Origin of the sequence: Kitasatospora sp. CM 4170, from assembly GCF_032110285.1 — a bacterium.
GTDB lineage: Bacteria > Actinomycetota > Actinomycetes > Streptomycetales > Streptomycetaceae > Kitasatospora > Kitasatospora aburaviensis.
In genome coordinates this window covers 2,738,166-2,968,267 of the sequence record NZ_CP134877.1, presented here as the reverse complement: position 1 = coordinate 2,968,267, position 230,102 = coordinate 2,738,166, and the positions used below count along the sequence as shown (strand labels likewise).

The window sequence follows — 230,102 nt, the reverse complement described above, 5'->3', positions numbered from 1 at the left end:
CGGACCGGAAGTTCGGGGCACACGTCTTCGATCCGGCCAACGGCGGGGCGCTGCTCTGGCAGCACCTCTTCTGGTTCTTCGGCCACCCCGAGGTCTACATCATCGCGCTGCCGTTCTTCGGCATCGTGTCGGAGATCATCCCGGTCTTCAGCCGCAAGCCGATGTTCGGCTACTCCGGCCTGATCGCGGCCACCATCGCGATCGCCGGTCTGTCCGTGACGGTGTGGGCGCACCACATGTACGTCACCGGCCAGGTGCTGCTGCCGTTCTTCTCCTTCATGACCTTCCTGATCGCGGTCCCGACCGGTGTGAAGTTCTTCAACTGGGTCGGCACCATGTGGAAGGGCTCGCTGAGCTTCGAGACCCCGATGCTCTGGACGGTCGGCTTCCTGGTGACCTTCCTCTTCGGTGGTCTGACGGGTGTTCTGCTCGCCTCCCCGCCGATCGACTTCCACGTCTCGGACTCGTACTTCGTCGTCGCCCACTTCCACTACGTGGTCTTCGGCACCGTCGTCTTCGCGATGTTCGCCGGCTTCCACTTCTGGTGGCCGAAGATGACCGGCAAGATGCTCGACGAGCGCCTCGGCCGGATCACCTTCTGGACGCTGTTCATCGGCTTCCACGCCACCTTCCTGGTGCAGCACTGGCTCGGCGCGGAGGGCATGCCCCGCCGCTACGCCGACTACCTGGCCTCGGACGGTTTCACCACGCTGAACACCGTCTCGACCATCGGCTCGTTCCTGCTCGGCCTGTCGATCCTGCCGTTCCTCTACAACGTCTGGAAGACCGCCAAGTACGGCGAGAAGGTCGAGGTCGACGACCCGTGGGGCTACGGCCGCTCGCTGGAGTGGGCGACCTCCTGCCCGCCGCCGCGGCACAACTTCCTCACCCTCCCGCGGATCCGCTCCGAATCCCCGGCCTTCGACCTCCACTACCCGGAGATCGCGGCGCTGGACTACCTGGAGAACCACGGTGAGCCGGCCAAGCACCTCGCCGGCGTGACCCCGGCGAAGTACGACAACCCGCAGCTGGGCAAGGGCAAGAAGGAGGGCGACGCCTGATGAAGGAACAGGGAAAGATCTTCCTCGGCCTGGCGGTCTTCGTCCTCGCGATGGCGATCACCTACGGCCTGTGGACCAACCACTCGGACCTCGGCATCGAGGCGGCCGGCACCACGGCGCTCTTCCTGGCGTTCGCCCTCTGTGCCTTCATCGGGTACTACCTCGCCTTCACCGCCCGCCGGGTGGACAGCGGCGCGGGTGACAACCCCGAGGCCGAGGTCGCGGACGACGCCGGCGAGCTGGGCTTCTTCGCCCCGCACAGCTGGCAGCCGCTCTCGCTCGCGATCGGTGGCGCGCTCGCCTTCATGGGCGTGATCTTCGGTTGGTGGCTGCTGTACTGGTCGATCCCGATCATCCTGGTCGGCCTGTTCGGCTGGGTCTTCGAGTTCTACCGGGGCGAGAACCAGAACCAGTAGGTTCCGTCCCTCGCACAGGGCCGGGCATCCCGCACGGGGTGCCCGGCCCTGTTGCGTCCCCGGAGTGAGGGCCTCACTCCGCCGGCCCAACGGCGCTTCCCCCGGATGTCGCTCCGCCGCCCACCGTTCCTACGATCTGATCAATCGTGCGAACCCTCGGAGGCGGTCATGGCCGACAGGCGCGGAATCGCAGGTATAGGCAGCATCTCGCTGGCCCTCGCAGTGCTGGTCCCGCTGGCCGCCTGCACGTCCGGAGACAACGACGACTCCGCCGGAGCCGTCCACAAGGTCGACGCGGCCCCGCTCGTCCACGTCTCGGCCGAGGGCAAGGTGGACCCGTCCCAGCCCGTCACGGTGACCGCCGTGCCCGGCAGCCGGCTCACCGACGTCACCGTGGTCGGCCCGGACGGCCGGGTGGTGGCCGGGACGCTCTCGGAGGACCAGCGCAGCTGGCAGACCACCGGGCGGCTGAAGGCGGCCACCGACTACACCGTCCGGATCGCCGCGGACGACGGCAGAGGCGGCCGCGGTGAGACCACCTCGGCCTTCTCCACCCAGGCGGCGCAGCGCCTGCTGACGGCCAAGCTCGGCCCGGACTCCTCCGGCACCGGCCTCTACGGCGTCGGCCAGCCGCTCACCGTCCAGCTCTCCGAGGCGGTCAAGGACCCGCAGGCCCGCCAGGAGGTCGAGCGCGCCCTGACCGTCACCTCGCAGCCGGCCGTCACCGGCGGCTGGTACTGGGTGGACGACAAGAACCTGCACTTCCGCCCGGCGGAGTACTGGCCCGTCGGCACCACCGTGAGCCTGGTCTTCGAGGGCACCGGCAGCCGGATCGCGGACGGCCTCTACGGCGGCGACCGCGCCGCCCTGGCGCTGCGGATCGGGGAGCGGGTGGAGTCGGTGGTGGACGCCGCCACCCACGAGCTCACCCTGAAGCGCAACGGCGAGGTGGTCCGGACGATCCCGGTGACCACCGGCAAGCCCGGCTTCGACACCCGCAACGGCGTCAAGGTGGTGCTCGGCCAGGAGCGCCAGGTGCGGATGAGCGGCGAGACGATCGGCATAGCCGCCGGCAGTTCGGAGTCCTACGACCTGAACGTCGAGTGGGCCACCCGGGTGACCTGGAGCGGCGAGTACGTGCACGCGGCGCCTTGGTCGGTGGGCTCGCAGGGCGTGGCGAACGTCAGCCACGGCTGTACCGGCATGAGCACCGAGAACGCCAAGTGGTTCTACGACAACACCCGGATCGGTGACCTGGTCACGGTGGTCAACAGCCACGGCGCGAGCATGGAGCCGTTCGGCAACGGCTTCGGCGACTGGAACGTGTCCTGGACCGACTGGGTGAAGCACAGCGCCCTCGGACAGGCCGTCAACACCACCCCGCCGGCCTCCCGGGCCCCCGCCGCCGGGATGATCCGTCCGGAGGTGTGAGCGCCCCGGACCGGGCGGGCCCGGCCCTCCCGGTCCGCCGGCTCTCCCGACCCGGCAGCCCCCCGGCGTCCGGCAGCCCCGGCGTCCGTCAGCCCTCCCGGCCCGGCTCCCCGTAGGCCAGCCGCAGAGCGGTCTCCACGGCGGCCAGGGCGTCGGCCTGCGGCACCCCGAGGCGCCGGACCCGCTCGGCGTACTCGGCGGCGGCCGCGGCGGCCAGCCGGTGGCCGGTGTCCCCGGTCGCGGCGATCAGCGTCCCGCGCCGGCCGTGCGTCTCCACCACCCCGTCCGCCTCCAGCTCCCGGTAGGCCCGGGCGACCGTCCCGGCCGCCACCCCGAGCTGCTCGGCCAGCGCCCGCACGGTGGGCAGCCGCAGCCCGGTCGGCAGCTCGCCGCTGCGGGCCCGGTCGGCGATCTGCGACCGGATCTGCTCGAACGGGGGAGTGGCGGCGGCGGGGTCGACGGACAGCTCCACGATGGCTCCTGACGAATGGGTGGCGGACGGAAAAGCCCGAGGGCCGCCGACCAGAAGAGTTCTGGTCAGCGGCCCTCGGGGTGGCGCGGGGTGCGACGGGATCAGTGGTGGCCGTGGCCGCTGGTGATCTCGTGGTGCTCCTCGGAGGTGGGCTTGGGGATCTGGCTGCCCTCGCCGTAGAAGCCGCGGGAGAGCTTGGCCCGGGTGCGGGTGAGGACGCCGGCCTTGCGGGCCACGCCGTTCTCGTCCGTCTGGGCCGGCAGCTCGACCGGCTTGATCTGCTCGTGCGCGGTGAGCTTGTACAGGTCGGTCTGCGGCAGCTGCGCGTGGACCTCGACGAACTCGCCGTGCGGCAGGCGCTTGATGACACCGGTCTCGCGGCCGTGCAGCACCTTCTCCTTGTCCCGGCGCTGGAGGCCGAGGCACCAGCGCTTGGTGACGATGAAGGTGAGGACCGGCACCACGAAGAAGCCCACACGGACGAAGTACGTCACGTCGTTGAGCGACAGGTGCAGGTGGGTCGCGAAGAGGTCGTTGCCACCGGCGACCAGCAGGACCAGGTACAGGCTGATCCAGGCGGCGCCGAGCGCGGTGCGGACCGGGGCGTTGCGCGGGCGGTCCAGGATGTGGTGCTCGCGCTTGTCACCGGTGATCCAGCCCTCGATGAAGGGGTAGACCGCGATCGAGACCAGCACCAGCGGGAAGACCACCATCAGCGGGATGAAGACGCCCAGGTTGAGGGTGTGGCCCCACAGGCCGATCTCCCAGCCCGGCATGACGCGGATCAGACCCTCGGAGAAGCCCATGTACCAGTCGGGCTGGGCGTCGGTGGACACCTGGTCCGGGCGGTACGGGCCGTACGCCCAGATCGGGTTGATCGAGGCGATCGCCGAGACGGCCGCGATCAGACCGAACACCAGGAAGAAGAAGCCACCGGCCTTGGCCATGTAGACCGGCATCAGCGGCATGCCGACGACGTTCTTCTCGGTCTTGCCCGGGCCCGCCCACTGGGTGTGCTTGTGGTAGAAGACCAGGATCAGGTGGGCCACCAGCAGGCCCAGCATGATGCCCGGGATCAGCAGCACGTGGATGGTGAAGAACCGCGGCACGATGTCGTGGCCGGGGAACTCGCCCCCGAACAGGAACATCTGGATGTAGGTGCCGATCAGCGGGGTCGCCAGGACGGCGCCCTCCATGAACCGGATACCGGTGCCGGAGAGCAGGTCGTCGGGCAGCGAGTAGCCGAAGAAGCCGTCGAACATGCCCAGGACCAGCAGCAGGAAGCCGAAGACCCAGTTGATCTCACGCGGCTTGCGGAACGCGCCGGTGAAGAACACGCGCATCATGTGCACGAGCATCGCGGCCACGAAGACCAGGGCGGCCCAGTGGTGGATCTGGCGGATCAGCAGACCGCCGCGGACCTCGAAGCTGATGTCGACGGTCGACGCGTACGCCTCGGACATCTGGATGCCCTTGAGCGGGACGTACGACCCGTCGTAGATCACCTCGCCCATGGAGGGCTTGAAGAACAGCGTCAGGTAGACGCCGGTCATGATGATGATGATGAAGGTGTAGAGGCAGATCTCGCCCAGCATGAAGGACCAGTGGTCCGGGAAGATCTTGCGCAGGTTGGCCTTGGCGAGGGAGTAGATCCCCAGCCGGCCGTCCGTCCAGTCAGCAGCGGCTTCCCACTTGTTGGCGGGCTTGGCACGCGTGCTGGCGGGCTTGGCGGCACCGGAGGTGGTGCTGCTCGCGCTACTCATCGAGCACGCTCCCAGTAGCTCGGGCCGACGGGCTCATCGAAGTCGCCGGTGGCGACCAGGAAGCCCTTCTCGTCAGTGGTGATCTTCAGCTGCGGCAGCGGGTGGCCGGCCGGGCCGAAGATGACGCGCGCGCCGTCCGACAGGTCGAAGGTCGACTGGTGGCAGGGGCAGAGCGCGTGGTGGGTCTGCTGCTCGTAGAGGCTGATCGGGCAGCCGACGTGGGTGCAGATCTTCGAGTAGGCGAGGATGCCCTCGAAGCCCATCTCCCGGGACTTGTCGTCCTTGATGTCCTCCGGCGCGATGCGCACCAGCATCAGGGCGTCCTTGGCGATCTGCTGCTGGAAGTCCTCGTCGTGGACGTGCAGGCCCTCGGGCATCGCGAAGGTCAGCGACCCCGTGATGATGTCCTCGGCCTTCATCGGCAGGTTGGTGTTCATGTTGATGAGCTGCAGCGGCTTGGCCTCGGTGGCCTCGCGCCAGCCGGTGTGCGCGAGCTTGTCCTCGGGCAGCGGGCCCAGGTCGCGCAGGAGCACCACACCGGACAGCGGCACCAGGGCCATCGAACCGATGAGGGTGTTGCGGATCATCTTGCGGCGGCCGAAGCCGGACTCCGCGGCACCCGTCCTGAACTGCTCGATGACGTCGGCGCGGAGCTCGTCGTCGGCCTCGATCGGGTGACGCTCGGCCGGCAGCTCGTGGTCCGACATCAGGGTGCGGGCCCAGTGGACCGCGCCCGCGCCGATCATGAACAGGGCCAGGCCGAGGGTCATGCCCAGGGCGAAGTTCATCTCGCTGATGTGGCCCAGCGGCCAGACGTAGATGATGTTGTCCGGGTCGATGGCCACGAAGGACGCGATGAAGCCGATGGTGGCGAGCATCGACACCACGAACATCAGCGAGACCTGGCGCTCCGCGCGCTTGGCGGCCCGCTCGTCGATGTCGGTGCGGCGCGGTTCGTGGGCCGGCAGGCCCGGGTCGGCGAACGGGTCGCCGTGGGCGGCCACCTCGTGGTGCCCGGCGGAGCCGTGCGACTCCGGGAGCTTCTCTTCTGACATGTCGTGGCTCATGACTTCTTGGCCTTGGTGGTGTGGGCGGCGACCCAGATCGCGACCGCGATGAGCGTTCCGAGACCGAAGATCCAGCCGAACAGGCCCTCGGTCACCGGACCGAGGCTGCCGAGCGTGAGACCACCGGGGTTCGGCTCATCGTTGGTGGTGTGGCGGACGAAGGCCACGATCTGCTTCTTCTGCTCCTCGGGCATGGTGGTGTCCGGGAACGACGGCATGTTCTGCGGGCCGGTCTGCATGGCCTCGTAGATGTGCTTGGCGTCCACGCCCTCCAGCGACGGGGCGTACTTGCCCTTGGTCAGGGCACCGCCCTGGCCGGCGAAGTTGTGGCACTGGGCGCAGTTGGTGCGGAACAGCTCGCCACCCTTGGAGATGTCCTCGGGGTTGGTCGAGGTGAACTGCTCCTCGGTCGGCGTCACCGGGCCGGGGCCGAGCGAGGACACGAAGGCGGCGAGCTGGTCGATCTGCGCCTGCGAGTAGATGGTCTTCTTGCGCGGCACCTGGGCGCCGGGCTGCTGGGCCGGCATGCGACCGGTGCCGACCTGGAAGTCGACCGCGGCGGAGCCGACGCCAACCAGGCTCGGACCGTCGCTGCTGCCCTGGCCGTTCAGGCCGTGGCAGGAGGAGCAGCCCACGGCGAAGAGCTTCTTGCCCTCATCGATCGCGAGCGACTGCGCGGCGACGTCGGCCTGCGCCTTGTCGGCGGGCGCGAACGCGGCGTACAGCCCCCCGGTTGCCGCCAGGGCGAGAAGTAGGACGACCAGCGCCGCCAATGGGTGGCGCCGTCGTGCGGAGAGCTTTTTCACGGAATAACCCCGGTGTCAGGATCTGGTCGACTGGTGGGTGCACCCGGCGGCCGGTCTGGCCGGCACGAGGCTGCCTCTCTAGGGCTGCGCGCGCGGTCGGTCGGTGGGAGCGTCGGCACCGGACGAAGCGGCCCGTCGCCGGTGAGGGCGGGGCCGTGCGCCGGTGGCCAGCGACCTGATCAGCTGGTTACTTGATCAGGTAGATGGTCGCGAACAGGCCGATCCACACGACGTCGACGAAGTGCCAGTAGTACGACACCACGATCGCGGCGGTGGCCTGCTCGTGCGTGAAGCGCTTGGCTGCGTAAGTCCGTCCCAGGACCAGCAGGAAGGCGATCAGACCACCCGTCACGTGCAGACCGTGGAAGCCGGTGGTCAGGTAGAACACCGTGCCGTACGGGTCGGAGGACAGCGAGAGGCCGTCCTTCTTGACCAGCTCGGTGTACTCGAAGACCTGGCCGCCGATGAAGATCGCGCCCATCACGAAGGTGATGACGAACCACGAGCGGAGCTTCTTCACGTCCCCGCGCTCGGCGGCGAAGACGCCGAGCTGGCAGGTCAGCGAGGAGAGCACCAGGATCGTGGTGTTGACCGAGGAGAAGGGCACGTTGAGGGCGTGCGCCTTCTCGGTCCAGAACTCGGCTCCCTTGACGGAGCGGAGCGTGAAGTACATCGCGAAGAGGGCCGCGAAGAACATCAACTCGGAACTGAGCCAGACGATCGTTCCGACGCTGACCATGTTCGGCCGGTTGACCGATCCGTGCGCGTGCCCGGTTTCTACTGCTGTTGCTGTCGCCACGACGGACATTATGTCGGTCCCTTATTCCGTCTTCACGCCGGGGGGTCTCCCTCGGAGTGTCCGGTGCGTGCGGTATGCCCCGGTGGCGGCGGACGTGGCGTCCGGACGGGGACTGAGCAGCGGCGTGTCCCTTTTCTGACGGTTCTTCGCGGACCCCTTCGACCCCCTTGCCCAGCGTGTCGCTGCACCGCTGCGGGGGGCCCGGGAAGTAAGGGGAGCGGCCCCGCAGTCGGCCGTACGGGTGGACTGCGTGCGCGGGGGTGACGGGCCGTCCTCCGGGAGGGTGAGCCGGGGGCGCGGCGGCTTGAGGGGGATCGCGCGGGAGGGCCTCGGCGGGGGGTGATCGGGAGTAGCATCCGGAGTGAGGTGAACGTGGTCCGGATCACACGTGAGGGAGCAGGGCCCATGGCGTACAAGTCCGACGAGACGCTGACCGTCCTCGTCTACAGCCACGACCGCAACACCCGCGAGCAGGTGCTGACGGCGCTCGGCCGCCGGCCCGCCGAGGACCTTCCGGAGCTGGACTACCTGGAGTGCGCGACGCACCCCGCGGTGCTGAAGGCATTGGAGAAGGGGGGCGTCGACCTCTGCGTGCTGGACGGCGAGGCGGTGCCGGCCGGCGGGCTGGGGCTCGGGCGGCAGCTGAAGGACGAGATCTACGGCTGCCCGCCGGTGCTGGTGCTGATCGGCCGGCCGCAGGACACCTGGCTGGCCGCCTGGAGCCGCGCCGACGCCGCGATCTCCCGGCCGGTCGACCCGGTCGCGCTCGCGGAGGCCGCCGCCACGCTGCTCCGGGCCCGGGTGGCGAAGCGGACGCCCGCCGTCCACTAGATCCCACCCCCGGGGGCGCGCGCCGCGGGCGCCGTCTCAGTACGAGAGAAGAAGTCCGGCGGCGGGACCTCGGCGTCCCGCCGCTCGATAGGCTGGCTCCATCCGTACGGACATCCCTTCCGGGAACCGACAAGAGCTGGAGTCAGCCATGGTGAACGTGAACCCTGCGAACGGCGGCAACGACCCCGTGCAGGTGGTCCGCACCTGGCCCGACGTCCTGTCGGCGCTGCTGAGGGGTGAGGACCTCGACCGCTCCGCCACCTCCTGGGCGATGGACCGGATCATGAGCGGCGAGGCCTCCCCGGCCCAGGTGGCCGGGTTCATGGTGGCGCTCCGCTCCAAGGGCGAGACGGTCGAAGAGGTCACCGGCCTGGTGGACGCGATGTACGCGCACGCCGAGCCCCTCTCCATCCCCGGCCCGGCCGTGGACATCGTGGGCACCGGCGGCGACCGGGCCAAGACGGTGAACATCTCCACCATGTCCGCGATCGTCGCCGCCGCGGCCGGCGCCAAGGTGGTCAAGCACGGCAACCGGGCGGCGAGCTCCGCCAGCGGCTCCTCGGACGTCCTGGAGAAGCTCGGCATCGGCCTCGACCTGTCCGCCCGGCGGGTGGCCGAGGTGGCCGAGGAGGTCGGCCTCACCTTCTGCTCCGCGGCGCGCTTCCACCCCTCGATGCGGCACGCCGCGACCGCCCGGCGCGACCTCGGCGTCCCGACCGCGTTCAACATCCTCGGCCCGCTGACCAACCCGGCGCGGGTGACCGCGCACGCGGTCGGCTGCTTCGACACCCGGCTGGCCGGGCTGATCGCCGGCGTGCTGGCCGGGCGCGGCGCCCGCGCGCTGGTCTTCCGCGGCGACGACGGCCTGGACGAGCTGACCATCACCACCACCTCGCGGGTCTGGGTCGTCCGCGACGGCGAGGTCACCGAGACCACCTTCGACCCGCGGACGGTCGGCATCGAGCCGGTCGGCATCGAGGCGCTGCGCGGCGGCGACCCGGCGTACAACGCGGACGTGGCCCGCCGGCTGCTGGCGGGCGAGCACGGGCCGGTGCGGGACGCCGTCCTGCTGAACACGGCCTCGGCCCTGGTGGCGCTGGACCTCACCGGTGCGCCGCTCGCCGAGCAGCTCGCGGAGGGCATGGCGCGGGCCGCCCGGGCCATCGACTCCGGTGCCGCGCAGGATCTGCTGAAGCGCTGGGCGGAGGCCACCAGCAAGGCGTGAGAAGGCAGTTGGGGCCCGCGGGGAGGCGTTCCCGCGGGCCCCTCGTGCTGTCCGGATGGCGGACCGCTGTTTGACCACCCGGCGGGCGCGACCTAGAGTCTTGGCCAGGTCATGAGTGACAGCGCGAAGCCCCAGCTTGCTGTCCGGCAACCCTCCGTCCGTGGCGGGGTGCCCTGGGTGAGGACCGGGCTCCGTGGCGATCCGCCCGCGGGGCAAGCGCGGACGCCGGGCGACATGCACCCCGGGGTCCTCACCCCGTGAAGGAGTGCACCCGTGTCCCTGCTCCCCACCGCAGTCCGTGCCCCGCTCGCCGTCCTCGGCCGCGACGTGCAGGTCCCGCTCGCCGACGGTGAGAAGGTCGAGTACGCCGCGCTCGACTACGCCGCCAGCTCCCCGGCGCTGCAGCGGGTCTGGGACGACGTCGCCGCCTACGCCCCCTACTACGGCAGCGTGCACCGCGGCGCCGGCTACCTCTCCCAGCTCTCCACCGACCTGTTCGAGCAGAGCCGCCGCACCGTCGCGGAGTTCCTGGACCTGCGCGAGGGCGACCAGGTGGTCTTCACCCGGGCCACCACCGACTCGCTCAACCTGCTGGCCGGCGCCGTTCCGGCGGGCACCCGGGTCTTCGCCTTCGAGACCGAGCACCACGCCTCGCTGCTGCCCTGGGCCCACGCCGGTCTGGCCGTCACCTACCTGCGCGCCCCGCGCTCGCGGGCCGAGGCGGTCGCCGCCCTGGACACCGCGCTGGCCGCGGCGCCCGAGGGCCCCAAGCTGCTCTGCGTCACCGGTGCCTCCAACGTCACCGGCGAGCTCTGGCCGGTCGCCGAGCTGACCCGGACCGCCCACCGGCACGGCGCCCGGGTGGTGCTGGACGCCGCCCAGCTCGCCCCGCACCACCGGGTCTCGGTCCGGGAGCTGGGCGTCGACTGGATCGCCTTCTCCGGCCACAAGATCTACGCGCCGTTCGGTGCCGGGGTGCTGGCCGGGCGTGCCGACTGGCTGGACGCGGCCGAGCCCTACCTGGCCGGCGGCGGCGCGACCCGGACGGTCGCCCGGGAGGCCGACGGCTCGGTCGCCGTGGAGTGGAACACCGGCCCGGCCCGGCACGAGGCCGGCTCGCCGAACGTGATCGGCGCCTACGCCATCGCCTCGGCCTGCCGGGCGCTCACCGAGGCCGGCTGGGACGCGCTGGAGGCCCGCGAGCAACAGCTGGCCGCCCGGCTCACGGCGGGCCTGGCGGAGATCCCGCAGGTGAAGGTGCTGAACCTGTTCGGCGCCGACTCCGCGCGGGTGGGCGTCCTCTCCTTCGTCGTCGAGGGCTGGAACAGCTCGCACTTCTCGGCCGCGCTCTCCGCCGAGTACGGCATCGGGGTGCGCGACGGCCTCTTCTGTGCGCACCCGCTGGTGCGCACGCTGCTCGGCGACGAGGACGTGGCGCCGTCCGAGTGCGGGGCCCCCGAGCCGTCGCTGCCGGGTGAGCGGAGCCTGAACGCGATCCGGGTCAGCTTCGGTGCCGGCACCCCGGACGAGCACGTCGAGCGGTTCCTGACCGCCGTCCGCGAGCTGGTCACGGACGGCGCGGCGTGGACCTACCGCAACGAGGGCGGCCGCTGCGTCGCGGCGGTGCAGGTCGACCGGGGCCGGCGCGCGGGCTGAGCCGGCTCCTGCGGGCGGGCGCTACTCGTCCAGGCCGAGCGCGAAGGCGGCCTCCAGGTCGTGCTGGGAGTAGGTGCGGAAGGCGATCTGGGTCTCGGTGTGGGCCACGCCCGGGACCTTGTTCAGCCGGCCGGGGATGACCTCGGCCAGGTCGTCGTGGCGGCGTACCCGCACCATCGCCACCAGGTCGTAGCCGCCCGTGACCGAGTAGACCTCGCTGACGCCCTCGATGGCCGCGATCGCCTCGGCGATCTCCGGGATGCGGTCGACGCTGGTCTTGATCAGGACGATGGCGGTGATCACTGTTCCGGCTCCTTTGTGAGGTGCCGCCAGGGTATCGGGCGTCAGCCGGGGCGTCGCGGGGGACGGGTGGCGAGCGTGCAGGCGAAGAGGAAGCCGGCCGCGAAGCCGATGACGTGCACCAGGTAGGCCACCCCGGGCCCGGCCGAGTGCACCGACCACCACTGGAGGGCGAACCAGAGCCCGAGCACCAGCCAGGCCGGGAACCGCAGCGGCAGGAAGAGCAGCAGCGGGACGAGCGTGGTGACCCGGGCCCGCGGGTGCAGCCGCAGGTAGGCGCCGAGCACGGCCGAGATCGCCCCCGAGGCACCGATCAGGACCCGGGTGGAGTCCGGTGCGTGCGCCTCGGCCAGCGCGAACCCGTACGTCGCCAGCGAACCGGCCGCCAGGTAGAAGAGGACGAACCGGGCCCGGCCGAACCGCTCCTCGACGGTGGGGCCGAAGACGTGCAGGAAGAGCAGGTTGCCCAGCAGGTGCAGCCAGCCGGCGTGCAGGAAGAGCGCGCTGAGCACCGAGAGCGCCGGGTGCTTGCCCGGCGTCGGGGCGGCCGGGCAGCCGGGCACCGGGTCGGGGGCCTGCGCCAGCTGTTCGGCGGTCAGCGGCCGGCCGGCCAGCAGTTCGGCGGGGACGGCCCCCCAGCGCTGCTCGTACCGCTGCTCGGCGCAGACCCGCGCCTGCCCGCGGCCGTACAGGGGGTTGATGCCGGCGGCCGGGCCGAGCAGGAAGACGAGGGTGTTGAGTGCGATCAGGGCGTAACTGACGGCCGGGACGGTCGCGACCGGGCGACCGCCCCGCGCGCCGGTGTGGTCGAGGACCGGGATCGCCATGCGGCCAAGCATCCCTCCGCCGGGCACCGGTGACACCGGGCGTGCGGCAGGTGGGCTAACTGCGGAACGCCCTGACCGGTGGCCGCGGTGGTTGCCCCAGGCAATAGGCTTGGGGCGGGCATTCCCGCCTCCCGCCGCCGATGCCGGGGCTCCGGGGGGAGCGCCTGAGCCCACCCAGGGACCACCGAGAGGATCCCCGATGACCGTCCCCGCTCTGACGCCCGAGACCCGCTGGCGCTGCACGCTCTGCGGCAACCTCACCCGCTTCGACGTGACCCGGTCCCTGCGGGTGACCGAGTTCCTCCACTTCGACCTGGCCGGCGAGTCCAAGGTGGAGGAGACCGAGGTGCACAGCGAGACCGTCGAGTCGGTGCGCTGCCGCTGGTGCAACGCGGTGGACCAGGTCGAGCTGGTGGCCCGCCCGGGCGCCGAGGACGCGGCGCCGGCCGAGGACGCCGAGCAGGGCTGATGCCGGGCCGTGCGGTGGGCGGCGGGCGGCAGGGCCGCCCACCGCACGGGAGAATGACAGGCGGAGCGCACGGAGCGTGACGACAGGGACGGCCGCGGTCGGCCGTACCCGCTGGACCAGGATCGGAGCCGAGGACGTGGTGGACGCAGCGAACGAGCCCGCGGGGCCGCAGGGGCGGCAGCCCGCTGTGGACGCGCAGGCGCCGGACGCGGCCGAGACCGAGGCCGCCCCGTCCGCAACCGCGGCCCCGGCCGAGCCGGCCGCCGGTGAGGAGCCCGGCGAGGAGCCGGCGGCAGGCCGCGCCGCCGAGCAGCTCGACCGGCCGCTGCCCGAGGGCGTGCGTCGCCGGGTGGTCGGCCTGGCCGCCGACGCGCTCGGCGGGCTGCCCCCCGGCGAGCTGCCGCAGTCGCTGCGCCAGTACGCCAAGTTCACCCCGGCCCGGCGGGCCAAGTACGCGGCCACCGCGCTGGCCGCGGCGCTGGAGTCCGAGCCGGCCTTCCGGGTGCGGATAGCGGAGCGGCTGCGGCTGGGCCAGCCCGACCTCGTCCGGGCCCTGGAGTCGGGCAGCGTTCCCGCGGCCGCCGACCCGATGGACGTCGCCGCCGCCGCCTACCTGGTCCGGTCGGCGGGCTGGAGCCGGCTGGTGGCCGAGGCCGGCGAGGAGGCCGAACGGGCCGGCGCCGAGGGCGCGGCGGCGGAGGCCGCCCAGCTGGTCGAGAAGCTGCAGGCGGAGCTGGCCGAGCTGCGGGCCGCCGCCCGGGCCGACCTGGACCGGCACCGGGCCGAGTCGGAGGACGTCCGCAAGGAGGGAGACTCGCTGCGCCGGAAGGTGCGGTCGCTGGAGTCCGACACCCGCCGGGCGCAGGCCGAGACCCGCCGGGTCTCCGCCGAACTGGAGGCGCTGAAGGCGCAGGCCGCCGCCGAGCGCAGTGCGGCCGAGAGCGAGGCGCGGCGGCTGCGGCACCGGATCTCCGAGCTGGAGACCACCGTGGAGCAGGGCCGCCGTTCGGCCCGCGAGGGGCGCAGCGTCGAGGACATGCGGCTGCGCCTGCTGCTGGACACCGTGCTGCAGTCGGCACAGGGGCTGCAGCGCGAGCTGGCGCTGCCGGTCTCCCAGATCCGCCCGGCCGACCTGGTGGAGGCGGTGGTGCCGGGGTCGGCCTCGCCGCACGACGTGGCCCGGCGCGCCCTGGCCGAGGACGATCCGGCGCTGCTGGACCAGCTGCTGGCGATCCCGCAGGTCCACCTGGTGGTGGACGGTTACAACGTGACCAAGACCGGCTATCCGACGCTGCCGCTGGAGCAGCAGCGGATCCGGCTGCTGGGCGGCCTGGCGATGCTGGCGCAGCGCACGCAGGCGGAGGTCACCTGTGTGTTCGACGGGCAGGACCTGGACGTACCGGTGATCATGGCGCCCCCGCGCGGGGTCCGGGTGCGCTTCAGCCGGACCGGGGAGACCGCGGACGAGCTGATCCGCCGCCTGGTGCGGGCCGAGCCACAGGGCCGTCCGGTGGTGGTGGTCTCCACCGACCGGGAGGTCGCGGAGGGCGTGCGGAAGGCGGGCGCGCGCCCCGTCGCGTCGGTGCTGCTGCTGAACCGGCTCGCCCGGCCGTAGGCTTCCGGTGTGGCCGGCGGATCTGAGTGACACCTGGTCAGCGCCAGGATTGCGCGGGTGTGGCGATCTCGTGAAGTCATGGCGGGCGGCTGGAGTTCACGCCATCGGGGGAGTGGCGGAAAGCCTGGATCTTCACTAGGGTCTGGCGTCAAACCTATTTTCCGGATTCTCACTCGATCGGGTGAGTCCATTGGAAGAAGGAGCCGGTCCCTTGGCCTCCCACCGCCGTCCCAAGCAGCCGAGCCGCGCGCGGGTCTCCGTGCTCACCGCTGCCGCTGCGACCGCGGTCGCTCTCTCCGCCCAGGTCGCCGCCCACGCCGCGCCCAGCCCGTCGCCCAAGAAGGACGACGTGAAGGCGCAGATCGACCAGCTGCAGGAGGAGGCCGAGCAGGCCACCGAGAAGTACAACGGCGCCAAGGAGCGGGCCGACCAGCTCCGCAAGCAGGCCGACCAGCTGCAGGACCAGGTGGCTCGCGGCCAGGACCAGATGACCCAGCTTCAGGGCGGGCTGGCCGCGGTGGCCGGCGAGCAGTACCGCACCGGCGGCATCGACCCGTCGGTCCAGCTGATGCTCTCCTCGGACCCGTCCGGTTACCTGGACAAGGCCTCCAGCGTGCAGCAGGCCTCCTCCAGCCAGACCGAGGCGCTCAAGGGCCTGCAGGACCAGCAGCGCCGGCTGGACCAGCAGAAGGCCGAGGCGGCCGCCGTCCTCGCCTCGCTGGACAGCACCACCAAGGACCTCAACCAGTCCAAGACCGAGGTCAACAAGAAGCTGAAGGAGGCCCAGGACCTCCTGAACTCGCTCAGCGCCGCCGACCGGGCCGCCCTGCGGGCCGCGCAGCAGGCGGAGGACCGCGCCTCGCGCGGCTCCGATCGCGCGGACCTCGTCAGCCTTCCGCAGGCGAGCGGCTACGCCGGGACGGCCGTCTCCATCGCGATGAGCAAGCAGGGCTCGCCGTACGTCTGGGGCGCCACCGGGCCGAGCACCTTCGACTGCTCGGGCCTGATGGTCTTCGCGTACTCCAAGGCCGGCGTCTCGCTGCCGCGCACCTCGCAGGCGCAGGGCAACGTCGGCACCCGCGTGCCCTCGCTCGCCGAGGCCCAGCCCGGCGACCTGATCATCTACCGCAGCGACCGCAGCCACGTCGGGATGTACATCGGCAACGGCATGGTGGTGCACGCGCCGCACACCGGTGACGTGGTGAAGGTGATGAAGGCCGACGCGATGCCGATCAACACCATCCGCCGGGTCTGACGGACCGGCACGCCCGGCGAGCCCGCCGCGGACGGCGGTCGAGCCCCCGGAACGGACCTGTGATCCGCGCCACCCCCGAACCCGGGGCTGGCGCGGTTTCCGTCTGTTCCGGTGACAAGCGATCAGCTCCGCGTACGGCGCCGATCACGCCCGGTCATATTCACAAATGAACATGGATGATGTTCCGGCTTTTTTCTGACAAGGATTTGAACGGATCACGGTTCTGTTACTAGGGTCGAGCCTTGAACCACCGCACAGTCGATCACCCAGCCTGGGTGGCGGCGGAGGTTTACCGCCGAGTTCGCGAAGCAGCGGGGCGGGCCGCAGGCCCGTCCGAGTGGGAGCCCAGTAGTTCGGGGCGCTGTGGAACGGAGCCGGGGAACCATGTTCCTCCGGGGTGAATCGGCGCCAGGTCGGCCGGTGGAACGGCCGGTGAGGCGTCGTAGGGCCTTCTTCCGGCCCGAACCCGTCAGCTCACCCGGTAGGCGGACGTTGGAAGAAGGAGCCCGCCTTCGTGGCGTCCCATCGTCGTCCCAAGCCCGCCGGCCGCGCCCGTGTCTCGATCCTGACCGGTGTAGCCGCCGCCGCCGTCGCCCTCTCCGCGCAGTCCGGTGCCCACGCCGACCCGACGCCGACCAAGGACCAGGTCAAGGAGCAGGTCGACCAGCTCAACGAGCAGGCCGAGGTCGCGACCGAGAAGTACAACGGCGCCCAGGCCAAGCAGCAGGAGCTGCAGAAGCAGGTCGGCGAGTTGCAGGACAAGGTGGCCCGTCAGCAGGCCGCGGTCACCGAGGCCCAGGGCGGCCTCGCCGAGATCGCCGGCGAGCAGTACCGCACCGGCGGCATATCGTCGACCGTCCAGCTGATGCTCTCGTCCAGCCCCGACAACTTCCTCAACCAGGCCGGGGCGCTGACCCAGGCGAGCAGCACCCAGTCCGGCGCGCTGAAGGACCTCCAGGAGCAGCAGCGCAGGCTCGACCAGGACCGCAACGAGGCCCAGGCCAAGCTCGGCGAGCTGGAGACCACCACCCAGCAGCTGAAGGCCTCCAAGGAGGAGGTCCAGGCCAAGCTGGCGAAGGCCCAGGACCTGCTCAACACGCTGACCGAGCAGGAGCGCCGCGCGATCCGCGAGGCCGAGGAGAAGGCCGCCGCCGAGGCGAAGGCCCAGGCGGACGCCGCCGCGAAGGCCGCGAAGGCGAAGGCGGACTCCGAGCGCGCCTCCCGCGACACCAACCGCACCGACCTCTCCGGTTCCGGCTCCGGTTCCGGGTCCGGCTCGGGTGCCGCGACCGCGGACCCCGCCCCGGCCCCCAAGCCGGTCGCCGCGGGCAGCTCGCGCGGTGCCGCCGCGCTCTCCATCGCCGCCGGCAAGGTCGGCAGCCCGTACGTCTACGGCGCCGCGGGCCCGAGCTCCTTCGACTGCTCGGGCCTGATGGTCTGGGCGTTCAACCAGGCCGGCGTGTCGCTGCCGCGCACCTCGCAGGAGCAGGCCCACGCCGGCACCCGGATCGGCTCGGACCTCTCCCAGGCCCAGCCCGGCGACCTGCTGATCTTCTACAGCGACGCCCACCACGTGGGGATCTACGCGGGCAACGGCCAGGTGCTCCACGCGCCCAAGCCGGGTGCCTCGGTGCGCTACGAGGCGGTCTCCAACATGCCGCTGGCCTCCATCGTGCGCGTCTGATCCGCAGTCGGTTCCGACAGGCCCGGTCTCCCCAGGTGGGGAGGCCGGGCCTGCGGCTTTCCCGGCGGATGGGGCTGGTGTCCGATTCCGGGTCAAATATTCGGGTTGGGAGGGGTTTGGACTCGCTTGCCCGGACTCGCTAACGTCTGCCACCGGACTCCCGTCGAGAGCCGCCCACCCCGGCGCGGCCGCGGGGCCGGGCCGCAGGATCGGAGCCGCCGTCGCATGTCCGTGCACCGCCGTTCCCCGCTGTCGGGGGCGCACGCCCTCGCCCGTGCGCTGGTGCTGACCGCCGCGGCCACCACCGTGCTCGGCATGGCGACGGGCGGCCCCGCCCAGGCCGCCCCGGGCGGACCGGACGGGCCGGCCGACCGCAAGGACGTCAAGGCCCAGGTGGAGCAGCTGTACGACGAGGCCGAGCAGGCCTCCGAGCGGTTCAACGCGGCCCAGGAGGCGCAGCAGCAGCTGCAGCACGAGACCGGGACCCTCCAGCAGCAGGTCGCCGTCGCCCAGGACGAGCTCAACCAGCTGCGCGGCGACCTCGCCACCGTGGCCGGTGCCGAGTACCGCGGCGGCGGCATGGCGCAGACCGTCCAGCTGATGCTCGCCACCGACCCCGAGGGGTACCTGGCCACGGCCCGCACCCTCGACCAGGCCGCCGAGCGGCAGAGCGAGACGCTGCGCGAGGTGGTGGCCCGTCAGCGGCGACTCGACCAGCGCCGCACCGAAGCCACCGCCAAGCTCGCCGAGCTGGAACAGACCCGCCGCGCCCTCGCCGAGAGCAAGCAGCAGATCCAGCAGCGGCTGGCCAAGGCGCAGCGGCTGCTGAACAGCCTGGGCGAGGCGGAGCGGGCCCGGATGGCCGCCCAGGACGCCCGCGAGGCCGAGCAGCGCGCCACCCGCGGCACCGACCGGCTCGACCTGGGGACCGCCCCGCCCGCCTCCGAGCGCGGTGCGGCCGCGCTGGCCGCCGCCGTGAAGATGATCGGCTCGCCCTACGTGTACGGATCCACCGGGCCCCGCGCGTTCGACTGCTCCGGTCTGATGTACTGGAGCTGGCGGCAGGCGGGAGTGACCCTGCCGCGCACTTCGCAGGCCCAGGCGTCCGCCGGCCGGCGGGTCAGCCTCTCCGACGCGCGACCGGGAGACCTGGTGATCTTCTACCGGGACATGCACCACGTCGGCATGTACGCCGGCGGCGGGGTGATCGTGCACGCCCCCTACCCGGGCGCGAAGGTGCGGTACGAGAGCGTCAACGCCATGCCCGTCGCGGGGGTGATCCGGCTCTGAGCCGGTCCGGCCGCCCGCCCGCCCCCGCCGACGCCCCCGCCGACCCCGCGGCCCGCCGCTGCGCCCTGTCCCGGCGTGGCGCCCTGCTGCTCGCGGCCGGCGGGCTGGCCCAGCTGTCGCTGCCCTGGGCCGCCCCCGCCGCCCCGGCGGGCGCGGTGGCGGCGGACCGGCGGTCCGAGGTCGCGGCGGTGCTGGCCGCGCGCGCCCGCGCGCTGGCCGCCGGGGCGGCCGGGGTGCCGCTGGCCGAGGCGGCCTACCGCAACCTCGTGCCGGGCCCGGCCGGTGCGCCGGACCGGGCGGCGGTCACCGCCGAACTGGTCGTCCGGGTGGCCGGCTACGACGCGTACCCGGTGGTGCACCAGCGCCGGCTGGAGCTGCTGCGTACCGCGGCCGGCTGGCGGGTGGAACGCGAGGAGGGTGCGGGCGGCCCGCCCCCGCTCTGGGACCTCGGCGCGGTCACGGCCGCGAACGGCGGGCACTGCCTGGTGCTCGGCCTGGCCGGCGGGCCGGACCCGGCCGAGCTCGCCGCGGTGGCCGACCGGGCCGTCCCGGCGGTGAGCGAGGTCTGGGGGAGCGGCTGGCCCGGCCGGCTACTGCTGCACCTGCCCGCCACCGAGGAGCAGTTCGCCCGGCTGCTGGAGGCCGACCCGGACGGCTGGACCGGCATGGCGGCCGTCACCACCGCGGCGTCCGGTGCGCCCTGGCACACCCCGGCCGACCGGGTGCTGGTCAATCCGGAGGCGTACGGGGGGCTGAGCGGCTTCGGCCGTCAGGTGGTCGTCACCCACGAGGCGGTGCACGTGGCGACCAGGGCCGACACCCGGGCCTGGACGCCGCTCTGGCTCTCCGAGGGCGTCGCCGACTGGACGGGCTACCGCGGCTCCGGCCGTACGCCGAAGCAGATCGCCCCCGAGCTCGCCCGCGACGTCGCGGCCGGGCGGCTGCCCACGGCGCTGCCGGCCGACGGGGACTTCACCGCCGGGGCCGCCGGCATCGCCCAGGCGTACGAGCAGTCCTGGCTGGCCTGCGAGGTGATCGCGCGCCGGTACGGCCCGGAGCGGCTGGTCGCGCTCTACCGGGCGGTCGGGGCGTCCGGCCCGGGGGGCGAGGACCGGGAGCCGTGGCTGGACCGCCTGCTCCGGTCGGAACTGGGGCTCGGGCTGGCCGAGTTCACCGCCCTCTGGCTGACCGAGGTCCGGCGGCTCGCCGCCTGAGCGGCCGGCTGCGTGCGGGCCCGGTGGCCGGGCGTCCGGCGGCTAGCGCCGTTCGCCGGTGGTGGCCGGCCGGTCGATGCCGTCCAGCAGGTCCTGCTCGTAGGCGATGCCGGGCCGCACCGGGTAGGCGCCCACCGGCTCCGGCCGCTCCAGCACCACGGTGGCCGGGAGCTGGAGCGTACCGCGGGTCGAGCGCCAGAGCCGGACGCAGGAGAGCACGGCGGCGGCCAGCAGCAGCAGGTTGCGCAGGGCCAGCACGGTGATCGCGCCCGGCTCGCTGCCGACCACCTTGCTGAACATCAGGGGGAACTCCACCAGGGTCAGCGGCGTCGCGGCCAGGATCAGCAGCGCCACCGGCCGCTGGCTGCTGCCGCGCACGGTCAGGCAGACCGCCGCCACGCCGACCAGCCAGACCAGGTACTGCGGGCTGATCACCCGGCTGGTCACGGTGAAGACCAGCAGCGCGGCCAGTGCCGCGTCGTACATGGTCGCCGCGTTGCGGCGGCGGGCGGTGAAGCGCCAGAGCAGCAGCCAGCCGAAGCCCAGCAGGGTGCCGGCCATCATCACCTTGCCGACCACTTCCACCCACGGCCCGAGCATCTCCACCGAGCCGTAGTTCATCATCACCTTGCCGTCCCAGGCCCCGGCGATCCGGGCGAAGTGCAGCGGCAGCGCGCCCACCGACTCCACCTCGACGCCGCGGTCCTTCTGGAACGTCAGGAACTCGAACGCGCCGTTCATCCCCGCCGCGAGCAGGAAGCCCACCGAGACGGCGGCGGCCACCGCGGACGTCCAGGCGCGGCGGGTGCGCCGGCCGGACGGGGTGCCGATCAGGCCGAGCAGCGGCCAGATCTTGACGATCCCGCCCAGGCCCAGCAGCAGGCCGCCGAGCGCCGGGCGGCGGATCAGCGCCAGCAGACCGGCCACCGCGACCGCGGTGACGATCACGTCGTACCGGTTGTAGATCATCGGGCCGAGCAGCGGCACGCCGGCCACCCAGACCCAGGCGCCGGTCAGCGCCCGGCCCTTGCGCACGCCGGTCCGGACCAGCACGGCCATCGTCACCGCGTCCGCGACACCGCAGATCACCCAGAACGAGACCAGGTAGGACCAGGGGAGCAGCCCGGGCAGCATGATCACCAGCGCGGCGCCGGGCGGGTACTGCCAGGTGACGTCGTCCAGCGGGAAGGTGCCGGTCTGCAGCACGCCGTACCAGCCGTGGTAGATCAGCCAGACGTCGGTGGTGATGTCCCCGCCGGGCATCCGCAGCACACCGGTCGCCAGCAGCACGAGCAGCGCCCGGGTGGCCAGCCAGGTCCCTCCCAGGGCGAGGAGCGCCCCGGTGCGCCCGCCGGGGCCGCCGGGGGCACCGGAGGCCGGTGCGGGCTCCCGGCGGACGGCCAGGGCCGTGCCGGGGCCGTCGGCGCCGCTGGATGTACCGGACTCGGTGGCCGGGGCCAACTCCACTGCGCTCCCTCGTTCGTCTCGGACGTCCCACCGGAGGCGCCGCGCGACGGACGCCCGGGCGGTCGGTGGAGGGCGCTGCGCCGTCGTCCGGGCGGGCCCCACCGGCTGCCTAGGTACTAGGACAGACCCGGGGGTGGAACGGTTGCCGTGCACGGATGCGTTCCCGGCGGGTCGTGGTGTTGACCTATCGTACGGATCACCCAGCGGTACACCGAGCACCCCCCGACCGAGCGAGCCGTGGCCCGATGCACAAGACCTTGATCGTCACCAACGACTTCCCGCCCAGGCCCGGCGGTATCCAGGCCTTCGTCCACAACATGGCTGTCCGTCAGCCCGCCGGGAGCATCGTGGTGTACGCCTCGACCTGGCGCGACGGCAGCGAGGTGGCGCGCTTCGACGCCGAACAGCCCTTCCCGGTGATCCGGGACCGCACGAAGGTGATGGTTCCCACACCGCGGGTCACCCGCCGGGCCGCCGAGATCCTCCGCGCGGAGGGCTGCGACGCCGTCTGGTTCGGCGCGGCCGCCCCGCTCGGGCTGATGGCGCCCGCGCTGCGCCGGGCCGGGGCCGGCCGGCTGCTCGGCATGACGCACGGGCACGAGGCGGCCTGGGCCCAGCTCCCGGCCGCGCGGCAGCTGCTGCGCCGGATCGGCGCGGGCACCGACACCCTGACCTACCTCGGCGAGTACACCCGCTCCCGGATCGCCGGCGCGGTCGGCCCGGAGGCGGCCGCTCGGATGGTGCAGCTGCCGCCGGGCGTGGACGAGGCGACCTTCCACCCGGAGTCCGGCGGGGCCGAGGTGCGCCGCCGGCTCGGCCTGGCGGACCGCCCGGTGGTGGTCTGCGTCTCCCGGCTGGTGCCGCGCAAGGGTCAGGACACCCTGATCGAGGCGATGCCGCAGATCCTCGCCGACGTGCCGGACGCCGTGCTGCTGATCGTCGGCGGCGGCCCGTACCGGGCGGACCTGGAGAAGCTCGTCGACGCCCGGGGCGTGCGCGCCTCGGTGATGTTCACCGGCTCGGTGCCGTGGGAGGAGCTGCCGGCGCACTACGGCGCCGGGGACGTTTTCGCGATGCCCTGCCGCACCCGGCGGGGCGGGCTGGACGTCGAGGGCCTGGGCATCGTCTACCTGGAGGCCTCGGCGACCGGGCTGCCGGTCGTGGCCGGGGACTCCGGGGGTGCGCCGGACGCGGTGCTGGAGGGCGAGACCGGCTACGTGGTCCCGGGCGGTTCGCCGGCCGCGTCGGCCGAGCGGATCGTCCGGCTGCTGAAGGACGAGGAGCTGCGGCGCCGGATGGGCGCGGCCGGCCGCCGCTGGGTGGAGCGCTCCTGGCGCTGGGACCTGCTGGCCGGGCGGCTCACCTCGCTGCTGGCCGGCTCCGACCGCCCGTAGACGGCCGGTGCGGCCCGCCCCACCGTTCAGGGGGCGGGCCGCACCGGGGTTCGGGGGTCAGCGCTGGTAGATGGCCTCGACGTCGGCCGCGAAGTCCTTCAGCACGACGTTGCGCTTGAGCTTGAGCGAGGGCGTGAGGTGCCCGCTCTCCTCCGAGAAGACGGTGTCCAGCAGGCGGAACTTCTTGACCGCCTCGGCATGCGAGACGGCCGCGTTGCCGTCGTCGACCGCGGACTGGATGGCGGCCAGCAGGTCCGGGTCCTCGCGCAGCTCGGCGAGCGTGGCCGTGGCCGGCTTGCCGTTCAGCTCCTTCCACTTCGGGAAGAAGTCCTCGTCCACGGTGACCAGGCAGCCGATGAACGGCCTGCGGTCGCCGACCACCATCACCTCGCCGATCAGGGCGTGCGCCCGGATCCGGTCCTCGATCACCGCCGGGGCGACGTTCTTGCCGCCCGCGGTGACGATGATCTCCTTCTTCCGGCCGGTGATGGTGAGGTAGCCCTCGGAGTCCAGCGAGCCGATGTCGCCGGTGGCGATCCAGCCGTCGTTGAGGGTGGCGGCGGTGGCCTCGGGGTTGTTCCAGTAGCCGGTGAACACCTGCGGGCCCTTGAACAGGACCTCGCCGTCCTCGGCGACCCGGACGGCCGAGCCGGGCAGCGGCTGGCCGACCGTACCGATCTTCGGCTTGTCCCACGGGTTGAAGGCGGTGGCCGCACAGGTCTCGGTGAGGCCGTAGCCCTCCAGGACGGTGAAGCCGATGCCCCGGTAGAAGTGGCCGAGCCGCTCGCCGAGCGGGGCGCCGCCGGAGATCGCGTGGGTGGCCCGACCGCCGAGCGCGGCGCGCAGCTTGCTGTAGACCAGCTTGTCGAAGACCGCGTGCTTGATCCGCAGGACCAGGCCGGCGCCGCCGGCGTCCAGCGCGCGGCTGTACGCGATCGCGGTGTCGGCCGCCTTGTCGAAGATCTTGCCCTTGCCGTCGGCCTGGGCCTTGGCACGGGCGGTGTTGAAGACCTTCTCGAAGACTCTGGGCACGCCCAGGATCAGGGTCGGGCGGAAGGCGGCGAGCTCGGCGGTGACGTCCTTGATGTCCGAGACGTGGCCGAGCTTGATCGGCGCCATCGCCGGGGCGATCTCGGCGATCCGGGCCAGCACGTGGGCCAGCGGCAGGAAGAGCAGCACCGAGCTCTCGCCGGTGCGGAACAGCGGCGCCAGGCGCTCGACCACGTTGCCGCACTCGGCCATGAAGTTGGCGTGGGTGAGCTGACAGCCCTTCGGCCGGCCCGTGGTGCCCGAGGTGTAGACGATGGTGGCGATCGCGTCGGCGTTCGCCACCGAGCGGCGCTCGTCGACGGTGGCCTCGGTGACGTCCTGCCCGGCCGCGGCCAGCGCGCCCAGCGCGCCGTTCTCGATCTGCCAGGTGTGCTTCAGCTCCGGCAGGCGCTCGCGGACCTCCGCGACCACCGCGGCGTGCTGGTCGGTCTCGGTGAGGACGGCGACCGCCCCGGAGTCGCCGAGGATCCACTCGACCTGCTCGGCTGAGGAGGTCTCGTACACCGGCACGGTGATCGCGCCGGCGGTCCAGATCGCGAAGTCCAGCAGGGTCCACTCGTAGCGGGTGCGGGACATCAGCCCCACCCGGTCGCCGGGCGCGATGCCCGCGGCGATCAGGCCCTTCGCGGCGGCGCGCACCTCGACCAGGAACTGGGCGGCCGTCAACTCCTGCCACTGGCCGTCCACCTTGCGGCTGAGCACCGCGACGTCGGGGTGCCGCTCGGCGTTCTGGTGCACGAGGTCGGAGAGGTTACCGCCGCTCGGTACCTGGTAGAGGGCCGGAAGGCTGAAGTCGAGCAAGACTGCTCCTCGTTCGCGACGCTGCGGGACGGCAGGACGTTACTGCCCGGTAGGCAGCTTCGACCAGGGGGGTCGGCTCCGGTGTTCGAAGTGTCACACCTTTACCCGTCCGACCAGGCCGTGACCGGGTCGTTCGACTGGCACCCTACGGCAGCGCCCCGGTGACCGGTCGGTAGCCCGCCCTCCCCGCCCCGGCCGCCCCGCCCGGAGCGCCCCGGGCGGGCCGAGCCCCGGGCCGGACGGCGGTGCCGGGCGCGATAGCCTGCTCCGGGCGCACCCGACCGAGCAGGCTCGGCCGGGCCGGCAGCAAGGGACGACGCGGAGGGCCATTCCATGGCGGAGCACACCAGGTCGAGCATCACCATCGACGCGACCCCGGCGGCAGTGATGGCCGTGATCGCCGACTTCGCCGCCTACCCGGCGTGGACCGGCGAGGTCACCGAGGTCGAGGTGCTGGAGCGCGACGAGAACGGCCGCGCAGCCCAGGTGCGCCTGGTGCTCGACGCCGGCGCGATCCGTGACGAGCACGTCCTCGCCTACACCTGGGACGACGACCGCGAGGTCGGCTGGACCCTGGTGCGCAGCCAGATGCTCCGCTCGCTGGACGGCTCCTACGCGCTCGCCCCGCTCGGCGGCGGCCGCACCGAGGTGACCTACCAGCTCGCCGTCGACGTCAAGATCCCGATGCTCGGCATGATCAAGCGCAAGGCGGAGAAGGTCATCATCGACCGGGCCCTGGCCGGCCTGAAGAAGCGTGTCGAGGACACCGGCGCCGGGAAGCGCGCCGAGGGCTGACACCGAGGAACGGGGGCAGGACCGCATGACGGCGACACGCACCATCCTGGTCAGCGGTGACGCGGCGGCACCCACGGTGGCGGCCGCCACCGCGCTGCACGCCGCCCGGCAGGGGCACCGCACCCTGCTGCTGGCCGCCGACGACCCGCACCGCACCCTGGACACCGTCCTCGGCACCCGGCTGGAGCCGGAACCCACCGCCTGGGCCCCCGGGCTGGACGCCCTCCGGATCGACGAGCAGGCCGCCTTCCGGCACACCCTCGGCGAGATCGGCGGCCGGCTCAAGCCCGCCCTCGACCTGCTCGGCGCCGACCCGCTCGACCCCGAGGAGCTCACCGCCCTCCCCGGCACGGCCCGGCTCGCCCTGCTGCGCGCCCTGCCCGCCGCCGAGGCCGACGTCCTGGTGGTGCTCGCCCCGCCGCCCGCCGAGCTGATCGCCACCCTCGCCCTGCCCGAGCAGCTGGAGCGCTACCTCGCCCGGCTCGTCCCCGAGCAGCGCCAGGCGGCCCGGGCGCTGCGCCCGCTGCTGGCCGGTCTCGCCGGGGTGCCGATGCCCGCCGACTGGCTGTACGAGACCCGGACCAAGGCGGCCGACGCGCTCGCCGCCGCCCGGGCCGCGATCACCGCCCCCGGCACCAGCGTGCGGCTGGTCGCCGGCGCCGACGGCCACCCGTTCGACGAGCTGCGCCGGATCCGCGCCGGCCTGGCCCTGCACGGCCACCGGCCGGACGCCGTCGTCCTCCACGGCGTGCTCCCGGACGCCGCCGCCGACTCGCCGGACCCGTGGCTGGCCGGGCTGGCCCGCCGCCGCCGCGAGGAACTGGCCGAGCTCGCCGCGGCGAGCGACGTCCCGGTGCTGGCCACCGGCCCCGCCGAGGCCACCCTGGAGGCCGTCGCCGACCGCCTCTACGGCACCGGGCCCGGCCCGGCCCCGCTGGCCCCCGGGCCGTGGACCGTCGAGGACCGGCTGGCCGAGGAGGGCCTGCTGGTCTGGCACCTCGCGCTGCCCGGCGCCGAGCGCGCCGACCTCGACCTCGTCCGCCGCGGCGACGAACTGGTGGTCGGGCTCGGCGCCCACCGCCGGATCCTCCCGCTGCCCTCGGCGCTGCGTCGTTGCACAGTCGCCGGCGCGGGGCTCCAGGACGGGGCGCTCGCCGTCCGCTTCGCGCCCGACCCGGCGCTCTGGCCCCGCGGCTGAGCCCGGCCCTGCCTGCCCGGCCGGGGCTGCCTTCCTGCCCTGCCTGTCCTGCCCTGCCTGCCCGGCCCAGGCTGCCTGTCCGGCCCGGTCTGCCTGCTCTGCCCGGTCCTGCCGGGCGTGCGACGAGATCGGCCGGACGGGCTCCGTCGGGCCGTCCGGTAGCGTCGGAGGCAGTGGCCGCAGGCGCGGCCGGAGCCGAGGAGACGCGCGATGACCACCGCCGACGACCGCACCGAGCAGGCCGCCGAGCACCCCTTCGGCCCGGAGCTGGGCCCGCTGGTGGACGAGGTGCGCCGGCTGGCCGCCGCCGTCGGCCAGAAGGCGCAGGAGGCGAGCGCCGACACCCTGATCTCGCTGGCCGGCTTCGCCGACCGCCTGCGCGAGCAGCAGCCCGACGTGTACGGGCACCTGGCCGCCGCGGGGAGCGGCCTGGCCGCGGTCGGCGGTGAGCTGGTGGCCGCCTACCGGGCCGCCGTGGCCGGCCACGAGCACCGCTGGACCGCCGGCGACCCCGCCCGCAGCGAGCGCATCGACCTCGACACCCCTGACGGGCCGTCCGACAAGCAGTGAAGCCCTGACATCCGACCGGTGATCGGCCGGATCCCGACCGTGACAAACCGGGTGGGAATGTACGACTTTTGAAGGAGTCCGGCGCGGTTGCCGCCAAATTGTCTTCGGTTAATGTATGCGACGGTGTGTACGGGGGCTGGGTTGGGCGGTAGCGTTCCGTCCAGCGGGAACGAGTGAATAGCTGAGGGACACATGGCTCTGACCATCGGCGTCGACGTCGGCGGGACCAAGATCGCGGCAGGCGTGGTCAACGAGGCGGGCGAGATCCTGGCCCGGACCAGGGTGCCCACCCCGGCCGACCCCCAGTGGGCCGTCGACGCCATCGCGCAGGCCGTACGCGAGCTCAAGGAGCAGTACCCCGACGTGGTCGCGGCCGGCATCGGCGCCCCCGGCTTCGTCGACCGCGGCCGCTCGACGGTGATCTTCGCCCCCAACATCGACTGGGAGGACGAACCGCTGCGCACCCGGATCGAGGAGCTCACCGGCCTCGACACCGTGGTCGAGAACGACGCCAACTGCGCCGCCTGGGCGGAGTTCCGCTTCGGCGCCGCCGCCGACCACGAGGACATGGTGCTGATCACCGTCGGCACCGGCATCGGCGGCGGGATCGTGCTGGACGGCCGGCTGCACCGTGGCCGGTTCGGCGTGGCCGGCGAGATCGGCCACCTCAACATGATCCCGGACGGCCTGCCCTGCGGCTGCGGTGGCCGGGGCTGCTGGGAGCAGTACGGCTCCGGCCGGGCGCTGCGCCGCTACGGCCGCGAGAACGCCGCCGCCGACCCGATCCGCGGCTCGCGCATGCTGGAGCTCAACGACGGCGTGGCCGAGACGATCCGCGGCATCCACATCACCCAGGCCGCCGAGGAGGGCGACCCGCTCGCCCTGGAGTGCTACGCCGAGCTGGCCGACTGGCTGGGCCGGGGCATGGCCGACCTGGCCGCGCTCTTCGACCCCGGGGTGTTCGTGCTGGGCGGCGGCGTCTCGGACTCCGGCCGACTGCTGCTCGACCCGGTCGCCAAGGCCTTCGAGCACTACCTGACCGGGGGGGTGCACCGCCCGCGCGCCGAGGTGGTGCTCGCCTCGATGGGCTCGGCCGCCGGCATCGCCGGTGCGGCCGACCTGGCCCGCACCGTCTGACCGCGGGCCCGCACCCCCGACGGCGGCGCGACCGGAGCTCCGGTCGCGCCGTCGCCGTGTTCCGCCCCGCCCGGCGGCCCGCTGCCGTACGGTCGTCACCGGAGCGCCACCGGACGCACGGGGAGGACCGCGCATGACCACCGGACCGACCGAGCTGCCGTCGCCCGGACCGGGACGGCTGCGGCTGCTCAGCTACAACGTCCGCTCGCTGCGCGACGACCGGCAGGCCCTGGCCCGGGTGATCCGGGCCTGCGAGCCGGACATCGTCTGCATCCAGGAGTCGCCGCGCTACTGGCGCCCGCAGGGCCAGGCGGCCTGGCTCGCCCGGCAGACCGGCACCGTGGTGCTGGCCGGCGGCGGCCGGCTCGCGGCCGGCCCGCTGCTGCTCGGCCGGCTCGCGGTGGACGTGCTCGGCGTGCACGACCGGCTGCTGCCCAAGACCCGCGGCCTGCACGCGCGCGGCTTCGCCGGCGCCGTGGTCCGGGTGGCCGGCTCGGTGCCGTTCTCCGTGACCAGCTGTCACCTGAGCCTGGACCCGGACGAGCGGTACGGCCAGTTCGGGATGCTGCTCGACCAGCTGCGGATCGCCGGCCCCGGGGTGGTGGCGGGCGACTTCAACGAGCACCCGGACGGGCCCGGTTGGCGCCTGCTGGCCGAGCGGCTGCAGGACGGCCACCCGGCCGCGCCCTGGGGCGGGGAGTTCACGTCCGTCCCGGACAACCCCTACCAGCGGATCGACGCCGTCTTCGCCACCCCCGACGTCCGGGTCCTCGCCTGCGGTGTCCCGCACGGGCTGCCCGGGGTCACCGAGGCCGACCTGCGGGCCGCCACCGACCACCTGCCGGTGCTCGCCGTCCTGGAGCTGCCGACCGGCTGAGCCGGCCGGGCCGCGGCGGCGCCGGGTCGGCGCGGCCGGGCGGGCTGTGTCGGCCGAGGCGCCGCCCCGGCCGAGGGGGCGTCAGACGACGGCGCCGCCGTGCGGGTCCTCGGGCTCGTCCTCGTCGCGCTCCTTCATCCGGACCACCAGCGTGACGAAGCCGCCGAGGAAGGCGGTCACGCCCACCCAGGCCGGCCAGCCGGAGACCTCGCGCCAGACCACCGCGTCGAAGAGCAGCAGCGCCGGGCCGCCGAGCACGGCCAGCCAGGCGAACTTGGCGGTGGTGTCGGCCGGGGGCAGCGGCGGCGGCTCCGGCGGGACGAAGTGCTCCTCGTCCGTCTCCGCGGCCAGCTCGAAATCGCGCGGGCCCGAGCCGGCGGCGGGCATCACCGGCCGGCCCGACCGGGGGCGGGGCTGCGGCGCGAGGTCGGAGAGGTCGTCCGGATCGGTGCGCGGCCGGGAGCCGTCCTTGAAGCCGCCCTTCAGCTCGCCGCGGGCGCGCAGGTCCTCGATCTCCGGCCAGTCCGGATTGTTGAGGTCGACGGGGTCGTCGAACTGGGCGACCAGCGCGGCGAAGATCTCGTCCTGCTCGGCCTGGCTGCGCTCGGGCGCGCGCCGCACCCGCGGCGGCTCGGCGGCCCCCTGCGCCCGGCCCGCGGCGGCGGGCGCACCGCCGTCGGCCTTGCCCGCTCCGGGGGCCCCGGTCCCGGACCCGCCAGGCTCGGCCCCGTCCAGGTCGGCCCTGCCGCGGTCCGCCTTGTCGAGGTCGGCCCGGCCCGCGTCGGCCCCGGCCGGTCCGGCTCCCGCGGCCCCGGCCGCCCTGGTGTCCTGGGCCTTCGTGTCCTGGGCCTTCGTGTCCTGCGCGTCCTCGCGGGGCGCCTCGTCCTCGCCGCCCGCCGTGCTGCTCTCGTGCACTTCCGGCCCTTCAGCCCTGGTGATCGTCGGATTCGACCCGGGTGGCGCCCGCCGTGTGCGCGGAAGCCAGCCGTCGGATGAAGTCCACACTGGCCGCGAATATTTCCGGCGCGTCGTGGTCCAGCGTCGCGACGTGGTAGCTGCGCTGGCACAGCCGCTCCGTCACGTCGGTCGAGGATATCCGGGCCAGCACCAGTTCGGAGTTGGCCGCGGAGACGACGTGGTCCTGCGAGCTGTGGAAGAGCAGCACCGGCTGGGTCACCTGCGGCAGCCGGCCCTGGACCTCCTTCCAGAGCCGGGCGAGCGACCACGCGGCGTGCAGGGGCGTCCGGTCGTAGCCGACCTCGACCGCGTCCGGCCGGGCGATGTCGTTGGCCACCCCGGCCAGGCTCGGCACCAGGTGCCGCAGCACCGGCAGGAGCACACTCGCGGGGTTGTCCGAGCGCACCGACGGGTTGACCAGCACCAGCCCGGAGACGGCCGGACCGTGCAGCGCGGCCAGCCGCAGCGCCAGCGCGGAGCCCATCGACAGCGCGCAGACGAAGACCTGCTCGCACTCGGCCGACAGCGCCAGCAGCTCGCGCTCGACCTCGGCGTACCAGTCCTCCCAGCGGGTGACCTGCATGTCCTGCCAGCGGGTGCCGTGCCCGGGCAGCAGCGGCACCGAGACCGTGAAGCCGGCCTCCGCCAGCTCCTCGGCCCACGGGCGCAGCGACTGCGGCGAGCCGGTGAACCCGTGGCAGAGCAGGACGCCCACCGGCCCGCCCCGGTGACGGTACGGTTCGGCACCGGGCAGCAGCGGCATGGCGGACTCCTTCGCGGGCGGGGACGCTGGAGGACGGTCGGGGACGCTGGAGAACGAGGGGGCGGGGGAGGCGCCGGCAGGGGCGCGCGGGAGCGGGAGCTGCGGGAACCGCATCGTCCCACGGGTGCGCCCGCGCCGTACACCCCGCGGGACGGGGGGCCGGACGCCCGGTGGCGGACTCCGCCGGGCGGCCCGCCGGGGCGGGGCGGGGCGCGGACGGCGGTCGCGGGGCATTAGGATCGACCGGTCCGCATAACAGGAGGCCCGGGTTGTTCTACCGACTGATGAAGATGATCGTCGCGCCACTGCTTCGGATCTTCTTCCGGCCGTGGATCGAGGGCGAGGAGAACATCCCCGCCGAGGGTGCCGCGATCATCGCGAGCAATCACCTCTCCTTCTCGGACTCCTTCTTCTTCCCCGCGCTGATCAAGCGCCGGGTGACCTTCATCGCCAAGGCCGAGTACTTCAACACCCCCGGTGTGAAGGGCAAGCTGACGGCCGCCTTCTTCAAGGGCGTCGGCCAGCTCCCGGTCGACCGCTCGGGTGTGCGCGGCGCCGGCGAGGCGGCGATCCGCAGCGCGATCGCGGTGCTGGAGCGCGGCGAGCTGTTCGGCGTCTACCCGGAGGGCACCCGGTCGCCCGACGGCAAGCTCTACCGCGGCAAGGTCGGCGGGCTGGCCCGCGTCGCGCTGGCCACCGGCGCGCCGGTGATCCCGGTCGCGATGATCGACACCGAGAAGGTGCAGCCGCCCGGCCAGGTCGTCCCCAACTTCGGCATCCGTCCGGGCATCCGGATCGGCCGCCCGCTGGACTTCTCCCGCTACCACGGCATGGAGAACGACCGCTTCATCCTCCGTTCCGTGACGGACGAGGTGATGTACGAGATCATGCGCCTCTCCGGCCAGGAGTACGTGGACATCTACGCGACCGCCGCCAAGCGGCAGATCGCCGACGACAAGAAGCGTGCGGACGCCGAGCGCAAGGCCGTCCAGAAGGCCGAGCAGGCCGCCGCCAAGGCGGAGAAGGCCGAGGCGGAGAAGGCCGAGAAGGCCCAGAAGGCGGCCGAGCAGGAGCAGCAGGAGAACGGGTCGGCGTAGGGCCGTCCGGGGGGAGGGGCGATGACGGACGGCAGCAGAACCGGAGCGGTCGGCGGGGCGGTCGCGGCGGGCGGCATGTCCGTCGAGCTTCCGCTCTGGCAGGCCATGTCGTCCTTCCGGATCCTGGCGCTCGCCTACGCGGTGCTGCGCTACTTCGACTCCTTCATGGACTTCCGCCACCCCGTCGCGGGCTGGATCTACCTCGGCGCGCTGACGCTCTGGACGCTGGCCAGCACCCGCGCCTTCGCCGGGCCGCAGCGCTGCACCTGGTACGTGCTCGGCACCGACCTCACCTTCGCCGTCACCGGGATCGTGATGAGCGGGCTGACCGACCACCCCGACCGGATCAGCCACGGCGCGCCCACCCTGCCCACCATCTGGGCGGCCGGCACCGTGCTCGGCTTCGCCGGCAAGGGCGGCTGGCGCTGGGCGGCCGCGGCCGGCTCCGTGATCGGGGTGGCCAACATCCTCGGCCACGGCGGCCCGACCGGCGACAACATCCACAACATCGTGCTGCTGCTGGTCGCCGGCTGCGCGATCGGCTACGTGATCGAACTGGCCCGGGCCAGCGAGGCGACGCTCACCCGGGCGCTCCAGGTGGAGGCCGCCACCCGCGAGCGCGAGCGGCTCTCCCGGGACATCCACGACGGCGTGCTCCAGGTGCTCGCGCTGGTCCAGCGGCGCGGCGGCGAGCCCGGCGCGGACTTCGCCGAGCTCGGCCGGCTGGCCGGTGAACAGGAACGCGCACTTCGGGCGCTGATGAGCGGCGGCCCGCTGCCCGCCCAGCGCACCCCGCTGGAGCCGCAGGACCTGCGCACCCTGCTGGGCCCGTACGCGGACGAGCGGATCACGCTCTCCGCCCCGGGCACCCCGGTGCTGCTGCCCGCCCGGGCCGCAGGCGAGCTGGCGGCCGCGGTCGGCGCCGCGGTGGACAACGTCCGCCGGCACGCCGGGTCCGGGGCCCGTGCCTGGATCCTGGTCGAGGACGAGCCGGACACCGTCACGGTCAGCATCCGCGACGACGGCCCGGGCTTCGCCCCCGGCCGGCTGGGCGAGGCGGAACGGGCCGGCCGGCTGGGCGTCTCCCAGTCGATCCGCGGCCGCCTGCAGGACCTCGGCGGCACGGCCGAGCTGTACTCGGCGCCCGGGGAGGGCGTCGAGGTCGAACTCCGCGTCCCGAGGAAGGGCTCCGATGACCGACCAGCCGACCACTGACGGGCCGACCGCCGACGGGCCGGCGACCGCCGGGCCGAAGGCCGAGCGGCCGGTGCGGGTGATGGTCGTGGACGACCACCCGATGTGGCGCGACGCCGTCTCGCGCGACCTCGCCGAGGCCGGGCTGGACGTGGTGGCCACCGCCGGCGACGGCGAGGAGGCGGTCCGCCGGGCCCGGGCCTGCTCGCCGCAGGTGGTGGTGCTGGACCTCAACCTCCCCGGACTGCCCGGTGCCGAGGTCTGCCGCCAGGTGGTCGCCCAGGACCCGTCGGTGCGCGTCCTGGTGCTCTCGGCGAGCGGCGAGCACGCGGACGTGCTGGAGGCGGTGAAGTCCGGCGCGACCGGCTACCTGGTGAAGTCGGCCGGCCGGGACGAGCTGCTGGACGCGGTGCGCCGCACGGCCGTGGGCGACGCGGTGTTCACCCCCGGCCTGGCCGGGCTGGTGCTCGGCGAGTTCCGCCGGCTGGCCGCCGAGCCCGCCGCGCCGACCGCGCCCGCGGTGCCGAAGCTGACCGCCCGGGAGACCGAGGTGCTGCGGCTGGTGGCCAAGGGCCTGTCCTACCGTCAGATCGCCGACCGGCTGGTGCTGTCGCACCGCACGGTGCAGAACCACGTCCAGAACACCCTGGGCAAGCTCCAGCTGCACAACCGGGTCGAACTGGTCCGGTACGCGATCGAGCAGGGCCTGGACGACGAGGTCTGAGCGGGGCGCGCCGACCGGCGCGCCCCGCCCGTCTCCTCAGCCGCGGACGGCGGCGGCCCCCCGCAGGAGGCCGGCGACGATGTCCACGCCGTTGCGGGTGAGCACGGACTCCGGGTGGAACTGCAGCCCGGCGAAGCCGGGGCCGCGCAGTGCGTGGACGTCGCCGGTCAGCGGGTCGCGGGAGAGCTCGATGCCCTCGGCGGCGAGCCGGGCGGCGTCCTCGTCCGAGGCGCGCGCGGTGAAGGTGTTGTAGAAGCCGACCGTGCGCCGGGTGCCGAAGAGGTCGATCACCTCCTGCGCGCCCTGGAACGGGACGGCCTTGCGTGCCAGCGTCAGCCCGAGCGCGTCCGCGAGCAGTTGGTGGCTGAGGCAGACGGCGAGCAGCGGCGCGGTCCGGGTGCCGGCCCGGGCGGCCGCCAGCGCGTCGGCGACGACCGGGCGGAGCACGGCCATCTTGGCGTCGTCGGCGGCCGCCGGGTCGCCCGGGCCGGGGCCGAGCACCAGCGGGCCGCGGTGGGCGGCGACCTTCGCGCGCAGGCCCGGTTCGTCGTAGCGGACCACGCCGACCCGGTGGCCGAGCGAGGTCAGCAGGTGGGAGAGCATCGCGGTGAAGGTGTCCTCGCCGTCCACCACCAGGGTCGGCTCGGCCTCGGTGGGCACGGCCGGCTCCTGCATCCGCAGCCAGAACGGGGCCAGGTCGGCGCGCCGGGCGTCCAGGGCCGCCTGGACGCGGTGGTCGTCGGCGAGCCGGGGGCCGACCGGGCCGGGCACCCGGGCGGGCGCCGGGCGGGCGCCGATCGCGGTGAGCACACCGGCGGCCTTGGCGTGGGTCTCGGCCACCTCGGAGGCCGGGTCGGAGTGCCGCACCAGGGTCGCGCCGACCCGGACCACCAGCCGGCCGGTGGCCGGGTCGATGTCGGCGGCCCGGATGCAGATCGGGGAGTCGAGCAGCTGGCCGCCGCTGGCGGAGCGGCCGATCAGGGCCAGCGCGCCGGCGTAGTAGCCGCGCCCGCCGCGCTCGTACCGGCTGATCACCCGGGCCGCGTTCTGTACCGGGCTGCCGGTGACGGTGGCGGCGAACATGGTCTCCTTCAGCACCTCGCGGACGTCCAGCGAGGTGCGGCCGCGCAGCTCGTACTCGGTGTGCGCGAGGTGGGACATCTCCTTCAGGCGCGGGCCGAGCACCTGGCCGCCGAGGTCGCCGACGGTGCACATCATCTTGAGCTCCTCGTCGACCACCATGGTGAGCTCCTCCAGCTCCTTGGGGTCGTGCAGGAAGGTCAGCAGCGAGTCGATGTCCGCGCCGCCCGCCGGATAGCGGTAGGTGCCCGAGATCGGGTTCATCACGACCGTCCCGCCGCTCTGCCGCACATGGACCTCGGGGGAGGCGCCGACCAGGACGCGGTCGCCGGTGTGCACCAGGAAGGTCCAGTAGGCGCCGCGCTCCTGCTCCAGCAGCCGGCGGAAGAGCGAGAGCGCGAGCTCCGGCGAGCAGTGTCCGCCGGCGGCCCCGCCACCGGCCCCCAGGGTGGCGGTGAAGTCGCGCCGGATCACGAAGTTGGCGCCCTCGCCGCGGCCGATCTCGTCCTCGATCACCCGCCGGACGACCGCGGCGTACTCCTCGTCGTCGATGTCGAACGAGCCGCCGGACAGCGGGACCGGCACCCGCGGGAGCAGCGGGGCGAGCTCGGCCAGCGGGACGGCGTACTGCTCGGCCACCGCGAGGGCCCGCAGCGGGGTGGCGTCGTCGTGCACCTCGAAGCCGCGCTCGCGGAGCTGGCGGAACGGGACGAGGGCGAGCAGGTCGTGCACCGGTCCGCCGGCGGGGACGCCCTCGCGGACCGGCAGGTCGGCCAGGTGCTCGTAGTCGCCGACGGTGCCCAGCAGCACCTCGACGGTGTCCGGCGCGAGCCGGGGGGTGCGGCGGTGCAGCAAGGCGAAGGCGGGTGCGTCCGGGCCGGTGAGGCGGGCGAGCAGGTCGGCGGCGGTGGTCACGTGCGGCTTCCTTCCGGGTGGAGGGCGGGGTGCGGTGCTGGGTTCCGCTCCCGGGAGGGCCGCCTGGTGAAACGCCGACGGCCGCCCCGGGGGGCGGCCGTCGTGTTCGTCTAGGAACGCGCGAGGAGGGGGCCGCCCAAGGGGTCGGCCCACCAGCAGAAGCAGGTGTGCGGCGCGTTCATGCGTCGAGACTAGCGGATGCGGCGGACCGGGTGAGGCCGGTCACGCGATTGTCCGCGACGTGTCTCATCCCTCGGGCAACGGTCACAAATCGGTTGTCGCACCCCGTAGCCTTGCCGTGTGACCGTGACGAATCCCCACCCCTGGCAGTCCCTGCCCGCGGCGCAGCAGCCTGAATGGCCGGACCAAGAGGCTCTGCGCAAGACCCTTGCCGAGCTCGCCTCGTATCCGCCGCTCGTCTTCGCCGGCGAGTGTGACCAGCTGCGCGCCCGGCTCGGTGCCGTGGCGCGTGGTGAGGCGTTCCTGCTGCAGGGCGGCGACTGCGCCGAGGCCTTCGACGGCGTCTCGGCCGAACACATCCGGAACAAGCTGAAGACCCTGCTGCAGATGGCGGCCGTGCTGACGTACGCCGCCTCCGTGCCCGTGGTGAAGGTCGGCCGGATCGCCGGGCAGTACTCCAAGCCCCGCTCCAAGTCGACCGAGACCCGTGACGGCGTGACGCTTCCGGTCTACCGGGGCGACTCGGTGAACGGCTTCGAGTTCACCCCGGAGTCGCGCATCCCGGACCCGGAGCGCCTGAAGCGGATGTACAACGCGTCCGCCGCGACGCTCAACCTGGTGCGCGCCTTCACCACCGGTGGCTACGCGGACCTGCGCCAGGTGCACGCCTGGAACCAGGACTTCGTGCGCAACTCGCCGGCCGGCCAGCGCTACGAGCAGCTCGCCCGCGAGATCGACAACGCGCTCGCGTTCATGAACGCCTGCGGTGTCGCGCCGGAGGAGTTCAAGACCGTCGAGTTCTTCTCCTCGCACGAGGCGCTGGTCCTGGACTACGAGACCGCGCTGACCCGCGTGGACTCGCGCACCGGCGAGCTGTACGACGTCTCCGGCCACATGGTCTGGATCGGTGAGCGCACCCGGCAGCTGGACCACGCGCACATCGAGTTCGCCTCCCGGATCCGCAACCCGATCGGTGTGAAGCTCGGCCCGACCACCACGGTCGACGAGGCGCTCACCCTGATCGAGAAGCTGGACCCGGAGCGCGAGCCCGGCCGGCTCACCTTCATCACCCGGATGGGTGCGGGCAAGATCCGCGACCACCTGCCGACCCTGGTGGAGAAGGTCACCGCCTCGGGCGCGCAGCCGGTCTGGATCTGCGACCCGATGCACGGCAACACCTTCGAGGCCTCCAGCGGCCACAAGACCCGCCGCTTCGACGACGTGCTCGACGAGGTCAAGGGCTTCTTCGAGGTGCACCGCGCCCTCGGCACCCACCCGGGCGGCATCCACGTGGAGCTGACCGGCGACGACGTCACCGAGTGCGTCGGCGGTGGCGACGAGGTGCTGGTCGACGACCTGCACCAGCGCTACGAGACGGCCTGCGACCCGCGGCTCAACCGCAGCCAGTCGCTGGACCTGGCGTTCCTGGTGGCCGAGATGTACCGCGGCGGCCAGTGATCGACGGCGCCCGCTCGGACGAGCGGATGTGAGCGAAGCCTCTCCGGTCTCGGGACATCCGAGGCCGGAGAGGCTTTTTCACGCCCGGTCCATTGGGTAAGGTGAGGCTTAGTGAGCTAAGGCAAGCCTTAGTCAAGATCGTTTCAGGCCGAAGAGGCCCGCACCACCCCGGGAGAGACCGCGATGTACGTGTGCATGTGTCATGCGGTCACCGAGGACCAGGTGAAGAAGGCGATCGACGCGGGGGCCAACACCCCGCGCCAGATAGCCAAGGGCTGCCGGGCCGGCACCGACTGCGGCTCCTGCGTCCGCCGGATACAGGCCCTGCTGGGCGAGCACGGCGCGCGGCCGTGCCCGACCGCCCGCCTCGCCGCCAGGCTGGGGCTCGCCGACCCGGAGGCCGCGCCGTCGGAAGCAGCCCCGCCGGCCCCGCCCGCCCCGCTGCGCGCGGCCTGAGCCGGGCGGCTCAGGACTCCGGCTGCTCGATCAGCTGGGCGAGGTAGAGCGCCTCCCCGAGCTTGTCCAGCAGCTCCAGCTGGGTGTCGAGGTAGTCGATGTGGTGCTCCTCGTCCGCCAGGATGTCCTCGAAGATGTTGGCCGAGGTGACGTCGTTCTTGGCCCGCATCACCACGATCCCGCGCTTCAGCCGGTCGATCGCCTCGACCTCGACCTGGCGGTCCGCCTCGAACATCTCCTTGACGGTCTGGCCGATCCGGACGTGGAAGAGCCGCTGGTAGTTGGGCAGCCCGTCCAGGAAGAGGATCCGGTCGGTGAGCGTCTCGGCGTGCTTCATCTCGTCGAACGACTCGTGCCGGGTGTACTTGGCGAGCTTCGTCCAGCCGAAGTTCTCCTGCATCTTCGCGTGCAGGAAGTACTGGTTGATGGCGGTCAGCTCGGCGGTGAGCTGCTCGTTGAGGAATTCGATGACCTCTGCGTCGCCCTTCATGGCGGCTGCCTTCCTGCTGTGCGTCCAGATCCTCGGCCGTACCCCCCGGCTGCACGCATCCTGGCACCGTGATGGGAAGAAATTCCAGTAAGTTCACACTCACTAGGACATGTGTCGGAATATCCGATTTGGACGGTTCCTTGGCCCGTACGGGCGGGCGCACGGCCCCGGAAAGGGGCGCGCGCAGGGCGTTGCCCGCCGTCTGTCACCATGGAGCCATGGGTCAGTCCGAACGAGAACCGCTACCGTCGTCTGACCCGAGGCTCCCGCCGGGCCAGCGCCGACAGCGAGGCTGGCCGGCCCTGCACTACGGCCCGGTGCCCCGCTTCAAGCCGCTGACCTGGGACTTCCAGGTGTTCGGCGCGACCGCCTCGGCGGAGAAGCACAGCTGGGACTTCGCCGGCTTCACCGCCCTGCCGCGCACCACCGTCCGCGCCGACCTGCACTGCGTCACCCGGTTCTCGCTGCTCGGCAACGAGTGGACGGGTGTGCCGGCGTCCGAGGTGCTGGAGCGGGTGCCGCCGGCGCCGGGCGTCACCCATGTGATGGTCTGGGCCGAGTACGGCTACAGCGCCAACCTGCGGCTGGCCGACTTCGCCGACGCGTCGGCCGTCTTCGCCACCCACCGCAACGGCGAACCGCTGAGCGCCGAGCACGGCTTCCCGGTCCGCCTGGTCGTGCCGCACCTCTACGCCTGGAAGGGCCCCAAGTGGGTCCGGGCGGTCGAGTACATGCGGGCCGACCGGCGCGGCTTCTGGGAGGAGCGCGGCTACCACAACCTCGCCGACCCGTGGCGCGAGCAGCGCTACTCCTACCAGGAGGAGCCCGGGGACGGCCCGCTGCGCTAGCAGTCGTCCGGCCGATCCGTGCCCCTACAGGAACGGGAAGGTGACCGTCACCACGGTGCGCTGCGCGCGGCGCTCGCCGGCGGCGGGGGACTGGCTGGACACCTTGCCGGTGCCGAACAGGTTGACCCCGCTGCTCTGCATCACGAACCCGGCGGCCTGCAGCGTCCGCGCGGCGTCGTCCTTGGACATCCCGGTCACGTCCGGGACCGGCACCATGCCCTTGCTGACCACCAGCGAGACCGGCGTGTTCTCCGGCACCTGCTGCCCCGCCGCCGGAGAGCTGCTGATCACCGCGCCCTCGGCCACCGCGTCGTTGTACGTCTCGGTCACCCCGCCGCGCGCCAGCTGGGCGCCGGTCAGCGCGGCGGCGGCCTGGTCGGCCGGCTTGCCGGCCAGCTCGGGCACGGCGATCCGCTTCGGGCCGCGGGAGACGGTGACGCCGACCGCGTCGCTCTTGCGGGCCCGGGCGCCGACCCCCGGGTCGGTGGAGATGACCTGCCCGGTCGGGACGGTCTCGCTGTAGACCTCGGTGAACCGCCCGTGCATGCCGGCGCCGTCCAGGATCCGCTGCGCCTCGGCCCGGTCCTTGCCGAGCACGCTCGGCACCGTCGTGTACAGCGCCGAAGAGAGCGCGTACGTGGCGCCGCCGACCAGCAGCACCAGGGCGGTCAGCGCGGAGGCCCAGATCAGCGGTTTGCGGGGGAGGCGGCGCAGCCGGCCCGGTCGCGGGGTGCGGGCCGGCGGGGGCGGCTCGTCGTAGGGGCGCGGCTCGGCGAGCAGCTGCTCCATCACCTCCGGGGGGACGTCCAGCACGCTGGTCCGCTCGACCGGCGGCGCGGGTACGGCGGGCTGGATCACCGAGGTCGGCTCGCTGGTCGGGTACTGCGGGCTGGGCCGGGTGGAGGCCGGCGGCTCGGCGTCCAGCTCGGCAGGGGTGAGCGTGCGGCGCACCCGCTGGAGGGCGGCCAGCAGCTCGACCGCGTCGTAAGGGCGGGCCTGCGGGTCGCGCGAGCAGGCGGCGGCCACTATCGCGTCCAGCCCGGGGACGACGTTCGGCACGGCGAGCGACGGTGCGGGGACGTCCTCGTGCAGGTGGCGGTACATCACCTGGACCGGGTTCTCGCCGGTGTGCGGGCGGTGGCCGGTGAGCATCTCGTAGAGCAGGATGCCGGCCGCGTAGACGTCGACCCGCTGGTCGGTCCCGGCGCCGGGGCGGATCTGCTCGGGGGCCAGGTAGGACACGGTGCCGAGCACGGTGCCGGTGGTGGCGGTGCCGGACGTCGCCGCGCCGTCGCCCGCGTCGAGCACCCGGACCAGGCCGAAGTCGGCGACCTTCACCAGGCCGCCGTCGGTGATCAGCACGTTCTCCGGCTTGACGTCGCGGTGGACCAGCCCGGCCCGGTGGGCGGCGCCGAGCGCGGCCAGCACCGGCTCCAGGACGTCCAGCGTGGCCCGGATGGACAGCGCGCCGCGGTCGCGCAGCAGGTCGCGCAGGGTGCGGCCGGGCACGTACTCCATGGCGAGGAAGACGGTGCCGCCGTCGGCGCCCTGGTCGAAGACGTTGACCACGTTGGGGTGCGCGAGCCGGGCGACCGCCTTGGCCTCGCGGATGAACCGGCCGGTGAAGCCCTCGTCGCCAGCCAGCGAGGGCTGCATCACCTTGAGGGCGACGACCCGGTCGAGCCGGGTGTCGGTGCCCTTGTAGACGGTGGACATCCCGCCGGACGCGATGCGCTGCTCGACCCGGTAGCGGCCGTCGAGGAGGGATCCGATCAGGGGGTCGTGCAGTGCCATGTCCGCCTTGTCCACCCGGCGAGTCTAGTGGCGGGGCCCGGGCCCGGCGCCGCCCCGGGGGGCGCGTGCCGGGCTTCGTGGCCGGGCTGTGACAGTGCGCCGTTGCCGGGCGTGTCCGGCAACGGAGGGCCGGTGGCCGGGGCCCGTGGCCGGGGGCGTTCCCCGCCGCGGGCCCCGGGCCCCGTCAGAACGCCGGGCGCTCGCGGGTGTCCAGGTCGGCCCGGCCGGCCATCGCCGAGGAGGCCTCGGCGTGGAAGCGGCGCGGGATGCGGCCGGCCCGGTGGGCGAGCCGGCCGGCCTCGGCGGCGTGCCGCATCGCCTCGGCCATCAGCACCGGGTCCTGGGCGCGGGTCACCGCCGAGGCGAGCATCACGGCGGCGCAGCCCAGCTCCATCGCCAGCGCGACGTCCGAGGCGGTGCCGGCGCCGGCGTCCAGGATGACCGGGACGTTGGCGCTCTCCACGATCAGCTGGAAGTTGTGCGGGTTGCGGATGCCCAGGCCGGAGCCGATCGGCGAGCCCAGGGGCATGATCGCCGCGCAGCCGACGTCCTCCAGCTTCCGGGCCAGCACCGGGTCGTCGTTGGTGTACGGCAGGACGGTGAAGCCGTCGTCGACCAGCGTCTCGGCGGCGTCGAGCAGCTCGATCGGGTCCGGCAGCAGGGTCCGCTCGTCGGCGATGACCTCCAGCTTCACCCAGTCGGTGCCGAGCGCCTCGCGGGCCAGCCGGGCCGTCAGCACGGCCTCGCCGGCGGTGAAGCAGCCGGCCGTGTTGGGCAGCACCCGGATACCGTTGCGGGTCAGCACGTCCAGGACGGAGCCCTGGGTGCCGGGGTCGACCCGGCGCATCGCCACGGTGGTCAGCTCGGTGCCGGAGATCCGCAGCGCCTGCTCCAGGATCTCCAGGCTGGGGGCGCCGCCGGTGCCCATGATCAGGCGGGAGCCGAAGGCCGTCCCGGCGATGGTGAGGACGTCCTTGTCGTCGAGGGTGGTGTCGGCCATCGGTCAGCCCCCCTGGACGGCGGTGAGGATCTCGATCCGGTCGCCCGCCGAGAGCCGGGTGTCCGGCCACGAACTGCGCGGCACCACGGCCTCGTTGAGCGCGGCGGCGACGCCGGAGTGGGCCTGGCTCAGGGTGGCCACCACCTCGGCGAGCGTGGTCGCTGCGGGCACCTCGCGGGGCCGGCCGTTGACGGTGAGGGGGATGTCGCTCATGCGGGGACCTTCGTGGTGAAGCGAGTGGGGGAGAAGGGCTCGGCGAGGGCCGGGACGGTGCCGGTGACCAGGTACTCGGCGAGCAGGTCGGCGGTGACCGGGGTGAGCAGCACGCCGTTGCGGTAGTGGCCGGTCGCGGCGACCAGGCCGGGCAGGGCGGTCGGCCCGAGCAGCGGCGCGTTGTCCGGTGAGCCCGGGCGGAGTCCGGCGGAGGTCTCCACCAGCGGCAGCTCGGTGATCCCGGGGACCAGGTTGTGGGCGTCGCGCAGCAGCTCGTAGACGCCGCCGGCGGTGACGGTGGTGTCGTAGCCCTGCTCCTCGCTGGTCGCGCCGATCACCAGCTCGCCGTTCTCGCGCGGGACCAGGTAGAGGTGTTGCCCGCGCACCACCGCGCGGACGTTGCGGGACAGGAACGGACGGTACGGCTCGGGGATGTGCAGCCGCAGGATCTGGCCCTTGACCGGGCGGATCGCGGGCAGCACGCCCGGCGGCAGGCCGGGCAGCCGGTGGCTGTACGGGCCCGCGGCGAGTACGGTCCGCCCCGCGGTCACCACCTCCCCGGTGGTCAGCCGGGCGCCGACCGCCCGGTCGTGCTCGACCAGCAGCTCCGCCGCCCCGGTGCGGTGCACGAGGACGCCCGCGGCCTCGCAGGCCCGCTCCAGCGCGGCCAGCAGCCGGCGGCCGTCCACCTGGTGGTCCTCGGCGACGTGCAGGCCGCCGCGGACGCCGGGCGCCAGCATGGGCTCCAGCTTGCGGGCCTCCCGCCCGGTCAGCCACTGCGAGTCCAGGCCGAGCCGCCGGTGGAAGGCGTGCAGCTCGCGCAGCTCCTCGCGGTCGTCGGAGTCGAGCGCGACGGCCAGCGTGCCGCAGCGCCGGTAGCCGGTGTCCGCGCCGCCGCTCGCCTCCGCGAGGTCGGCCGCGAAGTCGGCGTACCGCTCGTTCGAGGCCATCCCGAGGCGCAGCAACGGCTCCTCGCCGTACTGGAGTTCGGTGACCGGGGCGAGCATGCCGGCCGCGACCCGGGCGGCGCCGCCCCCGGGGTCCGGGTCGACCACGAGTACGCGCCCGACCCCGCGCTGGGCCGCCCGCCAGGCGACGGCGAGGCCGATGATGCCGCCGCCGATCACCAGGACGTCGACGCGGGTGCCCGCTGCCAAGCGTGTCAAAGTCGCTTCTCCCTTCGCCGGTATGACCCGGATCAGGTTCGGACGGTCGCGGGCCGTGCCAGCCCGCCTCTCAGCCCGGTACGCCGGGCTCCCGCGATGGTGCCCCCACCTTAACTCCGGGCCTGGTCACGGCTGAAGGTGCGTACGAAGGGTGGGACGGGCTCCGGCGCCGGCACCGAACGCCAGTAGGGTGACGGGCGTGGCAGATCTGAGCGGTACGGATCAGGTGGTCGTGGTCGGCGCCGGGCTGGCCGGGGCGCATTGCGCTTCCGGGCTGCGGCGGGGCGGCTGGCGGGGGCGGATCGTCCTGGTGGGCGAGGAGCCGCACGCGCCGTACGACCGGCCGCCGCTCTCGAAGCAGGTCCTGCTGGGCAAGGCCGACGACACCCCGCTGGACATCGACTTCGCGCACCTCGGCATCGAGCTGCTCACCGGCCGCCGCGCCACCGGGCTGACCCCGGGCGTGCTGCACACCGACGGCGGCGACCTGCCGTACGGCGCACTGGTGATCGCCACCGGCGCCGCCCCGCGGGTGCTGCCGGGCGCCGAGCGCGCGCACCTGCTGCACACCCTGGACGATGCGCTGGCGCTGCGGGCCCTGCTCCGCCCGGGCCTGCGGCTGGTGCTGGTCGGAGCCGGCTGGATCGGCGCCGAGGTGGCCACCGCGGCCCGCGCGGCCGGCTGCCGGGTCACCGTGGTGGAGGCCGGCCCGGCGCCGGTGCCCGGCGCGCTGCCGACCGGGATCGGCCGGGCGATGGCCGCCTGGTACGCCGAGGCCGGGGTGGAGCTGCGCTGCGACGCCGCCGTGGCGGCCGTCGAGCCGGGCGCGGTGCTGCTGGCGGACGGCTCGCACCTGCCGGCCGACGAGGTGGTGGTCGGCATCGGCGTCCGCCCGGCGACCGGCTGGCTGGCCGGCTCCGGCGTCGAGCTGGACGCGGCCGGCGCCGTCGTGGTGGACGACCGGCTGCGCACCGGCCTGCCCGGCGTCTTCGCGGTCGGCGACTGCGCGAACTACCCGTCCGCCCGCACCGGCGCCCGGTTGACCGTCCAGCACTGGGACCACGCGCTGCAGTCCGGCCAGGCCGCGGCCGCCTCGGTGCTCGGCGCGGACGCGCCCTACGACCCGGTGCCGTACTTCTGGTCGGAGCAGTTCGGCCGGATGGTCCAGTACGTCGGCCGGCACGACGCGGGGGACGAGCTGGTCTGGCGCGGTTCGCCGCAGGACCCGACCTGGGCCGTGCTCTGGCTGCGCGAGGGCGCGCTGCGGGCCGTGCTCACGGTGGACCGCCCGCGCGACCTCACCCAGGCCCGCCGACTGGTCGAGCGCGGCGCGGTGCTGGATCCGGCCCGGGCGGCGGACCCGTCGGTGCCGCTGAAGGCGGCCGTCGCGGGGTAGCGCGGGCGGCCGTCGCGGGGTGGCGCGGGCGGCCGGTTGGTGCGCCGCGGGCCGCGGAGGTGGCAGTCTGGTGCCGTGAGTGAGATCGAAGCCAAGATTGAGTCCCTGGTCCCCGAGTGGCTGTACCTGCCCGACATCTCCGAGCGGTGGGGCGTCGTGGTCACCGAGGTCCGCAACATGGTCAAGAAGGGTGACCTGATCGCGGTCCGCCGCGGCCCCAACCGGTCGCTGCAGGTCCCGGCCGCCTTCATCGACGACGCCGGCCCCGTCAAGCACCTGATCGGCACGGTGACCGTGCTGCGCGACAGCGGGTTCAGCGACGAGGAGATCCTCGAGTGGATGTTCACCGAGGACCCGTCGCTGCCCGGCACCCCGGTCCAGGCGCTCTGGGAGAACCGCGCGACCGAGGTGAAGCGCCGCGCCCAGGCGATGGCGCTGTGACCACCGCGACGCCCGGCGCGGAGGCCCGCCGGCGGCTCGCCGACGCCCGGCTCTACCTCTGCACCGACGCCCGACGCGAGCAGGGCGACCTCGCGGAGTTCCTGGACGCCGCGCTGGCCGGCGGGGTGGACATCGTCCAGCTCCGCGACAAGGGCCTGGAGGCCAAGCAGGAGCTGGCCGCGCTGGAGGTGTTCGCCGACGCCTGCCGCCGCCACGGCAAGCTGCTCGCCGTCAACGACCGGGCCGACGTCGCGCACGCCGCCCGCCCGGACGTGCTGCACCTGGGGCAGGACGACCTGCCGGTGCCGGCCGCCCGCGCGATCCTCGGCGAGGACGTGATCATCGGGCGCTCGTGCCACGCCGAGTCCGAGGTGGACGCGGCGATCGCCGAGCCCGGCGTGGACTACTTCTGCACCGGCCCGGTCTGGCCCACCCCGACCAAGCCGGGCCGCCACGCACCGGGCCTCGGCCTGGTCGGGTACGCGGCGAAGCAGCCCACCGACCGGCCGTGGTTCGCCATCGGCGGCATCGACCTGGGCAACCTGGACGAGGTGCTGGCCGCCGGCGCCCGCCGCGTCGTGGTGGTGCGCGCGATCACCGCCGCGGACGACCCTCGGGCGGCCGCCGCCGAGCTCGCCCGGCGCCTGCGCGCCTGACCTACGGTGGGGCCGCCGCCGTCCCGGCCGGTACGTCTCAGTACTTGCGGACGGTGGCGGCCTCGGCCAGCGCCAGCAGCACCTCGCGGGCCCGCTCGTCGGCGAGCGGCGCGGCCTCCAGCGCGGCGAGCGACTGGCGCATCAGCTGGGTGATCCGCTGCTCCACCCGCTCGGGGGCGCCGCTGCGCTCGATCAGCCCGCGCAGCCGGGCCACCTCCTCGGGCGCGAGGTCCGGCGCGCCGAGCCGCTCGTCCAGGTGCCGGGCGTCGGCGGCCGGCAGGGCGCGCATCGCGTGGGCGACCAGCAGGGTCCGCTTGCCCTCGCGCAGGTCGTCCCCGGCCGGCTTGCCGGTGACCGCCGGGTCGCCGAAGACGCCCAGCAGGTCGTCCCGGAGCTGGAACGCCTCGCCCAGCGGCAGACCGAACGCCCCGTACGCCTCGACCAGCCCGGTCGGGGCGCCCGCGAGCAGCGCGCCGACCTGCAGCGGCCGCTCGATGGTGTACTTGGCCGACTTGTAGTGCAGCACCGTCTGGGCCCGCTCCAGCGCGCCCCCGTCGGTGGAGTCGCCGGCGACCGGCTCCAGCACGTCCAGGTACTGGCCGACCATGACCTCGGTGCGCATCAGGTCGAACATCGGCTTGGCGGCCAGCACCGCGGCCGGGTCCAGGCCGGAGCGCAGGAACAGCTCGTCGCACCAGATCAGCAGCAGGTCGCCGAGCAGCACCGCGGCCGAGGCGCCGTACTGCTCGCGGTCGCCGCGCCAGCCGTGCTCGCGGTGCAGCGCCTCGAAGCGGCGGTGCACCGAGGGCAGGCCGCGCCGGGTGTCGCTGCGGTCCATCAGGTCGTCGTGGACCAGCGCGCTGGCCTGCAGCAGCTCCAGGGCCGCCGCCGCGTTGGCGATGCCCTCGCCGGCGGCCGGGCCGCCCGCCCCGCGCCAGCCCCAGTAGCAGAACGCCGGGCGCAGCCGCTTGCCGCCGTCGAGCAGGAAGTCGCGCAGGGCCTCGGTCGCGGGGGCCAGCTGGGGCGAGATCTTGCCGAGCAGGGCCGACTGGCCGTCCATGAAGCCGGCCAGGGCTGCGTTGACGCGCTCGCGCACGTCCTCCACGTCAATCGGGTTGGCCGGCCGGTTGCTGGACGAGGTCACGATGAGGCTCCGGAGGTTTCGCTGGGGTGCAGCAAGCCTAGCCGGGCGGCCGGGAACACCCGTACGGACCAGGGGCCGCCGGGTGGATCCGCCCGGGCCGGATCAGGTCCGCAGGGCGGGGCCGCCCGGTCCCGGGGCCGGTTCCGCGGGCCTCCGGGCGTATCCGGAACGGTGTCCACCGCTTGTCTCAATTACTGGGATCGAGTTGTCCGGGCCCTGCGACCGGTGGTTAACCTGCCAGCATGGCACTCGGCATCGCTTCCACCAGAACCGACCGCGCGTTGACGGTCCGCGAGCTTCTGGCGGCCGGCAAGCGGTCCTTCTCCTTCGAGTTCATGCCCCCGCGCACCGAGGTCGGCGAACAGCGCCTCTGGGACGCCATCCGCAGGCTCGAACCGCTCGACCCCAACTTCGTCTGCATGACGTACGGGGCCGGCGGCTCCTCGCGCGAGCGCACCGTCAACATGGTCGGCCGGATCGCCACCGAGACCACGCTGACGCCCGTCGCGCACCTGACCGCGGTCGACCACTCCGTCGCCGAGCTGCGCAACATCATCGGCCAGTACGCCGACCAGGGCGTGCGCAACGTCCTCGCGGTGCGGGGCGACCCGCCCGGCGACCCGATGGGCGAGTGGGTCAAGCACCCGGAGGGCGTCACCTACGCGTACGAGCTGGTGGAGCTGATCAAGGGGATCGGCGACTTCTGCGTGGGCGTCGCGGCCTCGCCGAACATGCACCCGCGTTCGACCGACTGGGACGAGGACATCCGGCACTTCGTGGCCAAGATCCGTTCCGGCGCCGACTACGCGATCACCCAGATGTTCTTCGAGGTCGACGACTACCTGCGGCTGCGGGACAGGGTCACCGCGGCGGGCTGCCACGCGCCGATCATCCCGGAGATCATGCCGGTCACCAACGCCAAGCAGCTGGAGCGCTTCCCGCAGCTGAGCGGCTCGGCCTTCCCGGCCGAGCTGGAGGCCCGGCTGCGGGCCGCGGTCGACGACCCGGCGGCGCTGCGCGAGATCGGTATGGAGCACGCCACCGCGATGTCCGAGCGGCTGCTCGCGGAGGGTGCCCCCGGCCTGCACTTCATCACCCTGAACCACTCGACCGCGACGCTGGAGATCTACCAGAACCTGGGCCTGCACCGGCGTTGACCTGCCCCGCGTTCCCGGTCGCCGCGGCCCCGTGGCCGCCCGGGGCGGCCGGGAACGCGATGCGGTACCCCGGCCGTTGAACGGGTACAGTCGCCGCACACGCGCGGCGCGCGCGGGCACGCGACTGGAGGTAGCGGGCGGATGGGCATCGGGTACCTGCTGCTGTACGCCGCGTTGGCGGTGGTGGCGCTCTGGCTGGTGGCCGAGCTGCTGCTGCAGAACCGGGCTCCGCTGCACTGGCGCGGGCTGGCCCTGGCCGGCTTCCTCGGCGTGGTCGGCGGCATGGCGACGGGCTCCGTCGTGGTGATCGGCGCCGGCGCCGCACTGTTCGCGGTCGGCCAGACCTTCGTCACCCTCTCCGTGAAGCGCGGCTACGCGACCGGCTGGTCGCTGCGCGCGCCGGACGGCAGCCTGCCCGGGCCGCTCGCCAAGGTGCCGCTGCTCGGCGCGCTGACCGGCGGCGGCGCGGCGGTCGCGGCCACCGCGGTGGCGGTGGAGCGGATCGGCACCGTCAGCGAGGTGGAGTCGACCCCGGAGCCGGAACCGTTCGACGAGGACCTCCCGGCCGTCGAGCAGACCGCCGCCTTCGAGATGCAGGAACTCGCGGCGGACGGCGTCTACGCCTCCTCCTACTACGAGCAGCAGGCGCAGGCCGAGACCCAGCTCCAGGCCCAGGTCCAGCCGGACCCGTACGCGGACGCCTACCAGTCCGGCTACGACCCGGCCGCCCAGCAGCAGGTCCAGCAGCAGGTCTGGGACCAGCAGGGCCAGCAGCAGTGGCAGGCCCAGCAGCAGCCGGCCTTCGCCTACGACCAGGGCTACGGCGGCTACCAGCAGCAGCCCGTCCAGCCGGACCCGTACGGCAACTACCAGCAGGTGGACCCGTACGGCGGCTACCAGCAGCAGCCCGCCCAGCAGTACGGCTACGACCAGCAGCAGTGGCAGCCCCAGCAGCCCGACCTGCAGCACCCGCACCCCGACCTGCAGCACCCGCACCCCGATCTGCAGCACCCGCAGCAGGGCATCCCGCACCAGCCGCAGTACGACTACGGCTACCAGCAACCGAACACCTGGCAGCAGCAGGGCTGATCCGCGGGTGCGGGTGCGGGTGCGGGTCCGGCCCGTGGGCCCGCTCGGGCCGGGAGCGGGCCGGACTCAGGCCGGGCCGACCAGGCCGGCCGCGATGCACGCCGACATGCCGACCCGGGCCAGCCCGCCGCCGGGGTGGGCGCCGCCGCCGATCAGGTGGAGGCCGGGCACGGGCGACTCGGTGGCGACCTGCAGCCAGTCCCCGCCGCGCCCGGCGAGGGCGGGCCGGGGCACGGCGCCACCGAACGCCGCCGTCTCCCGGCGGGTGTCCTCGGGCGTCCGGACGACCCGCCACAGCACCCGTTCGCGCAGGCCGAGCCCGGCCGCGTCGACGTGCTCCAGCAAGCGGTCCGCGTAGCGCTCGGCGACGCCCGGCGCCGTCCAGTCGACGTCGCCCTGCATCGGGACGGTGGCGGTGAGCACGGCGGTCTCGTGGTCGTCGTCGGGACGCAGCGCCGGGTCGTCCGGGCGCAGCACCTGCACGGTCGGGCGCTCGCAGGGGTCGGCCGAGAGGGTCAGCGCGTCGATCTCCCGCGCCGGGACCGCGGCGTGGACCACGGTGCGGTGCGCGGTGCCCGGGGGCCGGGCCCCGCGCAGGGCGAGCAGGACGACGAACCGCCCGGTGAGCACCTCGGGGTGCCCCCACTCCTGCGGGTCGCCGCCGCCGGGCCACTTGGCGATCCGGTCCTGGAACAGCGTCCCGGCGTCCATCGAGGAGATCACCAGGTCGGCCTCGACCGGGCCGTCCGGGGTCTCCACGCCGCAGGCGCGGCCGTCCTTCTCCAGCACCTTCGTGACCCGGGTGCCGAAGCGGAACTCCACCCCGCGCTGCTCGCACCGCCGGTGGACCGCGTCGGCCAGCGCGCGGATGCCGCCCTTGACGTACCAGACGCCGAAGGAGAGCTCCATGTACGGCAGCACGGTCGCGCCGGCGGGCGCGGTGTCCGGGACGAAACCGAACCGCAGGGCGTGTTCGTGCAGCAGGGCGGTCAGGCCCGGGTGGCCGCCCAGCTGGCGCTGCGCCACGTCGACGAGGGTCCACTCGCGCGGGCCGCGCAGCCGGGAGAGCAGGCCGCGCTGCGGCGGAACGGGGTACGGGTCGGTGTGCAGCGCCGTGCGGTCGGCCGGGAGCGGCTCCTCCAGCAGCGGGCGGCGGGTGGCCTCCCAGACCGTGCGGCCGTGGTTCATCACCTCGGCCCAGCGGGCGCCCGCGCCGGGGCCGAACGCGTCGTCCAGGGCTTGGACGACACCGCCCCGGGAGGCGTTGGGCAGCAGCAGGTCGGTGCCGTCGGGCAGCAGGTGGCGGCTCTCCGGGTCGACCGGGGCCAGCTCGACCAGCTGCTCCAGCGGCTCCCTGCCGGTCTTCAGCGCGAGGTCGCGGTAGACGGCCGGCAGGGTGAGCAGACCGGGGCCGGTGTCGAAGGCGAAGCCGTCCCGCTCGTAGCGGCCGACCATGCCGCCGTGCGTGGCGCCCGCCTCGCAGACCGTCACCCGGTGTCCGAGGGTCGCCAGCCGGGAGGCCGCCGCGAGCCCGCTCATTCCTGCGCCGATGATGACGATCCGTGCCATGGCCCGAATCCTATGGCCGGGCCGCGGGCACCCCCGCCGCCGGTGCCGCCCGGCCGGCGGCCCGGGCGGCCTTCCGCTCGCGTCGGCGGGCCCGGAAGGCGCGGATCCGGTTGACCGCGAACCAGACCAGCAGCAGGCCGGCGGCCAGCAGGACGGCGGCGAGCGAGGCGGCCAGCCACGGGTGGAAGATCGCCAGGGTGACCAGGCCGGCCACCGCGAGGTCCTCGGCCAGGCTGACCGCGATGTTGCTCGCGGGTTCGGGCGAGGTGTTCACCGCCATCCGCAGCGAGGCCTTCACCAGGTGGCTGACCAGCGCGGTGGTGCCGCCCATCGCCCCCGCCGCGACCTCGCCCAGCGAGCCCGGGTCGGCGCTCGCGATCAGCGCCCCGACCGTCGCGCCGGCGATCGGGCGGATCACGGTGTGGACGGCGTCCCAGAGGCTGTCCACGTACGGGATCTTGTCGGCCACCGCCTCCAGCAGGAACAGGACGGCCGCGGCGGCCAGCACGTCGGTGCGCTCCAGCGCGGGCGGCACCGAGTCCGCCCCGGCGAACCGGCCCAGCAGGCCGAGCAGCAGGACCACCGCGTAGGCGTTGATCCCGCTGGCCAGTCCGCTGGTGAAGATCAGCGGGACGATCGTCATCCGGTCCTCCTCGACGGGGCGGGTGCCGGATCCGCCCGGCCCGCCGTACCGTACCGGGACGCCGGAGCCCCGCTCGTCGGTTCCCGGGCCCACCCGGGTGAGTACGGATACTCAGAACCGCACTTGAGTACCTGAGCGGATGGTCCCCGACCTGCGAAGACGGGAGAGTGGTGGGCACCGGGAGGGCGGCGCGTCGGGCGCCGTGCCCCGGGGCTGCGGACACGTGGCGGCGCCGGGTTCATGGGACGGCGCCCGCCACCGGCGGGTCCGCACGGGAGCCGGCCGCAGGCCCGCACCGCCGGTACGGGGCGGCGGAGCGGGTCAGGGGGGACCGGCGACCCGGGGGATCCGAAGCGCCGCCCACGGGGGGACGGCGCTTCGGCGGGTGCGGGGCGGCGGGACGCGGACCGGCGGAGGGAGACGGTCGGCGACTGCCGCCCGCACGCATGCCCGGGGACGGCCGGAGGGCCGCCCCCGGCCGCACCGGACGCGGACGCACTGTCGGCGGACGCATTGTCAGTGGTGCCGTTCACGATGGAGGGGCACGGGCCGTCCGGCCCGCGCGCTGCCTCGGAACGGGGGAGACCATGACCATCAGCCACCCTGAGAACGTCACCGCCCGCCTCCACTCCGCCGCCCACCACCCGCCCGCCCACGCCCCGGCCGGTGCCGACGTCCACCCGGTGCTGCGCCGGGTCGCCGCCCCGCCGGCCGCACTCGACCTGCTCGCCGACGCGCACCGCACCCTCGCCCGGTCCCGCTCCCTGGAGGACCCGCTGGAGCGGTACGCCGCCGCCCACCTGGCCGCGCTGCGCACGGTCGCGGCCGTGCTCGCCGTCCGCGGCCGGCCGGAGAAGAGCGCCCGGCGGCGCCAGGCCATCCGCAGCGCCTGGGAGGTCCTGCCCGAGGTCGCGCCCGAGCTCGCCGAGTGGGCGCCCTACTTCGCCGCCGGCGCCCGCCGCCGGGCCGCCGCGGAGGCCGGGATCAAGGGGGCGGCCTCGGCCCGCGACGCCGACGACCTGATCCGCAACTCCGCGCTCTTCCTCCGCCTGGTCGAGCGGCTGCTGGGGCTGCACCCGGTGCCGCCCGCCCCGCGGCTGCCACTGGACGGCGAGGCCGTCGGCGACCCGGATCCCCGGGGGTGACCGGCGGCGCCGACGCGCACCCCGGCCGGTCCCGGACAGGGCCTACAGTGGAGGCCATCCGATCGATCTGCCGAGGAGCCCCGCCTTGTACCCGACGCGTCCCCGCAGCGCCCTGCGTACCGCCGTGGTCTGGGAGGTGGTGCGCGCAGCCCTGGAGAAGCGGGCGGCCGAGCTGGACCAGCCGGTGCTCGACGTGGTCGACACCGGCGGCGGCACCGGCAACTTCGCCGTGCCGGTCGCCCGGCTGGGCCACCGCGTCACCGTGGTCGACCCGAGCCCCGACGCGCTGTTCGCCCTGGAGCGCCGGGCCGCCGAGGCCGGCGTGACCGACCTGGTGCGCGCCGTCCAGGGCGACACCCAGACACTGCCCGAGCTGGTCGCGCCCGGCAGCGTGGACGCGGTGCTCTGCCACGGCGTGCTGGAGGTCGTGGACGACCCGGCCGAGGCGCTCGGCAGCCTGGCCGCCACCCTGCGCCGCGGCGGTTTCGTCAGCCTGCTGGCCGCCAACCGCAACGGCGCGGTGCTCGCCCGCGCGCTCGGGGGCCACTTCAACGACGCCCGGACGGTGCTGGACGCCCCCGACGGCCGCTGGGGCGGGAACGACCCGATGCCGCGCCGCTTCACCGGTGACGAGCTCGACCGGCTGGCCGTCGGCGCCGGTCTGCGGGTGGACTCGGTGCACGGCGTCCGGGTCTTCGCCGACCTGGTGCCCGGCGTCCTGGTGGACACCGAGCCCGGTGCGCTGGAGGCGCTGCTCAGGCTGGAGGAGGCCGCGGCCGGACAGCCCGCGTTCCACGCGGTGGCGACCCAGCTCCACCTGCTGGCCACCCTGGCGTGACCCGGCGATGAGCAGGGGGCGGCCATGCGCCGCCCCGGTCCGACCGGCTGCGAGGAGCGCCCTGCTCCACCCCGGATCCACGCCCTCCCCGCCGGAGCTGCCCAGCTCCCGACCCATTCCAGCGGATCGGGCACTTGTCCGGGCCGGGCGGCGTTGAGTCCAGTGCGGCGCGGACCGCCCGATGCGGCCCGTCCCGCGCGTGGTCGACCACCCCGGAACGGGCCCGTGGACCGTATGATCTGGGTAAAGCCGGAAAGCATGACAGCCGGACGCTCGGGGCATATGGACGACACGGGCCCGGGCCCCCGTACAGGCGTCCGACCGCGCGTTTTCATGGCTGATTGGACTTGCCTCCCCGACCGGGGCGGCGGACCGGTCGCACCCGCGACCGACGAGTAGGAGGACTCCGTGCCGCTCTCGGAGCACGAGCAGCGACTGCTCGACCAGATGGAGCGAGCGCTGTATGCCGAAGATCCCAAATTCGCGTCGGCGCTTGAGGGAACCGGGCTGCGCACCTACACCCGTCGGCGGGTCTACCTGGCCGTCGGAGGCTTCGTGCTGGGTGTCGGCCTGCTGATGGGCGGCATGGTCGTCCCCGACCAGATCTGGGTCAGCGTCGTCGGGTTCCTGGTGATGCTGGGGTGCGCGGTCTTCGCCGTGACGGGTTGGCGCCGCGGTTCCGCGGGTCAGGCCTCCGGCCCCCGGCCGGCCGCCGCTCCGCGCCGCAAGGCGGGGATGATGGACCGGGTGGAGCAGCGCTGGCAGCGGCGCCGGGACGAGCAGACCGGCGGGTTCTGAGCGGCCCCGCAGGCCTCAGCCGTACGAACGCCGAGAGGGCGGGCAGTCGATCCGACTGCCCGCCCTCGGCGTTTCCGTTCGGCGGCCCGCGCTCCGGCGACCCGTGTGACGCGTGTGACGCGTGACCCGGGTCCGGGACCGGAGCCGCGGCGGCTCCGGTCCCGGCGGCCGGTCTCAGGACCTGCCGTCGTCCTCGCCGCCCCGGCGCCGCAGCCGGCCCCAGGCCCGGCGCACCGGCCCGGTGACCGCCCCGGTCACCCGGGCGAACCGGCGGCGCACGGCGAGCCGGGCGCCCAGCACCACATCGGAGATCCGCCACCAGAGCTGGGCCGAGGACGGCGGCAGCAGCACGGCCCTGGTCCGGACGGCCCGGCCGGCGCCGGCGCGCAGGCCCTCCCGGGCGGTCCGGACGTCCGCCGCCACCGGCTCGGAGAGCTGGGCGGAGCGCGCGTAGAGCACCCGCTCGGTGGCCAGCGCCAGTCGCCCGGCGGCGGCGGCCGCCTCGGTGTCGAGCTCGGCGGTCTCCGCGATCCGGCGGGCGGCGGCGCGCGGGGTGCGCGACTCGTCCGGCGGGATGCCGGCGTCCCAGGCGGAGTCGATCAGCTCGTCCCAGGCGGCCAGCACCTGGGCGTCGGTGAGCTCCGCCGGCCCGTCCCCGCCGGGCCGGCGCCGCCCGCCCGCGCCGAGCCGGCGGCGGCGCAGCCGCGTCCGCCAGACCATCGGCGTGAGCAGCAGCGCGACGACCAGCAGTGCCACGGCGACGGCGACCAGCACCTGCCAGGACGGCACCCAGGACTCCTGCCGCTGCGCGCCGGCGGCCTTCTGCTCGTCGCCGCACTCGCCCATCCGGCGCAGCTTGGGGTCGCAGCTGCTGCTCGTCGTGGGCAGCGTGACCGGGCCGGTGGCCTGCGCGGTGAGGGTCGGCTGCGGGGCCGGGGCGGTGGTGGGCTCGACGACCTGCGAGGTGTAGCGGGGCTGCACGCCGAGGCCCTTGGTCGGCTCGAAGCGCATCCAGCCGTAGCCCTCGAAGTACAGCTCCGGCCAGGCGTGGTACATCCGGCCGGTCACCGAGTACGAGTTGCCGGCCTTCGCGTTGCCGGGCATGAAGCCGACCGCGACCCGGGCCGGGATCTGCAGGGTGCGCGCCATCGCCGCCATGGAGGAGGCGAAGTGGACGCAGAACCCGCGCTTGTCGCGCAGGAAGGCCTCGATCGCGGTGCTGCCGGTGCCGCTGTCCTTGATGGCGGTGGTGTACTCGAACTCCGGGCCGGTGAACCAGTTCTGCAGGGCGATCGCCTTGTCGTACGGCGTCTTCGCGTTCCTGGTCAGGGCCGCGGCCTGCTGGGCGACGCTCACCGGCAGGTTCGCGGGCACCGAGGTGTACTGGTCCCTGATCCTGGACGGGGCGGGCGGGGCGTTGCGCAGCTCGTCCGCCGTGGGCTTCACGTCCAGCGCGACGACCTTGTAGTTCAGGCCCTTGAGCGCCCTGTCCCGGTTCGGCACGACGGTGCCGGTGAGGCTGTCCATCCGCCAGTCGGAGCGGTTGGGGAGGCTGACCGAGGACGCCGGGTAGGGCATCGGCAGCCAGCCCTCCTCCAGCCGGTTGCCGATCCTGAACTCGCCGGTCACCGTGGGCGCCTTGAAGTCCCGCAGGCCCTCCGGCTGCGGGAAGGTGCTCGGGAGCTCGGAGACCGCCGGCTTGCTGAGCGTCCACGCGGTGCCGTCGAACTTGTCGAGCGAGCCGGTGCGCAGGTAGGCGGTGTCCGCGAAGACGCTGTCCATCGCGTACGTGAACAGCTCTTCGTTGCTGGGGTTGGTCAGGTGCGAGGCCATGCTGACCAGCGGGTCCAGGCTGCTGACGCCGCCGGTGCCCGAACCCGGGCCGCCGGAGCCGCCCGAGCCGCCGGCGTGGATCAGGCCGCCGTCCCACTGCGGGAGGAACGGGGGCACCAGCAGGGCCAGCGCCAGGGCGAGCACGCCGACCCGCTGGCCGCTCAGGCTGAGCGAACCGGAGCCCTCGGTGCCGCGCGGCGTCCCGCGGAAGACCCGGCCCCAGCGGGAGACCCGGTCCTGGCCCTCGGCGAAGAGCAGCACCAGGTAGCCGGCGGCCGCGAGGCCGAACCAGACCCAGCTGCCGTGGTCGCCGGCCAGGCCGTTGCCGACCGAGTAGAGCGCCAGCAGCGGCAGCCCGGCCAGGGCCGAGCGCCGGTAGGTCACCGCGACGGTGTCCACCAGGACGGCGATCAGCCCGATGGAGCCGACCAGGATGAGCCGCAGGCCCGCGCTGGGCGGGGCCGGGATGGCGTACTGCTCGATGTCGTCCAGGCCGTGGGCGAAGACCCGGCCGAGGGCCGACACCGAGTCGGTGCCGGGCACCAGGCCGCCCCACGTCGCGGCGGAGCCCGCGAAGCCGATCAGCAGCATCAGGAACAGGGCGACCAGCTGCCCGAGCGGCACCGTCCAGCGGTAGAACGGTGTCCGGCGCAGGCCCGCGCCGGACACCGCGACCACGGCGATCACCAGGTAGGCGTGGGTGATCCAGCCCTTGGTGGTGAGCAGCGGGGTCAGGCAGAGCGCGGCCAGGGCGGTGGCCAGCGCCGAGTACGCGGTCAGTTTGGCCCGGGTGGTCACGCGCCGGCCTCTTCTCGGTAGGGGGAGGGCGACTCGGCCCGGTCGACGGCCTGCCACAGCTCGGGGAGGGAGTCCCCGGCGCGCACCGGCAGGACGGTCCAGCCGGCCTCGCGCAGCTGCCGGACCCGGTCCTGGAACTCCTCCCCGCCGGTGTCGGGGGCGATCATCCGCAGGCCGGCCCAGGTGCCGGTGTCGAGCAGGAAGGCCACGGCGCCGCCGGTGCGGGTGCGCAGCCGGGCCAGGCGGGCGGTCTGCTCCTCGTCCAGATCGCCGAGGACGGCGACCAGCAGGCCCTCGCCGGAGGCCCGCAGCGGGTCCTCCGCCCGGGAGAGCCCGCTGCCGTCGGAGAGGTCGACCACGGCGAGCGCGTCCAGGATCAGGCCGGAGGCGTCGGCGGCGGTGTTGCCGCCGCCTCCGGCCTCGGGGCCGGGGACGCAGTGGCCGAGGTCGGTGAGCAGCCGGGTCTGGTAGCCGCGCTGCAGCAGGTGGACGGCGACCGACGCGGCGCAGCCGACCGCCCACTCGAAGGAGGAGGCGGGGCCGCTGCCCCGGTGGCCGATCTCGCGGGTGTCCAGCAGGACGGCGGCCCGCGCCTTCTGCGGCTGCTCCTCGCGGCGGACCATCAGCTCGCCGTAGCGCGCGGTGGACTTCCAGTGCACCCGGCGCAGGTCGTCGCCGGGCCGGTACTCGCGCAGGATGACGTCGTCGTCGCCGGCCAGCGCCAGGGTGCGGGCCCGGCTCTCGCCCTGGCCGATCCACTCGCCGCTGAGCCGGACGTGCGGCAGCTGCTGGACCTGCGGCACCACGGTGAGCACGTCCGAGGCGGAGAAGGAGCGGCTGAGCTCGCACATCCCGAACGGGTCGGCGAGGCGCAGCTGCAGCGGGCCGAGCGGGTAGCGGCCGCGCAGGTCGGAGCGGACCCGGTAGGACACCTCGTGGTGCCCGCGCGGCTCGACCCGGTCCAGCACGAAGCGCGGGCGCGGCCCGAGCACGTACGGGACCTTGTCCTCCAGCAGGAGCAGACCGGTGGGCACCCGGGAGACGTTGTCGATCCGCAGGTGGACCCGGGCCTCCTGGCCGGCGACGGCCCGGTGCGGGCTGAGCCGCCGGCCGCTGGCCACCCGGTACCGGGTGCCGGCCAGCAGCAGGGCGGCGGTCAGCGGGAGGGCGGCGAGCAGGACGCCGACGTGCAGCAGCGCGCTCTGGTCGAGCAGGTAGGAGCAGGCCACCGCGGTGAGCCCGGCGGCGAGGAAGGACCGGCCCCGGGTGGTGAGGCCGCGCAGGCCGGCGCGCAGGCCCGACGATCCGTCGGACGGTGACACCTCAGCCCCTCCGGACGGCCGGGCCGCCCTGCGGGCGCGGCAGCGGCAGCCGGGCGACCAGCTCGGTCACGATCTGCTCGGCTGTGCGGCGGCTGAGGTGGCTCTCCGCGGTCGGCATCAGGCGGTGGGCGAGCACCGGGACGGCCAGGCGCTGGATGTCGTCCGGGGTGACGTAGTCGCGGCCGTCCAGGGCTGCGGCGGCGCGGGCGGCGCGCACCAGGTGCAGGGTGGCGCGCGGCGAGGCGCCCAGGCGCAGCTCGTGGCTGGTGCGGGTGGCGCCGACCAGGTCGACGGCGTAGCGGCGGACCGGGTCGGCGATGTGCACGGTGCGCACCAGGTCGATCAGCTTGAGGATGTCCGCGGCGTGCGCGACCGGCTGCAGGTCGTCCAGCGGGCTGGCGCCGCCGTGCACGTCGAGCATGGCCAGCTCGGCCTCGGGGCTCGGGTAGCCCATCGAGATCCGGGCCATGAAGCGGTCCCGCTGGGCCTCGGGGAGTGCGTAGGTGCCCTCCATCTCGACCGGGTTCTGGGTGGCCACGACCATGAACGGCGAGGGCAGCTCGTAGCTGGTGCCGTCGATGGTGACCTGGCGCTCCTCCATCGACTCCAGCAGCGCGGACTGGGTCTTCGGCGAGGCGCGGTTGATCTCGTCGCCGACCACGATCTGGGCGAAGATCGCGCCCGGGCGGAACTCGAAGTCGCGCTGGTGCTGGTCGTAGATGTTGGTGCCGGTGACGTCCGAGGGCAGCAGGTCCGGGGTGAACTGGATGCGCCGCACGGTGCAGTCGACGGACCGGGCGAGCGCCTTGGCCAGCATGGTCTTGCCGACGCCGGGCACGTCCTCCAGCAGCAGGTGGCCCTCGGCGAGCAGGACGGTGAGCGCGATCCGGACGGCCTCCGGCTTGCCCTCGATCACGCTCTCGATGTTCTGCCGCACCCGGTCCACGACGGCGGCGAGCTCGGGCAGACCGACCGGGTGGTACCCGGGTCCCCGCTGGTCGGCCCCCGCGCGACCTTCGAGACCGGCCTGATCGTTGTAGCTCGTCACCCGTACGCTCCCTGGCACCTTCGCCCGCCTCACCCCGAGGCCGGGCCCCCACCCCATGCTTGACGCGGGCCTTCGAGGAGCGGTTCCGCGCGGGACACCGGCGCCGGGGAGGGCCTGCGGCCTGGCCGCCCCAGGTGGTTCGGGGTCAGACCGGCAGGCGCATTCTCCCCCGCGCGGTGGCCAGAAGTCACCCTCTTGCCGGGAAGCACCGGGATGCGGTCCGGGCGGTCGCGGGGCGGTGCGCGGTGGCGCCGCGGCGGCGCAGCGCAGGTCGGCCGCGATCGGGCGGGGGAGCCCCGGCGGGCCCGGACGGCGCTGGCCGGGCGGCCGGGGGCGGTGGCGCCGGGAGGATCAGGAGATCTCGCGCAGCAGCCCGGTGTGGACGTCGAAGACGAAGCCGCGCACGTCGTCGGTGTGCAGCAGGAACGGCGAGGTGCGCACCCGCTGCATGGACTGCCGGACGTCGCCGTCGAGGTCGACGAAGGACTCCACCGCCCACTGCGGGCGCTGGCCGACCTCCAGCTCCAGCTCGCGCCGGAAGTCCTCGGTGAGGCCGAGCAGGCCGCAGCCGGTGTGGTGGATCAGCGCGATCGAGCGGGTGCCGAGCGCGCGCTGGCTGATGGTGAGGGACCGGATGGTGTCGTCGGTGACGACGCCGCCGGCGTTGCGGATGACGTGCGCGTCGCCCAGCTCCAGGCCGAGGGCGGCGAACAGGTCGAGTCGGGCGTCCATGCAGGCGACCACGGCGATCTGCTGGACGGGGCGGGCGTCCATGCCACCGTCGCGGAAGGTCACCGCGTACTCGCGGTTGGACGCCACGAAGCGGTCGATGATGGCGGGTGCGGTGTCGGCAGCGGCGGTCGGCGTGGGCCGGTCGGGGGTCACTGTCATGGTGGAGACGTTAGTGCGATTCACCGCCGCGTGGTGGGGCCGGGGGCTACAGACCGGGCGGCTGTGACCGAGTGCATATCCACAAAGCGGCACCGTCGCGGGCGTTCCGTCCCGATCCGCCCACCGGGGCGCAGGCGGCTCCGGCGGGCGGGGGCGCGCACCCCCGCGCCCTGCCGCCGGGCCGGCCGCGGGGTGTCCGGTGGGGCCCCTGCGACCTGCGGTGATCCGTACCGCCGCCCGGGTGGTGCGCCGGAGCGGGCCATTGACTGGCGGGGGCCGCGCGATAGAGTTGCGGCGCAGTGGAGCACACCCGCCGGGGCCCGTCAACCGGGTCTTTCCGGCCGGTGCGGCGGCCGACGCGGCCCGTGGCCTCCACCCGCTCCGTGCCACCTGGCGCACCTTCCCCGGTGCCGGGCGGTCACGACCTTCCCCCTGAGCGGGCGGGGACCACGGGCCGCGTCCCGGCCCCGCGGGCTCCCCCCGTGCGCCGGTCGCGGCCCGCGGTGGGCCAAAATGGTCGGAGCTCCCGGACGTCGGGCTGCTCCGCACCGAGGAAGGGCGCCACCGCGCATGACCACCAACGATCCGGCTCCCAAGCACGTCCCGGTGATGCTGCAGCGGTGCATGGACGCGCTGGCACCCGCGATCTCCCGGCCCGGCGCCGTGGTGGTGGACGCCACCCTCGGTCTCGGCGGGCACAGCGAGGCCCTGCTGACCCAGTTCCCGGACGTCCGGCTGATCGCGGTGGACCGCGACCCGGCGGCGCTGAAGCTCTCCGGCGAGCGGCTGGCCCGTTTCGGTGACCGGGCCACCCTGGTGCACGCCGTCTACGACGAGATCCCCGAGGTGCTGGAGCGCCTGGGCGTCGACCGGATCGACGGCGTCCTGTTCGACCTCGGCGTCTCCTCGATGCAGCTGGACGAGGCCGAGCGCGGCTTCGCGTACGCGCAGGACGCCCCGCTGGACATGCGGATGGACCAGACCCGCGGCATCAGCGCGGCCGAGGTGCTGAACACCTACAGCCACGGCGAGCTGGCCCGGATCCTCAAGTTCTACGGCGAGGAGCGGTTCGCCGGGAAGATCGCCTCGGTGATCGTGCGCGAGCGGGAGAAGGAACCGTTCACCAACAGCGCGCGTCTGGTCGATTTGGTCCGCAACGCCATTCCGGCCGCCACCCGCCGCACCGGCGGCAACCCGGCCAAGCGCACCTTCCAGGCGCTGCGGATCGAGGTCAACGGCGAGCTGGAGGTGCTGGACCGGGCGATCCCGGGCGCACTGGACGCGCTGGCGCTGGGCGGGCGGATCGTCGTGATGTCCTACCAGTCGCTGGAGGACCGCCTGGTCAAGCAGTACTTCGCGGCCGGCGCGACCAGCACCGCCCCGCCCGGGCTGCCGTTCGTCCCGGAGGAGCACCAGCCCTGGCTGAAGCTGATCACCCGCGGTGCCGAGCAGGCCACCGAGGCGGAGATCGAGGAGAACCGGCGTGCCGCGCCCGTGCGGCTGCGGGTGGCGGAGAGGATCAGGGACCGAAGCACCCGGGGCTGACCAGGCCGGGGCGGTCCGAAGGGCGGAGGAGACAGCGTGGTGGCCGGAGGCGGGGCGGGGAGTGCGGCACTCCCCGGGCAGGGCGGCAGGGCGCGGATCACGGTCCGCCCCGGGCGGCGGCCGGTACGGGGGCGGACGCCGTTCGCGGTGCTGGTGGTGATCCTGCTGGCGGCCGGGCTGCTCGGCCTGCTCGCGCTGAACACCGCGCTCAACGAGGGCTCCTTCGAGCTCTCCCGGCTGCAGCGGCAGACCACCGTGCTCACCGACGAGCAGCAGGGCCTGCAGCACCAGATCGACCAGAACTCCGCGCCGGACGCGCTCGCCCGCCGGGCCGCCGAGCTGGGCATGGTCCCGGCCGGCGGGATGGCCTTCCTGGACGTCCCGAACGGCGGCAAGGTGCTGGGCTCGCCCGGCCCGGCGCAGGACGGCCAGCCGGTGAAGCGCTCCACCGCCGAGCCGTGGCCCGGCAAGCCGCAGCCCTCGCCGAGCGCCCAGCCGAGCGGGGCGGCGCCGAGTGCGCCGGCGTCCGGCGGCGACACCACCGTGCGGGTCAACCCGGCGCAGCCGGCCGCGCCCACCGCGGGCGGGGGTGCGGGCCGATGAGCGACTGGAAGCCCTCCGGCGGAGCGGGCGGCACCGGTCGGCCCCGGCCGACGGCCAAGGGCGCCGCGCCGCGCCAGACCCCCCGTGGCCAGACCCCGCGCGGCCAGGTGCCGCGGGCCCAGGGCGGTCGCCCCCAGCCCGCGAAGGCGCAGCCGGCCAAGCCACAGCCCGCCGCCCGGTCGACGCAGCCGCCGAAGGCCCAGCCCGCCAAGGCTCAGCCCGCGAAGGCCCAGCCGGCCAAGCCGCAGCCCGCCAAGCCGCAGCCGGCCAAGGCCCAGCCGGCGAGGTCGCAGCAGCCGCCGCCGCCCGTGCGGTCGCAGTCGCCCAGGCCCGCGCCCGCCAAGGGCGGGACGCCCCGCAGCCGGGACCCGAAGGCCGGGGCCCCGCGGACCCCGCAGCAGCGCCGCCCCGACGCCCGCCCGGCTGCCCGCGGCCAGGGAACGGGCCGGCCGCGCCCGAAGTCCCGCCCGCCGCAGCCCCGCTCGATCAAGCTGGCCGACCCGCGCCGCCGGCTCCGGGTGGTCACGGTGGCGCTCTCCCTGGTGTTCTCGGTCTTCGCCGGCCGCCTGGTCCAGCTCCAGCTGGTGGACTCCGACGCGCTGGCCGCCGACGCCAACACCAACCGCTACCTGGACATCCCGATCACCGCCGAGCGCGGCTCGATAACGTCCGCCGACGGCGTGGCCCTGGCCACCACCGTCGACGCGTACGACATCACGGCGGACCCCGCCATGTTCACCCCGCAGGCCGCCGGCATCCCGGACGCCCCCGAGCAGGCGGCCGCGCTGCTGGCGCCGATCCTCGGCCTCCCCAAGGAGAAGATCGCCGCCGACCTGCACACGCCCAAGACCCGCTACAAGCGCCTGGCCGCCCAGCAGACCCCGGACGTCAAGAACCAGATCAGCGACCTCAAGTCGACCCTGGAGAAGCAGGCCGGCTCGCGGTCCTGCGCGGCCCAGAAGCGGCTGCTGAACAAGCCCACCGAGGACGGCGGGCGGACCAGGCTGGACAACGAGTGCGTCAACCCGCTGGCCGGGGTCTTCAACCGCGACACCCAGAAGCGCGTCTACCCCTCGGACGGCCTGGCCGCCAACCTGGTCGGCTTCGTCAACGCCGAGGGCGAGGGCGCCGGCGGCCTGGAGCAGCAGTACCAGAAGCAGCTGGCCGGCAAGGAGGGCCACAGCAGCTACGCCCAGTCCGGCGGCAGGCTGGTGCCCACCGCCGGGGGCTCGCTCGACCCCTCCGTGCCCGGCACCGACCTGCGGCTGACCATCAACCGGGACGTCCAGTGGGCCGCCCAGCGCGCCATCACCGACCAGGTCGCCAACGCCGGGGCGGAGAAGGGCTACGTCATCGTCCAGGACGTGAAGACCGGTCAGGTGCTCGCGATGGCCACCTCGCCCGGCTTCAACCCCAACAGCCTGGGCAGCGCCAAGGCCAACCAGCTGGGCAACGCGGCGCTCCAGGACGTCTACGAGCCCGGCAGCACCGCCAAGCTGATGACCATGGCCGCGGTGCTGGACACCGGCAAGGCGAGCTGGGACACCAAGGTCACCGTCCCCTACCCGCTGGTCCGCGGTGACACGGCGTTCAAGGACGACGAGGTGCACGACACCTGGTACCTGACCCTGGCCGGGGTGCTCGCCAAGTCCTCCAACATCGGTACCATCGAGGCCGCCCAGACCCTGGGCGCCACCCAGCCCGAGGCCAACAAGGTGCTCTACGACTACCTGCGGAAGTTCGGCATCGGCCAGCAGACCGGCCTGGGCTTCCCCGGGGAGACGGCCGGCATCCTGGACAAGCCGGAGGACTGGAAGGCGTCGAAGCAGTACACCATCCCGTTCGGCCAGGGCCTGTCGGTCAACGCCCTGCAGGCGACCTCGGTGTACTCCACCATCGCCAACGGCGGGGTGCGGGTCGCCCCCAGTGTCGTCCAGGGCACCACCGCGCCGGACGGTCGGTACACGCCGGCCCCGCCGGGGGCGGAGTCCCGGGTGGTCTCCGAGCAGACCGCCAGGACGCTCACCGAGATGCTGGAGTCCGTCGTCACCGACGAGCAGGGCACCGGCGGCAGGGCGGCCATCCCCGGCTACCGGGTGGCGGGCAAGACCGGTACTGCCAACCGGGTGGACCCGAAGACCGGCGGCTACCGCGGGTACACCGCCTCGTTCATCGGCTTCGCCCCGGCCGACCAGCCCCGGGTCACCGTCTCCTGCGTGATCCAGGACCCGGTCAACGGCCACTTCGGCGGCCAGCTCTGCGGGCCGGTGTTCAAGCAGGTGATGGAGTTCACCCTCAAGACCCTGCAGGTGCCGCCGAGCGGGAGCGAGGCGCCCAACCTGCCCGTCGAGTGGAAGCCGTGATCGACCATGGACAACGAGCGGGCCGGGCGGGACGACGGCACGGCGGCGGCCCGGTTTGGCAAGGGACGCCCTTCGGCGGATAGCCTTCCCGCCGTGCCGAAACCCGATCAAATCACCGTGAGCCCGCCCCGCCCCGCCGGGGCCGCGGCCCAGCCGCTCGCCGAGCTGGCCCGACTGCTCGGCCTCGCGCCGGTCGAGGGGGGCCCGGTCACCGGCGTCACCCACGACTCCCGCGCCGTCCGCCCGGGCGACGTGTACGTGGCCTTCCCCGGCGCCAACCACCACGGCGCGGCCTTCGCGGCCCAGGCCGCGGCGGCGGGCGCGGTCGCGCTGCTCACCGACCCGGCCGGCGCCGAGCTGGCGGCCGGCACCGGCCTGCCGATGCTGGTCGTCGACCGGCCCCGGGCCCGGATGGGCGAGCTGGCCGCCGCCGTCTACGGCCGGCCCTCCGAGCGGCTGCTGATGATCGGGCTGACCGGCACCAACGGCAAGACCACCACCTCCTACCTGGTCGAGGGCGGCCTGCGCGGCGCCGGGCGCAGCCCCGGCGTGATCGGCACCGTCGAGATGCGGGTCGGCGAGGAGCGGATCAAGAGCGAGCGGACCACCCCCGAGGCCACCGACCTGCACGCGATCCTCGCCGTGATGGGCGAGCGCGGCGCGGACGCGGTGACCATGGAGGTCTCCAGCCACGCGCTGGTGTTCGGCCGCACCGACGGCGTGGTCTACGACGTCGCGCTGTTCAACAACCTCACCCCCGAGCACCTCGACTTCCACCCGGACATGGAGGACTACTTCCAGGCGAAGGCCCGGCTCTTCCAGCCCGGCAAGTCCCGCCTCGGGGTGGCCAACCTGGACGACGCCTACGGGCGCCGGCTGGTCGCCGAGGCGAAGATCCCGGTCACCTCCTTCTCCGCCACCGGCGCCCCCGGGGCCGACTGGCGGGCGCTGGACGTCCAGCTCGGTCCGGTCGGCTCGACCTTCCGGGTGCTCGGCCCGGACGGCGCCGAGGCCGACGCCGCGGTCCCGCTGCCCGGCCCGTTCAACGTCGCCAACGCGCTGGCCGCGATCACCGTCCTGGTCACCGCCGGGCTGCCGCTGGAGCAGGCCGTGGCCGGGGTCGCCGCGGTGCCCGGGGTGCCCGGCCGCCTGGAGCGGGTGGACGCCGGACAGCCCTACGTCGCGGTGGTCGACTACGCCCACAAGCCGGACGCCCTGCAGGCCGTCCTCGGCTCGCTGCGCGAGGTCACCAAGGGCCGGCTGCACGTGGTGGTCGGCTGCGGCGGCGACCGCGACCCGCACAAGCGCGCCCCGATGGGCGCCATCGCCGCCCGCCTCGCCGACACGGCCCTGCTGACCAGCGACAACCCGCGCAGCGAGGACCCGCTGGCGATCCTCGCCACCATGCTGACCGGCGCCGCCTCGGTGCCCGAGGCCGAGCGCGGCGCCGTCCTGGTCGTGCCCGACCGGGCCGAGGCGATCCACCTCGCGGTGGCCCGCGCCCAGGCCGGGGACACCGTGCTGGTGGCCGGCAAGGGCCATGAACTTGGCCAGTACGTCCGAGACGAGATCCGCCCCTTCGACGACCGGGAGGTGCTGCGCGAGGCGATCGCGCGGACCACGGCCGCCCGGGGCACCGGAGTAGTGGAGCAGCCGTGATCGCACTGACCCTGGCCGAGGTGGCCGCAGCAGTCGGGGGCACCCTGGACGGCGCCGACCCCGCCACCCCGGTCACCGGCCCGGTCGAGGTCGACTCCCGCAAGGTGCGCCCCGGGGGCCTCTTCGCGGCGTTCGTCGGCGAGCACGTCGACGGCCACGACTACGCCGAGCGGGCCGTCGCGGCCGGCGCCGTCGCGGTGCTGGCCTCCCGCCCCGTCGGCGTCCCCGCCGTCCTGGTGGACAGCGTCGTGGACGCGCTCGGCAAGCTGGCCCGGGCCGTGGTCGCCCGCGCCGAGGGCACCGCCGTGGTCGCGCTGACCGGCTCGGCCGGCAAGACCAGCACCAAGGACCTGATCGCCCAGCTGCTCCAGCGCCACGGCGAGACCGTCTACCCGCCGGGCTCGCTCAACAACGAGATCGGCCACCCGATGACCGCGCTGCGGGTCGAGGAGGGCACCCGGCACCTGGTGATGGAGATGGGCGCCCGGCACAAGGGCGACATCGAGTACCTCACCACGATCACCCCGCCCCGGATCGGCCTGGTGCTGAACGTCGGCACCGCGCACGTCGGCGAGTTCGGCTCCCAGGAGGCGATCGCCGAGGCCAAGGGCGAGCTGGTGGAGGCGCTGCCCGCGGAGGGCACGGCGATCCTCAACGCCGACGACCCGCTGGTCCGGGCGATGGCCGCCCGGACCAAGGCCAAGGTGGTGTACTTCGGCGAGTCCCGGGAGGCGGACGTCCGGGCACAGGATGTTCGCCTGGACTCCACCGGACGGCCATCGTTCACGTTGACCACCCCCACCGGTTCCGCAGCCGTGCAGCTGCGCCTGTACGGTGAGCACCACGTCTCGAACGCCCTCGCCGCCGCCGCGGTGGCGGTGGAGCTCGGGATGTCCGTCGACGACACCGCCGAAGCGCTGAGCGAGGCGGGTGCGCTGTCCCGCTGGCGCATGGAGGTCGTCGACCGGGCCGATGGTGTCACCGTCGTCAACGACGCCTACAACGCGAACCCCGACTCGATGCGGGCCGCGCTGCGGGCGCTGGTCTCGATGGGGGGACGCGGCCCGGAGCGCCGTCGCACCTGGGCGGTGCTCGGCGAGATGCGGGAGCTCGGCGAGGAGAGCCTGGCCGAGCACGACGCCATCGGGCGGCTCGCGGTACGGCTGGACGTCACCAAGCTGGTGGCGGTCGGCGGGCGCGAGGCGGCCTGCATGGAACTGGGCGCGAGGAACGAAGGTTCGTGGGGTGAGGAGTCGGTGCTGGTGTCCGACGCGGACGCGGCGGTCGAGCTGCTGCGCAGTCAGCTGCGGCCGGGGGATGTGGTCCTGGTGAAGGCGTCCCGTTCGGTGGGGCTGGAGAAGGTGGCCGAGGCGCTGCTCGCGGACGGTGCTGCCTAAATGAAGCAGATCCTCTTCTCCGGCATGATCGGTCTGGTCCTGTCGCTGCTGGGCACCCCCGCCCTGATCAAGCTGCTCGCCAAGCACGGCTACGGCCAGTACATCCGCGACGACGGCCCGAAGGCGCACCACAGCAAGAAGGGCACGCCCACCATGGGCGGCATCGCCTTCATCCTGGCGACGCTGATCGCCTACTTCGCCACCAAGGCGATAACGGGCGAGTCCCCGACCGTCTCGGGGCTGCTGGTGCTCTTCCTGACGGCCGGTCTGGGCCTGGTCGGCTTCCTGGACGACTACATCAAGGTGGTCAAGCGCCGCTCGCTGGGCCTGCGGGCCAAGGCGAAGCTGCTCGGCCAGTCCTTCGTCGGCCTCGCCTTCGCCGGCCTGGCGCTGCAGTTCAGCGACGACCGGGGGCTCACCCCGGCCTCCCAGCACCTCTCCTTCGTCCGGGACTTCGGCTGGTCGATCGGCCCGGTGCTGTTCGTCATCTTCGCGTACTTCATGATCGCCGCGATGTCGAACGGCGTGAACCTGACGGACGGTCTGGACGGTCTGGCCACCGGCGCCTCGGTGATGGTCTTCGGCGCCTACACCTTCATCGGCCTCTGGGAGTACACCCAGAGCTGCGCGTACGCCATCACCGCCACCGCCAACTGCTACGACGTCCGCGACCCGCTGGACCTCGCGGTCGTCGCCTCGGCCCTGATGGGCTCCTGCTTCGGCTTCCTGTGGTGGAACACCTCGCCCGCCAAGATCTTCATGGGTGACACCGGCTCGCTCGCCCTCGGCGGCGCCCTGGCCGGTCTGGCGATCTGCTCCCGCACCGAGCTGCTGGTCGCCGTGCTCGGCGGCCTCTTCGTGATCATCACCCTCTCGGTGATCATCCAGGTCGGCTCCTTCCGGATGACCGGGAAGCGCGTCTTCAAGATGGCGCCGCTGCAGCACCACTTCGAACTCAAGGGCTGGACCGAGGTCCTGATCGTGGTCCGGTTCTGGATCATCCAGGGCCTCTGCGTCGCCGTCGGTCTCGGCCTCTTCTACGCGGGATGGGTGACCGGATGACCAACCTCCAGCCGGCCGGACCGGAGTGGACCGGACTGCCGGTCACCGTCGCCGGCCTCGGCGTCTCGGGCATCAGTGCGGCCCGCGTGCTGCACGGCCTCGGCGCCCGGGTCACCGTCGTGGACGGCGGCTCCGGCGAGGGCCTGAAGGCCCGCGCGGCCGAGCTGGAGGCCCAGGGCGTCACCGTCCGCCTGGGCGACGGGGCGACCCTGCCCGACGGCACCCGACTGGTCGTCACCTCGCCCGGGTGGCCGCCGAGCAGCCCGCTGTTCGCCGCGGCCGACCGGGCCGGCGTCGAGGTCTGGGGCGACGTCGAGCTCGCCTGGCGGCTGCGCAGGCCGCTGCCGTCCACCGGCGAGCCCGCCCCCTGGCTGGCCGTCACCGGCACCAACGGCAAGACCACCACCGTCCAGATGCTCGCCTCGATCCTCACCGCCGCCGGCAGGCGCACCGCCGCCGTCGGCAACGTCGGGGTCTCGGTGCTGGACGCCGTGCTCGCCGAGGAGCCGTACGACGTGCTCGCGGTCGAGCTCTCCAGCTACCAGCTGCACTGGGCGCCCTCGCTGCGCCCGTACTCGGCGGCCGTGCTCAACCTGGCGCCCGACCACCTGGACTGGCACGGCTCGATGGAGGCGTACGCCGCCGACAAGGGCCGGATCTACGAGGGCAACGTCGTCGCCTGCGTGTACAACCTGGCCGACCCGGCCACCGAGGCGCTGGTCCGCGAGGCCGACGTCGAGGAGGGCTGCCGGGCGATCGGTTTCGGCCTCGGCGCGCCCGCCCCGTCGAACTTCGGCGTGGTCGACGGCCTGCTGGTGGACCGGGCCTTCGTCCCGGACCGGACCAAGAGCGCCGCCGAGCTGGGCTCGGTGTCGGACGTCAACCCGCCGGCGCCGCACAACATCGCCAACGCGCTCGCCGCGGCGGCGCTGGCCCGGTCCTACGGCGTCGACGTCAAGGCCGTCCGCGAGGGCCTGCGGGCCTTCCGCCCGGACGCGCACCGGATCGCCGAGGTCGGCGTGGTCGGCGGGGTGACCTACGTCGACGACTCCAAGGCCACCAACACCCACGCGGCGGCCGCCTCGCTGGCCGCCTACCGGCCGATCGTCTGGATCGCCGGCGGCCTGGCCAAGGGCGCCGCCTTCGACGACCTGGTCCAGGGCGCGGCGGAGCGGCTGCGCGCCGCCGTGCTGATCGGCGAGGACCGCGCGCTGATCCGCGAGGCCCTGGCGCGACACGCGCCGGATGTCCCGGTCATCGAGGCGGCCGAGGGCCAGACTGGCGCGGTGGCGATGGCCGAGGTGGTCCGGACGGCCGCATCGCTGGCCCGGTCGGGTGACACCGTGCTGCTGGCCCCGGCCTGCGCCTCGATGGACATGTTCACCAACTACGGCGAGCGCGGCGACCTCTTCGCGGCGGCGGTCCGGGAGCTGGCGGACACGCCATAGCGGGAACGGCGAGCGGGCCGCGGAGACGAGGGAGCGCAGGAGTGGTGGCGGGGCAGGGCGGGGTGGGCGGTTCCGGTGCGCCGGAAAAGGGCGCTGCCGATCCCTGGCGGGTGATCTCGGCCACCACGACCGCCTACAAGTCGGCCGGCCCGGTGGCCCGCCTGCAGGCCTTCCGGGCCCGCCTGCGGTACACCCTGGACCGGCCGCTGACGCCCTACCTGCTGATCATCGGCTCGACCCTGCTGCTGGTCGTCCTGGGCCTGATGATGGTCTTCTCGGCCTCGCAGATCCTGGCCCTGGGCCAGCACCGCTCGGCGCAGTACTACTTCCTGAAACAGCTGGTCGCGGTGGTGCTCGGCCTGGTGCTGCTGATCGGCTTCGCGGCCGTGCCGGTGGCGGTGCTGCGGGTGATCGTCTACCCGGTGATGTTCGGGGTGATCGGCGCGCTCGCGCTGGTCGCGATCCCCGGCGTCGGGGTCGAGGTCAACGGGAACCGGAACTGGCTGGATCTCGGCCTGATGCAGTTCCAGCCGTCCGAGTTCGCCAAACTCGCCCTGGTGCTCTGGGGCGCCGACCTGCTCGCCCGCAAACAGCGCAACGGCACCCTCGACCAGTGGAAGCACCTGCTGGTCCCGCTGGTGCCGGGCGCGCTGCTGCTGCTGGCGATGATCATGCTCGGTGGTGACATGGGCACCTCGATGATCCTGGTGGCCATGCTCTTCGGCCTGCTCTGGATGGTCGGCGCGCCACTGCGGCTGTTCGTCGCCACCCTCGGCGTGGCCGTCGTGGTCTGCACCGCCCTGGTGGTCACCGTCCCGCACCGGGCCGAGCGGCTCTCCTGCATCGGCGTCACCAAGCTCGACCCGGCCGGCGCCTGCTTCCAGGCGCTGCACGGGGTCTACTCGTTCGGCCTCGGCGGCCTCTTCGGCTCCGGCCTCGGCGCCGGGGTGGAGAAGTGGGGCCAGCTCCCGGAGGCGCACACCGACTTCATCTTCGCCGCGACCGGCGAGGAACTCGGCCTGGTGGGGACGCTGTCGGTGATCGGTCTCTTCGCGGCACTAGGCTACGCGGGTATCCGTGTGGCCATCGGTACGAAGGACCCCTTCGTCAGGTACGCCGCGGGAGCCGCCACCACCTGGATCATGGCGCAGGCCGTGATCAACCTGGGGTCGGCGCTGGGACTGCTGCCCATCGCGGGCGTCCCGCTCCCGCTGTTCTCCTACGGCGGTTCCGCCATGCTGTCGGCCATGTCCGCGATCGGGGTGCTGCTCTGCCTGGCACGCAGCAGCTCGGGCGCGAAGGCGGCCCTGGCCGCCCGGAGCAAGAACTCCCGGATCAGGAGACGACTGGCCCGGGTGCTGCCACGACGACGAACCACAGCGCGCCCGGCCCCCGGGCCGGCACGCAGGGAGCGGTGAATTTCGGTGCATGTCGTACTCGCCGGCGGGGGGACCGCCGGTCACATCGAGCCGGCCATGGCCCTCGCGGACGCACTCCGCAGGCACGACCCGTCCGTCGGGATCACCGCCCTCGGCACCGAGCGCGGCCTGGAGACCCGACTGGTGCCCGAGCGCGGCTACCAGCTGGAGCTCATCCCGGCCGTCCCGCTGCCCCGCAAGCCCACCCCCGAGCTGATCACCGTCCCGGGCCGGCTGCGCGGCACCGTCCGGGCCGCCCAGGAGATCATCGAGCGGGTCAACGCGGACGTCGTGGTCGGCTTCGGCGGCTACGTCGCGATGCCGGCCTACCTGGCCGCCAAGCGGGCCGGTGTGCCGATCGTGGTGCACGAGGCCAACGCCCGGCCCGGCCTGGCCAACAAGATCGGCGCCCGGTACAGCGACTTCGTCGCCGTCTCCACGCCGGACAGCAAGCTGCGCGACTCCCGGTACATCGGCATCCCGCTGCGCCGCACCATCGCCACGCTGGACCGCAACGCGGCCCGCCCGGAGGCCCGCCACTACTTCGGCCTCGACCAGCGGCTGCCCACCCTGCTGGTCTCCGGCGGCTCGCAGGGCGCCCGCCGGCTGAACGAGACCGTCACCGCGATCGCGCCGCGGCTGCAGCAGTACGGCGTGCAGATCCTGCACGCGGTCGGCCCGAAGAACGAGCTGCCGCAGGTGGACGACATCCCCGGGATGCCGCCGTACCGCCCGGTGCCGTACGTGGACCGGATGGACCTCGCCTACGCCGCGGCCGACCTGATGCTCTGCCGGGCCGGCGCCATGACGGTGGCCGAGCTGGCGGCGGTCGGCCTGCCCGCCGCGTTCGTCCCGCTGCCGATCGGCAACGGCGAGCAGCGGCTGAACGCCCAGCCGATGGTCAAGGCCGGCGGCGGCCTGCTGGTCGACGACGCCGAGCTCACCCCGGACTGGGTGCTGCAGAACGTGCTGCCGGTGCTGACCGACCCGCAGCGGCTCTGGGACATGAGCCGGGCCGCGGCCGAGTTCGGCCGTCGGGACGCCGACGAACTGCTGGTCGGCATGGTGTACGAGGCGATCGACGCCGCCCGGGGTGGCCGCCGCCGTGGCTGACGGCCGGCTCGCCGACCCGCCCCCGGCCGCCGGCCGGGGGTACCCGCGGGACGAGGTGGAGTTCGGGGACGAGGAGTACGCTCCCCGGCTCCGGCTCTCCCGGCGGGGCATCGCGGTGCTGGGCGCGCTCGGCGCCGCGGTGGTCGGCGTGCTGGCCTGGCTGGTGTTCTTCTCCCCGGCCCTGGACGTGCGCAGCGTCGCGGTCCAGGGCGCGGCGGACGACAAGCTGACGGCCGACCAGGTCCGCGCGGCCATCGGCGAGCTCGGCGGCGGCCCGCTGGCCCGGGTGGACCTCGACGACGTGAAGAAGCGGGTGGAGGCGATCCCGCGGGTGGCCGGCGCCGAGGTCTGGCGGGGGTGGCCGCACACGCTGCGGGTGAAGCTCACCCAGCGGACCGCGGTCGCCGCCGTGAAGGGCGAGGACGGCCGCTTCACCCAGGTGGACGCCGCAGGCGTGAGCTTCGCCACCGAGGCGGCGGCGCCCGCGGGCGTCCCGGTGGTCGAGCTCCGCTTGAGCCAGCAGGCCGCCGACGCGGAGCCGGTGCTCGGCCGGCCCCAACTGGTCCAGGCCGCGGTGGCGGTCGCCGCCGGACTTCCGGCCGAGATCCGGCAACGGGCCGGGGCGGTGCTGGTGCACTCCTACGACGACATCCAGTTGCAGCTCAGCGGGGGTACCACAGTTCGCTGGGGGAGTGCGGAGCAAATCGATCGAAAAGCCCGGGTCCTGGTGGCACTGATGCATCAGAAGGGTACGAACTTCGACGTGAGTGCGCCCGAGGCGCCGGCGGTGTCCGGATGATCCGGTAGGTTCTGTGATTGAGGGAGGGGTTGACGGCTTTCGACGTCGGCCCGAACCTTGGTGGTCACCCCGGTTTCATCGGCCGGCCGATGATCACATAGGCTCAAAAGAAAAAGGGAAGCTCGGCGTGTTCGTTGAAACACGTGCCAGCGGCCACCTAGTGTCCTGTGTCACCAGACTGTGTCCCCTGGTGATGTGACGGGGGCACAGGACTAACCCTAAACGTCAAGTTTAGGGTTGGGGTCGGTGGTCGGCATTTCGGACATTCAGTCAGAAACCAGGCTCCCTACCCATCGACATCCGTCGGTACGGCACCCCACCGGGCGTCGGCCGACCCGGAAATTCGAGGCGAGAGGCCTTCGACGTGGCAGCACCGCAGAACTACCTCGCAGTCATCAAGGTCGTCGGTATCGGCGGCGGTGGTGTCAACGCCATCAACCGGATGATCGAGGTCGGTCTCAAGGGCGTCGAGTTCATCGCGATCAACACCGATGCGCAGGCCCTCCTGATGAGCGACGCCGACGTCAAGCTCGATGTGGGCCGTGAACTCACCCGGGGCCTCGGCGCCGGCGCCAATCCCGAGGTCGGCCGGAAGGCCGCCGAGGACCACCGCGAGGAGATCGAGGAGGTCCTCAAGGGGGCCGACATGGTCTTCGTCACCGCCGGCGAGGGCGGCGGCACCGGCACGGGCGGCGCGCCGGTGGTGGCCAACATCGCCCGCTCGCTCGGCGCGCTGACCATCGGCGTGGTCACCCGCCCCTTCACCTTCGAGGGCCGGCGTCGCGCCAACCAGGCCGAGGACGGCATCGCCAGCCTGCGCGAAGAGGTCGACACCCTCATCGTGATCCCCAACGACCGGCTGCTGTCCATCTCGGACCGCCAGGTCAGCGTGCTGGACGCGTTCCGCTCCGCCGACCAGGTGCTGCTCTCCGGTGTCCAGGGCATCACCGACCTGATCACCACCCCGGGTCTGATCAACCTCGACTTCGCCGACGTCAAGTCCGTCATGTCGGACGCCGGTTCGGCGCTCATGGGCATCGGCTCGGCCCGCGGCGAGGACCGCGCCAAGGCGGCCGCCGTGATGGCGATCTCCTCGCCGCTGCTGGAGGCCTCGATCGACGGCGCCCGCGGTGTGCTGCTCTCCATCTCCGGCGGCTCCGACCTCGGCCTGTTCGAGATCAACGAGTCCGCCCAGCTGGTCAGCGAGGCCGCGCACCCCGAGGCCAACATCATCTTCGGTGCGGTCATCGACGACGCGCTCGGCGACGAGGTTCGGGTCACCGTGATCGCGGCCGGGTTCGACGGCGGCCAGCCGCCCGCCATCGTCCGCGACCCGGTGGTCAAGGCCGGTCAGCAGGCCCCGGCCGCCTCCGCCCCGGCCGCCGCGCCGGAGCGCCCGGCGAGCCGCCCCTCGTACGGGAGCATCGGCTCGGTGACCGCCCGCCAGGAGGCGGAGGCCCCGGCGCCGACGCGCTCGGCGGAGGCCCCGGCCACCGCGACCGCCGCCCCGGTGCCGCCGCAGGTGCAGCCGGCCCGCCAGCCGTTCGTGGAGAGCCCCGCCGAGGAGCTCGACGTCCCGGACTTCCTTAAGTGATCGAACGCACGGACCGCAACGGTGCTCACTTCGCCTTCACCACCCGGTGGGGCGGGGTGAGCACTTCGCCGTACGGGGAGCTGAACCTCGGCGGTGCGGTGGGGGACGATCCGGCCGCCGTCCGGGAGAACCGGGCGATCGCGGCCCGCTCGCTGGGGCTGGACCCGGCGGACGTGGTCTGGATGAACCAGGTGCACGGCGCGGACGTCGCCGTGGTGACGGAGCGCCAGCCGGCGGGGGAGGCCCCCGTGGTGGACGCCGTGGTCACCGACCGGCCGCTCGCGCTGGCGGTGCTGACCGCCGACTGCACGCCGGTGCTGCTGGCCGACCCGGTGGCGGGCGTGGTGGGCGCGGCCCACGCGGGCCGGCCCGGGCTGGCGGCCGGCGTGGTCCCGGCGGTGGTCCGGGCGATGCTGGAGCTGGGTGCCGAGCCCGGGCGGATCACCGCCGCGGTCGGCCCCGCGGTCTGCGGCCGCTGCTACGAGGTCCCGGAGGCGCTGCGCGCCGAGGTGGCCGCAGTGGTCCCGGCGGCGTACGCGGAGACCTCCTGGGGCACCCCCGCGCTGGACGTGCCGGCGGGAGTGGCGGCCCAGCTCGCCGCCGCGGGAGTCACCGAGCCGGTGCGATCACCGGTCTGCACCCTCGAATCCGCCGATCACTACTCCTACCGCCGTGAGCAGCGCACGGGCCGGCTCGCGAGCTACGTCTGGTTGGGCTCTGAACTCTGATGACGAACGACATCTACGGACCGTTCCCGGGCAGCCGGGAATTCCTCGCCGGCCTGACGGAGGGGCAGCGGGCCCGGTACGAGGAGCTCGGCACCAATCTGGAGGTCGTCGAGCGGCGGATCGCCGACGCCTGCGCCGCCGCGGGGCGGGCGCGCGACGAGGTGAAGCTGGTCGTGGTCACCAAGACCTACCCGGCCGAGGACACCGCGCTGCTGGCCGCACTGGGCGTCAGCGACGTCGCGGAGAACCGCGACCAGGACGCCGCGCCCAAGGCGGAGCAGTGCAGAAACCTTCCGCTGGACTGGCACTTCGTCGGCCAGCTGCAGACCAACAAGGTCCGCTCGGTGGTCCGGTACGCCAACCACGTGCACTCGGTCGACCGGCTGCGGCTGGTGGAGTCGCTCTCCGCGGCGGTGCTCAAGTCGGACCGCCCGGAGCTGGGCTGCCTGGTGCAGGTCGCGCTGGACAAGGACGTGCCGCCCGCCGGCGCGGCCGTGCCGGGCGGGGTCGAGCACCGTGCCGGGGTCGCCCCGGCCGACGTCGCGGCGCTGGCGGACGCGATCGCCGAGGCGCCCGGGCTGCGGCTGGACGGGGTGATGACGGTCGCTCCGCTGGCCGGCCCGCTCGCCGGTGACCCGGTCCGCGCGTTCGCGGCGCTGGCGGAAATCGCAACCGCCGTACGGACAGCCCATCCGGCTGCCACCATGGTTTCCGCGGGAATGAGCGGGGACCTGGAGCAGGCCGTTGCCGCCGGGGCGACACACGTGCGCGTCGGAACGGCGGTACTCGGAGTGCGGTCACCCCTCAGGTAACGTCACCGGGTAGTAGATCAGACTGCAGGACAAAATAGGACAGAAACTAGCAGCTTTCCAGAGCGCTAGCCAACCGTGGATCGCAGCTCCGCGGCCCCCTCCCCACGACTTCTGACCGGCCGTCGGCCCGGCGGGTCGTCGCGGGCGGAACCGCGGACTCCGCAGCGGGGCCGTGGGCCCGGCCGCCGGGACGGTCCACCACAGCGGAGGAGACAGGAGCATGGCCGGCGCAATGCGCAAGATGGCGGTCTACCTCGGCCTCGTGGAGGACGAGACGTACGACGGCCAGGGGTACGACCCCGACGACGACTACGACGCGGACCCCGAGCCGATCCGCGCCGGACGGACCGAGGACATCCCCCGGCCGGCCGCTCCGGCACCCGCCCCGGTCTCCTCGATCACGCCGCAGCCGGTGCCGGCCGCGGTCCCGATCCGGCAGGAGGCCCCGAGGATGGCCCCAGTGTCGTCCATCACACCCGAACGCCGCCACAACCTGGAGAAGAGCGCCCCGGTGATCATGCCCAAGGTAGTGAACGAACGAGAGCCCTACCGCATCACCACGCTGCACCCCCGGACCTACAACGAGGCCCGTACCATCGGGGAACAGTTCCGCGGCGGGACTCCGGTGATCATGAATCTGACCGAGATGGACGACACCGACGCCAAGCGCCTCGTAGACTTCGCCGCTGGACTCGTCTTCGGTCTGCACGGCAGTATCGAGCGCGTGACACAGAAGGTGTTCCTGCTGTCGCCTGCTAACGTCGATGTCACGGCGGAGGACAAGGCTCGGATCGCCGAGGGTGGGTTCTTCAACCAGAGCTGACCCGGCCACGACTTTACGTGTGGATCTGATCGACAGCGAGTTAGCGACAGGCGGCACGGCCCGAGGGCCGAGAACCGGGGAGAGGGAAGCGCGATGGGGATCGTGTGGGCGGTGCTCTATTACGCGCTGACCGTCTTCCTGGTGTTCCTGCTTGTGCGGCTGGTGATGGACTGGGTGTTCCAGTTCGCACGTTCGTGGCGGCCCGGCAAGGCCATGGTCCTGGTCCTGGAGGCCACGTACACTGTCACGGATCCGCCGCTCAAGCTTCTTCGGCGGTTCATCCCGCCGTTGCGTCTCGGGGGCGTGGCGCTCGACCTGTCCTTCTTCGTACTGATGATCATTGTGTATGTCCTGATCTCGCTTGTGCGGCCCTAGTCGTAGGTGAGCGATGCGACAGGATGCCGGTGTGCCGACGATCACGTTGAGGTGAAGAGATGCCATTGACCCCCGAGGACGTTCGGAACAAGCAGTTCACGACCGTCCGCCTGCGCGAAGGCTATGACGAGGACGAGGTCGATGCCTTCCTCGACGAGGTCGAGGCGGAGCTGACCCGCCTTCTCCGCGAGAACGAGGACCTGCGTGCCAAGCTGGCCGCTGCGACCCGTGCCGCCGCGCAGAACCAGGCCAACATGCGCAAGGAGCCGCCGCAGGACTCGCGGCCCGGCGCTCCCGTGCCGGCTGCCATATCCGGCCCGCCGGTCCCCGGCCAGCAGGGCGGCCCCGGCGGCCCGCAGCCGATGGGTGGCCCGGGTGGTCCCCAGCAGATGGGCGGCCCGCAGCAGCAGATGGGCAACCAGCCCCTCGGCCTGCCGTCCGGTGCCCCGCAGCTCCCGGCCGGTCCGGGTGGTCCCCAGCAGATGGGCGGCCCGCAGCAGCAGATGAACCAGACCATGGGCGGCCAGCAGCAGCTGGTCCAGCCGATGGGCGGTCAGATGCTCCAGCCGATGGGCGGCCCCGGCGGCCCGCAGGGCATGGGCAACCCGATGGGCCAGGGCATGGGCCAGCAGCAGATGCAGCAGATGGGTGGCCCCATGGGCGCCCCGCAGCAGATGGGCGGCCCGCTCGGCGGCCCGATGCAGCAGCAGGGCCCCGGCGGCGACAGCGCTGCCCGCGTGCTCGCGCTCGCCCAGCAGACCGCCGACCAGGCGATCTCCGAGGCCCGTTCCGAGGCCAACAAGATCGTCGGCGAGGCCCGCAGCCGCGCCGAGGGCCTGGAGCGGGACGCCCGCGCCAAGGCCGACGCGCTGGAGCGGGACGCGCAGGAGAAGCACCGCGTCGCGATGGGCTCGCTGGAGTCCGCGCGGGCCACGCTGGAGCGCAAGGTCGAGGACCTGCGGGCGTTCGAGCGTGAGTACCGCACGCGTCTGAAGTCGTACCTGGAGACCCAGCTGCGCCAGCTGGAGTCGCAGGCGGACGACTCGCTCGCCCCGCCGCGCATCCCGGCCACCGCTTCGCTGCCGCCGGCCGCGTCGTCGATGGCTCCGGCCGGTGCGTCCGCGATGAGCGGCGGTGCCCCGAGCTTCGGTGGCAACCAGCCGTCCTTCGGCGGGAACCAGCCCTCGTTCGGCGGGCAGAGCTCGTTCGGCGGGAGCTCGGGAGCCCCGAGCTTCGGCGGGCAGACCTCCGGCGGCAACACCGGTGCCCCGCAGATGCAGCCGGCCGGGATGACCCAGCCGATGGCGGCGGTCCGGCCCCAGCCGCCGCAGCCGATGCAGCAGGCGCCGGCGCCGATGCGCGGGTTCCTGATCGACGAGGACGGCGACAACTAGTCGCGGTCGGCACTCCGAAGCGCCCCCGCTTCGACCTTCGGGTCGGGGCGGGGGCGCTTCGCCGTTCCCGGGCGCGCCTGGCGGTTCGGGCGGCCGCCGGCTCGGGCGGCCCGCTGGTTCCGGGGGTCGTTGGTTCGGGCGGGTCTGCGCGGGAAAGCCGAAGCGGCCGGCACCTCGGGAGGTGCCGGCCGCTTCGGGCGGGGTCAGGCCTTGCGGAGCTGGAAGGCGAGGCCCAGGCCCTCGTCGGTGAAGGTCTCGGACTCCCAGTCGGCGGCGCCGGCCGCGAAGTCGGTGGCCAGCACCTCCTCGGCGACCAGCGGGCCGTGCTCGGCGACGGCCTCGGCGGTCTCCTCGCTCGTCGCCCGCCAGCGCAGGACGATCCGGTCGGCGACGTCCAGACCGGAGTTCTTGCGGGCCTCCTGGATCTGGCGGATCGCGTCGCGGGCGATGCCGAGGCGCTTGAGCTCCGGGGTGATCGTCAGGTCGAGGGCGACGGTGGCACCGGACTCGTTGGCGACGGCCCAGCCCTCGCGCGGCGTCTCGGTGATGACCACCTCGTCCGGGGCCAGGGTGACCGTCTCGCCGTTCAGCTCGACCGAGGTCCGGCCGTCGGCGCGCAGCTCGGCGGCCAGGCGGGCGGCGTCGGTGGCGGCGACCGCCTTGGCGACGTCCTGGACGCCCTTGCCGAAGCGCTTGCCCAGCGCACGGAAGTTGGCCTTGGCCGTGGTGTCGACCAGCGAGCCGCCGACCTCGGCCAGCGACTCCAGGGTGGAGACGTTGAGCTCCTCGGCGATCTGCGCGCGCAGGTCGGCCGGCAGCTCCTCCCAGCCCTGGGCGGCGATCAGCGCCCGGGAGAGCGGCTGACGGGTCTTCACGCCGGACTCGGCGCGGGTGGCCCGGCCGAGCTCGACCAGGCGGCGCACCAGCGACATGTGCCGGGAGAGGTCGGCGTCGATCAGCGACTCGTCCGCCTCCGGCCAGGTAGCCAGGTGGACCGAGGCCGGGGCGTCCGGGACCACCGGGACGACCAGGTCCTGCCAGACCCGCTCGGTGATGAACGGGGTGAGCGGGGCCATCAGCCGGGTGACCGTCTCCAGCGCCTCGTGCAGGGTGGCGAGCGCGGCGGCGTCGCCCTGCCAGAAGCGGCGGCGGCCGCGGCGGACGTACCAGTTGGAGAGGTCGTCGACGAAGCCGGAGAGCAGCTTGCCGGCGCGCTGGGTGTCGTACGCCTCGAAGGCCGCGTCGACCTCGCGGACCAGGGTGTTGAGCTCGGAGAGCACCCAGCGGTCCAGCTGCGGACGGTCGGCCGGGGCCGGGTCGGCGGCCGAGGGGGCCCAGCCGGTGGTGCGGGCGTACAGCGCCTGGAAGGCGACGGTGTTCCAGTAGGTGAGGAGGGTCTTGCGGACCACCTCCTGGATCGTCCCGTGGCCGACCCGGCGGGCCGACCAGGGCGAGCCGCCGGCCGCCATGAACCAGCGGACGGCGTCGGCGCCGTGCTGGTCCATCAGCGGGATCGGCTGCAGGATGTTGCCCAGGTGCTTGGACATCTTCCGGCCGTCCTCGGCCAGGATGTGGCCCAGGCAGACGACGTTCTCGTAGCTGTTCCTGTCGAACACCAGGGTGCCGACGGCCATCAGCGTGTAGAACCAGCCGCGGGTCTGGTCGATCGCCTCGGAGATGAACTGCGCCGGGTAGCGCTTCTCGAACAGCTCCTTGTTCTGGTACGGGTAGCCGTACTGGGCGAACGGCATCGAGCCCGAGTCGTACCAGGCGTCGATGACCTCGGGCACGCGGGTCGAGGTGCCGCCGCACTCGCGGCAGGCGAAGGTGACGTCGTCGATGAACGGGCGGTGCGGGTCGAGGCCGCTCTGGTCGGAGCCGGTCAGCTCGGTCAGCTCGGCCAGCGAGCCGACGCAGGTGAGGTGGCCCTCCTCGCAGCGCCAGATCGGCAGCGGGGTGCCCCAGTACCGGTTCCGGCTGAGCGCCCAGTCGATGTTGTTGTTCAGCCAGTCGCCGAAGCGGCCGTGCTTGACCGTCTCCGGGAACCAGTTGGTGGCCTCGTTCTCGCGGATCAGCGCGTCCTTGACGGCGGTGGTCCGGATGTACCAGGACGGCTGCGCGTAGTAGAGCAGGGCGGTGTGGCAGCGCCAGCAGTGCGGGTAGCTGTGCTCGTACGGCAGGTGGCGGAAGAGCAGGCCGCGCTCCTTGAGGTCCGCGACCAGGGCCTCGTCGGCCTTCTTGAAGAACTGGCCGCCGACCAGCGGGACCTCGGGGGCGAAGGTGCCGTCGGCGAGCACCGGGTTGACCACCGGCAGGCCGTACCTGCGGCAGGTCGCGAGGTCGTCCGCACCGAAGGCGGGGGACTGGTGGACGATGCCGGTGCCGTCCTCGGTGGTGACGTAGTCGGCGTTGAGGACGTAGTGCGCGTCCTCGATCTCGACCAGGTCGAAGGGGCGGCGGTAGGCCCAGCGCTCCATCTCGGCGCCGGTGAAGCGCTGCCCGGTGGCCTCCCAGCCCTCGCCGAGGGCCTTGGCCAGCAGCGGCTCGGCGACGACCAGCTTCTCGTTGCCGTCGGTGGCCACCACGTAGACCACCTCGGGGTGGACGGCGGCGGCGGTGTTGGAGACCAGGGTCCAGGGGGTGGTCGTCCAGACCAGCAGGGCGGCCTCGCCGGCCAGCGGGCCGCCGGTGAGCGGGAAGCGGACGAACACCGAGGGGTCGACGACGGTCTCGTAGCCCTGCGCGAGCTCGTGGTCGGACAGGCCGGTGCCGCAGCGCGGGCACCAGGGGGCGACGCGGTGGTCCTGGACCAGCAGGCCCTTGTCGAAGATCTGCTTGAGCGACCACCAGACGGACTGGACGTACGACGGGTCCATCGTCCGGTAGGCCTCGTCGAGGTCGACCCAGTACCCCATGCGGGTGGTCAGCTCGGCGAAGGCGTCGGTGTGCCGGGTCACCGAGTCGCGGCACTTGGCGTTGAACTCGGCGATGCCGTAGGCCTCGATGTCCTGCTTGCCGGAGAAGCCGAGCTCCTTCTCGACGGCGAGCTCCACCGGGAGGCCGTGGCAGTCCCAGCCGGCCTTGCGGGCGACGTGGTAGCCCTTCATCGTCCGGTAGCGGGGGAAGACGTCCTTGAAGACGCGGGCCTCGATGTGGTGGGCGCCGGGCATGCCGTTGGCGGTGGGCGGGCCCTCGTAGAAGACCCACTCCGGGCGGCCCTCGGACTGCTCCAGGCTGCGCCGGAACACCTTGTTGTCCTGCCAGAAGGAGAGGATCTGGTGTTCCAGGGCGGGCAGGTCGACCTGCGCGGGGACGGGGTTGTAGGAACTCATCGCGGCGTCTACCTCCGGCGGATGTGGACTGGATCCGACGGAGGGACGAGACGGCATGCCGTCCCGCGGTACCACCCTCCTTGGCCGCGGTGCTGCGTGCGGCCCTCTTGTTTGGGCTTGCTGCCGGGTCTAGTAGGCCGGTGGCCGTTCTTCCGGCGGCTCCGGGGTGATCTTCCCGCCGCGCACACCCCCGGGCTCGCACCGTCCCCGGGTCGCTGGTGGCTGCGTACGTCGGTACTCGTCCCATCTGCGCCTTGCAGGCCCAGTGTATCGGCCGCCGCAAGTCGGTTTGCCGGGTCGCCGCGGCGCCGCGGCGACCCGTTCCCGGTGCGCTGCGCGGGGGTGGTTAGGCGGGGGTGATCTGGGCACAACTCTGGTCAGCGCGCAGGTGGGGCGGCTGTGGCGGCTGCCCGGGTGGGATCATGGTGAGGCGTCGGTATGTCATGTTGTGACCGGTTTTGATGGGGATTATCGTTCCGGCACTGGAAGCCGCCGGGAACCGGCGGCTCGATTCGTTCGTAGATGGGGTCGAAGCCATGGCTGATAAGGCAACCGGCGCGGGTACCGCCACCAAGCGGGCACGCAAGGCCGTGGCAGGAGAACCAGGGGAGGGGACCGTGACTACTACCGCACGGCACAAGACCAGCAACGACGCCACGCTCGTGGCCCCCGGCCGCGCCCGCACCGCGGCCGCCACCGCGCCCCGCGGCGCCGAGTCGGTGGACCCGGCCGAGCTGCCGGTCCGCCCGGGCGAGGACCCGTGGACCTCGGAGGAGGTGCACGAGCTGCACGCCGAGCTGATCAGCGAGCTCGACCGGCTGCGCGGGGAGATCGACGCCGCCGAGGCGGCCATCACGGGCCTGATGCGCGACTCCAACGACGGAGCCGGCGACGACCAGGTGGACGCCGGTACGAAGAACATCTCGCGGGAGAGCGAGCTGGCCCTCGCCAACAACGCCCGGGACAGCCTCGCCCAGACCGAGCACGCGCTGGCCCGGCTGGAGGGCGTCGGGTTCGGCATCTGCGAGTCCTGCGGCCAGGCCATCGGCAAGGCCCGGATGCAGGCCTTCCCCCGGGCGACGCTCTGCGTCCAGTGCAAGGCCAAGCAGGAACGCCGCTGACCGGGGCGACGCGGGGGGTCGGGCTTGCCGTACGCTCGACCCCGTAACGTCGCCCGACCGGCTTGGGCAGGCGACCGGAGGCCCCCGCCCCCCGACGACGAGCGGGGGGACCCCCATCGGCAGCGGAGCGGATCATCAGTACGCAAGGTTCCCCCCAGACGCGGGACGAAGCCGTCCCCACCCCCGCCGAAGCCGTGGAGGAGGCCGTGGCCGAGCCCGGCGAGGTGACCGCCGCCCCGGCGGAGCAGGAGGCGCCGAAGGGCCGCCGGCGGATCGGCGTCCTGCTCGTCGTCGCGCTGCTCGCCTTCCTGATCGACCTGGGCAGCAAGCTGCTCGTGGTGGCCCGGCTGGAGAACCACGCGGCCATCAAGGTGATCGGCGACGTCGTCACCTTCCAGGTCATCCGCAACTCCGGTGCCGCCTTCGGCATGGGCCAGGCGCTGACCGTGGTCTTCACGATGATCGCCGCGGCCGTCATCGTGGTGATCTGGCGGATCGCCCGCAGGCTGTACAGCCTGCCGTGGGCGATCGCGCTCGGACTGCTGCTCGGCGGCGCGCTGGGCAACCTCACCGACCGGCTGTTCCGCTCGCCGGGCGTCTTCCGCGGGCACGTGGTCGACTTCATCTCCGTCCAGCACTTCGCCGTCTTCAACCTCGCCGACTCGGCGATCGTCTGCGGCGGCATCCTGGTCGTCCTGCTCTCCTTCCGGGGCAGCAACCCGGACGGCACCGTGCACCAGCCGGCCGCGAAGGACGAGGCCGGCCGGGGCGGCCCGGGCTCCGAGGACAAGTAGCGCGCGAGGAGCGGGGCCGCGCGTCCGGCATACTCGTACGGGTGAGTACCGCAGCGCAGATCCGCAGCCTCCCCGTTCCCGACGGCTTGGAGGGCGAGCGTCTCGACGCCGCCCTCGCCCGGATGTTCGGCTTCTCCCGGACCAAGGCCGCCGAGCTGGCCGCCGACGGCAAGGTGACGCTCGACGGCACCGTGGCCGGCAAGTCGGACCGGGTGACCGCCGGCTCCTGGCTGGAGGTCGAGATCCCCGCCCCCGCCGCGCCCGTGCGGATCGTCGCCGAGCACGTCGAGGGCATGCGCATCGTCCACGACGACGAGGACATCGTGCTCGTCGACAAGCCGGTCGGCGTCGCCGCCCACCCCAGCCCGGGCTGGACCGGCCCGACCGTGATCGGCGGGCTCGCCGCGGCGGGCTACCGGATCTCCACCTCGGGCGCCGCCGAGCGCCAGGGCATCGTGCACCGGCTCGACGTCGGCACCTCGGGTCTGATGGTGGTCGCCAAGTCCGAGCGCGCCTACACCGACCTCAAGCGGCAGTTCCACGACCGGGTGACCGAGAAGAAGTACCACACGCTGGTCCAGGGCCACCCGGACCCGCTCAGCGGCACCGTGGACGCGCCGATCGGCCGCCACCCCAGCTCGGACTGGAAGTGGGCGGTCACCCGCGAAGGCAAGCCGTCCGTCACCCACTACGACCTGATCGAGGCCTACCGGGCCGCCTCGCTGTTGGACATCAAGCTGGAGACCGGCCGCACCCACCAGATCCGGGTGCACATGTCGGCGCTGCGCCACCCCTGCGTGGGCGACCTCACCTACGGCGCCGACCCGACGCTGGCCAAGCGGCTCGGGCTGACCCGGCAGTGGCTGCACGCGGTCTCGCTCGGCTTCGAGCACCCCGCCGACGGCGAGTGGGTGCAGTTCTCCAGCGAGTACCCGGCGGACCTGCGCAAGGCGCTGGACACCATCGCGGCGGAGAGCTGACCGCGGCCGCGGGCCGACGGGACCGGGAGAAGGGGAGGCCGGAATGAGCACCACCATCAGGGTGGCCGAGGGGGAGGCGGACCTCGCGCTGGTGCACGGGGTGCGGCGCGAGGTGTTCATCGTCGAGCAGGGGATCCCCGAGGACGAGGAGTGGGACGACCTCGACGGCACGTCGGAGCACCTGCTGGCGATCGGCCCGGACGGTGCGGCGCTGGGGACGGCCCGGCTGATCCACGGCGAGCAGGCGCTCAAGCTGACCGGCGGGATCGAGGGGCGGGTGCTGCTCGGCCGGCTCGCGGTGGTGCGGGCCGCACGCGGCACCGGCCTCGGCGCCGAGCTGGTGCGGGCCGTCGAGGCGGCCGGGATCCGGCGCGGGGCGCACGAGGTCGAGCTGCACGCGCAGGTCCGGGCGCTGGGCTTCTACGCGCGGCTCGGGTACGCGGCCGAGGGGCCGGAGTACCTGGACGCCGGTATCCCGCACCGGACGATGACCCGGGTGTTGTAGACCCGGTCCGGCCGGACCCGGGCCCGGTCCGCGCGCGGACCGTTGGACGGTGATCCACACGCGGGTTCCTGAGCGGACTCCCGGCTTCGGTCGGGAGCCGGGGGCCACCGACGGCGGCCCGCCTCGATCCGAGGCGGGCCGCCGTTCGCGTGTCCGCAGGGCGGGGAGTGACGGCCGGGGCCGGCTCGCGGTGGTCCGTGGTCCGGGATCCGGGGGCTGTGGAGCCGCCCGGCTCGGTTCGTCGGCGAACCGCTTATTGCTCGGTTACGCGCGTGCGGAAAGGTCGGCCACGAGTGTCAGTGGTCCAGCCGAGATGGTGAGCGTGAGTCGGATGAGCAGCGGGTCGTTCCGGATCGACCTCGTGGAGGTGGAGGCGGCCGCCAGGAGGATCCAGGCCCTGGTCCGGGAACTGGAGCCGCATGCCGCCAGGGTCGAGGCCGCTGTCCGGCAGGTCTCCCCGGCCTCGTACGGCACCGATCAGGTGGGTGCGGCGCTCCTGGGCGGCGCACAGGCGGCCGGCGGGCCGTGGACCGGCGGGCTGATCGGGCACCAGGGGCGGGCGCTCCAGGGCATGCGCCGCTACCTGTGGAACTCCGGCCGGATGGCCGAGAACCTGCTGCTGATGTGCCGGCACTACCGCGAGGCCGATGGCAGTCACGCCGCAGCTCTGCAGGCGGTGATCGGGGGTTCCGGGGAGCCGCCCCGCCCCGCCGGCTTCCCGGCGGGGAGCACCGCCGGTACGGCGGCCGCCGGCAACGCGGACTTCTGATCGTCCGCGGTTCCACGCGCCAGTTCCCCCACCCGACCGCCCGGGTCGTTCGCCGGCCGACCGTCGAGCCCGCGCACACGCCCGCTCCGGCCTGTTCGGCCTGTCCGGCCTGTCCGGCCGGCTCCCCGGGCGTCCCGGTTCGCCCGAGAAAGTGACCAGTTCCATGATCGAGTTGCCCGCCGACCTGGCTGCGGTGCTCACGACCCTCAGGAGCCACGAGAACGGGGCGGGGATCGCCTTCCCCGACGCCGACGAGGACCGGCTCGCGGAGCTCGCCCGGGCGTGGGACGCCTGGAACACCGCGGCCGAGCCCCGGGTGCGGGCCATCGTGGCGAGCGCGCAGCAGGCCGCGGCGCACATGTCGGGGGAGGCCGCAGACGGCTTCCGGCAGTACCTGGAGAAGTACGCCGGCCGCGACGACACCCACGCCGTCACCGTGCTGGAGAGCGGGCTCGCGATGGCGCGCTGCCTCCACGAGGCCTCCGGCACCGTCGGCCGCACCAAGGCGGCCATGGTGCAGCAGCTCAGGTCGACCAAGGAGTTCCTCGACGGCAGCATGCCCGGAGCCGCACCCGCGGCCGCCGCACGGTCCGAGGGCGTCGGACTGGCGGTGGACTCGTGCAGGCACCACGTCGGGCAGGCGAGCGCGGACGTCGACTCGATGCTCCGGCAGAACGCCGGCTCGGTCGACCGCATGGACAGCGCCGGACAGGCCTGCGCGCTCGGGCGCGCAGGAGGTCCGGGCGCCGGCGCCGGGGGGACCGATGCCGGTGGTCCCGGGGCGGGCACCGGAGGAGGAGCGGGCGGTGACGCGCGGCCGGTGCTCGCCGGTCTCGGTGGACCGGAGGCGTCGCGGGCCGGGTCCGCCCGGGCCGAGGTGCCCGACCGGGAGAGCGGAGCGGTGTGCCGGCCGGGCGGTGCGGCCGTGCCGGGGCTGAACCTGGCCGGGTTCACCGGCGCGGTCGCGGGCGCCGGTGCGCAGGGCGGGTCGCCCTCCGGCGGGGCCGCCGATCCGGCGGGTGCGGGGGGCGTCTCCTCGGGCGTGCTCGGCCCGGGCGGGGCCGCGGGTGCCGGTGGCGCCGCGGGTGCCGGTGGCGTCGGCGGGCGCAGGGCCGGCGCCGGCGGATCGGCGGGCCGGGCACGGGCGGGTGCCCTGCCCTCCTTCGCGGGCGCGGGCTTCGGGTTCCCCTCCGGTACGGCCGCCGCCGCCGCGGCGGGCAGCCGGGCAGGAACGGTCGGACGCGGCCCGAGCGGTACGACGCGGCAGCCGTCGGGCTCGGGCGCGGCCGGGACCGGCGCGCGGTCCGGCGCGGGCGCTTCCGCCGTTGGAGCGGCTGCCGCCGGGCGTGGCCCCGGCCCGGGGGGCGTGCACGGTCCGGGCCGTGGCGGGGGCAAGAAGGGGACACGCGGCAGGCGCAGGCCCGACCTGGTCGTCGGGCAGGCGCCGGAGGAGGACGAGGCGGTCTCCGACGCCGCCGTGCACGGCCCGGCTGCCGAGGCCCAACTCGGCGACCGGCAGGAGCAGCGGGCGCACCGGCGGTGGCTGGACGACGCCCGTACCGAGGCCGTCGAACAGCGCCGGGCGGAGGCTCCGCAGGCCGCAGCCGCCGGAGCGGAGCCACCGCCGGCGCCCGCAGCCGATCTCCTCACCCAGCTGACCAGCGTGGTGCTGGGACCCGACGCGGGGAGCGGGGGCCGCCCGGAGGAGCGGACGACCGGTACGACCGGCGGTGCTCCGGGCGCGGGAGGTGCCGAGTCCGGCGCGGGGCGGACGGAGGGACGGCCGGCGGCCCCGGCCGCTCGCCCGCGGGGCGGGGTCGGACCCGGCCCCGCGGGCCCCGCGGGCACCGCGGGAGGCGCGGTGCAGGCCGGGCCGGACGCCGGCGGCAGGCCCGCACCGCTCCGGGAGGAGGGGGGCTATCAGGTGCCGAGCCCTCAGCTCCGGGCCGCCTTGGCGAAGCTGGCGGCCGCCGGGGAGTTCGACAAGCCCGCTCCCGGTGGAGCGGCACGGCAGTCGGCGGCCCGGGGGGAGAGCCCCGGCGGTGGCCGGCCCGGGAACGACGAGTAGTCACGGGTGCCGTCGGCCGTCGGCCGCCGCCCGCAGCAACACCGCTGACAGGTCGCCAGACCGCCAGTGGCACATCGGGGAGAGAGCGTCATGGAAGATCAGTTCGGTACGAAGGTGCACGGACCCGGCGAGGCGGGGGCGCCGGAGCCGGCCCCCGTGATGGGGCTGGTGACGGCGGCGAGGGCGGCCGGTGCGCCCGGCGCCGGTCCGGCGGCCGCAGCCGCCGCCGCACCGGCGGTGCCCGCGAAGAACGCGGGGACGGGCTTCGAGGCCCACCCCGCGCAGTACCGGGCGGCGGTCTCCCCGATGCTCGTCGCCTCGGACCGGGTCTCCACCGCGTACCTCGCCCTGGACAGCTTCCTGACCAGCATGAACGCCACCAACCCCTGGGGCAACGACCACGCGGGGCACCAGTTCGCCGAGGGCGAGAAGGGCTACCTCGCGTACAGCGCCGGCACCCTCAAGGGCCTCAAGGGCCTCCCGGCCGCGCTGCGCCGGGTCGCGGAGGGCTTGCAGCGGATGGCGGACAACTACGAGAACACCGAGCGGCGCGTCGTGGACGCCTTCAAGGGCCGCACGGAGGGCCCCGGCACGTACGGCCCCGCGAACCCGATCCCGGCGTCGGCCGACCTGCCACAGGCGCCTGCACCCGTGGCACCGACCCTGCCCGGACCCCACGTCGGTCCGATGGTGCACACCGGCGGGAGGCGCTGACCATGGCCACCGAGCTTCCCGAACCCCTCCAGTGGGTCCTGCTGCTGCTGTCCGGTACGCGTTGGCCGGAGGCCGACGAGGACAACCTGCGGAACATGGCCGGGCACTGGCGCGACATGGCCCAGATGCTCAAGGACGTCGAGGAGTCCGCCGACGCCGCCGTCAAACGCGCGCTGGTCGGTCAGGTCGGCGTGGCGGCCACCGGACTGTCCCAGTACTGGGACAAGTTCACCGTCGGCTCGGGCGAGGCCCAGCCCGGGGTTCTCCCCGGCCTGGCCCAGGCCTGCGAGGGCATGGGCGACATGCTGGAGTCGATGGCCAACTCCGCCGAGACCGCGAAGATCCAGATCATCGCCCAGCTGGGGATCCTCGCGGTCGAGATCGCCACGGCCGAGGTGGAGGCACCGTTCACCGCGGGCCTGTCGCTGGCCCAGATCCCGGTCATGGTCGGCATCAGCCGGACGGCCGTCCAGCAGATCCTGAAGAAGCTGGCCATGGAGGCGATGAAGTTCGCCGCCAAGCAGGCCGTCCAGATGGCGGCCATCAACCTGCTCGCCCAGAGCATCCAGGTCCTGGAGGGGCACCGCAAGGGCCTCGACCTGAAGGAGCTGGGCGACAACGCCGTGGGCGGCGCGGTGGCGGGCGCCTCGGGCAACCTGCTGGGCAAGGGGATCGGCGCGGCCGGCTCGAAGCTGGGGCTCGGCAAGGTCATGGGGACGGTCCCCGGCAGGATGGTGACGGCGGGCGCGGCCGGCGTCGGGGCGGACGTCATCACCCAGGCCGCGACCACCGGGACGGTGGACAGCCACAGCCTGCTCGGCTCCGGTCTGAGCGGAGCGAGCGCCGCCGGTCTGCATGCCGCGGGCGCGGCGGTCAACGAGCACTTCAAGGCACCGGCGGTGGACGTGCCGCACGGCGGGCTCCCGGGTGCCGGGGGGGCGGAGATCCCGGCCGGGGCGCACGTTCCGGAGCACGCGCCGACGGAGGCCCCGGGCGGATCGGCCGGGGCGGAGCGACCGGCGGGCACCGACGGCAGCCGCAGCCTGCCCGCCGCGTCCGAGCACGGGGCCGGGGCCGGGGCCGGGGCCGCGTCCGAGCACGGGGCCGGGGCCGGCGCCGGGACGGAGTCTCCTGCGGCGGCCGCCCACAACGCACCGGCGGGTGGTACGCACGAGGGCGTGCCGGCGGGCGGCCAGCACCCGGCGGCAGAGCCGGCCGGCGGGGCGCATCCGGCGCAGCACCCGGCGGCGGACGGTGGGGGCACCGTGCAGTCCCAGTCCCATCCGGCTGCTCCGCAGCCGGAGCACGGCACCGCGGGCGGCGGTTCGCCGGTGCAGGCTGCGGGCCACGGCGGCGAGGGCGGCACGCCCGGGCACGGTCCGGCGGCTCCGGCGGAGGGCGGAGCTCCGGGCCACGCCGAGGCTTCGCCCGCCCACGGCGGCGGCACGCACACCCCGGTCACGGAGACGGCGGCGCCGACGGGTGCCGGCTCGCACCCATCGGTGTCCGAGGGGACGCCGGCTCAGCACGGCGGCTCCGCCCCGGTGCACGAGCCGGCGCCTGCGGTGAGCCACCCGTCCTCGCCGTCGCTGCACGAGGGGGGCGCGGCCGGCGGGCCGACCCCGGCGGCGCACGAGCCCCTGCTGCCGGCAGGCGGCGGCCACCACGGGCCGGAGGTGCCGCAGTTGCACCTGCCGCCGGAGGGGGCGGCCGGTCCGGTGCGTCCGGTGGGGGAGGGTTCGCTGTCGATGCGGCATGTGCCGGAGGTGCCGCAGTTGCACCTGCCGCCGGAGGGGGCGACCGGGCCGGTGCGTCCGGTGGGGGAGGGTCCCCTGTCGATGCGGCACGCGCCGGAGGTGCCCGAGCTGCACTTGACGCACACCGAGGTCGCAGCCCACACCGCACCGGAGGCGCTGGTCCGTCCGCTCGGGTCCGGGGACGAGATCCCGCTCGCGGCGGGCCCGGCCGACGGGGCGTCGCCCGGCGCGGGTCGCCCGGTGGGTGGCCTGCCGGACTTCCACGGGGCGCCGGTCCTGCACGGCAGCGCCACCGCGCCCGTCGCCGGTACGTCGGCCTCGGCGGCCGCGCATTCCACCGCGCAGCCGGGCCGTCCCGGTGCCCATGTCCCGTCGCTTCCGGCGGAGTTCCGAACCGGCCCGGTCCGTCCGGCGGGGGAGCCGCACCTCCCCGGGGTCCGTACCGAGCCGGTGCCCGGTCGTGGAGAGGCGGTAAGGCCGGGACGCTCACTGCACGAGCATCCGGTGGGGATGACTGCGCTGGCTTTCCCGCTTCAGTCGTCGCCGGTGCAGAAGGCGCTTCACAAGGTGCAGACGCTGTTCAGGCCGACCGCCGTGCCGGAGGGCCTCAAGAACATGGTGACGTACTCCCTGCCGCACTCGAGCCCCGGGGGCAAGTACGTGCACCCGGAGACCACCACTCAGGTACCCGTCGAGGCGATCCACTTCAACAAGCGGACGAACACGCTGAAGACCCGTCTCGACCCGGCGACACTCAACGACCTCTCACCGTCGGCGTTCGGTTCGATCAGGGAGCTGGCCGCGGAGCCCGTCAGGCGCTGGGCCCCCGAGAAGATGCTCGCGAAGACTCACGAGCGGGTCGAGGCGATGGCCCGCATGGACTACCGGACCGCCGACTACTGGGCGGCCCAGGACGCCCGTCGCGACCGGCTCGACGACATGGTGGTGGCCAACACCCTGCGCAGGCCCCCCGGGCTGCCCGCGGAGGCCGTGGCCCGCGTGGACTCGGTGCTGCGGGACGCTCCGGACGCCATCACCGCCGCCGGCCGGATCCTCAAGGAGCACCCGGGAATCGTCCTGGGTGAGAAGCACGGGGAGCCGCAGAGCTTCGACTTCCTGAAGAACAACATGGCTGCCCTCCGGGAGGCGGGGGTCCGGACCGTCTACCTGGAAGCGCTGCGCGGCGACTCGTTCCAGTCCCACGTGGACGCTCATCTGCGTGCTCCGGCGAACGCGGAGATGCCGCCGCTGCTGGATGCGATGGTCTCGCGCTACGAAGGCAGCCACGGCCAGGGCCTGCGGGCGACGATCGAAAGCGCCAAGGCCGAAGGAGTCGGAATCCGGGCGGTCGACGGGCACCCCGCCCGCCGCGAGGGCGAGGGAGACTGGACGCTCTACGACCGTGCCGCGCGGTTCAACACATACGTGGCCGACGCCGTCGAACTGGGTCAGGCCGGATCCGACGGGAAGTTCGTCCTGCTGGTCGGCAAGGCGCACGTCGGCCTGCACGACGCTCCGACCATGCCCGACCCGGACAACCCGGGCCAGGTCATGACCCGGCCCCTCGAACACAGGATCCACTCGGAGCTGCCGGCACCCGGACTCTCCCAGCTGCTGGACGCTCCCGGGCTGGAGGTGAGGAACACGGACGAGGGCCGGCACTCTCTGCACCGGCTCTAGGTCCTCGCTTTCGGATCTCGCCGAGCGGTCGGAGCCCGCCCGGTCCCCGCCGGTGCGCAGGCAGGGGAGGGTGCCCGTCGTGCCAGGTGCCTTATCAGGCCCCTACCCGAGGGGCGGATACGATCACTGCCCATGAGGCTCGCAGGAGCAGGGCGCCGCTGGCGCGAGAGGCTGACGACCCGGAGACTGCCGGCGGCCGTCCTCGCTCTGGCGGTGCTCGCCGGAGCCGGCACCTGGACGGTGGCTGCCGCAGGCGACGAACAGCCGGTCCGTGAGGAGAGCCGGTTCCTCCCGATGCCCGAGACACCGGGCAGCGAGCAGCGGATCGACCTCGACACCTCCTTCTTCACGACCGGGACGAGCCCGCGCCCGGCGATCCTGCTCGGCCACGGCTTCGGGGGTTCCAAGGAGGGCGAGCGCGAGCGGGCCGAGCAGCTCGCCCGGCAGGGCTACGCCGTGCTGACCTGGTCGGCCCGCGGCTTCGGGGAGTCCGGCGGGAAGATCGGCCTCAACGCGCCGGACCGCGAGGTCGAGGACGTCCGGCACCTGGTCGACTGGCTGGCGCAGCGGTCCGAGGTGCAGCTGGACGGGCCCGGCGACCCACGGGTCGGCATCACCGGTGCCTCCTACGGCGGCGCGGTGGCGCTGCTCGGCTCCGCGTACGACCGCAGGATCGATGCGGTGGCGAGCCAGATCACCTGGTGGAACCTGGCGGACGCGCTGTTCCCGCAGGGCGTCCGGGGCTCGGGCGCGGTGGACGGCGTGTTCAAGAAGCTCTGGGCCGGGATCTTCTTCACCACGGGCTCGGCGGGCGACCTCGGTCCGTCCGGCGGCGCGCCGCGCGGCGGCGGCGGCTCGGCGCCGGGCAGGGGCGGTGGGGCCGGCGGCGGGAGCAGGGCCGGCGAGGTCGGCTGCGGACGGTTCACGGACGAGCTCTGCCGGATGTACGACCGGGTGGCGACCGCCGGACACGCCGACCCGGAGGCCGTCGCGCTCCTGGAGCGCTCCAGCCCGTCCTCGGTCGCCGACCGGCTCAAGGCGCCCACCCTGGTCGTCCAGGGCCAGCAGGACTCGCTGTTCCCGCTCGACCAGGGCGACGCGATCGCCCGGGCCGTCGCGGCCAACGGCGCGCCGGTGGCGGTGGACTGGTTCGCCGGCGGGCACGACGGCGGCACCGACACCAGCGAGCGGGTGGACGCCCGGGTGAGCGGCTGGTTCGACCGCTTCCTGAGGAATCCCGGCTCGAAGGGCGCGGGGGGCGACACCGGCCCGGCGTTCCGGGTCACCCGCACCGGCGGCGTCGACTCCACCGGCTTCCAGGCCGTGCTGCGCGGCGCCACCGCCGACGCCTACCCGGGCCTCGGCGGCACCGGCTCGCGGCAGCTGGAGCTGACCGGCGCCGAACAGGCCTTCGCCAACCCGCCCGGCGGCGCGCCGCCCAACATCTCCGCGCTGCCCGGGGTCGGCGCGCTCAGCCAGGCCGCCTCGCTGGGCGCCGGGCTCTCCCTGGACTTCCCCGGCCAGTCGGCCGGCTTCGACACCGCGCCGCTGGACGGTCCGCTGCACCTGACCGGGCAGCCGACCGTCGCGCTGCGGGTCCGGGCCGACCGGCCGGACGCGGTGCTCTTCGCCAAGCTCTACGACGTCGGGCCGGACGGCAAGCAGACCCTGCCGCAACAGCTGTCCGCGCCGCTGCGGGTGACCGGGGCGGACGCGGCCGACGGCCGGACCGTCACCGTGGCGCTGCCTGCCGTGGACCACACCTTCGCCGCCGGGCACCGGCTGCGGCTGGTGCTGGCCGCCACCGACCTGGCGTACGCCTCGCCCGCCGAGCCGGCCACCTACCGGGTGGCCGCGGCCGGGGCGCTCACCCTGCCGACCGTCGACGGCCTGGTGACCGAGGCCGCGCCGCTGCCCGCGCGGACCTGGCTGCTGCCGGTGGCCGCCGTCGCGCTGGCGGCCGTCCTGCTGCTGGTGCCCCGGCTGCGCCGGCGGCGGGGCGTCCGCGGCCCGGCGTTCGACCCGGCGCTGGCCGGCGTGCCGCTGCAGATCACCGGTCTGAGCAAGCGGTACAAGGGCTCCGCGGACCGGTACGCGGTGCGGGACCTGGGCTTCCGGGTGGAGCAGGGCCAGGTGCTCGGACTGCTCGGGCCCAACGGGGCCGGCAAGACCACCACGCTGCGGATGCTGATGGGCCTGATCCGGCCCGACGCGGGCGAGATCCGGATCTTCGGGCACCTGGTGCGCCCGGGCGCACCGGTGCTCTCCCGGGTCGGCGCCTTCGTCGAGGGCGCCGGCTTCCTGCCGCACCTCAGCGGGCGGGCCAACCTGCGGCTCTACTGGGAGGCCACCGGGCGCCCCGAGGCCGATGCGCACCTGGAGGAGGCGCTGGCCATCGCCGGGCTCGGCGAGGCGCTGGACCGCGCGGTGCGCACCTACTCCCAGGGCATGCGCCAGCGCCTGGCCATCGCCCAGGCCATGCTCGGCCTGCCGGACCTGCTGATCCTGGACGAGCCGACCAACGGGCTGGACCCGCCGCAGATCCGCGAGATGCGCGAGGTGATGATCCGCTACGCGGCCGCCGGCCGGACGGTGATCGTCTCCAGCCACCTGCTCTCCGAGGTCGAGCAGTCCTGCACCGCCCTGGTGGTGATGGACCGCGGCCGGCTGGTGACCACCGGCGACGTCGCCGAGATCGTCGGCGCGGGCGAGCTGCTGCTGGTCGGCACGCCCGCCTCGTTCGGGCCGGAGGAGCTGGCGGCGGCCGCCGACAAGACGGCCGCGCTGGCCGGGGTCGACTCGGCGGAGGCGGTCGAGGGCGGACTGCTGGTCCGGCTGGACGGCATGGCGGCCAGTCAGCTGGTGGCCGAGCTGGTCCGGCTGGGGGTGCCGGTGGAGCGGGCCGGACCGCACCGCCGGCTGGAGGACGCGTTCCTGTCGCTGATCGGAGGTGCCGCATGACGGCCGTTGTTCCGCCGGAGGCCGTCTCGCCGGACCACGCCGCCGGCTACCGGGCGGGCCGGACGCTGCCGCTGCGGGTCGAGGCGGTGCGCCAGCTGCGGCGCCGCCGCACGCTGGTGATCGGCGGGGTGCTGGCGGCGATGCCGTTCGTCATCCTGGCCGCGTTCCAGATCGGTGGCACGCCGGGCCGGACCGACCGGACCACCTTCATCGAGCTGGCCACCGCCTCGGGGCTCAACTTCGCGACCACGATGCTCTTCATGGGCACCGGCTTCCTGCTGGTGATCCCGGTCGCGCTGTTCTGCGGGGACACCGTGGCCTCGGAGGCGAGCTGGTCCTCGCTGCGCTACCTGCTGGCCGCGCCGGTGCCCCGGGCCCGGCTGCTGGCCCGCAAGCTGGTGGTGGGGCTGGCCTTCTCGGCGGCGGCCGTGGTGCTGCTGCCGGCGATCGGGCTGGCGGTCGGCACGGCCGCGTACGGCTGGGGGGACCTCCGGCTGCCGGCCGGGGTGAGCCTGCCGGCGGGCGAGGCCCTGCCGCGGCTGGCGATCGCGGTGGCGTTCGTCTTCCTGAGCGAGGTGGTGATCGCGGCCCTGGCGTTCTGGCTCTCCACCGCCACCGACGCGCCGCTGGGCGCGGTCGGCGGGGCGGTCTTCGCCTCGATCGTCACCGGGGTGCTGGACGCCGTCACCGCCCTCGGCGACCTGCGGGAGTGGCTGCCGGCGCACTGGCAGTACGCCTGGGCGGACGCGCTGCAGCCGCAGTTGGAGTGGGGTGGCATGCTGCAGGGCGTCTCGCTGTCGCTCTCCTACGCGGTGGTGCTGCTCGCGCTGGCCTTCCGCGGCTTCGCCCGCAAGGACGTGGTGTCCTGAGGGGCGCCCGTCCGCCGACGGGCACCCCTCAGGGCCCGGTCACTTGACGGGCGAGTAGACCCGCTCGACCTGCTGGCTGCCGGAGAGGGTGCGGTAGGAGCGCGTCCACTTGGTGGTGGCGTCCTTGCGGGTGCGGTCGGAGAGGATGTAGTAGTCCATCTGCGTCTGCTCCGGCGTGACCTCCAGGACGCCGTAACCGTGCGAGTCCAGGTCCACCCACTTGATGTGGCGGTTGGCGGCCTTGATCGCGGCGACGGCGGCCAGCGAGACGGTCTGCGGCAGGACCTTGAGGGCGTCGTCGATGTTGTCCGAGGTCACCGAGGTGACCACGAACTCGGTCGCGGCGCTGCCGGAGAGCGGGTAGGTGGCGGCCTCGTACGGGACGTCCGACGCCCAGGCGGAGTGGATGTCGCCGGTGAGGAAGACGGTGTTGTCGATGCCGTTCGACTTGAGGTGCCCGAGCAGCTCGCGGCGGTCGTGGGTGTAGCCGTCCCACTGGTCGGTGTTGACCGCCAGGCCCTCGCCGGGCAGGCCGAGCAGCTTGGCCAGCGGGCGCAGGATGTAGTCGGGCAGTGAGAAGAAGGCGACCGGGGAGATCATCACCTCGTTGCCGATCAGGCGCCAGGTGGTGTCGGAGGCGCTGAGGCCGGACTTGAGCCAGTCCATCTGGGCGCGGCCGGTGATGGTGCGGTCGGGCGAGTCGATCTCGCCGTTGCCGACCTTGACCTGCTGGGAGCGGAACGATCGCTGGTCCATCAGGTGCAGGTCGGCGAGCTTGCCGTAGCGCAGGCGGCGGTAGGTGGTGCCGGCGATGGACGGGCGGACCGGCATCCACTCGAAGTAGGCCTGCTTGGCGGCGGCGACCCGGTCCGCCCAGTTGCCCTCGGCGCCGGGGGTGTGGTTCTCGGCGCCGCCGGACCAGGCGTCGTTCGCGAACTCGTGGTCGTCCCAGATCGCGATGGTCGGGACCTGCGCGTGCAGCGCCTGGAGGTCCTCGTCGGTCTTGTAACGGCCGTGCCGGGTGCGGTAGTCGGCGAGGGTGAGGATCTCGTGGGCCGGTGCGTGCGGGCGGACCACGGTGCCGCGGGCGCAGAACTCGCCGGTCTTGTACTCGTAGATGTAGTCGCCGAGGAAGAGGAAGGCGTCGATGTCGCCGCGGGCCGCGAGGTGGCGGTAGGCGGAGAAGTAGCCGGCCTCCCAGTTGGCGCAGGACGCGACGCCGAAGCGGAGGCGGTCGAGCGCGGTGTCGGCGGCCGGGGTGGTGTGGGTGCGGCCGACGGGGGAGACGGTGCCGCCGGCGGTGAAGCGGTACCAGTAGGCGGTGCCCGGGGTCAGACCGCGGACGTCCACCTTGACGGTGTGGTCGACGGCGCTGGTGGCGGTCACCGTGCCGCTCGCGGCGACGCGGGTGAAGGCCTTGTCGGCGGCGAGCTCCCAGCGGACCTCGGTGTCGGGGCCGACGGCGGAGCCGGGGACGGCCTCGGGGATCGGGGTCACCCGGGTCCAGAGCAGGACGCCGTCGGGCAGCGGGTCGCCGGAGGCGACGCCGTGCAGGAACTGCGGGGCGGTCGCGGCGTGGGCCGCGGTGCCGAGGGTGAGCGGCAGGGCGGCGGCGCCGGCCGCGATGGCGGTGGCCTTCAGCACCTGGCGGCGGTGCGGGCGGGCGGCAGTCATGTCATCGACAAGGTCAGTCACGGCGCACAGGCTACCCGGCGGTAATGACGCGTTCCATACGTTGAACTGACTGTTTGTCGTCGATTCACCGCCGCGTGGCGTTCGGCCACCGGTGGTCGGGAGCACCGCCACCCGGCGGCCATGAGCGATGATGGGGGGCGGTTCGTCCGCTGCCCGTCCCCGAAGCTCCGAGGAAGTCCCGCCCGTGGCCCAGATCCTGCTCCTGCACTCCGCGTACGGCCTGCGCCCCGCCGTCCACGCCGCCGCCGACCGGCTGCGCGCCGCCGGGCACACCGTCCACACCCCCGACCTCTTCGAGGGGCGGACCTTCGAGGACATCGAGGAGGCCATGGCGTACAAGGAGGAGGTCGGCAACGACGAGCTGCTGCGCCGGGCGGTGGGCGCCGCCGCCCCGCTGCTGGGCCCGGACACCGCGATGGTCTACGCCGGCTTCTCGCTCGGGGGTTCGCTCGCCCAGAACCTCGCGCTCGCCGACGAGAACGCGCGCGGGCTGCTGCTCCTGCACGGCACCTCGGACATCCGCGAGGACGCGGCCACGTCCGTCCCCGTCCAGCTGCACGTGGCCGAGCCGGACCCGTTCGAGTCGGAGGACTGGCTGAACGCCTGGTACCTGAACATGCGCAAGGCCGGCGCCGACGTCGAGGTGCACCGCTACCACGGCGCCGGGCACGTCTTCACCGACCCGGACCTGCCGGACTACGACGCGGAGGCGGCCGAGCAGACCTGGGCGGTGGCGCTGGACTTCCTGGCGGAGCTGGACGAGCAGGCCGAGCAGGCGGGCTGACGGGCGCTGCGAGGAGCGGACGTCCGTGCGCTACGGCGCGGGCGCAAGCACGGGCACCGTAGCGCGCAGCAGGTCGCGTGCGCGCTCGGCTCCGCGCCGGGTGCGCTCGACTGCCGCCCTGTCCGGCCCGGCCGCACGGGGGGCGACTCCCGCGCACCGGCGGCAGACCGACCCGCCACCGGCCACCGGATCCGCGCAGTGGGCGCACTCCCCGATCGCAGCTGGTGGAGCAGCGTCAGCTGTATGTGCCGCCGGCATCTTCCGCTCCAGGCGTGACCGCACGAAGCCCGCCGGCGCGAGCACGTGCGAGGGCAGGCCACCCAGCAGCGCCTCCCGCAGCCGTCCGATGTCGGGGTCCCGGGCGAGCCAGTCCGCCACGAGCGGTGCCAGACCGAGGACTTCGGCCACGCCGAGCTGCAAGCGCCGGTCGCGGGCGGTCAGCCTGCCCAGCAGTCCGGCCGCAGTGGCCCGGGCCTCGCCGCTGGCGTCCTCGGAGGCGTCCTGGGCGGGGAGGGAGGTGTTCCCCTCGTTCTTCTCCCCTTGGGGGAAAGTACCGACTCCCCGGCCCTCCCCCTCGCCGAGTGCCGGGTTTCGGACCGTGCTGAGCCAGGCCGCGTCGATCTGCTCAGGCTCCGTGAGTGGCACGCTGCTGACGAGGACCCTGGTCGTCCACGTGCCCTTCGTCGGGTGCTGGGAGCGCCGGACGTGGAGGAACCCCTCCTCGATCAGCTGCGCCCGCGCGCGGGCAACGGCCGTACGCCCCTCGGGCATCCGCTTGCCGATGGTGAGGACGGTGTCCCGGCTGCCGGGCGGCAGGGACAGCGCCCAGAGCAGCAGCGTCTTCGCGGTGGCCCGCAGACGCGGGTGGCGGACGATCTCGTGGGACGCCCGTACGTAGCGTTCGGGCGCGATAAAGTGAACGTGCATGAGGAGGTGGACTCCCTGTGCCGGACCCCGGGGTGTTGGTAGCACCGCCGGGGTCAACTATTGGTCTGTAGCCGGACGGTAGCACGCGGTGACCGCGCCTCGTGGCCGGTTCCGGAATCCGCCTACGTGATTGCGACGGTTTGATCTCGCTGTCGGTAGTGTCGCCCCCGGGTGTGCCGGAGGGAGACGAACGTGTACCGAATGCGTGAGGCGACGGCTGCCGATGCCGAGGCGGTCGCGGAGCTGGTGCGGGCCCGGTCGGCGTGGTTGTCCGTGCAGGGCCTGGGCGAGTGCGCGGACGACGCGGAGGAGTACGGGGCACAGGCCGGCAACCCGGACCTCGCGGTGTGGGTGCTGGAGCACGAGGTGGACGGGGTAGTCGGCTGCACCACGCACTTCGGCAACGAGGCCCTGCCGCACTGGGCGTTCACCGAGCAGGAGCGGGCGGAGCCGACGCTGTTCCTGGCGACGACCTTCACCCGGCCGAACCCGCACCGGCTCGGCCGGCTGATCGCCTGGTGGTCGCTGGGCCGGGCCGCGGAGCAGGGCCTCACGTGGGTGCGGCGAGGCACCGGACAGGAACAGCTGGCCCGCTACTACCGGGAGGCCCAGGGGTGGGACCTGCTGCGGGGCGTCGAGCGGCATGGTTCGAACGTGTTCTTCCTGCAGCGCAGGGCCGATCGAGTGCCCGAGCTGGCTGATCTGATGGCCGGCCGGGGCTTGTAACCGGCGGGCGTCGGCTCCGGCAGCGGCTTCTCGCTGCCGGGGCCGACGGAGCTCTCAGCGGATGGTGAGAGCCGAGTCCGCGAGCAGGGCGAAGACGGCCTCGTGGTCGTCGCCTGCCGGACTTCCGGCCTCCAGCCGACCTGCGACCCTGGCGAGCCCGTCCGGATCGAGAAGACCGGCCTCGATCAGCGGCGAGCCCTCGTTGAGGATCCGCCGGATCCGTGGGGCGCCGTGATGGCGCATCGCCGTGTCGATGACGTGGTGGAAGTTCTCCACGATCGGCGGTCGGGCGACCTGGCCGGGCATGCCTGTGCGGTCGACGAGCACGCGCAGGAGGTGCTTGCGTCGACGCCACTCCATCGGCAGCCACTCGCAGAAACGAACGAGCAAGGGATCGGTGAGCGGGTGGATCGGCCACATGCCCCTGCGCATCAGTGCAGGACCGCACACGGTCTTGGCCATCAGGGCGGTCTCCGGGACGATGGCGGCCGGGGTGATCGCGGAGTCGACGTCGGCGAGTGCGGCCCGCGCGGCGGGCCCGAGCCACGGCGGGGCGTCGGGCTCGAACGCGCCAGGCCCGGAGGTGTCCTCGGCGGCTGTGACGGCCATGAGCTCGTCCCCGCCGATACCGGTGAACACCGCACGGACGCCCGAGTCGGCGAAGCGGGCGGACAGGGTTTCGAGTGCATCGAGATAGATGTCGCTGGTCGGCGACACCCACCCGGCCCGCGAGAACCGGGACGGACCCGCGTACGGGAGGTGGTCCATCGCGTTTACGGTGATGCCTGTCCAACCGGAGGCGACGTGCTCCAGGATCATTCGGCGGCGTTCGTTCTGCTGGATGCCTCGCACGCCGTCGAGGAGGACCGTCCCGGCGGTGAGGGCGGTGCCTTGAGGGGCCGCGCGGAGGGCGAGAGCGACGGTGGTCGAGTCCATGCCCGCTGACAGCTGAACCGCTGTCCGGGAGCCGCTCCACGGGAGCCGGGCGACCGCGCGGTCCAGCAGGTCTTGGAACAGCGGGACCGGATCCGCGTCTTCCTGGAGCGCCCGGGCGCGGCTGTGCTCGGCGGGTTCCGGAAACTGGAGGAGGAGTTGCCCGTCAGTCGGGAAGTGAGCGGTGGCCCGCTCGGTGAGCAGCTTGATGTCCTGCCAGAGTGTTGAAGCGGAGTACCGGTTGCGCAGGCTGATCATCCGTGTGACGGCAACGGGGTCGAGCCTGTCCGTGGCCTGGTGGTCACGCAGGTTCAGCAGGTCCCACGAGCCGTACAGCACTCTGTCGGCGACGGCGAGGTACTGCGGGGCGGTGCACGCGGTGCCGGTTCGGACCCGGACGGACTGGCCTGGTCCGAGTTCGACCGTGGTCCAGTCGTCACGGCTCCCGCGCAGCTCTCGGAGCCTCCTGTCGTAGGTACCGGGTGAGACTGCGACGGGATCGGGGCGAGTTGGGCTGGTGTGGGCTTTCCTGGCGGCCGCGATGAACGCTGTACGGATTCCGTCGGTCAGCGAGGCCTGCTCGGTCAGCTGGTGTCGGTACGGGGAGATCCAGGAGGATCCGCATCGCCAGCGGCTACCAGCCCACTGCCAGGTGCTGGTAGGCGAGATGTCGTCGTGGGTGAGCCGGAGGTCGAGCATCAGCGGTAAGTCCTTCGTGGGGCGGCGAGGGTGGGAGCGAGCCGGCCCGGCAGCCGGGCTGCCGGGCCGGGGGAACGGTGGGTCAGACCGCCGTCGTGTCGTACGTGTGGTTGGTGTCGGAGGAGCCCTCCTTCTTCTTGTACGAGTACCGATCGGTGGTGCTCATGACCTCGTATGCGGGCTCGTCGCTGAAGACCCGGCCGGACGCGTCCAGCAGCATCCGCTCATCGGTGATGTTCACGGGTGTTCCCTTCGCCTGGGACGTCTCGGGCCTCCCCCGATTGCGGGGGAGGCTCGGTACCGGCGGGCTTGCCGGTACCGGCGCCGGGCCCGGGGGTGTGCCAGTCAGACCGAGGCCCTGCGCACAACCAGTGAACATTCATCAACTGTGTGTGAGTGAGGAAGGGTTCACGGTGAACGGGTGCGCGGCGAACCGGAAAACTTGACGAATCCATTACGCGAAACCCTGCACGGCATGTGACAGTGCGGTTACGTTGACCGCATGGTGGCCAATGCCCCTCTCCGTCGCAGGATGGCCGAGCGCCGCATGACCAAGGCCGAGTTGGCCCGTGAGGTCAACAGCGAGATCGAGATCCTCACCGGGAGACCGGGCACTGTGTCGGAGCGCACGGTTCACAACTGGCTTACCGGCGCGACCCGGTGGCCGCCCGCCAAGATCCGCCTCGCGATCGAGGTGGTGCTCGGCCGTAGTCCCGAGGAACTCGGCTTCGTGCCGACGAACCGGACCCGCACTACACCGGAGGAAGAAGTGAGGCGCCGCGACTTCATCACCGCTGCCGGGGGTACTGCGCTTGCGGCCGCGACGACGAACACGGCGTCCAGGCCGCGCCGGATCGGGACCGCAGACATCGAGCGGTTGCAGTTCCGCTTCGCCGAGGTCATCGCAAGCGATCACCGGCTTGGCGGCCGGCCGAGTATCGAGTCCCACGCGGCTTCCCTCGTTGAAGAGGTCGTCGCTCTTGAGGAGCACAGCACCGCTACCCAGCGGATTCGGTCGGCCTTGTACGCCTGCGCGGCCTCTTTCGCTTCCAGCGCGATGTGGGCCGCCATCGATGGCCGCCGCTTCGACGCGGCTCTCCAGCACCATCAGAAGGCCGCCCACCTCGCGGCCATGTCCGGCGATTCCGGCATCCAGTTTCGGATCTGGTCCCACGCGGGGAGCCTCTATCGGCATCTTGGGAGGCCTGGCGATGCGCTTGCCGCCAATGACGTCGCCCGGACCCTTCCGATCGCCCGTCGCGATCCGCTGTTCGCCTCGCTCGGGCATGCCAGGCACGCGGCGATCCACGGATTGACCGGCGACACCAACGCCGTCCGCCGCTCTCTCGGCCATGCCCAGGACGCACTCGATCGGGCCACCGCGGGAGCGCCGCGGCCGGTGTGGATAACAGCCTTCTACGATCAGGCCGAACTCGACTCCCTCGCGCTCGCGGCCCATCTGTCGGCCGGAAACTGGGAAGATGCCGAGGCCCACGCTCACCGCAGCCTGGCCGGTCGACGCGAAAGCATGCAGCGGTCCCGCGCGATCACCACCGTGCGCCTCGCCCACGCGCAGCTCGGCCAGGGGGACTTCGAGCATGCGGTCTCCACCGCCATGGCGATCCCGACCGAAGTCTCCGGCCACCCTCGGGTCACCGGAATGCTGACCGCCTTCGGTACCAGGCTGGACGATCTGGCTCCCCGCAGTAGCTCGGCCATGGCCTGGACCGAGCACGCCCGCACCACCTGGAGGATCGTGTGACCATCGAGCTCCGCCGCTACTCGCACTTGACCCCGGACGCCCGACAGGGTCTGCTGGACGTCTACACCGACGTCCGAGCGCCGCTGCTGCACCTGCCGAACTACCACGTCGTCGCCTTCGCCGAACGCCTCGACCGACACGCGGCCGAGCCCGGCTTCGAGGTCGTCCTTGCTTACGCGGGCCAGGAACCAGTCGGGTATGCCTATGCCAACACCCTCGCGGCGGACGACCGTTGGTGGAAGCGCATGGTTGATCCTCTGCCTGCGGGGTTCACCGATGTTCCGACGGTAGCGCTCAAGGAAATCGGCGTTCGCTCGCCCTGGCGTGGAACGGGGGTCGCCCTGCGCATCCATGACGAGCTCATGGCCGGCCGTACCGAGGAGCGTGTCACGCTGCTGGTCAACCCACTTGCCGGGGAGGGAAAGGTACGAGCCTTGTACGAATCCTGGGGCTACGAGGCGATCAACAGCCAGCAGCCTTCGGCTGACTCGCCTCGTCTGACGGCAATGATCCGTTCCCTGGCCGTCTAGAGCGCGTACGTCTGCTGCCCGGGCTGCGCTGGTTCGGCGGGTGCCCGCCCCACCGGAGTGGGGCGGGCACCCGGAAGCTGTCCTCGATCACTGGCCTGGAGGAGGATGGCGGCGTGACACAGTGGAGATACGAGTACGCGCCGGCCGGGACGTTGATCGGGCTGGTGCAGCGGGGGCGGGGGCTGGGAGCGCGGATGGCCGCCGAGGTTCCGGAGGCGGCCGCCGAGCTGGTGTACGGGTGTATCCGCTGGGACTGGCGGTGGGACGGGCAGGTGGACGACCGGCACCTGTACCTGGCCCGGCTGGTGCGGGACCTGGCGTTGCCGGTCGGGCCGGTGGTCGACGTGCTGGCGGGTGGCGAGGACGCGTGCGAGCGGGCCACCCGGGTGCTGGAGCTGTTGGCGCTCGGAGGCTCGGCCGAGGCCCGGGAGGCGCTGCAGGCGTACGTCCGGAAAGGCGAGCACTGGCGGGACGTCCTGGAGTCGGTGGCCGACGCGTGGCCGGTCGAGTGGTGGGACGACCTGGCGGACGTGGCGCGGGAGCGGTCGACGGGGGACACGGAGGACCTGTGGGGGGAGCCGTGGGATCGCTGGGGACTGGCCGTACCTCGACCGGAGCCGGAGCGTGGGCGCCCCGCGCCGGCCGAGGGGGAGACGAGCGCACGGTTGTTGGAGCTGCTGGCCGACCCGGCGGAGTTGGGGAGGTGGCCGGAGGCCGTACGGGTGTTGGCCGGGCGCGAGCCGGAGCCGGAGCTGCTGCCCCTGGTGCCGTCGCTGAGCCCGGCGGAGGGCGAGTACCCGCTCCCGCTGTTGCCGAGGGCGGTGCTGAAACTGGGTGTCGCGGCGGTGCCCGCCGCCCGGGAGTGGGCGGCCGCCGGGGAGCCGTGGCTGGCCGGGCTCGGACACCAGGTGCTGGCCGAGTACGGTGAGGCGGAGGACATCCCGGTGTTGATCGCCGAGCTGGAGCGGGACTGGGTGGCGCGCGCATGGTGCGGGCCGATGTACACGGCCCGCGGGCTGGCGCGGTTCGGGGGTGCGGCCTGGGGCGCGGTGTCGCTCTTGCGACGGTTCTGGCTGTGGACGCCGCACTCGTACGAGCGGGCCGCGTACCTGGAGGCGCTGGGGGCGATCGAGCCGGCGGGGCTGGACCAGGTGTACGTGGAGTGCCTCTGGGGCTGTGAGGAGAAGGAGAGGCTGCTGGCGGCGGCGCACGCGCCGGACCGGCCGGAGGTGCGGGAGCGGCTGGCGTACCTGCGGGACGACCCGATGGAGGCGGCGGAGGTCAGGGCCGCCGCCGGGGAGCGGCTGGCGGCCCTGACCTGACCTGACCCCTGATCCGGCCTACAGGCCGGGGATGCGGCCGTTGCGGTAGAGGTCCACGAACAGCTGGTGGTCGGCGCGCGCCCGGGCGCCGTACGCGTGGGCGAAGTCGACCAGCATCCGGGTGAAGCCGGCCTCGTCGCGGGCGATCGCCGCGTCGATGGCGTGCTCGGTGGAGAACGGCACCAGGCTGTGGCCGCTGGAGGACTCGTCGGCCGCGGCGTGCATGGTGGCGGTGGCCCGGCCGAGGTACTCGGTGACGGCGAGCAGGTCGGACAGCTCGTTGAGGTCGGTCCAGTCGAGGTCGGTCGCGTACGGCGAGACCTCGGCGACCAGCTGGCCGCGCCCGTACAGCGTGGTGTGGCCGAGCCACGGGTCGCTGTGGGCCTGCAGGGCGCGCTGGGAGATCACCGTGCGGTGGCCCTCGTGCTCGAAGTACCCGGCGATCGCCGGGTCGGTGACGTGCCGGGACACGGCCGGCGTCTGGCCCTGCTTCATGTAGATGATGACGTCGTTCTCCAGGGCGTCGGTGTGCCCCTCCAGCAGCAGGTTGTAGGACGGCAGGCCGGCCGAGCCGATGCCGATGCCCCGGCGGCCGACGACGTCCTTGACCCGCAGCGACTCCGGCCGGGTCCGCGAGGCGGGCGGCAGGGTGGCCAGGTACGCCTCGAAGGCGGCCAGCACCTCGGCCTTGGTGGGCTCGTCCAGCTCGATCGCGCCGCCGCCGAGCCGGAAGCGGCGGTCGTAGCCCTCGACGACGGTCTCGGCGTCGAGCAGGGCCACCCGGGTCTGCAGGCGGGCCTCCCGGAGCGTCTCCAGGACCGGGCCGGTGGCGGTGTCCAGGGTGAACGGCGCCGCGTCGCGGGCCGAGACGTGGGCGCCGATCCGCTCCCGGTAGGCGGCGGCGAAGGCGGTGACCAGCTCGGTGATCGTCTCGTCGGAGAGCGCCTTGGCGTAGCCGATCAGCGCCAGCGAGGCGGCCAGGCGCTGGACGTCCCAGGTGAAGGCGCCGACGTAGGCCTCGTCGAAGTCGTTGACGTTGAAGACCAGGCGGCCCTCGGCGTTCAGGTAGGTCCCGAAGTTCTCCGCGTGCAGGTCGCCGTGGATCCAGACCCGGCTGGTCCGCTCGTCCAGGAAGCCGGCGCCGTGGCCCTGGAAGGGGTCGGAGGTGAGGTCGGCGTAGTAGAGCGCCGCGGTGCCCCGGTAGAAGGCGAAGGCGGAGGCGGCCATCTTCCGGAACTTCACCCGGAAGGCCGCCGGGTCCTTGGCGAGCAGTTCTCCGAAGGCCGAGTCGAAGACGCCGAGTATCGCCTCGGCGCGGTCGGTGTCGGCGTGCAGCGGGTGAGACATGGGCCATCCTTCGGGGCGCGGCACGTGGCCGGAGACGGGTGCGTCTGGGGGCTAGAGTAGGTGCGTGAACGTGTGAGTGCTGGTCCGGGCCCCGGGAGTGGCTCGGGCCGTATCTGTTTCCAGGCACCCTCTGTGACCTGCACGTTCGCCGGCCAACCAGACAAGCACGAGCCTCCGGAGGCCCCGCCTTGAGCGATCAGCCGTTCGCGCACCTGCACGTCCACACCGAGTACTCGATGCTGGACGGCGCCGCCCGGCTGAAGCAGATGTTCAAGGAGGTCGAGCGGCTGGGCCAGACCCACGTCGCGATGACCGACCACGGCAACATGTACGGCGCGGCCGAGTTCCACAAGCAGGCCACCGGTGCGGGCCTCACCCCGGTGATCGGCATCGAGGCGTACGTCGCGCCGGAGTCCCGCTCGAACACCAAGCGCGTCCTCTGGGGCCAGCCGCACCAGAAGAAGGACGACGTCTCGGCGTCCGGCGCCTACACCCACAAGACCATCTGGGCCCGGAACAAGGAGGGCCTGCACAACCTCTTCAAGCTGACCTCGCGCTCGTACTCCGAGGGCTGGCTGGTGAAGTGGCCCCGGATGGACAAGGAGCTGATCGCCGAGCTGTCCGGCGGCCTGATGGCCACCACCGGCTGCCCCTCCGGCGAGCTGCAGACCAGGCTGCGCCTCGGACAGTTCGACGAGGCGCTCAGGTCCGCCGGCGAGTACCAGGAGATCTTCGGCAAGGAGAACTACTTCCTGGAGCTGATGGACCACGGTCTCGACATCGAGAAGCGGGTCCGCGACGGCCTGATCGAGATCGGCAAGAAGCTCGGCATCCCGCCGGTGGTCACCAACGACTCGCACTACACCACCGAGTCCGACGCCGGCGCCCACGACCTGCTGCTCTGCGTGCAGACCGGCAAGAACCTCTCGGACCCGGACCGCTTCCGCTTCGACGGCACCGGCTACTACATCAAGTCGGCCGCCGAGATGTACGCGCTGGACTCCTCGGACGCCTGGCAGGAGGGCTGCCGCAACAGCCAGCTGCTGGTGGCCGAGCGGGTCGACACCGCCGGCATGTTCGAGTTCCGCAACCTCATGCCGCGCTTCCCGATCCCGGAGGGCTTCGAGTCCGAGGCGGACTTCTTCAAGTCCAAGGTCTGGGAGGGCATGGACTGGCGCTTCCCGAACGGGTACGACGAGGAGCACAAGAAGCTCGCCGAGTACGAGATGGACACCATCATCCAGATGGGGTTCCCGGCGTACTTCCTCGTGGTCGCCGACTTCATCATGTGGGCGAAGGGCCAGGGCATCGCGGTGGGCCCCGGCCGTGGTTCGGCGGCCGGCTCGCTGGTCGCCTACGCCATGGGCATCACCGACCTCGACCCGATCCCGCACGGCCTGATCTTCGAGCGCTTCCTCAACCCCGAGCGCATCTCCATGCCCGACGTCGACATCGACTTCGACGAGCGCCGGCGCGGTGACGTGATCCGGTACGTGACGGAGAAGTGGGGCTCCGACAAGGTCGCCATGATCGTCACGTACGGCACCATCAAGGCGAAGGCCGCCATCAAGGACTCCTCGCGGGTCCTCGGCTACCCCTACGCGATGGGCGACCGGATCACCAAGGCGATGCCGCCGGACGTCATGGGCAAGGGCATCCCGCTCTCCGGCATCACCGACTCCTCGCACCCGCGCTACAGCGAGGCCGGCGAGATCCGCGGGCTGTACGAGACCGACCCGGACGTCCGCAAGGTGATCGACACCGCACGCGGCATCGAGGGCCTGATCCGCCAGCCCGGCGTCCACGCGGCCGGCGTCATCATGTCCGCCGAGCCGCTGACCGACCACATCCCGGTCTGGACCCGGCACACCGACGGCGTCACCATCACGCAGTTCGACTACCCCACCTGTGAGGGCCTCGGCCTTCTCAAGATGGACTTCCTCGGCCTGCGCAACCTGACGATCATGGACGACGCCGTCAAGGCGATCGAGAAGAACAAGGGCATCACGATCAACCTGCTTGATCTGCCCCTGGACGACAAGCCCACGTACGAGCTGCTGGCCCGCGGCGACACGCTCGGCGTCTTCCAGCTCGACGGCGGGCCGATGCGCTCGCTGCTGCGCCTGATGAAGCCCGACAACTTCGAGGACATCTCCGCCGTCCTCGCGCTGTACCGGCCCGGCCCGATGGGCGTCAACTCGCACACCAACTACGCGCTGCGCAAGAACGGCCAGCAGGAGATCACCCCGATCCACCCGGAGCTGGAGAAGCCCCTGGAGGAGGTGCTCCGGCCCACCTACGGCCTGATCGTCTACCAGGAGCAGGTCCAGAAGGCCGCGCAGATCCTGGCCGGCTACTCGCTCGGCCAGGCCGACCTGCTGCGCCGCGCGATGGGCAAGAAGAAGAAGGAGATCCTGGAGGCGGAGTTCGTCCCGTTCCAGAAGGGCTGCCGGGAGCGCGGCTACTCGGACGCGGCGATCCAGGCGGTCTGGGACGTCCTGGTCCCCTTCTCCGGCTACGCGTTCAACAAGGCCCACACCGCCGGGTACGGGCTGGTCTCCTACTGGACCGCGTACCTCAAGGCCAACTACCCGGCCGAGTACATGTCCGGCCTGCTCACCTCGGTGAAGGACGACAAGGACAAGTCCGCGGTCTACCTCAACGAGTGCCGCAAGATGGGCATCAACGTGCTCCCGCCGGACGTCAACGAGTCGGACGCGGACTTCACCCCGCACGGGAACGACACCGTCCGGTTCGGTCTCACGGCCATCCGCAACGTCGGCGGGCCGGTCGTCGAGTCGATGATCCGGACCAGGAAGGCGAAGGGGAAGTTCGCCTCCTTCCCGGACTTCCTGGACAAGGTGGAGTCGGTGGTCTGCAACAAGCGGACCGTCGAATCGCTGATCAAGGCCGGCTCCTTCGACTCGCTCGGGCACACCCGCAAGGGCCTGACCGCGCAGTTCGAGCCGATGATCGACAACGTCGTCGGGGTCAAGCGCAAGGAGGCCGAGGGCCAGTTCGACCTGTTCGGCGGCGACGCGACCAGCGACGAGCCGAGCTTCGGGCTGGACGTGGTCTTCTCCGAGGAGGAGTGGGAGAAGTCCTTCCTGCTCGCCCAGGAGCGGGAGATGCTCGGCCTGTACGTCTCCTCGCACCCGCTGCACGGCATCGAGCACGTGCTCGCCGACAAGGCGGACTGCGCGGTGGCGGACCTCGCGGAGCGGCCGGACGGCACCATCGTCACCATCGGCGGCATCATCTCGGGCCTGCAGCGGAAGATGACCAAGCAGGGCAACGCCTGGGCGATCGCCACCGTCGAGGACCTCGCCGGCTCGATCGACTGCATGTTCTTCCCGGCCAGCTACCAGCTGGTCTCCTCGCAGCTGGTCGAGGACGCCGTGGTGTTCGTCCGCGGCAAGCTGGACAAGCGGGAGGACGTGCCCCGGCTGATGGGCATGGAGCTGTCCGTCCCCGACCTGTCGAACGCGCACGCCGAGGCGCCGATCGTCATCAACATCCCGAGCGGGAAGGTGACGCCCCCGCTGGTGGCCCGGCTCGGCGAGGTGCTGAGCAGCCACCGGGGGACGACGGAGGTGCGGGTCCGGCTGGAGGCGCGGAACAAGACCACCGTGCTGCGGCTGGACCGGCACCGGGTGAAGTCCGACCCGGCGCTGTTCGGGGACCTCAAGCAGCTGCTCGGGCCGAGCTGCCTGGCGGGGTGACCCCGCCACCGGCGGCGGGTCGGCGCTGATCCCGCAGGATCAGGACCCGCCGCCGAGGCCCGGGGGGACGGCGGTGTGCAGGGCCGAGACGAAGGCCGAGATGGCCGGGTGGGAGCCGGCGCCCGCGCGGAAGGCGGCGCGGGTGCGCCGGTACATCGGCAGCCGGGTGAGCACCACCCCCGGCGGGGACTGCGCGATGCCCAGGTGGGGGACGAGCGCCACCCCCTGACCGGCCGCCACCAGGGCCAGCACCGTGGCGAAGTCGTCGATCTGGTGCCGGATCCGGGGCGCGAAGCCGGCGCTCTCGCACGCCCGGACGGCCATGGTGTGGCAGAGCGTCCCCGGCGGCGCCATGATCCACGGCGCGGCGCGGTGCTCGGCGACCGTGCCGGGGGCGCGGGCCGCCAGGTACATCGGCTCGGTGAACACCGGGCGGGTCACCGCGAGGCCGGGCTCCGGGTCGGCCGGCACGAGGTCGTACTCGTGCACCAGCGCCACGTCCAGCTCGCCCGCGCGCAGCGCCGCCGCGACGGCCGCCGGGTCCACCTCGTTCACCATCGGCTCCAGCCCCGGGTGCCAGCCGGCCAGCTCGGCGAGGACCGCCGGGATGATCGCCTTGGCCGCCGACGGGTAGGTGCCGATCCGCAGCGGACCGGCCAGCCCGTCACGGGTGTGGGCGAGTTCGGCGTCCGCCTGCTCCAGCCGCTCCAGCACCGCCTCGGCGTGCCGCACCAGGTTCCGCCCGGCCGGGGTGAGCGCCACCCGCCGCCCGGTGCGCTCCAGCAGCGGGACGCCGGCCTCCTTCTCCAGGACGGACAGCTGCTGGGAGACGGCCGAAGGGCTGAACGACAGCGCCTCGGCGACGGCGGCGATGGTGCCGAGATGGGCGAGTTCGCGCAGCAGGCGCAGGCGTCGGACGTCGAGCATCGGCTCAGCTTACGAGAAGCGTCGGAAATGTGAACTGGACCTGCGGGATGGCCGGACCGCAGGATCGTGGCCATGGAACTCAAGGGCATCTACGTCCCCCTGGTCACCCCCTTCGCCGCCGACGGCTCGGTCGCCCTGGACGCGCTGGACAAGCTGGCCCGCTCGGTGCTCGGCGGCGGAGCGGCCGGGCTGGTCGCGCTCGGCACCACCGGCGAGCCCGCCACCCTGGACGCGGCGGAGAAGCGGGCCGTGGTCGAGCTCTGCGCCGCCGTCTGCGCCGAGCTGGGCGGGCAGCTGGTGGTCGGTGCCGGCGGGCCGGACACCCGGGCGGCCGCCGAGGAGCTGGCGGGCCTGCGCGAGCGGGTGCCGGGCGCGGCGGCCGCGCTGGTCACCGCGCCGTCGTTCGTCCGGCCGGGCGAGGCCGGGACGCTGGCGCACTTCCGGGCGCTGGCCGGGGCGAGCTCGGTGCCGCTTGTCGTCTACCACATCCCGTACCGCACCGGTCAGGCGCTCTCGGCCGCCGCGCTGGGCGAACTCGCGGCCCTGCCGGGCGTGGTGGGCGTCAAGTACGCGACCGGCGCGCTGGACCAGGACGCCGTGGAGCTGCTCGCCGCCGGACCGGCCGGCTTCGCGGTGCTGGCTGGGGAGGACACCTTCCTCGCGCCGATGCTGGCGCTGGGCGCGGCCGGCGGCATCCTGGCCTCCGCCCACCTGGCCACCGCCCGGTTCGTCGAGCTGGCCGCCGCCTGGGAGCGCGGGGACGTCGCGCGGGCCCGCGCGCTGGGCCACCGGCTGACCGCGCTGTCGGCCGCCGCGTTCGCCGCGCCCAACCCGAGCGTGATCAAGGGCGTGCTGCACGCCCAGGGCCTGATTCCCACCCCGGCGGTGCGGCTGCCGCTGCTGCCGGCCGGCCCGGCCGAGACCGCGCGGGCGCTGGAGCTCGCCACCGGTCTGGACCACTGAGCAGGTCCGGGCCTCTCACACCGTGGAATGCCAGGTCGCGCCCCGCCCGTGGCAAGGCATGATGGGCAGAGTGCGGCTGTGAACAGCAACATCAAGAGGAGTTGTCGGAATGAAGATCGGCATTGTCGGGGCCACCGGCCAGGTCGGCGGCGTGGTCCGCGAGATCCTGGCGGAGCGCGCGGGTCGCGAGGGCGGCCTGGGCCCGGTGGAGCAGCTGCGGCTGTTCGCCTCCGCCCGCTCGGCCGGGCGCACCCTGCCGTGGCAGGGCACCGAGATCACCGTCGAGGACGCGGCCACGGCCGACTACACCGGCCTGGACATCGTGATCTTCTCGGCCGGCGGTGCCACCTCCAAGGCGCTCGCCCCCAAGGTCGCCGCGGCCGGCGCGGTCGTGATCGACAACTCCTCCGCCTGGCGCCGTGACCCCGAGGTCCCGCTGGTCGTCTCCGAGGTCAACCCGGAGGCGATCACCGACCGCCCCAAGGGCATCATCGCCAACCCGAACTGCACCACCATGGCCGCCATGCCGGTGCTGCGCCCGCTGCACGAGGAGGCCGGCCTCGCCGCGCTCGTCGTCTCCACCTACCAGGCCGTCTCCGGCAGTGGCGTGGCCGGCGTGGCCGAGCTGCAGGACCAGGCCGCCAAGGTGGTCGACGGCGCCTCGGCCCTCGCCCACGACGGCGCGGCGGTCGAGTTCCCCGAGCCCAAGGTCTACAAGCGGCCGATCGCCTTCAACGTGGTGCCGCTGGCCGGCTCGATCGTCGAGGACGGCTCCAACGAGACCGACGAGGAGCAGAAGCTCCGCCACGAGAGCCGCAAGATCCTCGGCATCCCCGAGCTGAAGGTGGCCGGCACCTGCGTGCGCGTGCCGGTCTTCTCCGGCCACTCGCTGCAGATCAACGCCCGCTTCGAGCGCGCGATCAGCCCCGAGCGCGCGGTCGAGCTGCTCACCGGCGCCCCCGGCGTCGAGCTGAGCGAGATCCCCACCCCGCTGCAGGCGGCCGGCCGCGACCCGAGCTACGTCGGCCGCATCCGGGCCGACGAGACGGTGGAGCACGGCCTGTCGCTGTTCCTCTCCAACGACAACCTGCGCAAGGGCGCCGCGCTCAACGCCGTCCAGCTGGCCGAGCTGGTCGCCGCCGAGCTCCGGGGCTGAGCACCAGGCCGCACGCGCCGCGCGCCCGGCCGCAGCCCGACACCGAGCGGCCCCCGTCCTCCGGGACGGGGGCCCGTCGCGTTCCCGTCGTGATCCCCCGTCGTGCTCCCGTCGTGATCCCCCGCCGCGTTCCCTTCGCGTTCCCGGCCGTTGCCGGACCGCGACATCCGCCGAGGTTCGGCGCGCGAACCAGGGGTAAAGGTGACCCAACGATCGGGCGGCTGCGGGCCTCCCTCACCCCATCCGGGCCCGGCCGCCGGGCGGACCGCGCCCACCCGGCACCGCGACCGGCGGCGCCTGACCCCGAGGGCGAGCGGAAAGAGGTGCGCGATGGACCGCTGTGTCGTCCTGGTGGACGCGGGATACCTGCTGGGCGCCGCCGCCAGCCTGCTCGCGGGGGATCCTTCGCGCTCCCGGGTCACCGTCGACCACACCGCGCTCATCACCGCCCTGCGCGAGCGGGCCGAGGCCGAGACCGGCCTGCCGCTGCTGCGGATCTACTGGTTCGACGCCGCACCCGACCGCCGCCCGATGCCGGAGCACCGCCGCCTGCGGGTGCTGCCCCGGGTGACCGTCCGGCTCGGCGCGCTGACCCGGGCCGAGGGCCGCTGGGTGCAGAAGGGCGTGGACGCGGCGATGCACGCCGAGCTCTCCGAACTCGCCCGCAACCGGGCCTGCGCCGACGTCGTGCTGATCACCGGCGACGGTGACCTGCTGCCCGGCATGATGTCCGCCAAGGAGCACGGCGTGGTCGTCCACCTCTGGGCGCTGCAGGCCGCCGACGGCGACTTCAACCAGTCCGAGGACCTGGTCGGCGAGGCCGACGAGCGGCGGGTGCTCGACCGGGAGTGGATCGAGGGGTCGTTCAGCCTGCGGGACAACGCCGCCGTCTTCCCCGCGCCCGGGCCGCGGCACGAGATCGCCAAGATCCTGGCCGCACCGCCGGCCGGCATGCCCGGCGTGGTGCCGGTGCCCGCGGTCCGCCCCGGGCCGGCCCCGGCCGCGGTGCCGGCGGCCAACGGGCGCCCGGCCCCGGCGGCCGCCACCGCGCTCAAGGTCGTCCCCACGCCCAAGGACATAGCGGGCCGCACCGCCGCCGCGCCGCCCGCCGCGGCGAGCCACCCGGCCGGTCCGGTGCTGCGCTGGTCCTCCGACCGCGGCTGGGTGGAGCGGCCCGCCGCCGAGCAGGCCGCCACCGCCGGCGACTGCCTGCCCACCCTGGCCCAGCTGACCACCGCCGAGCAGCGCTGGGCCGACCGCGAGGAGGACATCACCTCGATCGGCGGCGACGCCCACGAGGTCGGCCAGGTGTTCGCCCGCCGCTGGTGCGAGCGGATCGGCAACGCCGAGCGGCTCACCGTGCTCTGGCCCGACTACCCGCGCATCCCGCACCGGGTCGACGGCGAGCTGCTGCGCTACGCCGCCCGGTTCGGTCTGCTCGCGCACAAGGACGACCAGATCGACGAGCACGACCGGTACGCGATCCGGGCCGGCTTCTGGAAGGAGCTGTCCGGGCGGGTCCCCGGCGGGGACCTCGTCGTGGACGACTGACCCGGACCGGTCCGGGCCCCGCCGGTTCCGGGGGACCAGGCCCCCTTGTCCGGTTCGCGGGCCGCACGGCGTAGAGTCTTCGCTCGTGAGTGAGGGCAGCGCGTGAACCGTCCAGAGGCGACCTCGCCGTGCTGTGCCGTACGCGACCTGGTCAAGACGTACCGCTCCGGGCGCGGTGCCGCCGCCGCCGACGTCCGGGCCAACGACGGGGTCACCCTGACCGTCGGGCAGGGTGAGATCTTCGGCCTGCTCGGGCCCAACGGCGCCGGCAAGTCGACCCTGGTCCGCCAGCTCACCGGGCTGCTGCGGCCCGACTCCGGCTCCGTCGAGATCCTCGGCCACGACGTGGTCCGCCACCCCGAGCGGGCCGCCCGGCTGCTCGGCTACCTCGGCCAGGAGTCCACCGCGCTGGACGAGCTGACCGTGGCGCTCGCCGCCGAGACCACCGGCCGGCTGCGCGGCCTCAGCCGGGCACGGGCCCGCGCGGAGGCCGCCGACGTGCTCACCGAGCTGGCCCTCGAACCGCTCGCCCACCGCCCGCTCGCCAAGCTCTCCGGCGGCCAGCGCCGGCTCGCCTGCTTCGCCGCCGCGCTGGTGGGGGAGCGGCCGCTGCTCGTCCTCGACGAGCCGACCACCGGCATGGACCCGGTCGCCCGCCGCGCCGTCTGGAGCGCCGTCGAGCGGCGCCGGACCGAGCGGCGCACCACCGTCCTGCTGGTCACCCACAACGTGATCGAGGCGGAGACCGTGCTGGACCGGGTCGCCGTGCTGGACGACGGCCGGGTGATCGCCTGCGACACGCCCGGCGGACTCAAGGCCCTGGTCGACGGCGACGTCCGGCTGGACCTGGTCTGGCGGGACGAGGCCCCGCTCGCCGTGCCCGCCGTCGCGGAGCTGGCCGAGCGCGCCGAGCGCACCGGCCGCCGCTGGACCGTGCGCACCACCCCCGAGGAGGCCCGCGAGCTGGTCGCCGCCGTCACCACCGGCCCGGCCTTCGCCGCCCTGGACGACTTCACCCTGGCCACCCCGAGCCTTGAGGACGCCTACCTCAAGCTGGGCGGCCGCCATGGAGGACTGGTCAAGTGACGCTGCTCTCCGCGCCGCCGCAGACCAGCGGGACGACGGACACCGGGCCCGCCCCGCTGGCCCCGGCCGCCCGGCTGCTGCCCGCGCTGGCCGCCGTGTACCGGGCACAGCTGGCCCGTGCCAAGGTGGCCCGGATCCCGCTGCTGTTCGTCGCCACCTTCCAGTCGCTCGGCATCCTGGTGATGATGCGCGGCGTGGTCGACCCGGGGGAGACGGCGGCCGCGCGGTCGGTGGTGGCCGGGTCCAGCGTGCTGGTGGTGGCGTTCGTGGCGCTCAACCTGCTGGCCCAGTACTTCGGACGGCTGCGGGCGACCGGCGGCCTCGACCACTACGCGACGCTGCCCGTCCCGGCCGCCTCGGTGGTGCTCGGCGCGGCCGCCGCGTACGCCTCGTTCACGCTGCCCGGCGCGGTCGTGACGGCCGCGGCCGGGGCCGTGATGTTCGGGCTGCCGCTGGGGCAGCTCTGGGTGCTGCTCGCGGTGGTGCCGCTGGCCGGGGCGGCGCTCTCCGGGCTCGGTGCGGCCTGCGGGCTGCTCGCGCCCCGGCAGGAGATCGCCACCATGCTGGGGCAGCTCGGCATGTCGGCGGCGCTGCTGCTCGGGGTGCTCCCGGTGGACCACCTGCCGCAGCCGGTGCTCTGGCTGCGCGACCTGCTGCCCTCCACGTACGGGGTCGAGGCCTTCGCCCGGACCTTCGCCGCCGATCCGGACTGGGCGCAGGTGGCGGGCAACCTCGCGGTCTGCGCCGGGGTGGGAGTGGTGTCGCTGGCCGTCGCCACCTGGGCCTACCGGCGGGCCACCACCCGGTAGGCCCTGTCCGGCCCGGGCGGCCGCCCGGGCGGCGGTCGGGGCCGCGGTCCGGCGTCCACGGTCCGGGTGGCGGGTCCGTTCCGGCGGCGCTCGTGAAACGATGGGCGGGTGACCGTACCGAACACACCTCCGGATCCCCTGCACACGGCTGCGGGCGCCGACGCGGACACCTCCGCCCCGAACCCGTTCGCGCCGCCGGAGGCGCCGGCCCGGGCCTTCGAACGGAAGGCTGACACCCCCGCGCTCCAGCGGCTGCTGCCCGAGCTGAAGGTCGGGGCGGTCACGGTGCTGGTCTGCCTGTTGCTGGGGGTGGCGATGGCGGCCCTCTGGGCGTGGCTGGCGCCGAAGGTGCCGCTGGTGGTCGACGGCAACAAGATCCTCTACGGCGACCCGGAGGGCGAGCAGCGGGCCGGGGCGGACAGCATGTTCGTCCTGATCGGCCTGGGCATGGGCGTCCTGACGGCGCTCGGGGCCTTCCTCGCCACCCGGCGGCGCGGCGGCGGGATCGCGGTGGCGGTCGGCCTCGCGGTCGGCGGGCTGCTGGCCTCGGTCGGCGCCTGGGGCCTGGGGCGCCGGCTCGGCCCGGGCAGCGACCTGGTCGCCGAGGCCAAGCGGGTCGGCGACGGCGGCCACTTCAACGCCGACATCGACCTCGGGGCGTACGGCGCGCTGCTGGCCTGGCCGATGGCCGCCATGGTGGTGCTGCTGGCGCTCTCCGCGGCGTTCGGCAAGCGCGAGGAGGACCCGCCGCCGTACTGGGCCGGCCCCTACGCCGGGCAGCAGCCGCCGGCCGGTCTGCCGTCCGCTCCCACGGACGCCGCTCCCGGCCCGGTCGACGCCGCTCCCGGCCCGGCGGGGCGGCCGCAGGACGGGCCGGACCGGGCCTGAGCGCCACCGGGCGCGGGTCGGCCGCCCGATCGGACGGCGGGCTCAGCGCCCGATCGGGGCGGTGCTGGCGCCGGTGAGTGCGACCAGGTCGGCGGGGGTCAGTTCGACCTCCAGGCCGCGGCGGCCGGCCGAGACGTAGACCGTGGGGTGGGCGAGCGCGCTGTCGTCCACCACGGTGCGCAGCGCCCGGCGCTGCCCGAGCGGGGAGATGCCGCCGCGGACGTAGCCGCTGCTGCGCTCGGCGGCGGCCGGGTCGGCCATCGCGGCGCGCTTGCCGCCGACGGCCGCGGCGAGCGCCTTCAGATCGAGCTGCCCGGCCACCGGGACGACGCCCACGGTGAGGACGCCGTCCACGTCGGCCACCAGCGTCTTGAACACCCGCTCGGCGGTGACCCCGAGCGCCTCGGCGGCCTCGCCGCCGTAGGAGGCGGCCGCCGGGTCGTGCTCGTAGGCGTGCACGGTGAACGCGACGGCGGCGTTCTCCAGGGCGACCGTGGCCGGGGTGCCCTGGCCGCCCTTCTTCGGCTTCCTGGCCATCTGCGGAACCTCCGGGACGGGAGTCGGTCGGGCTCGGCGGCCGGGGCCGTCGGTCGGGACGGTCAGTTGGGGCTGAACGACTGGCGGGTCAGGTCGACCGCCGGGAGCGAGGGCAGCCAGCTCAGCACGGACGACTCGCGGCGCAGCAGCTCCAGCTCGGTGCGCAGCCGCTGGGCGGTGTCCGGGCAGGCGAGCAGCTCCTGCTTCACCGGCGTGCCGAGCACCGAGGCGGCGGCCACCAGGTAGGAGAGCACCTGCGGATCGTCCGGCAGCTGCTGGTGGCCGACGGTGCTGGCCTCGCGGGCCCCGGCCAGCCGCTTCTGGTACGTCCGGAACGCCCGCTCCACGCCGGCGGCCAGCGCCCCCGCACCCTCGCCGGGCTGCTCCTCGATCGGCTCGATCTCGCCGACCAGGTACGGGCCGCCGGTGTCGACCGAGCGCAGCCGGAACCGGGTGGTGCCGGTGACCAGCAGTTCGTACCGGCCGTCGGGCTGCTCCTGGGTGGAGGCGATGTCGGCCACGCAGCCGATGTGGTACATCGCTTCGAGCGGGTCGCCGGTGACGGTGCCCAGGCCGTCGAGCGCACCGGCCGGCCCGTCGTCGGCCCGGACCGGCGCGACCTCGCGGCCGTCCCGGATGGCGAGGATGCCGAACCGGCGGGGCTGCTCCTCGGGCAGCGCGAGCAGGTCGGCGACGAGACGGCGGTAGCGCTCCTCGAAGACGTTCAGGGGCAGCACCAGGCCCGGGTAGAGCACGGTGTTCAGCGGGAAGAGCGGCAGCCGTTCTGTCACGGCGCACAGCGTAGTTCCCCCGGGCCCCGGTCCGCCCGGGGGTTAACCGCGCTGGAGCATCCGGGTGGCGCCGGCCGCGACGGTGGTGGCCAGGACCCAGCCGACGATCACCAGGCCGGAGACGACCCACTGGTCGGCGCCGCCCGGGTTCCAGCCCTGCTGGCCGAGGTCCACGACCGGGAGCAGCTGGCCCAGCGCGTACAGCACCGGGTTCCAGTGCGGCTTCTCGTCGGCCTTGAGCGGCTGCAGCTCGTGGGTGGCGAAGTAGGCGCTGCCGAGCGCCCAGGCGAGCAGCAGCCAGAGCGCGGCCCGGCCGGGCCGGAAGCCGTAGCCGACGGTGACGTCCTGCATCCGGCCCCAGATCCGGGCCGGCAGCGGCAGGGTCTGCCGGCGCCGGCGCTGCTTGGCGTAGAGCACCTCGCGGGCGTCGTCGTCGGCGCCGTCACGGCGCAGCGCGGCGGCCAGCTGCTCGTAGGACTCGGGCTGGAACTCCACGGAGGAGCCCTCCAGCCAGGCGATCCGCTGCTGGACGGTGAACGGGGCGACCGGGCGCAGGCACTCGTAGGTGAAACCGGTCAGTCCGAGCCGCCTGCCCCGCGGCCAGGCGTCGGGGGCGTCGACCAGGTTGCCGATCCGGGCCCGGGAGAGCGAGACGGCGCCGGTGGGCGGGACCTTGCAGCTGAAGCGGAGCTCGGGCGTCTGGATGCGGCGCAGGGAGAGCTCGTCGTCCCCCTCCAGGTGGAACTCGCCGGAGATCAGGCAGGCGCTCTCGAACCGGCTGTCCGAGAGCCGGACCCTGCCGTGGGCGCGGAACGGCGTGCTCGGCGCGTCGGAGGCCGGGCTCTCGCCGTAGCCGGAGCCGTAGTAGGCCTCGGAGCCGACCCAGCCGAAGTCGGCGGAGCTGGTCAGGTAGAGCGTGTGGCCGACCGTCATCCGGACGGCGTTGAGGCAGGTGCGGTTGCCGGGGACGGCGTGCAGCTGGGCGCCGCGCAGCGACAGCCGGCCGCCGATCCGGCAGGTGCGCAGCGACAGCTCGCCGCGGACCTCGATCCGTTCCGCCTCGACGTCCTGGTTGACGCCGAGCCCGTCGGCGGAGACCGCCCGGCCGTACCGGTCGGCGCCGAGCACGCTCTGGTTGAGCAGCAGGTCGGTGCCGATCCGGGCGTCGGTGAGCCGCAGGCCCTCGGGTATTCGGCAGCGGGCCAGGTGGAGGTCGCCGGTGGTGACGAGGCGGGAGGCCTCCAGCCGCGGGACCAGGCAGCCGACGAAGCGCAGCGTGCCGGCCTCGGCCTCGGACATCAGGACCTTCTGCTCGAACCGGCAGTCGTGCAGCTCGACGTAGTGCCCGATGGTGCCGCCGGCCAGCCGCAGCGGGCCGGTGATCCGGGCCCCGGTCAGCTTGAGCGAGGCGACCCGCCCGGGGACGGCGGCCGGCCCGTCCAGCAGGAGCCGGGACAGCACCTCGGCGCGGACGGTCCGCTCGGGCCCCCATTCGGCCTCGCCGAAGGGGTCGTCCTGCTCCGCGTCGCCGGCCCGCAGGTCGTGGATCCGGCCGTGTCGGAACGCCTCCCAGAGCCCCTGCTCCACCCGAGTCCAGCCGTCAGGTGCCCGTTCCGCCATCGTTCCCCCGTGTTCCCCGTCGTCTCGCCCTTCGTATCACGGACTGAAATGCGGGACCGTCGATTCCGGCCACTCCTTACACTGGGTGGCGTGATCTCTCGAATCGATCTGCGCGGCTCGCTCGACGACCCGCGTGACCTGCTGCCCCGTGCCGACTTCGACGTCGCGGCCGCCCTGGAGAAGGTGCGGCCGATCGCCGAGGACGTACGCCATCGCGGGGTCACGGCGCTGATCGAGATCACCGAGCGGTTCGACGGCGTGCGGCTGGAGTCCACCCGGGTGCCCGCCGAGCAGATCGCCGAGGCCCTGGAGGGGCTGGACCCGAAGGTCCGGGCCGCCCTGGAGGAGTCGATCCGCCGCGCCCGCACCGTCCACGCCGACCAGCGCCGCACCGGGCACACCACCCAGGTGGTGCCCGGCGGCACCGTCACGCAGCGCTGGGTGCCCGTCGACCGGGTCGGCCTCTACGTGCCGGGCGGCCTGGCCGTCTACCCGTCCTCCGTGGTGATGAACGTGGTGCCCGCGCAGGAGGCCGGCGTCACCGGCATCGCCGTCACCTCGCCGCCGCAGAAGGCCTTCGGCGGCCGGGTGCACCCGACCATCCTGGCGGCCTGCGCGCTGCTCGGCGTCACCGAGGTGTACGCGGTCGGCGGCGCCCAGGCGGTCGCCATGTTCGCCCTCGGCACCGAGGAGTGCGCGCCGGTGAACATGGTCACCGGCCCGGGCAACATCTACGTGGCCGCCGCCAAGCGCTACTTCTCCGGCCGGATCGGCATCGACTCGGAGGCCGGCCCGACCGAGATCATGGTGCTCGCCGACGACGGTGCGGACGCCGCCGAGGTGGCCGCCGACCTGATCAGCCAGGCCGAGCACGGCCCGACGTCCGGTTCGGTGCTGGTCACCGACTCGCCGGCGCTGGCCGACGCGGTCGAGGCCGAGCTCAAGGAGCAGGTCGCCCGGACCAGGCACAGCGAGCGGGTGGCCGAGGCGCTCGGCGGTCCGCAGTCCGGCCTGATCCTGGTCGACGACCTGGAGCAGGGCCTGAAGGTGGCCAACGCGTACGCGGCCGAGCACCTGGAGATCCAGACCCGGGACGCCCACGCCGTCGCCGCCGGGGTGCGCAACGCCGGTGCGATCTTCATCGGCCGGTACACCCCCGTGTCGCTCGGCGACTACGCGGCCGGCTCCAACCACGTGCTGCCCACCGGCGGCTGCGCCTGCCACTCCTCCGGGCTCTCCGTGCAGACCTTCCTGCGCGGCGTCCAGGTCGTCGAGTACGACCGCGAGGCCCTGGCCGGCATCGCCGCGCACGTCGTCAACCTGGCGGACGCCGAGGACCTCCCCGGGCACGGCGACGCGATCAAGGCCCGATTCGACTGGAGTGTCCCCGGCTCGTGACGAAGATCGACGACCTCCCGATCCGCGACGAACTGCGCGGACAGACCCCGTACGGCGCACCCCAGCTCGACGTGCCCGTCCAGCTCAACACCAACGAGAACCCGTACCAGCTGCCCGAGGAGCTGGTGGCCCGGATCGCCGAGCGCGTCGCCGAGGCCGCCCGCAACCTCAACCGCTACCCCGACCGGGACGCGGTCGAGCTGCGCGAGGGCCTGGCCGCGTACCTGACCCGCACCACCGGGCACCCGGTGGCCCGGGAGCAGGTCTGGGCCGCCAACGGCTCCAACGAGATCATCCAGCAGCTGCTGCAGACCTTCGGCGGCCCCGGCCGCACGGCGCTCGGCTTCGAGCCCTCGTACTCGATGCACGCCCTGATCTCCCGGGGCACCGGCACCGGCTGGATCTCCGGCCCGCGCAACGAGGACTTCACCATCGACGTGGCCGCCGCCGAGGCGACCATCGCCGAGCACCGGCCGAACGCCGTCTTCATCTGCTCGCCGAACAACCCGACCGGCACCGCGGTCGCCGCCGAGACCGTGCTGCGCCTGTACGACGCCGCGCAGGCCGCCCGGCCCAGCCTGGTGATCGTCGACGAGGCGTACGTCGAGTTCTCGCACCGCGACTCGCTGCTGTCGCTGCTGGCGGGCCGCCCCAACCTGGTGGTCACCCGCACCATGTCCAAGGCCTTCGGCGCGGCCGGCCTGCGGCTGGGCTACCTCGCCGCCGACCCGGCGGTGGTGGACGCGGTGCAGCTGGTCCGGCTGCCGTACCACCTGTCGGCCGTCACCCAGGCCACCGCGCTGGCCTGCCTGGAGCACACCGACACCCTGCTCGGCTACGTCGGCCGGCTCAAGGCGGAGCGCGACCGGCTGGTCGACGCGCTGCGCGGGCTCGGCCTGGAGGTGACCGACTCGGACGCCAACTTCGTCCAGTTCGGCCGCTTCGACGACACCCACGCCGTCTGGCAGGCCATCCTCGACCGCGGCGTCCTGGTCCGGGACAACGGCGTTCCCGGGTGGCTGCGCGTCACCGCCGGCACCCCCGCCGAGAACGACGCCTTCCTGGACGCCGTCAGCACTGTGATCAAGGAGCTGTAACCCCGTATGTCCCGTATCGGACGCATCGAGCGCACCACCAAGGAGACCTCGGTCCTGGTCGAGATCGACCTCGACGGCACCGGCAGGACCGACATCTCCACGGGCGTCGGGTTCTACGACCACATGCTCGACCAGCTCGGCCGCCACGGCCTCTTCGACCTCACCGTGAAGACCGACGGCGACCTGCACATCGACACCCACCACACGATCGAGGACACCGCCCTCGCGCTCGGCGCCGCCTTCAAGCAGGCGCTCGGCGACAAGGTCGGCATCTACCGCTTCGGCAACTGCACGGTGCCGCTGGACGAGTCCCTCGCCCAGGTCACCGTGGACCTCTCCGGCCGCCCCTACCTGGTGCACACCGAGCCGGAGAACATGGCGCCGATGATCGGCAGCTACGACACCACGATGACGCGGCACATCCTGGAGTCCTTCGTGGCGCAGGCCCAGATAGCCCTGCACGTCCACGTGCCGTACGGGCGCAACGCGCACCACATCGTGGAGTGCCAGTTCAAGGCGCTGGCCCGGGCGCTGCGCTACGCCGCCGAGCGCGACCCGCGCGCGGCCGGCATCCTCCCGTCGACCAAGGGTGCGCTGTGAGCAAGTCCGCTGTTGTCCTCCTCTTCGCCGGCCTCTTCCTGGCCGGCGGCGTGATCTCGTTCTGGAAGCAGAAGCAGTCGAAGGGCGTCATCCTCGTGCTCGCGCTGGGCTCGGCGATGTGCCTGGTCTCCGGCCTGATGCGCCTGTAACCGTCGAGCGAACGAAAGACCGGGAAACCTGAACATGGGCAAGAACGTCGTCGTGCTCGACTACGGCTCGGGCAACCTCCGCTCGGCCCAGCGCGCCGTCGAGCGCACGGGCGCGAACGTCACCGTCACCTCCGACTACCGGGAGGCGATGGACGCGGACGGCCTGCTCGTCCCCGGCGTCGGCGCCTTCGAGGCCTGCATGCGCGGGCTCAAGGGCGTCCGGGGCGACTGGATCATCGACCGCCGGCTCTCCGGGGGCCGCCCCGTCCTGGGGATCTGCGTCGGCATGCAGATCCTCTTCGAGAAGGGCGTCGAGCACGGGGTGGAGACCCCCGGCTGCGACGAGTGGCCCGGCACGGTCGAGCCGCTGGACGCGCCGGTCGTCCCGCACATGGGGTGGAACACCGTCGACGCCCCCGAGGGCAGCCGGATGTTCGCCGGCCTCGACGCCGACACCCGCTTCTACTTCGTGCACTCCTACGGGGTGCGGCACTGGGACATGGAGATCCACAGCGCGCGGATCGACCCCCCGCTGGTCACCTGGGCCACCCACGGGCAGCCGTTCGTCGCGGCCGTGGAGAACGGCCCGCTCTGGGCCACCCAGTTCCACCCCGAGAAGTCCGGCGACGCCGGCGCCGCCCTGCTGACCAACTGGGTCAACACCCTCTGACGATCTGAGAGCTGACACCATGAGCCGCCTCGAACTGCTCCCCGCCGTCGACGTCCGGGACGGCCAGGCCGTCCGCCTGGTCAAGGGCGCCTCCGGCACCGAGACCTCCTTCGGCGAGCCGCTCGCCGCCGCCCTCGCCTGGCAGAACGCCGGCGCCGAGTGGCTCCACCTGGTCGACCTGGACGCCGCCTTCGGCACCGGCAGCAACCGCGAGCTCATCCGCGAGGTCACCGGCGCGCTGGACATCAAGGTCGAGCTCTCCGGCGGCATCCGGGACGACGCGTCGCTGGCCGCCGCCCTCGCCACCGGCTGCACCCGGGTCAACCTCGGCACCGCCGCCCTGGAGAGCCCCGAGTGGGTCGCCAAGGTCATCGCCGAGCACGGCGACAAGATCGCCGTCGGCCTGGACGTGGTCGGCACCACCCTGCGCGGCCGTGGCTGGACCAGCGACGGCGGCCAGCTCTTCGACGTGCTGGCCCGCCTCGACGCCGAGGGCTGCGCCCGCTACGTCGTCACCGACGTCAACCGGGACGGCACCCTGACCGGCCCCAACCTGCAGCTGCTGCGCGACGTCTGCGCCGCCACCGACAAGCCGGTGGTCGCCTCCGGCGGCGTCTCCTCGCTGGACGACCTGCGCGCCATCGCCACGCTCGTCGGCGAGGGAGTCGAGGGCGCCATCGTCGGCAAGGCACTCTACGAGCAGAAGTTCACGCTCGAAGAGGCCCTGGAGGCGGTTTCAGGATGACGGAACGCCAGGTCGTGCGCGGTCGGGTCGGCGGAGTCTCCCCCTGGGAGGACGTGTTCGGCACGGTGCAGGCGGTCGCCGCGGGCGACCACGTGCACGTGGCCGGCGCCCGGCCCTTCCAGGGCCGGGCCATCGTCGGCGAGGGCGACCCGTACGAGCAGGCGATCGCCTCCTTCCGGGTCGGCCTGGACGCCCTGGCCGCGTACGGCCTGACGGCGGACGACGTGGTCCTCACCCGGATGTACCTGACCCACACCCGCGACGTGGACGCGGTGGGCCGCGCCCATCGCGAACTCTTCGAAACCGTACGCCCGGTGGCCGCCATGGTGGTGGTCCAGGGCCTGATCGACTCCCGGATGCTGGTCGAGGTGGAAATCGACGCCCACCGGCCCGGGCTGGCAAGCACTGTGGAAGGCGGACAGCCGTGACCCTCGCCGTACGAGTCATCCCCTGCCTGGACGTCGACGCCGGCCGGGTGGTCAAGGGCGTCAACTTCCAGAACCTGCGCGACGCCGGTGACCCGGTCGAGATGGCCAAGCTCTACGACGCCGAGGGCGCCGACGAGCTGACCTTCCTCGACATCACCGCCTCCTCCGGCGACCGCGAGACCACCTACGACGTGGTCCGCCGCACCGCCGAGCAGGTCTTCATCCCGCTGACCGTCGGCGGCGGCATCCGCACCCCCGACGACGTCGACAAGCTGCTGCGGGCCGGCGCCGACAAGATCGGCGTCAACACCGCGGCGATCGCCCGCCCGGAGCTGGTCCGCGAGATCGCCCAGCGGTTCGGCCGTCAGGTCCTGGTCCTCTCGGTGGACGCCCGGCGCTGCCCGGAGGGCACCGAGACGGCCTCCGGCTTCGAGGTCACCACCCACGGCGGGCGCCGGGGGACCGGCCTGGACGCCGTCGAGTGGGCCGGCCGGGCGGCCGAGCTGGGCGCGGGCGAGATCCTGCTCAACTCGATGGACGCGGACGGCACCAAGGACGGCTACGACCTGGAGCTGATCCGGGCGGTCCGCAAGACCGTGTCCGTCCCGGTGATCGCCTCCGGCGGCGCCGGGAAGACGGCCGACTTCGCCCCGGCGGTGGACGCCGGCGCGGACGCGGTGCTGGCCGCGAGCGTCTTCCACTTCGGCGACCTGCGGATCCGCGAGGTCAAGGACGCGCTGCGCGAGGCCGGTCACCCGGTCCGCTGAGCGGTCCAGCGGCGCTCGGCGGAGCACACCGGGGCCCGCCCACCACGCGGTGGGCGGGCCCTGCCGTCGTTCAGGAGTCCTGCGGCTCACCCTTGATCAGCGCGAACGGTGCGCCGAACGGGTCGGCCAGCCAGGCGATCCGGCCGACGTTCGGGACGTCCTCGGCGGCCATCAGCACCTGGCCGCCCGCCGCCTGCGCCCGGCCGACCAGCTCGTCCACCACCTCGGTGGCGAAGTACGGCGTCCAGGACGGCGGCTGGCCCTCGGCCATGATCGGGGCGATGCCGCCGAAGGTGGTGGCCCGCTGGTCGCCCTCGGCGGGGGAGACCACCAGGTAGGTCATCCCCGGCGCGGGGAACTTCTCCGAGCGCCAGCCGAACACCTGCTGGTAGAAGGCGAAGCCGGCCTCCTGGTCCGGGGTGTGCAGCTCGGCCCAGACCAGCGCGTTGTCGGTGGACACCGCGTCCAGCCCCTGGGTGGTGCCGGCCTGCCAGATCGCGAACTGGGCGCCCTGCGGGTCGGTCAGCTGGGCCATCCGGCCGGCTTCCATGACGTCGAACGGCGCGACCCGCACGGTACCGCCGGCCTTCTCGACGGCGGCGGCGGTGGCGTCCGCGTCGGGCGTGCGGAAGTACGTCGTCCAGGCGGACTGCGCGCCCTCCTCGGTCAGCGGACCGACGGCGGCCACGGTCTTGCCGGCGGCCTGCAGGAAGCCGTAGCCGCCGGCCTCCGGGCCGAGGTCCTGGAACGTCCAGCCGAAGACCGCGCCGTAGAAGGTCGCGGCGGCGGCCGGGTCCGGGCTGCCGAGGTCGATCCAGCAGGGCGAGCCGGCGGGAAAGTCGGTGGTGAGCATGGGGTGGTGCTCCTTCGACGTAGCGACGGCCGGCCGACCCCGGACGGGTCGGCGAGGCGGCCCCTAGCGAGTCTGCACCCCGCCACTGACATCCGCAGCCGGACGCGCGCCGGCCGGGCCGCCCACGGCCTTAAGGCAGCGGCAGGACGTGCCGCAGCGCGGTGACCGCGTCCGGCGGGCCGTCCACGGCCAGCTCGGTGCGCTCGCCGCGGCCGTAGACGAACAGCACCAGCTCGCCCGGCTCGCCGGTGATCCGCACCATCGGCGCCCCGGCCGGGCCGACCGTCAGGCTCTGCCCGTTCGGGCGGCTCAGCTCCAGCCGGACCGGGGAGCGCCGGCCCGCCTCCATCCGGGCCAGCAGCGGCAGCCGGCGCCAGAGCGCGTCGGCCCGCCCGGGCGGCACCGGCTGCGGCGTCCACTCCTCGCCGGCCCGGCGGACGTCCTCCGCGTGCACGAAGTACTCGACGGTGTTGGCGGCCTCGTCGGCGCCGGGCAGGGCGAACGGCGAGAGCATCGGCGGGCCGGAGCGGAACAGCCGCAGCAGCTCCTCGTACGGGCGCTCGGCGTACCCGGACTGCACCCGGTGCGTGTGGCCGGCGAGGGCGCCGACCCGGATCCCCGCCGCGGCGTCCGGCCGCCGCTCCCGGACGACGAGATGGGCGGCGAGATCCCGGGTGGACCACCCGGCACAGAGGGTGGGCGCGTCCGGCCCGGCGGCGGCCAGCAGTTCGGCCAACCGGTGGCGCTCGGCGAGGGCGTGGTTCGACATGGTGTCAGCCTATGGCGTCCTCACCGCGTCATTTGAGGTGCCCGGTGAGTTTGGGGGTGCCCGGGCGGGTACCGGAGGTGAGCGAGCAGGTGTAGTCCCGCCAGCCCTGCTGGTACTGCGCCATCGGCGGCCCGATCGGCAGGGTGTAGAACGTCCCGCCGCCCTGGCGGGCCTCGGCCGCGGCCAGCGACTCCTTGCAGCCGTCCCGGACGGCCTTGTTCAGCTGGGTCTCGGTCAGCCCGTCCGGCAGCAGGAGGTCGGCCACGACCTCGCCGTCGTGCTCGCCCTCGCACGGGCGCGCCTCCGGCTTGGTGACGGTCCTGGTCTGCTGCGGGTGGTCGAAGCACGTCCCGACCGGGAAGAAGGTGTACGGCACCACCCTGCTGGGCGTCGGCGGGGGGGTCGGGGTGGGCGTCGGGGTCGGCGTGGCCGTGGTGGGGGAGGGCGGCGGCGGGAGCGGGGCCGGCTCCTTCTCCGGCCAGAGCAGCACCGTGGCCACCACCGCGAGCAGCGCGGCCAGCACCGCGGCGACGGCGAGGACCAGGCCCCGCGGCGGGCGCGTGGCGGCGGCTTCGGGCGGCTGCGCGGGCGTCGGCTGCTCGGAGGTCATGGCCACGAGGATGGCCCACCGCGACCCCTCCCGGCAGGCGGTTGGCACAACTCGTACGAGCAGACCGTTCGTACGAGCAGACCGCAGCAGACCGGGGGCGGACCAAGGGGCGGACCGGGGCGGACCGGCGCGGGCCGGGCGGGGACGGCGCGGTCGGATAGGCTCGCCCCGGCACGACACGATCCCAGGAGTATGCGGATGCGCGTCGGAATCACCGGTCACCGGGGGCTGTCGGGGGGCATCACCGAGATGCTGGTCCGCGGGGACCTCTGGCGGCTCGTCACCACCTTCGGCCCGTACGAGCTGGTCGGCGTCACCTGCGCCGACGAGGGCCCGGAGAGCTGGTTCGCCCGGTCGGTGCTGGAACACGGCGGCAAGGTGGAGGTCATCGTCCCCGCCGGGGCGCCCGTCGTCGGCCGTGCCGACGACCGGCACCGCGCCACCCGGCTGCAGCTGATGAACGAGGCCAACGCCGTCCACCGGCTGGCCCCGGTCGAGTACGGGGGCCTCGGCGACGACACCGGCCGGGCCCTGGTCGGCATGATCGACGAGCTGATCGCGGTCTGGGACGGCGAGCCCGGCAGCGAGCCCGCCCGGGTCGCCGAACTGGCACAGCGGGCGGGGCTGTTCGTCCACCGGATCTGGCCCGAAGGCTGCGAGCGGGTGTGATTCGCCCGCTCGCCCCCCGCTCGGCTCGGGGCGGGGCGCCCGCTCGCCCCCCGCTCGGCTCGGGGCGGGGCGCCCGCTCGCCGGACGGCGCACCTGCGGGCCGGGCCGGGCTGACACAATGGGCGCATGTCCACCACCCCCACCACGCCCGCCGCCCCCGGCTCCACCGCGCTGGCCCCCGAGATCGCCGCCCGGCTCAAGCGCACCCCGGACGGACTGCTCCCGGCCATCGCGCAGCAGCACGACACCGGCGAGGTGCTGATGCTCGGCTGGATGGACGACGAGGCGCTGCACCGCACCCTCACCACCGGCCGCTGCACCTACTGGAGCCGCAGCCGCCGGGAGTACTGGGTCAAGGGCGACACCTCCGGCCACGCCCAGCGGGTCGTGTCGGTCGCGCTGGACTGCGACGGCGACACCCTGCTGGTCAAGGTGGACCAGACCGGGGCCGCCTGCCACACCGGCGACCGCACCTGCTTCGACGCCGACGTGCTCCCGCTCGGCTGATCCCGCCGGCCGCCGCGCCACCCGCTCCACCGCCGAACGCCGCCAGAAGCCGACCACGACCAGAAGGTGCCGCCCGCCATGGACCTCGAAGCCTTCCGCAAGCTCGCCGCCGACACCCGGGTCATCCCGGTCACCCGCAGGCTCCTCGCGGACGGGCTCACCCCGATCGGCCTCTACCGCAGCCTCGCCGCGGAGCGCCCCGGCACCTTCCTGCTGGAGTCCGCCGAGCAGGGCCGCAGCTGGTCCCGGTACTCCTTCGTCGGCGTCCGCAGCGCCGCGGTGCTCACCGCCGACCCGGAGGGGAACGCCCGGTGGCTCGGCACCCCGCCGGTGGGCATCCCCACCACGGGCGACCCGCTCCAGGTGCTGCGCGCCGCGCTGGAGGCGCTGCACACCCCGCGGCACACCGACGACGGCCTGCCCCCGCTCACCGGCGGCCTGGTCGGCTACCTCGGCTACGACGTCGTCCGCCGGCTGGAGAAGCTGCCCGACCTCAACCCGGACGACCTCCGGCTCCCCGAGCTGACCATGATGCTGGCCACCGACCTCGCGGTGCTGGACCACGCCGACGGCACGGTGCTGCTGATCGCCAACGCCGTCAACCACAACGACCTGGCGAGCGGCGTGGACGAGGCCTACGCGGACGCCGTGGCCCGGCTGGACGCGATGGAGACCGACCTGCTCAAGCCGGTCGACCCGGGTCTGGCCACCTTCACCCCCGCCGGCCCCGGCGAGGTCCGCTCGCCGTTCGGCGGGGCGCCCTACCGGGCGGCCGTGGAGGAGGTCAAGGAGCGGATCCGGGCCGGCGAGGCCTTCCAGGTGGTGCCCTCGCAGCGGTTCGAGGCGCCCTGCCCGGCCTCGGCGCTGGACGTCTACCGGGTGCTGCGCACCACCAACCCCAGCCCGTACATGTACCTGTTCCGCTTCCCCGGGGCGGACGGCGGCGCCGAGGGCGGCTTCGACGTGGTCGGCTCCAGCCCGGAGGCGCTGGTCAAGGTCACCGACGGCGAGGCGATGCTGCACCCGATCGCCGGCACCCGGCACCGCGGCGCCACCCCGCACGAGGACGCCGAGCTGGCCGCCGAGCTGCTCGCCGACCCGAAGGAGCGGGCCGAGCACCTGATGCTGGTCGACCTCGGCCGCAACGACCTCGGCCGGGTCTGCGCGCCGGGCAGCGTCGAGGTGGTCGACTTCATGCAGATCGAGCGCTACAGCCACGTCATGCACATCGTCTCGACCGTCACCGGCCGGGTGGCGCCCGGCCGGACCGCCTTCGACGTGCTGACCGCCTGCTTCCCGGCCGGCACCCTCTCCGGCGCCCCGAAGCCGCGGGCGATGCGCATCATCGAGGAGCTGGAGCCCACCCGCCGGGGCCTGTACGGCGGCTGCGTCGGCTACCTGGACTTCGCCGGGGACTCCGACACCGCGATCGCCATCCGCACCGCCGTGCTGCGCGACGGCACCGCCTACGTCCAGGCGGGCGCGGGCGTCGTCGCCGACTCCGACCCGCACGGCGAGGACACCGAGTGCCGCAACAAGGCGGCGGCCGTCCTGCGGGCGGTGGCCACCGCGAATACGCTGCGCACGCCGGAGGTGTGAGCCGCGCCGGTGCGGCGCGGCGGCGAGGAGGCGGGCATGTCGGACCAGCAGGACGCCGGATCGGCCTGGGACGCCCTCGCGGGTGTGCGCCTCCCGCGCGGGTACCGGGTGGAGATCACCGCGGGGAAGATCACCATGACGCCGCGCGGGGAGGGGCACCGGGAGGTCGTCCTCGGGGCGGCGGCCCAGGTCGAGCAGCAGCTCGCGGGGCACGGCACCGTGCTGACCGGTGAGGTCGTGGACTTCCCGTCCCCGCGGTACGGGTACGCGCCCGACCTCGCGGTGATCGCGCCGGGCGCGCGGCAGGGCGCCCGCGGGCGGTACCGCGCGGCCGACCTCCGGGCGGTGCTGGAGGTCGTCCCCCGGGCCCAGCAGGACGGCGACTTCGTCCGCAAGCAGCGCTACCTCGCGGAGTGCGGCGTGCCGCTGTACGTGGTGGTGGACCCGGAGGAGGCGGCCTGCACCGTGCACAGCCACCCGGAGCCGTCCGGCGCCTACCGGGAGGCCGAGCGGGTGCCCTTCGGCAACGACGTGTTCCTGCCGCTGGCGGAACGCACCCTCGTGCTGTCGACCGACGGCTTCGCGCCCGACCCGGGGTAGGGACGGGGCGTGCGGTCGGGGATAGTGGACGGGTGAGCGTTCCTGAGCAGTCCCGTACCGAAGCCGCCCCCGCCGCCCCCGCGAAGGCCGGGCGGCGCACGCTCGGCCTGATGCTGCTGCTGACCCTGCTGGGCGTGGTGCTGGTGCTGACGGCCGTCGGCCGGGTCTGGGCCGAGGGCCGGGTGGCCGGGGCGGCCGCCGGGACGCTGGAGGTCTCCGTGACCGGGAGCCGGATCTCCGAGCTGCCGGGCGGGCTGGCGCTGGTGGCGCTGGCGGCGGCGCTCGCGGTCTTCGCGGTCCGCGGCGCCGGCCGGATCGCGGTCGGTGCGCTGACGCTGCTGGCGGGCCTCGGCGCCGCCGCGGCGGCCGCGGCCGGGGCGGGCGACGGCGCCGCGCTGGACTCCGAGGCGGCCCGCAAGCTGGCCCTCTCGGGCACCACCGCCACCGACGTCGCCCACACCGCGTGGCCGTGGGTGGCGCTGGCCGGCGGGCTGCTGCTGGCGCTGGCCGGGCTGCTCACCGCGCGGTACGGGCGGGGCTGGCCGGCCATGGGCAGCCGGTACGAGGCGCCGACCCGCAAGGCCCCGGCGAAGGCGGCCGAGTCCCCGGCCGACCTGTGGAAGGCGCTGGACCGCGGCGAGGACCCCACCGCGGTCTGATCCGGCCGGCGCCGTACCGGGCCCGCACCCGGGTGCCCGCCTCCCGCCTCCCGCCGCCCGCCGCCGGTGATCGGGCCGGATGTGACCCGATAGACGAGCACCCGCTTTGGGGTGCCGGTGTGTGGCCCGGCACAATGGAACACGTCAACCCGCCAGGGGCCCGCAGGCCCGGCCGGGCCCCGAGAGCCTAGGAGCACCATTCAGATGGCAGCAGCAGCACACGGCCACACCCCCGCCGCCTGGACCGGCGTGACCATCACCTTCATCGGTTTCGCGATCGCGGGCGTCGCCATGATCCTCCCGTCGGTGCTGCTGGTCTGGGCCGGCCTGGCGGTCGTCGTGCTCGGCGGCGTGGTCGGCAAGGCCATGGCGATGGCGGGCATGGGCAGGCAGCCGAGCGAGCACGTGATGACCGTCGAGGAGCACCAGGCCGCGCTCGCCGCCGCCTGATCCGAACGGGTCTTCGGGCACGAGGCACGACGGCGGGCGCCACGCCCGCCGTTTCGCTTTCCGGCCGGCCCGCTGCGCCCCGCCCGCTGTGTCACGGTGTCGGGCGCCGCGCCGGGCGGGCACAATCATGGGCGTGAACGCCGCCCCCACCGCCTCCGCCCGGCCGCCGGTCCTGCGCCGGCTCGGCGGGCCACTGGCCGCCCTCGCCGCGGTGGCCGTCCCCACCACCTACATCGCGCTGGTGGACCCGAACGCCCCCGGCCACTACCCGACCTGTCCGTTCCTGGCCGCCACCGGCTGGTGGTGCCCGGGCTGCGGCGGGCTGCGCTGCGTCCACGCGCTGGTCCACGGGGACCTCAGCGGCGCGCTGCACGACAACGCGCCCGCGGTGCTGCTGTTCGCGGTGCTGGCCGTGTTCTGGGTGCGCCGGGTCTGGGCCGCGGCGACCGGCGGACCGCCGCCCCGGCTGGCGCTCGGCGTCCGGCGCTGGGTGCTGGTCGGACTCCTGCTGCTGGTCTTCACGGTGGTCCGGAATCTGCCGATCGGGGCCGGTCTGGCACCCCCGCTGGTCTGAATCCGCGGGTGGACGGACGGTGAAGACCCAGCTGGGAGGCGCCCTGTGACCGTCCGGGGGCACGTCCGAACCGCGAGACGCGCGCCGGGCGGATGCGCCCCGCGCCCCCCGGTGCCGATACCATCGAAGGGCCGGAGGCCCTACTGGCTGTCCGGCTTTCCGCTAGAACGACTAGCAGACCAACGATGGGGGCGCTCTCGTGTGCAAGCGGAGCCTGGGGATCCCCTCGGCCGGAGGCCGGGGGAGAACCGATCACAGGGGCGCGTCGCGTCCAGCGCCCGCCGAGCGGAGCGAGGTGGGTGCATGAGTGTCCTCGACACGATCATCGAGGGAGTCCGTGAGGACCTCGCCGAGCGGCAGGCCCGGGTCTCCCTGGACGAGCTCAAGGAGCTCGCCGCCAAGGCCCCGGACGCCAAGGACGGCGTCGCGGCCCTGAAGGGCGACGGGGTCCGGGTGATCTGCGAGGTCAAGCGTTCCAGCCCGTCCAAGGGCGCGCTGGCCGCGATCGCCGATCCGGCCGCCCTGGCGGTCGACTACGCGGCCGGCGGTGCCGCCGCGATCAGCGTCCTGACCGAGCAGCGCCGCTTCGGCGGATCGCTGGCCGACCTGGACGCCGTCCGCGCCGCGGTGGACACCCCGCTGCTGCGCAAGGACTTCATCGTCACCGCGTACCAGCTCTGGGAGGCCCGCGCCCACGGCGCCGACCTCGCGCTGCTGATCGTCGCGGCCCTCGACCAGCCGGCCCTGGTGTCGCTGATCGAGCGCGCCGAGTCGATCGGCCTCACCCCGCTGGTCGAGGTGCACGACGAGGAGGAGATCAAGCGCGCGGTGGACGCCGGCGCGAAGATCATCGGCGTCAACGCCCGCAACCTCAAGACGCTGGAGGTCGACCGGAACACCTTCGGCAACGTCGTCCACGCCATCCCGGACGGCATCGTCAAGGTCGCCGAGTCCGGCGTGCGCGGCCCGCTGGACGTGATCTCCTACGCCAACCTGGGGGCCGACGCGGTGCTGGTCGGCGAGTCCCTGGTGACCGGCAGCGACCCGCGCGCCGCGGTGGCCGACCTGGTCGCGGCCGGCGCCCACCCCGCCATCCGGCACAAGGACTGATCCCGCCGCCGTGAAACTCGCCTCCCGCCTCGCCCCCGGCTGCCGCCCGCGCGGCTGCCGCGCGCCCGCACGCCGTGTGCTGGGCAGGCGGGTGCGCTACGTGATCGGCTGCGAGCCCGGGCAGGTGCCGGGCCGTCGATGGCGCAGGACGTACGGCTGATCCAGCCGTTCCGACGTCCACTGTCGTCATCTTCGAGAAGGACCCACCATGTCCGAGAAGGACCACCTGTCCGGCGCCGACGTGCCGGACGCCCGCGGCTACTTCGGCGCCTACGGGGGCCGCTTCATCCCGGAGGCGCTGGTCGCCGCCGTGGAGCAGGTCGCCGAGGAGTACGAGAAGGCCAAGGCCGACCCGGTCTTCGCCGCCGAACTGGACGGGCTGCTGCGCGACTACACCGGCCGCCCCAGCCCGCTGACCGACGTGCACCGGTTCTCCGCCGAGGCGGGCGGCGCGCGCGTCCTGCTCAAGCGCGAGGACCTCAACCACACCGGCTCGCACAAGATCAACAACGTGCTGGGCCAGGCGCTGCTCACCCGGCGGATGGGCAAGACCCGGATCATCGCCGAGACCGGCGCCGGCCAGCACGGCGTGGCCACCGCCACCGCCTGCGCCCTGTTCGGCTTCGACTGCACCATCTACATGGGCGAGGTCGACACGCAGCGCCAGGCGCTGAACGTCGCCCGGATGCGGATGCTCGGCGCCGAGGTGGTGTCCGTCAAGTCCGGCAGCCGCACCCTCAAGGACGCCATCAACGAGGCGTTCCGCGACTGGGTCGCCAACGTGGACTCCACCCACTACCTCTTCGGCACCGTGGCCGGCCCGCACCCGTTCCCGATGATGGTGCGCGACTTCCACCGGGTGATCGGCATCGAGGCCCGGCAGCAGGTGCTGGACCGCACCGGCCGGCTGCCGGACGCCGTCGTCGCCTGTGTCGGCGGCGGCTCCAACGCGATGGGCATCTTCCACGAGTTCATCCCGGACGCCGGCGTGCGCCTGATCGGCTGCGAGGCGGCCGGCGAGGGCGCCGAGACCCCCAGGCACGCCGCCACCCTCACCAAGGGCGACCCGGGCGTGCTGCACGGCTCGCGCACCTACGTCCTGCAGGACGAGGACGGCCAGACCATCGAGTCGCACTCCATCTCGGCCGGCCTCGACTACCCGGGCGTCGGCCCGGAGCACGCCTGGCTGAAGGACACCGGGCGGGCCGAGTACCGCCCGGTCACCGACGACGCCGCGATGCAGGCGCTGCGGCTGCTGTCCCGCACGGAAGGCATCATCCCGGCCATCGAGAGCGCGCACGCGCTGGCCGGCGCCCTGGAGCTGGGCCGCGAGCTCGGTCCGGAGGCCACCATCCTGGTCTCGCTCTCCGGGCGCGGCGACAAGGACATGCACACCGCGGCCGAGTACTTCGGCCTGTACGACGAGCCGGCCGGCGACGCGGCCCGCGGGGGTAAGTGACCATGGCATCGAAGCTCAGTGACATCCTGGCCGCCGCCAAGTCGGAGGGCCGCGCCGCGCTGATCGGCTACCTGCCGGCCGGCTTCCCGAGCGTGGACGGCGGTGTGCGGGCGGTCAACGCGCTGATCGAGGGCGGCTGCGACGTCGTCGAGGTCGGCCTGCCGCACTCCGACCCGGTCCTGGACGGCCCGACCATCCAGACCGCCGACGACATCGCGCTGCGCGGCGGCGTCCGGATCAAGGACGTGCTGCGCACCGTCCAGGAGGTCGCCGCGGCCCACCCCGCGGCCGCCGTGCTGGTGATGACCTACTGGAACCCGGTCGAGCGCTACGGCACCGCACGCTTCGCCGCCGACCTGGCCGCCGCCGGCGGCGCGGGCTGCATCCTGCCGGACCTGCCGGTGGAGGAGTCCGAGGAGTGGCGCAAGGCGGCGGACGAGCACGGGCTGGACACCGTGTTCGTGGTCGCCCCCAGCAGCAAGGACGGGCGCCTCGCCGAGGTCACCGCGGCCGGCTCCGGCTTCGTCTACGCGGCCGCGGTGATGGGCGTGACCGGCTCCCGGGCCCAGGTCGGCGACCTTGCCGAGGACCTGGTCGCCCGCACCCGGGCCACCACCGACCTGCCGGTCTGCGTCGGTCTCGGCGTCTCGACGGCGGACCAGGCGGCCCAGGTGGCCGGCTTCGCCGACGGTGTGATCGTCGGCTCGGCCTTCGTCCAGCGGATCCTGGACGCCGACGGTGACGAGCAGGCCGCGCTCGCCGCGGTGCGGACGCTGGCCGGCGAGCTGGCGGAGGGCGTCCGCCGCCGCTGACCGGACGTGCCCGACGGCCCGTCGCCCCCTCGCGGGGCGGCGGGCCGTCGGCGTTGCGGGGGCGCCGTGCCCATCGTTGCCACCAGGGCCGAACGGAACCCGAACGAGTGAACAGCGACGGGTAGACGCATCAGCGGCGGTTGACCGGCGTTGAGTGGAGGGACGAGTGCACGAACGAGGTGTGCGAGGGCGGGAACGAGCGGAAGGGGTCGGCCGGTGCCGGGTCTCCAGCGAGCCGTGCTGCTGCGGGCGGCCGCGGCCGTCGTGGCCCTGAGCGCCGCCGTGGGGGCGGACGCCGTGGTCGGCCAGGCGCTGGCCAGGCGGGGTGCGGAGCGGGCCGAGCGGGACGCCTACGTCTGCGCCGAGGCGGCCCGGGAGGACGCGGTGGCCCGGGCCGCACGCTCGGTCCTCGACCGCCGGCGGGACCTCCTCGACCCGGGGCGGCCGGCGGGCTGCGACCCGAACGCCCGCTAGAACGGATTCGGACAGAACGTCATCAGGCGTCACCCATCCGGCTTAATTCCTGAATATGGAGGAACCGCCCTTCCTCCCTTACGGTTCATCAGGAAGTGAACGTGTTTCCCGAGGGGGTTTTCCCGATGGCGGCCGGCCGGCTGGCGCAGTGGAGCGGAACGGCGTGGGTCAGCACGGCCGCCCGGCTCGGCCTGGCGGTGGTCTGGGGGTGGGCCGGCCTGGCCAAGATCGCCGATCCGGCCGAGGCCGCGCAGGCCGTCCGCGCGTACGAGATCCTGCCCGAGTCCCTGGTCAAGCCGGTCGGCTACGCCCTGCCCTTCCTGGAGCTGGCGCTCGCGCTGCTGCTGCTGATCGGCCTCGGCGTCCGCCTGGTCGCGATCGTCTCGGCGCTGCTGCTGCTCGCCTTCATCGCCGGGATCGCCTCCGCCTGGGCGCGCGGCATCTCGATCGACTGCGGCTGCTTCGGCGGTGGCGGGGCGGTGGACGCCTCGCAGACCGAGTACCTGCAGGAGATCCTGCGCGACACCGGGTTCCTGCTGCTCGCCGGGTGGCTGATCCGGTACCCCCGCACCAGGTTCTCGGCGGACGAATGGCTGGCGAGCTGACCGGCCGGCGCACCACCGCACCCCACCCCCGACCCCGAACCGGACCAGGCCCCGATTGTGAATGTCAACGCAATGAGCGAGAAGAACCGAGAAGGCAAGCGCACCGCCCGCGAGCGGATGCTGGCGGAGCGGGCGGCCGATGAGGCCCGCGCCAAGCGCAAGAAGAAGCTGGTGGTCGGCGGGGTGGTGCTCGCCGTGATCGCCGCCGCCGTTATCACCGGCGTCGTGGTGCAGAACGAGCGCTCCAAGCCCGAGACCCCTACCGCCGCGCCCGCCGGCACGATCGGCGACAAGAACCTGGTCGTCCCGGTCGGCGCCGCCGACGCGCCCTCCGTGCTCACCGTCTACGAGGACCCGCGCTGCCCCGCCTGCGGCAGCTTCGAGCGCGAGTTCTCCCCGACGATCGACCAGCTGGAGGACGCGGGCAAGATCGGCACCCAGTACCACATCGTCTCGTTCATCGACCGGGCCGTGCCGGGCAAGGGCTCCAAGACCGCCGCCAACGCACTGGCCTGCGCCCAGGACGCCGGGCACTTCCGCGACTACCACGACGTGCTCTACCGCAACCAGCCGGACGAGACCAACGACGCCTTCGGCGACAAGGCCGTCCTGATCAGCCTCGCCAAGCAGGTCGACGGGCTGGTCACGCCCGCCTTCGAGGCCTGCGTCAACGAGAACAAGTACGGCGGCTGGGTCTCCGCGGTGCAGCAGGACTTCGACAAGTCCAGCTTCAAGTCCACCCCGACGGTGCTGCTCAACGGGCAGCCGGTCTACCCGAAGAACGGCAGCCAGGAGATCACCCCGCAGAACCTGGTGGAGGCAGTCGACGCCGCGAACCAGGGCAAGACGCTGGGCAGCACCGGCTCGCACGGCCAGTCCCCGGCGCCGACCAGCACTGCTTCGGAGACCAACAACCCGTCGCCGAAGGCCGGCTGAGCCCGCACCGCGGCACCGGCCGGCCGCCGCCCCCTCCCCGTCCGGAGGGGGCGGCGGCGCACCGGCCACCCCGTCGTCCGGAATCTGTGCGCCGATCTGTGACCCGCGGGGTGTCCGGGCCGGGCCGCCGACCCTGTAGCGTCGGAGCTGCCATGGATATCGCCTACATTCCCAGCCCGTCGCGGGGCGTCCTGTACCTCGGACCGATCCCGCTGCGCGCCTACGCCTTCTGCATCATCCTCGGTGTCGTCGTGGCCGTCTGGCTCGGCAGCAAGCGCTGGGTCGCCCGGGGCGGTGGCAAGCACACGGTCGGTGACATCGCCGTGTGGGCCGTGCCGTTCGGCCTGGTCGGCGGCCGGCTGTACCACGTGATCACCGACCACCAGCTCTACTTCGCCGAGGGCAAGAACCCCTGGAACGCCTTCAAGATCTGGGAGGGCGGCCTCGGGATCTGGGGCGCGATCGCGTTCGGCGCGGTCGGCGCCTGGATCGGCTGCCGCCGCCACGGCGTGCCGCTGCCCGCGTACGCCGACGCGATCGCCCCGGGCATCGCGCTGGCCCAGGCGCTCGGCCGCTGGGGCAACTGGTTCAACCAGGAGCTGTACGGCCGGGAGACCACCCTGCCGTGGGGCCTGGAGATCAACAAGACGCTGCCGAACGGCGAGGTCGTCATCGGGACCTACCACCCGACCTTCCTCTACGAGTCGCTCTGGTGCGTCGGGGTGGCGCTGCTGGTGATCTGGGCGGACCGCCGCTTCACCCTCGGCCACGGCCGGGCCTTCGCGCTGTACGTGGCCGCCTACACGGTCGGCCGGTTCTGGACCGAGTGGCTGCGGATCGACGAGGCGCACCACATCCTCGGCCTGCGACTCAACGACTGGGTGGCGATCGCGGTCTTCATCGCCGCCGTCGCCTACTTCGTGATCGTCGGCAGGAAGCGCCCCGGCCGGGAGGACCCGGCCACCATCGACCCCTCGGTGCACGGACCCGAGGGGGCCGGAACGGCGCCCGTCGACGGCCCGGCCGACGAGGAGCCCGCGAAGCCGTCCGCTCCGGCGGCCGGAAAGCCCGCCGCCGAGCGCGCTGACGAGCCCGCCGACGCAGCGGCCGAACCCGCCCACAAGGACGCCAAGAACCTCACCTGACCTGGGACGATCCCGCCTTCCGGCCGCCCCCGCGACGCTCGCGGAGGGCGGCCGGAGCGCTGTTCGGACAGCCTTACTTTGCTGGAAGTGCCCAGGTCAGACGGTCTACGTTCGACACAGAAGAATCGAACGGGAGGGGCAAGACCGTGAGCGTGACCACCCTGGAGCCCGAGGCCGGGAACCACCCCCGCATCCCCGCCGCGGGGCACCACCGCGACGTGAACGGCGGCTGGCTGCGGCCGGCCGTCTTCGGGGCGATGGACGGGCTGGTCTCCAACTTCGCGCTGATGACCGGCGTGGTGGGAGGCGCGGTGTCCAGCGGCACCGTGGTGCTGACCGGGCTGGCCGGCCTGGCGGCCGGGGCCTGCTCGATGGCGGCGGGGGAGTACACCTCGGTCGCCTCGCAGCGCGAGCTGGTGCAGGCCGAGATCGAGGCCGAGCGGCTGGAGCTGAGCCGCAACCCGCACGGCGAGCTGGCCGAGCTGGCCCAGCTGTACATCGCCCGCGGCGTGGAGCCGGAGCTCGCCCACGAGGTGGCCCGGCAGCTGTCCGCCGACCCGGACCAGACGTTGGAGATCCACGCCCGGGAGGAGCTGGGGATCGACCCCAACGACCTGCCGTCGCCGTGGGTGGCGGCCGGCTCGTCGTTTGTCTGCTTCGCGGTGGGCGCGCTGCTGCCGCTGCTGCCGTACCTGCTGGGGGCGACCACGCTGCTGCCGGCCCTGCTGCTCTCGGTGACCGGCCTGTTCGCCTGCGGCGCGGTGGTGGCCCGGGTGACGGCCCGCAGCTGGTGGTTCAGCGGGCTGCGACAGCTGGTGCTGGGCGGGACGGCGGCCGGGGTGACGTACCTGCTCGGCTGGCTGATCGGCGGGCACGTGGGCTGACCTGCGCGGCGGGCGGCGGGCGGCGGGCGGCGGGCGGCGGGCGGCGGGCGGCCGGGCCGCCCGGGCCGGCCGGGCCGGCCGGGCCGGCCGAACCGGCGGTCCCCGGGCTCGTGGGATGGTACAGAGGTCTGCATGGTTATGCTGCGAAGCGCGTGACGTTCCGCACATGGAGTGCGCACGCCACCTGGCCTAGTCTCATCATCCGGGCCCGGGGGCCGCTGATTCGCATCCCGGGGGCGGACTCCGGGAGTGGATTCGCAGGCGGCCTTGATCGGCTTTCGTAGCCGGGGGATTTCGCCCCTGTTTCAGGCCGCCGACCGCCGGGCACAATCGTCGGGACGTGCACCGTGGCATGTCCCCCCTCCACCCTTGACCTGCGGGTCCGTCCGCGATGTGGACCGGATATTCCGCTTTCCGGGATCTTGGGCATCATGTAACTTGCACGAAATCGCATCAGGGCCAACGTCGTCCCTACTGCACCTGCACCTCAGAGAAGACGACGACGGGAGAGCCGATGCTGTCTGCATCCATGCACTCCGCCAACGAGCCCCAGGCCGGCGCAGCCCGCCCGCCGTACGCGCTCGTTCCGGATGCGCGACCTGCTGCTCAGGGCCTGTACGACCCGCGGAACGAGCACGACGCCTGCGGCGTCGGCTTCGTCGCCACGCTGACCGGCATCGCCGACCACAAGATCGTCGAGCAGGCGCTGACCGTCCTGCGGAACCTGGAGCACCGGGGCGCCACCGGTGCCGAGCCGGACTCCGGCGACGGCGCCGGCATCCTGACCCAGATCCCGGACGCGTTCCTGCGCGCCAAGGTCGCCTTCGAGCTCCCCGCCGCCGGTGCCTACGCGGTCGGCATCGCCTTCCTGCCCGACGAGGACGCGGCCGACGCCGACGCCGTCGCGAAGATCGAGGCCGTCGCGGCCGAGGAGGGCCTCACCGTCCTCGGCTGGCGCGACGTCCCGGTCACCCCCGACCTGCTGGGCGCCACCGCCCGCGGCGTGATGCCGCGCTTCCGGCAGCTCTTCCTGAGCAAGGACGGCGTCGAGGGCCTCGCCCTCGACCGGATCGCCTTCGTCGTCCGCAAGCGCTCCGAGCGCGAGGCCGGGGTGTACTTCCCCTCGCTCTCCGCCCGCACCATCGTCTACAAGGGCATGCTGACCACCGGCCAGCTGGAGCCCTTCTTCCCCGACCTGTCGGACCGGCTCTACGCCTCCGCGCTCGGCCTGGTGCACTCGCGCTTCTCGACCAACACCTTCCCGAGCTGGCCGCTCGCCCACCCGTACCGCTTCGTCGCCCACAACGGCGAGATCAACACGGTCAAGGGCAACCGGAACTGGATGACCGCCCGGGAGTCCCAGCTCGCCACCGACCTGATCCCCGCCAACAGCAACGGGCAGGGTCTGGAGCGGATCTTCCCGATCTGCACCCCGGACCACTCCGACTCGGCCTCCTTCGACGAGGTCCTGGAGCTGCTCCACCTCGGCGGCCGCTCGCTGCCGCACTCGGTGCTGATGATGATCCCGGAGGCGTGGGAGAACCACGCCACCATGGACCCGGCCCGCCGCGCGTTCTACCAGTACCACTCCAACCTGATGGAGCCCTGGGACGGCCCGGCCTGCGTCACCTTCACCGACGGCACCCAGATCGGCGCCGTGCTGGACCGCAACGGCCTGCGCCCGGCCCGCTACTGGATCACCGAGGACGGCCTGGTCGTCCTCTCCTCCGAGGTCGGCGTCCTCGACATCGAGCAGGACAAGGTGGCCAAGAAGGGCCGCCTGCAGCCCGGCCGGATGTTCCTCATCGACACCGCGGAGCACCGCATCGTCGAGGACGAGGAGATCAAGTCCGCGCTGGCCGCCGAGCACCCCTACGAGGAGTGGGTCGCGGCCGGCCAGATCCAGCTCGCCAAGCTCCCGGAGCGCGAGCACATCGCGCACACCCACGCCTCGGTCACCCGCCGCCAGCAGACCTTCGGCTACACCGAGGAGGAGCTGCGGGTCATCCTCGCGCCGATGGCCAAGACCGCCGGTGAGGCGCTCGGCTCGATGGGCACCGACAGCCCGATCGCCGCGCTCTCCGAGAAGCCGCGTCTGCTGTTCGACTACTTCGTGCAGCTCTTCGCGCAGGTCACCAACCCGCCGCTGGACGCCATCCGCGAGGAGCTCGTCACCTCGCTGCTGTCCAACCTCGGCCCCGAGGGCAACCTGCTGGGCGCCGAGGCGGCCTCCTGCCGCTCGGTCGGCATCACCTTCCCGGTGATCGACAACGACGAGCTGGCCAAGCTGGTCCACATCAACCACGATGGCGACCAGCCCGGCCTCAAGGCCGTCACGCTCTCCGGCCTCTACAAGGTCGCCACCGGCGGCGAGGGCCTGGCCGCCCGCCTGACCGCGATCGCCGCCGAGGCCGACGCCGCGATCGCCGACGGCGCCCGGATCATCGTGCTCTCCGACCGGCACTCGGACGCCGAGCACGCCCCGATCCCCTCGCTGCTGCTCACCTCCGCGATCCACCACCACCTCATCCGCACCAAGCAGCGCACCCAGGTGTCGCTGCTGGTCGAGGCCGGCGACGTCCGCGAGGTGCACCACGTCGCGCTGCTGATCGGCTACGGCGCCGGCGCGGTCAACCCCTACCTGGCGATGGAGTCGGTCGAGGACCTCGTCGCCCAGGGGGTCTTCATCCAGGGCGTCGAGCCCGAGAAGGCCATCAAGAACCTGATCAAGGCGCTCGGCAAGGGCGTGCTCAAGGTCATGTCCAAGATGGGCATCTCCACCGTCGCCTCCTACCGCGGCGCGCAGGTCTTCGAGGCGATCGGCCTCTCCGAGGAGCTGGTCGGCGCCTACTTCGCCGGCACCACCACCAAGCTCGGCGGCATCGGCCTGGACGAGATCGCCAAGGAGGTGGCCGCCCGCCACGCCAAGGCCTACCCGGCCTCCGGCATCCCGGCCGCGCACCGCGCGCTGGAGATCGGCGGCGAGTACCAGTGGCGGCGCGAGGGCGAGCCGCACCTGTTCGACCCGGACACCGTCTTCCGGCTGCAGCACTCCACCCGCAACCGCCGGTACGACATCTTCAAGCAGTACACGGACCGGGTGAACGAGCAGTCCGAGCGGCTGATGACGCTGCGCGGCCTGTTCCAGCTGGACGCGCTCGGCCGCACCCCGGTGCCGGTCGAGGAGGTCGAGCCGGTCTCCGAGATCGTCAAGCGCTTCTCCACCGGCGCCATGTCGTACGGCTCGATCTCCCGCGAGGCGCACGAGACCCTCGCCATCGCGATGAACCGCCTCGGCGGCAAGTCCAACACCGGTGAGGGCGGCGAGGACCCGGACCGCCTGTACGACCCGGAGCGCCGCTCGGCGATCAAGCAGGTCGCCTCCGGCCGCTTCGGCGTCACCTCCGAGTACCTGGTCAACGCGGACGACATCCAGATCAAGATGGCCCAGGGCGCCAAGCCCGGCGAGGGCGGCCAGCTGCCCGGCCACAAGGTCTACCCGTGGGTGGCCAAGACCCGGCACTCGACCCCGGGCGTCGGCCTGATCTCCCCGCCGCCGCACCACGACATCTACTCGATCGAGGATCTGGCGCAGCTGATCCACGACCTCAAGAACGCCAACCCGGCGGCCCGCATCCACGTGAAGCTGGTCTCCGAGGTCGGCGTCGGCACGGTCGCGGCCGGCGTCTCCAAGGCGCACGCGGACGTGGTGCTGGTCTCCGGCCACGACGGCGGCACCGGCGCCTCGCCGCTGACCTCGCTCAAGCACGCGGGCGGCCCCTGGGAGCTCGGCCTCGCCGAGACCCAGCAGACCCTGCTGCTCAACGGCCTGCGCGACCGCATCGTGGTGCAGACCGACGGCCAGCTGAAGACCGGCCGCGACGTCGTGATCGCCGCCCTGCTCGGCGCCGAGGAGTTCGGCTTCGCGACCGCCCCGCTGGTGGTCTCCGGCTGCATCATGATGCGCGTCTGCCACCTGGACACCTGCCCGGTCGGCGTCGCCACCCAGAACCCGGTGCTGCGCGAGCGCTTCTCCGGCAAGCCCGAGTTCGTGGTCAACTTCTTCGAGTTCATCGCCGAGGAGGTCCGGGAGATCCTGGCCTCGCTGGGCTTCCGCTCGATCGAGGAGGCCGTCGGCCACGCCGAGCACATCAACGCGCAGGCCGCGATCTCGCACTGGAAGGCCGCCGGCCTCGACCTGGCCCCGCTCTTCCACGTCCCCGAGCTGCCCGAGGGCTCGGCCCTGCACTGCACCACGACGCAGGACCACGCGCTGGACAAGGCCCTGGACAACCAGCTGATCGAGCTGGCCGAGGACGCGCTGGAGCGCGGGGAGGCCGTCCGCATCCAGCTGCCGATCCGCAACGTCAACCGCACGGTCGGCACCATGCTCGGCCACGAGGTGACCAAGCGGTACCGCGGCGAGGGCCTGCCCGAGGGCACCGTCGACGTCACCTTCACCGGCTCGGCCGGCCAGTCGTTCGGCGCCTTCGTGCCGAAGGGCGTCACCCTGCGCCTGGAGGGCGACGCCAACGACTACGTCGCCAAGGGCCTCTCCGGCGGTGTGGTCGTCGTCCGCCCGGCGCGCGACGCCGCCGCGATCGGCGCCGACGCGCAGAACCACGTCATCGCCGGCAACACCATCGGCTACGGCGCCACCAGCGGCCGCGTGCACCTGCGCGGCAAGGCCGGCGAGCGTTTCGCCGTCCGCAACTCCGGTGCGACCCTGGTGGTCGAGGGCGTGGGCGACCACGGCCTGGAGTACATGACCGGCGGCCGGGTGGTCGTCCTCGGCGAGACCGGCCGCAACCTCGCGGCGGGCATGTCCGGCGGCATCGCCTACGTGCTGGACCTGCGCCCCGCGAACGTCAACGACGGCATGGTGGGCATCGAGGCCCCGACCGCCGACGACCGCGACTGGCTGCGCGAGACCGTGCAGCAGCACTACGAGGAGACCGGCTCCACCGTCGCCGCCGAGCTCCTGGCCGACTGGGGCAGCGGGGTCTCCCGCTTCTCCAAGATCATGCCGACCGACTACAAGGCTGTGCTCGCCGCCAAGGACGCCGCTGAGCGCGATGGCCTCTCCGAGGCCGAGACCACTCGCAAGATGATGGAGGCGGCACGTGGCTGACCCCAAGGGCTTCCTGACCACCGGCAAGCAGCTGGCCGAGCGCCGGCCCGTGGACGTCCGTCTGCGGGACTGGAACGAGGTCTACGTCGAGCGCAGCCTCCTGCCGATCATCACCAAGCAGGCCGGCCGCTGCATGGACTGCGGCATCCCGTTCTGCCACAACGGCTGCCCGCTCGGGAACCTCATCCCCGAGTGGAACGACCTGGCCTACCGGGACGACTGGACCGGCGCCATCGAGCGGCTGCACGCGACCAACAACTTCCCGGAGTTCACCGGCCGCCTCTGCCCGGCTCCCTGCGAGTCGGCCTGCGTGCTCGGGATCAACCAGGACGCGGTGACCATCAAGAACGTCGAGGTCACCATCATCGACAAGGCCTGGGACCGGGGCGGCGTCACGCCGCAGATCCCCGAGCGCCTGTCCGGCAAGACCGTGGCCGTCGTCGGCTCCGGCCCGGCCGGCCTGGCCGTCGCCCAGCAGCTCACCCGGGCCGGGCACACCGTGGTGGTGTACGAGCGCGCCGACCGCATCGGCGGCCTGCTGCGCTACGGCATCCCCGAGTTCAAGATGGAGAAGCGCCACATCAACCGCCGCGTCGAGCAGATGCGCGCGGAGGGCACCCGGTTCCGCACCGGCGTCCACGTCGGCGAGGACATCACCGGTCAGCAGCTGCGCGAGCGCTTCGACGCGGTCGTCGTCGCCGCCGGCGCCACCACCGCGCGCGACCTGCCGGTGCCCGGGCGCGAGCTCAAGGGCATCCACCAGGCCATGGAGTACCTGCCGCTGGCCAACAAGGTGCAGGAGGGCGACTTCGTCGAGTCCCCGATCAGCGCCAAGGGCAAGCACGTCATCGTCATCGGCGGCGGCGACACCGGCGCGGACTGCCTCGGCACCGCGCTGCGCCAGGGGGCGGCCTCGGTCACCCAGCTGGAGATCATGCCGCGCCCGAGCGACGCCCGTCCCGGCCACCAGCCCTGGCCGACCATGCCGATGACGTACAAGGTCACCTCGGCCCACGAGGAGGGCGGCGAGAGGGTCTACGCCGTCAACACCACCCGCTTCACGGGCGACGAGGACGGCAACGTCCAGGAACTGCACCTGGTCGAGGTGGAGTTCAAGGACGGCAGGTTCGAGCCGGTGCCCGGCACCGAGCGGGCCATCCCGGCGCAGCTGGTCACCCTGGCCATGGGCTTCACCGGCACGGACGTCAGGAACGGCCTGGTCGAGCAGCTCGGCGTCGAGCTGGACGCCCGCGGCAACGTGGCCCGGGACGGCCGGTTCGCCACCAACGTCGACGGCGTCTACGTCTGCGGCGACGCCGGCCGCGGCCAGTCGCTGATCGTCTGGGCCATCGCGGAGGGCCGTTCGGCCGCCGCCGCGGTGGACAAGTACCTGGGCGGCAAGACCCCGCTGCCCGCCCCGATCCGCCCGACGGACCGCCCGCTGGTGGTCTGACGCACACCCGAGCCCGTCGGCGGCCCCACCGCCGGCGGGTCCGGACCCCCAGTCGCCCGGTGCCGCATCACCGGGAGTTCGAGCCGCTGCCCCCGCCAGCGTTGCCGGGCCTGCACGGTGCCATGGCGCCTGCCCTCTCCCCGACCAGTGGAGGGCGGGCGCCTTCGTGCGTTCCGGTGCCCGGCGCCCTTCGGTGCCCGGCGCCCTTCGGCGCCCGGTGTCTGCGGTGCCCCGGGGCGGCTGCGACCGGTTGCGTCAACTATCGGCCGTGCAGGAGGAGTTCGGCCGCCGTGGTGCGGGCGTAGAGCACCGTGCGACCGGTCCGGTGCCGGGCCAGCAGGCCGGCCTCCCGCAGGGCGGTGAGGTGGTGGGAGACGTTGGCCGGGGAGCCGCCGGTACGGGCGGCGAGCTCGCTGGTGGAGGCCGGGCAGTCGAGTTCGGCGAGCAGCCGCGCCCTGGTCCGGCCGATCACCCGGGCCAGCCCGTCGGGCACGGCGGCGCCGGAGGTCTCCCAGAGCGTGGCCACCCCGCGCGGCGGGTAGATCAGACCGGGCTGCCAGGGCGCGTTCACCTGGGAGAACACCCCCGGCCAGGCGAACACCGTGGGCACCAGGACCAGGCCGAGCTCGCCGTCGAGCCGGCGCAGCACGTCCTTCGGCCGGTGGCCGATCCGCAGGGTGTCACGCTCCCAGCCCACCCGCGGGTGCAGGTCGGCGAAGAGCGCCGCCGGGCCGCCGGTGGACATCTGCCGGGCCCGCCGCAGGATCTCACCCTCGGTCAGCCGCTGGATCCGCGGCCAGTGCGGGGCGATCGCGGCGTCCCAGTACGCCCGGATCTCGGCCACCAGGCGGGCGGTGCCGGCCTCCGGGTCGTCGCGCATCGCGGCGACCAGTGGCGGGAGTCCGCCCTCCATCCGGTCGAGGTCGCGGCGGATCGCGACCGGGTCGGCGGCGGCGAGGGCGGCCAGCTCCTGCTCGATCGTCAGGGTCGAGCCCGGCGGGACGGGCGTCAGGAAGTCCGGCACGTAGACGGTGGGGAGCCGGACCAGCTGGGCGAGCAGTTCCCAGCCCACCCCCGCCAGCCGCCGCCGGGCCTCGCGCACCCAGGGCAGGTGGACGCCGTGCCGTCCCGGGTCCTTGAACACCTCGACGCTGAGCGCGACTTCACAGAGCGGCGAGCAGGCGAACCTGGTCCTGGCGAGGTCCTGGGGCGAGAAGGTCCAGATGATCACGGCGGCCCCCCGGCGTCGTGTCGTGGCTGCGGATTCGATCAGGATCGAATCCATGGGCGGCGCCGATCATCGCAGCCAGGCTCGGTCCATGACCACCGCAACCCTTCCCCCGCTCCGGGACCGCCTGGGCCTCCCGAAGACCACCGGCCGCCACCGCCTGGTCGGCGCCCACCTCGTGGACAGCCTCGGCACCGGCCTGATCCTCGCCTTCACGCTCGTCTACTTCGCCCGTACCACCGGCCTCACGGTGGCGGCCATCGGCGCCGCCGTCTCCACCGCCCGGCTGCTCGCCTTGCCCACCGCGATCGTCGTCGGCCCGCTGATCGACCGGTTCGGTGCCCGGGCGGTGGCCGTCGGCGGCAACGCCCTCTCGGCGCTCGCCTACGGCGGCTTCCTGGCCGCCGGGCAGGTCTGGCAGATCGTGGCGGTCTGCCTGCTCGCCCAGATCGGGCACGTCTCCTACTGGACCTCCAGCACCGGCCTGGTGGTGCTCGCCTCGGCGGAGGGGGAGCGCACCCGCTGGTTCGCCCTGGTGCAGACGCTGCGCAACACCGGGATGGGGCTGGGCGGGGCACTGGGCGCCGTCCTGGTCGCCGGCGGCGGGACCGGCGGGCTGCGGGCCCTGGTGGTGCTCAACGCGGCCAGCTACCTGCTGGCGGCGGGCCTGCTGGCCTCCTGGCGACCGGCCGGTGCCGAGCGCGCCGAGCGCGCCGAGCCCACCGGGCCCGCCGGGCGGGCGCGCGGGGGCTACCGCGCAGTGCTGCGCGACCGGCGCTACCTGCTGCTGGTGGCCGTCAACCTGGCCTTCGTCTTCGGCTCGATGATCATCAGCATGCTGCTCGCCGTCTACCTCACCGAGGGCCTGCACCGCGAGGCCTGGGTGGCCGGCACGCTGCTCGTCCTCAACGGCGTCCAGGTGGTGCTCACCCAGAGCGCGGTGGCCCGGCGGCTGGAGCGGTTCCGGCCCACCCGGGTGGTCGCCGCCGGCGCGGTGCTCAACGCCCTCTCCTTCGGACTCTTCGCGCTGCTCGCAGCCGCCCCCGGATGGATCGTCACGGCCGGCCTGTTCGCCGCGATGTTCCTCTACAACCTGGCGGAGACCGTCGCCACCCCCTACTCCGAGGAGCTCAGCGTCGCGCTGGCCGACCCCGGGCAGCGCGGCCGCTACCTCGCCGTCTACCAGCTCTCCTGGAACCTCGGCCAGGCCGTCGCGCCCGGACTGCTCACCCTGCTGCTCGGCCACGGCGCCGCCTGGCCCTGGCTCTTCCTCCTCGTGGTGAGCCTCACCGCGGTGCCCGGTCTCCTGCGCCTGGAGCGGGTGCGCTGACGGACTGTTGTTTGTCGGTGCCAAGTGGCAGACTGCGGCCGACGGCCGGGGGGCTGCGCGAGGTGCGGAGGGTGACGCGATGAGCACGACTCAGGCTGGCGGGGGTGCCACGGTAAGGCGCCTGCTGCTGGGTTCCCAGCTTCGTAGGCTCAGGGAGGCCCGGGGCGTCAGCCGCGAGGAGGCCGGCTACTCGATCCGGGCGTCCGAGTCGAAGATCAGCCGCATGGAGCTCGGCCGGGTCGGTTTCAAGGAGCGCGACGTCGCCGACCTGCTCACCCTGTACGGCGTCGAGGCCGAGCAGGAGCGGGCCTCCGTGCTCGGCCTGGTCCGCGCCGCCAACGCCACCTCCTGGTGGCACACCTACGGCGACGTGCTGCCGGGCTGGTTCCAGACCTTCCTCGGCCTGGAGGAGGCCGCCGCCGAGATCCGCAGCTACGAGGTCCAGTTCGTCCACGGGCTGCTGCAGACCGCCGACTACACCCGCGCCGTGATCACCGCCGGCGGCCACGTCACCGAGCCCGCGGAGGTCGAGCGGCGGGTGGAGGTCCGGCTGCGGCGCCAGCGGGTGCTCACCGCCGAGCAGCCGCCCCGCGTGGTGGCCGTCCTGGACGAGGCGGCGCTGCGCCGCCCCTGGGGCGGACCGGAGCTGATGCGGGCGCAGATCGACCGGCTGCTGGAGCTCACCGACCTGCCCCACGTGTCGATCCAGGTGATGCCGCTGGGCTTCGGCGGGCTGCGCGCCGAGGGCGGCGCGTTCACCGTGCTGGGCTTCGCCGAGCCGGACCTCGCCGACGTCGTCTACCTGGAGCAGTTCACCACCGCGCTGTACCTCGACAAGCCGGCCGAGGTGGCCGAGTACGTGGCCGCGATGGACGGCCTGGTGGCGGACGGGCTCTCCGCCGAGCGGAGCCGGGAACTTCTGCGCTCCGTCCGCCAAGAGCTGTAGTCCGTAAGTACGATGAGTGCCGATCAGATCTGATCGAGAGGGCCCGGACGCCTTCCCGAATCGGCACGAGAGGGATCAGATGTCGTACTTCTCCGAGTTGGCGCTGCAGTACATCGACGGCCAGTGGCGCGACGGCAGCGGCTCCTGGGACATCGTCGACGTCGACCCCTTCACCGGCGACAAGCTCGCCACCATGACCGTCGCCACCGTCGAGGAGGTGGACCAGGCCTACCGGGCCGCCGAGCGGGCGCAGAAGGAGTGGGCCGCCACCAACCCGTACACCCGCCGGCTGGTCTTCGAGCGCGCGTTGCGGATCGTCGAGGAGCGCGAGCAGGAGATCACCGAGGCGATCATGGCCGAGCTGGGCGGCACCGCGCTCAAGGCCGGGTTCGAGCTCGCCCTCACCAAGGACATGCTCCGCGAGTCGATGCAGCTCTCGCTGCGCGCCGAGGGCCGGCTGCTGCCCTCGCCCGTGGAGGGCAAGGAGAACCGCCTCTACCGCCTGCCGGTCGGTGTGGTCGGCGTGGTCAGCCCGTTCAACTTCCCGCTGTTCCTGTCGATGAAGGTGGTCGCCCCGGCGCTCGCGCTCGGCAACGGCGTGGTGCTCAAGCCGCACCAGGAGACCCCGGTGGTCGGCGGCACCCTGCTCGCCAAGATCTTCGAGGAGGCGGGCCTGCCGTCCGGCCTGCTCAACGTCGTGGTCACCGACATCGCCGAGATCGGGGACGCGTTCATCGAGCACCCGGTGCCCAAGGTGATCGCCTTCACCGGCTCCGACCGGGTCGGCCGGCACGTCGCCACCGTCGCGGCCTCGCACTTCAAGCGGACGGTGCTCGAACTCGGCGGCAACAGCGCGCTGGTCGTGCTGGACGACGCCGACCTCGACTACGCCGTCGACGCGGCGGTGTTCAGCCGCTTCGCCCACCAGGGCCAGGTCTGCATGGCGGCCAACCGGGTGCTGGTGGACCGCAGCGTCCAGGCCGAGTTCACCGAGAAGTTCGTCGCCAAGGTCGCCTCGCTCACGGTCGGCGACCCCCGGGACCCGGCCACCCAGATCGGCCCGCTGATCAACCCCGTCCAGGCCGACGCGATCACCGCCCAGGTCGACCAGGCGGTCGCGGCCGGCGCCACCGTGCTGCTGCGCGGCGAGACCAACGGCTGCCTGATGGACCCGGTGGTCCTCGGCGACCTGCCCGCCGACGCGCCCATCCTGCAGCGCGAGCTCTTCGGCCCGGTCGTGCTGGTGGTGCCCTTCGACGGCGAGGACGAGGCCGTCCGGCTGGCCAACGACACCCCGTTCGGCCTCAGCGGCGCCGTCCACACCGCTGACGTCGAGCGCGGGGTGCGGGTGGCGCAGCGGATCGAGACCGGCATGATCCACGTCAACGACGGCACCATCGCCGACGAACCGGTGGTCCCGTTCGGCGGCGAGAAGAACTCCGGTGTGGGGCGCCTGAACGGCGAGTCCACCGTGGACGCCTTCACCACCGTGAAGTGGATCTCCGTCCAGCACGGGCGCAGCCGCTTCCCGTTCTGACCGGCGCCGCGGTCGCCACTGCGGCCGCCGTTCCGGTCCGCTTCGTGACGACGGAGCCCCGCCGCCCCGGGAGGGGTGGCGGGGCGCCGCCGTGCCGGGCCCGGGTCAGCCGACGCCGATCTCGCCCAGCTGCAGGTAGTGGTCGCCGTACTGGTCGGCGCTCAGCCGGGTGGCGGCGACTTTCACGTACCGCGCCCAGGTCGGGGCGAAGGTGAAGTCCTGGCCCGCGGCCCCGGGCCGGGCGAAGCCGTTCCGGGCCGCCACCGTGGTCCAGGTGGCGTTGTCGGTCGAGACCTGGACGGTGAAGTCGACCGGGAAGCCCAGGCCGGTGTTCCCGCCGTCGGTGCGCGGGGTGAGCCGCACCCGGCTGATCCGGTTGGCGCTCTGCAGGTCGACGGTGATCCACTCGTCGGCGTCCGCCGTCGGAGACTCGGCACTGGTCCAGCCCATCGAGTAGCCGAGCGCCGAGTTCAGCACACCGTCGGTGGCGGCGCCGCGGCCCCAGCCGGAGCCCTCGACGGTGCTGGAGGCGGACACCGGCCGGTTGACGGCGAGGTCACCGCCGGCGGTCTCGATCTCCGCCAGCTGCATGTGGTAGTTGCCGTGCGGATCGGTTCGCAGCCGGGTGCCGGTGACCTTGACGTAGCGCACGTCGGTGGGCGCGAAGGCGAAGGACTGGGCGGAGGCGTCCGGCCGGGGGTAGTCCTTCCGGTCGGCGACGGTGGTCCAGGTGGCGTTGTCGGTCGAGACCTGGACGGTGAAGTCGACCGGGAAGCCCATCCCGGCGTTGCCGCCGTCGGCGCGCGGGTGGAGGTCCACCCGGCCGATCCGGCGGGTGGCGCCGAGGTCGACCGCCACCCACTCGCCGTGGTCGGTCGTCATGTTGCCGAGGCTGCTCCAGCCGAGGCTGCCGTCGGGCAGGCCGCGGCGGCCGTCGGTGGCGGCGGCCAGGCCCCAGCCGTCGGCCTCGTAGCTGGTCGAGGCCGTGACGGCGGCGCCTTCGGCGGCGTCGGTGCCCGGGTCGAGCCGGACGTTGTCGAAGCGGGCACTGGCGTCGCCGGTGGCCAGGCCGACGTTGCCGACCGGGTAGCCCTGGTCGTCGAGGGTGATCAGCGGGGTCGTCCCGGCGGAGACCTCCAGGGTGCTGCCCCGGGTGGTCACCCGCAGCGGGACCGTCCGGCCGGGGGTGTAGCCGGGCACCTGCGCCGTGGCGAGGACGGTGCCGCTGCGGTAGACGAACACCTCGCCGGTGTCGCGCAGGGCGACCAGGTAGCCGGTCTGGACGTCGGTCGGGTTCTGGCTGTGGATCGTCAGCCCGGCCCAGTTACTGTCGCCGCCCACGGGGTTGACCCCGGTGATCCGGACGTCGACCGAGGCCGCGACGTCCCCGTACGCGCGGCCGGCCACGGCGGAGACGGTCTGCCAGTCGCTCAGCGGGTCGCTCTGGACGTAGCCGCCGTCGGCGGTGACCGACCAGCTGCCCTTGGTGTGGCGCCACTGGCCGTCGCTGCCGGCGGAGAAGTCGTCGGCGAACGGGAAGACGGCGTCGGGACCGCCGGAGGTGAGCGCGTCCAGGATCTGCTTGTGGCGGTGGTCGGTCGCGACGCCGGAGGTGGAGAACTCGGTGGTGCTGGTGATCAGCGAGGCGATCAGCGCCCGGGCCAGCACCGGCTTGGTGGCGGCGAGCTGGTGCAGCAGCTCGAAGTCCTGGACGCCGGCCAGCAGGGCCTCGCCGCGGATGCTGTCGTAGAGCTCGTACTTCGTCTCGTGCTCGCGGTTCCCGTCGGCCTCGGTCGGCTGGTCGTGGTCCACGCCGACGTTGGGACGGACGAGGTAGCGGTCGCCGTTCTGCCAGTCGTCGAAGGTGTTGTAGGCCGGGTGGCCCGCGCTGTCGTCGGACCAGATGTTCCAGCCCCAGTGCAGGAAGCCGTTGCCGCCGGTGGCGGCCACCATCCACGGCGTCAGGCGCGAGTCGGCCACGGGGTAGCTGATGAAGCGGTTGACGTGGCGGTCCTGCGGGTCGTTGCAGTAGTAGAGCCAGAGGTCCTTCCCGGCCAGGCGCAGGCTCTGGTAGTAGCCGGCGTTCCGGTCGTAGTCGGCGTCGAGCTTGGGCGTCACGGTGCCGAGGGCGTCGTCGATGCCGGGGGCGACCCCGGTGTGCGCCTCGTTGGTCCGGCCCTGCGGGAAGTGGTTGCGGTACTGCTCGTAGAGCCAGGGCGAGGTCACGGTCTGCGTCGGCAGGTTGCCGCCGCTGGGCTCGTCGACCGCGCTCATGTAGAAGACGTCGCTCCAGCGCCGGCCCGGCGCGCAGACCGGGCCCGCGTCCAGGCACTTGGTGTCGAGGTGGGCCTTCAGCGCGCCGAACACCTTGTCGAGGTAGGCGGCGGCGATGCTCCGCTTCGCGGCCTTCTCCTCCTCCGTGTCCCCCGGCTCCCCCAGCGACAGGAAGTCCTTGTGAACACCGCCCCGGCCGTCCTCGACCAGCGCCTCCAGCTTGTTGCCGTCGCCCTCGATCAGGTGCGGGGTGTAGATGTACTGCAGCGCACCGGCGTCCTGGAAGATCTGGACGAAGCGGTCGAAGTAGCCCCACTGGAAGGTGTACTGGCCGGTCGCGGCGTCCAGCGTGGTGTCCGGGATCGCGAGGCCCTGGAAGTCCGCGAAGATGACGTTGTTGCGGTGCTTGGCGTGGTCGGCGGCGAAGTTCTTGATCACCGTCCACCAGCGCTCGTCGTCGTACGGCCGGACGCCGTACTGCCCGGGGATGGAGGCGTCGGTCCAGCTGTAGTCCCACCCGGCCGAGGTGAACCAGTTGTTCTGCCGGAAGGTCGACCGGTTGGCCGGCGGCAGCTCGGCGTCGTAGACCGTCACCGAGACCGGGACGTCCACGGCGCCCTCCGAGCTCTGCACGGTGGCCCTGCCGGTGTAGGTGCCGGCTGCCTGGCCGGCGGGCACGGCGACGCTGTAGTAGTACGGCTGGGTGGTGCCGGCGGCCAGGTCGTAGGGCTTGTTCTCGACCAGCGCGTCGTAGTAGGCCGTCCCGCCGTCCGGCGGCTCCTGGTGGCCGTCGTTCGGGCCCTCCTGGACGACCTTCGCGACGTGCGGGTGGTTGTACTCCCGGTTCACGGTGATCCGCGAGGCGGGGATGGTCGCGCCGCCGGGGCCGGCGAGGTCGCCGGCCGCGATCTGCAGACCGGACAGCCCGCCGCCGGAGCGGACGGCGATCTGGGCGGCCTGGGTCTCGTTGCGCGCGGCGAAGAGGTCGACCGCGCGGGCCGGCCGGGCCGGGACGGGGGAGGAGGAGAACACGTGGTCGTAGCCGCTCTCCACCCAGACCGAGGGCGGCGTCGCGGCGGCGGCCGTCCCGGGTATCAGGGCGCCGAGCAGCAGGGCCGCCACGGCGGGGACCAGCGCGCGCGCAGGTGATTTGTTCACGATCTCGCTTTCTCGGTTTCGGCTGCTTTGTCCACGATTCGGCGCCGCGGCAAAGCGGGTGGTGACGGCCAGTCATACCAAATGGCGGCGAACGCCCGGTAGTTCGTGCCGAACCCGGAAGGCGAACGCCCCGCCACCCGGGGAAGTGGGTGGCGGGGCGTGGGTGCCGAGGCGGTCCGGCCGGGTCAGAAGACCGGCTGGCCGGCCCGGACCAGACGCCAGGACTCGGCGGCGAAGTCGGCCGGGTCGATGACGCCCTTGGCCTTCACCCAGGCGATCATCGCGTTGCGGATCTCGTCCGAGTTGGCCCACACCTTCTGGGCGGCCGCGACGTGCGGGAAGTTGCCGCCGCCGTTGGCACGGTAGTTGTTGACCGCCAGGACGAACTGGGCCGACGGGTCGAGCGGCTTGCCCTCGAAGGTGAGGTTGACGATGCGCGAGCCGACCGGCTGGGCGATGTCGATGTCGTAGCCCAGGCCGTACACCGAGTCGTAGTTGTAGTCCGGGGTGTTCTGGGCGTTGGTCAGCGTGGCCTTGTCCACCGGCGCGCCCGGGGCGAGCTGGTTGTAGTACCTGGCCGAGAACTCCAGGTAGTCCTTCAGCTGGGCGCCCGTGAGGATGCGGGCCTCCAGGGTGTTCTCGTAGATGTACAGGCCCGCCGCGTCACGCAGCTTGACCTGGCCGGCCGGGATCCGCGCGGTGCGGTTGAACGGCGCGGCCTGGGCGAGCACCGGCAGCTTCGCGTACTGGCCGCCGGCCAGCGCCGCCTTCACCACGTCGGCCTGGACCCGGCCGATCAGGTCGATGATCGGGGTGTCCTTGTACGGAGCCTCGGCGATCGACAGCTCGATCTTGGCGGTGCCGATGACCTGGTTGACGTACGCGACCACCTTCTTGTGCTGGTCGGTCATCAGGTTGACGATCTCCGGGTCCTCCGGGACGGTGTTGGAGTTCAGCACCCGGGAGGAGAGCGAGACGACCTTCCAGGCGCCGCGGTCGAACTCCACCTCGAAGTCGAAGCAGGTCAGGCGCTGGCCCCAGCAGAGCGGCTCGGAGAGCACGACCGTCTTGCCGGTCTCCTTGTTGACGACCAGCCGCTGCGGGATCTCCTTGTGCGCGTGGCCCACCAGGACGGCGTCGACCCCGGGCACCTGCTCGGCCAGCGCGACCGAGGCGTTCTCGGCCCAGGGCAGCTGGTCGCCGTAGGAGGTGGCCTCGTCCATGCCCGAGTGGCAGGCGACCACGACGACGTCGGCACCGGCGGCCCGGACCTTCGGCACCCAGACCTTCGCCGTCTCGACGATGCCGGGGAAGGTCATCTTGCCGGCCACGTTGGCCTTGTCCCAGATCGCGATGCCCGGGTTGGTCAGGCCGAGGATGCCGACCTTGAGGGCCGGGCCGGAGCCGAGCTTCAGCTTGCGGATGACGTAGGGCGGGAACGCCGGCTTGTCGTTGCGGGCGTTCAGCGCGTTGGCGCCGAGCAGCGGGAAGTCCAGCTGCTCCTCGTAGGCGCGCAGGGTGCCGATGCCGTAGTTGAACTCGTGGTTGCCGAGCGCGGCGGCGGTGTACTCCATGGTGTTCATGGCGAGCGCCATCGGGTGCTCGGGCGCGGTGTCGGCCTCGGTGGCGATCGGCTCCACACGGGCGAAGTAGTACGTCAGCTGGGTGCCCTGGATGGTGTCGCCGGCGTCGATCAGCAGGCAGCGGTCCCAGCCCTTCTCCTCGCGGACCTGCTTGGCCAGCGTGGAGATCTTGGCGAGGCCGACTTCGTTGTGCGCCTTGTCGGCGTAGACCGCGTCGGTGAAGTAGTCCCAGTTGAGCACCCGGCCGTGCAGGTCGGTGGTGCCCATCACGGTGAAGGCCTGCTTCTTGTTCGGCTTGCCCTTGGCCACGGCGTCGTCCGGGCCGGCCGCCGCGGCGGGGGAGGCGGCGGCGAGGCCGGCGCCCCCGACGAGGGCGGCACCGGCGGCGGTGGCGGCGGACCGGGTGACGAAGTCACGGCGGTTCAGGGACATGGACGACTCTCCGGGGTGGGGACTGCGACGGACCGTCAACGATGATGTGGTGACGCGCGTAGAGGTACGCGCGTAGAAGTGTGCCGTGCGACCAGGCGGATTGATAGCCCCCGGACCTTTCCAAGAGGTGAGATCTTGGCGACTCGTTCGTGACGCGGACGGGTGGGTGCTGAGCGCTCGTCAATCCCCGGGCGCCGGGTGGGGCCGCTCCGGAAGGCGCGACGCCCGCCCGTCCGCGGTCGGGGTCGCGGACGGCCGGGCGTGGTGGGGGCGGGCGCGGACGGCCGGGCGTGGTGGCGCGGGTACCCCGCGGCGGGTGCGGTGCCGTGGCCGGCAGGAGTGCGCCGCCGGGCTTCGGCGTCGCGCGCCCGGCAAGGTCCGAAGAGCCGAACGGACCTAGATGTAGCCCTCGCGGACGGCGTGGGCTACGGCGTGCGCCCGGTTGCGCAGCTGGAGCCGGGTCGTCAGGCCGTGCAGCACGTTCTTGACGGTGCGCTCGGAGTACGACAGCCGGGCCGCGATCTCCCCGGTGTCCCAGCCCTCGGCCACCAGCCGCAGCACATCGGCCTCGCGCTCGGTCAGCCCGGCCGGGACACCTCCCGGCATCCCCTGGACGCTCCGCTGCAACCGGCCCACCTGTGTGATCAGCCGGCCCAGCAGATCGGCCGGAAGGTCGCCGTCACCGCGCGCCGCCGCCTGCACGGCCCGGCCCAGCCGTTCGGCGGTCGCCTCCCGGCGCCAGAGGATCGCGGCCACCCCGCACTCCACCGCCTCCAGCAGCTCGCTCTCGCGCATCCGCTCGACCACCAGCACCACCCGCTGCTCGGCGCCGCGCACCAGCTTGCGCAGCGTCGCTACCACGGCGGCGTCCGCCTGCTCGGCGAGCAGGACGGAGACCGTGCCCGGCCCGGCCGCCGCCTCCTCCACCAGCTCCAGGGCCGGGTCGCGGCGCAGCTGCGCCTCCGCGCCGGCTCGCGAGATCGGGTCCGCGGCCCGCACCACCACGGCGGTCCGGCCGACGGCGGCCGAGGCGGCGCCGGGCCGGCCGAGACGATGGGCGGACAGCGGCCGCGGGGCCGCCGAGGTCCGCGGCAGCGCTGCCGACCCGGGGACACGCCGGGCCACGCCGCGGCGGTCGTGCTCGCTGTGCAGGACAGTCAATCTGGTCCCCTCCAGGAGAATCGCGGCCCGCCGGCCGGACGGCCGGCCCGCTGCGCCGAGGGGGGCGCCGCCCGGCATCGGGCGGGCGGGGGCCGTGCGGTCCTGCGGCCCGGGAGCGGCGGTGCCCCCGAGGACCTCCATGCTTCCCGCCGGGACCGGCCGCGGCCATCGTGGTCCACCACGAGATCACGCCGCCCGCCTGGCATCGCCGCAGCGCAGCAGTGCCGCTCCCGGCCGTCGCGCGGACGGGGGTAGGGTTCCGTCCGGGGGCGGCGGGGCCGGAGCGGTGCGTGCACGAGCGGGCAGCCGGCCGGCCCGGCACCGCGCGCCGCGTGGTTCGCCCGGCGGCCCGGCAGTGCCCGGGAATGCCCGGGGTGCCTTCCCGGGGAGGGCCGGAGGGGGGCGTCCGCACCCGGCCGACCTGCCCGAAGGGGCCGGTCACACCGGTCGGCCGCTTGCACTCCGGTCGGCCTGTCGGCCAGGTCGGTACTGCTCCGGTCGGCCCGGCTGCGCTCCGGTCGCTCCGGTCGGTCGAGGCAGGGGAGAGCACCAGAGGGTCGGGGCGAGGCGGGGGCAGGACGACGGCGGGGGCGGGCGGAGCCGGTGCGACGGGCAGGACCCGGCGCCGGAGCGTCGACCGGCCGTCAGGCCGACTCCCCCGACGACGGCGAAGAGCTCCCGACCGGCCACCGGCGGGACCCGGGGAGGGAAGCAGGATGAGCACCGTCAGCACCCGCGGACCGCGGCCGTACCAGGCCGCCCCCGCCCCGCCACCGCTCATCGCCCGCACCCCCCACCTGGACCGGATCGCCGAGCTCGCCGACCGCGCCCGGGCCGGCGCCGGCGGCGCCCTGCTGGTCACCGGCGCGGCCGGCACCGGCCGCAGCGCCCTGCTCGCCGAGGCCGCCCGCCGCGCCGCCGCCGGGGGCACCACCGTCCTCTGGGCCCGATGTTCCGCCGACGAGTCCGACACCCCCTACGCCGCCGCCCGCCAGCTCTTCGAGTCCGGCCCCGGCCCCGGGCTCTCCCCGGTTCCCGGCCGCGGCACCCCCGTCGGCGGTTCGGGCGCGGTTCGGCCGGACGCCGACGGGCCCGGCGCCGACGGGCCCGGTGCCGAGGGCCGGGGCGCCGCCGGGTCGGCCGCCGAGGACGCACTCTGGTCGCTCCTGCGGATCCACGCCGCCCACCACCCCGTCCTGCTCGCCGTCGACGACGTCCACCTCGCCGACCGGCCCTCCCGCGAGTGGCTGCGCGGCCTCGCCCGCCGGATCGACCGGCTGCCCGTCCTCCTCCTCGCCACCGAGCGCCGGCAGGCCACCCTCGGTACCCCGCCCGAGCGCTTCGCCCGCGGCCTGCCCCCGGGCCTGGCCGACAGCCTCCGGCTCGACCCCCTCGACGCCCGCACCGCCGCCCTGCTGGTCGCCCGCCGGCTAGGCCCCCGTACGCCGGCCGCCCTCGCCGCCGACTGCGCCCGCGCCACCGGCGGCAACCCGCTGCTGCTCACCGCCCTCCTCACGGACCTCGCCGATCTCACCGATCCCACCGACCTCGCCGCCTGCCCGTGCGACCCGTGCGACCCGTGTGATCCGCGCGACCCGTGCGGCCCGTGCGGCCCCGGACCCGGCGCGCACCCCGGCGCGACCGCCCCGAACACACTCCCCGACAGCTGCCCCCGCCCGGCCGACGGCGCCTTCCCCGAGGCCGTCGAGGAGTGGCTGGGCGGCGGCGGCGCCCGCGCCCTCACCGCCGCCCGCGCCCTCGCCCGGATGCAGGAGCACCCCGACGCCCGCACCGCCCCGCTCCCCGGCACCGACCGCTGCGACCCGGCGGCCATGCTCGCCGAACTCGCCGGCACCGACCCCGACCGCACCGCCGCCTGGCTCGCCGAACTCACCGCCCAGGGACTGCTCGACGACCCCGGCCCCGGCCACTGGCCCCGCTTCACCCACCCCCTGCTGGCCGACGCCGTCCTCGCCGGCCACGAACCCGGCCACCGCGCCCGGGTCCACCGCGCCGCCGCCGAGTACCTGCACCGCGCCGGGGCCCCCGACGAACGCATCGCCGGGCACCTGCTCCTCACCCCCGCCCCCTGCCCGCGCTGGGCCGCCGACACCCTGCGCGCCGCCGCCCGCACGGCCGCCCGCGCCGACCGCCCGGCCGACGCCGTCACCCTGCTGCGCCGCGTCCTGGACGAGCCGCTCGGCGACCGCCGGCGCGGCCTCGTCCTCACCGAACTCGGCAGCCTGGAAGCCACCCTCGGCCCGGACGAGCGGGTCGCCGGCGTCCGCCACCTCGCCGAGGCCGTCGACCTCCAGCACTCCGACGAAGGCGTCTTCCGGACCGCCAACACGCTCGGCGCCGTCCTCGCCGCCCGCGGCGACGCCCCCGCCGCACTGGAACTGATGGAGGAGCTGGCCGAGCGCTTCGGTGACCGCGACGACCTGGTGCACGCCGTCCAGGCCGCCGCCGCGCTGATCGCCGCCCACGACGGGCACAGCTGGCTCCAGGTGGTCGAGGGAGTCCGCCGGTTCGCCGCCCGCGGCGCCCAGCGGCTCGCACCGCCCGCGTACGCGCTGCTCACCGAGTTCGACTCGACCAGTGGCGTGCTCTCCGCGGCGGAGGTCGCCGGCCGCGTCCAGGAACTGCTCGCGGCCCCGGTCGACCCGGTCTGCCGCCCCTACGTCCTGGTGTCCGCCGCCACCCTCGCCCAGTGGGCCGACCGGCTGGGCGAGGCGGACCGGCTGGTGGACCGCGGCCTGGCGGCGTACCGGGGACCCTCGCTGGACCCCGGCTACCAGTGCCTGCTGAGCGTCCGGGCCGAGACCCGGGTGATGCGCGGCGAGTACCAGGCCCTGCTGGAGGACTTCGCGCTCACCGGGCCCGCCCCGGCCGCGCGCCGCCGCGCGGGTGCGGCGCCGGACGCCGGGACCGGTACGGGGGCGGGTGCGAGGGCGCCGGGGGAGCGGACCGGGCGGCGCGAGCGGGCGGAAGGGCCGCCGCTCTCCTGGTGGTGCGGTGGCGACCCGGCCGACGACGGCACCGGTACCGGCATCGGCATCGGCACCGGCACCGCCACCGGACGCGACGAGCGCGACGGCCGCGACGAGCATGACGGCCGTGACGGCCGCGGCCAGCGGGCGGACCGGGCCGACAGCCCCGAGGCCGCCCGCGCCCGCTACGCCGGACTGCTCGGCCAGCAGAACGCCCACCTGGTCGCCCAGGCCGTGATCGCCCTCACCGAGACCGGCCGGTACTGGCAGGCCCACGGTCTCGCCCGGGCCATCGCCGCCGACCACTCCCAGGACTCCTGGGAGTGGAACGAGTACCTGTACGCCCGCGGCCTGCTCCGGCTGGCCACCGGCGAGCCCGCCGCGGCGCTCGCCGACCTCCTGGAGTGCGGGCGCCGGCAGAGCGAACGGCAGGTCCTCAGCCCGATCGTCACCCCCTGGCGCTCGACCGCCGCCGACTGCCACACGCTGCTCGGCGAACCCGGCCCGGCCGTCGCCCTCGCCGAGGAGGAGCTGGCGCTCGCCCGCACCTGGGGCACCCCGCGCACCGTCGGCCGCGCCTTACGCGCCCTGGCCGCCGCCACCGGCGGCCGGCACGGGCTGGACCTCGCCGCCGAGTCCGTCGGCCTGCTGCGCGGCGCCGAGGTGGAGGTCGAACTGATCCCCGCCCTGATCACCTACGGCCGGCTGCTCACCGAGGGCGGCCGGCGCGGCGCCGCCCGCCGGGCGCTGCGCGAGGCCGCGAGCCGCGCCGAGCGGCTCGGCACGGTGCGGCTGCGCGGGGTCGCGGTGGACGCGCTGCGCGCCTCGGGCGCCCGGCTGGGCCGCGGCGAGCACGCGGGCGCCGAGGCGCTGACCGACAGCGAGCTGCGGATCTGCCGGCTGGCGGTGGCCGGCCACTCCAACGCCGAGATCGCCGCGATGCTCCACCTGGCGCTGCGGACGGTGGAGACGCACCTGACCAACAGCTTCCGCAAGCTCGGTGTGCGCCGCCGGGTGGAGCTGGCCGGGGTCCTGGAGGGGTGAGCGCCGGCCGACGGGCCGGGCCGGGTCGGGCCGGCGCGGCCCGACCCGCCGGCCCGAGCGGTGCGGCGGGGTGGCCGGCCCGCCGGTCAGGCGCCCAGCGACGCCGCCATCAGCTCGACCTCCAGGGCCAGTTCGGCCCCCGGGTCGGCGTCGGCGGCCGTCCAACGGTCCCAGGACCGGGCCCGCAGGTAGCCGTCCACCGCCACCGGCAGCCGCCGGGCGACGATCAGCTCGGCGGCCGGCTCCCGGCCCACCTCGCGCAGCCGCGTCAGCAGTCCGGCCAGCAGCCCGTCCAGGCGGGCGGACGGGGGGAGCGGGACGCCCCCCAGGTACCCGGCCAGCTCCTCCAGCTCCGGCCAGGCCGGGCGGGGGGCCGCCGCCGGGGGCGGGGTCGTGCGGTGGCCCACCGGGGCCGCCTGGCCGCCCGACGGGACAGGGGACCCGGCACCGCCCGCCGGCCGGCCCGCGCCCGCGGACCCGCCCGCGCCCACAGCGCCGGCCCCGCCCGCAGCGCCGCTCCCGCCACCGGCGCGGAGGCCGCCGTCGGGCGGGTCGGCCTTCCCCCCGGACGGCCAGAGCAGCACGCCCGCGCCGTACAGCGCCGCCACGATCCCCGGCCACAACGCGCCACCGAACCCGGCGAAGTGCAGCCCCAGCCCGCCCACGCCCGCCGCACAGCCGACCAGGTTGCGGGTCGACTCCAGGTAGCCCCAGGCCCGCCGGCCGAACGACTCCCCGCCGCCGCCCGGACCGCCTGGGGCCGCCTCGCCGCCGGGACCACCACTGCTACTGGTAGCCACGGATCTCCTCGAACGCCCCGTCCAGCGAACCCGTCCCGTCGAACAGCTTCCCGCCGGTCAGCTCCGCGATCCCCTGCAACTGGCCCTTGGCCGCGTCACCGAACAGGATCGGGAACACCGGCACCGCCTTCTGCGCCGACGGCAGCCCGTCGTAGAACGCCCGGAAGTCCTTGTCCGTCGCGCCCTCGTTGCTCTCGCCGTCCGTCATCAGCACGATCGAGGTGAACCGGTCGTCCCCCGCCGCGGCCTGCTGCCGCTCGATCACCCGGTACGCCTCCTGCAGCGAGCTGTACACCGCCGTGCCGCCGTCCGCCGACAACTGCTGCACGTCCGCGTTGATCGCCGACAGCTCCTGCTGCGGACCCGGCCGGCTGCCGCTCGGCGGCACCGTGTGCGTCCTGGTCGACTTCACCTTGGAGGCGAACGAGATCAGCGTGACCTCCTCGCGGTCCCGGAACCGCCGCACCCCCCGGGTGTCGTCCGCCCCGGTCAACCCGCCCAGCGCCCGCTTCAGCGAGGCCAGCCGGTCACCCGCCATCGACCCCGAGGTGTCCAGCACGTACACCGTCCGGGACGGCCGGCGCAGCTCGTTCTGGTACGAGGCCAGCAGCCCGTCCGCCACCGCCCGGCTCCCCGGGAACGGCAGCTCGCGCCGCCGGTCCCCGGGCAGCGCCGGCGCCGCCGCCGCACCCGCCGCCACCGGACGGCGCAGCGTCAGCTCCGAGATCCGCTTCTGCACGTCGTCCTTGAGCAGGTACGCGGTCAGCTTCTGGAACGCGTCCCGCTCCCGCTGCGCCGACGAACCGAGCAGCGTCAGCGGGTAGTTCGCCGACACCACGCCGTCCACCGGGCGCACCACGGTCAGCTGCTGGTCCGCCGGCAGGGTCTTGTTCAGCGACAGCAGCACCGACTCGTAGTTCACCAGCGCCCCGACCCGGCCCCGCTCCGCCCGGGTGTACGCCTGCGCCAGCCACCCGGACGAGCCCGAGGTCAGCTTCTGCCCGGTGAAGAACTGCTTCAGCGCCGGCGTCGCCTTCTGCACGTCCGCCTCGGTCAGCGCCGCGTCCGCCCCCGAGAGCGCCGACGCCACCGCGACCAGCGCCGAGAAACCGGAGTTGGACCGGGACGGGTCGGACATCCCGTACGCCAGCCGCCCGTTCGAGGCCGCGTCCGCCAGCTGCGCCCAGGTCACCTTCGAACCGTCGCCCCAGCCCAGCTCCCCGAGCGTGGACGCGCGCACGCCCACCGCCACCGGGGAGACCATCACCGGCGTCTCCGAGAGCAGCTTGGCCTTGGCGCCCTCGTCCAGCCGCAGGTAGTGGTTGGACGGGAACCAGATCGCGTCGTACTTGCCGTCCGCCCGGCCCGAGGAGACCGCCTCCGCACCGTCCAGCGAACCGGTCCAGGCGAACTGGACGGTCACCCCGGTGGCCTTCTGGGCCTCCTCCAGCACCGGTGCCATGTCCTGCAGTTCACTGCCGGCCAGCACCCGCAGCACGCCCGCCCGGGCGGTCGGCGCCGGCGCGTCGCTCTGCCGCGGGCTCGGCGACGGCGAGGGCGAGGACGTGCACGCCGTCACCGCCACCAGCACGGCCAGCCCCGCCGCCACCATCCGGCCGCCGCGCCGCGCCGCGGCCGCCGCTCCCGCCATCGTCCTCATCGCCCCACCCGTCCTGGTCGCCATTCCCCCGTCACTTCCCCTTCGCGGCGTCGATCAGCTTGGCCAGCAGGTCGGGCGCCGGCACCGGAGCCTGCTTCACCTGCGCCGCCGCCAGGTCGGGCGCGAAGGCCGGCGGCCCCTTGCGCTCACCCACCTGCTTGGCGAAGGCGGACGGGTCCGCCTGCGGCCGGAACCCGTACTTCGCCTCCAGCCGGCGCAGCACCTCGTCGTCGCGCAGCAGGCCGGCCAGCTTCCGGCCGGCCTCGGTGCGCCCGACCACGGTGTGGTCCGAGGAGACGGTGGTGTCCGGGTAGAGCACCGTCATGTCGCCGGTGGACTTGCCCGCCGTGGCCAGCTGGGCGGCCTGCGACTCGTAGGCGAGCACCAGCGGGTTGCCTACGTTGGTGAGGAAGTCCTTGAACGGCTGGTCGCTGCTGCTGCCCTGGATGCCCTGCTTGGCGGTCAGCGCGCGCAGCACGGGCTTGACCTGGTCCACCTCGGGGCCGCTCGACACCACCTGGTGGCCGTTGAGGACGTAGGAGGTGACGGCGAGGTAGAGCGCTCCGGAGGAGGACTCGGCGGGGTCGGTGGTGGTCATGAAGACCGCGCCCCTGAGGTCCGAGTTGCCCGCGGCCCCGCCGAGGTCCTCCCACCTCTTGCCGGCCTTCACCAGGTTGAGGTACGCGTCCATCCTGAGCGTCCACACCCCGGTGGCCTTGTCCCGGCTCGCCACCTCGTTCTTCTCCAGCACCTCGGCGGTCGCCTGGTGGGCCAGCACCACGAGCGGCGAGTAGAACGGGCGGATCGGCGCGTCCTTGAGCTGGAGCTGCCGGCGGATCTCCTCGGCCGGGGAGAGGCTCGCCGGGAAGGCGAAGTCGAGCTGGTCGAGCTTGCTGTCGCCCATCAGCCACGAACCGGTGGTCTGGGCACTGACCTTGATCCCCTGCTTGGCCAACTCGGCCTTGACGTCCGGGTCTTCGAAGAAGTCGCGCTTCTCCGAGCCGATCACCCCGGTGACCGTGACGACCTTCTGGCCCGGACTGCCGCCGGGATCGTCCGACGGCCGCAGCAGCGCGAACGCCACCCCGCCGAGCAGTGCCACTGCCGCGAGCACTCCGACCGCGCGCTTCATGCCGAACGTTCCCCCTCGTCCGATCCGTCTCCGGGCTCCCACCCGGGTGACGAGCGTCCTCCCGGCCCGCGAGCTACGGCGGAAGCCATGGTGAACGAGAGGTGAACACCCCTTCACGGAATCGCATCTTCGACCGGCCGTTCGGCTCCCCGGCGGGGGCGCGCGGCTTCCCGGCGCCCGCCGGCACGTCAACCCGCCGACCGGGCAGCCGCGTCAACCCGCAGGCCGGGCCGTCCCTCGATCGTGGGCGTCCGGATGGTGATGCGTCAGATTGTTCAACTCGCCTTCCTGCAAAGGTCATCCTGCTGTTCGGACCTACGGCGATGTTACGCGTCGGTAATGCCTACGCTCAGGGTATGCGCCGAGCAAAAATCGTCTGCACCCTCGGGCCCGCCACCGACTCGTACGACCAGATCAAGGCCCTGGTCGACGCCGGGATGGACATCGCCCGCTTCAATCTCAGCCACGGCTCCCACATCGAGCACGAGGAGCGCTACCGCCGGGTCCGCAAGGCCGCCGACGAGACCGGCCGCAGCGTCGGCGTCCTCGTCGACCTTCAAGGCCCGAAGATCCGACTGGACACCTTCGCCGAAGGCCCGGTACTTCTCGAACGCGGCGACGAGTTCACCATCTCCACCGACAAGGGCGTCGTGGGGGACCAGAGCGGCTGCGGCACCACCTACGCCGGCCTCGCGGCCGACGTCACCCCCGGCGAGCGGATCCTCGTCGACGACGGCCGGGTCTCCCTGGAGGTCGTCGAGGTGGACGGCCCGCGGGTCCGCTGCCTGGTCGTCGAGGGCGGCCTGGTCTCCGACCACAAGGGCCTCAACCTCCCCGGCGTCGCCGTCTCGGTGCCCGCGCTCAGCGACAAGGACGTCGCCGACCTGCGCTGGGCCCTGCGGACCGGCGCCGACCTCGTCGCGCTCTCCTTCGTCCGCAGCGGCCGCGACATCGAGGACGTCCACCGGATCATGGCGGAGGAGGAGCGCTTCGTCCCCGTCATCGCCAAGGTGGAGAAGCCGCAGGCGGTCGAGAACCTGGACGCCATCGTCGACGCCTTCGACGGCATCATGGTGGCCCGCGGCGACCTGGGCGTGGAGATGCCCCTCGAACAGGTCCCGATGGTCCAGAAGCGCGCCGTCAAGCTGGCCAAGCGCAACGCCAAGCCGGTCATCGTCGCGACCCAGATGCTCGACTCGATGATCAACACCTCGCGGCCCACCCGCGCCGAGGCCTCCGACGTCGCCAACGCCGTCCTCGACGGCACCGACGCGGTGATGCTCTCCGGCGAGACCTCCGTCGGCAAGTTCCCGGTCGAGACGGTCCGCACCATGGGCCGCATCATCGAGGCCGCCGAGTCCGACATCCTGGCCGCCGGCCTGCCGCCGCTCACCCCCTCCAACAAGCCGCGCACCCAGGGCGGCGCCGTCGCCCGGGCGGCCGCCGAGATCGGCGACTTCCTCGGCGCCAAGTACCTCATCGCCTTCACCCAGTCCGGCGACACGGCCCGCCGCCTCACCCGCTACCGCTCGCCCATCCCCGTCCTCGCGTTCACCTACGAACCCGCCGTCCGCAGCCAACTCGCCCTCACCTGGGGCGTCGAGACCTTCCTCGGCCCCTTCGCCCCGACCACCGACGAGATGGTCGAGCAGGTCGACGCGGCCCTGCTCTCCCTCGGCCGCTGCCAGAAGGGCGACATCGTCGTCATCACCGCCGGCTCCCCGCCCGGCCTCGCCGGCTCCACCAACCTCGTACGCGTCCACCACGTCGGCACGCTGGACAACTGACCGAGGGCGGCGCGACCTCCCCGGGGAGGCCGCGCCGCCGTCAGTACTTCGCCCCGATGTGGGCGTCCATGAGGGCGACGGAGTCCTTGCGGGCGACTGAGATGTTGACCTGGCCGGTGGCGCGGGGCTTCGAGGTCTTCCACTGCACGCCCACGGCGTCGAGGGTGTCGGTGAAGAGCCGGATGATGTCGGTCGAGGTCTTGGTGAAGAAGTACCGCGGGTACTCGTGGCGCTTGACGACGCCGTTCACTGTCCGCGTCGCCCAGTTGGTGATGCGGCAGCCGTCGGAGTGGATCAGCCCGCGCAGGAACGCCCAGGGATGGGCGTCGACGATCTCCTTTTGCCAGGGCTCCAGGGCTATCGTGCGTTCGTGCTTCTTGCCGGGGCCGTGCTGGGGGAAGTAGCAGTAGAGGTGCTGCGAGTAGAGCTTGACCACCCGGCAGCCGGTCCGACGGACGTGGCAGGGCTTGTTCAGCGGCATCACCTGAACCATGGCGTGCTCGACCGAGTCGATGATCCCGGGCCACTTCTCGTCGCAGCTGATGAACAGACTCGGGCTGCGGTGCTGCTTCGGCCAGGTGATGTGACCGTCTCCGAGGTAGAGGCCCAGGAGGTAGGAGTAGGCCGGAGCATCGACATCGTCGCCGAAGCAGTGCATACAGGTCGAGCGCTTGCGGCCTGGCAACTCGTCCGTCCTGGCCAGGTCCTGGTGCTTCCACCAGGAGACCGTCCCGGGCGGGACGGCGAGGCGTCGAGCGACATCAACGTTGCGGGCGCCCTGGCGCAGCAGTCGGACGGCTTGTTCGCGCACGGATAGGGTGGTCATGCGGGCAAGCATGCAAAGCGCGGGTGTGGTTGATGGAATGTTCGCGCATCGTCCACTAAATGTGATGAACTTCCCACTGCCTGGGAATTCGAGGAGAAATCGGGTGCCGAGTGTGGGATTCGAACCCACACGCCCTTTCAGGCAATCGCTTTTGAGGCGATCGTGTCTGCCCTTCCACCAACCCGGCTGGTTTGCGCTTGAGAAGGATACCCTGCGCATGTTGTCCGCCGCAGCTAGGTACCCTCATGCATGCAGTACCCCGCCGGAACGAGGAGCCCCGTGAGCACCGCCGACGAGCAGGCACAGCCGCTTGAGACCGATTCGCCCCAGATCACCCGGATCGTGATCGCCGAGGACGAGGCGCTGATCCGCCTCGACCTGAAGGAGATGCTCGAAGAAGAGGGGTACACCGTCGTCGGCGAGGCCGGGGACGGGGCGACGGCGGTGAAGCTGGTCGAGGAGCTCCGGCCGGACCTCGCCATCCTGGACGTGAAGATGCCCGTCCTGGACGGCCTGTCCGCCGCCGAGCAGATCCACGAGAAGCACCTCGCGCCGGTCCTGATGCTGACCGCGTTCTCGCAGCGCGAGCTGGTGGACCGGGCCCGGGACGCGGGTGCGATGGCGTACATCGTGAAGCCGTTCAGCAAGAGCGACCTCGTGCCCGCGATCGAGATGGCCGTCTCCCGGTACACCGAGATGCGGACGCTGGAGCAGGAGATCGCCGACCTGTCGCAGCGGCTGGAGACCCGGAAGCTGGTGGACCGGGCGAAGAGCGTGCTGCAGACCAAGTTCGGGCTGAACGAGCCGGCCGCGTTCCGGTGGATCCAGAAGACCTCGATGGACCGCCGGATGACGATGGCCGCGGTGGCCGAGGCGGTCATCGAGGAGGGCGAGGCCCAGGACCGCAAGAAGGCCGAGGAGGCCGGCGGGGAGTAGGCAGGACGACGCGAAGGGCCCGGCGGGAAGCCGGGCCCTTCGTCGTGCGGTGGTGCGGGTGGATCAGTCCTCGCCGAGGTAGGCCTTCCGCACGGACTCGTCGTGCAGCAGGTCCGCGCCGCTGCCCTGGAGGACGATGCGGCCGGTCTCCATGACGTAGCCCTGGTCGGACAGCGAGAGCGCCGCCTGGGCGTTCTGCTCGACGAGCAGGATGGTCGTCCCGCTCGCCTTGAGCTCGACGATGGTCGCCATGATCTTCTGCATCATGAGCGGCGAGAGGCCCATCGAGGGCTCGTCGAGCATGAGCAGCTTGGGCTGGGACATCAGGGCCCGTCCCATGGCGAGCATCTGCTGCTCGCCGCCGGAGAGGGTGCCGGCGGCCTGCTTGCGGCGTTCGCCGAGGATCGGGAAGAGGCCGTAGGCGCGTTCCACGTCGGCGGCGATGCCGGCGGTGTCGCTGCGCAGGAAGGCGCCGAGGAGGAGGTTCTCCTCGATGGTCATGCGCGGGAAGATGTGCCGGCCCTCGGGGGAGTGGGCCAGGCCGAGCGAGACGATCTTGTGGGCGGGGACCGCGTTGAGCGGCTGCCCGTCGAAGGTGATCTTCCCGGCGGTCGGCTTGAGCAGCCCGGAGAGGGTGCGCAGGGTGGTGGTCTTGCCGGCGCCGTTGGTGCCGATCAGGGTGGTGACCTCGCCCTGGTTGACGGTGAAGCTGATGCCCTTGACGGCTTCGATCTTGCCGTAGGCGACGCGGAGGTCCTCGACCTCAAGGAGTGCGGTCACTGGGTGTCCTCCGGTGCTGCGGTGGTGCCCTCGGCGGCGGTGGCTCCTTCGAGCGGGGCGCCGAGGTAGGCGGTGATGACGCGTTCGTCGTTCTGGACGGTCTCGCGGTCGCCTTCGACGATCTTCTGGCCCTGGACGAGCACGGCGGTGCGGTCGCAGAGGTTGAAGATGAACCGCATGTCGTGCTCGATGACGAGGATGGAGACGCCGCGGTCGCGGATGGCGAACACGAGCTCCTCGGCGGCGCGGGTCTCCTGGGGGTTCATGCCGGCGGTGGGCTCGTCGAGGAGCAGCAGGCCGGGGTCGGAGGCGAGGGCGCGGGCGATCTCCAGCTTCCGCTGTTCGCCGTAGGGGAGGTTGCGGGCGAGGTGGTCGGCCTTCTCGGCGAGGCCGGTGAACGCGAGGAGCTCCATGGCGCGTTCGCGGCTCTCGGCCTCGGCGCGGTGGTAGGAGGGGCCGCGCAGGATGGCGGCGAAGAGGCCTTCGCGGGTGCGGCTGTGCCGGCCGACGAGGACGTTCTCCAGGACGGTCATGTTGGCGAAGAGCCGGATGTTCTGGAAGGTGCGGGCGATGCCGGCCTGGGTGACGAGGTGGGGCTTGGGGGGCAGGACGGTGCCCTTGTAGGCGACCTTGCCCTCGGTGGGGACGTAGAGGCCGGTGAGGCAGTTGAAGAAGGTGGTCTTGCCGGCGCCGTTGGGGCCGATGAGGCCGATGATCTCGCCCTCGCCGACGGTGAGGGAGACGTTGTTGACGGCGGTGAGGCCGCCGAACCGCATGGTGACGCCGGCGACTTCGAGCAGCGGGCGGGCCGGGGCGGGTCGGTCGGTGACGGCCGTGGGGGCGTTGCTGGTGGTCATCTGGGTGGTCACGCCCCTGCCTTGGTGAGGGTGGCGGTGTCGCCGGTCGACTGGGCCGGGATCGAGGCCTCGTGGAACTCCAGCCGGCTGCGCCGGTTGGGGATGAGGCCCTCGGGGCGGACCCGCATGAGCACGATGAGGGCGATGCCGAAGGCGAGCAGCTGGTAGTCGGAGAGGAATTCGAGCTTCTTGGGGATGAGGAACAGCAGGGTGGCGCCGGCGAGCGGGCCGCTGATGGTCCCCATGCCGCCGAGGATGACGGCGGCGAGGAGGAAGGCGGAGTTGGGCGGGAGGGCCTCGGCGAAGGTGTACTGGTCGGGGGTGACGGTGTAGCTGACGTGGGCCTGGACGGTGCCGGCGAGGCCGGCGAGGCAGGCGCCGAGGGCGAAGGCGAGGAGCTTGAGGCGGAAGCCGTTGATGCCCATGGCCTCGGCGGCGGTCTCGTCCTCGCGGATGGCGACCCAGGCGCGGCCGATGCGGGAGTTGCCGACGCGGGCGAAGACCAGCACCACGAGGGCGGTGACCAGGAGCATCAGCAGGTAGTAGTTGGAGAACCGGCCGAGCTCGATGCCGAACAGGTTGGTGGGCTTGCCGAGGTCCCAGCCGAGGATGTTGAGGTCGGGGATCCGGGGGATGCCGTTGGAGCCGTTGGTGATCTTGGGGCCGGTGGTCCCGTTGAGGTTGAGCATGGTGATGCGGAAGATCTCGCCGAACCCGAGGGTGACGATGGCGAGGTAGTCGCCGCGCAGCCGGAGGGTGGGGGCGCCGATCAGGACGCCGAAGACCATCGACACGGCGGCGCCGGTGAGCATCGCGGCCCAGAAGGGGAACTGGACGTGGATGGGGGAGGCCGGGGAGCCGGAGACCAGGGCGGCGGCGTAGGCGCCGACGCCGAGGAAGGCGACGTAGCCGAGGTCGAGCAGGCCGGCGAGGCCGACGACGATGTTCAGACCGAGGGCGACGGTGGCGAAGATCAGGATGTTGGTGGCGACCGAGGTGTACTGGTCGCTGGTCTGGGTGAACGGGAAGCTGGCGGCGGCGGCGAACGCGGCGCCGGTGGTGACCGAGCGGTACTTGACGGTCAGCGTGCGCAGCCGGGGCAGCAGGCCGGACTTGCCGAGGGAGGCGCCGACGGAGGCGGCCAGCAGCAGGTAGGCGATGAAGAGCTCGCCGTACTCGGTGTCGATGCCGAAGGTGATGGCGAACAGGCCGATGCCGAAGGCGAAGACGATGAGCAGGACCTCCAGGAAGGAGGGGAGCTCGCGGGCCGCGGGGAGCGGGCGGGTGGTGTTGGAGAGCCGCAGCCAGTGGTTGGCGAGGTGGCCGAGCTGGACGACGAGGACGGCCGCGGCGGCGATGGCGATGCCGCCGGCGAGGGCGGTGAGCACCGGGGCGACGGGCTTGTCCTCGGGGATGGCGTGGGTGGCGAACCAGACGACGGCGGCGGCCGGGACGAGCAGGAAGAGCCGCCGGTCGAGGACGCGCAGGGTGACGCCGGTGCGGCGGTCGAGCGGGAGGCCGAGCGTGCCGGCGAGGGCGAGCAGGGCTCCGGCGCCGAGGACCCAGCCGCCGGGTTCGAGGTTGGCGAGGCCGCCGAGGTCTACGGCGATGGCGGCGATGGAGAACCAGGCGACGGCGAAGGCGCCGGTGGCGGCGAGGAGGACGGCGTTGTTGCTGCGGGTGGGGGCGGCCCAGCGCAGGCCGGGGACGCCCTGGGCGGCGAGCAGCAGGACGAGGGTGAGGAGGCCGCCGGTGAGGGCGAGCCACTGGAGGCCGGCGGGGGAGCCGTAGTAGGTGAGGTCGCCGGGGAACTCGTCGGTCCAGGTCCAGGACATCAGGGCGGAGGCGACGGTGGCGGCGGCGCCGAGGCCGGTGAGGAGGACGGCGGCGCGGGTCGGCAGGGGGAGGACCGGGGTGGTCTCGGTGCCGGCGGTGGTGGAGGTGGTCGTCATGGTGCTCACGCCCTGTCCGCGACGCGTTCGCCGAGCAGGCCCTGGGGTCGGACGAGCAGGACGACGATGAGGAGTACGAAGGCCCAGACGTCCTTCCAGGCGCCGCCTCCGAAGAGGTGCATGCCGGGGAGGTGCTGGATGTAGCCGGTGGCGAGGGCTTCGGCGAGGCCGAGGGCGACGCCGCCGAGCATGGCGCCGTAGATGTTGCCGATGCCGCCGAGGACGGCTGCGGTGAAGGCCTTGAGGCCGAGGATGAAGCCCATCCGGAAGTCGACCTGGCCGCTGCGCAGGCCGTAGGCGACGGCGGCGACGGCGGCGAACGCGGCACCGATGGCGAAGGCCATGACGATGATGCGGTCGGTGTCGATGCCCATGAGCTTGGCGGTGTCGGGGTCCTGGCTGGTGGCCTGCATGGCGCGGCCGGAGCGGGTGCGGGTGACGAACCAGCCGAGGGCGATCATGCAGAGCGGGGCGGCGATGACGAGGAAGAGGTCGCTGCGCTGGATGGTGATGGAGCCGAGCTCGAAGGGGTCACCCGGGATCTTGGGGAAGACGCGGGCCTTCTTGGCGTCCGGGTAGAAGGAGAAGACGAGCTGCTGGAGCAGGATCGACAGGCCGATCGCGGTGATCAGCGGCGCGAGCCGGGGGGCGGTGCGCAGCGGCCGGTAGGCGAAGCGCTCGGCGGCGACGGCGGTGAGGGTGGAGACCAGGATGCCGGCGATCAGCATCAGCGGTAGGGCCAGCCAGAGTGTGGTGCCGCCGGGGAGGGCGAGGTAGGCGGTCAGGGCGCCGAAGCCGCCGACCATGACGATCTCGCCGTGGGCGAAGTTGATGAGCTGGACGATGCCGTAGACCATCGTGTAGCCGATCGCGACGAGCCCGTAGAGGGCGCCGAGGATCAGGCCGTTGGCCAGCTGCTGCGGTAGGTCGTGCACCGCTGGGCCTCCGTTGTGCGTGGGGTGGGTCCGCGTGGGTGGTGGATGTGGGTGCGCGGGGGCACTCGTGGCGCCCCCCGCGCGTGTGTTCCGGTGTGCTGTGGCTGTTCGACGTGCGGGTCGGGTCAGCCGTTGAAGGTGCCGGACTTCTCCACGGCCCACTTGCCGTCCTTGACGGCGTAGACGGTGAGCTGCTTGTTGGTGGTGTCGCCGAACTCGTCGAAGGAGACCTTGCCGGTGACGCCCTCGAAGGAGACCTTCTGGACGGCCTCGACGATCTTGGCGCGGGCGTCGCTGGGGAGCTTGCCGCCGTTGGCGGTGACGACGGCCTTGACGCCCTGGATGATGGCCCAGGCGCTGTCGTAGGAGTAGCCGCCGTAGGTCTCGTAGGCGTCCTTGTAGCCGGCGCTCTTGTAGTCGGCGATGAACTTGGCGGCGGTCGGCAGCTGCTCGACGGGCAGGCCGACGGCGGTGGCGTAGTCGCCCTGGCTCTTGGGGTTGAGCTTGATGAAGTCGCCGCTCTGGATGCCGTCGCCGCCCATCAGCGGGATGTTGACGCCGGCCTCCTTGAGCTGGAGGGAGAGCGGGCCGGCGGCGGGGTACTCGCCACCGTAGTAGACGGCCTCGGCGCCGGAGGACTTGACCTTGGTGACGACGGCGGCGAAGTCGCGGTCGTCGGGGTTGACGTGCTCCTCGCCGACGATCTGGCCGCCCTGCTTGGTGAACTCGCCCTTGAAGGTGGCGGCGAGGCCGGCGCCGTAGGTCTTCTGGTCGTCGATGAGGAAGACCTTGGTCTTCTTGGCGTCCTTGGCCAGGAACTGGGCGGCGAAGGGGCCCTGGACGGCGTCGGTGGTGGAGGTGCGGAAGTAGGACTTGAAGGGGCGGGCCTTGGTGCCGCTGGCCCACTTCTCGCCCTGGCTGAGGGCGACGCCGGTGTTGGCGGGGGAGATCTGGACCAGGTTGGCGTCGTTGAAGATCTGCTGCATCGACTGGGCGACGCTGGAGTTGAGCGGGCCGACGACGCCGAGGACGTCCTTGTCGGCGACCAGCTGGGTGGCGTTCTGCTGGCCCGGGGCGGGCTTGGCGGTGTCGTCGAGGGCCTTGATCTGGAACTTGATCCCGGGGACCTCGTTCTTCTCGTTGGCCTGCTTGGCCGCGAGCTCGACGGAGTTGCGGATGCCGAGGCCGAGGGCGGAGAGGTCGCCGGTGAGGGGGGCGTCGACACCGATGGTGACGGTGGTGCTGGACCCGGCGTTGTTGCCGTCCCCGGACTTCTTCTCGCCGCGGGAGCCGCAGGCGCTCAGGCTGAGGGCGCCGATCACGGCAATGCTCACGACAACTGCTGAACGATGACGCACAGGGGTCCCCTTCGGTTCAGGAGGGCGCCGCGCCTGAATGGCGGGAGCCGGGATGCGCGATGGGCTGCCTGGCCCAATCCGGTGGCGCGGTGACTGGCCGTGACTCTAGATGCCCCTGGGCAGGCTCGGGCAGGGGTGTGGCGAGGCTGTGATTCTCTTGTTATGAGCACACGGAGCGACTGTCTCACTATGTGGTCGTTTTGGCTCGATCGATCCGGTACTACTGGGGTTCTACTGGCCGGTAGCAAGGTGTAAGGCCCAGAAATGGGGGTTACTCCTGGCCGCTCCGATAATCGGACGCGACTGTCCGCTGTGCTGGTGTCGGGCGTGCTCGTCCGAATATCGGACGTTCGTGGGGTTGACGAACGGGCTTGCGTGTCACTCGGGGCTTCGGGGTCCCTCGTCGAGCGAATTCCCTCGATGTTACTCAGCGTTACACAGTTGAAATTCTGTGAACACGCAAGGGCCCCCTTGTATAGACCAACGCCTGCCCAAGGCGGTCGAAGGTCAAACAAGGGGGCCGGTAAGGGATTTGATGATCGGTGGGCTCGGCTGACCCGCCGTCGGGAGGGTCGCCGGGCCGACGGGGCGTCAGGCGGACCCCCGGGACCGGGCCGGTCGGCCCGGGGGTCGCGTCAGAGGTCGCGCAGCATGCAGGTCAGTCGGCAGCTGGTGATCCGCCGGCCGGTGTCGTCGGTGATCGCGATCTCGTAGGTGGCGGCGGTGCGCCCCTTGAACACGGCGGTCGCCACCCCGGTGACCAGGCCGGAGGTGGCCGAGCGGTGGTGGGTGGCGTTCAGGTCCACGCCCACCGCGTACCGGCCGGGCCCGGCGTGCAGCATCGCGCCGACCGAGCCGAGGGTCTCGGCCAGCGCCGCCGAGGCGCCGCCGTGCAGCAGGCCGTACGGCTGCTGGTTGTCCTCGACGGGCATGGTGCCGACCACCCGGTCGCCCGAGGCCTCGACGATCCGGATGCCGAGCTTCTCGCCGAGGTGGCCGCCGGAGAAGGTGGCCGGGTCCACGCCGAGCTTGGCGAAGTGGTCCAGCACCTCCTGCGGGACCTTGAGGACGGGGGCCGCGTCGGACGCGTCGGTCATGGGGGGAGCTCCTGCCGCTCGGGGTCACGTCGTCGTGCTGCCAGTGATCGTACGACCGTCCTACTCGGCGGTAGCGGGCACCGGGCGCGGGCTGGCGTGGCGGGGGCGGCGTGGCGGCGCCGGCGGGCGGCGCGCCGCGTACGGGCGCCGGCCGGTGCGGGGCGGGCCGTCCGCCGGACGCGCCCCTTTTGTCGGTGCCGGGCCATAGGATCGGTGGCCGGTAGTGGAATCGGCAGGAACGGACGTTGACGTGGCTACGCAGAGTACGGACAAGGGCGCGGCGGGTGGCAGCGGGGCGGCCCGGCCCCGGCTGATGCTGCTCGACGGGCACTCGATGGCCTACCGGGCGTTCTACGCGCTGCCCGTGGAGAACTTCAACACCTCCACCGGCCAGCCGACCAACGCGGTGTACGGCTTCGCCTCGATGCTCGCCAACACCGTCCGCGACGAGCGGCCCACCCACCTCGCGGTGGCGTTCGACCTCTCCCGCCAGACCTTCCGCTCCGCCGAGTTCCCCGACTACAAGGCCAACCGGGCCAAGACGCCGGACGAGTTCCGCAGCCAGGTCGGCCTGATCCACGACCTGCTGGACGCGATGAACGTCCAGCGGCTGAGCGTCGAGGGCTTCGAGGCCGACGACATCATCGCCACCCTGGCCACCGCCGCCGAGGCGGCCGGCTTCGACGTCGACATCGTGACCGGCGACCGCGACTCGCTCCAGCTGGTCACCGAGCACGTCACCGTCCTCTACCCGACCAAGGGCGTCTCCGAACTCACCCGCTACACCCCGGAGAAGGTCGCCGAGAAGTACGGCGTCACCCCGCGCCAGTACCCCGACCTCGCCGCGCTGCGCGGCGACCCGTCCGACAACCTGCCCGGCATCCCCGGCGTCGGCGAGAAGACCGCCGCCAAGTGGGTCAACCAGTTCGGCTCCTTCGACGAACTCGTCTCCCGCGCCGACGAGGTGAAGGGCAAGATCGGCGAGAAGCTGCGCGAGCACCTCGACTCGGTCAAGCGCAACCGCGTCCTCACCGAGCTGGTCCGCGACGTCGAACTCCCGCTCGGCATCGACGACCTGGGCCGCACCGCGTTCGACCGGGCGGCCGTCGGCACCCTGATGGAGTCGCTGGAGTTCCGCAACGCCAACTTCCGCGACCGGGTCTTCGGCATCGACCCGGCCGCCGCCGAGCCCGAGGCCGCGGCCGAGCCCGCCCCCGGCATCGAGGTCGACGGCGAACTGCTCACCGACCCCGGCACGCTCACCGGCTGGCTCGCCGAGCACGCCGCCGGCAAGGCCCCGGTCGCGCTCGCCGCCGTCTACCAGTGGGCGCTCGGCAGCGGCGAGGTCGCCGAGATCGCCCTCGCGACGGAGGACACGGCCGCCTGGTTCGACCCGGCGCTGCTCGCCGAGGAGGACGAGCGCGCCCTCGCCGCCTGGCTGGCCGACCCGGCCGCCCCCAAGGCCCTGCACATCGCCAAGCAGGTCATGCGGGCCTTCGCCGAGCGCGGCTGGACCATCGCCGGCGTCGTCGCCGACACCGCCCTCGCCGCCTACCTGGACAAGCCCGGCCGGCGCACCTTCACCCTGGAGGTGCTCGCCGAGGAGTACCTGGCCCGTTCGCTCGCCCCGGCGCCCGCCGCGGAGAGCGGCCAGCTCGCCTTCGACGCCCCGGAGGAGGACGCCTCCGCCGGCGCCCGGGCGCTGATGCTCCAGGCCCGCGCCGTGCTCGACCTCGCCGCGCACTTCGACACCCGCCTCGCCCAGGTCGGCGCCACCGGCCTGCTGCGCGACATGGAGCTGCCGATCGCCGCCCTGCTGGCCCGGATGGAGCGCACCGGCATCGCCGCCGACCGGGCCTGGCTCACCGGCCTGGAGTCGCAGTTCGCCGCCGAGATCCAGCGCGTGGTCGAGGAGGCGCACGCCGCCGCCGGCCACGAGTTCAACCTCGGCTCGCCCAAGCAGCTCCAGGAGATCCTCTTCGGCGAGCTGGGCCTGCCCAAGACCAAGAAGATCAAGACCGGCTACACCACCGACGCCGACGCGCTCACCTGGCTGGCCACCCAGACCGACAACGAGCTGCCGGTGATCCTGCTGCGCCACCGCGACCAGGCCAAGCTGCGCACCACCGTCGAGGGCCTGCTCAAGACGGTCTCCCCGGCCGGGCGCATCCACACCACCTTCAACCAGATGGTCGCCGCCACCGGCCGGCTCTCCTCGCAGGACCCGAACCTGCAGAACATCCCGGTCCGCACCGAGGAGGGCCGGATGATCCGCCGGGCCTTCGTCGTCGGCGAGGGCTACGAGGCGCTGCTCACCGCCGACTACTCGCAGATCGAGCTGCGGATCATGGCCCACCTCTCCGAGGACGAGGCCCTGATCGAGGCCTTCGCCTCCGGCGAGGACCTGCACACCACCGTCGCCTCCCAGGTCTTCGAGGTCCCCCGCGACGCGGTCGACGCCGAGATGCGCCGCAAGATCAAGGCGATGTCCTACGGCCTGGCGTACGGGCTCTCCGCGTACGGGCTCTCCCAGCAGCTCGGCATCAAGCCGGCCGAGGCGCAGGGCCTGATGGACACCTACTTCGAGCGCTTCGGCGGCGTCCGCGACTACCTGCGCCGGGTCGTCGACGAGGCCCGCGCCACCGGCTACACCGAGACCCTGCTCGGCCGCCGCCGCTACCTGCCGGACCTCAACAGCGACAACCGCCAGCGCCGCGAGATGGCGGAGCGGATGGCCCTCAACGCCCCGATCCAGGGCTCGGCCGCCGACATCGTCAAGATCGCCATGCTCCGGGTGGACGACGCGCTGCGCGAAGCCGGCCTGGCGTCCCGGATGCTGCTCCAGGTCCACGACGAAATCGTGCTGGAGCTGGCCCCGGGCGAGCGCGCCCGGGTCGAGGCGATCGTCCGCGAGCAGATGGCCGGCGCCTACCCGCTGCGCGCCCCGCTCGACGTCTCCGTCGGCGTCGGCCCCGACTGGGAGGCCGCCGCGCACTGACGATCCGTCAACGGGCCCCGGGTGCAGCTTCGTCGAGGCGGCGCCCGGGGCCTTTCCGGGAGCGGGGAGTGGTCCTACCCTGGCGGGTATGTCTGCCGATGAGCTGCTCCGCCGCGGCCGTGACGGCACCACCACCGACCTCGTGTTCGAGTGGGGTGGGGGATCCTGGCCCGCCGCCGCGTTCCTGGTGCTGCGCACGCTCGCCGTCCTGCTCGCCGTCGGCCTCGCCTTCCTCCCCGTCGGCATCCTGATCGTGGTGGTCGCGGTGATCATCGGCGCCACCTTCGTGGGCGCGGTGACCGTCTGCGGTGCGCTGTGGGCGGCCGCCGCGCTGCTCCTGTGGCCGTTCGCCGCGGTCGCCGAGCTGCGGTCGGTCCGCAGGGTGCAGTTCGCCCCGGCCGGGGCCCCGACCGAACTGCGTTTCGTCCGGGGTGCCCGCGCCGACGCCTGGGCCCCGATCTCCGGCCTGCGGCGCATCCAACTGGACGAGACCGTGGAGGAGCCCTACGAGGGCGACCCCGAGCCGGCCGGCCGCACCCTCGCCATCACGGTGGTGACCCTGACCGGCGACGACGGCCGCCCGCACCGGGCGCCGGACGGTACCGATGTCGACGCGCTCCAGCGCTCCCTGGAGCAGCTGCTCGGCCCGGCCGGCATCCCCGTTCTGCGCCGCACCGAACGTCGCGTCCGCCCCAAGCCCCGACCCCCCTCCGGCGGCGGCTGGGCCTACGGCGGCTCGGGCTCGGCCAATTCCGGCGGGGGCTTCTCCGGCGGCGGGTGAGCCGGAGCGGGGACCGGCTCAGCCGGCTCCGACCGTCCCCGCCGGCGGGCGGGCGTCGCGCGTTGCCGCGCGGCGTCGGCCCGGTCGGCCCGCAGTTGATCAACCCGTGTCACGGAGTCAATTTCGTACTACCGTGGGCCCGATGACTACGGAACCCAGGTCGACCGACCAGCCCGCCCTCCTGGCCGAGGCGCCGACGCTGCAGGCCCGCAACTCCGCCGCCTTCTGGACCGCGACCGGCGTGTCCCGGGGGCACGAGGTGATCCGGCGCCGCGGATTCGTCGCCGTCGACGGCGACGAGCGCGCGGGCCGGCGGATCCTGATCCAGGAGTCCGACCTCGACCCGGGCGAAGCGGCCGAGGTCGGCGAGCTGGTCCGCCGGGCCGCAGGTCCGGTGATCGTCGAGGATCCGTTCAGCTCGACGGACCTGAGCCACCTGGCCATGCGCAACTGGCAGATGCCGGTCATGCTCCGCCTGCCCGGACCCGTCGACGCCCCGGCGCTGGACGTGACCCGGGTACGGCGGCCCGAGGACCTGCGGGCGGCCGAGCAGGTCGTGATCGAGGGCTTCGAACTGGACGGCTTCGAGCCCTACCGCCCCGGCGAGCTCTTCCCGACGACGCTGATCGAACAGCCGGGCGTGGACGTGTTCATCGCCTCGATCGACGGCGTGCCCGCGGGCGCCGGCGTGAGCGTCCTGGCCGACGGCGTCGGCAGCCACTACTGGATCGCCACCTCCTCGGCCTTCCGCTCCCGCGGCGTGGGCCGCGCCGTCATGCTCGGCGCCCTCGCCCACCTGACGGACCACCCGGCCACCCTCACCGCCTCGAAGCTGGGCCGCCCGCTCTACGAATCGCTGGGCTACACGGTCGCGTCCCCCTCGACCTGGTGGGCCTCCCTCCAGTAGGCCACCGGAGCCGACTTCCGAGCTGTCCGACCGCCGGTCACCATGCCCCCCGGTCAGGACCGTACCCGCGCCGGACTTCGGTCACCTCCTGGCGTTGGTGCGCTTCGTGGGCTCGGCGGTGGTCGGGTCCTCGGGCCAGGGGTGGCGGGGGTAGCGGCCGCGCAGGTCGGCGCGGACGGCGCGGTAGCCGTCGCGCCAGAAGGACGCCAGATCGCCGGTGACGGCGGCGGGGCGGCCGGCGGGGGAGAGCAGGTGGACGGTGAGGGGGACGCGGCCGCCGGCCAGGGCGGGGGCGGCGGCCCAGCCGAAGAGCTCCTGCAACTTGACGGCCAGGACCGGGCGTTCGGTGGCGTAGTCGACGCGGATCCGGGAGCCGCTGGGCACGGTGATCCGCTCCGGCGCGAGTTCGTCCAGGCGCCCGGCCTCGCCGCTCGCCCACGGCAGCAGCCGCTGCAGGGCGGCGGTGGTGTCGATCCGGGCGAGGTCGGCGCGGCGGCGGGCGCGGGAGAGTTCGGGCTCCAGCCATTCGTCGGCGCGCGCCAGCAGCGCGGCGTCGCCGACGTCCGGCCAGGGGTCGCCGATCGCGGTGCGCAGGAAGGCGAGGCGCTCGCGCAGTCCGGGGGACGGCCAGCTCAGCAGCGAGCTCACGCCCTCGCGGGCGAGGCCGTCGAGCAGGGCGGCGCGGACGAGGGCCGGGTCGGGGCGGTCGAGAGCGGTCGCGGCCAGCTCGACCGCGCCCAGCGACTCCACCTTGCGGGAGACCACCTCGCTGCGCCGTGCGTCCCAGTGCACCTCATCCCGGGCGGCCAGCAGCGGCGCGCCGGCCAGCCGGGCGGTCTCCTCGTCCAGCGCGGCCGCGTGCAGCACCCGGGCCGAGGGCGAGCCGGCGGGGCGGTCGGCCACCGCGACGGCCAGCCACGGCACGGCGCCCAGCGCGGTGCCGGGCGCGAGCTCGGCGGCCGTGCCCGAGGCCATCAGGTACGGGCTGCGCGCCCCCGGTTCGGGCTTCTCCACCCGGGCGCGGGCGATCCGTTCGGGGAAGGCCAGCGCGACGACGAGGCCGACGGCCGCGGCGTCGGGCAGGTCGGTGGCCGGCTCGGAGCCCGCGCCGCGCCGCAGGCGGCGGACCTCCTCGCGCCAGCGGCCGGCGTAGGGGTCGCGACCGTCCCGGACGGTGCGCAGCACGGCGCCCAGGTCGTCGCCGAGGGCCCGCGGCGGCTCCTCCGAGAGCAGCGCGACCACCTCGGCGGCCCGCCGCTCGCCGACCGCGGGGGCGCCGTCGACCAGGGCGCGGGCCAGCCGGGGGTGGAGTCCGGTGCGGGCCAGCCGGGCGCCGCGCGGGGTGGCCCGCCCGTCGGCGTCGACCGCGCCGAGCGCCCGCAGGGTCTGCCGGGCGGCGGCCATCGCCCCGGCCGGGGGCCGGTCGGGCAGGGCGAGGCCGGTCGCGTCCGGGTCGCCCCAGCAGGCGGTCTGGAGGGCGAACGGGGTGAGGTCGGCGAGCGCGATCTCGGGGGTGGGGTAGCGGGCGGCGAGCGCGTCCTCGGCCTCCGCCCAGCAGCGGTAGACGGTGCCGGGGGCCTCGCGCCCGGCGCGCCCGGCGCGCTGCCGGGCGGCGGCCAGCGAGGCCCGGACGGTGACCAGGCCGGCCAGGCCGCGGGCGTGGTCGGTGCGCGGCTCGCGGGCCAGCCCGGCGTCCACCACGACCCGCACGCCCGGCACGGTCAGCGAGGACTCGGCGACGGAGGTGGCGAGCACGATCCGCCGGTGCGCGCCCGCGGCGAGCGCCGCGTCCTGGACGGCCTGCGGGGCCCGGCCGTGCAGCTGCAGCACCTCGGCGGGGGCGTCCGCGAGCAGCCCGGCGACCCGGGTGATCTCGCCGACGCCGGGGAGGAAGCAGAGCACGTCGCCCGTCCGCTCGGCGAGCGCCCGCCGCACGGTCGCGCCGACGTGCTCCAGCAGGGCCGGGTCGACCCGCGTGCCGTGGGCGGGCCGGACGGCGCGCGGCGGCGGCGCCCAGACGGTCTCCACCGGGTGCGCGGTGCCGTGGGCCTCGACCACCTCGGCGCCGCCGAGCAGGTCGGCCCAGGCCTCGGTGTCGGAGGTGGCGGACGCGCAGACGATGCCGAGCTCCGGCCGCAGTGCGGCCCGGACGTCGAGCAGGAAGGCGAGGGCGGTGTCGGCGTCGAGGTGCCGCTCGTGGCACTCGTCGAGGACGACGACGTCGACGCCGGGCAGCTCCTGGTCGCGCTGGAGTCGCTGGAGCAGTACGCCGGTGGTGACCACCTCGACCACGGTGTCCGGCCCGGCGCGCCGCTCGCCGCGCACGGTGAAGCCGACCGTGCCCCCGACGGCGGAGCCGAGCAGCCAGGCCATCCGCCGGGCGGCCGCGCGGACGGCGAGGCGGCGCGGCTCGGCGACCAGGACCCGGCGCGGCGGGCGGCCGTCGCCGAGCAGGCCCGCGAGGGCGAGCGGCACCAGGGTGGTCTTGCCGGTGCCGGGCGGGGCGGCCAGGACGGCGGTGCCGTGCTCGTCGAGCGCGCGGTGCAGCTCGGGCAGGGCGGTGCGGACGGGCAGATCGCGCCAGGCGGGGTTCACCCCGACAGTCTCCCCGACGCCGCCGGCCCGCCGGGGCCCGGCCGCTCGGGCCGGGCCCGACCCGCCCCCGGCCCGGTCACCCGCCCCGGCCCCCTTCTCAGTCCCGCTCGGTGACGAAGATCGCCGTCCCCGGGATCAGCCGCCCGCGCAGCGGCGACCAGCCGCCCCACTCCTGCTCGTGCCCCTCCGGCCATTCCGGCTCCACCAGGTCCAGCAGCCGGAACCCGGCGCCGACCAGCTCGCGCACCCGGTCCCCGACGGTGCGGTGGTGCTCGACGTAGGTGGCCCGCCCCTGGTCGTCCTCCTCGACGTAAGGGGTGCGGTCGAAGTACGACGCCACCGCCGTCAGCCCCTCGACGCCCGGCTCGTCCGGGAAGGCCCAGCGGATCGGGTGGGTCACCGAGAACACCCAGCGCCCGCCCGGCCGCAGCACCCGGTGCACCTCGCGCATCAGCGCGGCGGTGTCGGCGCTGAACGGCACCGCGCCGTACGCGGAGCAGGCGAGGTCGAAGGAGCCGTCGGCGAAGGGCAGCACCGCCGCGTCCGCCTGGACCACCGGGACGGGCGGGGTGCCGCGGGCGAGGTCGATCCGCCGGGAGTGCTGGAGCTGGCGGTACGAGATGTCCATCGCCACCGGGCGGGCGTCCCGGCGGAGCAGCCAGCGGGAGCACTGGGCGGCGCCGGCGCCGATCTCCAGCACGCTGCGGCCCGCGACCTCGCCGAGCAGACGGGCGTCCGCCTCGTCCAGGCCCTCGGGGCACCAGGTGAACCGGTCGTCGCCGAGGAACTCGCCGTGCTCGTCCTGGTACTCGTCCGCGTTCCGGTCCCACCAGTGCCGGCTGGCACGGCTGCTCTCGTCGGCCTCGGCGTGCCGCCGTACCGCGTCGTCGCCGTCGTCGTCAAGATCGTGCAGATCCGGTGGGGGGGTGGTGGCCACGGTGATAATGCCCATCGCGTAGGGTGTCGTCTGCGGAAGCGCCGCTGCCGCGAACCGGTCCCACCAAGGGTCCGGATCCTGGCGGTGGCATCCGGGGAAGGGCTCCCTGCGGCCGCCACCCGTGAGGTGCGCAATCGGAGGATATGGCCTGATCCATACCGGCCTCCACCGTCTTGACGCCCTTGGCGTTGACCGTGCCTGGCCGTCCCCGTATGCTACAAGTTGCGCTGCGGGCCTGCGCGCCTCGGACGGAGCAGGTCGCGCTCGCATCTGTCGAAGACCCCACGGTCGCAAGACGGACGCCGATTCCCGGTACTCGGGAAAAGTCGGTGCGCCGTGTTCTTGGCTGTCCGGCTTTCGGTGGGAGCGATACGGGCCCTCCGCGTGGCATTACCTACGACTTCATGTCCGTACCGGAGCCCTTTTCCTAATGACGAGCCCCACCGACTCCTCCCTCAGCACCACCCCGCAGGTCGCGGTCAACGACATCGGCGACGCGGACGCGTTCCTCGCCGCGATCGACGAGACCATCAAGTACTTCAACGATGGCGACATCGTCGAGGGCGTCATCGTGAAGGTCGACCGTGACGAGGTGCTCCTCGACATCGGTTACAAGACCGAGGGCGTCATCCCCTCCCGCGAGCTCTCGATCAAGCACGACGTTGACCCGCACGAGGTCGTCGCCGTCGGTGACAACATCGAGGCCCTGGTTCTCCAGAAGGAGGACAAGGAGGGTCGTCTCATCCTGTCCAAGAAGCGCGCTCAGTACGAGCGTGCCTGGGGCACGATCGAGAAGATCAAGGAAGAGGACGGCATCGTCACCGGTACCGTCATCGAGGTCGTCAAGGGTGGTCTCATCCTCGACATCGGCCTCCGTGGCTTCCTGCCGGCCTCGCTCGTCGAGATGCGTCGTGTCCGCGACCTCCAGCCCTACGTGGGCAAGGAGCTCGAGGCCAAGATCATCGAGCTGGACAAGAACCGCAACAACGTGGTCCTGTCCCGCCGTGCCTGGCTGGAGCAGACCCAGAGCGAGGTCCGCCAGACCTTCCTCACCACCCTGCAGAAGGGTCAGGTGCGCTCCGGCGTCGTCTCCTCGATCGTCAACTTCGGTGCGTTCGTGGACCTCGGCGGCGTCGACGGTCTGGTTCACGTCTCCGAGCTGTCCTGGAAGCACATCGACCACCCGTCCGAGGTCGTCGAGGTCGGCCAGGAGGTCACCGTCGAGGTTCTCGACGTTGACATGGACCGCGAGCGCGTCTCCCTGTCGCTGAAGGCGACCCAGGAGGACCCGTGGCAGCAGTTCGCCCGTACCCACCAGATCGGCCAGGTCGTTCCGGGTAAGGTCACCAAGCTGGTTCCGTTCGGTGCGTTCGTCCGCGTGGACGAGGGCATCGAGGGTCTGGTCCACATCTCCGAGCTGGCCGAGCGCCACGTCGAGATCCCGGAGCAGGTCGTCCAGGTCGGCGACGAGATCTTCGTCAAGGTCATCGACATCGACCTCGAGCGTCGTCGCATCAGCCTCTCGCTGAAGCAGGCCAACGAGGCCCTGGGTGCCAACCCGGCCGAGGTCGAGTTCGACCCGACCCTGTACGGCATGGCCGCCTCGTACGACGACCAGGGCAACTACATCTACCCGGAGGGCTTCGACCCCGAGGCGAACGACTGGCTGCCCGGCTTCGAGAAGCAGCGCGAGGAGTGGGAGCGGCAGTACGCCGAGGCCCAGGCCCGCTTCGAGCAGCACCAGGCCCAGGTCATCAAGAGCCGCGAGGCCGACGCCGAGGCCGCTGCCGAGGGTGGCGACGCGGTTGCCGCCGCCGCCGGCGGTTCGTACTCCTCCAGCAGCGACGAGGGCTCCGGCGCTCTCGCTTCGGACGAGGCCCTGGCCGCCCTGCGCGAGAAGCTGGCCGGCGGCCAGAGCTGAGGCTCTGACCCCGCTGGTGCCCAGCACCTGGCGTTAGGCGCTTAGCGTCACCGATGGACCCCACCCGGATTCCGGGTGGGGTCCATTGTTGTTTCCCTTTGCATATCCGTCCTTTATGTGAAGGGTTTATGTGATTAGGGGCTCATTGGATTTCTGTGGGCGATTCCACCCCTGGCGCCTACCTTGGGGGGAGTTGCCCGATGGGTCGCTCACCCGGCCCCACACGCTAGGCACCCCCTGCACATGCGCCGTAGCACCGCTGTGACCCCCTCCTCCGCCCGTACGTCCGCCGACCCCAAGGTCGACGGGCGCCTCGCCGCCATCGGCCGGTTCTGCTTCCGGCACCGCCGCTGGGTGCTCGGCTTCTGGGCGGTCATCCTGGTCATAGGCGTGCTGATCGGCGGACGGGTCTTCGAGGGCTCGGTGGCCGGCGCCTCCTCCTCCGCCTCCGAGGCCGACCGCGGCAGTGCGGTCGTCACCGCGGCCGACCCGGCCAAGGGCACCCTCACCGCCGTGGTGGACGGCCGCCCCGTCGACGACCAGGCCGTCAAGGACGCCGTCACCCGGGCCACCGCCGAGATCACCGCGATGCCCGGGGTCTCCTCGGCCGGCGACGCGTACGGCTCCGACCCCTCCGCGGCAGCGCTGCGCTCCGCCGACGGCGACGCGAGCCTGGTCTCGGTCCGGATGGCCGACGACAGCACCACCGCGCAGGCCGACGCCGTCACCCACCGCCTGGCCGACATCACGGCCGACGGTGCCAAGGTCACGGTCGGCGGGGACCTCGTGCTCCAGGACGAGGTCAAGAAGCAGACCGAGAAGGACACCCGCTTCGGCGAGATCGTCACCCTGCCGCTCACCCTGATCGTCATGGTGCTGGTCTTCGGCGGCCTGTCCGCCGCCAGCCTGCCGGTGATCGGCGCCGTCGCCTCGGTGGGCGGTGCGCTGCTGGCCATGTTCGGGTTCAGCAAGATCATGGACATCGACACCAGCGTGCTGCCGATCGCCACCGTGCTGGGGCTGGGCCTCTCGATCGACTACGCGCTGCTCATGGTGAATCGTTTCCGCGAGGAACGCGGCCACGGCGCGGGGATCGCCGCCGCCGTCGAGCGGACCGCCGCCACCGCCGGCCGTACCGTCGCGTTCTCCGGGCTCACCGTCGCCGTCGCCCTCGCCGGCCTGTTCGTCTTCACCAGCCCCGTCCTCGGCGCGGTCGCCGCCGCCGGCGTCAGCGTGGTGGTGATCGCGGTGGCCGCCGCGATCACCCTCGTCCCCGCCCTGCTCGGCTTCGCCGGCAGCCGGATCAGGACGCCCACCGCCCCGGTGTCCGACGAGGGCTTCTTCAGCCGCACCGTCCGCCGGGTGCGCAAGCGCGCGGTGCCGGTCGCCCTCGCCTGCACCGCCCTGCTGGTGGCCGCCGGGGCCCCGTTCCTCCACGCCGACATGCGCAACACCGGCGCCGCCGTCCTGCCCGCCTCCTCGGCCGGGCGGCAGGTCGCCGAGACGATCGACCAGCGCTTCCCGGGCGCCTCGGCCGCCCCGATCACCGTCGTGGTCGAGAGCAGTGCGACGGTCGCCCAGGCCTACGCCGACGACGTGGTGAGCAAGCTGCCCGGCGTCAGCGGCGTCCGGGCGGTCACCCCGGTGAGCGACACGGTCTCCACCATCGACGTGCTGGTGCACGGCGACCCCCAGGGCGGTCAGGCCAAGCAGGTGGTCAAGGAGCTGCGGGCCGACCGCGGCGGGCTCACCACCCAGGTCACCGGCGGAGCGGCCTCGGTGGTCGACTTCCAGCACGAACTGCTCACCCGCGGCCCGATCGCGCTCGGCCTGGTGGCGCTCGGCACGCTGGTCCTGCTCTTCCTGATGACCGGATCGGTGGTGATGCCGGTCAAGGCCCTGTTGATGAACCTGCTCTCGCTGGGCGCCTCGCTCGGCGCGCTCACCCTGGTCTTCCAGGACGGCTGGTTCAGCGGCCTGCTCGGCGTCAGCTCCACCGGCGGGCTGGAGACCTTCATCCCGGTACTGGTCTTCGCCTTCGCCTTCGGGTTGTCGATGGACTACGAGGTCTTCCTGCTCGCCCGGATCAAGGAGCTGCGCGACCGCGGACACAGCAACGCCGAATCGGTGGAGCTCGGTGTGCAGCGCAGCGGCCGGATCATCACCTCCGCGGCCCTGCTGATGGTGATCGTCTTCGCCGGGTTCGCGCTCGGCGACATGCTGATGGTCAAGCAGATGGGCATCGCCCTCGCCGTCGCCGTGGCGGTGGACGCGACGCTGGTCCGCTGTCTGCTGGTGCCGGCCACGATGAGCTTCTTCGGCGACTTCAACTGGTGGGCCCCGGCGCCGCTACGCCGGCTGCACAACCGCATCGGCCTGAGCGAGCACGTCGAGCTGCCGGACATCGCGCCCGCGGTGCTGCCCATCCCGCGCCCGGCCGCGGAGACGCTGGTCCCCACCACGCCGTAGTGGGCGTCCGAGTCGCTCGCCCCTTCCGAGCCGCTCGCTCCTTCCGGGGGCGGGCGGCTCCTGCGTTCACGCGGCGGGCGCCGGGTCGCCGCGCCCCGGTCAGGCCAGGCGGCGGAGCAGGGCGACGGCGGAGCGCAGGGTCTCCCGCTCCCCGGGGTCGAGGCGGGCCTCGATGGCGGTGGCGATCCGCGCCTCGCGCCGGGCGCGCTGCTCGAACAGGGCGGTCAGGCCGGCGTCGGTGGGGGTGACCAGCAGCTTGCGGCCGTCGGTGGCGTGCGGCTGCTGGACGACGAGCCCGGCCTCGACCAGCAGGGCGACCGTGCGGGCCATCGACTGGTGCCGGACGCGCTGGTGGGCGGCGAGTTCGGCGACGGTGCTGGCGCGGCCGTCCCGGACCAGCAGGCCGAGCACGGCGGCCTGGTTCTGCGGCAGCTCGTCGTCGGGGCGCAGGGCCCGGACGAGCTCGCCGACGGCGGCCCGCAGGTCGGCGGCGAGGTCGAGGGTCTCGGGAGCCGGGCTGTTCATGGGAGAAGCGTACCGCGATTTTGTCCAGCAAAACTGTACAGCCTTGCTGTATGTTCTGTGGCATGCGAATCACCAAGTTCGGCCATGCCTGCGTCCGCCTGGAGCACGACGGCGCCACCGTCGTCGTCGACCCGGGCGCGTTCACCGACCCCGCCGCCCTCGTCGGCGCGGATGCGGTGCTGATCACCCACGAGCACGTCGACCACTTCGACGAGGCCCGGCTGCGCGAGGCGCTGGCGGCGGACCCGGCGCTGCGGGTGTGGGCCAACGCGTCCGTGGCCGCCCACCTCGACGGGGTGGCGCAGCGGGTGACGGTGGTCGGCGAGGGCGACGCCTTCGAGGTGGGCGGGATCGGGGTGAGCGTGCACGGCGAGTGGCACGCGGTGATCCACCCCGAGATCCCGTTGGTGAAGAACGTCGGCTTCCTCTTCGACGGCCGGCTCTTCCACCCGGGGGACGCGCTGACCGTGCCGCCGCACCCCGTCGACACCCTGCTGCTGCCGATCGCCGGGCCGTGGACCAAGGTCGCCGAGCTGATCGACTACGTCCGGGAGGCCGCTCCGCGGCAGGCGGTGCCGGTGCACGACGCGGTGCTGAGCCCGGTCGGGCTGGCCGTGCACACCCGCCTGGTCGGGCCGGGTGGTCCGGGGACGGGAGCGGAGCTGCGGGCGCTGGCCGAGGGCGAGAGCCTCGACCTGGGCTGACCGGGCCCGGGTGGGCTGACCGGGCCCCGGGTCCGCCGGTAGCCTGGCGCCATGCTGAAGATCGGACTGACCGGCGGGATCGGTGCGGGCAAGAGCGAGGTGTCGCGGCTGCTCGCCGCCCACGGCGCGGTGCTCGTGGACTCGGACGTGATCGCCCGCGAGGTGGTCGCCCCCGGAACGGAGGGCCTCAAGGCCGTGGCCGCGGAGTTCGGCCCCGGTGTGCTGGCGGCGGACGGCTCGCTGGACCGTCCCGCGCTCGGCGCCGTCGTCTTCGCCGACCCCGAGCGGCTCCAGGCGCTGAACGCGATCGTCCACCCGCTCGTCCGGGCCCGCTCGGCCGAGCTGGAGGCCGCCGCGTCCGCGGACGCGGTGGTGGTGCACGACGTGCCGCTGCTCGCCGAGAACGGCCTGGCGCCGCTGTACGACCTGGTCGTGGTGGTCGACGCCGAGGACGACGTCCGGATCGACCGGCTGGTGCGGCTGCGCGGGATGGCCGAGGAGGAGGCCCGGGCCCGGATGGCCGCGCAGGCCACCCGGGCCGAGCGGCTGGCGATCGCGGACGTGGTGATCGACAACAGCGGCGCGCTGGCGGCGCTGGCGCCGAGGGTCGCCGAGGTCTGGAACGAACTGAAGTCCCGTCAGGCCTGATCTGGTGCCCGGCCGCCCCGGTGTGGATCATGGAGGGATGAGCGAACACGCTGCCCCTGAGCCGCCCGAGGCGGTCCGCCTGGCCGAGTACGACGGGGCCGGCCTGCAGGAGATCCTGGGCTCCGGCGACGACCCGTTCGGCGTCGCGCACACCGGTCTGGCCTGGCTGCCCAAGGAGATCCACTTCGGCGTCCGCCGGCCGGACGGCCGCCTGGCGGCGCACGCCGGCCTGCTCCCGTTGCCGCTGACGGTCGGCGGGGTGGACCTGGCGGCCGTCGGCGTCGGCGGAGTGGCCGTGGCCCCGGACATCCGGGGTCGCGGCCTGGCCCGGACGGTGGTCGGCGCGGCCGTGGCGCACGCCCGGACGCTCGGCCCGCGGTACGCGCTGCTGTTCTGCCGGCCGCCCCTGGTGGCGCTCTACCGGCGGCTCGGCTGGCGCGAGTTGCTGGAGGACGTCCACGTCGAGCAGCCCGGGGGCCGGGTGGTCGTGATGCCGCTGCGGACGATGTGGCTGCCGCTGCACGAGGGCGCGCGGTGGCCCGAGGGCCCGGTGCGGCTGCGGTCGCTGCCGATGTGACCGTGCCGCGGGGCCCGGGTGGTGGTGGGGCCCGCCCTGCCCGGGCGCAACCCCGTGGCGCCCGGGCAGGGGCGGTGGTCCGTGGGCCGGTCACTCCGGCCAGGCGGATCCCTCGATCACCGCGGTGAAGTCGGTCCGCTCGAAGCCCGGGCCGAACCTGGCCAGCACGTCCGCCTTGACGTTGCCGAAGGCCAGCCCGCGGCGCCGCCCCTGGAGGGCGCCGAAGAGGTAGGCCCGGCGCGAGTGGTGGTAGAGCAGGTCGGTCGAGGCGTCCCGGACCAGCTCGGTGGCCTCGGTGGCGAGGCGGCTGTCCGGGATCCTCACGCCGGCGATCTCGGTGGTCATGCGGCTGATCCTGCGGTGGTGGCGGCAGTGGAACGGTCGGCGGTCGCGAGCCCGTCGGCCGCCGCCGCGTGCTCGACGGCGGCCGCGGCGAGCGCGCGGACGATCGGGTGGGCGCGGGTGCCGTCCCCGGCCAGCTCGGGCTGGAAGAGGGAGGCCAGGAAGAAGGGGTGGTCGGGCAGTTCGAGGATCCGCAGGTCCCCGGCGTCGTCCGTGCCGCTGAACCGGAGCCCGCGCTCGCGCAGCCGGTCCAGGTAGGCGTCGTTCAGCCCGTACGCGCAGTGGTAGCGCTCCAGCGTGCGGGTGGTGCCGAGGACGCGCTCGGCGAGCGTGCCCGGGGCGATCCGCACGGCGCCCTCGTGCCCGACCAGCGAACAGGTGAGCGGCACGATCACCAGGTCCTCCCCGTCCGGGTGGGACTCGCCGTGCGCGGCGCCGCCGATGCCGCAGACGTTGCGCGCGTACTCCAGCACGGCGTGCTGGAAGCCGGCGCAGGTGCCGAGGAAGGGGATGCCACGCTCACGCGCCGTGCGGACGGCGGCCAGTGCGCCCGCCTCGCTGCGGTACGGGCCGCCGGGCAGCAGCCAGACGGCGTCGAAGCCGTCGAGCGCGCCCGGCGCGGCGGCGTCCTCGCTGGGGATCCAGTAGGCGTCCAGGACGAGCTGGTCGCGGGTGGCGAGCGCGTCGAGCAGCCCGGGGACGCGGGCGTGCGAGCGGACGGCGGGGGAGCGGTCGGCGACCAGGGCGATGCGCGGGGTCAGGTAGGTCATACGGCTATCCTGACGCCGCGTTGTGAATCAGCGCCAACGATGATTTCTGACCCTTCGATCAGGAGAGCTGATAGCGGTGGACCCGCACCAGTTGCGCACCTTCGTCACCGTGGTCCGGCTCGGCTCCTTCTCCGAGGCGGCCCGGGAGCTCGGCTACACCCAGTCCGCCGTCTCCCAGCAGATCGCCGCGCTGGAGTCGGACGTCGGTGCGAGCCTGCTCACCCGGCGCCCGGTCGGCCCGACCGAGGCGGGCGCGCGGCTGCTGGAGCACGCCGGGCCACTCCTGCTGCGGCTCGATGCGGCGCGCGCCGACGTCGCCCGCCTGGTGGGAGCGCCGAGCGCCCGGCTGGTGCTCGGCACCACGCCGCTGGCGGTCGGTGCGGCGCTGGGGAGTGCGCTCGCCGAGGTGCGCCGCGCGCATCCGCGGGTGGACCTCACCGTCCGGGTGGTGGCCCGGGACGCCCCGCCCACCCTGGTGGCCACCGGCGAGGTGGACCTCGCCCTGGTCGACGGCCTGGCCGCGCCCAGCGACCCGCTGCCGCTCCCGGACGTCGGCCCGCTCAGCACCGTCGCGGTGGACGAGCGGCCGCTCGCCGTCGCCCTGCCCGCCGGGCACCCGCTGGCCGGCCACCGGGGCGTGGCCCTCGCCGACCTCTCGGCGGCCCGCTGGCTCGACGCCCCCGACATCGCTCCGACGGCCGCCCGGCTGCGCGCCGCCACCGCGGTGGACGGCTTCCGGCCGGCCGCCCGCTACCTGGGGTCGGACGTCCGCGGCCTGCTCACGCTGGTCGCGGCCGGGCACGGGCTGGCCGTACTGCCGGCGGCGGCGCTCGACGGCGCCCCGGGCGTCGCGGCCGCGCCGGTGCGGGAGCCGCGGCTGGTGCACCGCACCGAGCTGGTGCACGGCAGCCTGCCGGAGGGGCCGGCGGCGCTGCTGGTCCGGCTGCTGGGCGGCTGAGCGGCGCCGGGCGGCTGACCGGTCCGTCGGCTCAGCCGACGATCTCCGCGCCCTCGCAGCAGGGCCCGTCGAGCTGGTAGCAGAGGTAGCGGAGGCAGCCGAGGCAGAGCTCGACGTTCTCCAGCCGCCAGGTGTCGCCGTGGCAGGCGCAGGTGGTCCGCCGGCGGAGCAGGGCGTCCCAGCCGGCCCGGCCGCCGATGGCCTCGTAGGACCGCCGGACGTAGGCGGTGGTCGGCCCGTCCAGCTCCTCGCCCCGGCGGGCGGCGGCGAACTCCCAGCAGTAGAGGGCGAAGAAGGCCTTCCCGTCCACCAGTCCGGCCGCTCCGCGGCCACCCGCCACCCAGCTCCGGACCGCCGCGCCGACCCGCTCGGGGAACGGGAGGGCGGGGTCGAGTAGCAGGGAGTTCCCGTCCTCCGAGGCGAGGTCGATGATCTGATCGTCGGTCAAAGCTGCCCCCTTTCCGCGCCCACGGTAGGCCACGCCGTACGGCGACGACCCACCGGACCCCGGCCTTCGGCGGGGGCTGGTCCCGGCCGATCGGCGGATGCCTAACGGGCCATCATGAGTCCTTCCGGACAAGCCGATTAAGTGAATGAATTGCGCACGGAGTATTCATGAACTCCCCCTTAGGGTCACAAGTGCTCCACCGTGGGACGTCCACGGCTCAGCAGGAGCCGTCGCCCGCGCACCACCGAGGGGACCTTTCGACATGTTCGAGTACGCAGGCCGCCGGCCGCGACTTCGCGCGATCCTGGCGGGCCTCGCCACGCTGTTCGCCTCCGTCCTGCTCGCCGGTACCGCGGCCGGCACGGCTTCGGCCGCCGGGACCGGCACCGCGCGGGCCGCGGTCGGCGGCTGGAGTTGCTCCGGCGCCGCCATCCCCGCGGGGTACGTCCTGACCGACTACGACGCCCGGGGCTGCGGCGGCTTCGGCTCCTGGTACCAGGAGCCGGTGAAGAACGGGATCCTGACCTGCTCGGGCTCGCCGGTGGTGTCCGGGTACGTCATCACCGACTACATCAAGACCGGCTGCCGCGGCATCGGCGGCTGGTACCACGAGCTGGCGAAGGACAAGCAGTGGACCTGCTCCGGTTCGCCCATCCCGCCCGGCTTCCGCACGACCGGCTGGTTCATCTCCAGCTTCTGCCAGGGGATCGGCGCCTGGTACATGGTCCGCGCCTGACGTCGCGCGGCGGCCGGCCGGGTGCGCACGGGGGTGCCCGGCCGGCCGGTGGTTGCTACGGGCGCTCGGCCGGCCGCTGGAAGAGCGCGGTGAGCAGGACCGGGATGCCGAAGAGCGGCGAGTCGGCCGGCTGCGGCTCCATCGGGCGGATCTCGATCTCGGTGAAGTCCGAGAAGAGGTGGCGCAGTTCATCGGGGGTGTAGGCGAGGCCGCCGTCGAGCCGGCCGTTGCGGTACAGCTCCTCGTCGGGGAGCTCGCTGCCCATCGCCCCGGCGGCGAAGGCGTTGACGACGAGGTGGCCGCCGGGCGCCAGGACGCGGGTCAGCAGGGCGAGGTAGCTGATCCGGCGGTGGGGCGGGAGGTGGTGGAGGCAGCCCGAGTCGTAGACCAGGTCGTACTGCGTGTGCGGGAGTTCGACGTCGAAGATGTTCCCGCAGTGGAACCGGACGGCGGCGCCGGCCTCCCGGGCCCGCTCCTCGGCCCAGGCGACGGCGGTGGGGGAGAGGTCGACGGCGTCGACGTCGAAGCCGAGCGAGGCGAGGTGGATCGCGTTGCGGCCGGGCCCGGCCCCGAGGTCCAGGGCGCGGCCGGAGGAGGGGAGAAGACCGCGGTCGAGGTAGGAGACGAGGTTCTCGTCGGGCTTGGGGACGAAGAACGGGCGGTCGGAGGACCGGTCGGCGTAGAAGGTGTCCCACCAGCCGGCGGCGTTCTCCGTCCAGCGGTCTGCCTCGGGCAGGAAGAGCCGGTCGAGGAGGTCGAGGACGTCCTCGGTGGTACGGATGTCGCGATGCATTCACAGCCCCCTGTACGGCGGACGGTCGGGTTGTCCGCTGCTGTGAATTCTAGTGATCGCAGGCGGGAAAATCCCTGGTCAGCGGTGGTGCTGGGCGTCGCGACGGGGGCCGTGGAGGCCCCTGCGCGGGGTGCGGGAGCCGCCCCTCCGAGGGGGGTGCGGGGGAGTCGCCCGGCCCCCGTGGCGGCCCGATTCGGGCCCTTTGCGGGCGGCGGCGAGGTCCTGGTTCCGGGCGTTCCGGATAACGCTTCCACTACGAAGGGAGCGGGGCTTCGCGAGCGGCGTCGGCCGGTGCGGGGGAGCCGAGTTCGTAGCGGGCCCGGCGGGCGACGGAGGCGAAGCCGAGGCTGCGGAAGAGGGCGGCGGAGGCGGGGTTGTCGACGTTGACGTCCAGGAAGACCTCCGGCTCGCGGGCCGCGCGCATACGGGCCAGGGCGGCGGTCGCCAGCAGGCGGCCGAGACCGCGGGTCCGGTGGGCCGGGACGGTGCCGAGCTGGATCAGGAAGCCGTCGGCGCAGGTCACGAAGGCGACCGGGGTGCCGTCGGCGTCGCGGGCCAGCAGGGAGTACCGCGGACGGAAGTCCTCGTCGTCGGCCGTCCAGGCCAGCCACTGCTCCTGCGACCAGCCGGGGAAGCCGGGGCGGTCGGCGAACGAGGAGCGGTAGGCGGTGAAGAAGTCGGCCCGGTTGCGGTCGCCCCACTCCTCAAGGGCGAGGTGGGGCGGGGGCGGAGCCTCGGGGCCGGGGGCAGGGTGTGTGAGATCGAGGCGCAGGACGTCCTCGGCGAAGGTGCGGTGCAGGCCCCGGGAGGTGAACAGCCGGTCGGCGGAGGTGGTGAGCGATTCGGTCTCCACCCTGACGGTGGCTGCCGGTTGCCGCTCCGCCGCGGTGGCGAGCAGCCGGTCGAGCAGCGTCGAGCCGAGGCCGCTGCCACGGTGGGCGGGGTCGACCAGCCCGGTGACGGTGGTCGTGCCCCGGACCGTTCGGACCGAGCCGGTCGCGAGCAGGGTGTCGTGCTCGCCGGGGAGCGCGGTCGCGAGGACGACGTCGGCGCCGAGGTAGCGGCCGCTGAGGAAGCCGGACGAGGTGGTCACCGGTATGCCGCCGTCTGCCGCGGCGCATCGTTGGGCGAGGGCGACGAGACCGGGTAGACGGGCCGGGGAGAGAGCGGTCCAGGCGGTGGTCATCGGTGAGAGCTCCTCGGGCAACGGGCCGGCATGGGACGGTGGGCTTGGCCCCGTCGGGCGATCGCCCGACGGGGCCAAGAGGTCAGCCCTTGAGCTCGCCGTTGTGGATTGCGCCGACGAAGGCGCGCCACGCGTCGGTGGTGAAGGTGAGGCTCGGCCCGTTGGGGTCCTTGCTGTCCCGGACGGGGACTATTTCGGTGTAGCCATCAGCGACCTCGACGCAGTCGCCCTGGCCGTTGCTGTAAGTGCTCTTCCGCCACTTGAGGTCTTGCTTCATTCCGTGCACTCCTCTGCGACCTTCCTCAACCATGAGATGGACTTCTCGGGTTGGACTGACGAGGCCATGAGACGCATGAACGCATCTTCATGGCGTGCGACCTCGGAGGATCGCTCCGAGTAGATGCTGCTGGTCGTCGCCTCGGTATAGGCCACACTTCCGGGGATATCGCTGAACGAAAGCACTGAGAAGGAAGCGCCCATCGCGGCATGAGCGCCCGCCGAGAACGGCAGAACTTGGATCGTGATGTTGGGCCGCTCGTCCGCCATGTCGGCGAGGTGATTCAGCTGCTCGGCCATGCTCGGAGCATCTCCCACGGGTCGCCGTATGACGGCCTCACCGACGATTGCCCAGAGCTGCGGTGGATCATAACGATCGAGAATCCGCTGACGGTCCATCCGTAGTGCCACGCGGCGTTCAACTTCTTCGGTGGATTCGGTCGGATTCATTGCCCGGATGACGCCTCGGGCGTACTTCTCGGTCTGGAGTAGCCCCGGGACCAGCTCGCACTGATACGTGACGATCTTCGTGGCATCGGATTCGAAGCCCACGTAGGCGCGGAACCACTCCGGCAAGGCGTCGCCGTATGCGTGCCACCAGCCTTGCTGGCGGCTCTGCCTGGTCAGGCTGAGGAAGTGCTTCACCTCTTCGGGTGAACTGACGCCGTAGTGAGCCAGCAGCTTGGCCGCGTCCCGCTCCTGAAGCGGGACCTGGCCGCTCTCGATCCGGCTCAGCTTGGAAGCGGACCAACCGAGCGCAGCTGCAACATCCTTGGCGTTCAGCTCGCGCGAGGTGCGCAACTTGCCGAGCTCGCCGCCGAGCCTACGCCGCAGCACGGTCGGACTGCCCACGCGTCACACCCCCTGGCTGGTTGGTTCCTTGCATAGTGTGCCACCCCCCTCTGGGGCTCAACCCCCGCTAGAGATCATGCAATTGCTTGGTGGAAGCGGTTGCATGCAATTGCTCGATGAGGGCATGCTACTCGCAGTAGCTCGACGGATCGTCTGAGTGATCACGATGGCCGCTTGCCGGGCATTTCCATGCCTTCGCCCGGCCATCCCCCTCGCCAACTCGCCGTCTCCTCACTGCGCCTGGAAGGTGGCTCCCCCATGCCCGAAATCGCCGACTCGGACCCCGTCCCCGTCCCCGATCCCATCCCCGTCGCCCGGGCCGAACACTGGCTGTTGCGCAGCCGGCGATCGCCCGGTGAAGCCCGCCGACACCTCCAAGCGCTCCTCGCGGGCGCCCCGGCCGCTCAACAGTTCGCCGACATCGGACTCCTGCTCGTCTCCGAGCTCGTCACCAACGCCGTCGTGCACGGCACGCCCATCGGCAACAAGGTGCTCCTCGCGCTCGACCTCGCTCCCGCCCGTCTCCGGATCGAGGTGCACGACGCCCGGGGCGACCGGGAGCCCGTCCTTCGAACCGCCGGCAAGGACGACGAATCCGGCCGCGGCCTGGTCCTCGTCAAGTCCCTCGCCCACCGCTGGGGTTGCTGCCCCCGGCTGGGTATCGGGAAGATCGTCTGGGCCGAGATCGGTTCTGCTCCTACTGTCACCCCCGCGGGGCGTGCCGCATGAGGGAGGACCGCCTCGTCACCGCCGAGATCACCGGCGGCATCCTGCTCCCGACGACCTACTCGCTCCTCCCTGCCGCCCTCGACTCCCTCTGGAGCGCCCTCCAGTTCCGCCCTATCGGCAGACCCCAGTGGCAGTGGTTCGAGCGCTACCTCACCGGCCCCTCCGCCGACCGGTTCGTCGCCGAGTACCTCGACCGCACCGGCCCGCTCGACCTTCCCGTCGTCCTCCCCGAGGCGGTCCACCACCTGCGCCTCCACTGGACCACCCCGGAGGCCGACCGGTGATGCGCTCCCTCCACCCCCGATGGGTCGTCGTGGTCCGCCTCCTGCGGGCCGAACGCCGCTGCCTCGACGCCGAGTTGGCCACCTTCCTCCCCGAGGTGTCGGCCCGCATCCGTCGCCGCGTCCTGGCCGCCCTCGTCGATGACCTCCGCTGAACCGCCCCGAACTCGGGCGCAGGAAGTCGACCGGATCGACTTCCTGCGCCCGACTCCGCGCTGATGGCTAAGGTGGCTCAATGACTGACCATCAGATATCTCTCCGCCCTATCTCGGAAGCGGACTTGGCACTTCTCGAAGCGCTCATCCAGGACCCGGAGGCCGTCGGCCCGCTGCAGTGGTACGGCTGGTCGGATCCCGGACGCCTGCGGCGCAAGTGGGCGGAGAACGGGCTGCTGGGGGAGGAGCAGTCCCACCTGGCCGTGGTCGCAGAGGGCGCGTTCCGCGGCTTCGTCGCCTGGCGGCGCCGGGCCGTGGTGCCGGCCGCGCCGTACTGGAGCATCGGCATCCAGCTGACCCCGGACGCGCGCGGCCGCGGCATCGGCACGGCAGCCCAGCGGCTGCTGGTGGACTACCTGTTCGCCCACTCGCCGGCGGTGCGCCTGGAGGCCGACACCGAGACCACCAACCCGGCCGAGCAGCGCGCCCTGGAGAAGTGCGGCTTCACCCGCGAGGGCGTGCAGCGCAGCCTGGTCTTCCGCGACGGCGAGTGGCGCGACATCGTCCGCTACAGCCTGCTCCGCTCGGACCCGCGCCCGGCCTGACCCGCCTCGGGCCGGGCGCCGGCGCCCGCCGCCCTACTGGACGACGAGCGTGCCCGTCATGTTCGGGTGGATGTCGCAGTGGTAGGCGTACGAGCCGGGGGCGGACGGCGCGGTGATCGTCGCCGACTGCCCCTGCTCAAGCAGGCCGGTGTCGAACTCCTTGTTGATGGCCGTGAGCGTGTGCCCGGCGCTGTCCTGGTTGGTGACGGTGATCTTCGCTCCCGGCGCCACCGTGAAGGTCGCGGGGTTGAAGAGGAAGTTCTTGATCGTCACCGTGACCTGCCCCGCAGCGGCGGAGCCGGAGGCCGTCCCGGTGGCCGACGGGGAGGCCGTCGCGGTCGGCGACTTCGACGGCGACACCGGGGAGGTCGGCGACGGCGACGAAGCCGGTGACGGGCTGGCGGTCGCGGTCGGAGTCTTCGGCTCGCCGCCCCCGTCGGAGGAGCAGCCGGCGGCGCCGAGCAGGAGCAGGGCCGCCGCGCCGACGGCGAGGGCGGTCCGGCGGGGACGGGAAGGGCGAACGGTCAACATGCTGCTCCAGCCTTGCTGCCTGCGGCGACGCGCCCACGCTAGACCGTCCCGGCCCGCCCGCCGGGCAACCGGAACCGAGGGTCACCCGAATGCCGGAGCGGCGCGGCGCCCGCCCCCGCCGGGCACCGCCGGCGCTACCAGGGCAGCGGCTTCCCGTGGCGGAAGAAGCCGCCGGTGGGGCCCGAGTCGGGCAGCGTGGCCGCCCAGACGACGCTGGCGCCGCCCTCCTCCACCGGTGCGCCGCCGGGGCCGCCCATGTCGGTGGCGATCCAGCCCGGGCAGACCGCGTTGACCAGGATCCGCTCCGCCCGCAGCTCGTCGGCGAGCTTGCGGGTGAGCGCGTTGAGGGCCGCCTTCGAGACGCCGTACGCGGGTGTCCCGCCACCCATGCTCTCCAGTGAGCCGGACTCGCTGGAGACGTTGACCACCCGGGCGCGGGCGGAGCGGCGCAGCAGCGGGAGGAACGCCTGGGTGGTCTGCCAGGCGCCGAAGAGGTTGGTCTCCAGGGTGCGGCGCACCTCGTCGAGATCGACGTCGGTGGCGCGGGCGGTGGTGTCGTAGTTGATCGCGGCGTTGTTGACGAGGACGTCGAGCCGGCCGAACTCCGCCTCTACGGCGCGGGCGAGGGCGTGGAGGCCGTCGTCGTCGGTCACGTCCAGCCGGCGGGGCAGGACGGTGCCCGCGGAGCCGGCGAGTTCGGCGGCGGCGCGCTCGGCGTCCTCCTGCCGCCGGGCGCAGAGCAGCACGGTGTGGCCGAGGCCGGCCAGCTGGCGTGCGGTCTCCCGGCCGATCCCCCGATTGGCGCCCGTGACCAGCGATACCGGTGCGTCCGTGCTCAAGGTGCTCTCCTCCTGGCGTCCCGGCACCGGCGGTTCCGGTTCCGGTTCCGTTCCGGCAGGCTATGCCGCCGGGCGAGCCCGTGGACCGGTCCGGGGAGGTAGGCGGACGTGCGACCTTGGTCGTAGTCCGCCGAACGGGGTACCCGTCCACGGCCCGGGCGTCCGTCAAGGGCCGTCGACCTCAGCGGCCGCAGACGTCGGCGGCCTCCGCCGGGGCCGGCTCGGGGCCGGAGGCCGGATCGCGGGTGAGCAGGTACCGGGCGCCGGGGCCGGCTTCGGCGGCGCGGTCGCCGGCGTTGTAGAGGGCGCAGCGGTTGAGCGACAGGCACCCGCAGCCGATGCAGCCGGTGAGTTTGGCCTTCAGCCGCTCCAGTTCGGCGATCTGCTCGTCGATCCGGTCCTGCCAGGACACGGCGACGCCGTCCCACTCGGCCCCGCTCGGGGCGCGGTGCTCGGGCAGCCGGTCCAGGGCGACCCTGGCCTCGTCGAGCGAGAGGCCGACGCGCTGGGCGGCCCGGACGAAGGCGACCCGGCGCAGCGTGCCGCGGGTGTAGCGGCGCTGGCCGCCGCCGGTGCGGGTGGCGTGGATCAGGCCGAGCTTCTCGTAGTAGCGCAGGGCCGAGGCGGCGAGGCCGCTGCGGTCGGCGAGTTGGCCGATCGTGAGCAGGTCGTGGCGGCTGGGGCCGGCGGGCTGCTCGGGGGCGGTGGGCGCGGTCATGGGGGTCACTGTAGCCCGCTTGACTTCAAGTCGACTTTAACTTGCACCATCGAGGACATGACGACGACGATCCCGGGCGGAGCCGCCTTCACCGACCTCCCCGCCCTGATGGGCCTGATGACCGGCGACGAGAAGCACGGCCCCGCCGCCACCTCCACGCTGGACGCCCTCTGGGTGCTCTACGACCGCGTGCTCCGTGTCACCCCGGCCACCGTAGAGGACCAGGACCGGGACCGTTTCCTGCTCTCCAAGGGCCACGGCCCGATGGCGTACTACGCCGTCCTGGCCGCCAAGGGCTTCATCGACCGGGAGGTGCTGACCAGCTTCGGCGCCTACGACTCGCCGCTCGGCCACCACCCCGACCGCACGCTCGTCCCCGGGGTGGAGATCGGCTCCGGCTCGCTGGGGCACGGGCTGCCGCTGGCGGTCGGTACCGCGCTCGGGCTGCGGGCCCAGGGGCTGAGCGAGCCCGCGGTCTGGGTGCTGCTCGGGGACGCCGAGTTCGACGAGGGCTCCAACCACGAGGCGGTCGCCTTCGCCGGGGCCGCCGGCCTGGATCGGCTGCACGTCGTCGTCATCGACAACTCCTCGGCCACGCACGGCTGGCGGGGCGGGATCGCGGCGCGTTTCGCCGCCGAGGGCTGGTCGACCGCGACGGTGGACGGTCGCGACCACGAGGCGCTCCACGCGGCGTTCACCGCCGCGCACCCGGGCCGCCCGCACGCCGTGGTGGCGCGGGTCGAGCCCAAGAACGCCTGAGCACCGCCCGCCCACTCCCCACAGCTCAGCACCGACCACGGCCCACCACCGACCACCGCCCGCCACCGACCACCGAACGCCACCCAACGCCGAACGCCGAACGCCACCGAAGGGCACAGGACTTCACCGATGGACACCATGCGCGAGCGCTTCCTCGACGTCACCACCCGCCTGCTCGACGACGACCCGCGGCTGGCCGTGGTGCTGGCCGACATCAGTGCGGCCGGCTTCGCCCCCGCCGCCGAGCGGCACCCCGACCGGGTGGTCAACGTCGGCATCCGCGAGCAGCTGCTGATCGGGGCGGCCGGCGGCCTGGCGCTCAGCGGGATGCGCCCGCTCGCCCACACCTTCGCCAGCTTCCTGGTCGAGCGGCCCTTCGAGCAGATCAAGCTGGACCTGGTCCACCAGGGCGTCGGCGCCGTCCTGGTGAGCGCGGCCGGTTCCTACGACTGGCCGGCCGGTGGCCGGACCCACATGGCGCCGGGCGACGTCGCGCTGCTGGACACCCTGCCGGACTGGACGGTCCACGTGCCCGGCCACCCGGACGAGGCGGAGCTGCTGCTGCGCCACGCGGTGGCCGACGGCGACCGCAACGTCTACGTGCGGCTCTCCGCGCACCAGAACGCCGCCGCCGTGCCGGTCGAGCCCGGGCGGTTCACCACCGTGCGCGAGGGTTCCGGGGGTGTGGTGCTCGCGGTCGGCCCGATGCTGGACGCCGTGCTGGCGGCCACCGAGGGGATGAACGTGACCGTGCTGTACGCGGCCACCGTGCGGCCGTTCGACCGGGCCGGCCTGCGCGCGGCCGTCGGGGGCCGGGCGGACGTGGTGCTGGTGGAGCCCTACCTGGCCGGGACCTCCGCCAACGAGGCGCACGCCGCGCTGAACGACCGGCCGCACCGGGTGCTCGCCCTCGGCGTGCCGCGCGAGGAGCACCGGCACTACGGCTCGATCGCCGAGCACCTGGCCGCCTACGGGCTGGACGCCGCCTCGCTGCGGGAGCGGATCGGCCCCTTCTTCTGGTGACGCCCGGGTGCCCGGTGGGGCCCGCACGCCCGGCAGGGCCTGGGTGTCCGGTGACGCCCGGGTGCCCGGTGGGGCCCGGGACGCCTGGTGAAGCGCAGGCTACGGCGCCGCGCGCCTCACACCGCGACGACCGCCACCGACGCCGCCGCCAGCCGCACCGCCGCGCCGTCGAGCGCGCACTCCCCGAACGAGGCCACCACCTCGCGGCCCGTCGCCCCCAGCGGGAGCGCCGCCGGCCCGTCGCCCAGGTTGACCGCCACCCGGTACGGCCCCCGGTGCACCACCAGCCACCGCGCCGCCTCGTCGAATTCCACCCGGACGGCCGCCAGGTCCGGATCGGCCAGCGCCGCCCGCTCGCGCCGCAGCCGGATCAACCTCCGGTACCAGTCGAGCAGTTCGGAGTGCGGTGCGCGCCACGGCTCGGTCCAGTCGAGGACCGAGCGCAGCACGGTCGCCGGCTCCTGCGGGTCCGGTACCGCCTCCGCCTGCCAGCCGTGCTCGGCGAACTCCCGCCGCCTGCCCCGGCGGACGGCCTCGGCGAGGCCCGGGTCGGTGTGGTCGGTGAAGTACTGCCAGGGGGTGGCCGCGCCCCACTCCTCGCCCATGAAGAGCATCGGGGTGAACGGCGAGGTGAGCACCAGCGCCGCGCCGCAGGCGAGTTGGCCGGCCGACAGGACGGCGGAGATCCGGTCGCCGAGCGCCCGGTTGCCGACCTGGTCGTGGGTCTGCAGGTAGCCCAGCAGCCGGTGGCCGCCACCCGGCGGGAAGGGCCGCCCGTGGCTGCGGCCGCGGAAGGAGGACCAGGTGCCGTCGTGGAAGAACCCGTGGGTGAGCGTCTTGGCCACGGCGGCCAGCGGGGCGCGCGCGAAGTCGCCGTAGTAGCCCTGGGATTCGCCGGTCAGGGCGGTGTGCAGCGCGTGGTGGAAGTCGTCGCTCCACTGGGCGGTGACCCCCTGGCCGCCGGCCGCGCGCGGGGCGGTGGTGCGGGGCGAGTTGAGGTCGGACTCGGCGATCAGGAACAGCGGGCGGTTGGTGGCGACCGCCAACCGCTCGACCTCGGTGGAGAGTTCCTCCAGGAAGTGGACGGCGCGGTCGTCGGCGAGGGCGTGCACGGCGTCCAGGCGCAGGCCGTCGATCCGGTAGTCGCGCAGCCAGGAGAGCGCGCTGCCGATCAGGTAGGCACGCACCTCGTCGGAGCCGGGGGCGTCCAGGTTGACCGCCGAGCCCCACGGGGTGTGGTACCGGTCGGTGAAGTAGGGCCCGTACGCGGGAAGGTAGTTGCCGGACGGGCCGAGGTGGTTGTGCACCACGTCGAGGACGACGCCGAGGCCCTTGCGGTGCGCGGCGTCCACGAAGCGCTTCAGGCCCTCGGGCCCGCCGTACGGCTCGTGCACGGCCCAGAGCGAGACCCCGTCGTACCCCCAGCCGTGTTTGCCGGGGAACGGGCAGACCGGCATCAGTTCGACCACGTCCACCCCCAGCTCGACCAGGTGGTCGAGGTGTTCGGTGGCGGCGTCGAAGGTGCCGGCGGCGGTGAAGGTGCCGATGTGCAGCTCGTAGAGGACGGCCCCGGGCAGCGGCCGGCCGCGCCAGCCGGTGCGGGACCAGCGGAACGCGGTGTGGTCCACCGGCCGGCTGGACCCGTCCGGCCCGTGCGGCTGGCGGGGCGAGCGCGGGTCGGGCAGCGGCGGGCCGCCGTCGAGCCGGAAGGCGTAGTCCCCGGCCGGGGCCTCGCCCCGCCACCAGCCGGCCCGGGCGGTGTCGCGGGCCAGCGGGTGCCGTCCGCCGTCGACCTCCACCTCGACCTGCTCGGCGGCCGCCGGCGCCCACACCTCGTAGTGGCGCGGGGCGTCCGTCCGGGGCCGTGCCGACCGCGGCACGGCCGCCCGTTCCTCGTGGCCCGTCATGCCCCGCCCCTCCTGGTCAGCAGCGCCACCGGCTGGTCCGCCAGCAGCTCGGCCACCGGCACCTCGCCGGCGGCGAAGGTCCGCCGGGTCAGCGTGTCCGTCCAGGTGCCGCCGGCCGGCAGTGCCAGGACGGTGCCCCGCCAGCCGCCGGCCCGCTCCAGGCCGTACGGGAGCCGGGTGACCGCGGTGACCACGTCCTGCCCGCGGGCGAAGGCGAGCAGGTGGCCGGCGGCCGGGCCGGTGGCGGTGAGCGGGCGGTAGCCGCCCAGCGGCCGGGCCCGGCGCAGGTGCAGCGCGGTGGTGGTGAGGTGCAGCTTCTCCCGGGCCGGGTCGTCCGGCCGGGGCGTCGCGGAGTCGGTCAGCCGGACGGCGAGCGCGCCCAGGTCCACCACGCCCCGGTTGTCCGGGTCGACCAGGGTGTGCAAGGGCTCCTCGCTGCCCTGGTAGAGGTCCGGCACTCCCGGCACGGTGAGGTGCAGCAGGGCGGCGGCCAGCGTGTTGGCGCGGGCGTGCGGGGCGATCGCCCGGACGTACCCCTCGATCCGGGGCAGCAGCCCCGGGTTCCCGTAGACCCCGCGGGCCCGCTCGGCGAGCGCCTGCTCGTAGTGGTCGTCGGGGGCCGTCCAGGAGGTGCGCAGCTTGGCCTCGCGGGCGGCCTTGAGCAGGGCCCGGACCAGCCGGTCCGGGGTGATCGGCCAGGCCGCGACCAGGGTCTGCCAGAGCAGCCAGTCGCCCTCCCGGTCGCCGCCGGGGCCGGCGGCGGTGGACCAGGCGGCGGCTTCGGCGGCCCAGCCGTCCGGCTGCTCGGCGAGCACGGCCAGCCGGGCCCGGGCGTCGGCGCTGCGCTTGGTGTCGTGGGTGGAGAGCACGGTCATGGTGGCCGGCCAGTGCCGTTCGACGTAGTGGCACCAGGCGTGGAAGTCCTCCGGGGGCAGGCCCGGGCGGGCCGGGTCGCCGCCGACCTCGTTCAGGCCGATGAGGGCGTTCCAGCGGTAGAAGGCGGTGTCCTCGACGCCCTTGGCGGCGACGGCGGCGGCGGTCTGGGCGAACCGCACGCAGAACTCGTCCTTCTCCGGGCCGCGCCCGAGCCCGCCGAGGGCGAGCCCGGCGACCAGCCGGTCGGTGGGGTCGCCGGAGCCGTCCAGGGCCGCCCGGAGCTGCTCCTGCGAGGCCGCGGGCGCCGGCTCGCCCGGCCGGACGTAGGGGCGGTACGCCGGGTAGCCGGTGAGCACCCGCTGCAGGGCCGCGCGCAGCTGCCAGGGCGCGTGGTCGGCGTGCGCGGGGTCGGCGGCGCCGATCCGCACCGCGAGCCGGACCAGCCGCTCGACCTCGGCGGACAGCTCGCCGAGCGGCCCGGTCATGTCGGCCCGCCCGCGCCGGGCGGCGGCCAGGGCCGGGTGCGGGTCGGCGCAGGGCTCGCCGGCCGCGGCCCCGGAGACGAAGTGCTCGTAGTGGCCGGCCAGCCGGCAGGCGCCGGAGTGGTCGGTGAGGACGCCGTCGATCCGGTGCAGCGCGTCGTAGCCGGTGGTGCCGGCGCAGGGCCAGTCGGTGGGCAGCCGTTCGTCGCCGGTGAGGATCTTCTCGACCACGGTGTAGGCGCCGCCGGTGGCGTCGGAGAGCCGGGTCAGGTAGCCGCGCGGGTCGGCGAGGCCGTCGGGGTGGTCGATCCGGAACCCGTCCAGGACGCCGTCCGCGTGCAGGCGCAGCAGCACGCCGTGGGTGGCCTCGAAGACCTCGGGGAGCTCCACCCGGACGGCGATCAGCTCGTTGACGGTGAAGAACCGCCGGTAGTTCAGCTCGGTGCGGGCCAGCCGCCACCAGGCGAGCCGGTACCACTGGCGGGCGAGCAGCTCGGGGAGCGGGAGGCCGGCGGTGCCGGGCCGCAGCGGGAGGACGTGGTCGTGGTAGCGGAGCCGCTCGCCGTCGACGGCGAGGTCGCCGAGGACGGCGCCGAGCCGGTCGCCGAGCAGCGGCAGCAGCACCCGTCCGCGGTCGGGGGCGTCGGCCGGGCCGGGCTGGGCGGCCCAGTCGATGTCGAACCAGCGCGCGTAGGGCGAGTCCGGGCCGTCCCGCAGGACGTGCCAGAGCGGCCGGTTGAGCTGTTCGGGGACGGGGACGGCCATGTGGTTGGGCACCACGTCGGCGATCAGCCGCAGGCCGCGCCGGTGGGCCGCGGCGGCCAGCTCGCGCAGCGCCGGCTCGCCGCCGAGCTGCTCGCTGATCCGGCCGTGGTCGACGGTGTCGTAGCCGTGGGTGGAGCCGGGGGCGGCCTCCAGCAGCGGGGAGAGGTGCAGGTGCGAGACCCCGAGGGCGGCCAGGTAGGGCACGGCGGCGGTGGCGTCGCGGAGGGTGAAGCCGGGCTGGAGCTGGAGGCGGTAGGTGGCGGTGGGGACAGCGGCCGGGCGGGGCTGCGCGGGCTCGGCGGCGGAGGTCATGTGTCCATGAGTACCCGCGCGAGCCCGCGGCCAAGACCCGGTGCTGATCCGAACAGGTGACCGGGGCCCGGTCACGCGGGCCGCTGCAGCACCATGAGCGAGCGGTCGGTGAGCCAGAGCGCGTCCCCGGCCTTCACCCGGGCGCCGGTCCCGCGGGCGGGCAGCCGGGGCAGGGTGGTGTCGACCACCACCTGCCACTCCTGGCCGTGGTCGGCGGGGACGGTGAACTCCAGCGGCTCGAAGTGGGCGTTGAACATCAGCAGGAAGGAGTCGTCGACGATCCGCCCGCCGCGCCGGTCCGGCTCCGAGATGGCGTAGCCGTTGAGGAAGACGGTGAGCGACTTGGCGTAGCTGGCACCCCAGTTGCGCTTGGTCATCTCCTCCCCGCCGGGGGTGAACCAGGCGATGTCGGTGAGGTCCTCGGAGCCGCCGGCGGCGGGGCGGCCGGAGACCGGGCGGCCGTGGAAGAAGCGGCGGCGCCGGAACACCGGGTGGTCGCGGCGGAGCCAGATCATGCCCTGGGTGAACTCCAGCAGCCGGGCCTCGGGGCCGTCGCCCTCCGGCCAGTGCACCCAGGTGAGCTCGTTGTCCTGGCAGTAGGCGTTGTTGTTGCCGAGCTGGGTGCGGCCGAGCTCGTCGCCGTGCGAGAGCATCGGCACGCCCTGGGAGAGCATCAGGGTGGCGATCAGGTTCCGCTGCTGGCGGGCGCGCAGCTCCTCGACGCCCGGGTCGGTGCTGGGGCCCTCGGCGCCGCAGTTCCAGGAGCGGTTGAAGGACTCGCCGTCCCGGTTGTCCTCGCCGTTGGCCGCGTTGCGCTTCTCGTTGTACGAGACCAGGTCGCGCAGGGTGAAGCCGTCGTGGCAGGTGACGAAGTTGATCGAGGCGATCGGCCGCCGGCCGTCGTCCTGGTAGAGGTCGGAGGAGCCGGTGAGCCGGGAGCCGAACTCGGCCAGGGTGGCGTTCTCGCCGCGCCACAGGTCGCGGACGGTGTCCCGGTACATGCCGTTCCACTCCGTCCACAGCGGCGGGAAGTTGCCCACCTGGTAGCCGCCCTCGCCGAGGTCCCAGGGCTCGGCGATCAGCTTGGCCTGGGAGACCACCGGGTCCTGCTGGACCAGGTCGAAGAACGAGGAGAGCCGGTCGACCTCGTGGAACTGCCGCGCCAGGGTGGCCGCGAGGTCGAAGCGGAAGCCGTCGACGTGCATCTCGGTGACCCAGTAGCGCAGCGAGTCCATGATCAGCTGGAGTACGTGCGGGCTGCGCATCAGCAGGCTGTTGCCGGTGCCGGTGGTGTCCTCGTAGAACCGCTGGTCCTGGGCGAGCCGGTAGTAGGAGACGTTGTCCAGGCCGCGCAGCGACAGGGTGGGGCCCAGGTGGTTGCCCTCCGCGGTGTGGTTGTAGACGACGTCCAGGATCACCTCGATGCCGGCCGCGTGCAGCGCCTTGACCATCGACTTGAACTCCTGGACCTGCTGGCCGCGGTCGCCGGTGGAGGAGTACGAGGAGTGCGGGGCGAAGAAGCCGATCGTGTTGTAGCCCCAGTAGTTGGCCAGGCCGAGGTCGCGCAGCCGGTGGTCGCGGACGAACTGGTGCACCGGCATCAGCTCGATCGCGGTGACGCCGAGTTTGGCCAGGTGCTCGATGACCGCCGGGTGGGCCAGGCCGGCGTAGGTGCCGCGGATCTCCTCGGGGATGCCCGGGTGGAGTCTGGTGAGGCCCTTGACGTGCGCCTCGTAGACGACGGTGCGGTGGTAGTCGGTGCGCGGCGGCCGGTCGGTGCCCCAGTCGAAGTAGGGGTTGATGACCACCGAGTGCATGGTGTGCGGGGCCGAGTCGAGGTCGTTGCGGCGCTCGGGGGCGCCGAAGTGGTAGCCGTAGACGGACTCGTCCCAGTCGATGTGGCCGCTCATCGCCTTGGCGTACGGGTCCAGCAGCAGCTTGGCGCTGTTGTGCCGCTGGCCGAGGCCCGGGTTGTAGGGGCCGTGGACGCGGAAGCCGTAGCGCTGCCCGGGTTGGATGCCGGGCAGGTAGGCGTGCCGGACGAAGGCGTCCGTCTCGCGCAGTTCGACGGCCGTCTCCGAGCCGTCCTCGGCGAGCAGGCAGAGCTCGATCCGGTCGGCGCTCTCCGAGAACACCGCGAAGTTGGTTCCGGCCCCGTCGTAGGTGGCACCGAGGGGATAGGGCTTCCCAGGCCAGACCTGCATCTGTCGTCCCCAACTTCCTTGTGTAGAAGGAAAACTGACATGTAGTCCGACAATCAGCCCGGACTCCGACGCTCTCTTCCCGGCCGGGCGGCCGGGCATGTGCGGCGGCTGCGCACCGTGACGCACGGCACAGTGCGCATACTCCCCGACGCTTTCCCCGGCAGCGGGGCCATTTGGCGCGTGTTCGCCCGAACGGGTGTCCGGCGGTGGTCGGCCGCCCGGTCCGGCGCTGGTCCGGCGGCGGTCCAGCGGCGGTCCGCGCCCGGTCCGCGGCGGTCCGGCAGCCCCCGCGGGGCCGGTGGGGCGGACGGGACGGCCGGGGCCCGCGGACGTCCCTCGGCCAACCGGCTGCGGGCGGCTCGCGGCGGGCAGTACCCTTGATCGTCCGGCCGCCCCCGCGCTCGTGGCGATCCATCAGAAGACCGAGACCCAAGACCGACAGCAGCAGCTCCGGCAGGAACCAGGTGAGGTGGCGCATGGTGTACCCCGCCGGCGGCCGTGGCGGTGGGCCGGGCGGCCCCGACCGGGGCGGCGCCCGCAGCGAGGCGCCGACCGTCGTCATGCGCCCAGCCCTGACCGGCCGCGCCGTGGTGCCCGCGCAGGGCGGGCCGGTCGAGGTACCCGCCCTGGCCTGGTCCGGCACCGAGTGGGAGGACGCCTACCAGCGCGTCCGCCTCTCCGGGCGCGCCTACGTCTGGCTCAACCTGGTCGAGCAGCGGCTGCGCTCGCTCGTCGACGAGGTGCTGTACCCCATCTACGCGCCCGCCCACGGCGAGGACTGGGTCACCGCCGCGGCCGGCCCGGCCGGCGAGGAGTGGGCCCACCGGGCCGGCGCCGTCCGCGAGGTCAGCCGCCGCAAGGGCTACCTGCTCGACCCGGCCGACGACGACCCGCTGGTCTTCCTCACCCTGCCCCAGCTGCGCGAGCTGATGGTCCAGCACTGGCCCTGCTTCGAGCCCTACCTGGCCGACCGCCGCGAGATCGAGCTGGCGCTCGACGAGCTGGAGGTCGCCCGGCACGTCGTCTCCCGCAACCGCGTCCTCACCCCGACCGTCCTCGCCCAGACCGAGCGCGCCGCGGCCCGGCTGCTCGCCGTCCTGGACGGCGGCGCCGGCGGCGTGCCCGCCGACGTGGTCGAGTCCCTGGTGGCCGGCCGGTACGCGGACGTCGTCGCGGTGCACCCCGACCGGGTCCGGCTCCAGCGCGACCTCCCCGTGGAGGACCTGCTGGACGGCGCCCGCCGGCTCGACGCGCTCGGCATCGGCCTCGGCATGCTCTGCCAGAACTACACCGGCAAGCGGCTGGTCCGGCTGGCCGGGGACGGCTGCCGGGTCCGGCTGCTCTTCCTCAACCCGGCCAGCAGCGCCGTCCGCCGCCGCGAGCGCGAACTCGGCCTCGGGCGCGGCGAACTGGCCCGCTCGATCGAGATGAACATCATGCACGTCCGCCGGGTCCGGGCCCGGCTGCGGGACCAGGGCGGCTTCGAGATCCGGGTCTTCGACGAGACCCCGCGCTTCACCGCCTACCTGGTCGAGGGCGCCCGCCCGGCCGGGCCGGCCGGCGGCCTCCGCCGCCAGAGCCGCGACCTCGGCGTCGTCCAGCCCTACCTGCGCCGCGCCCGCGGCATGGAGTCGCCCGCCCTCGTCCTGCGCGGCGGCGCCGGCCAGGAGCCGGGCGGCACCGACGCCGGGCTGCTGGAGGTCTACCGCGAGGAGTTCGAAGGGGTCTGGGGGGACTCCCGGCCGGTGTCCTGACCGTCGCCGACGGGCTCGGCCGGGGCCTCCCGGCCGCCGTCCGGGGCCGGCCGCCGCCCGACCCAGCGACGGCATTGTCGGTGGGGCGGGCGATGATAGGGGCTGTTTCGACCAGCAGGACGGAAGGACACACCCCTATGAGCTGGTGGCAGCAGCCACTGGTCGGCTTCGACCTGGAGACCACGGGCACCGATCCGGCCGTGGACCGCATCGTCACGGCCGCCCTCGTGGACACCGTCGGAGCCCGCCGGCTGAGCGCCACCGGATGGCTGCTCGACCCGGGCGTCCCGATCCCCGCCGAGGCCGCGGCGATCCACGGCATCGGCGACGACACCGCCCGCAGCAAGGGCCGCCCGGCCAAGGAGGCGGTGGACGAGATAGCCGCCGCGCTCTGCGAGCGGCTCGCCGCCGGCCGCCCGGTGGTCGCCTTCAACGCCCCCTTCGACCTCTCGCTGCTCGACGCCGAGCTGCACCGCCACGGCCTCGCCCCGCTCGCCGAGCGGCTCGGCGGGCCGGTCGCGCCGGTGCTCGACGCCCTGGTCATCGACCGGGCCGTCGACAAGTACCGCAAGGGCTCGCGCACCCTGCAGCGGGTCTGCGAGGTCTACGGCGTCGAACTGACCGACGCCCACGAGGCCGGCAGCGACGCCCTCGCCGCCGTCCGGGTCGCCGTCGCGCTCGCCGAGCGCTATCCGGACCGGGTCGGCGCCGTCCCGCTCGCCGAGCTGCACGCCCGCCAGATCGACTGGTACCGGGACTGGGCCCAGGGCCTGGAGTCCTGGCTGCGCCGCGGCAAGGACCCGCAGGCCGTCGTCGACCCGCGCTGGCCGCTGCGCTGACCCGCCGCGCGGGCGCGCGGCGGCCGGGCGGATCACCCGGCGGGGAAGTCGAACCGGTACCCCTGGGCGACCAGCCAGGGGAGCAGCTGCTTCAGCGCGGCGACGGTCTGGCTCCGGTCGCCGCCGCCGTCGTGCAGCAGGACCACGCCGCCGGGGCGGAGCTGGCTCTGCACGGAGGCGACTATCGACGCCGCGCCCGGGCGGGACCAGTCGCGCGGGTCGACCGACCAGCCGAGCGGGCGCAGGCCGAGCCCGGCCGCGATCCGCTGGTTGTCGGCCGTGAACCCGCCGCCGGGGGCGCGGAACCAGGAGACCCGGGTGCCCGGCCCGCCGGCCCGGACGATCTGCTCCTGGGCGTGGGCGATCTCGTAGCCGGCCCGGTCGTGCGAGAGCGCGGCGAACGGCTGCGGGTGGTCCACGCTGTGGTCGCAGAGCCGGTGTCCCGCCGCGATGATCCGCTTGACCAGCGCGGGGTTGGCGGCGGCCTGCTGGCCGATCTGGCAGAAGGTCGCCTTGGCGCCGTACTGGGCGAGCAGGTCCAGCACCTGGCCGGTGGCCGGGCCGGGGCCGTCGTCGAAGGTGAGCGCGACCGTGCGGCCGCCGGAGGCGGTCGAGCGGACGACCGAGGTGGCGGTGTCGTTCGCGGGCGGCGGCGGCGGCGGCGGGGCCGGGGTCGCGGTCGCCGAGGGCGGCCGGGTGGCCGGTGGGGCGGTCGGGGCCGGTGAGTGCGCCGGGGGCTTGGCGGTGCTCGGGGCCGTGGCCGGGGGCTTGGGTGTGGTCGGCTTCGGCGCGGCCGGGGCGGGCGACGTGGCCGTCGCGGCCGAGGTCGCAGGCGCGCCGGGCGGCATCGGCGTCCCCGGCCCGGAGCCCGACGGGCCCGGGGACGAGGGCGTGCCGGTGGGCCCCGCGGACGGCGCGGAGGACGTCGGACCGGCGGGGCTCGACGCGGTGGTGACGCCCGGCTGCGGCCGGAGCGCCCCGTTGGCGGTGCCGCAGGCGGCCAGGCCCAGGGCGGCGGCCAGGACGGCACAGCTCGCGGTCAGGGTGCGCCGGCGGCGCCGGGCGGGCGGTGAGGTGCGGGGGGAGGTGGCGTGCGACGGCATGGCGGCGGCTCCCGGATGCGGCGGTGGGTCCCGATCCCTCGGTCAGGCCCGGTTTCAGGCTGACTGTCAGACAAGACGCCGATCGGATCACGCCCGGTTGCGGTGCACAAGGGCGCGGCTCACCGCGCGGCCCCGCCGTTCCCGCCCTTCCCGCCGGTACCTCGGGCCTCCGGCCCGAAGTCCCCACCCGGAGTCAGAACGGGTACCAGCGCACGTCCGTCGCGCCCGCGCGCAGTGATTCGACCCGGCGGCGGAACTCGGCCTGCGCGGCCGGGTTGCCCGGCGCCTGCTGGGCCACCCAGGAGGCGCTCGCCGTCTCGCGGGCGCCGCGCAGCACCGCGAAGCCCGTCCACTCGCGGACGTCCCAGCCGTACGCGTCGGTGAACGCCCGGTACTCCTCGGCCGGGACGCCGTACCGGTCGTGGCTGAGCGCCAGCACCACCAGGTCGTGCTCGCGCAGGTCGTGCGCCGCGTTCTCCACGTCGAGCAGGACGGGGCCCTCCGGGCCGACGTGGACGTTGCGCGGCAGCGCGTCGCCGTGGATCACCCCGACCGGCAGCTGCGGGACGAGGTCGGGCAGTGCGGCGGCGAAGGCGTCCCGGCGGTGGCGCAGGAAGGCGACGTCGGCGGGGTCGACGTGGCCCTCGGCGGAGGCCAGCCAGCGCTCGACCGGGGCGAGCAGGTCGCGCCGCTCCAGCGGGAAGGGCGGCAGCGGCAGCCGGTGCAGGGCGCGCAGCAGGGGCGCGAGGTCGGCGGGCCGGGCGGGCCGGACGGCCGGTGCGAGCCGCTGCCAGAAGGTGACGGGGTGCCCGTGGGCGAGCTGCGGCTCGGGGGCGACGGCGTCGTACGGGCGGACCACCGGGATGTCCCGGCCGGCCAGCCAGTGGGCGACGGTGAGTTCGTGGTGCGCCCGGTCGTAGAGCTCCGGGCCGCGGCCGACCTTGGCCACCACGGCCGGGTCGCCCAGGTCGAACACGGCGTTCTCGCCGAGGGCGAGCAGCCGGGCGTCACCGGGGCCGGGCAGGCCGGCGGACTCGCAGGCGTGGGCGAGCAGCAGCCGGGCGCGGCCCTCGTCGAAGGGGAGCATGCGGGAGTCCGTTCCGTGGTGGCGGCCGGGACGTCGACCGGGGGTGTCGACCGGCGATCATTGTGGCAAACGCGGGCCGGGCCCCGCGTGAAGCGGGGCCCGGCCGGGAGGGCGGGCGGAGTTGTCGGGGGGTCAGACCCCGATCCGGCGGTGCCGGGAGCCGCCGGCCGGTGCCGGACCGGTGGCGGAGGCCGCTCCGTGCGGCGCCCCGGCGGATCCGGCCGGCGGGAAGGACCCGCCGTGCGAGAGGTCGGGCAGCCGGCGCAGCCAGGCCGGCAGGTACCAGTTGCGCTCGCCGAGCAGGGTCATCACCGAGGGCAGCAGCACCGCGCGGATGACGGTCGCGTCGATCAGCACGGCGACCGCCAGGCCGACGCCCATCTGCTTCATCGCCTGCATGGAGAGGGTGCCGAAGACCGCGAACACCGCCACCATGATCACCGCGGCGCTGGTGACCACCCCGGCCGTGGAGCGGATGCCGTGCGCGACGGCGGCCCTGGTCGGCAGGCCGCGGTCACGGCCCTCCTTGATCCGGGAGACCACGAAGACGTGGTAGTCCATCGAGAGGCCGAAGAGGATCACGAAGAGGAAGAGCGGCACCCAGGACTCCACCGCGCCGACCCCGGCGGTGCCGAGCAGCGAGGCGCCCACCCCGTGCTGGAAGACCAGCGTCAGCACCCCGTAGGCGGCGCCGACCGAGAGCAGGTTGAGCACCACGGCGGTGGCGGCGATCACCGGCGAGCGGAACGAGACGAGCATCAGCAGGAAGGCGAAGGCCACCACGAAGCCGAGGACCAGCGGCATCGAGCCGGTCATCTTCGCGTTGAAGTCGTACGAGCCGGCGGTGCGGCCGGTGACCGGGGCCTCGGTGCCGGGCACCTTGAGCACGGTGGCGGGGACGATCTCCTCGCGCAGGGTCCGCAGCGCGTCGTTGCTGACCGAGTCGTTGCCGGTGCCGTTGAGCGGGATGTCGACGGTGGCGACGTTCTGCGCGGGGTGGACCGTGACGTCCACCGGCCCGTGCATCCTCCCGCTGGCCAGGGCCTTCGTCCTGAGGTCGGCGAGCGCGGCGGTCATCGCGGGGGAGTCGATGTCGGCCGCCTTGACCACCACCGTGGCCGGGGCGGGGCTGCCGGGGAAGGCGGCCTCGATCTTCTGCGAGACGGCGACCAGCTCGTTGCCCTCCGGCAGCTGCTGCCGGAAGGTGAGGTTGGCGGTGTGCATGGTGAGCATCGGCGCGGCGAGGCCGACCAGCAGGGCGCCGGCCAGCACGGTGGCGGCGAGCGGCCGGCGCAGCACCGGGGTGAGGACGGCGTTCCAGACCCGGCCGCCGGTGGCGGCGGTGCCGGGGCGGCGCAGCCGGGCCAGCAGCGGGACGCGGCCCTTCTCGACCCGGTCGCCGAGCAGCGAGAGCAGTGCGGGCAGCACGGTGAGCGAGCCGAGCACCGCGGTGATCACGACCACGATGGTGGCGTAGGACATCGCCTGGAACTCGGCGATGCCGGTGAGGAACATGCCGGCCATGGCGACCACGACGGTCACCCCGGAGACCAGGACGGCCCGGCCGCTGGTGGCGGCGGCGATGGCCAGCGCGGTCGACGCGTCCCGCCCGGCGGCCCGCTCCTCGCGCTCGCGGCGCAGGTAGAAGAGGCAGTAGTCGACGCCGACGGCGAGGCCGACCAGCAGCATCACCGAGCTCGCGTTGTCGCTGGTGTGCAGGAAGCCGCTGCTCAGCGCGACCAGTCCGCCGGCCGCGACGAAGGCGGTGACGGCCAGCACGACCGGCAGGACGGCGGCGACCAGGGCGCCGAAGGCGACCAGCAGGATGCCGAGGGCGAGCGGGACGGCGGTCCACTCGGCGCGGGCGAAGTCGTCGGAGAACTGTTCCTGGATCCACTTGCCCGAGCTGGCGTCGCCGAGTTCGACCACGGTGAGGTCGGGGTGCTGCTTCTGCACGGCGGCGACCGCGGCCAGGACGGCCGGGACGTTCTCGACGGCGTCGTCGTGGTCGCCCTTGAGGGTCAGCTGGACGAGGGCGGCGTGGCCGTCCGCCGAGACCGCCCCGGTGTCGTAGGGGGAGCGGACCTCGGCGGCCTTGCCGGTGGCGTCGATGCCGGCGATCACCCGGCCGACGGCGGCCCGGAAGGCGGGGGCGTCGGTGGTCAGCGCGTCGCTCCGGACCAGGACCGTCTCGCTCGCCGGGGACTCCAGCCCGGCGTCGTCGAGGATCCGGGCGGCGCGGGAGACCTGGCCCGGCATGGACTCGGACTCCTTGATCTCCGTGCTGCCGTGCAGGCCGCCGAGGAGGGCGGCGAGGACGACGAAGAGCAGCCATCCGAAGACGGCGGTCTTCCGGTGCCGGGCGCTCCAGGCGCCCATGGCGGCGGCCACGCCGAGTTTGGTCTTCACGGGAATTCCCCCAGGGAGAGCGGCGGCCGCCGCCGGCGGACGGTGGCGGGTGCGCGGGGCCGGACGGCCGCCGGAAGCGGGCGCCGACTGCGGTTCCGGCGTCGCAAACGACAGTAGGAGAGCCGGAGTTGAGGGGGTATCCGGCTGGCGGGGGAGTTCCTCCGGGGGTCTTCCCAGGGGCGCGGGGTGGGGTTTTCCCTACCCCGCGCCCCTGACTTTCTCCTCCCTCGGTCCGGGGCCCGGCTCCACCCTGAGGGGGAGGTGTCTCCACCCCGAGCACGAGGTGAAAGGGCTGGTCGGCGGGTGAAGATGGTCCGGGGCCGCCGCTCGGCGTCCCCGGGGGGATTCGGCCTGCGGGGTAAATGGCTTGCCGGGCGGCTAGCAAGTTCTCGTAGGATGATGCCCACACAACACTTACCTGCCGACCGGCTAGGGGTAGGCGCCGTCGCCATGCCGTCATGCCGGTCCATCCGTCGCCCGATCCCGTCCCCCGAGGGCTGGCGGTGAACCATGCCCAGGAGGCATCACGAGCATGTTCCACCGACTAGGACACTTCGTCGTCCGTCGCGCCTGGTGGGTGATCGCCGCGTGGGTGGTCGCGATGATCGCGATCGCCGCGAGCGCGCCGAAGATCACCGCGCAGACCGACGAGGCCGCCTTCCTCCCGAAGCACTACGAGTCGATCCAGGCCGCGCAGGTCCAGGAGAAGGCCTTCCCGGCCAGCTTCACGCCCTCGGCGCTCGCCCTGTTCGAGCGCAACGACGGCGCCCCGATGAGCGAGGCCGACAAGGCCGCGATGGCCAAGATCGTCGACGGTCTCACCGCCAAGAACATCGAGCACGTCGAGAAGATCATCCCGGTCGGCGAGCAGACGACGTCCAAGGACGGCAAGTACGCCCTGGCGCCGATCGCCATCGACAAGACGACCCAGCAGTCCGAGGCCTTCGGCGAGACCGCCAAGAAGCTGCGTGAAGAGGGCAAGGCGCTCACCTCGGGCACCGACCTGAAGTTCCAGCTCGGCGGCGCCGCCGCCCAGCAGCTGGACCAGAAGGACGCCTCCGGCGCGGCCGACGCCATCATCGCGCTGAGCAGCGTGCTCCTGGTCGCGATCATCGTCGGCATCATCTTCCGGAGCATCCTCGCCGGCATCCTGCCGGTCCTGCTCTCGCTGGCCGTCGCCATGCCGACGTCCAACGGCCTGATCGCCTACGCCACCAAGGCCTTCGACCTGGAGAGCACGCCGATCCTGTCGGCCATCCTGATCGTCGTGGTGCTCGGTGTCGGGACGGACTACTTCCTCTTCCTGGCGTTCCGCTACCGCGAGCGGCTGCGGGCCGGTGACGACCGCAAGGAGGCCGTGGCCAACGCGGTCGGCCGGGTCGGCGAGGCGATCGCCTCCGCCGCCGGCGCGGTCACCGTCGCCTTCGCGGCGCTGATCCTCTCCAGCCTCGGCATGTTCAAGGCGCTCGGCCCGGCGCTGGCCATCGCGGTCGTCGTCACCGCGTTCGCCTCGGTCACCCTGGCCCCGGCCGTCCTCGCCGTGATCCCGGCGCGCGGTGTCTTCTGGCCCGGCAAGAAGTGGATGACGGAGCCCGGCAACGCCCGCTTCGCCGCGCTCGGCCGCATGGTCCAGAAGCGCCCCGCCATGGTCGCCATCGCCTCCGGCGGTGTGCTGGTGGCCCTGACCGCCGGCGCCATCAACTACAACGGCACCTTCGACCTCGCGGGCAGCTCCATGCCCAAGGACAAGGAGTCGATGGTCGTCCAGGACAAGCTGGTCAACGGCTTCTCCGCGGGCGCCGCCGACCCGACGCACGTCTACCTCTCCGTCACCGGCGGCGGGAAGCTCGACGAGGGCAAGTTCGACGGCTACGTCGCCAAGCTCGGCGCCGTCCCCGGCGTGGCCAGCGCGGCGCCGAAGCCGCAGGTCAGCCAGGACGGCTCGACCGCCGACTTCACCGTCCTGCTCAAGAACGAGCCGTCCAGCAACGACGCGATCGACACCGTCACCGAGCTGCGCGAGGTCGCCCACGCGCAGGCACCGGCCGGTACCGAGGCCAAGGTCGGCGGCATCACCGCGATCTACAAGGACATCAACCTGGCGATGAGCCACGACTACAAGTTGGTGTTCCCGGTCGCAGGTCTGCTGATCCTGCTCATCCTGGGCCTCCAGCTGCGCAGCGTGGTCGCCCCGTGGTACCTGATGGCCTCGGTCGGCCTCGGCTTCACCGCCACCCTCGGCTCCTCGACCCTGCTGTTCCAGAACATCAAGGGCGAGCACGGCATGATGTTCATGCTGCCGATCCTCATCTACCTCTTCGTGGTGGCGATCGGTACCGACTACAACATCCTGATCATCGCCCGTCTGCGCGAGGAGGCCCGTGCGGGCCGCAACCCGCGCGAGGCGGCCCGGGAGGCCGTGCGCCACGGCGGTCCGACCGTCGCGGCGGCGGGCTTCATCCTGGCGGTGTCGTTCGCGACCTTCATGCTCGCGGGCAACATCTTCATGCTGGAGTTCGGCTTCGCGATGGCCTTCGGCATCTTCCTGGCGGCCTTCGTGATGGCGATGTTCTTCACCCCGGCGCTCACCGCGCTGGTCGGCCGCGCCGCCTGGTGGCCCGGCCACGGCGACGTCGGCGGCCACGACAGCGGCCCGGCGCCGCTGGCCGGCTCGCACGGCGTCCCGGAGCCGGCCGGACGGCGCTGACCGTCCCCCGTGCACGGCAGGCAGGCGGCGTCCGCTTCGGCGGGCGCCGCTTGCCCCGTTCCGGAAGTCTGCAAACGTGACGTGCCCGGCAGAAATCCCCCGGTCAACCGGGGTGACGGCGTGCTACAGTCGAAGCAGTTGCAGTTTTGGTTCCCATGAACGTTTGTGTGCGCCTGCTGGTTCCAACCAACAGGCGCATTTGTTTTGTCCGGTGTTTCAGTCTCCGGATGGGGATCGCGGCTACTTGGGGTCCACGAGGTGTGGGCCCTGATGCCCCAGTTTTTGAGGAGACGGTTATGGCTACCGGCACCGTGAAGTGGTTCAACAGCGAAAAGGGCTTCGGCTTCATCGAGCAGGACGGTGGCGGCGCCGACGTCTTCGCCCACTACTCGAACATCCAGGCTCAGGGCTTCCGTGAGCTGGTCGAGGGCCAGAAGGTCGAGTTCGACGTCACCCAGGGCCAGAAGGGCCCGCAGGCCGAGAACATCACGATCATCGGCTGACGTCAGCCTCCCAGCTGACTCGCGCGGCGAGGGCCCGCACCGCACGGTGCGGGCCCTCGCCCATGCCGCCGAACGGCCGGGGCGGCGCACTTCACTCCGACGGCCGACCAGCCCGCACCGGGCTGTGCCCACCACCGGACGGAGACTCCGTGACCACCCCTGCCCGCCCGTCGCGCGACGGCGACCGCACCCGCAAGCCCCGCAGCCGCGGCGGTGCCGCCCGCACCACCGGGGGCGCCCGCACCGACGGCCCCCGCACCCCCCGGCGCAGCGCCCCGCGCGCCGCCGCCCAGGCGCCCGCCGACTTCACCGTCGTCGAGGGCACCCCGGCCCGCCCGCCGGCCGCGAGCTTCGCCGAGCTCGACCTCCCCAAGGGCATCCTCAGCGCGCTGACCCGCGAGGGCGTCACCGAGCCGTTCCCGATCCAGGCCGCCACGCTGCCGGACTCCATCGCCGGCCGCGACGTGCTCGGCCGCGGCCGCACCGGCTCCGGCAAGACCCTCGCCTTCGGCCTGCCGCTGCTGGCCCGCACCGCCGGCCGGCGCGCCGACGCCCGGCACCCGCTGGCGCTCGTCCTCACCCCGACCCGCGAACTGGCCCAGCAGGTCACCGAGGCGCTCACTCCGTACGCGACCGCCGTCAACCTGCGGATCGCCACCGTCGTCGGCGGCATGTCCATCACCCGGCAGGCCAACGCGGTGCGCCGCGGCGCCGAGGTGCTGGTGGCCACCCCGGGCCGACTGGACGACCTGATCAACCGCGGCGACGTGCGGCTCTCCGACGTGGCGATCACCGTCCTGGACGAGGCCGACCAGATGGCCGACATGGGCTTCCTGCCGCAGGTCACCAAGCTGCTGGAGCAGGTCGCCGAGGGCGGGCAGCGGATGCTCTTCTCCGCCACCCTGGACCGCAACGTCGACCGCCTGGTCAAGCGCTTCCTGACCGACCCGGTCACCCACTCGGTGGACCCGTCGGCCGGCGCGGTGACCACCATGGACCACCACCTGCTCCAGCTGGAGCCCGCCGACAAGGCGTCCGCCACCGCGCACATCGCCTCCCGCGAGGGCCGGCTGATCATGTTCGTGCACACCAAGCACGGCGCCGACCGCCTCGCCAAGCAGCTGCTCGCCAACGGCGTGAAGGCCGCGGCCCTGCACGGCGGCAAGTCCCAGCCGCAGCGCAACCGGGTGCTCGACCAGTTCCGCGACGGCCACGTCACCGCGCTGATCGCCACCAACGTCGCCGCCCGCGGCATCCACATCGACGGCCTCGACCTGGTCGTCAACGTCGACCCGCCGATCGACCACAAGGACTACCTGCACCGCGGCGGCCGCACCGCCCGGGCCGGCGAGTCCGGCACCGTCGTCACCCTGGTCCTGCCCGAGCAGCGGCGCGAGGTCAACAAGCTGATGACGGTGGCCGGCATCCGCCCCACCACCACCAAGATCCGCCCGGGCGACGCCGAGCTCGCCCGGATCACCGGTGCCCGTACCCCGAGCGGCGTGCCCGTCACGCTGGCCGCGCCGGTGCAGGCCGCGCCCGCCGAGGCCAAGCCCGAGGGCAAGGCCGGCGCCCCGCGCCGCCGCCCCGGCAAGCGCTCCGGGCTGCCCACCGACGTCGACATGAGCGGCAACCCGCGCCGCCCCCGCCCCAAGCAGCGCATCGGCGGCGCCCAGGGCGAGCGGCACCAGGCGGCCGGCTTCATCGGCCGCGCCTCGGGCCGGCCCAAGCCCGGCAGCGGCTCCAAGTCCGGCTCCAACTACGGCACCGGCCGCCAGCGCCGCAAGGCCGACTGAGCCTTCCCAGGTCCGACCACGGCCCGGTTCCCCCTCGTACGGGGGGAGCCGGGCCGTGTGCGTTCCGGCCGGATCGGCCTGGCGCGGGGGGAGCCGGGCCGTGTGCGTTCCGGCCGGATCGGCCACCCGCCCGGCCTGCCCGGGTGTGTGCCGCCCCGTGTCGTACACCTGTCGTCCGTGGACGGACCGGTGGCGTGATCTCCACCCCACCCCGTTGACCGTGAACACGTCGCACCCGAGACTTTCACGCGGCCTGCACAACTGTCTCACCGTCATCACGGTTCACGGACAGGCGGGTCGACCGGTTCACCGTCTCCGGAAGGACCTTCCCGATGCGTCGCACCGCCGCCCTGCTCTCCGGCGCCGCCCTGCTCGGCGCGGCCGCAACCTTCGCCGTACCAGCCGTCAACGCCCAGGCCGCCGGTGGGTGTTACGCCTACACCGGCGGCTGGAACGCCTACGGCGCCTGCTCCGGCATCGACCCGCTGCAGACCTGGTACGTCACCGCCACCTGCCAGTACTGGAACGCCGACCACACGGTGCAGTTCTCCCGGCCGGTCAACGGCTTCCTGGTGGCCGGTGACGGCACGTCGGTAGCTTCCTGCGGGATCAACGACACCGTGCTCTTCCCGCGCGTCGTCTACGGCGGCCGGCTGCCCACCCAGCCCGCCGGCCCGGTCGGTCAGATCAGCGGCTACGCGGACAAGTGCGTCGACGTGAAGGGCGCCAGCAGCTCCGACCGCACGCCGGTCCAGATCTACGACTGCAACGGCACCGGCGCCCAGCAGTGGAAGATCGCCGTGGACGGCACGATCCGCGCCCTCAACAAGTGCCTGGACGTGGCCGGCGGCAACACCGCCAACGGGACCAAGGTCCAGCTCTACTCCTGCAACGGCACCGGCGCGCAGCAGTGGCAGGTCCGGACCGACGGTTCGATCCTCAACCCGCAGTCCGGCCGCTGCCTGGACGACCTGGGCTTCTCCACCACCAACGGCAACCAGCTCGGCATCTGGGACTGCAACGGCGCCGCCAACCAGGTCTGGCACGTCCCCGCCTGACCGGCTCGCGCAGTCGAGCCCGACCGGACCGGCGGTCGCGCCGTCCGGACCACCCTCACGTCTTCCCCCAGGAGCTTCCCCATGCGCAGAACCGCCGCCCTGTTCGCCACCGCCTTGTTGGCCGGGGCCGCCGCGCTCACCACCGCGCCGGCCGCCGGTGCCGCCGAGACCGCGTCGCCCGTTCCCGCCGGCGCGCAGGCCGCCGATCCGGCGGGCTGCACCGTCACCTCCACCATGTGGGACGCCACCGGCACCTGCACGAGCATGGACCCGATGCAGACCTGGCGGGTCAGCGCCATGTGCCAGAGCTGGAGCGCCAACGGCATCCCCTTCTACACCGGGGCCTACAGCAGCGGGTGGGTGACCGGCAACGGCACCAGCACCGCGTGGTGCGGCTCCATGGAGACGATCTGGTCACAGGGCATCGCGCTCGGCCCCACGCCCCCGTCCGGGCCGACCGGTCCGGTCACCGGCTACGTGAACAAGTGCCTGGACGTGCGCGGCGGCTCCAGCAGCAATGGCACCCCCATCCAGATGTGGGACTGCCTCGGCAACGTCAACCAGAACTGGCGGATCGGCTCCGACGGCACCATCCGCGCCGTCGGCAAGTGCCTGGACGTCCAGGGCGGCCGCACGGGCAACGGCACGTCGGTGCAGATCTACGACTGCAACGGCACCGGCGCACAGCAGTGGCGGGCCCGGCCCGACGGCGCGATCGTCAACCCGCAGTCCGGCCGCGTGCTGGACGTCCGGGGCTGGGACACCGCCAACGGCGCCCTGGTGCAGATCTGGGACTTCAACGGCACCGCCAACCAGCTCTGGCACGTGCCCGCTTGATGCCCACGGCAGTCCCGTCGACCGGATCACCCTCACTCCTAAGGACGTCCCGAATGCGCAGAACCGCCGCCCTGTTCGCCACCGCCCTGCTCGCGGGGGCGGCCGCGCTCACCGCGCCGGCCGCCACCGCCGCCGAGAGCCCCGCCCAGGGCGCGCCGTCCGCGCAGACCGCCGGGACGCAGTCCGGCGCCGCCCTGGCCGCCGGCAGCTGTACCGTCAGCCGCAGCGGCGCCGGCTTCGTCGGCACCTGTTCGGGTATCGACCCGATGCAGACCTGGACGGTCAACGGCACCTGCCAGGGCTTCGACGCCAACGGGTTCCCCTCCTTCTCGCCGGCGTACGGCTACTGGGTCACCGGCAACACCAGCGCCACCGCGGGGTGCTTCGGCATGTCGATGCCCTCCTACGGCTGGATCACGTACGGCCCCGCCGTCCCGGCCGGCCCGGTCGGTCAGATCAGCGGCTACGCGGACAAGTGCGTCGACGTGAAGGGCGGCACCAACGCCAACGGCACGCCGGTCCAGATCTGGGACTGCCTCGGCAACGCCGCCCAGCGGTGGAAGATCGGCACGGACGGCACGATCCGCGCCCTCGGCAAGTGCCTGGACGTCCAGGGCGGCAACACCGGCAACGCCACCCGGGTGCAGGTCTACGACTGCAACGGCACCGGCGCGCAGCAGTGGCAGGTCCGGGCCGACGGTTCGATCCTCAACCCGCAGTCCGGCCGCTGCCTGGACGACCTCGGTTTCTCCACCACCAACGGCAACCAGCTCGGCATCTGGGACTGCAACGGCGCCGCCAACCAGGTCTGGCACGTGCCCGCCTGACGCCCGTGGCAGCCCTGCCGACCGATTCATCCTTACCCCCGAGGAGTACCTCGATGCGTCGTATCGCCTCCCTGTTCGCCACCGCCTTGCTCGCGGGGGCCGCCGCGCTCACCGCGCCGGCCGCCAGTGCCGCCGAGAGTCCCGCCCCCGCGGCCGCGCAGTCCGCCCAGTCCGCCACGACCGTCCCGGGCCCGGGCGGCGTCGGGAGCTGCGTCGAGTCCGGCGCGTCCGCCACCTGTACCGGCCTCGACCCGATGCAGACCTGGAGCGTCGGGGGCACCTGCGCGGCCTGGGACTTCAACACCAACATGTACACCTTCTCGCAGGCGTGGAGCGGCACGGTCAGGGGTGACGGCTCCGCCACCGCGACCTGCTTCGGTATGGGCTGGTGGTGGGGCGGCGGCGTCCACTTCGGGTCCGCCGTCCCGGGCGGTCCGGTCGGGCAGGTCACCGGCTTCGCGGGCAAGTGCCTGGACGTGCGCGGCGCCAGCATGAACAACAAGACGCCCACCCAGATCTGGGACTGCCTCGGCAACGTCAACCAGCAGTGGAAGATCGGCACCGACGGCACCATCCGCGCCGTCGGCGTCTGCCTGGACATCTGGGACGGCCGCACCGGCAACGGCACCCAGGTGCACACCGGCCCCTGCAACGGCAACATCGCCCAGCAGTGGTGGGTCCGGGGCGACGGCGCGATCGTCAACACGAAGTCCGGCCGCTGCCTGGACGTCCGGGGCTTCGACAGCACCAACGGCAACATCGTGCAGATCTGGGACTGCAACGGCACCGCGAACCAGCTCTGGCACCTGCCCGTCTGATGCGGACCTGACGGTACGAGCCTGAGAGCACGGCGAAGCCCGGTCTCCCCTCGCCCGAGGGGGCCGGGCCCGTTGCGTCCCGGCGGTTCGCCGGACGAGCCGCCGGGACGCTCAGGCGGTGAGGGCGGGGGCCGCTGCCACCACCCGCCGGGCCCGGTCGTAGCGGGTGAGGAGGAGGGTGGCGACCTCGGGGGCGGCACCGAGGACGTCGGCGAGGAGGTCGGCGGAGCCGGCGGCGGCCCCGGCGATGCGGTCGGGGAGGAGGCCCGGGGCGAGCAGGTAGGGGGAGACGGCCACCTCGGCGGCGCCGGCGCGGCGCAGGGTTGCGACGGCGTCCGGGACGCGGGGGCCGGCGGCGGAGGCGTAGGCGACCTCGACGGCGGCCCAGCCGCGGGTGCGGCGCCACTCGGCGGCGACCGCGCGGGTGGCGGCGTCGGCGGCCGGGTCGGAGGAGCCGGCCGCGGCGAGGACGACCCCGGTGCGGGCCCGGACGGCGGGGGAGCCGAGGTCGAGCCCGGCCTCGGCGAGCCGCCGGTCCAGCGCGGCGAGCAGCAGCGACGAGGGCCCGAGCACATCGGCGACCGGGAGGGCCGCACCGCAGGCCCGCAGCGCGGCGGGGATGTCGTGCTTGGCGTGGAAGGCCCGGTTGAGCAGGAGCGGAACGGCGACGGCCGCGGTGTCGGCCTCCGCGAGCCGGGCGGCCACCCGTGGGATCCGCGGCGCGCAGTGGTCGAGGTAGGCGGTGGCCACCTCCAGCCCGGGGCGCAGCGCGCGGACCCGCTCGACCAGCGCGGCCACCGTCGCGGCGTGCCGGGGGTCGCGGCTGCCGTGGGCGATCAGCAGCAGGGCGGGGCCGCCCGCCGCCACCGGGGTCACGGGGGCGGCGGACCGGCGGCGGCCTTCGGAGGACACGGGAGCCGCCTCACTTGACGGCGGCCAGCAGGCCGCGGTTGCGCAGGACCCGGCGCTCGACCGGGGTGAACACCAGCAGCTCGATGGCGATGCCGACGAACAGGATGAGCAGGATGCCGAGCAGCACCCCCGCCATGTCGGAGAACTCGCGCTGGTTCTCCAGGTACCGGCCGAGGCCGAGGCCCAGGTCGGGGGAGGAGGCGACCAGCTCGGCGGCCATCAGCGAGCGCCAGGAGAAGGCCCAGCCCTGCTTGAGGCCGGCCAGGTAGCCGGGCAGCGCGGCCGGAAGCAGGACGTGCCGGGCGCCGTTCAGGCCGGTGGCGCCGATGGTGCGGCCGGCCCGCAGGAACAGCGGCGGCACCTGGTCGATGCCGGCCACCAGGCCGTTGGCGATGGACGGGACGGCGCCGAGCAGGATCACCGCGTACATCATCGAGTCGTTGATGCCGAGCCAGATGACGGCGGCCGGCACCCAGGCGACCGAGGGCAGCGACTGCAGGCCGGAGAGCACCGGCCCGAGCGCGGCCCGGACCGGCCGGACCCGGGCGACCAGCAGGCCGATCGGGGTGCCGATGGCGAGCGCGACCAGGAAACCGGACAGGCCGCGCCAGACGCTGGTCCAGATGATCGAGAAGAGCGTGCCCGCGGTCCAGAGGTCCTCGGCGGCGCGCCAGACGTCGAGCGGGCTGGGCAGCTTGTACTCGCTGGTCAGGTGCAGGCTGTAGGCGCCCTGCCAGAGCGCGAGCACCAGGACGGCGCCGAGCAGCGGCGGCAGCGCCTTCTGCCGCAGCGCCTCGGCGAGCGAGCGGTGCGGCGCGGAGACCGCGTCCAGCGCGTCCAGGCCGGCGCCGACGTC

General features: G+C 73.6%; 198 protein-coding genes, 1 tRNA gene, 1 pseudogene and 3 riboswitches (2 of these 203 cut by a window edge). Of the genes and pseudogenes, 127 read left to right on the top strand and 73 right to left on the bottom strand.

Annotated elements, in window-relative coordinates; translation table 11 throughout:
- The 3 genes from ctaD to RMN57_RS12050 form a co-directional block, all read left to right on the top strand.
- Positions 1-1,061, top strand: the 3' portion of a protein-coding gene (gene ctaD / locus RMN57_RS12060; RefSeq protein ID WP_380233547.1) for a cytochrome c oxidase subunit I. The gene continues 715 nt to the left of window position 1, outside the view; the window shows 1,061 of its 1,776 coding nt (coding positions 716-1,776); the start codon falls outside the window, past its left edge; the stop codon is at positions 1,059-1,061.
- Positions 1,061-1,477, top strand: coding sequence for a cytochrome c oxidase subunit 4 (locus RMN57_RS12055; RefSeq protein ID WP_313763394.1), 417 nt, complete (start codon positions 1,061-1,063; stop codon positions 1,475-1,477). The genes ctaD and RMN57_RS12055 overlap by 1 nt, the downstream gene beginning before the upstream one ends.
- Positions 1,478-1,645: 168 nt before the next feature.
- Positions 1,646-2,908, top strand: coding sequence for an Ig-like domain-containing protein (locus tag RMN57_RS12050; RefSeq protein WP_313763393.1), 1,263 nt, complete (start codon positions 1,646-1,648; stop codon positions 2,906-2,908).
- 88 nt (positions 2,909-2,996) lie between these two features.
- Here the strand turns inward: RMN57_RS12050 and RMN57_RS12045 are convergent, their stop codons facing one another.
- From RMN57_RS12045 to RMN57_RS12025, 5 genes are all read right to left on the bottom strand, one after another.
- Positions 2,997-3,380, bottom strand: coding sequence for a GntR family transcriptional regulator (locus RMN57_RS12045; protein ID WP_313763392.1), 384 nt, complete (start codon positions 3,378-3,380; stop codon positions 2,997-2,999).
- Positions 3,381-3,481: 101 nt separating this feature from the next.
- Positions 3,482-5,143 carry a ubiquinol-cytochrome c reductase cytochrome b subunit gene (locus RMN57_RS12040; RefSeq protein WP_313763391.1) on the bottom strand — a complete coding sequence of 554 codons (1,662 nt, stop codon included), beginning with the start codon at positions 5,141-5,143 and terminating at the stop codon, positions 3,482-3,484.
- Positions 5,140-6,198, bottom strand: a complete 1,059-nt coding sequence (locus RMN57_RS12035) for a Rieske 2Fe-2S domain-containing protein (protein ID WP_313763390.1) — start codon at positions 6,196-6,198, stop codon at positions 5,140-5,142. Before RMN57_RS12035 ends, RMN57_RS12040 begins: the two co-directional genes overlap by 4 nt.
- 8 nt (positions 6,199-6,206) lie before the next feature.
- Positions 6,207-7,016, bottom strand: a complete 810-nt coding sequence (locus RMN57_RS12030) for a c-type cytochrome (protein ID WP_313763389.1) — start codon at positions 7,014-7,016, stop codon at positions 6,207-6,209.
- 187 nt (positions 7,017-7,203) lie between these two features.
- Entirely contained in the window at positions 7,204-7,824 is a 621-nt protein-coding gene (locus tag RMN57_RS12025; protein ID WP_238740439.1) for a heme-copper oxidase subunit III, read from the bottom strand.
- A gap of 396 nt (positions 7,825-8,220) precedes the next feature.
- On the opposite strand from RMN57_RS12025, the gene RMN57_RS12020 reads away from it, so the two are divergent.
- From RMN57_RS12020 to RMN57_RS12010, 3 genes are all read left to right on the top strand, one after another.
- Complete coding sequence (locus RMN57_RS12020; protein WP_313763388.1) at positions 8,221-8,646, top strand: hypothetical protein; 426 nt, start codon at positions 8,221-8,223, stop codon at positions 8,644-8,646.
- A 148-nt stretch (positions 8,647-8,794) separates the two neighbouring features.
- Complete coding sequence (gene trpD, locus RMN57_RS12015) at positions 8,795-9,871, top strand: anthranilate phosphoribosyltransferase (protein WP_313763387.1); 1,077 nt, start codon at positions 8,795-8,797, stop codon at positions 9,869-9,871.
- 107 nt (positions 9,872-9,978) lie between these two features.
- Positions 9,979-10,096, top strand: a riboswitch (SAM riboswitch).
- Between the two features lie 48 nt (positions 10,097-10,144).
- Positions 10,145-11,527, top strand: coding sequence for an aminotransferase class V-fold PLP-dependent enzyme (locus RMN57_RS12010; protein WP_313763386.1), 1,383 nt, complete (start codon positions 10,145-10,147; stop codon positions 11,525-11,527).
- A 21-nt stretch (positions 11,528-11,548) separates the two neighbouring features.
- Here the strand turns inward: RMN57_RS12010 and RMN57_RS12005 are convergent, their stop codons facing one another.
- Positions 11,549-11,830: an Lrp/AsnC ligand binding domain-containing protein gene (locus RMN57_RS12005; RefSeq protein WP_030240061.1), complete on the bottom strand. Its 282-nt coding sequence runs from the start codon at positions 11,828-11,830 to the stop codon at positions 11,549-11,551.
- 41 nt (positions 11,831-11,871) lie between these two features.
- The gene (locus RMN57_RS12000; RefSeq protein ID WP_313763385.1) at positions 11,872-12,654 is read right to left on the bottom strand and encodes a rhomboid family intramembrane serine protease; all 783 of its coding nucleotides are present in this window, start codon (positions 12,652-12,654) and stop codon (positions 11,872-11,874) included.
- A 199-nt stretch (positions 12,655-12,853) separates the two neighbouring features.
- Here RMN57_RS12000 and RMN57_RS11995 point away from each other — a divergent pair, with 199 nt between their 5' ends.
- The 6 genes from RMN57_RS11995 (at position 12,854) to RMN57_RS11970 (ending at position 20,181) form a co-directional block, all read left to right on the top strand.
- Entirely contained in the window at positions 12,854-13,123 is a 270-nt protein-coding gene (locus tag RMN57_RS11995) for a hypothetical protein (RefSeq protein WP_313763384.1), read from the top strand.
- Between the two features lie 325 nt (positions 13,124-13,448).
- Entirely contained in the window at positions 13,449-14,738 is a 1,290-nt protein-coding gene (locus RMN57_RS11990) for an NYN domain-containing protein (protein WP_313767796.1), read from the top strand.
- A gap of 211 nt (positions 14,739-14,949) precedes the next feature.
- Positions 14,950-15,993, top strand: a complete 1,044-nt coding sequence (locus tag RMN57_RS11985; RefSeq protein WP_313763383.1) for an NlpC/P60 family protein — start codon at positions 14,950-14,952, stop codon at positions 15,991-15,993.
- Positions 15,994-16,342: 349 nt separating this feature from the next.
- A riboswitch (cyclic di-AMP (ydaO/yuaA leader) is annotated at positions 16,343-16,497 on the top strand.
- Between the two features lie 10 nt (positions 16,498-16,507).
- On the top strand, positions 16,508-17,677 hold the full coding sequence (locus RMN57_RS11980; protein WP_313763382.1) for an NlpC/P60 family protein: 1,170 nt from the start codon (positions 16,508-16,510) through the stop codon (positions 17,675-17,677).
- Between the two features lie 225 nt (positions 17,678-17,902).
- Positions 17,903-18,967 (top strand): NlpC/P60 family protein, encoded by a 1,065-nt coding sequence (locus RMN57_RS11975; RefSeq protein WP_313763381.1) that lies wholly within the window; start codon positions 17,903-17,905, stop codon positions 18,965-18,967.
- Between the two features lie 188 nt (positions 18,968-19,155).
- Entirely contained in the window at positions 19,156-20,181 is a 1,026-nt protein-coding gene (locus tag RMN57_RS11970; protein ID WP_313763380.1) for a hypothetical protein, read from the top strand.
- Between the two features lie 42 nt (positions 20,182-20,223).
- Here the strand turns inward: RMN57_RS11970 and RMN57_RS11965 are convergent, their stop codons facing one another.
- Positions 20,224-21,648, bottom strand: coding sequence for a glycosyltransferase family 87 protein (locus RMN57_RS11965; protein WP_313763379.1), 1,425 nt, complete (start codon positions 21,646-21,648; stop codon positions 20,224-20,226).
- A gap of 245 nt (positions 21,649-21,893) precedes the next feature.
- Here RMN57_RS11965 and RMN57_RS11960 point away from each other — a divergent pair, with 245 nt between their 5' ends.
- The gene (locus RMN57_RS11960; RefSeq protein WP_313763378.1) at positions 21,894-23,042 is read left to right on the top strand and encodes a glycosyltransferase family 4 protein; all 1,149 of its coding nucleotides are present in this window, start codon (positions 21,894-21,896) and stop codon (positions 23,040-23,042) included.
- A gap of 57 nt (positions 23,043-23,099) precedes the next feature.
- On the opposite strand, the gene RMN57_RS11955 is transcribed toward RMN57_RS11960, so the two are convergent.
- The gene (locus RMN57_RS11955) at positions 23,100-24,893 is read right to left on the bottom strand and encodes an AMP-dependent synthetase/ligase (RefSeq protein WP_313763377.1); all 1,794 of its coding nucleotides are present in this window, start codon (positions 24,891-24,893) and stop codon (positions 23,100-23,102) included.
- Between the two features lie 333 nt (positions 24,894-25,226).
- Between RMN57_RS11955 and RMN57_RS11950 the strand changes: the two genes are divergently transcribed.
- The 5 genes from RMN57_RS11950 to RMN57_RS11930 all read left to right on the top strand — a co-directional run bounded on the left by RMN57_RS11950 (position 25,227) and on the right by RMN57_RS11930 (position 29,470).
- Entirely contained in the window at positions 25,227-25,688 is a 462-nt protein-coding gene (locus tag RMN57_RS11950; RefSeq protein WP_238740413.1) for an SRPBCC family protein, read from the top strand.
- A 25-nt stretch (positions 25,689-25,713) separates the two neighbouring features.
- Entirely contained in the window at positions 25,714-26,886 is a 1,173-nt protein-coding gene (locus tag RMN57_RS11945; RefSeq protein WP_313763376.1) for an ArsA-related P-loop ATPase, read from the top strand.
- A gap of 210 nt (positions 26,887-27,096) precedes the next feature.
- Positions 27,097-27,456: a DUF5304 family protein gene (locus RMN57_RS11940; protein WP_313763375.1), complete on the top strand. Its 360-nt coding sequence runs from the start codon at positions 27,097-27,099 to the stop codon at positions 27,454-27,456.
- 192 nt (positions 27,457-27,648) lie between these two features.
- Complete coding sequence (locus RMN57_RS11935; protein WP_313763374.1) at positions 27,649-28,593, top strand: ROK family glucokinase; 945 nt, start codon at positions 27,649-27,651, stop codon at positions 28,591-28,593.
- A gap of 133 nt (positions 28,594-28,726) precedes the next feature.
- Positions 28,727-29,470, top strand: coding sequence for an endonuclease/exonuclease/phosphatase family protein (locus RMN57_RS11930; RefSeq protein ID WP_313763373.1), 744 nt, complete (start codon positions 28,727-28,729; stop codon positions 29,468-29,470).
- Positions 29,471-29,551: 81 nt separating this feature from the next.
- On the opposite strand, the gene RMN57_RS11925 is transcribed toward RMN57_RS11930, so the two are convergent.
- Positions 29,552-30,385 carry a hypothetical protein gene (locus RMN57_RS11925; RefSeq protein ID WP_313763372.1) on the bottom strand — a complete coding sequence of 278 codons (834 nt, stop codon included), beginning with the start codon at positions 30,383-30,385 and terminating at the stop codon, positions 29,552-29,554.
- Between the two features lie 10 nt (positions 30,386-30,395).
- A complete protein-coding gene (locus RMN57_RS11920; RefSeq protein ID WP_313763371.1) occupies positions 30,396-31,190 on the bottom strand; it encodes an alpha/beta fold hydrolase in 795 nt (264 codons plus the stop codon).
- A gap of 269 nt (positions 31,191-31,459) precedes the next feature.
- Between RMN57_RS11920 and RMN57_RS11915 the strand changes: the two genes are divergently transcribed.
- From RMN57_RS11915 to RMN57_RS11905, 3 genes are all read left to right on the top strand, one after another.
- Positions 31,460-32,287: a lysophospholipid acyltransferase family protein gene (locus RMN57_RS11915; RefSeq protein ID WP_380233545.1), complete on the top strand. Its 828-nt coding sequence runs from the start codon at positions 31,460-31,462 to the stop codon at positions 32,285-32,287.
- A gap of 21 nt (positions 32,288-32,308) precedes the next feature.
- Entirely contained in the window at positions 32,309-33,502 is a 1,194-nt protein-coding gene (macS, locus tag RMN57_RS11910; protein WP_313763370.1) for a MacS family sensor histidine kinase, read from the top strand.
- Positions 33,503-33,563: 61 nt separating this feature from the next.
- Positions 33,564-34,205, top strand: coding sequence for a response regulator transcription factor (locus RMN57_RS11905; RefSeq protein WP_313767794.1), 642 nt, complete (start codon positions 33,564-33,566; stop codon positions 34,203-34,205).
- Positions 34,206-34,241: 36 nt separating this feature from the next.
- On the opposite strand, the gene RMN57_RS11900 is transcribed toward RMN57_RS11905, so the two are convergent.
- Positions 34,242-36,200: an anthranilate synthase family protein gene (locus RMN57_RS11900; RefSeq protein WP_313763369.1), complete on the bottom strand. Its 1,959-nt coding sequence runs from the start codon at positions 36,198-36,200 to the stop codon at positions 34,242-34,244.
- A gap of 300 nt (positions 36,201-36,500) precedes the next feature.
- Here RMN57_RS11900 and RMN57_RS11895 point away from each other — a divergent pair, with 300 nt between their 5' ends.
- Together RMN57_RS11895 and RMN57_RS11890 are read left to right on the top strand one after the other, a co-directional pair.
- Positions 36,501-37,838 carry a class II 3-deoxy-7-phosphoheptulonate synthase gene (locus RMN57_RS11895; protein WP_313763368.1) on the top strand — a complete coding sequence of 446 codons (1,338 nt, stop codon included), beginning with the start codon at positions 36,501-36,503 and terminating at the stop codon, positions 37,836-37,838.
- Between the two features lie 195 nt (positions 37,839-38,033).
- Entirely contained in the window at positions 38,034-38,294 is a 261-nt protein-coding gene (locus RMN57_RS11890; protein ID WP_380233544.1) for a bacterioferritin-associated ferredoxin, read from the top strand.
- Between the two features lie 10 nt (positions 38,295-38,304).
- On the opposite strand, the gene bfr is transcribed toward RMN57_RS11890, so the two are convergent.
- Positions 38,305-38,784 (bottom strand): bacterioferritin, encoded by a 480-nt coding sequence (gene bfr, locus RMN57_RS11885; protein WP_313763366.1) that lies wholly within the window; start codon positions 38,782-38,784, stop codon positions 38,305-38,307.
- A 218-nt stretch (positions 38,785-39,002) separates the two neighbouring features.
- On the opposite strand from bfr, the gene RMN57_RS11880 reads away from it, so the two are divergent.
- The gene (locus RMN57_RS11880) at positions 39,003-39,632 is read left to right on the top strand and encodes a sulfite oxidase-like oxidoreductase (protein WP_313763365.1); all 630 of its coding nucleotides are present in this window, start codon (positions 39,003-39,005) and stop codon (positions 39,630-39,632) included.
- A 24-nt stretch (positions 39,633-39,656) separates the two neighbouring features.
- Here RMN57_RS11880 and pknB read toward each other — a convergent pair whose 3' ends face one another.
- The 4 genes from pknB to thiO form a co-directional block, all read right to left on the bottom strand.
- Positions 39,657-41,441, bottom strand: a complete 1,785-nt coding sequence (gene pknB, locus RMN57_RS11875; RefSeq protein ID WP_313763364.1) for a Stk1 family PASTA domain-containing Ser/Thr kinase — start codon at positions 41,439-41,441, stop codon at positions 39,657-39,659.
- A 169-nt stretch (positions 41,442-41,610) separates the two neighbouring features.
- Positions 41,611-42,426: a thiazole synthase gene (locus tag RMN57_RS11870; protein WP_313763363.1), complete on the bottom strand. Its 816-nt coding sequence runs from the start codon at positions 42,424-42,426 to the stop codon at positions 41,611-41,613.
- 3 nt (positions 42,427-42,429) lie between these two features.
- Positions 42,430-42,639 (bottom strand): sulfur carrier protein ThiS, encoded by a 210-nt coding sequence (gene thiS, locus RMN57_RS11865; RefSeq protein ID WP_313763362.1) that lies wholly within the window; start codon positions 42,637-42,639, stop codon positions 42,430-42,432.
- Complete coding sequence (gene thiO / locus RMN57_RS11860; protein ID WP_313763361.1) at positions 42,636-43,796, bottom strand: glycine oxidase ThiO; 1,161 nt, start codon at positions 43,794-43,796, stop codon at positions 42,636-42,638. Before thiO ends, thiS begins: the two co-directional genes overlap by 4 nt.
- A 1-nt stretch (position 43,797) precedes the next feature.
- A riboswitch (TPP riboswitch) is annotated at positions 43,798-43,910 on the bottom strand.
- An 85-nt stretch (positions 43,911-43,995) separates the two neighbouring features.
- Here thiO and RMN57_RS11855 point away from each other — a divergent pair.
- The 3 genes from RMN57_RS11855 to thiE all read left to right on the top strand — a co-directional run bounded on the left by RMN57_RS11855 (position 43,996) and on the right by thiE (position 46,298).
- Positions 43,996-45,201, top strand: coding sequence for an FAD-dependent oxidoreductase (locus tag RMN57_RS11855; RefSeq protein WP_313763360.1), 1,206 nt, complete (start codon positions 43,996-43,998; stop codon positions 45,199-45,201).
- A gap of 75 nt (positions 45,202-45,276) precedes the next feature.
- Positions 45,277-45,642 (top strand): Rv2175c family DNA-binding protein, encoded by a 366-nt coding sequence (locus tag RMN57_RS11850; protein ID WP_313763359.1) that lies wholly within the window; start codon positions 45,277-45,279, stop codon positions 45,640-45,642.
- Positions 45,639-46,298, top strand: a complete 660-nt coding sequence (gene thiE / locus RMN57_RS11845; protein ID WP_313763358.1) for a thiamine phosphate synthase — start codon at positions 45,639-45,641, stop codon at positions 46,296-46,298. Before RMN57_RS11850 ends, thiE begins: the two co-directional genes overlap by 4 nt.
- A gap of 37 nt (positions 46,299-46,335) precedes the next feature.
- Here the strand turns inward: thiE and RMN57_RS11840 are convergent, their stop codons facing one another.
- Positions 46,336-47,442: a polyprenyl synthetase family protein gene (locus tag RMN57_RS11840; protein ID WP_313763357.1), complete on the bottom strand. Its 1,107-nt coding sequence runs from the start codon at positions 47,440-47,442 to the stop codon at positions 46,336-46,338.
- A 242-nt stretch (positions 47,443-47,684) separates the two neighbouring features.
- Between RMN57_RS11840 and metF the strand changes: the two genes are divergently transcribed.
- The gene (metF, locus tag RMN57_RS11835) at positions 47,685-48,599 is read left to right on the top strand and encodes a methylenetetrahydrofolate reductase [NAD(P)H] (protein WP_313763356.1); all 915 of its coding nucleotides are present in this window, start codon (positions 47,685-47,687) and stop codon (positions 48,597-48,599) included.
- Positions 48,600-48,740: 141 nt separating this feature from the next.
- A complete protein-coding gene (locus RMN57_RS11830) occupies positions 48,741-49,688 on the top strand; it encodes a hypothetical protein (RefSeq protein ID WP_313763355.1) in 948 nt (315 codons plus the stop codon).
- Between the two features lie 66 nt (positions 49,689-49,754).
- On the opposite strand, the gene RMN57_RS11825 is transcribed toward RMN57_RS11830, so the two are convergent.
- Together RMN57_RS11825 and RMN57_RS11820 are read right to left on the bottom strand one after the other, a co-directional pair.
- Complete coding sequence (locus RMN57_RS11825; RefSeq protein ID WP_313763354.1) at positions 49,755-51,257, bottom strand: FAD-dependent oxidoreductase; 1,503 nt, start codon at positions 51,255-51,257, stop codon at positions 49,755-49,757.
- 10 nt (positions 51,258-51,267) lie between these two features.
- Entirely contained in the window at positions 51,268-51,900 is a 633-nt protein-coding gene (locus tag RMN57_RS11820) for a DUF4126 domain-containing protein (protein ID WP_313763353.1), read from the bottom strand.
- A gap of 587 nt (positions 51,901-52,487) precedes the next feature.
- Here RMN57_RS11820 and RMN57_RS11815 point away from each other — a divergent pair.
- From RMN57_RS11815 to RMN57_RS11805, 3 genes are all read left to right on the top strand, one after another.
- On the top strand, positions 52,488-53,045 hold the full coding sequence (locus RMN57_RS11815) for an SAV_6107 family HEPN domain-containing protein (protein WP_313763352.1): 558 nt from the start codon (positions 52,488-52,490) through the stop codon (positions 53,043-53,045).
- Between the two features lie 85 nt (positions 53,046-53,130).
- Positions 53,131-53,883: a methyltransferase domain-containing protein gene (locus RMN57_RS11810; protein WP_313763351.1), complete on the top strand. Its 753-nt coding sequence runs from the start codon at positions 53,131-53,133 to the stop codon at positions 53,881-53,883.
- Between the two features lie 408 nt (positions 53,884-54,291).
- Positions 54,292-54,681: a DUF3040 domain-containing protein gene (locus RMN57_RS11805; RefSeq protein ID WP_313763350.1), complete on the top strand. Its 390-nt coding sequence runs from the start codon at positions 54,292-54,294 to the stop codon at positions 54,679-54,681.
- A 174-nt stretch (positions 54,682-54,855) separates the two neighbouring features.
- On the opposite strand, the gene RMN57_RS11800 is transcribed toward RMN57_RS11805, so the two are convergent.
- From RMN57_RS11800 to RMN57_RS11785, 4 genes are all read right to left on the bottom strand, one after another.
- Positions 54,856-57,312 carry a DUF3488 and transglutaminase-like domain-containing protein gene (locus tag RMN57_RS11800; protein ID WP_313763349.1) on the bottom strand — a complete coding sequence of 819 codons (2,457 nt, stop codon included), beginning with the start codon at positions 57,310-57,312 and terminating at the stop codon, positions 54,856-54,858.
- Positions 57,309-58,634, bottom strand: a complete 1,326-nt coding sequence (locus RMN57_RS11795; protein ID WP_313763348.1) for a DUF58 domain-containing protein — start codon at positions 58,632-58,634, stop codon at positions 57,309-57,311. Before RMN57_RS11795 ends, RMN57_RS11800 begins: the two co-directional genes overlap by 4 nt.
- Position 58,635: 1 nt before the next feature.
- Positions 58,636-59,682 carry an AAA family ATPase gene (locus RMN57_RS11790; protein ID WP_380233543.1) on the bottom strand — a complete coding sequence of 349 codons (1,047 nt, stop codon included), beginning with the start codon at positions 59,680-59,682 and terminating at the stop codon, positions 58,636-58,638.
- A gap of 351 nt (positions 59,683-60,033) precedes the next feature.
- The gene (locus RMN57_RS11785) at positions 60,034-60,573 is read right to left on the bottom strand and encodes a carbonic anhydrase (protein WP_313763347.1); all 540 of its coding nucleotides are present in this window, start codon (positions 60,571-60,573) and stop codon (positions 60,034-60,036) included.
- Positions 60,574-61,143: 570 nt separating this feature from the next.
- Here RMN57_RS11785 and rsmH point away from each other — a divergent pair.
- The 16 genes from rsmH (at position 61,144) to RMN57_RS11705 (ending at position 79,706) form a co-directional block, all read left to right on the top strand.
- On the top strand, positions 61,144-62,118 hold the full coding sequence (gene rsmH, locus RMN57_RS11780) for a 16S rRNA (cytosine(1402)-N(4))-methyltransferase RsmH (protein WP_313763346.1): 975 nt from the start codon (positions 61,144-61,146) through the stop codon (positions 62,116-62,118).
- 36 nt (positions 62,119-62,154) lie between these two features.
- Positions 62,155-62,721, top strand: a complete 567-nt coding sequence (locus RMN57_RS11775; RefSeq protein WP_313763345.1) for a cell division protein FtsL — start codon at positions 62,155-62,157, stop codon at positions 62,719-62,721.
- Positions 62,718-65,084: a penicillin-binding transpeptidase domain-containing protein gene (locus RMN57_RS11770; RefSeq protein WP_313763344.1), complete on the top strand. Its 2,367-nt coding sequence runs from the start codon at positions 62,718-62,720 to the stop codon at positions 65,082-65,084. Before RMN57_RS11775 ends, RMN57_RS11770 begins: the two co-directional genes overlap by 4 nt.
- A gap of 93 nt (positions 65,085-65,177) precedes the next feature.
- Entirely contained in the window at positions 65,178-66,743 is a 1,566-nt protein-coding gene (locus tag RMN57_RS11765; protein ID WP_313763343.1) for a UDP-N-acetylmuramoyl-L-alanyl-D-glutamate--2,6-diaminopimelate ligase, read from the top strand.
- Positions 66,740-68,140 (top strand): UDP-N-acetylmuramoyl-tripeptide--D-alanyl-D-alanine ligase, encoded by a 1,401-nt coding sequence (gene murF / locus RMN57_RS11760; RefSeq protein ID WP_313763342.1) that lies wholly within the window; start codon positions 66,740-66,742, stop codon positions 68,138-68,140. Before RMN57_RS11765 ends, murF begins: the two co-directional genes overlap by 4 nt.
- Positions 68,141-69,202: a phospho-N-acetylmuramoyl-pentapeptide-transferase gene (gene mraY / locus RMN57_RS11755; protein WP_313763341.1), complete on the top strand. Its 1,062-nt coding sequence runs from the start codon at positions 68,141-68,143 to the stop codon at positions 69,200-69,202. It begins immediately after the preceding gene.
- Positions 69,199-70,650, top strand: a complete 1,452-nt coding sequence (murD, locus tag RMN57_RS11750; RefSeq protein WP_313763340.1) for a UDP-N-acetylmuramoyl-L-alanine--D-glutamate ligase — start codon at positions 69,199-69,201, stop codon at positions 70,648-70,650. The genes mraY and murD overlap by 4 nt, the downstream gene beginning before the upstream one ends.
- Before the next feature lie 110 nt (positions 70,651-70,760).
- Positions 70,761-72,068, top strand: coding sequence for a putative lipid II flippase FtsW (gene ftsW / locus RMN57_RS11745; RefSeq protein ID WP_380233542.1), 1,308 nt, complete (start codon positions 70,761-70,763; stop codon positions 72,066-72,068).
- Positions 72,069-72,074: 6 nt separating this feature from the next.
- Positions 72,075-73,181, top strand: coding sequence for an undecaprenyldiphospho-muramoylpentapeptide beta-N-acetylglucosaminyltransferase (murG, locus tag RMN57_RS11740; protein WP_313763339.1), 1,107 nt, complete (start codon positions 72,075-72,077; stop codon positions 73,179-73,181).
- A complete protein-coding gene (locus tag RMN57_RS11735; RefSeq protein WP_313763338.1) occupies positions 73,174-73,980 on the top strand; it encodes an FtsQ-type POTRA domain-containing protein in 807 nt (268 codons plus the stop codon). Before murG ends, RMN57_RS11735 begins: the two co-directional genes overlap by 8 nt.
- Before the next feature lie 364 nt (positions 73,981-74,344).
- Positions 74,345-75,574 (top strand): cell division protein FtsZ, encoded by a 1,230-nt coding sequence (gene ftsZ, locus RMN57_RS11730; protein WP_313763337.1) that lies wholly within the window; start codon positions 74,345-74,347, stop codon positions 75,572-75,574.
- Positions 75,571-76,302, top strand: a complete 732-nt coding sequence (pgeF, locus tag RMN57_RS11725) for a peptidoglycan editing factor PgeF (protein WP_313763336.1) — start codon at positions 75,571-75,573, stop codon at positions 76,300-76,302. Before ftsZ ends, pgeF begins: the two co-directional genes overlap by 4 nt.
- Complete coding sequence (locus RMN57_RS11720) at positions 76,302-77,114, top strand: YggS family pyridoxal phosphate-dependent enzyme (RefSeq protein WP_313763335.1); 813 nt, start codon at positions 76,302-76,304, stop codon at positions 77,112-77,114. Before pgeF ends, RMN57_RS11720 begins: the two co-directional genes overlap by 1 nt.
- A 220-nt stretch (positions 77,115-77,334) precedes the next feature.
- Positions 77,335-77,937, top strand: coding sequence for a cell division protein SepF (locus RMN57_RS11715; RefSeq protein ID WP_238740332.1), 603 nt, complete (start codon positions 77,335-77,337; stop codon positions 77,935-77,937).
- Positions 77,938-78,030: 93 nt separating this feature from the next.
- The gene (locus RMN57_RS11710) at positions 78,031-78,312 is read left to right on the top strand and encodes a YggT family protein (RefSeq protein WP_148645520.1); all 282 of its coding nucleotides are present in this window, start codon (positions 78,031-78,033) and stop codon (positions 78,310-78,312) included.
- 59 nt (positions 78,313-78,371) lie between these two features.
- Positions 78,372-79,706, top strand: a complete 1,335-nt coding sequence (locus tag RMN57_RS11705) for a DivIVA domain-containing protein (RefSeq protein WP_313763334.1) — start codon at positions 78,372-78,374, stop codon at positions 79,704-79,706.
- A gap of 203 nt (positions 79,707-79,909) precedes the next feature.
- Here RMN57_RS11705 and ileS read toward each other — a convergent pair whose 3' ends face one another.
- Positions 79,910-83,038 carry an isoleucine--tRNA ligase gene (gene ileS / locus RMN57_RS11700; RefSeq protein ID WP_313763333.1) on the bottom strand — a complete coding sequence of 1,043 codons (3,129 nt, stop codon included), beginning with the start codon at positions 83,036-83,038 and terminating at the stop codon, positions 79,910-79,912.
- Between the two features lie 617 nt (positions 83,039-83,655).
- Here ileS and RMN57_RS11695 point away from each other — a divergent pair.
- The 10 genes from RMN57_RS11695 (at position 83,656) to RMN57_RS11650 (ending at position 97,256) form a co-directional block, all read left to right on the top strand.
- Positions 83,656-84,159 carry a TraR/DksA family transcriptional regulator gene (locus tag RMN57_RS11695; RefSeq protein WP_313763332.1) on the top strand — a complete coding sequence of 168 codons (504 nt, stop codon included), beginning with the start codon at positions 83,656-83,658 and terminating at the stop codon, positions 84,157-84,159.
- A 62-nt stretch (positions 84,160-84,221) separates the two neighbouring features.
- Positions 84,222-84,953, top strand: a complete 732-nt coding sequence (lspA, locus tag RMN57_RS11690) for a signal peptidase II (protein ID WP_380233541.1) — start codon at positions 84,222-84,224, stop codon at positions 84,951-84,953.
- Between the two features lie 41 nt (positions 84,954-84,994).
- Positions 84,995-85,933 (top strand): RluA family pseudouridine synthase, encoded by a 939-nt coding sequence (locus RMN57_RS11685; protein ID WP_313763330.1) that lies wholly within the window; start codon positions 84,995-84,997, stop codon positions 85,931-85,933.
- 43 nt (positions 85,934-85,976) lie between these two features.
- Complete coding sequence (locus RMN57_RS11680; RefSeq protein WP_313763329.1) at positions 85,977-86,438, top strand: GNAT family N-acetyltransferase; 462 nt, start codon at positions 85,977-85,979, stop codon at positions 86,436-86,438.
- Positions 86,439-86,769: 331 nt separating this feature from the next.
- Positions 86,770-87,207: a hypothetical protein gene (locus RMN57_RS11675; RefSeq protein ID WP_313763328.1), complete on the top strand. Its 438-nt coding sequence runs from the start codon at positions 86,770-86,772 to the stop codon at positions 87,205-87,207.
- Between the two features lie 163 nt (positions 87,208-87,370).
- On the top strand, positions 87,371-89,275 hold the full coding sequence (locus tag RMN57_RS11670; protein ID WP_313763327.1) for a hypothetical protein: 1,905 nt from the start codon (positions 87,371-87,373) through the stop codon (positions 89,273-89,275).
- Positions 89,276-89,365: 90 nt separating this feature from the next.
- Complete coding sequence (locus tag RMN57_RS11665; RefSeq protein WP_313763326.1) at positions 89,366-89,989, top strand: hypothetical protein; 624 nt, start codon at positions 89,366-89,368, stop codon at positions 89,987-89,989.
- A gap of 2 nt (positions 89,990-89,991) precedes the next feature.
- Positions 89,992-93,426, top strand: a complete 3,435-nt coding sequence (locus RMN57_RS11660; protein WP_313763325.1) for a hypothetical protein — start codon at positions 89,992-89,994, stop codon at positions 93,424-93,426.
- Between the two features lie 132 nt (positions 93,427-93,558).
- Positions 93,559-96,387 (top strand): alpha/beta fold hydrolase, encoded by a 2,829-nt coding sequence (locus RMN57_RS11655; protein ID WP_313763324.1) that lies wholly within the window; start codon positions 93,559-93,561, stop codon positions 96,385-96,387.
- Positions 96,384-97,256, top strand: a complete 873-nt coding sequence (locus tag RMN57_RS11650; RefSeq protein WP_313763323.1) for an ABC transporter permease subunit — start codon at positions 96,384-96,386, stop codon at positions 97,254-97,256. Before RMN57_RS11655 ends, RMN57_RS11650 begins: the two co-directional genes overlap by 4 nt.
- Before the next feature lie 39 nt (positions 97,257-97,295).
- Here RMN57_RS11650 and RMN57_RS11645 read toward each other — a convergent pair whose 3' ends face one another.
- On the bottom strand, positions 97,296-98,930 hold the full coding sequence (locus RMN57_RS11645) for an alkaline phosphatase D family protein (protein WP_313767791.1): 1,635 nt from the start codon (positions 98,928-98,930) through the stop codon (positions 97,296-97,298).
- Positions 98,931-99,135: 205 nt separating this feature from the next.
- On the opposite strand from RMN57_RS11645, the gene RMN57_RS11640 reads away from it, so the two are divergent.
- Entirely contained in the window at positions 99,136-99,735 is a 600-nt protein-coding gene (locus RMN57_RS11640) for a dienelactone hydrolase family protein (protein WP_313763322.1), read from the top strand.
- Positions 99,736-99,765: 30 nt separating this feature from the next.
- Here RMN57_RS11640 and RMN57_RS11635 read toward each other — a convergent pair whose 3' ends face one another.
- Positions 99,766-100,662, bottom strand: coding sequence for a hypothetical protein (locus RMN57_RS11635; protein WP_313763321.1), 897 nt, complete (start codon positions 100,660-100,662; stop codon positions 99,766-99,768).
- A gap of 192 nt (positions 100,663-100,854) precedes the next feature.
- On the opposite strand from RMN57_RS11635, the gene RMN57_RS11630 reads away from it, so the two are divergent.
- Complete coding sequence (locus RMN57_RS11630; protein WP_313763320.1) at positions 100,855-101,388, top strand: GNAT family N-acetyltransferase; 534 nt, start codon at positions 100,855-100,857, stop codon at positions 101,386-101,388.
- A 54-nt stretch (positions 101,389-101,442) separates the two neighbouring features.
- Here RMN57_RS11630 and RMN57_RS11625 read toward each other — a convergent pair whose 3' ends face one another.
- Positions 101,443-103,020, bottom strand: a complete 1,578-nt coding sequence (locus RMN57_RS11625; protein ID WP_313763319.1) for an asparagine synthase-related protein — start codon at positions 103,018-103,020, stop codon at positions 101,443-101,445.
- A gap of 82 nt (positions 103,021-103,102) precedes the next feature.
- Entirely contained in the window at positions 103,103-103,261 is a 159-nt protein-coding gene (locus RMN57_RS11620; RefSeq protein WP_313763318.1) for a hypothetical protein, read from the bottom strand.
- A 261-nt stretch (positions 103,262-103,522) separates the two neighbouring features.
- Here RMN57_RS11620 and RMN57_RS11615 point away from each other — a divergent pair, with 261 nt between their 5' ends.
- The 3 genes from RMN57_RS11615 (at position 103,523) to RMN57_RS11605 (ending at position 106,634) form a co-directional block, all read left to right on the top strand.
- Positions 103,523-104,782, top strand: coding sequence for a helix-turn-helix transcriptional regulator (locus RMN57_RS11615; protein WP_313763317.1), 1,260 nt, complete (start codon positions 103,523-103,525; stop codon positions 104,780-104,782).
- Positions 104,783-104,784: 2 nt separating this feature from the next.
- On the top strand, positions 104,785-105,312 hold the full coding sequence (locus RMN57_RS11610; protein WP_313767790.1) for a GNAT family N-acetyltransferase: 528 nt from the start codon (positions 104,785-104,787) through the stop codon (positions 105,310-105,312).
- Between the two features lie 113 nt (positions 105,313-105,425).
- Complete coding sequence (locus tag RMN57_RS11605) at positions 105,426-106,634, top strand: hypothetical protein (protein WP_313763316.1); 1,209 nt, start codon at positions 105,426-105,428, stop codon at positions 106,632-106,634.
- Between the two features lie 18 nt (positions 106,635-106,652).
- Here RMN57_RS11605 and RMN57_RS11600 read toward each other — a convergent pair whose 3' ends face one another.
- The gene (locus tag RMN57_RS11600) at positions 106,653-107,981 is read right to left on the bottom strand and encodes a DUF2252 domain-containing protein (RefSeq protein WP_313763315.1); all 1,329 of its coding nucleotides are present in this window, start codon (positions 107,979-107,981) and stop codon (positions 106,653-106,655) included.
- A 188-nt stretch (positions 107,982-108,169) separates the two neighbouring features.
- Here RMN57_RS11600 and dnaE point away from each other — a divergent pair, with 188 nt between their 5' ends.
- A complete protein-coding gene (gene dnaE, locus RMN57_RS11595; protein ID WP_313763314.1) occupies positions 108,170-111,703 on the top strand; it encodes a DNA polymerase III subunit alpha in 3,534 nt (1,177 codons plus the stop codon).
- Positions 111,704-111,742: 39 nt separating this feature from the next.
- Here dnaE and RMN57_RS11590 read toward each other — a convergent pair whose 3' ends face one another.
- Complete coding sequence (locus RMN57_RS11590; protein ID WP_313763313.1) at positions 111,743-112,630, bottom strand: LysR substrate-binding domain-containing protein; 888 nt, start codon at positions 112,628-112,630, stop codon at positions 111,743-111,745.
- A 72-nt stretch (positions 112,631-112,702) separates the two neighbouring features.
- Between RMN57_RS11590 and RMN57_RS11585 the strand changes: the two genes are divergently transcribed.
- The 6 genes from RMN57_RS11585 (at position 112,703) to RMN57_RS11560 (ending at position 119,083) form a co-directional block, all read left to right on the top strand.
- A complete protein-coding gene (locus RMN57_RS11585) occupies positions 112,703-113,593 on the top strand; it encodes a dihydrodipicolinate synthase family protein (protein WP_313763312.1) in 891 nt (296 codons plus the stop codon).
- Between the two features lie 109 nt (positions 113,594-113,702).
- Entirely contained in the window at positions 113,703-114,749 is a 1,047-nt protein-coding gene (locus tag RMN57_RS11580; RefSeq protein WP_313763311.1) for an aspartate-semialdehyde dehydrogenase, read from the top strand.
- 330 nt (positions 114,750-115,079) lie between these two features.
- Complete coding sequence (locus RMN57_RS11575) at positions 115,080-116,300, top strand: NYN domain-containing protein (protein WP_313763310.1); 1,221 nt, start codon at positions 115,080-115,082, stop codon at positions 116,298-116,300.
- Positions 116,301-116,402: 102 nt separating this feature from the next.
- Positions 116,403-117,386 carry an ABC transporter ATP-binding protein gene (locus RMN57_RS11570; RefSeq protein WP_313763309.1) on the top strand — a complete coding sequence of 328 codons (984 nt, stop codon included), beginning with the start codon at positions 116,403-116,405 and terminating at the stop codon, positions 117,384-117,386.
- Complete coding sequence (locus tag RMN57_RS11565) at positions 117,383-118,195, top strand: ABC transporter permease (protein WP_313763308.1); 813 nt, start codon at positions 117,383-117,385, stop codon at positions 118,193-118,195. The genes RMN57_RS11570 and RMN57_RS11565 overlap by 4 nt, the downstream gene beginning before the upstream one ends.
- 108 nt (positions 118,196-118,303) lie before the next feature.
- On the top strand, positions 118,304-119,083 hold the full coding sequence (locus RMN57_RS11560; protein WP_313763307.1) for a hypothetical protein: 780 nt from the start codon (positions 118,304-118,306) through the stop codon (positions 119,081-119,083).
- Between the two features lie 42 nt (positions 119,084-119,125).
- Here the strand turns inward: RMN57_RS11560 and ybaK are convergent, their stop codons facing one another.
- The 3 genes from ybaK to RMN57_RS11545 form a co-directional block, all read right to left on the bottom strand.
- Positions 119,126-119,620 (bottom strand): Cys-tRNA(Pro) deacylase, encoded by a 495-nt coding sequence (gene ybaK, locus RMN57_RS11555; RefSeq protein WP_313763306.1) that lies wholly within the window; start codon positions 119,618-119,620, stop codon positions 119,126-119,128.
- 62 nt (positions 119,621-119,682) lie between these two features.
- Positions 119,683-120,411 (bottom strand): LON peptidase substrate-binding domain-containing protein, encoded by a 729-nt coding sequence (locus tag RMN57_RS11550; protein ID WP_313763305.1) that lies wholly within the window; start codon positions 120,409-120,411, stop codon positions 119,683-119,685.
- 42 nt (positions 120,412-120,453) lie between these two features.
- A complete protein-coding gene (locus RMN57_RS11545; protein WP_313763304.1) occupies positions 120,454-122,031 on the bottom strand; it encodes an oxidoreductase in 1,578 nt (525 codons plus the stop codon).
- A gap of 90 nt (positions 122,032-122,121) precedes the next feature.
- Here RMN57_RS11545 and hisD point away from each other — a divergent pair, with 90 nt between their 5' ends.
- Genes hisD through hisF form a run of 8 tightly spaced genes read left to right on the top strand, consistent with a single transcriptional unit; the run spans position 122,122 to position 127,885 of the window.
- Complete coding sequence (gene hisD, locus RMN57_RS11540; protein WP_313763303.1) at positions 122,122-123,429, top strand: histidinol dehydrogenase; 1,308 nt, start codon at positions 122,122-122,124, stop codon at positions 123,427-123,429.
- Positions 123,426-124,526 (top strand): histidinol-phosphate transaminase, encoded by a 1,101-nt coding sequence (locus tag RMN57_RS11535; protein ID WP_313763302.1) that lies wholly within the window; start codon positions 123,426-123,428, stop codon positions 124,524-124,526. Before hisD ends, RMN57_RS11535 begins: the two co-directional genes overlap by 4 nt.
- Before the next feature lie 6 nt (positions 124,527-124,532).
- Positions 124,533-125,126 (top strand): imidazoleglycerol-phosphate dehydratase HisB, encoded by a 594-nt coding sequence (gene hisB / locus RMN57_RS11530; RefSeq protein WP_238740275.1) that lies wholly within the window; start codon positions 124,533-124,535, stop codon positions 125,124-125,126.
- Entirely contained in the window at positions 125,123-125,275 is a 153-nt protein-coding gene (locus tag RMN57_RS11525; protein ID WP_313763301.1) for a hypothetical protein, read from the top strand. Before hisB ends, RMN57_RS11525 begins: the two co-directional genes overlap by 4 nt.
- Positions 125,276-125,309: 34 nt before the next feature.
- Complete coding sequence (gene hisH, locus RMN57_RS11520) at positions 125,310-125,945, top strand: imidazole glycerol phosphate synthase subunit HisH (protein ID WP_313763300.1); 636 nt, start codon at positions 125,310-125,312, stop codon at positions 125,943-125,945.
- Positions 125,946-125,964: 19 nt separating this feature from the next.
- Entirely contained in the window at positions 125,965-126,690 is a 726-nt protein-coding gene (priA, locus tag RMN57_RS11515; RefSeq protein ID WP_313763299.1) for a bifunctional 1-(5-phosphoribosyl)-5-((5-phosphoribosylamino)methylideneamino)imidazole-4-carboxamide isomerase/phosphoribosylanthranilate isomerase PriA, read from the top strand.
- Positions 126,687-127,118 carry a Rid family hydrolase gene (locus tag RMN57_RS11510; protein WP_313763298.1) on the top strand — a complete coding sequence of 144 codons (432 nt, stop codon included), beginning with the start codon at positions 126,687-126,689 and terminating at the stop codon, positions 127,116-127,118. The genes priA and RMN57_RS11510 overlap by 4 nt, the downstream gene beginning before the upstream one ends.
- Positions 127,115-127,885, top strand: a complete 771-nt coding sequence (hisF, locus tag RMN57_RS11505; protein WP_313763297.1) for an imidazole glycerol phosphate synthase subunit HisF — start codon at positions 127,115-127,117, stop codon at positions 127,883-127,885. Before RMN57_RS11510 ends, hisF begins: the two co-directional genes overlap by 4 nt.
- A 70-nt stretch (positions 127,886-127,955) precedes the next feature.
- On the opposite strand, the gene RMN57_RS11500 is transcribed toward hisF, so the two are convergent.
- From RMN57_RS11500 to RMN57_RS11490, 3 genes are all read right to left on the bottom strand, one after another.
- Positions 127,956-128,738, bottom strand: a complete 783-nt coding sequence (locus RMN57_RS11500) for a VOC family protein (protein WP_313763296.1) — start codon at positions 128,736-128,738, stop codon at positions 127,956-127,958.
- A gap of 130 nt (positions 128,739-128,868) precedes the next feature.
- Entirely contained in the window at positions 128,869-129,507 is a 639-nt protein-coding gene (locus RMN57_RS11495; protein ID WP_313763295.1) for a TIGR03085 family metal-binding protein, read from the bottom strand.
- Between the two features lie 28 nt (positions 129,508-129,535).
- Complete coding sequence (locus RMN57_RS11490) at positions 129,536-130,117, bottom strand: hypothetical protein (protein WP_313763294.1); 582 nt, start codon at positions 130,115-130,117, stop codon at positions 129,536-129,538.
- A 198-nt stretch (positions 130,118-130,315) separates the two neighbouring features.
- On the opposite strand from RMN57_RS11490, the gene RMN57_RS11485 reads away from it, so the two are divergent.
- The 18 genes from RMN57_RS11485 to RMN57_RS11405 all read left to right on the top strand — a co-directional run bounded on the left by RMN57_RS11485 (position 130,316) and on the right by RMN57_RS11405 (position 149,184).
- On the top strand, positions 130,316-130,786 hold the full coding sequence (locus RMN57_RS11485; RefSeq protein WP_313763293.1) for a hypothetical protein: 471 nt from the start codon (positions 130,316-130,318) through the stop codon (positions 130,784-130,786).
- A gap of 126 nt (positions 130,787-130,912) precedes the next feature.
- Entirely contained in the window at positions 130,913-131,293 is a 381-nt protein-coding gene (gene hisI, locus RMN57_RS11480; RefSeq protein WP_313763292.1) for a phosphoribosyl-AMP cyclohydrolase, read from the top strand.
- Positions 131,294-131,371: 78 nt separating this feature from the next.
- Positions 131,372-132,892 (top strand): anthranilate synthase component I, encoded by a 1,521-nt coding sequence (locus RMN57_RS11475; protein WP_313763291.1) that lies wholly within the window; start codon positions 131,372-131,374, stop codon positions 132,890-132,892.
- A gap of 36 nt (positions 132,893-132,928) precedes the next feature.
- Positions 132,929-133,492, top strand: a complete 564-nt coding sequence (locus tag RMN57_RS11470) for a Uma2 family endonuclease (protein ID WP_313763290.1) — start codon at positions 132,929-132,931, stop codon at positions 133,490-133,492.
- 32 nt (positions 133,493-133,524) lie between these two features.
- Entirely contained in the window at positions 133,525-134,151 is a 627-nt protein-coding gene (locus RMN57_RS11465) for a TIGR02234 family membrane protein (RefSeq protein WP_313763289.1), read from the top strand.
- 204 nt (positions 134,152-134,355) lie between these two features.
- Entirely contained in the window at positions 134,356-134,601 is a 246-nt protein-coding gene (locus RMN57_RS11460; RefSeq protein ID WP_313763288.1) for an HGxxPAAW family protein, read from the top strand.
- Between the two features lie 127 nt (positions 134,602-134,728).
- Positions 134,729-135,175 carry a DUF2752 domain-containing protein gene (locus RMN57_RS11455; protein WP_380233540.1) on the top strand — a complete coding sequence of 149 codons (447 nt, stop codon included), beginning with the start codon at positions 134,729-134,731 and terminating at the stop codon, positions 135,173-135,175.
- A 303-nt stretch (positions 135,176-135,478) separates the two neighbouring features.
- Positions 135,479-136,285: an indole-3-glycerol phosphate synthase TrpC gene (trpC, locus tag RMN57_RS11450; protein ID WP_313763286.1), complete on the top strand. Its 807-nt coding sequence runs from the start codon at positions 135,479-135,481 to the stop codon at positions 136,283-136,285.
- 10 nt (positions 136,286-136,295) lie between these two features.
- Positions 136,296-136,445 (top strand): tryptophan biosynthesis modulator TrpM, encoded by a 150-nt coding sequence (gene trpM, locus RMN57_RS37045; RefSeq protein ID WP_374209046.1) that lies wholly within the window; start codon positions 136,296-136,298, stop codon positions 136,443-136,445.
- 48 nt (positions 136,446-136,493) lie between these two features.
- On the top strand, positions 136,494-137,744 hold the full coding sequence (gene trpB, locus RMN57_RS11445) for a tryptophan synthase subunit beta (protein ID WP_313763285.1): 1,251 nt from the start codon (positions 136,494-136,496) through the stop codon (positions 137,742-137,744).
- Between the two features lie 2 nt (positions 137,745-137,746).
- Positions 137,747-138,556: a tryptophan synthase subunit alpha gene (gene trpA, locus RMN57_RS11440; RefSeq protein ID WP_313763284.1), complete on the top strand. Its 810-nt coding sequence runs from the start codon at positions 137,747-137,749 to the stop codon at positions 138,554-138,556.
- Positions 138,557-138,772: 216 nt separating this feature from the next.
- Entirely contained in the window at positions 138,773-139,030 is a 258-nt protein-coding gene (locus RMN57_RS11435) for a hypothetical protein (RefSeq protein WP_313763283.1), read from the top strand.
- Positions 139,031-139,125: 95 nt separating this feature from the next.
- Complete coding sequence (locus RMN57_RS11430; RefSeq protein ID WP_313763282.1) at positions 139,126-139,635, top strand: MauE/DoxX family redox-associated membrane protein; 510 nt, start codon at positions 139,126-139,128, stop codon at positions 139,633-139,635.
- 72 nt (positions 139,636-139,707) lie between these two features.
- Positions 139,708-140,571 (top strand): thioredoxin domain-containing protein, encoded by an 864-nt coding sequence (locus RMN57_RS11425; RefSeq protein WP_313763281.1) that lies wholly within the window; start codon positions 139,708-139,710, stop codon positions 140,569-140,571.
- A 152-nt stretch (positions 140,572-140,723) separates the two neighbouring features.
- Positions 140,724-141,716 carry a prolipoprotein diacylglyceryl transferase gene (lgt, locus tag RMN57_RS11420; protein WP_313763280.1) on the top strand — a complete coding sequence of 331 codons (993 nt, stop codon included), beginning with the start codon at positions 140,724-140,726 and terminating at the stop codon, positions 141,714-141,716.
- A gap of 152 nt (positions 141,717-141,868) precedes the next feature.
- On the top strand, positions 141,869-142,600 hold the full coding sequence (locus tag RMN57_RS11415) for a VIT1/CCC1 transporter family protein (protein ID WP_313767789.1): 732 nt from the start codon (positions 141,869-141,871) through the stop codon (positions 142,598-142,600).
- 529 nt (positions 142,601-143,129) lie between these two features.
- Positions 143,130-147,731 carry a glutamate synthase large subunit gene (gene gltB, locus RMN57_RS11410; protein ID WP_313767788.1) on the top strand — a complete coding sequence of 1,534 codons (4,602 nt, stop codon included), beginning with the start codon at positions 143,130-143,132 and terminating at the stop codon, positions 147,729-147,731.
- A complete protein-coding gene (locus RMN57_RS11405; RefSeq protein ID WP_313763279.1) occupies positions 147,724-149,184 on the top strand; it encodes a glutamate synthase subunit beta in 1,461 nt (486 codons plus the stop codon). Before gltB ends, RMN57_RS11405 begins: the two co-directional genes overlap by 8 nt.
- A 259-nt stretch (positions 149,185-149,443) precedes the next feature.
- On the opposite strand, the gene RMN57_RS11400 is transcribed toward RMN57_RS11405, so the two are convergent.
- On the bottom strand, positions 149,444-150,415 hold the full coding sequence (locus tag RMN57_RS11400; RefSeq protein WP_313763278.1) for a helix-turn-helix domain-containing protein: 972 nt from the start codon (positions 150,413-150,415) through the stop codon (positions 149,444-149,446).
- Positions 150,416-150,503: 88 nt separating this feature from the next.
- Between RMN57_RS11400 and RMN57_RS11395 the strand changes: the two genes are divergently transcribed.
- From RMN57_RS11395 to RMN57_RS11385, 3 genes are all read left to right on the top strand, one after another.
- Positions 150,504-151,742, top strand: coding sequence for an MFS transporter (locus RMN57_RS11395; protein WP_313763277.1), 1,239 nt, complete (start codon positions 150,504-150,506; stop codon positions 151,740-151,742).
- A 79-nt stretch (positions 151,743-151,821) separates the two neighbouring features.
- Entirely contained in the window at positions 151,822-152,688 is an 867-nt protein-coding gene (locus RMN57_RS11390) for a helix-turn-helix transcriptional regulator (RefSeq protein WP_313763276.1), read from the top strand.
- 79 nt (positions 152,689-152,767) lie between these two features.
- On the top strand, positions 152,768-154,225 hold the full coding sequence (locus RMN57_RS11385; RefSeq protein WP_313763275.1) for an aldehyde dehydrogenase family protein: 1,458 nt from the start codon (positions 152,768-152,770) through the stop codon (positions 154,223-154,225).
- 105 nt (positions 154,226-154,330) lie between these two features.
- Here RMN57_RS11385 and RMN57_RS11380 read toward each other — a convergent pair whose 3' ends face one another.
- The 3 genes from RMN57_RS11380 to RMN57_RS11370 all read right to left on the bottom strand — a co-directional run bounded on the left by RMN57_RS11380 (position 154,331) and on the right by RMN57_RS11370 (position 160,737).
- Complete coding sequence (locus RMN57_RS11380; RefSeq protein ID WP_313763274.1) at positions 154,331-157,657, bottom strand: discoidin domain-containing protein; 3,327 nt, start codon at positions 157,655-157,657, stop codon at positions 154,331-154,333.
- Between the two features lie 185 nt (positions 157,658-157,842).
- On the bottom strand, positions 157,843-159,672 hold the full coding sequence (locus tag RMN57_RS11375) for a 5'-nucleotidase C-terminal domain-containing protein (protein ID WP_313763273.1): 1,830 nt from the start codon (positions 159,670-159,672) through the stop codon (positions 157,843-157,845).
- Positions 159,673-160,068: 396 nt separating this feature from the next.
- Positions 160,069-160,737, bottom strand: coding sequence for a response regulator transcription factor (locus tag RMN57_RS11370; protein WP_313767787.1), 669 nt, complete (start codon positions 160,735-160,737; stop codon positions 160,069-160,071).
- Positions 160,738-161,549: 812 nt separating this feature from the next.
- Between RMN57_RS11370 and RMN57_RS11365 the strand changes: the two genes are divergently transcribed.
- On the top strand, positions 161,550-164,867 hold the full coding sequence (locus tag RMN57_RS11365) for a LuxR family transcriptional regulator (protein ID WP_313763272.1): 3,318 nt from the start codon (positions 161,550-161,552) through the stop codon (positions 164,865-164,867).
- 86 nt (positions 164,868-164,953) lie between these two features.
- Here the strand turns inward: RMN57_RS11365 and RMN57_RS11360 are convergent, their stop codons facing one another.
- From RMN57_RS11360 to RMN57_RS11350, 3 genes are read right to left on the bottom strand one after another with little or no spacing between them, the layout of a single operon-like run.
- Positions 164,954-165,667: a hypothetical protein gene (locus RMN57_RS11360; protein WP_313763271.1), complete on the bottom strand. Its 714-nt coding sequence runs from the start codon at positions 165,665-165,667 to the stop codon at positions 164,954-164,956.
- The gene (locus RMN57_RS11355; protein ID WP_313763270.1) at positions 165,654-167,327 is read right to left on the bottom strand and encodes an extracellular solute-binding protein; all 1,674 of its coding nucleotides are present in this window, start codon (positions 167,325-167,327) and stop codon (positions 165,654-165,656) included. The genes RMN57_RS11360 and RMN57_RS11355 overlap by 14 nt, the downstream gene beginning before the upstream one ends.
- A gap of 31 nt (positions 167,328-167,358) precedes the next feature.
- The gene (locus tag RMN57_RS11350; RefSeq protein WP_313763269.1) at positions 167,359-168,459 is read right to left on the bottom strand and encodes a hypothetical protein; all 1,101 of its coding nucleotides are present in this window, start codon (positions 168,457-168,459) and stop codon (positions 167,359-167,361) included.
- A 356-nt stretch (positions 168,460-168,815) separates the two neighbouring features.
- On the opposite strand from RMN57_RS11350, the gene pyk reads away from it, so the two are divergent.
- A complete protein-coding gene (gene pyk, locus RMN57_RS11345; protein WP_313763268.1) occupies positions 168,816-170,246 on the top strand; it encodes a pyruvate kinase in 1,431 nt (476 codons plus the stop codon).
- 40 nt (positions 170,247-170,286) lie between these two features.
- Here the strand turns inward: pyk and RMN57_RS11340 are convergent, their stop codons facing one another.
- Positions 170,287-171,072: a helix-turn-helix domain-containing protein gene (locus tag RMN57_RS11340; RefSeq protein WP_313763267.1), complete on the bottom strand. Its 786-nt coding sequence runs from the start codon at positions 171,070-171,072 to the stop codon at positions 170,287-170,289.
- A gap of 104 nt (positions 171,073-171,176) precedes the next feature.
- Positions 171,177-171,259: transfer RNA gene (locus RMN57_RS11335), tRNA-Leu, on the bottom strand.
- Between the two features lie 62 nt (positions 171,260-171,321).
- Between RMN57_RS11335 and RMN57_RS11330 the strand changes: the two genes are divergently transcribed.
- Positions 171,322-172,008 (top strand): ANTAR domain-containing response regulator, encoded by a 687-nt coding sequence (locus tag RMN57_RS11330; RefSeq protein WP_380233538.1) that lies wholly within the window; start codon positions 171,322-171,324, stop codon positions 172,006-172,008.
- A gap of 63 nt (positions 172,009-172,071) precedes the next feature.
- Here RMN57_RS11330 and RMN57_RS11325 read toward each other — a convergent pair whose 3' ends face one another.
- The 6 genes from RMN57_RS11325 to RMN57_RS11300 all read right to left on the bottom strand — a co-directional run bounded on the left by RMN57_RS11325 (position 172,072) and on the right by RMN57_RS11300 (position 178,987).
- Complete coding sequence (locus RMN57_RS11325) at positions 172,072-172,788, bottom strand: ABC transporter ATP-binding protein (protein ID WP_313763265.1); 717 nt, start codon at positions 172,786-172,788, stop codon at positions 172,072-172,074.
- Complete coding sequence (locus RMN57_RS11320) at positions 172,785-173,657, bottom strand: ABC transporter ATP-binding protein (protein WP_380233537.1); 873 nt, start codon at positions 173,655-173,657, stop codon at positions 172,785-172,787. The genes RMN57_RS11325 and RMN57_RS11320 overlap by 4 nt, the downstream gene beginning before the upstream one ends.
- Positions 173,654-175,597: an ABC transporter permease subunit gene (locus RMN57_RS11315; RefSeq protein WP_313767785.1), complete on the bottom strand. Its 1,944-nt coding sequence runs from the start codon at positions 175,595-175,597 to the stop codon at positions 173,654-173,656. The genes RMN57_RS11320 and RMN57_RS11315 overlap by 4 nt, the downstream gene beginning before the upstream one ends.
- Before the next feature lie 5 nt (positions 175,598-175,602).
- On the bottom strand, positions 175,603-176,532 hold the full coding sequence (locus RMN57_RS11310; RefSeq protein WP_313763264.1) for a branched-chain amino acid ABC transporter permease: 930 nt from the start codon (positions 176,530-176,532) through the stop codon (positions 175,603-175,605).
- 125 nt (positions 176,533-176,657) lie between these two features.
- Positions 176,658-177,890: a branched-chain amino acid ABC transporter substrate-binding protein gene (locus RMN57_RS11305; protein WP_313763263.1), complete on the bottom strand. Its 1,233-nt coding sequence runs from the start codon at positions 177,888-177,890 to the stop codon at positions 176,658-176,660.
- 635 nt (positions 177,891-178,525) lie between these two features.
- Complete coding sequence (locus tag RMN57_RS11300) at positions 178,526-178,987, bottom strand: hotdog fold thioesterase (protein WP_313763262.1); 462 nt, start codon at positions 178,985-178,987, stop codon at positions 178,526-178,528.
- A gap of 313 nt (positions 178,988-179,300) precedes the next feature.
- Here RMN57_RS11300 and polA point away from each other — a divergent pair, with 313 nt between their 5' ends.
- The 3 genes from polA (at position 179,301) to RMN57_RS11285 (ending at position 183,673) form a co-directional block, all read left to right on the top strand.
- On the top strand, positions 179,301-181,985 hold the full coding sequence (polA, locus tag RMN57_RS11295) for a DNA polymerase I (protein WP_313767784.1): 2,685 nt from the start codon (positions 179,301-179,303) through the stop codon (positions 181,983-181,985).
- 88 nt (positions 181,986-182,073) lie between these two features.
- Positions 182,074-182,766, top strand: coding sequence for a hypothetical protein (locus tag RMN57_RS11290; protein WP_313763261.1), 693 nt, complete (start codon positions 182,074-182,076; stop codon positions 182,764-182,766).
- 142 nt (positions 182,767-182,908) lie between these two features.
- A complete protein-coding gene (locus RMN57_RS11285; protein ID WP_313763260.1) occupies positions 182,909-183,673 on the top strand; it encodes a GNAT family N-acetyltransferase in 765 nt (254 codons plus the stop codon).
- An 81-nt stretch (positions 183,674-183,754) separates the two neighbouring features.
- Here the strand turns inward: RMN57_RS11285 and hrpB are convergent, their stop codons facing one another.
- Together hrpB and RMN57_RS11275 are read right to left on the bottom strand one after the other, a co-directional pair.
- The gene (gene hrpB / locus RMN57_RS11280) at positions 183,755-186,268 is read right to left on the bottom strand and encodes an ATP-dependent helicase HrpB (RefSeq protein ID WP_313763259.1); all 2,514 of its coding nucleotides are present in this window, start codon (positions 186,266-186,268) and stop codon (positions 183,755-183,757) included.
- A 97-nt stretch (positions 186,269-186,365) separates the two neighbouring features.
- Positions 186,366-187,220 carry a class I SAM-dependent methyltransferase gene (locus RMN57_RS11275; RefSeq protein ID WP_313763258.1) on the bottom strand — a complete coding sequence of 285 codons (855 nt, stop codon included), beginning with the start codon at positions 187,218-187,220 and terminating at the stop codon, positions 186,366-186,368.
- A gap of 415 nt (positions 187,221-187,635) precedes the next feature.
- Here RMN57_RS11275 and rpsA point away from each other — a divergent pair, with 415 nt between their 5' ends.
- Positions 187,636-189,126, top strand: coding sequence for a 30S ribosomal protein S1 (gene rpsA / locus RMN57_RS11270; RefSeq protein ID WP_238740199.1), 1,491 nt, complete (start codon positions 187,636-187,638; stop codon positions 189,124-189,126).
- 243 nt (positions 189,127-189,369) lie between these two features.
- A complete protein-coding gene (locus RMN57_RS11265) occupies positions 189,370-191,595 on the top strand; it encodes an MMPL family transporter (protein WP_313763257.1) in 2,226 nt (741 codons plus the stop codon).
- Between the two features lie 99 nt (positions 191,596-191,694).
- Here RMN57_RS11265 and RMN57_RS11260 read toward each other — a convergent pair whose 3' ends face one another.
- Positions 191,695-192,120 (bottom strand): MarR family transcriptional regulator, encoded by a 426-nt coding sequence (locus RMN57_RS11260; protein ID WP_313763256.1) that lies wholly within the window; start codon positions 192,118-192,120, stop codon positions 191,695-191,697.
- Between the two features lie 62 nt (positions 192,121-192,182).
- Between RMN57_RS11260 and RMN57_RS11255 the strand changes: the two genes are divergently transcribed.
- Genes RMN57_RS11255 through RMN57_RS11245 form a run of 3 tightly spaced genes read left to right on the top strand, consistent with a single transcriptional unit; the run spans position 192,183 to position 194,049 of the window.
- Entirely contained in the window at positions 192,183-192,824 is a 642-nt protein-coding gene (locus RMN57_RS11255; protein ID WP_313763255.1) for an MBL fold metallo-hydrolase, read from the top strand.
- A 51-nt stretch (positions 192,825-192,875) separates the two neighbouring features.
- On the top strand, positions 192,876-193,472 hold the full coding sequence (coaE, locus tag RMN57_RS11250; protein ID WP_313763254.1) for a dephospho-CoA kinase: 597 nt from the start codon (positions 192,876-192,878) through the stop codon (positions 193,470-193,472).
- A 37-nt stretch (positions 193,473-193,509) separates the two neighbouring features.
- The gene (locus RMN57_RS11245) at positions 193,510-194,049 is read left to right on the top strand and encodes a GNAT family N-acetyltransferase (protein WP_313763253.1); all 540 of its coding nucleotides are present in this window, start codon (positions 193,510-193,512) and stop codon (positions 194,047-194,049) included.
- Between the two features lie 186 nt (positions 194,050-194,235).
- Here RMN57_RS11245 and RMN57_RS11240 read toward each other — a convergent pair.
- Both RMN57_RS11240 and RMN57_RS11235 read right to left on the bottom strand, forming a co-directional pair.
- Positions 194,236-194,394 (bottom strand): annotated as a pseudogene (locus tag RMN57_RS11240) (diguanylate cyclase); the annotation flags it as partial.
- Positions 194,391-195,161, bottom strand: coding sequence for a glutamine amidotransferase-related protein (locus RMN57_RS11235; RefSeq protein ID WP_313763252.1), 771 nt, complete (start codon positions 195,159-195,161; stop codon positions 194,391-194,393). The pseudogene RMN57_RS11240 and the gene RMN57_RS11235, both read right to left, overlap by 4 nt.
- Positions 195,162-195,237: 76 nt before the next feature.
- Between RMN57_RS11235 and RMN57_RS11230 the strand changes: the two genes are divergently transcribed.
- Positions 195,238-196,119: a LysR family transcriptional regulator gene (locus RMN57_RS11230; protein ID WP_313763251.1), complete on the top strand. Its 882-nt coding sequence runs from the start codon at positions 195,238-195,240 to the stop codon at positions 196,117-196,119.
- Between the two features lie 31 nt (positions 196,120-196,150).
- Here RMN57_RS11230 and RMN57_RS11225 read toward each other — a convergent pair whose 3' ends face one another.
- On the bottom strand, positions 196,151-196,567 hold the full coding sequence (locus tag RMN57_RS11225; RefSeq protein WP_313763250.1) for a hypothetical protein: 417 nt from the start codon (positions 196,565-196,567) through the stop codon (positions 196,151-196,153).
- Positions 196,568-196,829: 262 nt separating this feature from the next.
- Between RMN57_RS11225 and RMN57_RS11220 the strand changes: the two genes are divergently transcribed.
- Positions 196,830-197,303 (top strand): hypothetical protein, encoded by a 474-nt coding sequence (locus RMN57_RS11220; protein ID WP_313763249.1) that lies wholly within the window; start codon positions 196,830-196,832, stop codon positions 197,301-197,303.
- Between the two features lie 55 nt (positions 197,304-197,358).
- Here the strand turns inward: RMN57_RS11220 and RMN57_RS11215 are convergent, their stop codons facing one another.
- The 4 genes from RMN57_RS11215 to RMN57_RS11200 all read right to left on the bottom strand — a co-directional run bounded on the left by RMN57_RS11215 (position 197,359) and on the right by RMN57_RS11200 (position 200,410).
- Positions 197,359-198,096, bottom strand: a complete 738-nt coding sequence (locus RMN57_RS11215) for a methyltransferase domain-containing protein (RefSeq protein WP_313763248.1) — start codon at positions 198,094-198,096, stop codon at positions 197,359-197,361.
- Positions 198,097-198,349: 253 nt separating this feature from the next.
- Positions 198,350-199,282 carry a GNAT family N-acetyltransferase gene (locus RMN57_RS11210; protein ID WP_313763247.1) on the bottom strand — a complete coding sequence of 311 codons (933 nt, stop codon included), beginning with the start codon at positions 199,280-199,282 and terminating at the stop codon, positions 198,350-198,352.
- Between the two features lie 82 nt (positions 199,283-199,364).
- Complete coding sequence (locus RMN57_RS11205) at positions 199,365-199,559, bottom strand: DUF397 domain-containing protein (protein ID WP_313763246.1); 195 nt, start codon at positions 199,557-199,559, stop codon at positions 199,365-199,367.
- Positions 199,556-200,410: a helix-turn-helix transcriptional regulator gene (locus RMN57_RS11200; protein WP_313763245.1), complete on the bottom strand. Its 855-nt coding sequence runs from the start codon at positions 200,408-200,410 to the stop codon at positions 199,556-199,558. Before RMN57_RS11200 ends, RMN57_RS11205 begins: the two co-directional genes overlap by 4 nt.
- A 258-nt stretch (positions 200,411-200,668) precedes the next feature.
- Here RMN57_RS11200 and RMN57_RS11195 point away from each other — a divergent pair, with 258 nt between their 5' ends.
- The 4 genes from RMN57_RS11195 to RMN57_RS11180 all read left to right on the top strand — a co-directional run bounded on the left by RMN57_RS11195 (position 200,669) and on the right by RMN57_RS11180 (position 202,180).
- Positions 200,669-201,139: an ATP-binding protein gene (locus RMN57_RS11195; protein WP_313763244.1), complete on the top strand. Its 471-nt coding sequence runs from the start codon at positions 200,669-200,671 to the stop codon at positions 201,137-201,139.
- The gene (locus RMN57_RS11190) at positions 201,136-201,423 is read left to right on the top strand and encodes a hypothetical protein (protein ID WP_313763243.1); all 288 of its coding nucleotides are present in this window, start codon (positions 201,136-201,138) and stop codon (positions 201,421-201,423) included. The genes RMN57_RS11195 and RMN57_RS11190 overlap by 4 nt, the downstream gene beginning before the upstream one ends.
- Entirely contained in the window at positions 201,420-201,575 is a 156-nt protein-coding gene (locus RMN57_RS11185) for a hypothetical protein (RefSeq protein WP_313763242.1), read from the top strand. Before RMN57_RS11190 ends, RMN57_RS11185 begins: the two co-directional genes overlap by 4 nt.
- Before the next feature lie 80 nt (positions 201,576-201,655).
- Entirely contained in the window at positions 201,656-202,180 is a 525-nt protein-coding gene (locus RMN57_RS11180) for a GNAT family protein (protein ID WP_313763241.1), read from the top strand.
- A gap of 33 nt (positions 202,181-202,213) precedes the next feature.
- On the opposite strand, the gene RMN57_RS11175 is transcribed toward RMN57_RS11180, so the two are convergent.
- From RMN57_RS11175 to soxR, 3 genes are all read right to left on the bottom strand, one after another.
- Complete coding sequence (locus RMN57_RS11175) at positions 202,214-202,711, bottom strand: cupredoxin family copper-binding protein (RefSeq protein ID WP_313763240.1); 498 nt, start codon at positions 202,709-202,711, stop codon at positions 202,214-202,216.
- A 134-nt stretch (positions 202,712-202,845) separates the two neighbouring features.
- Positions 202,846-203,550, bottom strand: coding sequence for an SDR family oxidoreductase (locus tag RMN57_RS11170; RefSeq protein ID WP_313763239.1), 705 nt, complete (start codon positions 203,548-203,550; stop codon positions 202,846-202,848).
- A gap of 181 nt (positions 203,551-203,731) precedes the next feature.
- On the bottom strand, positions 203,732-204,268 hold the full coding sequence (gene soxR / locus RMN57_RS11165) for a redox-sensitive transcriptional activator SoxR (RefSeq protein ID WP_313763238.1): 537 nt from the start codon (positions 204,266-204,268) through the stop codon (positions 203,732-203,734).
- A 57-nt stretch (positions 204,269-204,325) separates the two neighbouring features.
- Here soxR and RMN57_RS11160 point away from each other — a divergent pair, with 57 nt between their 5' ends.
- Both RMN57_RS11160 and RMN57_RS11155 read left to right on the top strand, forming a co-directional pair.
- Positions 204,326-205,027: a transketolase gene (locus tag RMN57_RS11160; protein WP_313763237.1), complete on the top strand. Its 702-nt coding sequence runs from the start codon at positions 204,326-204,328 to the stop codon at positions 205,025-205,027.
- Between the two features lie 129 nt (positions 205,028-205,156).
- On the top strand, positions 205,157-206,050 hold the full coding sequence (locus tag RMN57_RS11155; RefSeq protein WP_313763236.1) for a transketolase C-terminal domain-containing protein: 894 nt from the start codon (positions 205,157-205,159) through the stop codon (positions 206,048-206,050).
- 116 nt (positions 206,051-206,166) lie between these two features.
- On the opposite strand, the gene treZ is transcribed toward RMN57_RS11155, so the two are convergent.
- From treZ to glgX, 3 genes are all read right to left on the bottom strand, one after another.
- Positions 206,167-207,957 carry a malto-oligosyltrehalose trehalohydrolase gene (treZ, locus tag RMN57_RS11150; protein ID WP_313763235.1) on the bottom strand — a complete coding sequence of 597 codons (1,791 nt, stop codon included), beginning with the start codon at positions 207,955-207,957 and terminating at the stop codon, positions 206,167-206,169.
- On the bottom strand, positions 207,954-210,392 hold the full coding sequence (gene treY, locus RMN57_RS11145; protein WP_313763234.1) for a malto-oligosyltrehalose synthase: 2,439 nt from the start codon (positions 210,390-210,392) through the stop codon (positions 207,954-207,956). Before treY ends, treZ begins: the two co-directional genes overlap by 4 nt.
- Positions 210,393-210,463: 71 nt before the next feature.
- Positions 210,464-212,596: a glycogen debranching protein GlgX gene (gene glgX / locus RMN57_RS11140; RefSeq protein WP_313763233.1), complete on the bottom strand. Its 2,133-nt coding sequence runs from the start codon at positions 212,594-212,596 to the stop codon at positions 210,464-210,466.
- A gap of 476 nt (positions 212,597-213,072) precedes the next feature.
- Between glgX and RMN57_RS11135 the strand changes: the two genes are divergently transcribed.
- Positions 213,073-214,350, top strand: coding sequence for an SAV2148 family HEPN domain-containing protein (locus RMN57_RS11135; protein WP_313763232.1), 1,278 nt, complete (start codon positions 213,073-213,075; stop codon positions 214,348-214,350).
- Positions 214,351-214,487: 137 nt separating this feature from the next.
- A complete protein-coding gene (locus RMN57_RS11130) occupies positions 214,488-215,189 on the top strand; it encodes an exonuclease domain-containing protein (RefSeq protein ID WP_313763231.1) in 702 nt (233 codons plus the stop codon).
- A gap of 32 nt (positions 215,190-215,221) precedes the next feature.
- Here the strand turns inward: RMN57_RS11130 and RMN57_RS11125 are convergent, their stop codons facing one another.
- The 3 genes from RMN57_RS11125 to RMN57_RS11115 form a co-directional block, all read right to left on the bottom strand.
- Positions 215,222-216,292, bottom strand: coding sequence for a polysaccharide deacetylase family protein (locus RMN57_RS11125; RefSeq protein WP_313763230.1), 1,071 nt, complete (start codon positions 216,290-216,292; stop codon positions 215,222-215,224).
- A gap of 193 nt (positions 216,293-216,485) precedes the next feature.
- A complete protein-coding gene (locus tag RMN57_RS11120) occupies positions 216,486-217,379 on the bottom strand; it encodes an aminoglycoside phosphotransferase family protein (protein ID WP_313763229.1) in 894 nt (297 codons plus the stop codon).
- A gap of 132 nt (positions 217,380-217,511) precedes the next feature.
- Positions 217,512-219,758, bottom strand: coding sequence for an MMPL family transporter (locus tag RMN57_RS11115; RefSeq protein WP_313767783.1), 2,247 nt, complete (start codon positions 219,756-219,758; stop codon positions 217,512-217,514).
- 562 nt (positions 219,759-220,320) lie between these two features.
- Between RMN57_RS11115 and RMN57_RS11110 the strand changes: the two genes are divergently transcribed.
- The 7 genes from RMN57_RS11110 to RMN57_RS11080 all read left to right on the top strand — a co-directional run bounded on the left by RMN57_RS11110 (position 220,321) and on the right by RMN57_RS11080 (position 228,334).
- Complete coding sequence (locus RMN57_RS11110; RefSeq protein ID WP_313763228.1) at positions 220,321-222,495, top strand: MMPL family transporter; 2,175 nt, start codon at positions 220,321-220,323, stop codon at positions 222,493-222,495.
- Positions 222,496-222,791: 296 nt separating this feature from the next.
- Positions 222,792-222,998: a cold-shock protein gene (locus tag RMN57_RS11105; protein ID WP_238740138.1), complete on the top strand. Its 207-nt coding sequence runs from the start codon at positions 222,792-222,794 to the stop codon at positions 222,996-222,998.
- 149 nt (positions 222,999-223,147) lie between these two features.
- Positions 223,148-224,794 carry a DEAD/DEAH box helicase gene (locus tag RMN57_RS11100; protein ID WP_313763227.1) on the top strand — a complete coding sequence of 549 codons (1,647 nt, stop codon included), beginning with the start codon at positions 223,148-223,150 and terminating at the stop codon, positions 224,792-224,794.
- A 332-nt stretch (positions 224,795-225,126) separates the two neighbouring features.
- Complete coding sequence (locus tag RMN57_RS11095; protein ID WP_313763226.1) at positions 225,127-225,852, top strand: ricin-type beta-trefoil lectin domain protein; 726 nt, start codon at positions 225,127-225,129, stop codon at positions 225,850-225,852.
- 81 nt (positions 225,853-225,933) lie between these two features.
- Positions 225,934-226,689: an RICIN domain-containing protein gene (locus RMN57_RS11090; protein ID WP_313763225.1), complete on the top strand. Its 756-nt coding sequence runs from the start codon at positions 225,934-225,936 to the stop codon at positions 226,687-226,689.
- A 53-nt stretch (positions 226,690-226,742) separates the two neighbouring features.
- On the top strand, positions 226,743-227,516 hold the full coding sequence (locus RMN57_RS11085) for a ricin-type beta-trefoil lectin domain protein (RefSeq protein ID WP_313763224.1): 774 nt from the start codon (positions 226,743-226,745) through the stop codon (positions 227,514-227,516).
- A gap of 53 nt (positions 227,517-227,569) precedes the next feature.
- A complete protein-coding gene (locus tag RMN57_RS11080; protein WP_313763223.1) occupies positions 227,570-228,334 on the top strand; it encodes a ricin-type beta-trefoil lectin domain protein in 765 nt (254 codons plus the stop codon).
- Positions 228,335-228,445: 111 nt separating this feature from the next.
- Here the strand turns inward: RMN57_RS11080 and RMN57_RS11075 are convergent, their stop codons facing one another.
- Both RMN57_RS11075 and RMN57_RS11070 read right to left on the bottom strand, forming a co-directional pair.
- Positions 228,446-229,246: a sirohydrochlorin chelatase gene (locus tag RMN57_RS11075; protein WP_313763222.1), complete on the bottom strand. Its 801-nt coding sequence runs from the start codon at positions 229,244-229,246 to the stop codon at positions 228,446-228,448.
- Positions 229,247-229,256: 10 nt separating this feature from the next.
- Positions 229,257-230,102, bottom strand: the 3' portion of a protein-coding gene (locus tag RMN57_RS11070) for an ABC transporter permease (RefSeq protein WP_313763221.1). It continues 63 nt past the right edge of the window; 846 of the gene's 909 nt are visible here — the last part of the coding sequence; its start codon lies beyond the right edge, outside the window; it ends in the stop codon at positions 229,257-229,259.

Coding starts and splice junctions, on each gene's coding strand:
- RMN57_RS12055 (WP_313763394.1), top strand. CDS start 1,061: ATGAAGGAACAGGGAAAGATCTTCCTCGGCCTGGCGGTCTTCGTCCTC.
- RMN57_RS12050 (WP_313763393.1), top strand. CDS start 1,646: ATGGCCGACAGGCGCGGAATCGCAGGTATAGGCAGCATCTCGCTGGCC.
- RMN57_RS12040 (WP_313763391.1), bottom strand. CDS start 5,143: ATGAGTAGCGCGAGCAGCACCACCTCCGGTGCCGCCAAGCCCGCCAGC.
- RMN57_RS12035 (WP_313763390.1), bottom strand. CDS start 6,198: ATGTCAGAAGAGAAGCTCCCGGAGTCGCACGGCTCCGCCGGGCACCAC.
- RMN57_RS12025 (WP_238740439.1), bottom strand. CDS start 7,824: ATGTCCGTCGTGGCGACAGCAACAGCAGTAGAAACCGGGCACGCGCAC.
- RMN57_RS12020 (WP_313763388.1), top strand. CDS start 8,221: ATGGCGTACAAGTCCGACGAGACGCTGACCGTCCTCGTCTACAGCCAC.
- trpD (WP_313763387.1), top strand. CDS start 8,795: ATGGTGAACGTGAACCCTGCGAACGGCGGCAACGACCCCGTGCAGGTG.
- RMN57_RS12000 (WP_313763385.1), bottom strand. CDS start 12,654: ATGGCGATCCCGGTCCTCGACCACACCGGCGCGCGGGGCGGTCGCCCG.
- RMN57_RS11995 (WP_313763384.1), top strand. CDS start 12,854: ATGACCGTCCCCGCTCTGACGCCCGAGACCCGCTGGCGCTGCACGCTC.
- RMN57_RS11975 (WP_313763381.1), top strand. CDS start 17,903: ATGTCCGTGCACCGCCGTTCCCCGCTGTCGGGGGCGCACGCCCTCGCC.
- RMN57_RS11960 (WP_313763378.1), top strand. CDS start 21,894: ATGCACAAGACCTTGATCGTCACCAACGACTTCCCGCCCAGGCCCGGC.
- RMN57_RS11950 (WP_238740413.1), top strand. CDS start 25,227: ATGGCGGAGCACACCAGGTCGAGCATCACCATCGACGCGACCCCGGCG.
- RMN57_RS11945 (WP_313763376.1), top strand. CDS start 25,714: ATGACGGCGACACGCACCATCCTGGTCAGCGGTGACGCGGCGGCACCC.
- RMN57_RS11940 (WP_313763375.1), top strand. CDS start 27,097: ATGACCACCGCCGACGACCGCACCGAGCAGGCCGCCGAGCACCCCTTC.
- RMN57_RS11935 (WP_313763374.1), top strand. CDS start 27,649: ATGGCTCTGACCATCGGCGTCGACGTCGGCGGGACCAAGATCGCGGCA.
- RMN57_RS11930 (WP_313763373.1), top strand. CDS start 28,727: ATGACCACCGGACCGACCGAGCTGCCGTCGCCCGGACCGGGACGGCTG.
- RMN57_RS11920 (WP_313763371.1), bottom strand. CDS start 31,190: ATGCCGCTGCTGCCCGGTGCCGAACCGTACCGTCACCGGGGCGGGCCG.
- macS (WP_313763370.1), top strand. CDS start 32,309: ATGACGGACGGCAGCAGAACCGGAGCGGTCGGCGGGGCGGTCGCGGCG.
- RMN57_RS11905 (WP_313767794.1), top strand. CDS start 33,564: ATGGTCGTGGACGACCACCCGATGTGGCGCGACGCCGTCTCGCGCGAC.
- RMN57_RS11890 (WP_380233544.1), top strand. CDS start 38,034: ATGTGTCATGCGGTCACCGAGGACCAGGTGAAGAAGGCGATCGACGCG.
- bfr (WP_313763366.1), bottom strand. CDS start 38,784: ATGAAGGGCGACGCAGAGGTCATCGAATTCCTCAACGAGCAGCTCACC.
- RMN57_RS11880 (WP_313763365.1), top strand. CDS start 39,003: ATGGGTCAGTCCGAACGAGAACCGCTACCGTCGTCTGACCCGAGGCTC.
- RMN57_RS11870 (WP_313763363.1), bottom strand. CDS start 42,426: ATGGCCGACACCACCCTCGACGACAAGGACGTCCTCACCATCGCCGGG.
- thiS (WP_313763362.1), bottom strand. CDS start 42,639: ATGAGCGACATCCCCCTCACCGTCAACGGCCGGCCCCGCGAGGTGCCC.
- metF (WP_313763356.1), top strand. CDS start 47,685: ATGGCACTCGGCATCGCTTCCACCAGAACCGACCGCGCGTTGACGGTC.
- RMN57_RS11830 (WP_313763355.1), top strand. CDS start 48,741: ATGGGCATCGGGTACCTGCTGCTGTACGCCGCGTTGGCGGTGGTGGCG.
- RMN57_RS11825 (WP_313763354.1), bottom strand. CDS start 51,257: ATGGCACGGATCGTCATCATCGGCGCAGGAATGAGCGGGCTCGCGGCG.
- RMN57_RS11820 (WP_313763353.1), bottom strand. CDS start 51,900: ATGACGATCGTCCCGCTGATCTTCACCAGCGGACTGGCCAGCGGGATC.
- RMN57_RS11815 (WP_313763352.1), top strand. CDS start 52,488: ATGACCATCAGCCACCCTGAGAACGTCACCGCCCGCCTCCACTCCGCC.
- RMN57_RS11785 (WP_313763347.1), bottom strand. CDS start 60,573: ATGACAGTGACCCCCGACCGGCCCACGCCGACCGCCGCTGCCGACACC.
- rsmH (WP_313763346.1), top strand. CDS start 61,144: ATGACCACCAACGATCCGGCTCCCAAGCACGTCCCGGTGATGCTGCAG.
- RMN57_RS11770 (WP_313763344.1), top strand. CDS start 62,718: ATGAGCGACTGGAAGCCCTCCGGCGGAGCGGGCGGCACCGGTCGGCCC.
- mraY (WP_313763341.1), top strand. CDS start 68,141: ATGAAGCAGATCCTCTTCTCCGGCATGATCGGTCTGGTCCTGTCGCTG.
- murD (WP_313763340.1), top strand. CDS start 69,199: ATGACCAACCTCCAGCCGGCCGGACCGGAGTGGACCGGACTGCCGGTC.
- RMN57_RS11720 (WP_313763335.1), top strand. CDS start 76,302: ATGACGAACGACATCTACGGACCGTTCCCGGGCAGCCGGGAATTCCTC.
- RMN57_RS11715 (WP_238740332.1), top strand. CDS start 77,335: ATGGCCGGCGCAATGCGCAAGATGGCGGTCTACCTCGGCCTCGTGGAG.
- RMN57_RS11710 (WP_148645520.1), top strand. CDS start 78,031: ATGGGGATCGTGTGGGCGGTGCTCTATTACGCGCTGACCGTCTTCCTG.
- RMN57_RS11705 (WP_313763334.1), top strand. CDS start 78,372: ATGCCATTGACCCCCGAGGACGTTCGGAACAAGCAGTTCACGACCGTC.
- ileS (WP_313763333.1), bottom strand. CDS start 83,038: ATGAGTTCCTACAACCCCGTCCCCGCGCAGGTCGACCTGCCCGCCCTG.
- RMN57_RS11680 (WP_313763329.1), top strand. CDS start 85,977: ATGAGCACCACCATCAGGGTGGCCGAGGGGGAGGCGGACCTCGCGCTG.
- RMN57_RS11675 (WP_313763328.1), top strand. CDS start 86,770: ATGAGCAGCGGGTCGTTCCGGATCGACCTCGTGGAGGTGGAGGCGGCC.
- RMN57_RS11670 (WP_313763327.1), top strand. CDS start 87,371: ATGATCGAGTTGCCCGCCGACCTGGCTGCGGTGCTCACGACCCTCAGG.
- RMN57_RS11665 (WP_313763326.1), top strand. CDS start 89,366: ATGGAAGATCAGTTCGGTACGAAGGTGCACGGACCCGGCGAGGCGGGG.
- RMN57_RS11660 (WP_313763325.1), top strand. CDS start 89,992: ATGGCCACCGAGCTTCCCGAACCCCTCCAGTGGGTCCTGCTGCTGCTG.
- RMN57_RS11655 (WP_313763324.1), top strand. CDS start 93,559: ATGAGGCTCGCAGGAGCAGGGCGCCGCTGGCGCGAGAGGCTGACGACC.
- RMN57_RS11650 (WP_313763323.1), top strand. CDS start 96,384: ATGACGGCCGTTGTTCCGCCGGAGGCCGTCTCGCCGGACCACGCCGCC.
- RMN57_RS11645 (WP_313767791.1), bottom strand. CDS start 98,930: ATGACTGCCGCCCGCCCGCACCGCCGCCAGGTGCTGAAGGCCACCGCC.
- RMN57_RS11635 (WP_313763321.1), bottom strand. CDS start 100,662: ATGCACGTTCACTTTATCGCGCCCGAACGCTACGTACGGGCGTCCCAC.
- RMN57_RS11625 (WP_313763319.1), bottom strand. CDS start 103,020: ATGCTCGACCTCCGGCTCACCCACGACGACATCTCGCCTACCAGCACC.
- RMN57_RS11615 (WP_313763317.1), top strand. CDS start 103,523: ATGGTGGCCAATGCCCCTCTCCGTCGCAGGATGGCCGAGCGCCGCATG.
- RMN57_RS11600 (WP_313763315.1), bottom strand. CDS start 107,981: ATGTCTCACCCGCTGCACGCCGACACCGACCGCGCCGAGGCGATACTC.
- RMN57_RS11590 (WP_313763313.1), bottom strand. CDS start 112,630: ATGCTCGACGTCCGACGCCTGCGCCTGCTGCGCGAACTCGCCCATCTC.
- RMN57_RS11585 (WP_313763312.1), top strand. CDS start 112,703: ATGGAACTCAAGGGCATCTACGTCCCCCTGGTCACCCCCTTCGCCGCC.
- RMN57_RS11580 (WP_313763311.1), top strand. CDS start 113,703: ATGAAGATCGGCATTGTCGGGGCCACCGGCCAGGTCGGCGGCGTGGTC.
- RMN57_RS11575 (WP_313763310.1), top strand. CDS start 115,080: ATGGACCGCTGTGTCGTCCTGGTGGACGCGGGATACCTGCTGGGCGCC.
- ybaK (WP_313763306.1), bottom strand. CDS start 119,620: ATGGCCAGGAAGCCGAAGAAGGGCGGCCAGGGCACCCCGGCCACGGTC.
- RMN57_RS11545 (WP_313763304.1), bottom strand. CDS start 122,031: ATGGCGGAACGGGCACCTGACGGCTGGACTCGGGTGGAGCAGGGGCTC.
- hisB (WP_238740275.1), top strand. CDS start 124,533: ATGTCCCGTATCGGACGCATCGAGCGCACCACCAAGGAGACCTCGGTC.
- hisH (WP_313763300.1), top strand. CDS start 125,310: ATGGGCAAGAACGTCGTCGTGCTCGACTACGGCTCGGGCAACCTCCGC.
- priA (WP_313763299.1), top strand. CDS start 125,965: ATGAGCCGCCTCGAACTGCTCCCCGCCGTCGACGTCCGGGACGGCCAG.
- RMN57_RS11510 (WP_313763298.1), top strand. CDS start 126,687: ATGACGGAACGCCAGGTCGTGCGCGGTCGGGTCGGCGGAGTCTCCCCC.
- RMN57_RS11500 (WP_313763296.1), bottom strand. CDS start 128,738: ATGCTCACCACCGACTTTCCCGCCGGCTCGCCCTGCTGGATCGACCTC.
- RMN57_RS11495 (WP_313763295.1), bottom strand. CDS start 129,507: ATGTCGAACCACGCCCTCGCCGAGCGCCACCGGTTGGCCGAACTGCTG.
- RMN57_RS11490 (WP_313763294.1), bottom strand. CDS start 130,117: ATGACCTCCGAGCAGCCGACGCCCGCGCAGCCGCCCGAAGCCGCCGCC.
- RMN57_RS11485 (WP_313763293.1), top strand. CDS start 130,316: ATGCGCGTCGGAATCACCGGTCACCGGGGGCTGTCGGGGGGCATCACC.
- hisI (WP_313763292.1), top strand. CDS start 130,913: ATGTCCACCACCCCCACCACGCCCGCCGCCCCCGGCTCCACCGCGCTG.
- RMN57_RS11475 (WP_313763291.1), top strand. CDS start 131,372: ATGGACCTCGAAGCCTTCCGCAAGCTCGCCGCCGACACCCGGGTCATC.
- RMN57_RS11470 (WP_313763290.1), top strand. CDS start 132,929: ATGTCGGACCAGCAGGACGCCGGATCGGCCTGGGACGCCCTCGCGGGT.
- RMN57_RS11460 (WP_313763288.1), top strand. CDS start 134,356: ATGGCAGCAGCAGCACACGGCCACACCCCCGCCGCCTGGACCGGCGTG.
- RMN57_RS11455 (WP_380233540.1), top strand. CDS start 134,729: ATGGGCGTGAACGCCGCCCCCACCGCCTCCGCCCGGCCGCCGGTCCTG.
- trpC (WP_313763286.1), top strand. CDS start 135,479: ATGAGTGTCCTCGACACGATCATCGAGGGAGTCCGTGAGGACCTCGCC.
- trpB (WP_313763285.1), top strand. CDS start 136,494: ATGTCCGAGAAGGACCACCTGTCCGGCGCCGACGTGCCGGACGCCCGC.
- trpA (WP_313763284.1), top strand. CDS start 137,747: ATGGCATCGAAGCTCAGTGACATCCTGGCCGCCGCCAAGTCGGAGGGC.
- RMN57_RS11425 (WP_313763281.1), top strand. CDS start 139,708: ATGAGCGAGAAGAACCGAGAAGGCAAGCGCACCGCCCGCGAGCGGATG.
- lgt (WP_313763280.1), top strand. CDS start 140,724: ATGGATATCGCCTACATTCCCAGCCCGTCGCGGGGCGTCCTGTACCTC.
- gltB (WP_313767788.1), top strand. CDS start 143,130: ATGCACTCCGCCAACGAGCCCCAGGCCGGCGCAGCCCGCCCGCCGTAC.
- RMN57_RS11395 (WP_313763277.1), top strand. CDS start 150,504: ATGACCACCGCAACCCTTCCCCCGCTCCGGGACCGCCTGGGCCTCCCG.
- RMN57_RS11390 (WP_313763276.1), top strand. CDS start 151,822: ATGAGCACGACTCAGGCTGGCGGGGGTGCCACGGTAAGGCGCCTGCTG.
- RMN57_RS11385 (WP_313763275.1), top strand. CDS start 152,768: ATGTCGTACTTCTCCGAGTTGGCGCTGCAGTACATCGACGGCCAGTGG.
- RMN57_RS11375 (WP_313763273.1), bottom strand. CDS start 159,672: ATGTCCCTGAACCGCCGTGACTTCGTCACCCGGTCCGCCGCCACCGCC.
- RMN57_RS11365 (WP_313763272.1), top strand. CDS start 161,550: ATGAGCACCGTCAGCACCCGCGGACCGCGGCCGTACCAGGCCGCCCCC.
- RMN57_RS11355 (WP_313763270.1), bottom strand. CDS start 167,327: ATGAGGACGATGGCGGGAGCGGCGGCCGCGGCGCGGCGCGGCGGCCGG.
- RMN57_RS11350 (WP_313763269.1), bottom strand. CDS start 168,459: ATGAAGCGCGCGGTCGGAGTGCTCGCGGCAGTGGCACTGCTCGGCGGG.
- pyk (WP_313763268.1), top strand. CDS start 168,816: ATGCGCCGAGCAAAAATCGTCTGCACCCTCGGGCCCGCCACCGACTCG.
- RMN57_RS11340 (WP_313763267.1), bottom strand. CDS start 171,072: ATGACCACCCTATCCGTGCGCGAACAAGCCGTCCGACTGCTGCGCCAG.
- RMN57_RS11330 (WP_380233538.1), top strand. CDS start 171,322: ATGCAGTACCCCGCCGGAACGAGGAGCCCCGTGAGCACCGCCGACGAG.
- RMN57_RS11315 (WP_313767785.1), bottom strand. CDS start 175,597: ATGACGACCACCTCCACCACCGCCGGCACCGAGACCACCCCGGTCCTC.
- RMN57_RS11300 (WP_313763262.1), bottom strand. CDS start 178,987: ATGACCGACGCGTCCGACGCGGCCCCCGTCCTCAAGGTCCCGCAGGAG.
- polA (WP_313767784.1), top strand. CDS start 179,301: ATGCTGCTCGACGGGCACTCGATGGCCTACCGGGCGTTCTACGCGCTG.
- RMN57_RS11290 (WP_313763261.1), top strand. CDS start 182,074: ATGTCTGCCGATGAGCTGCTCCGCCGCGGCCGTGACGGCACCACCACC.
- RMN57_RS11285 (WP_313763260.1), top strand. CDS start 182,909: ATGACTACGGAACCCAGGTCGACCGACCAGCCCGCCCTCCTGGCCGAG.
- RMN57_RS11275 (WP_313763258.1), bottom strand. CDS start 187,220: ATGGGCATTATCACCGTGGCCACCACCCCCCCACCGGATCTGCACGAT.
- rpsA (WP_238740199.1), top strand. CDS start 187,636: ATGACGAGCCCCACCGACTCCTCCCTCAGCACCACCCCGCAGGTCGCG.
- RMN57_RS11265 (WP_313763257.1), top strand. CDS start 189,370: ATGCGCCGTAGCACCGCTGTGACCCCCTCCTCCGCCCGTACGTCCGCC.
- RMN57_RS11260 (WP_313763256.1), bottom strand. CDS start 192,120: ATGAACAGCCCGGCTCCCGAGACCCTCGACCTCGCCGCCGACCTGCGG.
- RMN57_RS11255 (WP_313763255.1), top strand. CDS start 192,183: ATGCGAATCACCAAGTTCGGCCATGCCTGCGTCCGCCTGGAGCACGAC.
- coaE (WP_313763254.1), top strand. CDS start 192,876: ATGCTGAAGATCGGACTGACCGGCGGGATCGGTGCGGGCAAGAGCGAG.
- RMN57_RS11245 (WP_313763253.1), top strand. CDS start 193,510: ATGAGCGAACACGCTGCCCCTGAGCCGCCCGAGGCGGTCCGCCTGGCC.
- RMN57_RS11235 (WP_313763252.1), bottom strand. CDS start 195,161: ATGACCTACCTGACCCCGCGCATCGCCCTGGTCGCCGACCGCTCCCCC.
- RMN57_RS11220 (WP_313763249.1), top strand. CDS start 196,830: ATGTTCGAGTACGCAGGCCGCCGGCCGCGACTTCGCGCGATCCTGGCG.
- RMN57_RS11215 (WP_313763248.1), bottom strand. CDS start 198,096: ATGCATCGCGACATCCGTACCACCGAGGACGTCCTCGACCTCCTCGAC.
- RMN57_RS11210 (WP_313763247.1), bottom strand. CDS start 199,282: ATGACCACCGCCTGGACCGCTCTCTCCCCGGCCCGTCTACCCGGTCTC.
- RMN57_RS11205 (WP_313763246.1), bottom strand. CDS start 199,559: ATGAAGCAAGACCTCAAGTGGCGGAAGAGCACTTACAGCAACGGCCAG.
- RMN57_RS11195 (WP_313763244.1), top strand. CDS start 200,669: ATGCCCGAAATCGCCGACTCGGACCCCGTCCCCGTCCCCGATCCCATC.
- RMN57_RS11190 (WP_313763243.1), top strand. CDS start 201,136: ATGAGGGAGGACCGCCTCGTCACCGCCGAGATCACCGGCGGCATCCTG.
- RMN57_RS11180 (WP_313763241.1), top strand. CDS start 201,656: ATGACTGACCATCAGATATCTCTCCGCCCTATCTCGGAAGCGGACTTG.
- RMN57_RS11175 (WP_313763240.1), bottom strand. CDS start 202,711: ATGTTGACCGTTCGCCCTTCCCGTCCCCGCCGGACCGCCCTCGCCGTC.
- soxR (WP_313763238.1), bottom strand. CDS start 204,268: ATGACCGCGCCCACCGCCCCCGAGCAGCCCGCCGGCCCCAGCCGCCAC.
- RMN57_RS11160 (WP_313763237.1), top strand. CDS start 204,326: ATGACGACGACGATCCCGGGCGGAGCCGCCTTCACCGACCTCCCCGCC.
- RMN57_RS11155 (WP_313763236.1), top strand. CDS start 205,157: ATGGACACCATGCGCGAGCGCTTCCTCGACGTCACCACCCGCCTGCTC.
- treZ (WP_313763235.1), bottom strand. CDS start 207,957: ATGACGGGCCACGAGGAACGGGCGGCCGTGCCGCGGTCGGCACGGCCC.
- treY (WP_313763234.1), bottom strand. CDS start 210,392: ATGACCTCCGCCGCCGAGCCCGCGCAGCCCCGCCCGGCCGCTGTCCCC.
- glgX (WP_313763233.1), bottom strand. CDS start 212,596: ATGCAGGTCTGGCCTGGGAAGCCCTATCCCCTCGGTGCCACCTACGAC.
- RMN57_RS11135 (WP_313763232.1), top strand. CDS start 213,073: ATGGTGTACCCCGCCGGCGGCCGTGGCGGTGGGCCGGGCGGCCCCGAC.
- RMN57_RS11130 (WP_313763231.1), top strand. CDS start 214,488: ATGAGCTGGTGGCAGCAGCCACTGGTCGGCTTCGACCTGGAGACCACG.
- RMN57_RS11125 (WP_313763230.1), bottom strand. CDS start 216,292: ATGCCGTCGCACGCCACCTCCCCCCGCACCTCACCGCCCGCCCGGCGC.
- RMN57_RS11120 (WP_313763229.1), bottom strand. CDS start 217,379: ATGCTCCCCTTCGACGAGGGCCGCGCCCGGCTGCTGCTCGCCCACGCC.
- RMN57_RS11115 (WP_313767783.1), bottom strand. CDS start 219,758: ATGGGCGCCTGGAGCGCCCGGCACCGGAAGACCGCCGTCTTCGGATGG.
- RMN57_RS11110 (WP_313763228.1), top strand. CDS start 220,321: ATGTTCCACCGACTAGGACACTTCGTCGTCCGTCGCGCCTGGTGGGTG.
- RMN57_RS11105 (WP_238740138.1), top strand. CDS start 222,792: ATGGCTACCGGCACCGTGAAGTGGTTCAACAGCGAAAAGGGCTTCGGC.
- RMN57_RS11095 (WP_313763226.1), top strand. CDS start 225,127: ATGCGTCGCACCGCCGCCCTGCTCTCCGGCGCCGCCCTGCTCGGCGCG.
- RMN57_RS11090 (WP_313763225.1), top strand. CDS start 225,934: ATGCGCAGAACCGCCGCCCTGTTCGCCACCGCCTTGTTGGCCGGGGCC.
- RMN57_RS11085 (WP_313763224.1), top strand. CDS start 226,743: ATGCGCAGAACCGCCGCCCTGTTCGCCACCGCCCTGCTCGCGGGGGCG.
- RMN57_RS11080 (WP_313763223.1), top strand. CDS start 227,570: ATGCGTCGTATCGCCTCCCTGTTCGCCACCGCCTTGCTCGCGGGGGCC.